Source organism: Streptomyces sp. NPDC101178, from assembly GCF_044767965.1.
GTDB lineage: Bacteria > Actinomycetota > Actinomycetes > Streptomycetales > Streptomycetaceae > Streptomyces.
This window is the reverse complement of record NZ_JBIWOZ010000002.1, coordinates 318121-548806: the sequence shown is the minus strand read 5'-3', so window position 1 is coordinate 548806 and position 230686 is coordinate 318121. Positions and strand designations below refer to the sequence as shown.

The window sequence follows — 230686 nt, the reverse complement described above, 5'->3', positions numbered from 1 at the left end:
ATGTGGGCGGCGCCGAAGGACTTGTGGACGCCCTCGGCCTTCACCATGGGGGTGGTCATGCGGAGACACCTCCGGAGGGCCGGTTGCTGAAGGAGGCGAGGTTCACCTTGACGCGCTGCCACGGGGTGAGCGGCAGCGAGCGCAGCGAGCCGCGGGCGAAGCGGCGCTCCAGGTAGTACTGGCCGACGCTGAACACGCTGGTCATCACGATGTACCAGATGGACGCGACGAACAGCATCTCCATGACCGCGTACGACGTGGAGCCGATCTGCGAGGTGGAGCGGAGCAGCTCGTTGTAGGTGACCGCGTAGACCAGCGAGGAGGTCTTCAGCATGTTGATGAACTCGTTGCCGGTCGGCGGGATGATCACCCGCAGCGCCTGCGGCAGGACCACGCGGCGCATGGTCTTCGCCTGGGTCATACCGAGCGCGTGCGAGGCCTCGGTCTGGCCCTCGTCGACCGACTGGATGCCGGCGCGGCAGATCTCCGCCATGTAGGCGGCCTCGTTCAGCGCGAGACCCAGCAGGGCGCACATGAACGGGGTCATGACGTCCGTCATCTCGTCCTTGTAGATGAACGGGATGTTCAGGACCGGGAAGATCAGCGCCAGGTTGAACCAGAGCAGCAGCTGTACGTAGACCGGGGTGCCCCGGAAGAACCAGATGTACAGCCAGGCCACCCAGCTGGTGACCGGGTTCTTCGACAGCCGCATCACGGCCAGGATCACACCGAGGATCACGCCGAGCACCATGGCGAGGACGCTGATCAGCAGGGTGCGGCCCGCTCCGCTGACGACGTTCTTGTCGAACAGCTTGTCGCCGACGGCCTGCCACTGGATGTTGCCCTGCGAGAAGGCGTATCCGAGGGCGACGAGGAGGCCGATGACCACGACGCCGCTGATCCAGCGGCCGACGTGGCGGACCGGGATGGCCTTGATGTTCTCCGGGGCCGTGTTGGCGGCCTTGGAGACGGACACCGGGCCGGCCGGTGGGCCGGGGGGTGTCTTGTCGAACTTGTCAGTCATGGTGACTGCCCTTCGGTGAAGCGTCCGGTCACTTGCCGCCGTTGATGGCGGCCTTGTCGATCGCTCCCGTGCCGGCGCCCCACTTGTCGAGCACCTTCTGGTACGAACCGTCGGCGATGATCGCGTCGACGGCCTCCTTCAGGGCGTCCCGCAGCCCCGTGTTGTCCTTCTTGACGGCGATGCCGAACGGACCGGCGTCGATCTGCTCGCCGACGACCTCGAAGGCGTTGCCGCCGTCGGCCTTGCGGGCCAGGTCGACCGCGACCGGGTAGTCGTTGACACCGGCGACGGCGCCGCCGGACTTCACGCGGGTCTGCGCCTCGGTGTCGTTCTCGAACGACTCGATCTTGATGGCCTTCTGGCCGCCGTCCGTACAGGCCTTGGACTGCTTCTTGAGGGCCTCTTCGTACGTGGTGCCGCGCTGGACGGCGGCGGCCTTCCCGCAGAGGTCCTCGATGGACTTGATGTTCTGCGGGTTGCCCTTCTTCGTGTACACGGCGGTGCCGGCCAGGAAGTAGTCGACGAAGTCGACACCCGGGCCCAGCTTCTTGCCGGAGTCGTCCAGGCCCTCCTGGCGCTGCTTGTTGTCCGTGATGGACGACATGGCGATGTCGTGACGGCCGGAGTTGAGGGCGGTGATCAGCCCGTCGAAGGAGCCGGAGGTGAACTCGAACTTCACGCCCAGCTGCTTGCCGAGGGCCGCGGCGATGTCGGGGTCGACGCCCACGATCTTGCCGTTCTCGACGGACTCCATGGGGGCGTACTCGGCGTTCGTGCCGACCTTGATGACACCCGACTTCCGGTACTTCTCCGGCAGCTTGGAGAAGAGCGGGGCGCCGGCCTTGGTGGCCGTGCTGTCGCCGCTCCCCGAGGACGCGCCCTCGGTCTGGTCGCCGCAGGCGGTGAGCAGCAGCGATCCGGCGACCGCGATGGCGCCGACCGCCGCAATCCGGGACTTGGCGGTCTTGCGGCGCGTGATGCTTGCGGTCATGTCGGGATCCTCCGGCAGGTGAGGGTGAGGGTGCTTTCGGAGAGGCTTGGCACGCACCTTCGAGTGTCGTCACCTCGTTTGATGACGGCATCCTGCCATTTGGACAGGCCCATTCAGGGGCCCAGCCATGTCAAAATCGGATAACGGGCGACCCCCGAACTCGCGCGGCCGGTACCTCGGGGCCGGACCATCTGTCGCGAACCCTTCCCGCCGCCGGAGAATCTCCGGCGCGCCATGGGGAAGGGTGGCATTTATACCGGTTTGCCGACTTGTCCAGATATTCGACTATGAGTCACGTCACCGCATCGGAATGGACTCGTGCGTAACAGGGTTGGTCCGGTAAGAAAGACGTTTACACCCCTCATCCGGGGCTCAGGGCGCGTGTGCGGCGCGCCCGCGCGTACGTACCTCTCCCTGCCGGGGCGGGCCAACCGCCTGGTGCAGGGCGTGTACGCGGTGCCCGCCCACCCCTCCTCAACCAGGAGTGGCCACCCTCAAACGATGAAGACTTAAGGGGTCAACACCATGGCAGCGGAGATCGTCAATCCTCGCAGCGACAGCACCATCGACAGCGCCACCGACCGTGGCATCCAGCGCACGAGCGCAGCGGACACCGGGGCCGACGAGCCCTTCGATCCGGCCTTCGCCCTCCACCGCGGAGGGAAGATGGCCGTGCAGTCCACCGTCCCGATCCGGGACAAGGACGACCTTTCCCTGGCCTACACGCCCGGCGTGGCCAAAGTGTGCAGCGCCATCGCCGACAACCCCGAGCTCGTCCACGACTACACCTGGAAGTCCCAGGTCGTGGCCGTCGTGACGGACGGCACCGCCGTGCTCGGCCTCGGTGACATCGGGCCCGAGGCGTCCCTCCCCGTGATGGAGGGCAAGGCCATCCTCTTCAAGCAGTTCGGCGGCGTCGACGCGGTGCCGATCGCGCTCGCGACCACGAGTGTGGACGAGATCGTCGACACCGTCGTCCGGCTCGCCCCGTCCTTCGGCGGGGTCAACCTGGAGGACATCTCGGCGCCCCGGTGCTTCGAGATCGAGCGCAAGCTCCAGGAGCGGCTGGACATCCCGGTCTTCCACGACGACCAGCACGGCACGGCCGTCGTCACCCTCGCCGCCCTGCGCAACGCCGCCAAGCTCTCCGGGCGCACGCTCGGCGATCTGCGCGGCGTGATCTCGGGTGCGGGCGCGGCGGGTGTGGCCATCGCGAAGTTCCTGCTGGAGGCCGGTATCGGCGATGTCGCCGTCGCCGACCGCAAGGGCATCGTCAGCCGGGACCGGGACGACCTGACCGACGTCAAGCGCGAGTTGGCCGAGCTCACCAACCGGGCCGGGATCTCCGGATCCCTGGAGAAGGCGCTCGCGGGTGCGGACGTCTTCATCGGTGTCTCCGGCGGTACGGTTCCGGAGGCGGCGGTGGCGTCGATGGCGCCCGGTGCGTACGTCTTCGCCATGGCCAACCCGAATCCGGAGGTCCACCCGGAGATCGCGCACAAGTACGCGGCCGTGGTGGCGACCGGGCGGTCCGACTTCCCGAACCAGATCAACAACGTGCTGGCGTTCCCGGGGATCTTCGCGGGCGCGCTCCAGGTCCGGGCCTCCCGGATCACGGAGGGCATGAAGATCGCCGCGGCGAACGCGCTGGCCGACGTGGTCGGCGATGAGCTGGCGGCGGACTACGTGATCCCGTCCCCGTTCGACGAGCGGGTCGCGCCGGCGGTCACGGCCGCCGTGGCTGCGGCGGCGCGGGCGGAGGGTGTGGCCCGACGCTGAGGTCGCGGTGAGCGGAGTGGTGAGCGGGGCCCGTACTGGTTACGGGCCCCGCCCCTTTGCCCGGCCGGCGCTTGAGGAGCGGTCCATTCCAGCCCCTGCGGCGGGGGGGGGGGGGGGGCGCGGGGGGCGGGGGGGGGGGGGGGGGGGGCCCCCCCCCCCCCCCCCCCCGCCCCCTCAACGCCGCAGGGGCTTGAGCGGGCCGCAGGCACCTCGGCGGTGCGTACTTGGCGTGCGTCACACGCGGACGCGCTTACGTGGGCGGCCCGCCGCGCCTATCGTCAAGCCATGTTCGCCGCCTACGCAGCCCGCATCGATCCCGACCAGCCCCTCAACGGCCTTGAGCTGGGCGAACGCCCGGCGCCCGAAAGGCGTCCCGGGTGGAGCACCGTCACCGTCCGGGCCGCCTCCCTCAACCACCACGACCTCTGGTCGCTGCGGGGCGTCGGGCTCTCGCAGGACCGGCTTCCGATGATCCTCGGCTGTGACGCCGCCGGCATCGACGAGGACGGCAACGAGGTCGTCCTGCACTCCGTGATCGGCCAGTCCGGCCACGGTGTCGGGCCGAAGGAGCCGCGCTCCATCCTCACCGAGCGCTACCAGGGCACCTTCGCCGAGCAGGTCACCGTCCCCAGCTGGAACGTGCTGCCCAAGCCCGAGGAGCTCTCCTTCGAGGAGGCCGCCTGCCTGCCGACCGCCTGGCTCACCGCGTACCGCATGCTCTTCACCAACGCCGGTGTCCGGCCGGGTGATTCGGTGCTCGTCCAGGGCGCGGGCGGCGGGGTCGCCACCGCCGCGATCGTGCTCGGGAAGGCCGCCGGGCTCCGGGTCTTCGCCACCAGCCGCGACGAGACCCGGCGCAAGCGGGCGGTGGAGCTCGGCGCTCTGGAGGCGTACGAGCCCGGCGCGCGGCTGCCGCAGCGGGTGGACGCCGTCATCGAGACCGTCGGGGCCGCCACCTGGTCCCACTCCGTGAAGTCGCTGCGCCCCGGCGGCACCCTCGTGATCTCCGGGGCCACCAGCGGTGACCGGCCCTCGCACGCCGAGCTGACCCGGATCTTCTTCCTGGAGCTCAAGGTCGTCGGCTCCACGATGGGCTCCAAGGACGAGCTGGAGGACCTGCTGGCGTTCTGCGCGACCACCGGCGTCCGTCCGGTCATCGACGAGGTGCTGCCGCTGGACCGGGCCCGTGAGGGGTTCCAGCGGCTGGCCGACGGCGAGCAGTTCGGAAAGATCGTGCTCCGGCCGACCGAGTAGCCCCACGGAACTCCCGCTCTCCTCATACTTGAATATGTGTCAGCTTTGCTGATGGGATGCCGCCCATGCGTATGGGCAGAGCACTCATAGCCGTTGTCGTCGCGTCCGTCCTGGCGGCGGGGGCCCTCGCACCCGCCGCCTCGGAGCACCCCGCGTCCACCCGGTCCGCCGACCCGTCGACGTACGAACGTTCCATCCCGCCCCTGACCGACAGCCGGGGCCGCGCCCTCACCCTGCGCGGCTGGAACGTCGAGGACAAGGTGAACCGCGGCGAGGCCGCGCTCAGTGCCATCACCGAACGCCACTTCCGCGACCTGCGGGCGGGCGGCTTCAACTTCGCCCGGCTGCTGGTCTTCTGGGACGACCTGGAACCCCGGCGCGGGCAGTACAGCGAGCGCTACCTCCGAAAGATCGAGCGCGTCCTCGGCTGGGCCCACAAGCACCGCGTCCACGTCCTCATCGACGCCCACCAGGACGTCTTCGGGCCCGCCTTCAACCACCGCGGCATCCCGGAATGGGCCACCAGGACCGACGGCCTGCCGTTCACGCCCAACCCCGACGACTGGTTCTCCGAGTACTTCCAGCCCGCCGTCCAGCGGGCTTTCACCCACCTCTACGAGGACCCCGACCTGCGGCGCGCCCAGGCCGCCATGTGGCAGGTCCTCGCGGAACGGTTCCGCGGCCACCCGGCCGTCATCGGCTACGACCTGATCAACGAGCCGATGGGCGAGCTGCGCGAGGGCGAGGACCTGGCGACCGCCGCCCGCCGCATCGAGGCGCAGCACCTCACGCCGATGTACAACCGCCTCGCCCGCGCCATCCGGGCCAAGGACCCGGAAACCTGGCTCTTCGTCGAGCCGACCCCCATCGTCGGCGAAGGTGTGCCCACCGGCCTCGGCCGCATCCACGACAGCCGGACCGTCTACGCGCCGCACTTCTACAACACCGCCATGGAGGCGGGCGCGGACTACGACCCCGGGGCCGGCTGGATCGAGGCGTACGAGGCCGCCGTCACCGCCTATCCGGCCCGGTACGGGATGCCCGTGGTCGTGGGCGAGTGGGGGCCGCTCAACAACTCCCTCCCGAACATGGGCCGCTTCTACCGCGAGGCCGTCGCCTCCCTGAACCGCTACAGCTCCGGCTGGGCCGGATACGTCTGGTGCTACGGCGGCGGCTACTGCGCGGTCGACGAGCGGGGCCGGTTCCGTACGAACAAGGAGCAGACGGCGACCCCGTACGCCCCGGCCGTCGCGGGCACGGTCCGCTCCGACACGTACGACTCCGAAAGCCGCTCCTACCGCCTCGCCTACCGTGCGGCCACCCGCCCCGGCCTCACGGAGCTGTCCCTGCCGCCCTCCACCCGGGTCTGGCGCGTCTCCGTCACCGGGCGGGCCGCCCACGTCCTCGGCAAGGCGCCGGACGGAGGCCGCCTGGCCGTGGTGGCGTGGCCCGGGGTGGAGGTGGTGGTGACCGTGCGGGAGGCTGGCCCGTATGGACGAACTGACCGCCCCTGAGGGGTTTCTGCTGCGCCCCTGGCTCCCCGCCGACGCCTCCGCCGTACTCCGCGCCTTCGCCCCGGCCGACATGGACCGCCAGAGCGACCGGCCCGTCGCCGACCGGGCCGATGCGCTGGCCTGGATCGGGGACCGTACGCGGGAGAGGGGGGCCCGCACGGGCTACACCTGGGCCGTCGTGGGGGAGGAGGGCGATCCGCTCGGCTGCGTGGCGGTCGACGCCGTCAACCTGATCCATGAAACGGGCTGGATCTCCTACTGGACCACCGAGGCGGCGCGCGGCCGTGGCGTCGCGCCCGCCGGCGTGCGGGCGGTGGCGCGATGGGCGTTCGGCGAACTCGGCCTCCACCGGCTGGAGCTGGGCCACCGGACCGACAACACCGCCTCCTGCCGGGTCGCCGTACGGTCCGGGTTCGCGTCCGAGGGGATCGAGCGGGGCAGGCTGCGCTACGGCGATGCGCGGTACGACGTCGAGCGGCACGCCCGGCTCGCGGACGATGATGTCAACTTTGATTGACGACTCTCCGGCGTCAATGTAGGTTGACATCATGACCGAAGCAACGGATCTGGCAGCACGCGCCGGTGACCGCGACCCGCGCGTCGGGCTGCGGGCGGTGGCAGCGCTGCGGCGGCTGCTGGAGCAGCTGGAAGCCGTACAGGTACGCAGTGCCCGCGTCCAGGGATGGTCGTGGCAGGAGATCGCCGCCGAGCTGGGTGTCAGCCGGCAGGCCGTGCACAAGAAGTACGGGAGGCGCTGATGTTCGAACGGTTCACCCAAGGAGCACGCGTGACCGTCAAAGGAGCCGTGGCGCAGGCGGAGCGTGTCGGCGCCGGATCGGTCACCGAGGAACACCTGCTGCTCGCGTTGCTGGAACGGGAAGGCGGCCGGGCCTCCTTCGCCCTCGCCGCCCTCGGCCTGAGCGGCCGCCGCGCCTCCCTCGACACCGCCTTCGCCGAGGCCCGCCGCCGGGGCGGGCTGACGAAGGCCGACACCGAGGCCCTGGCAGGCATCGGGATCGACGTCGGCGCCATCGTGGACCGGGTGGAAGGGGCCCACGGCGAAGGCGCTCTCACCGCCGACCGGCGCGGCCGCCGGTGGTGGCCGTCGGGACACCGTCCGTTCACGCCGGGCGTGAAGGGCATCCTGGAGAAGTCGCTACGGGTCGCACTGGGGCGCGGCGACCGGTTCATCGGCGAGGAACACCTGCTCCTGGCCCTCACGGCGGCCCCGGGAACCGTCGCCGACGTCCTCGCCGAGCACGGCGCGACCTACGCGACCGTGCACCGAGCGCTGTACGGGCCCGAGGCCGACGGCCGGGGACACGCCGAAGCGGGGTGAGGTGAGGGCGCGGGCAGCGCGAGCGGGGGCGGGTTCCCCGTACGGCAAGGAGCCCGCCCCCGACCCGATCTCGACGTCAGTCCCTCGCGTCGCCCTCGGGCGTCAACAGCGCCTCGATCCGCGCCGCCGCCGCGCCCAGATGGCGGCGGGCCTCGGCCAGCTGGTCCTCCGTGACCCCGTGATCGCGGGCGGTGTCCCGCACGGTGTCGCGGAACCGGTCCAGCAGGCGGTCCAGATCGCGCGCCGGGTCGTCCGTGACCGGGACGTCCTCGCCCCAGCCGGAACCGTCAACGGTCTCCGGCGCTCCGGCCGCCTCGGCGGGCCCGGTGGTCCCGGTTCCGGCGGCCCACGGCTTGCCGAACGAGGACCAGCCGCCGGTGCGGGCGAAGCCGCCGAGCTGTCCGGTGATCTCGGCCAGCCCTTCCCGTACGCCGGCGGGCCAGTCGCCGCGGGCGAAGTGCTCCTGCACCTGACGGGCGGCGTTCTGCATCTGCTCGCGCGCCCGGTCCTGCGCCTCCTTGGCCTGGCGGCGGGCCTGCTGGGCCTCCTCGCGGGCGCGCCGCGACTCGTCCTTCGCCCGGCGCGCCTGCTCCTTCCACTCCTCCTTGGCCTGGCGCACCTCCTCCTTCGCCGCGCGCCACGCCTTGCTGTCCGCGAGGTCGCCCAGATTCCCGAGGTCTGCGAAGTCGCCCAGGTCCCCGAAGGGGGAGGACTGCTTGCCCTGGTCCGTACGGGACTCCGAGGCGGCCGCCCGCATGTCGCTGCGGAGCCGGCCCGCCGCGCCGCGCACGTCGTCGCGGATCTCGGCGGCCAGCTCGGCCAGCGAGTCGCGGATCTCCAGCTCCAGGTCGGCCAGTTCGCCGCTGCGGCCCGCCAGCTCGGCCCGTCCGGCGTCGGTGATCGAGTAGACCTTGCGGCCGCCCTCGGTGGCGTGGGTGACCAGGCCCTCGGCCTCCAGCTTGGCCAGCCGGGGGTAGACGGTGCCGGCGGAGGGGGCGTACAGGCCCTGGAAGCGCTCCTCCAGGAGGCGGATGACCTCGTAGCCGTGGCGCGGGGCCTCGTCCAGGAGCTTGAGCAGATACAGGCGCAGTCGGCCGTGCGCGAATACGGGGGGCATGTCAGAGAACCTTTCCGGTCGGCTCGGCACCGTGCGTGTCGTCCTCGGCCGGGGGCCTGCGGAGCAGGGCGATCGAACCGGAGACGGTCGTCGCCTTCAGGGTCCCCGTGCCGGCGCCGAGCGTGCCGGTGATCTTCTTCGCGCCCCACTGCCCGCCGACCCGCAGGTCCTCGAAGGCGTTGGAGACGGCTCCGCTCGCGGTGTTGGCCTCGACCCTGGCGTCCGCCGGATGCGGCAGCCGGATCGCGATCTCGCCGGAGACCGTGGTCAGCCGGATGTCGGTGGGCCGGTCCGAGCCCGTGCCCGAAGGCTCGACGTCCAGCACCATGTCACCGCTGATCGACTCGGCCCGGACCGAGGCGCCGGCCCCGTCCACCACCGTCAGGTCACCGGCCACCGAGTGGAAACGCAGGTCCCCGGTGACGCGCTGCGCCTCCAGGCTGCCCGAGACGGAGTCCCCGCGGACCGCGCCGGTCAGCCCGACGAGCGCGATGTCCCCGGTGATGCCGCGTACGTCGGTGCGGCCGCTGATCCCGGAGACGACGGCCCCGGCACCGACCACGCCGACCTCCACCGAGGCGGCGGCCGGCACGGTGAGCGAGACGACCGCGCGGCGGTGGCGCCCGTTGGGGTCGAGCCAGCGCAGCAGGTCCTGCCAGGGCAGATCCTCGTACGCCACGGTCAGCCGGCCGTCCTCGTGCGTCACCAGGAGCGGCGGCCCCTCGATGGCGGAGACCTCCAGCCGCGCGCCCGGCTCGTCGGTCCCGACCACGTTGACCGTGCCGCCGACGACCCGTACGTGGAGCGAGGTCACCGGGTCGTCGAAGGTGAGCTTCTGCGGCTCGGCGACGGTCCGCTTCGACACAGCCATGGACAGGACCTCCCGGAAAGGATGACGACGCAACATATCGCGTCTCGTAAGGAACACGATATATCGCGGATCGGGGAAGTCAAGTGTCGCCTTATAGGAGTGCGATGCGGTCAAAAGTCATCAGAGCCGGGCAAATTGTCCTAGCGTGTGCACATGAACGCGACATCCACGGGTGCGCTCCTGCTGTGCCGCGCCGACCCCGAGACCGTACGGCCGCTCGCCCACCTGCTGCGCGAGCAGATGCTGCTGACGCGCGCGGGCGAGGAGTGGAGCGTCCTCGTACCGGAGGGGAAGCCCTGGCGCGGAACCGGTGCTTCCGGTGGCGACCCCGAGCCGGTCGACCGGGTCATCGGCGGCTGGGCCGGAGCCTTGGCCGTCGGCTCCAGCTGGCCGGTGCTGGCCCTGTGGTGGGACGGCGACCGGGCGGGATACACGCTCGCCGCCGGATTCCGCCGTCCCGTCGGCTACATCTGGCTGGCCGACGGTACGCCGGTGGGCGAGGACGAGGCGATGCGTACGTTCGCGGCCCGGCTCGGCCTCGATCCCGTACTCGACCTCCAGGCGCTGGAGGAGCTGACCCGGCCCGACCCCGCATCGGACGCCGACGCCCGGCTGCGCGGCCTGCTCGCGGTCCTGAGCCGTACGGGACTCACTCTGCCGACCGGACTCGGCCCGGGCGGGAGCGCCGACCGGCTGCGCAGTGTGGCGGCGGTGCAGCGCGGGGTGGAGCGCGTCGAGTGGGCCGGGTGGCGTGATGCCGTACGGGTCGAACTCGACGCGGTGGAGAGCAGCAGCCTCGGCCCGTGGGTGCGCGGCCCGCGGGCCCGGGCCATCGCCGCCGCCCAGCTCGCGGCCGGGCTCCCGCTCCTGCTGTGGGGCGCGCGCCGGCGCAGCGGGGGATGGGCGGCCGCGGGGGCGGTCCTCCTGGCACAGGGCGCGCTGGGGCTCGCGTACCACCGGGCCAGGGCGGCCACCGAAAGCACTTAGACGGCCTATGCGTCGTCGTCCTCGTCGTCCAGCCGGGCCAGCCAGGTGGCGAGGCGCTCGACCGGCACCTCGAAGTCGGGGTTGAGGTCGACGAACGTACGCAGCTGCTCGGCGAGCCACTCGAAGGTGACCTCCTCCTCGCCGCGCCGCTTCTCCAGTTCCTCGATGCCACGGTCCGTGAAGTACATGGGAGAAGGATAACGAGGCGCCGAAGGCGGCGGAGACGCCGGAGACCCGGCCCCGCGACGAGCGCGGAACCGGGTCTCCGGTGGGTTGAGCCGTGCGGTCCTCAGGCCTCGAAGACCTCGTTGACCAGCTGCGTCTGCTCGGCCTGGTGGCGCTTGGCCGAGCCGACCGCCGGGGACGAGCCGTGCGGCCGGGAGATGCGGCGCAGGCGCTCGCCGTGCGGCACGTCCGCGCCGACGGCCAGGTCCAGGTGGTCGATCAGGTTGAGCGCGATGAACGGCCACGCACCCTGGTTGGCCGGCTCCTCCTGGGCCCAGAGGTACTTCTCGGCGTTCGGGTACTTGGCGATCTCGGCCTGGATCTCCGCACCCGGCAGCGGGTAGAGCCGCTCCAGGCGGATGATCGCGGTCTCCGCGTCCCCGCGCTTCTCCCGCTCGGCGTCCAGGTCGTAGTAGAGCTTGCCCGAGACGAACACGACCTTGCGGACGTCCTCCGCCTTGACGCTGTCGTCGCCGATCACCGGACGGAAGCCGCCGGTGGTGAACTCCTCGATCTTCGACGCCGCGGCCTTCAGACGCAGCATCGACTTCGGCGTGAAGACGATCAGCGGCTTGTGGTGCGGGTTGTGCACCTGCCAGCGCAGCAGGTGGAAGTAGTTCGACGGCAGGGTCGGCATCGCGACCGTCATGTTGTCCTGCGCGCACATCTGGAGGAAGCGCTCGGGACGGGCGGAGCTGTGGTCCGGGCCCTGGCCCTCGTAGCCGTGCGGCAGCAGCAGTGTGACGCCGGACGTCTGGCCCCACTTCTGCTCGGCCGAGGAGATGAACTCGTCCACGACGGTCTGCGCGCCGTTGACGAAGTCACCGAACTGCGCCTCCCAGATGACCAGGGACTCCGGGCGGGCCAGCGAGTAGCCGTACTCGAAGCCCATCGCCGCGTACTCGCTGAGCAGCGAGTCGTAGACGTTGTACCGGGCCTGCTCCTCGGTGAGGTACAGCAGCGGGGTGTAGTCCTCGCCGGTGACCTGGTCCACCAGGACCGCGTGGCGCTGGCCGAACGTGCCGCGGCGGCTGTCCTGGCCGGCGAGCCGGACCGGGGTGCCCTCCATCAGCAGCGAACCGATCGCCAGGGTCTCGCCCATGCCCCAGTCGATCGTGCCGTTCTCCACCGAGGCCGCGCGACGCTGCATCTGCGGCATCAGACGCGGGTGGACGGTGATCGACTCGGGGATGTTGACCTGGGACTCGGCGATCCGCTTCACGACCTCGGCGGAGACCGCGGTCTCCACGGCGACCGGGAAGGCGGCCTGCGGCTCCTGGATGTGCGGGGCGGCCGGCTGCGAGGTGGCCTCGCGGACCTCGGCGAACACCTTCTCCAGCTGACCCTGGAAGTCCTGGAGCGCCTGCTCCGCCTCTTCCAGCGTGATGTCGCCGCGACCGATGAGGGACTCGGTGTAGAGCTTGCGCACCGAGCGCTTCTTGTCGATCAGGGTGTACATCTGCGGGTTGGTGAACTCCGGGTTGTCACCCTCGTTGTGACCGCGGCGGCGGTAGCAGATGAGGTCGATCACGACGTCCTTGTTGAACGCCTGCCGGAACTCGAAGGCGAGCCGCGCGACGCGGACCACGGCCTCCGGGTCGTCCCCGTTGACGTGGATGATCGGCGCCTCGATCATGCGCGCCACGTCGGTGGCGTACATCGAGGAGCGCGAGGACTCCGGGGCGGCGGTGAAGCCGACCTGGTTGTTGATCACCACGTGCACGGTGCCGCCGGTGCGGTAGCCGCGCAGCTGCGACATGTTGAGCGTCTCGGCGACGACGCCCTGGCCCGCGAAGGCCGCGTCGCCGTGGAGCGCGACCGGCAGGACCGTGAAGTCCGTGCCGCCCTTGTTGATGATGTCCTGCTTGGCGCGGGCGATGCCCTCCAGGACCGGGTCGACCGCCTCCAGGTGCGAGGGGTTGGCGGCCAGCGAGACCTTGATCTGCTCGCCGTCCAGACCGGTGAAGGTGCCCTCGGCGCCCAGGTGGTACTTGACGTCGCCGGAGCCGTGCATCGAGCGCGGGTCCAGGTTGCCCTCGAACTCGCGGAAGATCTGCGCGTACGACTTGCCGACGATGTTCGCCAGCACGTTCAGCCGGCCGCGGTGGGCCATGCCGATGACGACCTCGTCGAGGCGGGCCTCGGCGGCGGAGTCGATGACCGCGTCGAGCAGCGGGATGACGGACTCGCCGCCCTCCAGCGAGAACCGCTTCTGACCGACGTACTTCGTCTGCAGGAACGTCTCGAACGCCTCGGCCGCGTTCAGCCGGCGCAGGATGCGCAGCTGCTCCTCGCGCTCGGGCTGCTGGGCGCGGGGCCGCTCCACCCGGTCCTGGAGCCACTTGCGCTGCTTCGGGTCCTGGATGTGCATGAACTCGATGCCGGTGGTGCGGCAGTACGACTCGCGCAGCACGCCGAGGATGTCGCGGAGCTTCATCATCGACTTGCCGGCGAACCCGCCGACCGCGAAGTCCCGCTCCAGGTCCCACAGGGTGAGGCCGTGCTCGGTGATGTCGAGGTCGGGGTGCTTGCGCTGGCGGTACTCCAGCGGGTCGGTGTCGGCCATGACGTGGCCGCGGACCCGGTAGGAGTGGATCAGCTCGAAGACCCGCGCGGCCTTCGTCACGTCGTTGTCGTGCGACGCGTCGATGTCCGTGAGCCAGCGGACCGGCTCGTACGGGATGCGCAGGGCCTTGAAGATCTCGTCGTAGAAGTCGTTCTGGCCGAGCAGCAGCTGGCTGAGGACCCGCAGGAACTCGCCGGAGGCGGCGCCCTGGATGACCCGGTGGTCGTAGGTCGACGTGAGGGTCATGACCTTCGAGATGCCGAGCTTGTTCAGGGTGTCCTGGGAGGTGCCCTGGAACTCCGCCGGGTAGTCCATCGCGCCGACGCCCATGATGAGGCCCTGTCCGGGCATCAGGCGGGGCACCGAGTGGACGGTGCCGATGCCGCCGGGGTTGGTCAGCGAGGCGGTGACGCCGGAGAAGTCGTCCATGCCGAGCTTGCCGATGCGGGCGCGCCGGACGATGTCCTCGTACGCCTGCCAGAACTCGAAGAAGTTGAGCGTCTCGGCCTTCTTGATGGCCGCGACGACCAGCTGGCGGTCGCCGTTCGGCTTCACCAGGTCGATGGCGAGGCCGAGGTTGATGTGCTCCGGCTTGACCAGGGTCGGCTTGCCGTCCTTCACCGCGAAGGAGTGGTTCATCGACGGCATGGCCTTGAGGGCCTGCACCATCGCGTACCCGATGAGGTGCGTGAAGGAGATCTTCCCGCCGCGGGCGCGCTTGAGGTGGTTGTTGATGACGATGCGGTTGTCGAAGAGCAGCTTCACCGGGACCGCGCGGACGGACGTGGCCGTCGGCAGCTCCAGCGAGGCGTTCATGTTCTTCGCGACAGCGGCCGAGGGGCCGCGCAGCGTCACGTACTCCGGGCCTGCCGGGGCCTCGGTGGAATCGTCCGCCTTCGCCTTCGGCTTGGCGGGAGCGGCGGCGGGCTTGGCGGCCGGCTTGGCCGCCGCGGGCTTCGCCGGGGCCGGAGCCGGGGCGGCCTTGGCCTCGGCGGGCTTGGCCTCCGCCTTCGCCTCCGCCTTCGCCTCGGTCTTCGCCTCGGCCGGCTCGGTGTCGGCCTGCGCCGGGGCTGCCGGAGCGGCGGCGGCGGGCTTCGCCGGGGTGGTGGCCGGGGCCTCGGTCGCCGCAGCCCCCGAGGCTGCGGCGTCGGGAGAGGGCTTGTCCGCCGTGCCGGAGGCGCCCGGCTTGTAGTCGGCGAAGAAGTCCCACCAGGCGCGATCGACCGAACTGGGATCCTGGAGGTACTGCTGGTAGATCTCGTCGACGAGCCATTCATTGGCGCCGAAAGCCGCGGCCGGGTTGGTGCCCGGGCTGGCTTGGTCGGTCGAGATGCTCGAGTTACTGGGGGACTGAGACGACACGGCGGCAACCGCCCTCTTCCGCTTCACAAGGTGATGGACAGCGGAAATCAAGGCTACGCCCCCCAAACCGTTCCTTGCAGACCGGGCCGGTGCTTCGTCGTGCACATCACATCGCAACGCGGGTTTCGGCGCAGGAAATGGCGGGAAACAAGCGAGGTTCCACTGCACTTCGGGTACGCAGGACCGTGGATACGGTCCCAAGACCGTATCCCGTGGAGATCCCGTACAGGATCCCCTTCCCTCAGGACGCGGATGAACGCGTCCTTCCGCTTCGAACCCTATGTCAACCGCATCGTCAACCGCGTCGCTCGGTCAGCCCCGGAAGCGTGACCTGGATGCGGCAGCCCCGAGCGGATTCGGCCACACCGATCCGGCCGCCGTGCAGATCCACCGCCCAGCGGGCGATCGCGAGGCCCAGTCCCGTACCGCCGTCGCTGCCCGGACCGTGCGGTGAGGGCGCCTGGCCCCGGTTGAACCGCTCGAAGACCCGGTGGCGCTCCGCCTCCGGGATGCCCGGGCCCTCGTCGACGACCTCCAGCTCCAGTGACTCCGGGTAGGCCCCGCGCCGGGCCAGGACCGTCACGCGGCCGTGCGGCGGACTGTGCTTGACCGCGTTGTCGATGAGGTTGGCCACCACCTGGTGCAGCCGCTCGGCGTCCGCGTGCGCGGTGAGCTCCGGCGGCGAGACGTCCAGATGGAGATGGACATCCGTACGGGAGTGGTTGCCCGACCCCGACGAGAGATGGCGCTGGGACGCGGCGAGATTGGCTTCTTTCAGTACGCCCGAAAGATACGGCCAGACCTCGAAACGGCGTGCCTTCAGCGCCACCACACCGTTGTCCAGCCGGGACAGGTCCAGCAGCGTCTCCACCAGCCGGCCGAGCCGCTCCGTCTGTTTCAGCGCCGTACGCATCGTCTCGGGATCGGCGGCCGAGACCCCGTCCACCACGTTCTCCAGCACCGCCCGCAGCGCCGCGATCGGCGTGCGCAGCTCGTGCGACACATTGGCGACCAGCTCTTTGCGGTGCCGGTCCTCCGCCTCCAGATCGTCCGCCATGCGGTTGATCGTCTGTGCCAGGTCGCCCAGCTCGTCCCGCCGCCCGGCGCCACTCACCCGGCGCGTGTAGTCGCCGTGCGAGATCGACCGGGCCACGGCCCGCATCTCGTCCAGCGGCGCAGTCAGGCCGTGCGCCACGAACTGCGTGATCAGCAGCGTCGCGATCACCGAGAAGACGGTGATGAACTGGAACTCGGTCCGGGTCCGCAGAGCCACGATCAGCAGTCCGGTGGTGATGAACACCGAGACCACGACCAGCGTGCCGAGCTTGGCCTTGATGGAGAAGGGCCGCATCCCCGACCCTGGCCGGGTCATGGGGCCGGGGTCTCCAGGGCGTAACCGACGCCGTGCACCGTACGGATCCGCTCGGCGCCGATCTTCCGGCGCAGCGCCTTGATGTGGCTGTCGACCGTACGGGTGCCCGAGGCGTCCGCCCAGTCCCAGACCTCGGCCAGCAGCTGCTCACGCGAGAGGACGGCGCGCGGGGTGTTGGCCAGGCAGACCAGCAGGTCGAACTCGGTCGGCGTGAGGTGGACGTCCTCGGCCCGCACCCGCACCCGGCGCTGCGCGTGGTCGATCTCCAGCTCGCCGAGGCGCAGTATGCCGCTGCGCGGCGTGACGGCGGCCAGCGCGGCGCGCTCCACCCGCCGCAGCAGGACGTGCACCCGGGCGGCCAGCTCCCGCATCGAGAACGGCTTGGTCATGTAGTCGTCGGCGCCGACCCCGAGCCCGACCAGCATGTCGGTCTCGTCGTCGCGCGCGGTGAGCATCAGCACCGGCACCGGGCGCGACGCCTGGACCCGGCGGCAGACCTCCAGACCGTCGAAGCCCGGAAGCATGATGTCGAGCACCATCAGATCGGGCTGCCAGGCCTCGGCCGCGTCCACGGCCGCGGGCCCGTCCAGCGCGGTCTGCACCAGAAAGCCCTCCGCCCGCAGCCGGGCGGCAATGGCGTCGACGATCGTGGCGTCGTCCTCGACCACCAGCACCCGGCGTTGAGCCCCTGGGGTGGCCGCGACGCCGTTGTGGGTGGTGTGTGTCTGTTCCATCGCCCCGCCCCTGCCCGTTCTCGCGCGGGGCGAACCCCTGCGAGGCACGGTCTTCGCTCGTGGATTTCGTGGGTGATCCGTATGTGCCGGTCAGCAGCGTAAAGGCAGCGGAGGGCTCCCGGCTACGCAGGGTGTTGTCCCGGAGGTGCGAGAGGGGGCCGGACGCAGCGGCGGATCGTCGGCCTTGTGAAGGTTGCCCCGTCTCCCACCGGACCCGTACATACCGGGAGGGGGCTTCGCGGGGTGTTCACAGACTTCGCGATGCGAGATGGACCACGTCCGGCACACCTCGGGCAACAGCCACTTCTTCGGTCCTAACCCCGCTGAACCCGGCATTCCGTAACGCCTCCTCGAAGGCCGGAGACGGCTGCGCGGACCAGACGGCGAGCACACCGCCCGGGTTCAGCCGGTCATGGCAGCGGGCCAGCCCGGCGGGGGAGTAGAGGCTGCCGTTGTCCTCGGTGACGGTCCAGTCGGGCCCGTTGTCGATGTCCAGGCAGAGCGCGTCGTAACGCTCCGTGGCGGTACGGAGGTGGGAGACGAGATCCGTGTGGAGGACCTCGGTCCGCGGATCGGCCAGCGCAGCCCCGGAGATCCGCCCCAGCGGCCCCCGCCGGTGCCAGTCGACGATCGCCTGCTCCCGCTCCACCACCACGATCCGCCCCCACCGCGCCTCCCCGGCGGCCCGCACCAGCGAGAACCCCACCCCGAGCCCGCCGATCAGCACGGACGGCCAGCTCCGCCCGGGGGGCAGCGAGCCGAGAGCGGCGTCGACCAGCAGCCGTTCGGAGCGCCCGTCGGAGGTGTCCATCAGGAAGCACCCGTTGGCGATGATCTCGAAGTGCTCCCCGCGCTTCCGCAGAACGACCTCGCCGAAGGGGCCTTCGCGGCGGTCGAGGGTGGTGGGGGCGGGAGGAGTCGCGGTGCGGGGGCGGATCTGGGTGTCGGGCTCCATGGGGCGGATTGTAGGAGGGCGGCAGCCGCGTTCTCAGCTCCTTCGATCTTCACGAGAACCTCACGTGAGGGATTCCGGCCGGCCGGCCCTCTCAGCGGCCCGGGTGGGGGCCGCGCAGCGCCAGGAGCGCCGCCCCGACCACGTACGCCGTCCCGGCCACCGCCCAGGCCGCCGCCTCGGGCCCCGGCTGCATCGGCCAGGCCCAGTACGCCGCCGCCCCGCCCGGTGTGCGGGGCGCGGCCAGATAGACCGCGCCCCCGTAGACCGTCATCGGCAGCCAGCTCGCCCGCGCGCCCAGGACCACGGCCGCCGCCGCCGTCACCCCGGTCGCGCCCACCACGTTGCGGACCATCGCCGGCGCGCCGAACTGCTCCGGATGGCCGGGGACGGCCAGGGCCAGGGCTGCGGCCGTGAGCGCGGTGAGGGCCAGCACGTACGCCAGCCGCCGGGGCCACCAGCGGCGAACGGCCGTCCGGTCCAGCTCCTCGGTGTGCGAGAGGAGCCCGGTGCCGATCACGGCGGCGGCGAGCAGCGGGGCCAGCGAGAGGACGGGGATGCGGGCCTTGTGGTCGAACTGCGGCCGGCTCCCCAGCCAGTTGGCGGCCCACGCGGAGAGCAGGGCGATGACCACCAGAGCGGCCAGGGTCGCCGGGAGGGCGCGGGAGCGCAGATAGAGGACGGGCAGCCCAAGTCGTACGCAGGTCGTCACAGCGCCGGCACCGCCTTCGGGTCGCAGCTGGTGCGGGTGGCCAGATAGCGGCCGAGCCAGGCCCGGCGCTGGGCGTCGCCCATGACCGTGAGCCGGTCGAGGCCGGGCATGTCCAGGCCGGGACCGGCCAGGGGGGCCAGCCACCACGCCACGGCGTCATCGGTCTCCCACATGCGCAGCGTGGTGCGGTCCTCGGCCATGATCACGGCCAGGGGGCAGTCGCGGTCGGCGAGGCGCAGGACCGTCTGGTGGGCGTAGTCGGCGGGATCGGAGAGCCTGTCGCGCACCACGGTCCAGCCTCGGGTGTGGTGGGGCAGTGCGGAGGCGCCGGACGGTGCCGGTCCGCCCTCGGGGACGTGGACGTACCGCCGCGGAGCCCCCGGAACCCCGTCCAGGCGGGAGAGCGGCCCGGCCAGCGCGTCGGACACCTGGGACAGCAGCGGGCCCTCCAGCCCGCTCACACAGACCTGCGGCACCGAATCCGTACAGATCAGCCGCTCCGTCACCGGGTCCGCCCGGAACAGGCCGTCACCGCCGCTCACGATCGCGGGCGCGACGAGGGCGGCTGCCGCCAGCGGGACGACCGCGAGGAAGCGGCGCCGGACGGCGTACGCGATGACCAGAGCGAGCACCGGAGCACCGGTCCAGAGGACCATCACCGGCACGAACCACGCCACCGGCACCCGGTCGGAGAGGTGGTACTGCTCGGCCGGGTTCAGGAAGCGGAGGCCGGATTCGGAGTACGAGGGGATGCCGAGGACGAGGTACGTGGCCGCCGCGAGCACCGGCGCGGCCAGCCGCCACCGCCACAGGCGTCCCAGCACGAACCCGGTGAACGCGGCACACACCAGGAACCAGGCGTCCACAGCGGTCATCCCCACCGACGGCCCGCCCGCCCCGGCATACGGCCAGGTCGCGGCCAGCGCCCCCACCACGGCCACCAGATGGCCGACGACCGCCCACACCGCGACCGGCAGCGCCGCCATCACCAGCTGGGCAGGACGGCCGCGCGGCACCGAGAGCCGGAGGGCGGTGGTGTTACGCCGGTGCTCACGGCCGCCCTGCCAGCACCCGGCGGCCGCGGCCAGCGGCCCGGCGAGCAGGGTGGCGGTCGAGTGCAGCAGCTCCTGTGTATCGCTCCAGCCGCCCTGCCACTGGGCGGCCTTGCCGATCATCGGCACGCCGATGGTCAGGGCGACGGCCGGGGCGGTCCAGGGGGCGATCCCGCGCCGCAGCTCGGCCCGGAACGCGGCACGCGCCGGAGGGCGGACGCGGGGTGGGGAGGTGGCCGGAGCGGTGGGCTCCGGGGGGCTCATCGTGTGCGTCACGCCCCCACCGCCGTACGGTGTGCGCGCAGGGCGGCGGTGTAGCCGCGCTCGATCGGGTTGCCGCCGAGCCCGTCCGCCGCGTCGCCCAGCCCGATCAGGTCGGCGGTCGTGCCCCGGTAGGCGACCCGGCCCGTCTCGATCAGAGTCACCTCGGTGCAGGCGGCGGCGACGTCCTCGACCAGATGCGTGGAGACGATCACCGTGGAGGTCCGGCCCAGCTCCCGCAGCAGGGCCCGGAACTCGACGCGCTGCTCCGGGTCGAGACCGGCGGTCGGCTCGTCCAGCAGCAGGAGCGCGGGTTCGTTGACGATCGCCTGGGCGATGCCGACCCGCCGCACCATGCCGCCGGAGAGGGTCTTCACCTTGGCGTCGATCCGCTCGCCGAGCCCGACCCGTTCCACGGCCTGCTCGACCGCCGCCCCGACCGCTGCTCCGTCCATCTCCTTGAGCCAGGCCACGTACCCGACGAACTCGCGGACCGTGAACCCCGGGTAGTAGCCGAACTCCTGCGGCAGATAGCCGAGGAGCCGCCGTACGGAGGCCCGTTCGCGGTGATCCCCGCCCCGGCCGACCTCCCGCCCGAGCAGCTCCACCCGCCCCGCGTCCGGGGCCGAGACGGTGGCCAGCACCCGGATGAGGGAGGTCTTGCCCGCCCCGTTGGGCCCGAGCAGCCCGTGCACACCCGGAAGGAAGTCCAGGTCCACGGCGTCCAGGGCGGTCGTTCTGCGGTGCCGGACGGTCAGGCCGGCGACCTTGGCGCTCACGGTGTCTCCAGATGGTCGAAGGAGCGGCGGCGGGCGGCGAGCAGCAGCGCGCACGCCACGGCCCCGGCGGCCCAGCCGCCTTGTACGGAGGATCCGGCGAAGTACGGGGAGGCCCCCGCCATCAGCGCCGCACCGGCCGGTCCGGTGGCGGCGGCGGGAGCGACGACGAAGGCCAGCCAGGCCCCACCGACGGCAGCCGCCCCCCGGCGGCTGCCGACGAAACTGCCCAGCGCGAGCGCCGCGAGTGTCAGCGCCAGCCCCGGCAGCAGCCAGGCGGCCGCCCCCGGTCCGCCCGCCGCGACCGGCAGCACCGCCCCGGCGAGGGTCAGCGCCGGGATGCTCACCGCGAGGACGGCGGCGGCCCGGGTCAGCGGCAGCCGCAGCCCGCCGGACGGGGTCGCGGTGGCGATCTCGTACAGCGGATCGGCGTGGCGCCCGTACGACAGGGCGACCCCGGCGAGCGGCAGCACCGGCGCCGTCACCAGCAGCAACGGCCGCACCGATGCTCCGAGCCCGGCCCCGTACGACAGGGCGACGGCCCCGAGGGCGACGACACCGAGCGCCGCCAGCCAGGCCCCCCGCAGTGCGGGCCCGGCGGCCCACACGACCCGGGCGGCCCGTGACAGGCGCGGGGGCACCCCCGTGGTCCCCGCGCCTGTGCCGATGGCTGTGTTTGTGCCTGTGCTGATGGCTGTGCCGATGCCTGTGCTGATGCCGGTGCCTGTGCCTGTACCTGTGCTGATGGTGGTGTCGGCGTACGCCCGGGAGCCGACGCCCTCCCGTGGTTCCCCGACAGCCCGCTCCAGTACCGCCGCCCGGATCCCGGCCAGCGCCGCCCCGGTCTCCGCCACCGCCCGGACCGCCGACGACACCACGGCCGCGCAGTCCCCGCACGTCTCGACATGCTTCTCCAGGGACCAGGCGTCGCTCTCGGCAGCCGTACCGGCGGCGTACCGCGCGGCCAGCTCCCCGCCCACGTGCCAGTCCGGCCCCGGACCGGAATCCTGCCGCCTCATGCCGTACCTCCCAGCGCTTCGCCGTCCGGCGCCAGCCGTTCCAGCGCGGCCCGCAGCTCGCGCCTGGCCCGCATCGCACGGGTCTTGACCGTGCCTTCGGGAATGCCGAGCAGCGCGGCCGCCTCCCTCGTCGACAGCCCGTCCACCACCGTGGCGCGCAGGACATCGCGCAGCTCCGGCGAGATCCCGGCGAGCGCGGTGCCGACGTCCCCGTACTCCAGGCCCGCCAGCACCCGGTCCTCGGCGGAGGGGGCGACGGTCTCCGGCACCGCGCTCGGTGCACGGTCGGCGCGGGCGCCCGCCCGCAGGGTGTCGACGAGCCGGCGCGAGGCGATCACCCACAGCCAGCCGCCGACCTGCGCGCCCCGGTGCGAGGCGGCGGAGCGCCACACGGTCACGAAGGTGTCCTGGAGCACTTCGCGTACGGTCTCCGCGTCCGCGCATCGCCGGGCGAGCCGGGCGTGCAGCCAGCCGGCATGCCGGTCGTAGAGCGCGCCGAGCGCCTCCGCGTCCCCGCCCGCGACGGCGCGCAGCAACGCCGCGTCGTGGCTCTCCGTACCGTCATCCCGGTCTCCCCCCGCAGGGCGCAACAGCCTCACACCCTCCCTATCGCCCGCCGGACCGTATCCGGTTCACCGGGCAGCGAGAGCGGTCTTGACGTCCTGGAGTCCCGGGGTCCCGACGTCCCGAAGTCTCGTGATCCCGAGGTCCCGGGGAATAGCCGCTCCGTGCCGGGCGCTCCCGTGGACACGGGGCTCATCAGGCCTCCGGACACAAGGCCACCAGGCCTCCAAGCCTTGATCGCTCACAGCGAACAGCACGCGGGGAACATTCGGCGGCTCACAAGCATTGAGTCCACATAGCTCAACTTGCCTGCCGAAGGGGAGATCATGACTACCGAGTCCAAGGCGTTCACACCGATCGACCTGCCCGTGCTGCCGCTCGACGACGAGGTCGTCCTGCCCGGCATGGTGGTGCCGCTGGACCTGTCCGACACCGAGGTGCGCGCCGCCGTCGAGGCCGCGCAGGCCGCCGCCCGCCCCGGTGGCGGGAAGCCCGAGGTGCTGCTGGTCCCGCGGATCGACGGGACGTACACGGGGACCGGTGTCCTCGGGACCGTCGAGCAGGTCGGACGCCTGAGCGACGGCGACCCGGGCGCGCTCATCCGGGCCCGCGACCGGGTCAGGATCGGAGCCGGGACCAGCGGCCCGGGGCGGGCGCTCTGGGTCGAGGGGACCGTGATCGATGTCGTCGTACCCGAGCCGCTGCCGGGTTCGGCCGCCGAGCTGGCCAAGGAGTACAAGGCGCTCGCCACCACCTGGCTGAAGAAGCGCGGTGCCTGGCAGGTCGTGGACCGGGTCCAGCAGATCGAGGACATCTCCGCGCTCGCCGACAACTCCGGATACTCGCCGTTCGTCACCACCGCGCAGAAGGTCCAGCTCCTGGAGACCGTGGACCCCGTCGCGCGGCTGAAGCTCGCCACCCAGTGGCTGAGCGAGCACCTCGCCGAGCAGGATGTGGCCGAGTCCATCGCCAAGGACGTCCAGGAGGGCGTGGACAAGCAGCAGCGCGAGTTCCTGCTGCGCCGCCAGCTGGACGCCGTACGCAAGGAGCTCTCCGAGCTCAACGGCGACCCGGAGGACGAGTCCGACGACTACCGGGCCCGCGTCGAGGCCGCCGATCTGCCCGAGCACGTCCGGACGGCCGCGCTCAAGGAGGTCGAGAAGCTGGAGCGGTCCAGTGACCAGTCTCCCGAGGGTTCGTGGATCCGCACCTGGCTGGACACCGTCCTCGAACTGCCGTGGAACGAGCGCACCGAGGACGCCTACGACATCCGTGGCGCCCGTGCCGTCCTGGACGCCGAGCACGCCGGTCTCGCCGATGTGAAGGAGCGGATCACCGAGTACCTCGCGGTGCGCAAGCGGCGTGCCGACCGGGGGCTCGGTGTGGTCGGCGGGCGCCGTGGCGGTGCCGTGCTCGCGCTCGTCGGTCCGCCCGGTGTCGGCAAGACCTCGCTCGGGGAGTCCGTCGCGCACGCCATGGGCCGTGAGTTCGTCCGGGTCGCGCTCGGCGGTGTCCGGGACGAGGCGGAGATCCGGGGCCACCGGCGTACGTACGTGGGTGCTCTTCCCGGACGCATCGTGCGGGCGATCAAGGAGGCCGGTTCGATGAACCCGGTCGTCCTGCTCGACGAGATCGACAAGGTCGGCTCCGACTTCCGGGGCGACCCGGCCGCCGCCCTCCTCGAAGTCCTCGACCCGGCCCAGAACCACACCTTCCGCGACCACTACCTGGAGGTCGAACTCGACCTCAGCGACGTCGTCTTCCTGGCCACCGCCAACGTCCTCGAATCCATCCCCGAGGCCCTTCTCGACCGCATGGAGCTGGTCCGGCTCGACGGCTACACCGAGGACGAGAAGGTCGTCATCGCCCGGGACCATCTGCTCCCGCGCCAGCTGGAGCGAGCGGGCCTGGAGACGGACGAGGTCGCCCTGGAGGAGTCGGCGCTGCGCAAGCTGGCCGGCGAGTACACCCGCGAAGCCGGCGTACGGAATCTGGAGCGGGCCGTCGCCCGGCTGCTCCGCAAGGTCGCGGCCCAGCACGAACTGGGCGACCGCGAGCTGCCGTTCACGGTGACCGACGCGGACCTGCGCGGTCTCATCGGGCGCCCGCACCACGTGCCCGAGTCCGCCCAGGACCCGGCCGAGCGCCGCACCGCGGTGCCGGGCGTGGCCACCGGGCTCGCGGTGACCGGCGCGGGCGGTGACGTCCTCTTCGTCGAGGCGTCGCTCGCGGACCCCGAGACCGGCGCGTCCGGACTGACCCTGACCGGTCAGCTCGGCGACGTCATGAAGGAGTCGGCGCAGATCGCGCTGAGCTTCCTGCGGTCGCACGGCGCGGAGCTGGAGCTGCCGGTCGCGGACCTCAAGGACCGCGGCGTGCACATCCACTTCCCGGCCGGAGCGGTCCCGAAGGACGGCCCGAGCGCGGGCATCACGCTCACGACCGCGCTGGCCTCGCTGCTCTCCGGACGCCTCGTCCGTACGGATGTGGCGATGACCGGTGAGGTCTCGCTGACCGGGCGCGTCCTGCCGATCGGCGGCCTGAAGCAGAAGCTGCTGGCGGCCCACCGGGCGGGCATCACCACCGTGGTGATCCCGCAGCGCAACGAGGCGGACCTGGACGACGTCCCGGCCGAGGTGCTGGAGAAGCTGGACGTCCGCCCGGTCACCGACGTCCGCCAGGTCCTGGAGATCGCCCTCGCCCCGGCCTCTGCCCCGGCGGAAAGGATCCCGGCCGCGGCCTGACCGCCACGCAGTGACGGGCGTGGCATCAGGTGCACGGCCGGTACGGACGGCCCGCTTCCCGAGTCGACGGGGGCGGGCCGTTCCGCATGCACCGCAGCACGGTGCTCAGGGGCGGTAGATCGTGCCCGGCTCCGGGACCGCCGGAGCCATCAGCTCGGGAACGGTCACGAAGGTGTAGCCGTCCTTCTGCAGCGCGTCGATGATCCCCGGCACGGCGGGCACGGTGCCCTTGTAGATGTCGTGGAGCAGGATGATCCCGTCCCTGGCCGCCTGGTCCAGGATCCGCTTCTCGATCAGCGCCGGGTCGTTCGTCGAGTAGTCCTTCGCGGTGGCGCTCCACAGCACCTGCGAGAGCCCCAGCTCCTTGCTGACCTCGGTGACCTTGTCGTCGGTGCGGCCCTGCGGCGGGCGCATCAGCCGGGGCTTCTTCCCCGTCACCTTCTCGATCGCCACCTGGGTCTTCTTCAGCTCGGCCCGTATCTCGTCCGGCTCCTGGTCGGTGAGGATCTTGTGCGTCCAGGTGTGGTTGGCCACCTCATGGCCCTCGTCCTGGATGCGCCGCACGGTCTCCGGGTGTTCGAGGACGTGGTGCTTGCCGAGCAGGAAGAAGGTCGCGTGGACCTTCTTCTCCTTCAGGATGTCCAGCAGCCGAGGCGTGTCCTTGCCCGGCCCGGCGTCGAACGTGAGCGCGATGCACTTCGCCTTACGGCAGTCCGCGCGGCCGAAAGAGCCCTTGGCGTCGGACGCCGCGTCCTGCCGCGCCGAGCCCGGAGCCGTCGTCTCCATCGAGCATCCGCTGAGCGCCAGTGTGAGCGTCGTCACGAGGACGGCGGCCAACCCGCCCCCGAGCAGGGTCATCTTCTTGGGCACGGGCACACCACTCCTCTGCGCGGAAACCTCCGCACAGGTGTGCGGTACGCCGAGGACTATACATAGCGGGTATACATTGAGTTCATAGTGGGGTGCGGGACAGCGCGAAACCCCGGTGACCTGCGGTGACGTCACCGGGGTGGGCTCGGGCAGGGGTCAGCCGTTGGCCAGTGCCTGTACGCGGTCGAGCGCGCCGTTGAAGCGGTTGTGGTCGCCGACGACCGGACCGGTCGAGGTGTACTGCCACATCGTGTGGACGGGCCAGCCGGCCGGCAGCTCGCCGACCGTCGTGTTGTACCGGGCCACCCAGAGCGGGTTGGTGGCGCCGAAGCTCGCGTTGTTGCCGGTGCAGTCCTTCCACCAACTGGTCGCGGTGTAGATCACCGCGTCCCGGCCGGTGCGGGCCCGGTAGGTGTTCGTGAAGTCCCGGATCCAGTTCACCATCCCGGCCTGGCTGAGGCCGTAGCACTGGGCACCGTACGGATTCCACTCGATGTCGAGCACGCCGGGCAGGGTCCGGCCGTCCCGGGACCAGCCGCCGCCGTTGTCCACGAAGTAGTTGGCCTGCGCGGCGCCGCTCGCGGTGTTCGGGGTGGCGAAGTGGTACGCGCCGCGGATCATGCCGACGTTGTAGGAGCCGTTGTACTGCTGCGGGAAGTAGGGGTTCTTGTAGTACGTCCCCTCGGTGGCCTTCACGTAGGCCCACTTCACCCCGCTGTTCCACAGGGTCTGCCAGGCCACGTCGGCCTGGTGGCTGCTGACGTCCACACCCTCGGTCTGGACGACCCGGGAGTCCCTCGGCGGTCCGCCCTGTCCGTCGTGCTCGATGACGCCCTGGCCCATCCTGGCGGTACCGCGGGCGGGTGGCGCGGTGGCGCTGTCGGCGTCGGCCGCGGTGGCGGCGCCCGGCAGGGTCAGGAGGAGGGCGAGCGCGGCCAGGAGGGCGCCGCCGGCGGTGAGGCGCGAGCGGCGGGAGGAGCCGGATCTGTGACGGTGCAGGGGCATGGGTGTGCCTCCGGGGTGGGATGACGGGTATCCACAGTCGTGGCGTGCTCATGTCATTCGTATGATCCGGCGACGACGCTACGCACGTAGACCCGGCGTACGGAAGAGGGCCTGCCCGCCGCCGTTGGTCTACGCCTGCGAAATACTGGCCGAGCTGCGGCGTTGACCGGCCGCGGCAGAAACTTTCATCGGCAGGAAACCGTACGAGGGGTGCTGACGTGCACGGGAGCGAGAGCGCGCGGGAGCCGGGCGCGACTGCCGGGACTGGTGTGGACCACGAATTCCTGGCGCTGGAGCGCGAGCTGGCGGTCTTCCTGCGCCGCGCGCGGGCCAGCTCCGGGGAGATGGCCCGCGAGGTCCACCCCGAACTGGAGCCCGCCGCCTACGGCTTGCTCGTCCGCCTGGAGTCGGCCGGCCGGCAGCGGGCCACCGAGCTGGCCGCCTACTTCGGCGTCGGCAAGGCCACCATGAGCCGTCAGCTGCGGGCCCTGGAGGACCTCGGGCTGGTCGCCCGCGAACCCGATCCGGCGGACGGCCGCGCCTGGCTCGTCCGGCTGACCGACGAGGGCCTCGCCCGCTTCCGCAGCGTCCGCGACGCCCGGCGCGGGCAGTACGTCCGCAAGCTGGCCGACTGGGACCGCGCCGAGGTGGCGGAGCTGGCCCGGCTGCTGCACCAGCTGAACACCCGCGCGGAGGAGTGACGTCCGGCCGCCCCCGGCCCCTACGGCTCCACGAACACCGCCGTCGCGTCGTCGTGCGTCTTCCTCCGCCGCAGCCGTACCCGCCCGGCGGCCGCGTCGGCGGCCTCCAGCTCCCGTACGCGATCGATCAGCCCCCGCGGGCCCGCCTTGCGCAGCAGCTCCGGCACGTCCGCCCAGTCGCCCTCGCGGAACACATCCGTCCACCGGCCCGCCCCGTCCGTCAGCCCGGCCAGCGACCGGACCTCATCGGCCGGGACGGTGCCGGTCACCGCCCGTGCGGCCACCGCCGGGTCGGCCGCGGCGGTGAAGAAGCCGCCCTCCTTGTTCCGCAGCAGGCCGTCGACCGTCGCCGCCGAGGCCAGCGAACCCGGCGGCAGGCGGTCCAGGCGGTCGTCCACGACCGCACGGACCGTGCCGTCCGGCGCCTCCAGCAGGAGCACGGCGTCGGAGAGCACCAGGTACTCGATCGCGTGTTCGCTCCAACGCGCCAGAGCCACGGTCGCCTGAGGCGTACGCGCGTGAGAAAGGTCACAGGTCGCCCGGTGGGCGTCGGCGGTGCGCCGGATGGAGGCCGACAGAATCTCGGCCAGGTCCATATCTCGCCGTGAACCCGACAGTTCCACCAGTGCGCCGCCCAGCCGGGCGGCGAACCACGGGACGGAGTGCACACAACCGTCGTCCCCCTCCGGCGGCGTGACCCCGTCCAGCACCACCAGCGCTCCCCCCTGGCCGGACGCCGGGAGGGCGGCCGACACCCAGTCCTCGTTGGGGCGTTCGGGATCGCCGGGGGCGGTGACGAGTTCGAGGCGCATGCGGCCAGTCTGCACGAGGCCTTCACCGAGCCCGCACGGGAGCGGTTTCCAGCCGTACCAGCAGGTCAACGCGGGCCCGGTGGGCGGAGGGCGGGGCTCCGGGGAGTGCGGGCGGGCATCTTGCCAAAGGCCGCGCCGAAGTTCCACCCCGCGCCCGATGCATGGTCAGAGGCGCACGTGGGGAAACTTGTTCGCCAACTCAAGAGTGATGTTCACTCGTTCGAGTGGCGGAGTGGTTGATGCGCGTCCCCCTCTCAAAAGCGCTGGAATGGTCAGAAGCCGTACCAGGAGCGGGGGGTCCTTCTATGTGACCGAGCGTCACCTCTGCTTCAAGGGTGGACGAGTCAAGATTGCGAGCACCGGTGCAGAAGAAGCGGCCGCGGAGCAAGGGCAGCACGCGCGACGGTTCCGGGGCGACGCCTCCGGCTCCCGTCGCCACCAAGCGGACCGTACGGGTACGGAGCCGGCTGGTCGCCGGTGTCGCCGTCGTCGGGGTCATCGTCATCGCGGCGGGCGCCCCCGCCGCGATGAGCGCCTCCACCGATCTGGCCGAGTCCCAGCGGCTGGTGACCCTCTCCGAGCTGAACCGGCAGGCCGTCACCCTGGCCCACTCCCTCGCCGACGAGCGGGACGCCGTCACCGCGTACATCGCCGGCGGCCGCGCCGATGACGGCGAGGCCGGTGCCGAGAGCCGCCTCACCCGCACCGCCCGGGTCGACCAGCAGATCGACGAGATCCACGGTCCGGCCCCGGCGGCCCTGCGGCGCGACCTCTCCACCGTGCCCTCGCTGCGCCGCGACGCCCTCACCGGCAAGGGCTCGGCGCTCGACGCCCACCAGGCGTACTCCGAGGTCATCGCCAAGCTGCACGGCATCTCCGCCGAGCTGGCCGACAAGACCCCGCCGCGCGCCGCCGACGCCACCCGCGCCCCGCTCGCCCTCGGCGGAGCCGTCGAGCAGGCCTCCGCCACCCGCGGACTCCTCCTCGCCGCTCTCGCGGTGCCGACGCCCGAGCCCGCCGACCCGCAGATCGACCCCTTCACCGGGCTGCCGGTCGAGGGCCAGGACGACGAGACCGAACGGGCCGACCGCGACCGGGACGAGCTGAGCGCCGCCGCCCAGCAGGCCCGGGTCCGCGAGCTGGCCTCGCTCGCCGAGTTCGACCAGGCGGCGAACTCCGTCGCCCGCGACAAGCTCTCCGCCACCGTCACCGGCCCGGAGGTCAACAGCGCGGAGAAGTACCTCACCCGCCTCACCGACCGCCCCGAGCTCTCCGAGGGCGAGCGCAAGACCAGCGCCAAGAAGCTGGAGGCCGCGCTCTCCGCCCGGGTCGACCGGATGCGCAGCGTCGAGTCCGCGCTCGGCACCACCCAGGTCCAGCGCCTGGAAGGGATCCGCGACGACGACGTCACCGCCCTCGAACTGAGCATCGCCCTGCTCGGTGGCTGCTTCCTGCTCGCTGTCGGCGTCTCCACCGCCGTCGCCCGCACCCTCACCCAGCCGCTCGCCGTCCTCCGCATCGGCGCCGCCCGCCTCGCGGACGAGCCGGCGAGTGCCGAACCGGTCCGCTACACCGGCCGCAACGACGAGTTCGCCCAGGTCGTACGGTCGATGAACACCCTGCACGCCAAGCTCACCGGCCTCCAGCAGGAGTTCACCGGCCGCTTCGAGAGCCTCGACGCCGAGCGCGCCGAACTGATCGCGGGCCGCGAGACCCTCACCCTCCAGCGTGCCGAACTCCAGGTCCAGGCCGCAGAACTCGCCGCCCAGCTGGAGCGGCTGAAGAACACGGTCCACCACACCTTCGTCAACCTCTCGCTCCGCAACCTCGGCCTCGTCGAGCGGCAGCTCGGCGTGATCGAGAGCCTGGAGGAGCGCGAGCAGGACCCCGAGCGCCTCGCCACCCTGTTCAAGCTCGACCACATGGCCACGGTCATGCGCCGGCACAGCGAGAACATGCTCGTCCTCGCGGGCGCCGAGCACGGCCACGGCCACGTGGGCCCGATCCCGCTGGTCGACGTGGCCCGCGCGGCCGTCAGCGAGATCGAGCGGTACGAGCGGGTCACCATCCAGTCCCTGCCGCCGCACGCCCAGATCGCCGGGTTCGCCGCCGACGACCTCAGCCACCTCCTGGCCGAACTCCTGGAGAACGCCACCTCCTTCTCCCCGCCGGACTCCCATGTCGAGCTCTCCGGCTGGCTGCTGGAGACCGGCGAGGTGATGCTCTCCGTGCAGGACGCGGGCATCGGCATGTCGACCGTCCGGATGGGCGAGCTCAATGCGAGGCTGGCCGACCCGGCCTCCTTCGAGGCGGGGGAGCAGAGTGCCGACGGGGCCGGACTCGGGCTCCAGGTCACCTCGTTGCTGGCCGCCCGGCACGGCGTACGGGTCCAGCTGCGCGAGCAGAAGGGGAGTGGAGTGACGGCCGTCGTCGTCCTGCCGCAGACCCTGCTGCCGAACTCGCTCCCCGCCTCCTCGCCGCCCGCCGTACAGCTGCCCGGCGAGGCTCCGGCGCTGAACCTGCCGGGCTCGGTGGCCGAGGCCAACTCCAACGCCCTGCCGAGCCGTACACCGATGCTGCCGGGGCCGGAGGCGGCGGCGCCGCCCGTATCGGGGACGGCCGCCGGAGAGGCTTCGGAGCCGGTGGCGGAGGAGGCGCCTGAGCGGGAGCCCGGGGTGGCGCAGGAGGCCTCCGCCGAGCCGTTGGTCGAGCCTGCCGCCGAAGCCGTGGCCGCGCCTGCCGTCGACCCGATGATCGCCGCCGCCGAGCGGGTGATCCGCGAGGCCGGTGAGGCCGGTGAGCAGGAGACCGTTCCGGCCGAGGACGCGCGAGCGGACAAGAACGCGGACACGGGCGCGGGCGCGGGCAAGAACGCAGACGCGGACACGGACACGGACATCGAGTCGGACTCCGCTGTGGAGTCGGACTCCGAGGTCACGATGCAGGTCCGCCTGCCGCTACCGCCCGACTCCCCGGCCACCCCGGAACCCCGGGTCGCTCCGGCGCCCCCGGCCGCCCCGGAGCCCGCCGCCCCCACCACCCCCGGGCCCTCCGACCCGTACGCCATCGGCCCCGACCGCCACGAGCGTCCGGCCGACAGCGGTCCGGGTGACCAGGGCACGGACGGGCCCGAGTTCCGTCCCGCGCCCCGTGGCGAGGCCGCCGCCGACACCGTGCCCGGACCCCGACAGCCGCAGCCCGCCCGGGTCACCGACAAGGGCCTGCCCAAGCGCACGCCCAACGTGGTCCGGCCCGAGGGGGCTCCCACCACCGGCCGCACCGGCAGCCTGGACCGGGACGACCTGCGCCGCAGGCTCGGCAGCTTCCACCAGGCGGCGAAGGAGGGCCGGCGCGATGTCGAGGCCGAGATCGCCCAGTCCACCGGCCACATCGCCCTCGCCGACCACGAGGGCGTGACCACCGCACGGACCGGGCACGAGACAGGGACGACCGAGCAGACCGGCGGCCGCACGGACCGCCGGAACGGAGAGACGGGGGACACAGTCGAGGAGGCACGCAGTTGACTGCGCCCAGCACGTTCGGGCTGAGTACGGAGGCCCGGAACCTTCACTGGTTGCTGAGCAATCTCGTGGAGGAGGTGCCAGGGGTCCACTCGGTCACCGTCGTCTCGTCCGACGGGCTGATGCTGCTCTCCTCCGACCCCGGTCGCCACGAGGTGACGCCTGCCGGACCGTCGGACGGGCCCAAGGGGTCCAGTGCCGACCTGGCCACCATCGTTTCCGGCATCGGCTCGCTGACCGTCGGAGCCGCGAAGCTGATGGACGGCGGCGGTGTCAAACAGACCATGATCGCCATGGACGAGGGCAGCGTCTTCGTCATGTCGATCAGCGACGGCTCACTCCTCGGCGTCCACGCCACCCCTGACTGCGACATGAGCGTCGTCGCGTACCACATGGCCCTCTTCGTCGGCCGGGCCGGACACGTCCTCACCCCCGAACTCCGCAGTGAGCTGCGCAAATCGATGGAGAGTACCCAGTGACGACCGCCGCAGCCGAGCCTTCTCCCCGCCTCCCGGTCCGGGGCGCCGACAAGCGCCCGGCCAGGGTCCGCCCGTACTCCCTCACCGGAGGCCGCACCCGGTTCGGGCACGTCCTGCTCGTCGAGACGTTCGTCGCCGCTCTCGAAGCACCCGAGGAGCGCCGCGAGCTCACCAACGGCAACCTGGCCTCGCGCGTCATGCCGGAGCTCCAGGCCATCGTCGAAATCTGCCGCCGGATGCGTACGGTCGCGGAGATCTCGGCCCTGTTGAAGATGCCGCTCGGAGTCGTCCGGGTACTGCTCAGCGACCTGGCCGACCAAGGAAAGATCCGCGTGTACGGAACCGGTCACGGCACCGGTCAGCCCGACCGCGCACTGCTCGAAAGGGTGCTCAATGGACTCCGCCGTCTCTGAGGCGCCGCTCTTCGCCCCGCGCCAGGCGGGGCCCCGGGACCAGCTGTCGGACCCCCACGGCGAGCCGTCCCGGCCGCAGGACCAGGCCGAGGAGTCGCTCCAGGCCTGGCAGCTCGACCACACCCGCGCCCCGACCGCGACCAAGATCGTGGTGGCGGGCGGCTTCGGCGTGGGCAAGACGACGTTCGTCGGCTCGGTCTCCGAGATCACTCCGCTGAAGACCGAAGCGCTGATGACGCAGGCCAGCGAGGAGACCGACGACCTCTCCGCGACGCCCGAGAAGACCACCACCACGGTGGCCATGGACTTCGGCCGGCTCACCCTGGACGACGACCTCGTGCTGTACGTCTTCGGCACGCCCGGCCAGCAGCGTTTCTGGTTCATGTGGGACGACCTGGTACGCGGCGCGATCGGCGCGGTCGTCCTGGCCGACACCCGGCGGCTTGAGGACTGCTTCCCGGCGCTCGACTACTTCGAGAGCTGCAGGCTGCCGTACATCGTGGCGGTCAACCACTTCGAGGGAACCCCCGGTTACGAGGCGGAGGACGTCAGGGAGGCCCTGACCGTACCGCCGCAGGTGCCGATAGTGATCATGGACGCGCGTAACAGGATCACGGTCGTCGAGTCGCTCCTGGCCCTGGTGGGCCATGCTCTCGACGTCACGCCTGCCTAGTCCTCCTCGAACCAGAGACAAACGGAGAGCCGCGATGCGGAAGATACTCATAGTCGGAGCCGGCCAGTCAGGTCTCCAGCTGGCCCTCGGACTGCAGTCCCGAGGTTACGAAGTCACGCTGATGTCCAACCGCACGGCCGACGAGATCCGCACCGGCCGGGTCATGTCGACGCAGTGCATGTTCCACACCGCGCTCCAGCACGAGCGGGACTACCAGCTGAACTTCTGGGAGTCCCAGGCCCCGAGGATCGAGGGGGTCGGTGTCTCCGTCGCCGCGCCGGACTCCTCGCGCGCCATCGACTGGGTCGGCAAGCTCGACGGGTACGCGCAGTCGGTCGACCAGCGCGTGAAGATGGCCGGCTGGATGGAGACCTTCGCCCAGCGTGGCGGGCAGCTCGTCATCCACGGGGCGGCCGTCTCCGACCTGGACTACTTCTCGCGTACGTACGACCTGGTGATGGTCTCGGCCGGCAAGGGCGAGCTGGTCTCCATGTTCGGCCGGGACGCGGCGCGTTCGCCGTTCGACGCCCCGCAGCGTGCGCTGGCCGTCGCCTACGTGCACGGCATGGGCCCGCGCCCGGAGCACCCGGAGTTCGACGCGGTCCGCTGCAACCTGGTGCCCGGCGTCGGCGAGCTGTTCGTGATGCCGACGCTCACCACCTCCGGCCGCGCCGACATCCTCTTCTGGGAGGGCGTCCCGGGCGGCCCGCTCGACGCCTTCCAGGGCATCAAGGACCCCTCCGAGCACCTGGCGAAGACGCTGGAGCTGATGGAGAGGTTCACGCCCTGGGAGTACGCCCGCGCCACCAAGGTCGAACTGACCGACGCCAACGGCACCCTCGCCGGCCGCTACGCCCCCACCGTCCGCAAGCCGATCGGCCGGCTCCCCGGCGGCGGCCTGGTCCTCGGCGTCGCGGACGTCGTCGTGGCCAACGACCCGATCACCGGCCAGGGCTCCAACTCGGCCTCCAAGTGCGCCGACTCCTACCTGGAATCGATCCTGGCCCACGGCGACAAGGAGTTCGACGGGGCCTGGATGCAGTCCACCTTCGACCGCTACTGGCACACCGCCCAGCACGTCGTGAAGTGGACCAACGCGATGCTCGGCGCCCCGCCGGAGCACGTCCTGAACCTGATCGGCGCCGCCGGCCAGCTCCAGCCCGTCGCGGACCGCTTCGCCAACGGCTTCAACGACCCGGCGGACTTCGACAACTTCTTCTTCGACCCGGAGAAGACGAACGCGTACCTGGCCTCGGTCTCCGGCGCCTGAGCGGCCTGTCGTCCTGGTGGCCGCCGCTCCGGCCACCAGGACTACTCGGGTGCCCGGTCCACGCCGTACCCCGTGTCCGAGCCGTCGCGGGCGCCCTCGGGGAGGTCCGGGCGGGTGTACGTGGACAGGGGGGTGCCTGCGGGATCGGGGCGGACGGCGCCCAGCAGCGGGTTGGACGCGACCGGGGAGACCTTGACCTTGGTGCCGCGGCGGGGGGCCTGGATCACCAGGCCGTCGCCGATGTACAGCGCCACGTGCGTGGCCTTCGGGAAGTAGATCACCAGGTCGCCGGGGCGCAGTGAGGAGATCGGGACCTTCGGGAGCTGCTTCCACTGCTCCTGCGAGGTGCGCGGGACCGGGCGGCCCGCCGTCGCCCAGGCCTGGGAGGTCAGGCCGGAGCAGTCGAAGGAGCCGGGGCCCTCGGCGCCCCACACGTACGGCTTGCCGATCTGCTCGATCGCGTACGAGACGGCGTCACCGCCCTGCCGGGTCGGCGGCCGGGCCGTGCTGAGCGCGCCGGAGGCGACCAGTTCGCTCTGGGCCGCCGTCACGCCCCGCTCTTCGAGTCCGGCCAGCTGGGTCAGCTGCTCGGCGGAGAGCGTGGCCAGCAGCGCCTCCACCTCCTTCAGCTTGTCGCGCACGGCGTCGCGCTGCTTCTTCTGCCGTGCGACCAGCTTCTTCTGCTCGTCGACCGCCTTGCGCGCGGCGGCGGCCAAGGCGTCGGCGCGGCGGGCGTTCGCGGTCAGGCGTTCGACCGTGGCGGCGCGGCCCGCCGCCACCCGTTCGACGACATGGCTCTGATCCAGGGCGCGCAGCGGGTCCCGGGCCAGCAGCAGCTGGAGGTAGGCGGAGAACTCGGTGCGCCCCTGGTACTGCTGCCGGGCCAGCCGTCCGGCGTCCCCCCGGCTGAGCTCCAGCGCGGCTTGCGCCTTCGCCAGCTCACCGCTCACCTTCTTCGCCTGCGCCGTCCGCTGCTTCAGCTTCTCGGCGGTGGCGTTGTAGGTCTCGCTCGCCTCCTCGGCCACCTGGTAGCGGGTCCGGAGGTCGCGGAGGAGGGTCGTGACGCTCTTCGCTCCACCGGCTTCGGGAGCTGCTTCGGGGGCGGCCAGCGCTGTCTCCGCGTCCACCTCTGCCGCGTCGTCCCCTTCGGGGCGTACGGGCTCCTCGGACGGCACAGGCAGAGGGGTCGGCTCGGCCGGTGCGGCGGTGGCGGGGGCGACCGCCAGGGCCGTGGCGAGTGCGGTCGCGCAGACCGCGCGCAGGAGCCTGCCTGACATGACATCACCTCCGTTACGGAGACGGGAACCGGAAGAATCGGACTCGTCCATCAGTGAGTGGGCTCATCCGATTAATCCGGTCACCTGGTGTCAGGTCATGCAAGCACCGCACCGCGTGCCGTCCGGGGATGCCCCGGACGGCGGAGGCCGTACGGTCGCCTTCGGCTCAGCTCACCGGGAAGGCGTAGAAGGCCCTGTCCCGCTGGACGATGACGTACCCGCCGACGGCGAGCGTCCGGTACGGGGCGCTCACCGTGGCCCCCTTCGGTTCGGCGACCCCGATGTCCTGGAACTTCCACAGCCGCTCCCCGTCGGCCGCCGAGAACGCCGTGACCTGGGTGGCGTCGGAGGCGAGCAGGGTCTTTCCGCTGCTGCTCAGAGTGAGGGCGGGGGCGCTCCCGACGCCCGGCACCTCCGTCGAGCGCCGCCAGGCCAGGCGCCCGCTCTCCCGCTCCACCGCGCCGATCTGCCGGCTGCGCTCGGTGGTGTGGAGGAACGGGCCCGCCACGAGCGGGGTGCCGAAGGCCGAGCCCTCCGTGCCGTCGACCCGCCACAGCGGCTTGCCGGTGTCCGCCTCGAACGACTGGAGATCGGCGCCGACCCCCGCGTACAGGATCCCGTCCTCGTCACCCGTGACGGCCGCCTCCGGGCCGGACGCGCCGTACTGCCTGGCCCACCGCAGCTTGCCGGTCTGCTGATCGAAGGAGCGGACGGAGCCCTTCCCCTTGGCCGCCTTGACCTCGGCCGCCGTCAGGGTGACCGCGTCCTGCCGGACGAGGAGATCGGCCGAGCGTTCCGCGACCACCCGGTACAGGGGCGTGCCGGGGGCGCGGCCCGCCGGTACCTGCGTACGCCAGACCTCGGCGCGCCGGACGATGTCGTACGCGAAGAAGTACGCCTGGACGACCTTCCTGTCCGCCGCCCTCTTCTTGCCCTTTTTCGGCTTGGGGGCCTTCACGGTGACCGTGCGCGAGCCGGTGAACCAGACCACCGGACCGGAGTGGCCCGCCAGCCGTCCCACCTGAAGGTCCGGCAGGTCGGTGAAGCCGTCCGCGTACCGCACGCGGTGCACGACCGTGCCGTCCTTCGGCGCGAGCCAGAGGAACTCCGTCGGGCTCGCCACGAAGCACAGGTCGCCCGCGACCAGCGCCGCCTGGCCCTTGGCCGCGTCCGCGCGCTGCCAGACCCGCTTGCCGGTGCTCACGTCGACGGCGCTCGCCTGGCTCTCGCTGGTCACCACCAGCAGCCGGTCCCGCCAGAGCGCGGTGGTCAGCGGGGCGGACTCGGAGGCCGGGTGGGAGTAGCTCCAGCGCGGCTCGGGGGGCTGGCCGGGGAGCGTGGGGCGCGGCTTCGGCGGTGCGGGCTTGGCGTCCGTGGCGGCCGCGGTCTCCCCGCCGCCGATCGCGGCGACCGCGCCGCCGCCCACGACGAGCCCGCCGACCGCCGCCGCCGCGATGGTGATCAGGGTCCGGCGGCTGGTGGCGGAGCCTTCCGGAGGGGTCGGCGTGGGCGGGAGGGGCAGGGCGACCATGGGGCTGGTGCCGTTGTTGCCTTGGGCCGTGGTCGCGGAGGGCGGGAGCGCCGCTGCCGGGTAGGGGGCGGGGCTGCCGTACGTGTGGTGGGGGACCGGTGCCGGGAGGGCTGCGGGGGCGTTGCCCGGGGCCGGGGGCAGGCCTTGAGGGAGGGCGAGCTGAGTCGTCGCGCGGTCGGACCGGGGCGGCTTGGGGCCGGTGTTGAGGAAGCGGGTGGTGCCCCGGTCCTCGCCGATGTCCCCGGTGCCGGCACCGGCGTTGTTGCTGGTGGTGGCTGCGGTGGTCGTGGTGGCGCTCGGGGCGGTGGGGGTCTGCGGGGCAGGTGGCTCGGCCGGCGCGTCCGTCGGCCGTGCGTCCCCGGGCTTCCCGGTGGGCACCGCGTCCTCCGGCTCCCCCGCAGGCCGCGCGTTCTCCTCCGGCGCCCCCAACCCCCGTACCCCCGCCTCCTGGTCCGCGACCGCCGCCGCGAGCCGCTCGGGCAGCCAGCCGCCCCGGGCCAGGCCCGCCGCGCCCTCCAGGGCCAGTTCGGCGGCGACCGTGCCGGCGGTGGGCCGCTCGGCCGGGTCCTTGGCCAGGCAGGCCGCGATCAGGGCGCGCAACTCGTCCGGCACGGCGTCCAGTTCGGGGTCGGCCTCGGCGATCCGGCGGGCGGCCTCCTCGGGCGGGCCCTCCGTGAACGGGGTCGTCCCCGTGGCCGCGTACGCCAGCAGCAGCCCCAGCACGAACAGGTCGGACGGCGCGCCGACCTCCTTGCCCTCGACCTGCTCCGGCGTGAGGTAGCCCAGCCGCACCGAGAGCTGCCCGCCCGGCCGCGCCTCCGCCGTCGCCGCCGCGCCCAGCGGGCCGAACGCGGTGAGCCGGGGCCCGTCCTCGGCCAGCAGCACCGTGCCCGGGGCCAGCCCCTGGAGCACCGAGCCGCCCGCGTGCACCCGGGAGAGGATCTCGGCGGTGCCCGCGCCCAGTATCCGCAGGGCGCGCTCCGGCAGCGGGCCCGCGATGCCGACCGCCTCGGCCAGCGGCACAGCGGGGACGTACGCGGTCGCGGTCCAGAGCAGCTCGTCCTCGCCGGACTCCAGGGAGCCCGTCTCCGGGGAGCCGCTCCCCAGCGGCGGCGACACCCAGCCGCCCGCGAGGCGTTCGGCGGTGCGGGCCTCGGCCTGGAAGCGGCGCCGGAACGCGGGGACGGCGGCGAGCGCGGGGCGCGCGGCGGTGATCACGGCGAGTTCGCCGGTGCCGGTGTCCCGGCCCACGTACCGCACGGCGCTCGCGGCTTCCTGGAAGCGGGCCAGCACGGTGAAGCGACCGAAACGGCGTGGATCTTCCCTACGCAGCGCCTCCATGGCGCACCCCCCTTGTGACCGTCCTCCGGCGCCCGAGTGACCCGTCCCTCGGCACCTGACCGTCGATCTTAGGGCCTGCGCCTGGGGAAGCGGGCGTTCAGGGCTTGGACCAGGGCCACTTGACGTTGGGGCGCTTACGGCCGCCGGGAGCGTACTCGTACACCCAGCCGCGCTGGAGGCCGAGCCGCTTGGTGTAGCCGGCCGGGACGCGTTCGTACGCGTACACGGTGGGCGGGGAGCCGTCGGGGGAGGGCACGGGGACCTCGTACCACTTCGGCGGGTGGCCGGTCGGGCCCACCAGGACGGGCAGCACCCGGCCGTCCAGGGGGCCGCCGCGGAAAGGGGTGTTCTCGCTCTTCACCCGGTCAGTCTGCCGCAGTGGCCTGCGGCAGCAGGTGTGCCGCCTCGGCGACGACCGGGATGACCAGCTCGGCCAGCCGTCCGGCCGGGCCGTCCGGGGTCTCCAGCGTCAGCAGGTCGCGTACCACCGCCGCGGCCTCCTCGTCGGTGGCCGCCGTCGCGGCGAGCAGCGCGATGAGGTGGTCGACCAGCCAGCCGCGCAGCTCGGCCGCCGGGGGCCGCTTGCCCTCGTCCAGCCAGATCAGCGACGCCGCCTCGACGGCCGCGATCCAGCTGCGGACCATCATCCGCAGCCTCGGCCCTGCGCTCTGCGTGGCCGCGCCCCGCTCCCCGGCGGAGCCGATCCGGCCGAGGTGGCTGAGGATCTCCTCCGCCGCCGCGCGCCGGACGCCGTCCACGATGCTCGTCGTCCGGGAGGTCTCCACCACGCTGCCACCGCGCAGCAGTGCGCTGAAGCCGGTGTCGTGCTCGTCGACGAAGCGGAGGTAGCGGTCCAGGACCCGGGCCACCCGCTCGGTGGGCGGGCCCACCGGCGGCTCGGTGAAGCAGAGCTTCAGCTCGTCGGCGGCCGAGCCGAGCGCGGCCTCGTACAACTGCTGCCGGCCGCCCGGGAAGTAGCGGTAGACCAGCGGCCGGGAGACGCCGGCCGCCACCGCCACCTCGTCCAGCGAGACCTCGTCCGGGGCCCGGTGGGCGAAGAGGCCGAGCGCCGCGGCCAGGAGCTGGGCGCGGCGCTCCTCGACACTGAGCCTGCGGTACGCGCGGGGCGGCGGCGGGGCTGCGGCGGTGGACGTCATGGTCCCGAGCCTAAAGCCTCCGGTGCGCACGGCCTCAGGCCAGCAGCCCTGAACTGCGCCACAGCCTGCGGCTGACGCCGTTCAGCAGCCCGATGTCGTCGAAGAAGTCCGTCAGCCGCTTCGACCCGGTCTGCATCACCTCCCTGCGGTGGCCGCTCGCCTTCACCTGGGCGACGGCCTCCCGCCGGTCCAGGCCGACGTTCTCGTACACCTGCGGGTTGACGAAGCAGACGGAGAAGACCCGGGCCGCCTCGCCGCAGCTGACCTTGGTCAGTTCCCGCTCCCAGCGCGGGGCGGTCACCATCTGGCGGCGCAGCTCCTCACGTGCGTACCGGACGTGCCGGGCCTCCTCGATGACGTGGATCCGGGTCACGCCGCGCACCAGGGTCTGCACCCGGTCGTCCGGGAAGGTCAGCCGCTGCATCCAGTCGAGGATCTCCTCGCCGAGCAGGGTCGCGGCGAACGAACCGGGCGTGGTGGAGACGGTCTTCAGGACCCGGGCCAGGTTGTGGTAGACGCGCGGCACCTCGTACGTCGGGGCGCCGCCCCAGTCGATCATGCGGCCGAACATCATCGAGTGGCGGCACTCGTCGGCTATCTCGGTGAGGGCGTAGCGGACGTGGTTGCTGGTGACGGGCTTGTCGTAGACGTGCCGGACCAGCAGCTGCATCAGGATGATCTCGAACCAGATGCCGAGCGAGGCGAGGGCCGCGCCCTCGTGCCGGGAGAGGTCCAGGCGCTGCTCCTCGGACATCCGGTGCCACATCGGGGTGTCGTAGAGCGAGAGCAGCTCCGGCGGCCAGAACCACTTGCCCTCCTCCACCGCCGTGTCCCAGTCGAGTTCGGTGTCGGGGTCGAAGGAGTGCTTGGCCGAGGATTCGAGCAGCCGCGCGGCGATCTGCTCACGGTCGCGGAGCGGGCCGAGGGCGTCACGGAGCACGGTCACGTCGCGGTCGGCGGGCGTCACGGTCGTCATGGCGGGAGCACCTCACAGGCACAGGGGTGGCCGGACACGGGAGTTACCGGCGGTCACCTCTTATGAGACTGCTCGTCAGCAAGGCCGTCAATCCCTTGCGCACGACTCCGTGCGACTTGTTGACCCGCCGTCTACCAACGTGTGAACCTGCGAGGGGAGGCGACGGGCGGGAAGCTCTCAACCGCCTTCGTCACTACGGAACTTGTCGGGCCGATCGAGTCAGCCGAGGCGAAGGAGCCGTCCGTGTCCACCCATGACCTCTACATCACCCCGCCGTCCGCACCGCTCTGGCAGGTACCTGCCACCGGAGCCGCCCGGTTCAGCTGGGACTACGACGACGGCCGCGAACGCCTGCTCGCCCTCTACCAGAAGGGCAAGGACAAGCAGTGGGACGGCAACAAGCGCATCGACTGGTCGCTGGAGGTCGACCCCACCGACCCGCTCGGCACCCCCGACGAGGCGCTCACGCTCTACGGCACCCCGCACTGGGCGAAGATGACGGAGAGGGACCGGGGCGAGCTGCGCAAGCACTACACCTCCTGGCAGTTCAGCCAGTTCCTCCACGGCGAGCAGGGCGCGATGGTCTGCGCGGCCAGGATCGTGGAGTCCGTCCCCGACCTGGACGCCAAGTTCTACTCCGCCACCCAGACCATGGACGAGGCCCGGCACGCGGAGATCTACGGCCGCTTCCTGCACGAGAAGATCGGCATGCTCTACCCGGTCAACGACAACCTCCAGGGCCTGCTGGGCGACACCCTGCGCGACTCCCGCTGGGACATGCCGTACCTCGGGATGCAGGTGCTGATAGAAGGGCTCGCGCTCGCCGCCTTCGGAATGATCCGCGACACCACCACCAAGCCGCTGCCCAAGCAGATCCTCGCCTACGTCATGCAGGACGAGGCCCGTCACGTCGCCTTCGGGCGGATGGCGCTGCGCGACTACTACAAGCAGCTGAGCGACGCCGAACTGCGCGAGCGCGAGGAGTTCGTCATCGAGGGCTGCTACCTGATGCGCGACCGGCTCAGCGGTGTCGAGGTCCTGGAGAACTTCGGCATCGGCAAGCAGGAGGCGAAGGATCTCTCGGAGCACTCGGAGTTCCTCCAGCTCTTCCGCAAGCTGCTGTTCAGCCGGATCGTGCCGTGCGTCAAGGACATCGGCCTGTGGGGCCCGCGGCTCCAGAAGGCGTACGTCGACATGGGCGTCCTGGAACTCGGCGACTCCAACCTGGACCTGCTCATGTCCCAGGACGAGGAGATAGCCGAGGAACTGGACCGCGAACGCTTCGCCGCCGAGGAGGAGGCCCGGGTGGCGGAGGTCGCCGAGGCGATCGTGGAGGGGCGGGAAGAGGCGGCCTGAGGCGTCCGGCTGCCCGGTGGTGTGAGCGGGGGCGGTACCAAAACCGGCCGTATCGAAATTCCGTTCGCAAACGTGTCGTACCGTGAGCGCATGACCACCCCGCCTCAGCCGCCGCAGGGCCCGTACGGCCCGCCGCCCCCGCACCCCCAGCAGAACCCGTACGGTCCGCCGGCCGCCGCCCCCGGAGTGCCGCAGCAGCCTTACGGCTACCCGCAGCAGCCGCCGGCCGCGCCTCAGCAGGGTGGCGGCTGGGGGCAGCAGCAGCCCGGTGCGGCCGGCTGGGGCGGTCCGGGTGCGGGCGGGTGGCCGCCGCAGGGGCCGGGTGCGCAGCCGCCGCGGAAGAAGCGGACCGGGCTGATCGTCGGCATCGTGGTGGGCGCGGTCGTGCTGGCGGGCGGCATCGCCTTCGGCGTCTCCCAGCTGTTCGGGAAGACCGTCGATGCGGCGTTCCCGGACGCCGAGTACAAGCTCGTCCTGGAACAGAAGCTGCTGGACGGTGAGTTCACCCTGGCCCAGGACCTGTCCTCGACCGAGGGCAAGAAGATCGAGAAGATGTACGACCCCACCGTCCGGGACGCGAAGGCGGTGGTCGGCCAGTACAGCTCGGCCACGGGCGGGGCGCTGGTGATCTCCGGGATGTACGGGAGGTTCGCCGACCCGGACGTGATGACCGGCAAGATGATGGACGGCGGGGCCGAAGGGGAGGGCGCGAGCGTCGTCGTCCCGCCGAAGAAGTTCACCCCCGCCGGGTACGACATCACGCTGGAGTGCCAGGTGCTCCAGTCGGTCAAGGGCGGCATCAAGGCCAACGTTCCGATGTGCGCCTGGGGTGACGACAACACCGGGGTGTCGGTGGGGATCATCCGCGCCGAGACGGCCCTGAAGGACGCCTCGGCGATCGACCTGGAGGCGGCGGCGGCCGAGACCGCCAGGATCCGCGAGGAGATCCGCCGGCCGATCGGCTGACCGGCCGCCCACGGCGGGGGTGCGCGGTTCAGCGCGCTTCCGCCGGTGCCGGGAAGCGGGTGCGCAAGGTGAACGCCCGTTCCGTCGGGCCGTGTTCGCGGAGGTGCAGCAGGCGCTCCTCGGCGTCCGCGACCGTCGGGCGTTCACCCGCCGGCACCCACCACAGCGCGGTCATCGCCTCACTCACCTGCTCGAACCACTCGCGGCGCCGGCGCAGCAACTCCCGGTGCAGGCCCGCGTACATGAAGCCCGTCAGCGCCTCCGCGTCCTGCCACACCGACAGGTTCACGATCAGCCACTCGTCCCCGAACACCGGTACGTCGGTGGCGTTCCCGGAGTCCGAGCGCAGCCGCCACACGAACCCCTCGGCTTCGTCGGCGACCGCGTTCACCGGGTCCAGGCCGTCGACGAAGTCCTTCAACTGCGGTGATTCCAGCGGGAATCTGAGCCGGGCGATGTTCACCTGGGCCAACTCGTGTTTTGCGCCGCCTGTTTGCGTCTCGGTGAAGGTCATGGCCGCACCGTAGGCAGAGCGTTCTCCAGCGCGCGGGCCATTCCGAGCAGCGAGACGTCCGCCCCGCGCGCCGCCACCAGCTGGAGCCCCACCGGGCAGCCGTCGGCCGTGAATCCGGCGGGCAGGCTCGCCGCCGGATGGCCGCTGAGGTTGAACGCCCAGGTCAGCGCGGTCGAGTAGCGGTCGCCCGGCCCCTCGTGCCCGTGCGGCCGGTTCGGCGTGGCCGGGCTCAGCAGCAGGGGCGCGGCCGCGAAGAGCGCGTCGAGCCGTTCGTCGTTCGCCCGCCGGACCGCCACCGCCCCGGCGTCGTCCGGTGACCCGGCTCGTACCGCCTGCCAGGCCGGGCCCGGATCGAGCAGCTCGCACCCGGCCTCCACCAGGCGCACGGCCCCGGCCGCGACCAGCCGGTCCACCGCCGCCCGCACCACGGCCGCCACCTCCGGATCCACCTCCGCGAACCCCAGGTCCTCGCTGTACACGGCGGGCAGGGGCAGGGAAGGCGCGGTGAACTCCTCGTACCCGGGCAGCACATGGCGTACGTACCGCTCCGCATCCGCCGCCGACCTGGCCAGCACGCCCGCCGCCGCCAGGCCCGAGGTGTCCGGCGACGGGAGCAGCCCGTTCGTCGTCTTCAGCCCGAACACCCCGCACCAGGCGGCCGGGATGCGCACCGACCCGGCTCCGTCGCTGCCCGTCGCGAGCTCCACCATTCCCGCCGCCACCGCGACCGCCGAGCCCGCCGACGAACCGCCGGGCGTTCGGTCGGCCCGCCACGGGTTGACCGTGCGGCCGTGCGCGCCCTGCCCCCAGGTCTGCCAGTAGGTGCCGGGGCCGGGCACCGAGGTCGCGCCGACCGGGACGCCGCCGGCCGCGATCAGCCGTCGGGCCGCGTACGAGCGGATACCGGTCGGGCCCTTCACGGCGAACGGCAGCCCGCGCAGGGGGAGTTGCCTGGCCTGCGGCTCGCGGGCCGACGCCTCCTCCGGCCAGACCTCGATGAACGCGTTGAGCGCCGGGTCCAGCCGGGCGATCCGCTCCAGGGCCCGCGCCACGGCGGACGGCGTCGACGTCATGTCCGTAAGCCTCCCCGTAAGACAAGTCTCGCCGTATGACAGGTCGCCCCGTACGGCAGGTCTCCCCGTAAGGCGCGGCTCACTCCTCCAGCGCCGCCTCCATCACCGCCCGCGCGATCGGGGCCGCGCTGCCGCCGCCGCTGATGTCGGCCCGGTCCGCCGCCGCGTCCTCCACCACCACGGCCACCGCGACGGCCGGGCGGCCGGAGTCGGGAGCCTGCGCCCAGGAGATGAACCAGGCATACGGGAGGCCCGAGTTGTCGACGCCGTGCTGCGCCGTGCCGGTCTTGCCGCCGACCCTCACGCCGTCGATCGCCGCGTTGGACCCGGTGCCGTTCTCCACCACGTCGACCATCATCCGCTGGAGCTGCACCGCCGTGGACGGGCTCATCGCCCGCTCGTAGGAGCGCGGACCCTGCTGCTGGACCGTGTCCCCGTCGGCGGCGGTCACCCGGTCGACGAGGTACGGATACCGCAGGTCGCCGCCGTTCGCCACCGCCGCCGCCACCATCGCCATCTGGAGCGGCGTCGCGGTCGTGTTGAACTGGCCGATCGAGGAGAGCGCCAGCTGGTCCTGGCTCATGTCGGTGTCGAAGTTGCTCCGCGCCACCCCGGACGGGATGCGCAGCTCGTTCTCGTTGAAGCCGAAGTGCTCCGCCGTCTCCGCCATCCCCTCCAGCCCGACCTCCACGCCCAGATGGGCCATCACCGTGTTGCAGGAGACCCGGATCGCATCGGCCAGCGACGCCTTCTCGCAGCCGCGCGCCTCGTTGGGGAGGACCGTCCGCGTGTTGGGCAGGACGTACGGCGACGGGGTGTCCGTCGGCGCGTCCACGTCCTTCACCACCCGGGCGTCCAGCGCCGCCGCCGCCGTCACGATCTTGAAGGTGGAGCCCGGCGGATAGGTCTGCCGGATGGCCCGGTTGAGCATCGGCAGGCTCTCGGCCGCGTTCAGCCGGGTCCACGCCTCGGTGACGCCAGAGCCGGTGCCGGACAGCCGCTCGGGGTCGTACGACGGGGTCGAGACCAGCGCCAGGATCCTGCCGGTCGACGGCTCCAGGGCGGCGACCGCGCCCCGCCTGCCGCTCAGCCCGGCGTACGCGGCACGCTGCATCGACTCCTTGACCGTCGTGACGACGTTGCCGCCGGGCTGCCGGCCCCGGGTGAACTCGTTCCAGAACGGGAGAGGCGCCAGCAGCGAGTCCGTACCCGACAGGACGCCGTCCTCGGTGTTCTCCAGGAGTGTGGTGCCGTACGTCTGCGAGGCGTATCCGGTCACCGGCGCGTACAGCGGGCCGTGCAGATAGGTGCGCTCGAAGCTGAGCTGCTCGCCGGTCTCCTTGTTGCCGGTCACGGCCCGGTCGCCGACCAGGATGTTGCCGCGCGGCTGGTCGTAACGGGCGATGGTGGTACGGCGGTTGGCCGGGTTTGCGTCCAGCTCGCCGGCCTCGAAGAGCTGGACGCGGGCCGCGTTGGCGAGCAGCGCCACGAGCAGGAGGAGGCAGAGGGCGGCAGCCCGCCGGATGTAGCGGATCACCGGTCCTCCTCGGCGGACGGGGCGATGACCCCGGTCTCCACCTGCTCAGGGTGCGGTCTGCGCGCGACATCGCTCAGCCGGATCAGCAGCGCCACGATGATCCAGTTGGTGACGACGGACGAGCCGCCCTGCGCCAGGAACGGCATCGCCATCCCGGTCAGCGGGATCAGCCCCATCACCCCGCCCGCGATCACGAACACCTGGAGCGCCAGGATCGAGGAGAGGCCGATGGCCAGCAGCCGTCCGAACGGGTCGCGCAGCGCGAGCCCGGCCCGGTAGCCGCGCGCCACGAGGAGCGCGTACAGCAGGAAGACGGCGGTCAGACCGCTCAGCCCCAGCTCCTCGCCGGCCGTCGCCAGGATGAAGTCGGACTTGGCGGCGAAGCCGATGAGGATGGAGTGGCCGGCCCCGAGCCCGGTCCCGAGCATGCCCCCGGCGGCGAAGGCGAAGAGCGACTGGGCGAGCTGGCCGGGGCCCCGGCCGGCGTCGATCGACGCGAACGGGTCCAGCCAGTCCTGCACCCGGCTGTGCACATGCGGTTCGAACGAGCCGACGACGAACGCGCCGACGGCCGCCAGCAGCAGCCCGACCGCGATCCAGCCGGTCCGGCCGGTCGCCACGTACAGCATGATCACGAAGAGCCCGAAGAAGAGCAGCGAGGTGCCGAGGTCCCGCTCCAGCACCAGCACGCCGACGCTGAGCAGCCAGATCGCCACGATCGGGCCGAGCACCCGGCCGGTGGGCAGCTGCAGCCTCCAGAACGTGCGGCCGGTGTAGGCGAGCGCGTTGCGGTTGGCGGCGAGGTAGGCGGCGAAGAAGACCGCGAGCAGGATCTTGGCGAACTCGCCCGGCTGGAAAGAGAGTCCGCCGATCCGGATCCAGATCTTCGCCCCGTTCACCGCCGGGAAGAAGATCGGCACGATCATCAGGACGAGCGCGGTGGCGACCGAGAGATAGGCGTACCGCGCGAGCACCCGGTGGTCGCGGAGCAGCACCACGACGACGGCGAAGAGCGCGACCCCGAGCGTGGACCAGATCAGCTGCGTGGGTGCGGCCTGGTCGCGCGGGGTCTCCAGGTCCAGCCGGTAGATCAGCACCAGGCCGAGCCCGTTGAGCAGGACGGCGATCGGCAGCAGCAGCGGATCGGCGTACGGGGCCCGGAAGCGGACCGCCACATGGGCCAGCAGCGCCAGCGTGCCGAGCCCGGCGCCGTAACCGGCGACATCGGGCGGCACCGCCCCGTCGTGGGCGAGGCCCACGGCCGCGTAACCGTAGACGGAGATCAGGACGGCCCCGATGAGGAGCGAGAGCTCGACCCCGCGCCGTCTGGGCAGGCGGAGCTCGGGCGGGGGAGCGTCCGCCGTCGTTGCGGTCATGGACCGCAACGTAGCAAGAGGCGTGCCGTATTTCCCTTATGTCATAGATGTCATAGCGATGTCATGGGGGTCATGGCGCGTCCGCCTGGAAGCGGGTGGCTTCCAGGCGGACGGGGTGTGCCGTGCGGTGGGGTCAGCAGAAGCGCGGTGCCGCGCCGATGTTCTCGATGTAGCGGGCCGAACCCCACGCCCACGTGCCGTCGGTCAGCAGGTACCAGCGGTTGTTCCCGTCGACGTTGTCGCCCGTCGTCTTGCAGAAGATGTTGACGACGGTGCCGTACTTCACCGAGCCCACGACCTTGCTGCTCCGGGTCGGCTTGTCGCGCAGCAGGAGGTACGGCTTGGCGACGACCCGGCCCTTGTAGGTCTTCTTGGGGGCCTGGGGCTTGGCCTGGTTCTGCGTCTGCGCCTCCTGGCGGGCCTCCTTCTGCTGCGCCTCGTGCTCGCGCTGGAGGGCCGAGGCGGAGAGCTCGTCGGACGCCGGGGCCGAGGTGTGGGCCTCGCCGCGGTGGTCGACGGGGTGGGGGTCCGCCGCCAGAGCGGGAGCGGCGGCCGTGACCGCCGCGAGGGCGCCGGTGGCGACGCAGAGACCGATCCGGCGGAACCGCGAGGGGCGGGACAGGGGGGACATGCTGCCTCCATGAGGAAGGAGAGAGGGCCGTGGGGGACGCGAGCCGGGCTCGCCTCCGCCACGCTAAGTTGGACACGGAGCGTCCGCAACGCGCACTGTGCGTGATGTCAGGCCGGGCCGGGCGTCCCCGCGCCCCGGTCGCCCGTGTTCCCGGCGGAATCGCCGTCCCCGAGGCGTACGTACTGCGGCAGCGTCAGCCGGGCCAGCGCCCCGCCGTCCGGGGGATTCAGGAACTCCAGCCGCGCCCCGATCACCGCGGCCTGGCCCAGGGCGATGGTCAGCCCGAGTCCGTGGCCCTTGCCTGCGCCGTCCGTGCGGAACCGCTGCGGACCGCCCTCCAGGAGGTAGGCCGGAAAGCCCGCGCCGTGGTCGCGTACGGAGACCACCGCACCCGCCACCTCCAGTACCACCGGACCGGCGCCGTGCCGGTGCGCGTTGGCCACCAGGTTGCCGAGCACCCGCTCCAGCCGCCGCCGGTCCGTCTCCACCGGCGCCGGGTCCGTGACCCGCACCTCGGTCTCCGTGCCGGAGGCCCGCACCACCCGCTCCACCACCGGGCCGAGGTCGTGCACGGCCAGGTCCACCTGCTCGGTGCGGGCGTCCAGGCGCGAGATCTCCAGCAGGTCCTCGGTCAGCGACCGCATCGCCCGCACCCGGTCCCGCACCAGCTCCGCCGGACGGCCCGGCGGCAGCAGCTCTGCGGCGGCCGAGAGGCCGGTGAGCGGGGTCCGCAGCTCGTGCGCCACATCGGCGGTGAACCGCTGCTCCGTCTGGAGCTTGCGCTGCAGGCTGGAGGCCATGGTGTCCAGGGCGCCCGACACAATCGCCACCTCGTCCTGGCCGCGCACCGGACGTCGCGTACGGGGGTCGCCGACCCGGGCGTCGAGGTCGCCCGCGCTGATCCGGCGGGCCACCCGGGCCGTCTGGTGCAGCCTGCGGGTGACCCGGCCGACGGCGAAGAGGCCGACGGCCAGGGTGGCGGCGATGGCCAGCAGCGAGGAGCCGATGATCGCCCGGTCCAGGCCGCCGATGGTGTTGGCGCTGTGGCTGTAGTCCGTCCAGGTGGCCAGCGCCCGCCCGTCCGCCGGGCCCGCCGCCCACATCGCCGGACCGGTGCGCCCGTCCGGATCGTCCGGCCGGTGCGGGCCGTCCGCGACGATCGTGCCGCGCTCGCCGTTCGCGGCCAGGTCGCGCAGCGCGGCGGGCAGGCCCGGCGGGTCGATGCCCGACCCCCTCGGCAGCGGCTCCCCGGCCTCGTACGCGTCGGTGACGACCTCCAGCCGGGCGAGCGCCTTCTCGCGGGCGTGGGAGACCGTCTGCCGGGTCACCGCGGTGTGCACGAGGACGCCGAGGAGGGCGGCGAGCGTGCAGCACATGGCGGTGAGGAAGACCGCGGACTTCCAGGTGAGGGTCGCGGTCCAGGCGGGGGAGCGGAAGCGGCGCCGTCTCATCGGGCGGCCGACGCGGAGTCCGAGGGGTCGCGGTCCGTGTCCCCGCGCCGCTCCGGCACCCGCAGGATCTCGTCCCGGGTGGCCAGCATCGCCTGCTGCCGCTCGTCCCAGGACCACGCGGTGCGGTACTCGTACCCGGAGATCACCGAAGGCGCCCGCAGGACCAGGTCCCTGCCCGCCAGCTCCACGCTGATCACCGCGTCAGAGGTGGACATGATCCGGGTCAGCGCGCTCCGGCCGGCGCCGTCGGCCCGGTACGCGCGCACGGCCAGCTGGCGTTCGGGCATCCGGATGCCGAGCACCAGTTCGTCCCTGCCGTCACCGGTCAGGTCGAAGTAGTACGGCGCCAGCACCGGGCAGGCGTCCGGCGCCGTACGGCAGGCCCGGATCTGCCGGACCGTCGCGTCGGGCAGCTCGTCCAGGCCGCTGTCCCGGTTCGTCCTTGCCTTCAGCCCGGCCTGCGCGACCGCGACCGGGTCCAGCCGGTGCACATCGCCGCCCGGCACGGTGATCCCGGGGATCCTGGCCGTCTCGCCCTCCCCGTAGTCGTACGGAGCCGCCGAAGCGGGCGGCAGGCCAGGCCAGAGGCGGGCGGGCTCGACGGCCGACGGAGCCTCGCCGGCGCTCTCCAGGCCGCCGGCCGAACCGCAGCCGCTGAGCAGGGCGAGCCCGGCCACGGCGGCTGTGACGGTACGGACGGCGAGCGGGCGCACGGCCGGCCCTCCTCAAGGACGAAGGACGAAGGATGACAAGGGCCTACACCCTAGGACGTCTCCGTACGCAATGCCCACTTCGTACCCGTACGACAGGCTTCAGCGCTGGAACGGGCTCTGCCCCGGCTGCTGGAAGCCCGGCTGCTGCGGGCCCTGTCCCCGGCCGCCGTCCGGACCGGCGCCGTGCTGGGCGAGCAGCTGGTCGGCCTGCTCCTCGGATATCTGCTGCTCACCGCCGCAGAACGTGCACTGCGTCGCGTACTTCGTCGAGAACGGGAAGAGCGGGATGAAGAACAGCGTGAACTTCGTGACCCGCTTCCGCAGCGTGTGCGCCGCCGGATTGCCGCACCAGCCGCACACCATCGTCAGGATGGCCAGCTGGTGGAGATAGCCCTTGGTGCCGAAAATGATCATGCCGTGCTCCCTCTGCCCGTCTTCCCCGTGCCCCGGAGTGCCTCCCGGCACAGCGCCAGGAGCTTTTCGTCCTCGTAGGTGTCATGGCTGCCGTACCCGCTGTCCAGCGCGTTGTGACGGCGTACGCAGGCGAGCTCGGCGCGCAGCACCTGTGCCGCCGTCGACGCCGGGTCGACCGGACCCATCCGTGCCAGGCATTCTGCCACCCGGACGCGGACATGGCGGTTCCTCTCCCAGGCGGCCAGGAGCACCTCCGTACTCTCCTCCGGCCGTCCGGTCACCTCCCAGAGCGCGATCGCCGCGTCCACCCGCAGCCACAGGTCCTCGTGGGCCAGCAGCCCGCGCAGCCGGGGCGCGACCGCCGCCGCCCGCGGCCCGAGCGCACCCAGCGCCGCCGCCGCTCCGCGCCGGTCGTGCACCTGGTCCGAGCCGAGCGCCTCGACCAGCACCGGCAGCACCGCGTCCCGGTCCCCGGCGACCGCCCAGAGCGCCTCGGCCGCCTCCGTCGCCGTCCCCGGCCGCCGCAGCATCGCCCGCAGCTCCGGCACGGCCTCCCGCGCGGCGGGCCCGAACGAGCCGAGCGCCCGCAGCGCCGCCGTACGCAGCCACTCGCCCCGGTACTCCGGCGCGCCGCGCAGCACCCGCAGCACCTCCGGCGTGGCCTCGCCCGCCCGCAGCCCGGTCAGCCCGGCCAGCAGCGGGCTCGCCCGGTCGTACGCCCCCTCGTCCAGCGCCACCCCGGCCAGCCTGCGCCGCAGCGCACCGGCCAGCGGGCGGGCGGCCGGCCCGAGATGGGTGACCGCGAACCCCACGTCGTGCGGCACCTCCGGCAGCTCCAGGGCCGCCGCCAGAGCGGGCACGGCACGGGCGTCACCGAGCCGGGCCAGCGCCTTCACCGTGGAGCCGAGCCCCGGCGGACCGCTGGCCCACTCCTTCACCCAGCCGCCGGGATCGGCCGCCAGCCGGGCCGCCAGCGCGTCGGCGCTCGGCGCGGCCAGCGAGAACAGTTCCTCCAGCACGTGCGAGGCGGCCTCCGCCAGCCGGGGATCGGGGTCGGCCAGCTGGTCGCCGACGAGCGTCACCAGCTCCTCGTACGAGCCGCGCCAGGCCCGTATCAGCCCGCCGCTCATCCGCACGGCGTCGATGCGCTGCCAGCGGTCCGGGCTGCGGAGCTGGTCGACGAGGAGGGCCGTCCGGTCACCGACCCGGTCGTCGAGGCCGACGTGCAGGGTGCGCAGCAGATCAGCGGTCCAAGGGGCGCCGCATCCGGCGTTGTCCTGGGCGGAGAGCGCGCGCAACTGGCCCACCAGGGTCGGCGCTGCGGCCTGTTCGGCCAGGGCCACGTCCGTACAGCCGACGGGTTCGGCCTCCGGCTCCGCCTCGGCGTCGGCGTCCGGCTCGCCGTCCTGGTCGAACTCCGGTGTGCCGTCCGGGGCCGTACGCAGCTCGCGCAGCAGCCCCGACACGACGGGCACCACATCGCGGGGCAGCGTGTCGGGGCAGCAGCGCGCCAGCTGGGCCAGGGCGGCGAGCCGCAGCCCCGGCGCACGCTCCCGGTCCACCAGCAGGCTCAGCCACTCCGTCACCCGGCCCGCCAGCGGACGGTGGCGCAGGGCTATCCGACCGGCCGCCTCCACGAGGGCCAGCCGCACCTCCTCGTCGGGCTCCGCCGGCAGCCGCTCCCGCAGCAGCGCGAGGACCCGGACCGGATGCCGGTGCAGGGTGGCGAGCGCCAGCGGGGCCGCGAGCCGTACGCCGGGGTCCTCGTCGGCGACCAGCTCGAAGAAGACCCCGGCCCCGGCGGTCACCGCGGCCGCCGCCATCGCGTAGTTCGCGGCGCCCTCGATCTCGTCCTCGTCGATCTCGTCGTCGTCCTCGTCCAGATCGAAGCCGCCGATGCTGGTGAGCAGCTCGACCACGCTGCCCCGGTCCTGCACCTCCGGGTCCACGGCGAGCTCGAAGAGGAACGGGATGCACGCGAGCGTGCAGGCGTACACGTCTCCCTGGTGGTGCACCGCTCCGTACATGCCGTCGAGCGCGCTCTCCCGCTCCGCCGGATCGGCGGAGGCAAGCCCCCTCAGGAGCACCGGCACGTCGTCCGCGGGCCCGTAGGCATGCTCCATCGACGCCCAGTCGACCTCATCGATCCCCGAGAACACGCCATCCCCTCCCCACGTCACGGCAGCGTCCGGAAGCTCCACCCGTCTCCGGCACACCTGTTCCCCACGCCCCTGCTGCGCATCCCGAAGAAAGCGCCTGCGCAGAGTGTGCACCACGGCTCCGACAATCCACCCGCCACTTGTGGCCTTTCCTCAGGCCGTGACCAGGTCATGACCCTGCCATGACGGGATGACCGAAAGGGAACCGGTGGACCGGCTGCGCGTCACGGCAGATCCGCCGGAAGCGCTCGCGCCTCCTCCGGGTCGAGGAGCGGGCCGAGCAGGTCCCCGTACCGCTCCAGCCGCGCGGCCATGTCCTCCGCCCGGAACACCAGCTCCTCCGGCGACCGGCACCCTTCGATCTCCTCCCAGGTGACCGGCGCGGAGACGGCGGGCTCGGCCCTGGCGCGCAGGGTGTACGGCGTGGCGGTGGTCTTCGACGCGGAGTTCTGGCTGAAGTCGACGAAGACCTTGCCGGGGCGCAGGGCGCGCTTCATCCGGTGCAGGGCCAGCGCCGGGAGCGCGCTCTCGGCCTCCATCGCGAGCCGCTTGGCGTACGAGGACACCACGGCCGAGGAGACCGGCTCCAGCGGGACCAGCAGATGCAGGCCCTTGGAGCCGGACGTCTTCCCGTACGAGGAGAGTCCGTCGGCGGCGAGCCGCTCCCGCAGCCAGAGAGCCACCGCGCAGCACTCCACGACGGTCGCGGGGGAGCCGGGATCCAGGTCGAGGACCATCCGGTCGGCGGTCTCCGGCGCCTGCGCCCGCCACTGCGGAGTGTGGAACTCCACCACCAGGTTGGCCGCCCACATCAGCGCCGGTAGGTCCTGGACCATCACCTGGCGGGCGCCCGGGTCATCGCTGTGCGGGACGGGTGTGGTCTCCACCCAGTCGGGCGTACCGGGCGGCGGATTCTTGGTGACGAAGAGCTGCCCGCCGGGCCCGTCCGGATAGCGCAGGAAGGAGACCGGCCGGTCGCGCAGATGCGGCAGGATCGCGGCCGCCGCCGTGGCCGCGTAGTAGTGCAGCACCTCGCCCTTGGTGGTCCCGGTAGCCGGATACAGCACTTTGTCGAGATTGCTGAGCGAGAGGCGCCGCCCCTCCACCTCCGTGATCGGCGTCATACGATAAGAGTCACACGAAATATCCGAAACCTACGCAAACGTCCTGAGCGGCCATAAGGGGTGAACGGTGAGGTCCATATGGAACGGCGCGATCTCCTTCGGGCTGGTCAGCATCCCGATCAAGCTCGTCAACGCCACCGAGAGCCACTCGATCCACTTCCGGCAGATCCACCTCGCCGACGGTGGCCGGATCCGCTACCGCAAGGTCTGTGAGCTGGACGAGGAGGAGGTGTCCGGCGGCGAGATCGGCAAGGCGTACGAGGACGCCGACGGCACGATGATCCCGATCACCGACGAGGATCTCGCCCAGCTCCCGCTGCCCACGGCCAAGACCATCGAGATCGTCGCCTTCGTGCCCGCCGACGAGATCGACCCGCTCCAGATGGACGCGGCGTACTACCTCTCCGCCAACGGGGTCCCGGCCGCCAAGCCGTACACCTTGCTGCGCGAGGCGCTGAAGCGCAGCAACAAGGTCGCCGTCGCCAAGTACGCGCTCCGCGGCCGCGAACGGCTCGGCATGCTCCGGGTCGTGGACGACGTGATCGCGATGCACGGCCTCCTCTGGCCCGACGAGATCCGCGCGCCCGAAGGCGTCGCCCCGGAGGGCGACGTCACGGTCCGCGACGCCGAACTCGACCTGGCCGACGCGCTGATGGACACCCTCGGCGAGGTCGACATGGACAGCCTCCACGACGACTACCGGGAGGCGGTGGAGGAACTGATCGCGGCGAAGGCGTCGGGCGAGGCGGTGCGGCCGACGGAGTCGAAGGAGAGCGGCGGGAAGGTCATCGACCTGATCGCGGCGCTGGAGAGCAGTGTCCGCGCGGCGAAGAAGTCCCGGGGGGAGGACGGCGAGGAGGGGGACATGGCGGACGTCCACCCCATCAAGAAGACGGCGCAGCAGAAGTCCACGCCCAAGTCCACGGGCACGAAGAAGTCGACGGCCTCCACGGCCTCCACGGCCAAGAAGGCGACACAGAAGAAGACGGCGTCCAAGTCGACCTCCTCCGCCTCCTCGTCCAAGGGCTCGTCCTCGGCCAAGCCGGCGAAGTCGGCTAAGCCGGCGAAGAAGCAGGCGTCGTCGGGTGGCCGGGGCACCACCAAGAAGAAGACGGCCTCACCCCGCAGACGAGCCTCCGCCTGACCGCCGCGCGGACCGACGCCCGTACCGGCCCGGGCACGGACTCCCGGCCCCGGCTCCCCCCTGTCGTACGTCCCCCGTACGCTACGGCGCATGAGCGCAGAGACCCCCTCGGGACGGGTGATCGACGGCCGCTTCACCCTGGTGGAGCGGCTCGGCAGCGGTGGCATGGGCATGGTGTGGCGGGCCCACGACGAGGCGCTCCACCGTGACGTGGCCCTGAAAGAGGTACGGCCTCCGGACCCGGCGCTCGCGGAGTACGACCCGGAGGGCGCCCGCACCCTGCGCGCCCGGGTCCTGCGCGAGGCCCGCGCCCTGGCCCGCCTGGACCATCCGAACGTGGTCACCGTCCACCACATCGTCGACCCCGGCGAGGACGGCTACCCCTGGATCGTGATGGAGCTGGTGGCCGGCTCCTCCCTCCAGGACCGGCTGGCCGAAGGGCCGATGGACCCGGCCGAGGCCGCCGAACTGGGCCGCGGCATCCTCTCCGCCCTCAACGCCGCCCACGCCTCCGGCATCCAGCACCGCGACGTCAAGCCCGCCAACGTCCTGCTGCGCACCGACGGCCGCCCGGTCCTCACGGACTTCGGCATCGCCGCGATCCGCGAGTCGACGAGCCTCACGATGACCGGCGCCCTGATCGGCTCGCCCGACTACATAGCCCCCGAGCGCATCCGGGGCACCGAGGGCGACCCGTCCTCCGACCTCTGGTCGCTCGGCATGATGCTGTACGTCGCGGTCGAGGGCCACCACCCGCTGCGCAAGGCCACCACGCTCGCCACCCTGGCCGCCGTGCTCGACGAGGAGGTACCGCCGCCGGTACGGGCCGGATCGCTCACCCCCGTACTGAAGGCGCTCCTGACCCGCGACATCCCGGCCCGCCCGGACGCCGGAACCCTCGACCGGATGCTGGCGGAGGCGGCGCGGCCTCAGCCGGCCCCGGACCCCAGGAGCGCGTACGGATCGCCGCCGCCGCAGCCACCGACCGGTTTCGGCCACCCGACGCCCTTCCCCACCCCGGTGGACGCACCACACCACCCGTACGCGAACAACCCGTACGCCGGCCCGTCGACGCCTCCGACACCGCCCCCGTCAACGCCCCCGGTCACGGTCCCGACGGTCTCGGGCGGCGAAGAGGAGCACAGACACCGCCTCCAGCGCCGGACCCGGATCATCACCACGGCCGCGACCGTCGTCTCGGCGGCGGTGCTGGCAGGCGTCTTCTGGATGATCGACCCGTCGTTCTTCCGAGGAGGAGGAGGAGGCGGAGGCGACGACGGCGCGAAGGGGAACAACCGCCCGGACACCACGGCGAGCGCCCCGGCGAACGACCGCGGCGCCGCGCCGCCCACCGCGGCCGGCCAACCGGTCGTGGACGACGAAGGGACCGGCGCGGACGACAACGGTGACGACGGCGCGGAGGCGCCCACCGACCTCCTCACCCCGCAAGGCGCGCGCCAGGCCATCGCGGCCCTCAAGCCGCTGATGGGCGGCACGAAGGTCACCGACTTCACGCTCTACGGCGAGCACGCCTCGGCCCAGGCCCCGCTGAAGTCCAACTCCCTTCTCTACGACCGGTTCAGCTACCGGGACGGACAGGCGAAGAACGACGACATGGGCGGCACGCTCATGTCCGGGGACAAGGCGGTCGACCTGGACTCGGTCGACTGGGACACCCTGCCGGCCCTGCTGCGGACCGCCAGGACGAGCCTCAACATCCCGGATCCGGAGAGCAGTTACGTGATCCTGGACCCGTCCTCGCCCTTCCACGGCGACCGCCCGGTGCTGCGCGTCTACGTCTCCGACAACTACGGCGGCGCTTTCCTCACCGCCGGCCTGGACGGCCGGGTCATCGAGAAGAACCCGCGCGAGAAGGGCTGAGCGGCGGAGCCGACACCGGCTTGACGTAGTCGGGCAGCAGGGGCAGATCGAGCCCCGGAGGACCGCGCTCGATGACATAGGTGCAACTGGTGTACGTGTACCCCGGCTGGACCTTCGATCCGGCCGCGTAACTGTCCACCCGGGACGAGGCGCCCGTACCGTGCTTGTAGAGGAAGTGGTATTCGCCCGCGGGTAGTTGGAGCCGGGCCTTCGGGTAGCTCCTGCCACCTGCCTTGCAGGCGAGCGCGGGACCGGCCGACGCGCTGTAGCGCTCGCAGTCGCCGCAGGGCTTGAGCGAGACGGTGCCGGTGACCGGCCCGGTGTAGAGCACCTCGACGGCGTTGGGCGCGTCGTTGCTGATGACGAGCTCCATCCGGGGCCCGCCGGGCGGGCCCGACGGCGGCAGCCGCTTGCCGGCCGCCGCCCGGGCGTCGGCTATCTCCGCGGCGATGGCGATCTTCCGCGCCTGCGCGGCCCGCCCGTCACTCCTGTAGGAACGCGCGAAGTCAACCATCGTGGTCCGGGCCTCGCCGAACCTCTTCTCCTTGAACCGGTCCACCCCGCAGGCGTACACCCCGTCCTGGATCCCCTTTCCGGCCTTGGCGCTCAGCCCGGGAACGCTCTCGGCGGGCAGAGCGGCGACCGTGGACCTCAGCCCCCGCAACGCCTCGGTGGCCGCGCACGGATCGCCGCCCTTCACCTCCGTGACGCGTCCGTCGATCCGCCCGCCGATGGCCGGGGCCACCTGCCGCGCGGACGCGGACCCGGGGAACGTACGCAACAGCTCACCGAACTCCGCCGAGCCTCCGGCGGCCACCCCGCCCAGCCGCGAGACACCGCACCCGTACAGCGATTCGGCGAGCGGCGTGTCGGGCCAACCGGCGAGTTCGCCCAGCAACTCCCCGCCCACCGACCCCGGCAGGGTGCGCAGATAGGCCAGCGGCTCGACGGCATCGCAGTGCCGCTTCCCGGTGTACGGGGAGGAGACGGCGTCGTAGAAGGCCTTCAGCCGGTCCGGCACGAGCTTCGCCGCCCGGGAGCCGGGATGGTCCCGGTCGAGCGCGCGATAGACACCGAGCGCCGCCTCGTACTCACCCTTCACCGTCCCGAACGGCTGCGTGGCCGCGGCCGCGACCTTTCGGTCCCCGCGCTCCAGCCGGTCGAGCAGCATCTCCTCCCGCGCCTCGTCCCGAGCGCCCCCGTACGCCACGGCCCCACCGACCGGAACGGCCAGCAGCACCACACCCAGCGCCACCGCGACGACCGGCCGCCAGGACCCACCGAGCGCCGAACGCAGCGCGATCCGCGCCCCGTCGGCGGCGGCCATGACGAGCAGGAACAGATAGACGACGAGCACCCGCGCGGGCACCCCGTCCGGATCGGCGGGCAGCGCCACGAAGAGCAGCACCCCGGTGGCGACCCAGCACCCGACGGCCCGCCCCCACCGCCCCAACAACGCGTAACCGAGCCCGAGCCCGGCCAGATTGAGCAGCCCGGCCGCGACGGCCCGAAGCCCGGCCCCGGGAGGCGGCGGCCCGACGGCGGGCGGAGCGGACGGAGGCGGCGGAGCCCCGAAGGAGGGCGGCCCGGAGACAGGCGGCCCGAACCCGGACGGCCCGGAAGGCGGCGGCACGGCGCCGCCGAACCCGCCCCCGGCCGCACCCTGCCCCGTACTCCCGTACCGGTCATCCGACTCCATCACGGTCCCCCCACCGCCGAGCCTCACAAGTCGTCGGAACTCTGCCCGGGGCCAACTCGGTTCACGCGCGCGCATCGGCATTTTGCGCGTGTTGTCGTATCGATCAATGATCTATAGGGCCAAATAGGCCTGGAGTGACAGGTGTTGACCGAGCGGGCCGGATCGCCGAGTCCGTCCTCCGAGGCCCGGCGCCGGTGCGGCTCCAGCGTGCGGAGCTCGCACGTCCGGGCGAGGCTTGCCGGTGCCTCTGGATAGCCTGATCGTCGTGACGACGAACAGCGGCGAAGAACACGTGCTCGGTGCGTTGAAGAATCTGCAGACCCACATCAAGGACCGGCGGCCGTCGCGCCACAAGCCCATCACCCTCCTCTGGGCCATCGGCCGCCTGGCCGCCGAGCGGGACAGCGCGCGGGACCAACTGGTCGGGTGGCAGACGTTCCGTGAGGAGGTCGGGCCGCTGCTGCGGGACTTCGGACTCCCCGACTCGCGGGTCACGCCCCAGTACCCCTTCTGGCACCTGCGCAGCAGCGGCCTCTGGGACGTGGAGGGAATCGATACGCAGAAGAGCTCGCCGACCCCGTCCCAGCTGACAGCAGCCGGGGCGAGGGCCGGCTTCGGCAAGGAGGCGGCGAAGGTGCTCCGCCGCTCGCTGGCACGCGCCGAAGCCATCGGCCTGATCTGTTCCCGGCACCTCCCCGACGTCGATCGGGCGGCCTTGCTGGAGCGCGTCGGTCTCGCGGGATACGCCAGCGCGAGCGGTGAGCTCCCCGGCCGCGAAGGAAACGTGCCTCGCCGCAGGCACACCTCGTTCCGGCCCGACCGGGACGCGCGGCTCGTCCGGCACATAAAGGAGATGTACGACGACGCGTGCCAGGTGTGCGGAGCCCGCGTCGAGACGATGGACAGCCACTACAGCGAGGCGGCTCACATCCGCGGGCTCGGCGGACCCCACCTCGGCCCCGACCGGCTGTCCAACCTGCTGTGCCTGTGCCCCAACCATCACGTCGAGTTCGACAGGTTCGCCATCTACATCGAGGAGGACTGGACGGTGCGGAGGAATTCGACGGGGGCCGTGGAGTACGAGCTCAAGCTCCATGCCGACCATGTCATCGAGCCGGACCACATCCGCTATCACCGGGCGTTGTGCGGGCACCGCTGACGGCCGAAGCCGACTCCGGACACGCGAAGACCCCGCTGCCGGCGTGAACGCTGGTGGCGGGGTCTTGTCGGCACTTCCTGCGAAGTGCCCCCGGCAGGATTCGAACCTGCGCACCCGGCTCCGGAGGCCGATGCTCTATCCCCTGAGCTACGGGGGCGTATCGCGGTGTTGCTCTGCGACGGGTGAAACACTACCAGCTCCCGACGGGTCTCCGTGAACAGGTATTCCGTCGCGTCAGCCCGTCCCCCGTCCGGGGCGGAAGTGGGCAAACGCCGGACGCGGTCGCCGGGGCCGACCTACTCTCGAAGGGTGTCAGGGGCGTACGGCCGCGTGCTTGTTGTCGACGACAACAAGGTCATCCGGCAGCTGATCAGGGTCAATCTCGAGCTGGAGGGCTTCGAGGTCGTGACCGCGGCCGATGGTGTCGAGTGCCTGGACCTGGTCCACCGGGTTCGTCCCGATGTGATCACCCTCGATGTCGTGATGCCGCGCCTCGGCGGCCTGGAGACCGCGTCCGGCCTGCGCTCCGACCCCCGTACCCGCCATCTGCCCATCGCCGTCATCAGCGGCTGCACGCCGTACGAGGTGGACGCGGGCGACTCGGCCGGGGTCGACGCGTTCCTGGCGAAGCCGTTCGAGCCGAGCGAGCTGGTGCGGATGGTGCACCGGCTGGCCACGGGGGAGGAGCGGCCTCCGGTCGACGGGCGGAGCGGTGCCGGACGGGCGGGTTCCACCACCGGCTGAGCCACGGAATCCGTCACCCGCCGACCGGCCTCGGCGCACGCGGACGAGCACCGGCTGCCACGGGATCCGTCACCCGCCGACCCGCGGTGGCCTCCACCAGCCGACCGCATGGCGAAACCGGGTCGCGGAGTGCCCCTCCTCCTCCCCTACGCTTGTCCCGTGACCCCCGCCGATCTCTCCCGGACCGTGCTGCACGCCGTGCGCCGCGCGGTCGACGAGAATGCGCTGCGTGCCTCCGTGCCCGCGCGCGTACGGGTGGAGAGGGCCCGGCCCGGCGGCAGCGGCGACTACGCCTGTGCGGTCGCGCTCCAGCTCGCCGGGGACGCCGGACTGCCGGCCCTGGAGGTCGCGCGGATCCTGCGCGAACGGGTCGCCGCCGAACCCGGCATCGGGCGGGTCGAGATCACCGGGCCCGGGTTCCTGAGCTTCACCCTGGACGCCCCGGCCGCCGGCGACCGGGCCGTGCTCGACGCCGTACGGGAGCAGGGGAGCGCCTACGGACACGGGGACGCGCTGAGGGGGGAGGAGGTCCGGCTCCGCCACGCGCCCGAGGTGCGCGCGGCCGTCACCGCCGATGCCGTACGCCGGCTCCTCGCCGCGCAAGGCGCCCGGGTCGAGGTCAGCAGCGAAGAGGGCGGCGACCTGGAGCGGAGTCGCCTCGGCCGCACCGCCGAGCCGCGCGAGACGCCACCGGACCCCTTCGCCACGACGATCCGCCCCGTGCCCGCCCATGCCACCGCCGCCGAGCTGCTGGAGCGGCTCGGCGCGGACGCCACCCGCTGGGGGCTGCTGCGGCCCGCCCCGCGCGACCGCGCCCCGCTGGGGAACGAGCTGCTCGTCCAAGGTGAGGCCAACCCGCTCTTCCGGGTCCGGTACGCCTACGCCAGGTCTCGCGCGCTCACCCGTGGCGCCGCCGCCCTCGGGTTCACCTCCGCACCCGATGCCGCGCCCGCCGCCCACGGAACCGCCGAGTCCGCTCCGCACCCGAGCCCCGTCCCGTACGAAGCCCCCACCTCGTGCGTCGAGCCCATCCCGTACGCCGAACCCACCCCGTACGACGGCTCCGCCCGCCCCCTCCTCGACCTCCTCGCCGACCACCCCGGCGTCCTCCTCACCGCAGCCCGTCACCGCGCGCCCGACCGGGTCGCCCGGCAGCTGGAAGCCGTCGCGCACGCGTTCTTCGACTTCCACGGCAGCGGCTCCCCGCTGCCCTCCGGCGACGAGAAACCCTCGGCCGCCCACCGCTCCCGGCTGGCCCTCGCCGAGGCCGCCGGGACGGTGCTGGCCGGCGGCCTGTCCCTGCTCGGTATCAGCGCGCCCGAACACCTCTGACGAGATCAGAAGAGACCCGAGAGAGCATCACGATGAGCCGCTCCGCACACCCCGCCGGTCCCCGTCACGCCGACGTCCTGACCGAGGGGCACTACTCCGCCCCCGCCGCCGACCTCAACGTCCTGGACGAGAAGGTCTGGTCCCGTACCGTCTCCCGCGACGCGGACGGCGCCCTCACCGTCGGCGGGATCGCCGTCGCCCGGCTCGCCGAGGAGTTCGGGACCCCCGCCTACTTCCTCGACGAGAGCGACTTCCGCGCCCGCTGCCGCGCCTGGGCCGACGCCTTCGGGCCGGACGCCGACGTCTTCTACGCCGGGAAGGCCTTCCTCTCCCGTGCCGTCGTGCGCTGGCTCAAGGAGGAGGGGCTCAATCTCGACGTGTGCTCCGGTGGCGAGCTGACCACCGCGCTCGACGCCGGCATGCCCGCAGAGCGCATCGCCTTCCACGGCAACAACAAGACCGTCGCCGAGATCGAGCGGGCCGTCCAGGCCGGCGTCGGGCGCATCGTGCTGGACTCCTTCCAGGAGATCGTCCGCGTCGCCCACACCGCCCAGCGCCACGGTGTCCGCCAGCGCGTCCAGATCCGGGTCACCGTCGGCGTCGAGGCGCACACCCACGAGTTCATCGCCACCGCGCACGAGGACCAGAAGTTCGGCATCGCGCTCGCCGACGGCCAGGCCGCCGAGGCCGTGCGCCGGGCCCTCTCGCTCGACGGACTCGAACTCATCGGCGTCCACTCGCACATCGGCTCGCAGATCTTCGACATGGCCGGCTTCGAGGTCTCCGCCCGGCGCGTCGTGCAGCTGCTCGCCGAGGTGCGCGACGAGCACGGTGTCGAGCTGCCCGAGATCGACCTCGGCGGCGGCCTCGGCATCGCGTACACCTCGGAGGACGACCCCCGCGAGCCGCACGAGATCGCCAAGGCGCTCAGCGACATCGTCACCCGCGAGTGCGAGGCCGCGAAGCTGCGTACGCCCCGCATCTCCGTCGAGCCCGGCCGCGCCATCGTCGGCCCCACCGCGTTCACGCTGTACGAGGTCGGCACGATCAAGCCCCTCGAAGGGCTGCGCACCTACGTCAGCGTCGACGGCGGAATGTCGGACAATATTCGTACCGCGCTGTACGACGCCGAGTACAGCGTGGCGCTCGTCTCGCGCACCTCGGACGCCGAGCCGATGCTCGTCCGGGTCGTCGGCAAGCACTGCGAGAGCGGGGACATCGTGGTCAAGGACGCGTTCCTCCCGGCCGACCTGGCGCCCGGGGACCTGATCGCGGTCCCCGCCACCGGCGCGTACTGCCGCTCGATGGCGAGCAACTACAACCACGCCCTGCGCCCCCCGGTCGTCGCCGTCCGGGACGGCGAGGCACGCGTCATCGTCCGGCGCGAGACGGAGGAAGATCTCCTGCGCCTCGATGTCGGCTGATGAAATAGTCATCTCAGGATCCGGACGGGGGTCAGAAACGCCCGTCCGGTGAGTGAGACTGGTCCACACGTGAGCTTGATGAGAAAGAGGTCGGATGATGCGTACGCGTCCGCTGAAGGTGGCGCTGCTGGGCTGTGGAGTGGTCGGCTCAGAGGTGGCGCGCATCATGACGACGCACGCCGACGACCTCACGGCGCGCATCGGCGCACCCGTGGAGCTCGTCGGCGTCGCCGTCCGCCGCCCCGCGAAGGTGCGTGAGGGCATCGATCCCGCACTGGTCACCACCGACGCCACCGCGCTCGTGCAGCGCGGCGACATCGACGTCGTGATCGAGGTCATCGGCGGCATCGAGCCGGCCCGCACGCTCATCACCACCGCCTTCGAGCACGGCGCGAGCGTCGTCTCCGCCAACAAGGCGCTGCTCGCGGAGGACGGCGCGGCCCTGCACGCCGCCGCCGAGAAGTACGGCCGCGATCTCTACTACGAGGCCGCCGTCGCCGGGGCCATCCCGCTGGTCCGCCCGCTGCGCGAGTCGCTCGCCGGTGACAAGGTCAACCGGGTGCTGGGCATCGTCAACGGCACGACCAACTTCATCCTCGACAAGATGGACACCAGCGGCGCCGGCTACTCCGAGGCGCTCGACGAGGCCACCGCCCTCGGGTACGCCGAGGCCGACCCGACCGCCGACGTCGAGGGCTTCGACGCCGCCGCCAAGGCCGCGATCCTCGCCGGGATCGCCTTTCACACCCGCGTGAAGATCGGTGACGTGCACCGCGAGGGCATCACCGAGGTCACCGCCGCCGACATCGCCTCCGCCCGCCGCATGGGCTGCACGGTCAAGCTCCTCGCCATCTGCGAGCGCGCCGCCGACGGGCAGTCCGTCACCGCCCGCGTCCACCCCGCGATGATCCCGCTCAGCCACCCGCTGGCCTCGGTCCGCGAGGCGTACAACGCGGTGTTCATCGAGGCCGAAGCCGCCGGGCAGCTGATGTTCTACGGGCCCGGCGCCGGCGGCTCCCCGACCGCCTCGGCGGTCCTCGGCGACCTGGTCGCGGTCTGCCGCAACAAACTGGGCGAGGCCACCGGACCCGGTGAGTCCGCCTACACGCGCCTGCCGGTCAGCCCCATGGGCGAGGTCGTCACGCGCTACCACATCAGTCTCGACGTGGCCGACAAGCCGGGTGTACTCGCTCAGGTGGCAACGGTCTTCGCCGAGCAGGGCGTATCCATCGATACCGTCCGCCAGCAGGGAAAGGACGGCGAGGCGTCCCTCGTCGTCGTCACCCACCGCGCGCCCGACGCCGCCCTCTCCGGGACCGTCGAAGCGCTGCGCAAGCTCGACACCGTGCGCGGTGTCGCCAGCATCATGCGTGTTGAAGGGGAGTAAAGGACCCATGACCAGCAAGGGCACCCACCAGTGGCGCGGCATCATCGAGGAGTACCGGGACCGGCTTCCGGTCACGGCCACGACGCCGGTCGTCACGCTTCGTGAGGGCGGTACGCCGCTCGTTCCGGCGCAGGTCCTCTCCGAGCGCACGGGCTGCGAGGTGCACCTCAAGGTCGAGGGCGCCAACCCCACCGGTTCGTTCAAGGACCGCGGCATGACCATGGCCATCACCCGGGCCAAGGAGGAAGGTGCGAAGGCCGTCATCTGCGCCTCCACCGGCAACACCTCGGCCTCCGCGGCCGCGTACGCGGTGCGCGCCGGGATGGTCTGCGCCGTCCTCGTACCGCAGGGCAAGATCGCGCTCGGCAAGATGGGCCAGGCGCTCGTGCACGGCGCCAAGATCCTCCAGGTCGACGGCAACTTCGACGACTGCCTCACGCTGGCCCGCTCGCTCTCGGACAACTACCCGGTGGCGCTGGTCAATTCGGTCAACCCGGTCCGTATCGAGGGTCAGAAGACCGCCGCGTTCGAGATCGTCGACGCGCTCGGCGACGCCCCCGACATCCACGTCCTGCCGGTCGGCAACGCGGGCAACATCACCGCGTACTGGAAGGGGTACGGCGAGTACGCCGGCGACGGCGTCTCCACCCACACCCCGCGCATGTGGGGCTTCCAGGCCTCCGGTTCCGCGCCCATCGTGCGCGGCGAGGTCGTCAAGGACCCGTCCACCATCGCCACCGCCATCCGCATCGGCAACCCGGCCTCCTGGGACTTCGCACTGGCCGCCCGGGACGAGTCGGGCGGTTTCATCGACGAGGTGACGGACCGCCAGATCCTTTCCGCCTACCGGCTGTTGGCCTCCCAGGAAGGTGTCTTCGTGGAGCCCGCGTCGGCCGCGTCGGTCGCCGGTCTGCTCAAGGCCGCCGAGGAGGGCAAGGTCGATCCCGGCCAGCGCATCGTCTGCACGGTCACCGGCAACGGCCTCAAGGACCCCGACTGGGCCGTCGCGGGCGCCCCGCAGCCGGTCACCGTCCCGGTCGACGCGGCCACCGCCGCACAGAAGCTCGGCCTCGTCTGACCTTCACGGTCACTGCGGCCCCGAACCGGGGCCAAGACGAGACAACCCAGCTCAACCGCCCTCTTTTCGGGGCGGAGAGCGCATAGGAGGCGGGCGACACGCATCGTGCGCCTCCTGTGCGCCCTATGTCGCGACAGAACCTTCCTTCGATAAGCTGTACCCATCCGCCCGACATCCGCCCGACGGCTCTGTCGCGGCGCGATCGCCGTCGTGTACGGCGCGTACGGGCCGGGCCACCGGCCCCACCCCCGCAGCCCCACACCGCAGACCCGCCCCCACCGCCGCAGATCCACCGCACCGCAATCCCCGCCGCCTTACAAGGAGTCGTCCAGCCGATGGCCGGTCCCGCGTTCCGAGCCGCCGCCGTCAGGGTGCGCGTCCCCGCAACCAGCGCCAATCTGGGTCCGGGTTTCGACGCCCTCGGTCTCTCGCTGGGGCTGTACGACGACGTCGTCGTCCGGGTCGCCGACTCCGGACTCCACATCGACATCGCGGGTGAGGGCGGCGAGACGCTGCCCCGGGACGAGAGCCACCTGCTCGTACGCGCCATGCGCACCGCCTTCGACCTGCTCGGCGGCCAGCCCCGCGGCCTGGAGATCGTCTGCGCCAACCGCATCCCGCACGGCCGCGGCCTCGGCTCCTCCTCCGCCGCCATCTGCGCCGGAATCGTCGCCGCCCGCGCCGTGACGACCGGCGGTGACGCCCGGCTCGACGACGAGGCCCTGCTGGAGCTGGCCACCGAGATCGAGGGCCACCCCGACAACGTCGCGGCCTGTCTGCTCGGCGGCTTCACGCTCGCGTGGATGGACGGCGGAGCGGCCCGGGCGATCCGGATGGACCCGGCGGAGTTCGTCGTTCCGGTGGTCTTCGTGCCCGGCCGGCCCGTGCTCACCGAGACGGCGCGCGGCCTGCTCCCGCGCTCCGTCCCGCACGTCGACGCGGCCCTCAACGCGGGCCGCGCGGCTCTGCTCGTCGAGGCGCTGACCAGGCGTCCCGAGTTCCTGCTCGCCGCCACCGAGGACCGGATCCATCAGGAGTACCGGGGCCCCGCGATGCCCGAGAGCGTCGAGCTGGTGCACCGGCTGCGCGCCGACGGCGTGCCCGCGGTCATCTCCGGCGCGGGCCCCACGGTGCTCGCGCTGGCGGAGGAGGGATCCGCCGACAAGGTCGCCCGACTGGCGGGCGAGGGCTGGGCCGCGAACCGGCTGGCGCTCGACTCCGCGGGCGCCACCGTGCTGCCACTGGCCGCGTAACCGCATGTGATTACCGGTGGCTGAGAGGGGGAATGTTTGTTGGAGCCGGTAGTGTTAACCTCAAGTCTGCAACCGACGTCTTTGAGGCGCGTTGCTTCGTGTCCCCCTCCGGGACCACCATTCTTCCGGGAGCCTCCCCAACTGCCTGAGCAGCCTGCCTGAGCAGTTTCGAGCACGCTCCGGAACCGGCACGACACCCCTCGCTCGTCCAGGAGTGGGCCGAGCAGGGGGATCTCGCGCCGGACCCCGCACGTTCATCTCTCCGCCGTACCCGGCGGACCACCGCCCCGGCAAGGTCCGCGATCCAGCAAGATCGACAGACCGCAGTCGGACAGCACAACCGGTCGCCGAGCCAGAAGGCCGACGTCCGCTCCAGGGAAGGACCCTTCGTGAGCGACACCACCGATCTGATGGGCGTGACTGCCGACAAGAACGTCGACAGCGCCGCGCCCGCCGAAGGTGCTGCCTCTGGCACCACCGCACGGCGCCGCCGCTCCGGCACCGGCCTCGACGGCATGGTCCTGGCCGAGCTGCAGCAGGTCGCGTCCGGCCTCGGCATCAGGGGTACCGCGCGGATGCGCAAGAGCCAGCTGATCGAGGTCATCAAGGAGACGCAGGCCGGCGGTGGATCCGCCGCCCCCAAGGCCTCCTCCAAGGCTGGTAGCGGGGGCGAAGCCCCCGCCGCCGAGGCGGAGAGCAAGCCCAAGCGGCGTGCCACCTCCAAGGCGCGCACCGGGGACGAGGCCGCCGCCGCCGAGAAGGCGGCCCAGCAGCAGATCGACATCCCCGGCCAGCCGGCCAGCGACGAGCAGCCCGCGGGCGAGCGCCGTCGCCGCCGCGCCACCGCGCAGGCGGGCAGTCCCGACACCAAGACCGAGGCGAAGACCGAGGTCAAGGCGGAGCCGCAGGCCGAGCAGAAGACCGAGGAGCGCGCCGAGCCCAAGGGCGACGCCAAGGCCGAGGCCGCCGCCGACACCGCCGAGGGCCGCCGTGGCGACCGCCAGGGCCGTGGTGACCGCGAGCGCGGTGACCGGGGTGAGCGCCGTGAGCGCCAGCGCGACCGCCGGGGCAAGGGTGACGACCAGGGCCAGCAGGGCGGCGGCGGGCAGCGTCCGCAGCGCCAGGGCCAGGGGCAGAGCCAGGGTCAGGGCGGCCAGCAGAACCGGGACAACGGTCCGCAGGACGACTTCGACGACGAGGCGGGCGGCCGCCGTGGCCGCCGTGGCCGCTACCGCGACCGCCGTGGCCGCCGTGGCCGCGACGACTTCGCCGGCGATGTGCAGGTGGCCGACGACGATGTCCTGATCCCGGTCGCGGGCATCCTGGACATCCTCGACAACTACGCGTTCATCCGGACCTCCGGCTACCTGCCGGGCCCGAACGACGTGTACGTCTCGCTCGCCCAGGTCCGTAAGAACGGCCTGCGCAAGGGTGACCACGTCACCGGTGCGGTGCGGCAGCCCAAGGACGGCGAGCGGCGCGAGAAGTTCAACGCGCTGGTCCGCCTCGACTCGGTCAACGGCATGGCGCCGGAGTCCGGCCGGGGCCGCCCCGAGTTCCAGAAGCTCACCCCGCTCTACCCACAGGACCGGCTCCGTCTGGAGACCGACTCCAACATCCTGACGACGCGGATCATCGACCTGGTGGCCCCGATCGGCAAGGGTCAGCGTGGCCTCATCGTGGCCCCGCCGAAGACCGGTAAGACCATGATCCTGCAGGCCATCGCCAACGCGATCACGGTCAACAGCCCCGAGTGCCACCTGATGGTCGTCCTGGTCGACGAGCGTCCGGAAGAGGTCACCGACATGCAGCGGTCGGTGAAGGGCGAGGTCATCTCCTCGACCTTCGACCGTCCCGCCGAGGACCACACCACCGTCGCCGAGCTGGCCATCGAGCGTGCCAAGCGCCTCGTGGAGCTGGGTCACGACGTGGTCGTCCTGCTCGACTCGATCACCCGGCTGGGCCGCGCGTACAACCTCGCGGCGCCCGCCTCCGGCCGCATCCTCTCCGGTGGTGTCGACTCGACCGCGCTCTACCCGCCGAAGCGCTTCTTCGGTGCCGCGCGGAACATCGAGGACGGCGGCTCGCTGACCATCCTGGCCACCGCGCTCGTCGAGACCGGCTCGCGCATGGACGAGGTGATCTTCGAGGAGTTCAAGGGCACCGGCAACATGGAGCTCAAGCTCGACCGGAAGCTCTCGGACAAGCGCATCTTCCCGGCGGTGGACGTGGACGCGTCCTCCACCCGTAAGGAAGAGATCCTGCTCGGCACCGACGAGCTGGCGGTCGTCTGGAAGCTGCGCAGGGTGCTGCACGCGCTCGACCAGCAGCAGGCGATCGAGCTCCTCCTGGACCGGATGAAGAAGACCCAGTCCAACGCGGAGTTCCTGCTCCAGATCCAGAAGACGACGCCGGGCAGCGGAAACGGCAACGACTGACGCAGCCAAGGCAGTTGACGCCAAGGGTCTTTCGTTCGGGTCAGGTCCGCGAGCCCGGCACGATCCAGACGCGAGGCCCCAGGGCCCCCGGCACCACGGTGCCGGGGGCCCTCCGCGTTCCCGGCCTCCGCCCCGAGACCTTGGCCACACACCGGGCAGTCGCACGGCGCCTCCGCCGGTACGTGTCAGGGCCACGAAACCGCAGGTGAACGCCGCAGGGCGAGCCGCCGGCCGGGCTCCACGCGCCCTTCGTCGCTCACGCGGGACGCACAGGGCCCTGTGCAACCCTTCTTGCTGCTTCGCCGTCTGATCAAGAGATGACAAACCCTCCCGGAACCGTCACGGCCCGGGGGCGAGGAGCAGGTGGAGCGCCGTAACGAGGGAGACGCGTGAGCGAGCAGAAGAAGACCCCGGGGCGGATACGCGGCACCGGCACCCGCCGGAAGAAGCCCTCCCGCAGGCACCGGACGAAGGCCGTCGCGGCCTGGACGGTGGCGGGCGTGGTGGTCGTCGGCGGCGCCGGGCTCGGATACGCGTACGTCACCCTCGACGGCAATCTCTCCAGCATCGACATCGACGCCAAGCTGGGCGACGACCGGCCCGACGACGTGGACGACGGCTCGCAGGACATCCTGGTGCTGGGCTCGGACTCGCGCTCCGGCGACAACGGCAAGTACGGCGCCGACGAGGGCGCCGCCCGCTCGGACACGGCGATGGTCCTGCACGTCGACAAGGGCCACAAGACGGCGAGTGTCGTCTCGATACCGCGCGACACCCTGATCGAACGCCCCTCCTGCGCGAGCGACACCACGGACGAGACGGTCCCCGCCGCCCACCGAGCCATGTTCAACACCGCGTACGAGGTCGGCGGACCGGCCTGCGCGGTGAAGACCGTCGAATCCATGTCGGGTATCCGCATGGACCACTACGTCGAGGTCGACTTCACCGGCTTCGAGAAGCTCATCGACGAGCTCGGCGGCGTCGAGATCACCACCAGGACCGCCATCAACGACTCCAAGAGCCACCTCGACCTGGAGCCCGGCACCCACACGCTGGACGGCGAGGAGTCCCTCGGCCTCGTCCGCACCCGCAAGAGCGTCGGCGACGGCAGCGACCTCGGCCGGATCCAGCTCCAGCAGGCGTTCATCAAGGCGCTGATGGAGCAGGCGAAGAGCGTCGGCGTGTTCTCCAGCCCGCAGAAGCTGTTCGGCCTCGCCGACGCCGCCACCAAGGCGCTCACCACCGACTCCGGCCTCGGCTCGGTCAAGAAGCTCACCGGCTTCGCGAACGGCCTCAAGGAGCTCGGCGCGGAGAACGTGCACATGGTGACCCTGCCGGTGGAGTACGACCCGGCCGACCCGAACCGGGTCCTCCCGCAGGAGGAGGCCGGCAAGCAGGTGTGGGCGGCGCTGCAGCAGGACCGCCCGATCCCGGCCTCCGCCACCGAGAAGTCCGCCGGGGACCAGGGCGACGCCGGACAGGTGGTGCGCTGAGGCCGGACGGACGGCGCGCTGAGGCCTGCGGGGAATACCTGCGGCCCGCCCCCGGTTTTGGGAGATACGGCCGGTCCTGGCAGACTGGTACGTCGGCCCCGGTTCACGGCCGCGCAATCCGCGCGGACGACCCGGCGCCCTCCCGAAACTAGGAGACACCTTGAAGCGCGACATCCACCCCGAGTACGTCGAGACGCAGGTCAGCTGCACCTGCGGTGCGTCGTTCACCACCCGGAGCACCATCGACAACGGCACCATCCGTGCCGACGTCTGCTCCGAGTGCCACCCGTTCTACACGGGCAAGCAGAAGATCCTCGACACCGGCGGCCGCGTGGCCCGCTTCGAGGCCCGCTTCGGCAAGGCTGCCGGCTCCGCCAGCAAGTAGCGAGCCACTGCGCCGGTTCCTGGCGCCCTCTTCCCGGGGGCGTCGGAACCGGCGTTTTTTCCGGTCGGGTGTCCGGGGGAGCGCTCCGCAACACAGGGTGAGCCCCTCCGTACACCCCACCGGGCAGTCACGCCCTCCAGCAGGCCCGCAGATTTCAGACCAACCAGGAGCCCCCGAATGTTCGAGGCGGTCGAGGAACTGATCGGCGAACACGCCGGTCTTGAGAAGAAGCTCGCCGACCCGGCGGTCCACGCCGACCAGGCCAACGCGCGCAAGCTGAACAAGCGGTACGCGGAGCTGACCCCGATCGTCTCCACGTACCGGGCCTGGAAGCAGACCGGCGAGGACATCGAGACCGCCCGCGAGTTCGCCGCGGACGACCCCGACTTCGCGGCCGAGGTCAAGGAGCTGGAGAAGCAGCGCGAAGAGCTCACCGAGAAGCTCCGCCTCCTCCTCGTCCCGCGCGACCCCAGCGACGACAAGGACGTGCTCCTGGAGATCAAGGCGGGCGCGGGCGGCGACGAGTCGGCCCTGTTCGCCGGCGACCTGCTGCGCATGTACCTGCGGTACGCCGAGCGCATCGGCTGGAAGACCGAGATCATCGACTCCACCGAGTCCGAGCTCGGCGGCTACAAGGACGTCCAGGTCGCCGTGAAGACCAAGGGCGGCAACGGCGCCACCGAGCCCGGTCAGGGCGTCTGGGCCCGGATGAAGTACGAGGGCGGCGTGCACCGCGTGCAGCGCGTGCCCTCCACCGAGTCCCAGGGCCGCATCCACACCTCCGCCGCGGGCGTGCTCGTCACCCCGGAGGCCGAGGAGGTCGACGTCGAGATCCACGCCAACGACCTGCGTATCGACGTCTACCGCTCCTCCGGCCCCGGCGGCCAGTCCGTCAACACGACCGACTCCGCCGTCCGCATCACGCACCTGCCGACCGGTGTCGTCGCCTCCTGCCAGAACGAGAAGAGCCAGCTCCAGAACAAGGAGCAGGCCATGCGCATCCTGCGCTCCCGGCTGCTCGCCGCCGCCCAGGAGGCCGCCGAGCAGGAGGCCTCCGACGTGCGCCGCAGCCAGGTCCGTACGGTCGACCGCTCCGAGAAGATCCGGACGTACAACTTCCCGGAAAACCGCATCTCGGACCACCGCGTCGGCTTCAAGGCGTACAACTTGGACCAGGTGCTCGACGGAGAGCTGGACGCCGTCATCCAGGCGTGCGTCGACGCCGACTCCGCCGCCAAGCTCGCCAACGCCTGAGCACCCCGCCCGCCCCGCACACCCGTGAACCGTACGGAGAACCGCGATGAACCTGCTGCTCGCCGAGGTGGCCCAGGCCACCCAGCGGCTGGCCGACGCCGGTGTCCCCTCACCGCGATTCGACGCCGAGGAACTCGCGGCCTTCGTCCACGGTGTGAAGCGGGGCGAGCTGCACGCAGTGCCCGACACCGACTTCGACGCCCGGTACTGGGAGACGATCGCCCGCCGTGAGGCCCGCGAACCGCTCCAGCACATCACCGGCCGCGCCTTCTTCCGCTATCTGGAGCTCCAGGTCGGACCTGGTGTCTTCGTACCCCGTCCGGAGACCGAGTCGGTCGTCGGCTGGGCCATAGACGCCGTCCGCGCGATGGACGTGGTCGAGCCCGTCGTCGTCGACCTGTGCACCGGCTCGGGCGCGATCGCGCTCGCCATGGCGCAGGAGGTCCCGCGCTCACGGGTGCACGCCGTGGAGCTCTCCGAGGACGCCCTCAGGTGGACCCGGAAGAACGCCGAGGGGTCCAGGGTCACCGTCCACAAGGGAGACGCTCTGAGCGCCCTTCCCGAGCTCGACGGCCAGGTCGACCTGGTGATCTCCAACCCGCCGTACATCCCGCTCACCGAATGGGAGTACGTCGCCCCCGAGGCCCGCGACCACGACCCGGAGATGGCCCTCTTCTCCGGCGAGGACGGCCTCGACACCATCCGCGGCATCGAGCGCACCGCCCACCGGCTGCTCCGCCCCGGCGGCCTCGTCGTCATCGAGCACGCCGACACCCAGGGCGGCCAGGTGCCGTGGATCTTCACCGAGGAGCGGGGCTGGGCCGACGCGGCCGACCACCCCGACCTCAACAAGCGGCCGCGCTTCGCCACCGCCCGCAAGGCCATGCCGTGACCGGCCCCCAGCAGCACATCCCGTACCCGTACACGCTTGAGGAGGCCGGCTGATGGCACGGCGATACGACTGCAACGACGCCACCGACCGGACCACGGGGCTCCGCGAGGCCGCCTCCGCGATCCGCCGCGGCGAACTGGTCGTGCTGCCCACCGACACGGTGTACGGGATCGGTGCGGACGCCTTCAGCGCCGAGGGCGTCGCCGACCTGCTGGACGCCAAGGGGCGCGGCCGCAACATGCCCACCCCCGTCCTCATCGGCTCCCCGAACACCCTGCACGGCCTGGTCACCGACTTCTCCGAGCAGGCCTGGGAGCTGGTCGACGCCTTCTGGCCGGGCGCGCTGACCCTGGTCGCCAAGCACCAGCCCTCGCTCCAGTGGGACCTCGGCGACACCCGGGGCACGGTCGCCATCCGGATGCCGCTGCACCCGGTCGCCATCGAGCTGCTGACCGAGGTCGGCCCGATGGCCGTCTCCAGCGCCAACCTCACCGGACACCCCTCGCCGGAGGACTGCGACGCGGCCCAGGGCATGCTCGGCGACTCCGTCTCCGTCTACCTGGACGGCGGTCCGACGCCCGGCATCGTGCCGTCCTCCATCGTCGACGTCACCGGCACGACCCCGGTCCTCCTGCGGGCCGGCGCGCTCTCCGTCGAGGAGCTGCGCAAGGTGGTCCCCGACCTCGAGGTGGCCAATTGACCGCCCCCGAGGGGCGTGGCATAGCGGGGCGGACCGACACCTTCCGCATCCTCCACGTCAGCACCGGCAACGTCTGCCGCTCGCCGATCACCGAGCGGCTGACCCGCCATGCCCTGGTGGGCCGCCTCGGCGACCCGCTCAGCGGCGGCCTGATCGTGGAGAGCGCGGGCACCTGGGGCCATGAGGGTGCCCCCATGGAGGCCAATGCCGAGGTGGTCCTCGCGGACTTCGGCGCGGACGCCACCGGCTTCGTCGGCCGAGAGCTGCTCGACGAGCATGTGATCCGCGCCGACCTGGTCCTCACCGCCACCCGCGACCACCGCGCCCAGGTCATCTCCATGGGCCACTCCGCGGGCCTGCGGACCTTCACGCTCAAGGAGTTCACCCGGCTGGTCCGGGCGATAGACCCGGCCACCCTGCCCGACCCGCTCGACGAGGGCGTCGTCGAGCGCGCCCGCGCCCTGGTCCGCGCCGCCGCAGCACTGCGCGGCTGGCTGCTGGCCCCGACCGCAGAGGCGGACGAGGTCTACGACCCGTACGGCGCCCCCATCACCTTCTTCCGCTCCATCGGCGACGAGATCAACCAGGCCCTCGACCCGGTGGTCACGGCGCTCACGGGCGTACGCGCCCCGCTCTGACGGACGTACGCGCGCCGGCCGCCCTACGCACTCCTCCTCATGCGCCGGTGCGCCGACCGGCGTACGGGACCTCGCGACAGCGGGCACACCGCCCCGCCCCGGCCTACATTGGAGCTGACACCGGCCCCTCGCCGGCACACCCTCCTCCAGGCCCGGAGCCGTCCCATGCCGGTCACCTCTCCCGCCGCCCCCGCACCCGTCCCGGGGCCGACCGCGCCCGACGACCTGCCCCAGGACTTCGGCGCGCTGCTCCGCCAGGACCCGGAGGTCGCCGGGGTCCTGCTCGCCGAGCGGGACCGGCAGGCCGGCGGCCTCCAGCTGATCGCCGCCGAGAACTTCACCTCGCCCGCCGTCCTGGCCGCCCTCGGCTCGCCGCTCGCCAACAAGTACGCCGAGGGATACCCGGGCGCCCGCCACCACGGCGGCTGCGAGCACGCGGACGCCGCCGAACGCATCGCCGTACGCCGGGCCACCGCGCTCTTCGGCGCAGAACACGCCAACGTCCAGCCGCACTCCGGCTCCTCCGCCGTCCTCGCCGCCTACGCCGCCCTGCTGCGCCCGGGCGACACGGTGCTCGCGATGGGACTCCCGTACGGCGGACACCTCACCCACGGGGCGCCCGGCAACTTCTCCGGCCGTTGGTTCGACTTCGTCGGCTACGGCGTGGACCCTTCGAGCGGCCTCATCGACTACACACGGCTCCGCGCCCTGGCCCGAGCCCGCCGGCCCAAGGCGATCGTCTGCGGCTCGATCTCCTATCCGCGCCACCCGGACTACGAGCTGTTCCGGGAGATCGCCGACGAGGTCGGCGCGTACCTGATCGTCGACGCCGCCCACCCGATGGGGCTGATCGCCGGGGGAGCGGCGCCGAGCCCGGTGCCGTACGCCGACGTCGTCTGCGCCACCACGCACAAGGTGCTGCGCGGACCGCGCGGCGGCATGATCCTGTGCGGCGCGGAGCTGGCCGAGCGGATCGACCGGGCGGTGTTCCCGTTCACGCAGGGCGGTGCGCAGATGCACACGGTGGCGGCGAAGGCGGTCGCGTTCGGGGAGGCGGAGACACCGGCGTACACGCTGTACGCCCACCAGGTGGTCGCGCACGCCCGGGTGCTGGCCGCAGGTCTCGAGGCCGAGGGCTTCGAGGTCACCACCGGTGGCACGGACACCCACATCATCGTCGTGGACCCGGCCCCGCTCGGCGTCGACGGCCGCACCGCCCGCGAGCGGCTGTCGGCGGCCGGCATGGTCCTGGACACCTGCGCGCTGCCGTACGGGGAGGCGCGGGGCATCCGGCTGGGGACCGCGGCCGTCACGACGCAGGGGATGGACGAGGGGGACATGGCGAGGATCGCGGCGCTGTTCGGAGCGGCGGTGCGGGAGCCGGGCGATGTGGGCCCGGTCGCGGCGGAGGTCCGGGAGCTGGCGGAGCGGAATGCTCCCTATCCGGGGTAGGCGAGGCGCATGGAACCATCACCCGTACCGTTGAGTCCTTGTATCAGAGACTAGGGTGTGGGGCTGAGATGGCCGGCGAAACCTGTGGGGCAGCCCGTGCGTGATTACCTGCTGACGCTCTGTGTCACGGCAGCGGTGACCTATCTGCTGACCGGACCGGTGCGGAAGTTCGCCATCGCGATCGGGGCGATGCCCGCGATCCGTGCGCGCGACGTCCACCGGGAGCCGACACCCCGGCTCGGTGGCATCGCCATGTTCGGCGGGCTGTGTGCGGGGCTGATCGTCGCCGACCACCTCCACAACCTCAAGAGCGTCTTCGAACTCTCCAACGAACCAAGGGCGTTGCTCTCCGGCGCCGCCCTGATCTGGCTGATCGGCGTCCTCGACGACAAGTTCGAGTTGGACGCCCTGATCAAGCTGGGCGCCCAGATGATCGCCGCCGCCGTCATGGTCATCCAGGGGCTCACGATCCTGTGGCTGCCGATCCCCGGTGTCGGCACGGTCGCTCTCACCCAGTGGCAGGGCACGCTCCTCACCGTCGCGCTGGTCGTCATCACGATCAACGCGGTCAACTTCGTCGACGGCCTGGACGGGCTCGCGGCGGGCATGGTGTGCATCGCCTCGGCGGCGTTCTTCCTGTACGCCTACCGGCTCTGGATCGGGTACGGGATCGAGGCGGCGGCCCCCGCGACGCTCTTCGCGGCGATCCTGATGGGCATGTGCCTGGGCTTCCTGCCGCACAACATGCACCCGGCGCGGATCTTCATGGGCGACTCGGGATCGATGCTGATCGGCCTGGTGCTCGCGGCGGGCGCGATCTCGATCACGGGCCAGGTCGACCCGGACAGCATGCGGATCTTCTTCGAGGGCAGTGAGCGCGGGGCGACCCACGCGATGTTCCCGGTCTTCATCCCGCTGCTGCTGCCGCTGACGATCATCGCGATCCCGGCCGCCGACCTGATCCTCGCCATCGTCCGCCGCACCTGGAACGGCCAGTCGCCGTTCGCCGCCGACCGCGGCCATCTGCACCACCGCCTGCTGGAGATCGGCCACTCGCACAGCCGGGCGGTGCTGATCATGTACTTCTGGTCGGCCCTGATCGCCTTCGGCACCGTCGGCTACTCGGTCCACTCGGCGTCGTCGTGGATCGTGTTCGCCATCATGGCGGCGAGCGCGGCCGGCCTGGTCCTGCTCCTGATGCCGCGCTTCACCCCCCGTACCCCGCAGTGGGCCAACCGCTTGGTCCCGCCGCGCTACCGCCGCCCCGCCCCGGAGCCGGCTTCCTCCTCCGCGTACGACGAGAAGTCCGCCCCCGCGACCTCCGGGCCCCAACAGGCCCTGGAAGGCGCTCAGATGGGCGAGGAGGGCTCCGAACGGGCCCCGGTGGCGGTCGGGGTGTCCGGCGTCAACGGAGCGACCGCGATCGGCGCTCGTTCGCGTTTCCCTGAACGCCGGTCCATCGACTCTTCGCGCTGACGATTCGGATTCCGCGGCGCCTTACCAGACATTGCGCCGTCTTGTCGTGCACACACGCGCGGATTAACTCTCATGTGTGACAGTTGGCACACTTTCCAGGTAAAGACCTCATCAAATAGTTTGTGATACCGTTCACGAGACCCGGCGACGGAGCCGAAGGACCCTAGTGAGACGGTCCTCGGACCGGGAAATCCGCCTCGCGGACCGGGCCTACGCTCGTCCATGACGACGCCCCATTCCTCCCCAAGACCAGTGGAGCTGCCGCCATGCAGTCCGACATGCGCGAAGTACTGCGCATCGCCACCCCCACCGCCGCGGTGGGAGCCATCGCCACGCTCGTCGGCGGGCTCGTCGCCGGTGGCGAGGGAGCGATCGGCGCTGCGGTCGGCTGCGTGGTCGTGATCGTCTTCATGGCATTCGGAATGATCGCGCTCCAGTGGGCCGCCAAGACCATGCCTCACCTCCTTCAGGGCATGGGGCTGATGATTTACTCGGCCCAGCTCGTGCTCCTGCTCGTCTTCATCCTGAGCATCAGGAACACCACTCTGTTCGACCTCAAGGTCTTCGCGCTCTCCCTGGTCGTGTCAGTGATCACGTGGATCACCGTGCAGACCGTGCGGCATGCCAAGTCGAAGACCCTGTACGTCGATCCCGAGGCGGAGAGCCGGAACCGTTCGAGTGGGGCTGGGGGAGAGCGTGACGAGTAGGGCCGGGATAAAGCCATGTTCGACGTGCTGCTATCGTCCGGTCTCGGTTGCGGTAGTGCGAGCGCGGGCAACAGGGCGGTCGCTTGATTCATCGCGAGGCTTCGGGCCCGGCCGCCGCCTCCTCCTCACCGTAAGAACCAGTCCGGTGCCGACCTGCGGCCACCCGCCGCTCCGACACAACGAGGTAGCCGCATCCATGCGCCATGCAGAAGGAGCTCTTGGTGACTGACGCCCAGACGCTCGCCTTCGAGACGAACTGCCACCTGTTCAAGGACTGCGGGTTCCAAGCCCCCAGCGTGTGGTCGTTCCTCTTCGAGCCGCTCTTCACCATTGGGCCTGTCGAGTTCAACAAGCCCATGCTGCTCGCGATCATCGGCACCTTCCTGATCCTGGCCTTCTTCTGGGCCGGCTTCTCGAAGCCGAAGGTCGTCCCCGGCAAGCTGCAGATGGTCGCTGAGGCGCTGTACGACTTCGTCCACCGCGGGATCTCCAAGGAGATCATCGGCAAGAAGGGCGAGCCTTTCGTCCCGCTGCTGGTCTCGCTGTTCTTCTTCGTCTGGATCCTGAACCTCTGGGCCATCATCCCGATCGCCCAGTTCCCGGTCAGCTCCGTCATCGCCTATCCCATCGGCCTTGCGCTGGTGGTCTGGGTGACATACATGACGGTGACGTTCCGGTCGAACGGATTCGTCGGAGGCATCCGCAACCTCTGCGTCCCGAGCGGGCTGCCGAAGCCGATCTACATCATGCTGACGCCGCTGGAGTTCATCTCCAACGTCATCGTGCGGCCCTTCACGCTGGCGGTACGACTCTTCGCGAACATGTTCGCGGGCCACATCCTGATCCTGATCTTCACGATCGCCACCTGGTACATGCTCGGCACCGTCCTGGGCACGGTCTACGCCTCCGCGTCGTTCGTCATGACGCTGGTCCTCACCGTGTTCGAGATGTTCATCCAGGCCCTTCAGGCCTACGTGTTCACCGTGCTGACCGCCACGTACCTCTCCCAGGCGCTCGAAGAAGCCCACTGAGGACCCGATAGCCCCCCGGCTTCACCCCTCAGCTCCCCAGACGCCCGGTGCGAAGACCATTTCCACCGGTCCCACCAAGAGAAGGAACCACAGACATGTCTGCTGCTTTCGAGACCCTCGCGGCCGTAGAGGGCAACGTCGGCACCATCGGTTACGGCCTCGCCGCGATCGGCCCCGGTATCGGCATCGGCATCATCTTCGGTAACGGTGTGCAGGCCATTGCCCGCCAGCCCGAGGCTGCCGGCCTCATCCGCCAGAACATGCTGCTCGGCTTCGCCGTCGTCGAGGCCCTGGCCCTGATCGGCTTCGTCGTTCCGTTCATCCTCTGACGTACGGCACTAGCTCGATTTCGACGGAAAGGTCCACCATGATGTACCTGGCAGCCGAGGAAGCGCAGAGCCCTCTGCTCCCGGTGTGGCCCGAGATCGTCATCGGCTTGATCTGCTTCGGCATCGTCTTCTTCGTCTTCTCGAAGAAGCTCCTCCCGGTGATCAACAAGACCCTGGAAGAGCGTCGCGAGGCGATCGAGGGTGGCATCGAGAAGGCCGAAGCGGCTCAGACCGAGGCGCAGAGCGTTCTTGAGCAGTACAAGGCTCAGCTCGCCGAGGCCCGCCACGAGGCCGCTCGTCTGCGCCAGGAGGCGCAGGAGCAGGGTGCCGTCATCATCCAGGAGATGAAGGCGGAAGGTCAGCGGCAGCGCGAAGAGATCATCGCCGCCGGCCACGCCCAGATCGAGGCCGACCGCAAGGCCGCTGCTTCCGCGCTGCGTCAGGACGTGGGCAAGCTCGCCACCGACCTGGCCGGCAAGCTCGTCGGCGAGTCCCTCCAGGACCACGCCCGGCAGAGCGGCACCGTCGACCGTTTCCTCGACGAGCTCGAGGCGAAGGCCGAGGCTGCCCGATGAACGGTGCGAGCCGCGAGGCACTGGCCGCCGCACGCGAGCGGCTCGACGCGCTGACCGACAACACGTCGGTCGACGCGGCGGCCCTCGCCGACGACCTGGCCTCGGTCACCGCGCTGCTCGACCGCGAAGTTTCCCTGCGCCGGGTCCTCACGGACCCGGCCCAGAGCGGCGAGAGCAAGGCCGAGCTGGCCGCGCGCCTGCTCAGCGGTCAGGTCAGCGGCGAAGCCGTCGACCTGGTCTCCGGGCTGGTCCGCTCCCGCTGGTCGCAGTCGCGTGACCTGGTGGACTCGGTCGAGGAGCTGGCGAACACCGCGGACCTCACCGCCGCCCAGCGCGGCGGCGTCCTCGACGACGTCGAGGACGAGCTGTTCCGGTTCGGCCGGATCGTCGGCTCCGACACGGAGCTGCGTTCCGCACTCACCAGCCGTACGGCCACCGCCTCCGCCAAGGGCGAGCTGCTCCGCAGCCTGCTCGGCGGCAAGGCACAGCCGGTCACCGAGCGGATCATCGTCCGCCTGGTGACGCAGCCGCGGGGACGTAGCCTGGAGGCAGGGATCGAATCCCTGTCCAAGCTCGCCGCGGAGCGCCGCGACCGCGCGGTCGCCGTCGTCACCTCGGCGGTGCCGCTCAGCGACCGGCAGAAGCAGCGCCTCGGCGCCGCTCTGGCCAAGCTGTACGGCCGCGAGATGCACCTGAACCTGGACGTGGACCCCGCGGTCCTCGGCGGGATCTCGGTGCGCGTCGGTGACGAGATCATCAACGGCACCGTCGCGGACCGCCTCGACGAGGCGACCCGGCGCATGGCCGGCTGACACAGCTCAGCGCAGAAGGACAAGCAAGACCAGCGGCCCGGTTGGGCCGTGCAGAAATTGCAGAAGATTCCTGGGGGTCGGCCCCCAGACCCCCTTAAGAAACTTCGGGCCCAACAAGGAGAGCAGGGAACCCAGATGGCGGAGCTCACGATCCGGCCGGAGGAGATCCGGGACGCACTGGAGAACTTTGTCCAGTCGTACCAGCCGGACGCGGCCTCGCGCGAGGAGGTCGGTACGGTCAGCGTTGCCGGCGACGGCATCGCGAAGGTGGAGGGCCTGCCCTCCGCCATGGCGAACGAGCTGCTGAAGTTCGAGGACGGCACCCTCGGTCTCGCCCTCAACCTCGAGGAGCGCGAGATCGGTGCGATCGTCCTCGGCGAGTTCAGCGGAATCGAGGAGGGCCAGCCGGTGCAGCGCACCGGTGAGGTGCTCTCCGTCGGCGTCGGCGAGGGTTACCTCGGCCGCGTCGTCGACCCGCTCGGCAACCCGATCGACGGCCTCGGCGAGATCGAGACCGACAGCCGCCGCGCCCTCGAGCTGCAGGCCCCTGGCGTCATGGTCCGCAAGTCGGTGCACGAGCCGATGCAGACCGGCTACAAGGCCGTCGACGCCATGGTGCCGATCGGCCGCGGCCAGCGTCAGCTGATCATCGGCGACCGTCAGACGGGTAAGACCGCTCTGGCCGTCGACACGATCATCAACCAGCGCGACAACTGGCGCTCGGGCGACGTGAACAAGCAGGTGCGCTGCATCTACGTCGCCATCGGTCAGAAGGGCTCCACCATCGCCTCCGTGCGTGGTGCGCTCGAAGAGGCCGGCGCGCTGGAGTACACGACCATCGTCGCCGCCCCGGCGTCCGACCCGGCCGGCTTCAAGTACCTGGCGCCGTACACCGGTTCGGCCATCGGCCAGCACTGGATGTACCAGGGCAAGCACGTCCTGATCATCTTCGACGACCTCTCGAAGCAGGCCGACGCCTACCGCGCCGTGTCCCTGCTGCTGCGCCGCCCGCCCGGCCGTGAGGCCTACCCGGGTGACGTCTTCTACCTGCACTCGCGTCTGCTGGAGCGCTGCGCCAAGCTCTCCGACGAGATGGGTGCCGGTTCGATGACGGGCCTCCCGATCGTCGAGACCAAGGCGAACGACGTGTCGGCGTTCATCCCGACCAACGTCATCTCCATCACCGACGGCCAGTGCTTCCTGGAGTCCGACCTGTTCAACGCGGGTCAGCGTCCGGCGCTCAACGTCGGTATCTCGGTCTCCCGAGTCGGTGGCTCCGCCCAGCACAAGGCCATGAAGCAGGTCTCCGGCCGGCTTCGCGTGGACCTCGCCCAGTACCGCGAGCTGGAGGCGTTCGCCGCCTTCGGTTCCGACCTGGACGCGGCCTCGAAGGCCTCGCTGGAGCGCGGTAAGCGCATGGTCGAGCTGCTGAAGCAGCCGCAGTACGCCCCGTTCCCGATGGAGGAGCAGGTCGTCTCCGTCTGGGCCGGCACCACCGGCAAGATGGACGACGTCCCGGTCGAGGACATCCGCCGCTTCGAGGCCGAGCTGCTGGAGTACCTGCGCCGCGAGCGCAAGGACCTCCTCACCAGCATCGCCGAGGGCGGCAAGATGTCCGACGACACGCTGCAGTCGGTCGCCGACGCGATCGCCGCCTTCAAGCAGCAGTTCGAGACCTCGGACGGCAAGCTCCTGGGCGAGGGCTGATCGATGGGCGCTCAGCTTCGCGTTTACAAGCGCCGCATCCAAGCCGTCACCGCGACCAAGAAGATCACCAAGGCGATGGAGATGATCGCCGCCTCGCGCATCGTCAAGGCGCAGCGCAAGGTGGCGGCGTCGATGCCGTACGCGACCGAGCTCACCCGTGCGGTGACCGCGGTGGCGACCGGCTCCAACGCCAAGCACCCGCTCACCACCGAAGCCGAAGCGCCGACCCGCGCCGCGGTCCTGCTCGTCACGAGCGACCGCGGTCTGGCCGGCGGCTACTCCTCCAACGCCATCAAGGCGGCGGAGCGGCTGCGGGAGCGCCTTGCCGGCGAGGGCAAGGAGGTCGACACGTACATCGTCGGCCGCAAGGGTGTCGCGTACTACGGCTTCCGCGAGCGCAAGGTCGAGGAATCCTGGACCGGCTTCACCGACAACCCGGCGTACTCCGATGCCAAGCGCATCGCCGCCCCGTTGATCGAGGCCATCCAGCAGGAGACGGCCGAGGGCGGCGTCGACGAGCTGCACATCGTCTTCACGGAATTCGTGTCGATGATGACGCAGAACGCGGTCGACGACCGGATGCTGCCGCTTTCGCTCGACGAGGTGGCGCAGGAGAGCACCCGCAAGGGCGAGATCCTTCCGCTGTTCGAGTTCGAGCCGTCGGCCGAGGACGTCCTGGACGCCCTTCTGCCGCGCTACGTCGAGAGCCGTATCTACAACGCCCTGCTGCAGGCGGCCGCTTCCGAGCACGCCGCCCGCCGCCGCGCGATGAAGTCGGCCACCGACAACGCCGGGGACCTCATCAAGAGCCTTTCCCGGCTTGCCAACGCGGCCCGCCAGGCCGAAATCACCCAGGAAATCAGCGAGATCGTCGGCGGTGCCAGTGCTCTGGCCGACGCGACCGCGGGGAGTGACAAGTAATGACGACCACAGTTGAGACGGCCGCTGCCACGGGCCGCGTCGCCCGGGTCATCGGCCCGGTCGTCGACGTGGAGTTCCCCGTCGACGCGATGCCGGACATCTACAACGCCCTTCACGTCGAGGTGGACGACCCGGCCGAGGCCGGCGCCCGCAAGACGCTGACCCTCGAGGTCGCCCAGCACCTGGGCGACGGCGTGGTCCGCGCGATCTCGATGCAGCCCACCGACGGCCTGGTCCGCCAGGCCCCGGTGACCGACACGGGCACGGGCATCACCGTCCCCGTCGGTGACATCACCAAGGGCAAGGTGTTCAACACCCTCGGTCAGATCCTGAACGAGCCGGAGGCCGAGGCGCAGATCACCGAGCGCTGGCCGATCCACCGCAAGGCCCCGGCCTTCGACCAGCTCGAGTCCAAGACCGAGATGTTCGAGACCGGCCTGAAGGTCGTCGACCTTCTCACCCCGTACGTCAAGGGTGGAAAGATCGGTCTGTTCGGTGGTGCGGGCGTCGGCAAGACGGTCCTCATCCAGGAAATGATCATGCGTGTGGCGAAGCTGCACGACGGTGTGTCGGTGTTCGCCGGTGTCGGTGAGCGCACCCGTGAGGGCAACGACCTCATCGACGAGATGACCGAGTCGGGCGTTCTGGAGAAGACCGCGCTCGTCTTCGGCCAGATGGACGAGCCGCCGGGGACGCGTCTGCGCGTGGCCCTGTCCGCCCTGACCATGGCGGAGTACTTCCGCGATGTGCAGAAGCAGGACGTGCTGCTCTTCATCGACAACATCTTCCGCTTCACGCAGGCCGGTTCCGAGGTCTCCACACTGCTCGGCCGCATGCCGTCCGCGGTGGGTTACCAGCCGACCCTGGCCGACGAGATGGGTGTGCTCCAGGAGCGCATCACCTCGACGCGTGGTCACTCGATCACCTCGATGCAGGCGATCTACGTCCCCGCGGACGACCTGACCGACCCGGCCCCGGCCACCACGTTCGCCCACCTCGACGCGACGACGGTTCTCTCCCGTCCGATCTCGGAGAAGGGCATCTACCCGGCCGTGGACCCGCTGGACTCCACGTCCCGCATCCTGGACCCGCGCTACATCTCGCAGGACCACTACGCCGCGGCCAGCCGCGTCAAGGGGATCCTGCAGAAGTACAAGGACCTCCAGGACATCATCGCGATCCTCGGTATCGACGAGCTGGGCGAGGAGGACAAGCTCGTCGTCCACCGTGCCCGTCGCGTCGAGCGCTTCCTGTCGCAGAACACCCACGCCGCCAAGCAGTTCACCGGCCTGGACGGTTCGGACGTCCCGCTCGACGAGTCGATCGCCGCGTTCAACGCGATCTGCGACGGGGACTACGACCACTTCCCCGAGCAGGCGTTCTTCATGTGCGGTGGCCTGGACGACCTCAAGGCGAAGGCCAAGGAGCTCGGCGTCTCCTGAGCCGTCGGCTCACCGAGGGGGGTGGGGCCGGTCCCGCCCCCCTCACCACGCCCCGTAGAATTGAACCGACACCCGGCCGGGCGGCCGGGTGGTGACCCGAGGAGTCTCCTTGGCTGCTGAGCTGCATGTGGAGCTGGTCGCCGCGGACCGCAGTGTCTGGTCCGGCGAGGCCACCCTGGTCGTCGCGCGTACCACGTCCGGCGACATCGGCATCATGCCCGGTCACCAGCCGCTTCTCGGTGTGCTGGAATCGGGCCCGGTGACGATCCGCACGAGCGAGGGCGGTACCGTCATCGCCGCTGTGCACGGTGGTTTCATCTCGTTCGCGGACAACAAGCTGTCGCTGCTGGCCGAGATCGTCGAGCTGGCGGACGAGATCGATGTCCAGCGCGCCGAGCGTGCGCTGGAGCGTGCGAAGTCGGACGCGGACGCCGCCGCCGAGCGGCGCGCCGAGATCCGTCTCCGCGCGGTGGCGGTGCACTAGCGCCCCAGGACAGATGTTTTTACTCAGCCGCGGCCCGAGCTGGAGAAATCCAGCCGTGTCGCGGCTGAGGCGATGCAGGTGCAGTTCAGTTCGAATCGGTTCGTTATCCGTTACGCGTTACCCGTTACTCGACGATGCGAGGAGGTCGGTGGAGATGGTCCTCGCGTTGTGGGTGGGCGTATCCGTCATCGTGCTGGTCCTGGTGGGACTGTTCGTCTTCGGTCTGCGCCGGCGGCTGATCCAGCGATCCGGAGGCACCTTCGACTGCTCCCTCCGCTGGGACGTCTCCGAGGAGCCCGACCCCTCCGGCAAAGGCTGGATCTACGGTGTCGCCCGCTACAGCGGCGACCGCGTCGACTGGTTCCGTGTCTTCTCCTACGCTCCTCGCCCCCGCCGGGGCCTGGAGCGTTCTGCGATCGAGGTGATCGCCCGCCGGCTGCCGGAGGGCGAGGAGGAGCTGGCGCTCCTCTCCGACTCCGTCGTGCTCGGCTGTCTCCACCGGGGGACCCGCCTGGAGCTGGCGATGAGCGAGGACGCCCTCACCGGCTTCCTCGCCTGGCTGGAGGCGGCACCGCCCGGCCAGCGGGTCAATGTCGCTTAGGGAGCAGCCCCGCTGGAAGGGGGTCCCCCCGGACGAAGTCTGGGGGAGGGTCAACGTGGCCTAGGGGATGTCTGGCCGGTCATGCCGGGCTCGTGGCGTCCGGCCTGATCCGAACGGAAGGGCCTGGGCGCCACGTACGTACACAGCGAAAAGCCGGGGAGACGGGGGGCGGACCCGTCTCCCCGGCGCTTTTCGGGGGGTGGCTCTGGTGCGGTTACGGCGTGGTGGCTACTTGAGACCGTTGCTCATGGCGCTCACCAGTTCACCGTTGGTGGTGTCACCGGAGAACTCCCAGGAGAACGCGCCTCCCAGGCCCTGGCTCTTCGCCCAGGCCATCTTGGAGCCGACGGTGGCCGGGGTGTCGTAGCTCCACCAGTTGGTGCCGCAGTGCGCGTAGGCCGTGCCGGCGATGGTGCCGGTGGCCGGGCAGGTGCTCTTGAGGACCTTGTAGTCCTCGATGCCCGCCTCGTACGTGCCCGGGGCCGCGCCGGTCGCCGTGCCGCCCGGGGCGGCCTGGGTGACGCCGGTCCAGCCGCGGCCGTAGAAGCCGATGCCGAGGAGCAGCTTCTTGGCCGGAACGCCCTTAGCCTTCAGCTTGGCGATCGCGTCGGCGGAGGTGAAGCCCTGCTGGGGGATGCCGGTGTACGAGGTCAGCGGCGAGTGCGGGGCCGTCGGGCCCTTGTTCGCCCAGGCGCCGAAGAAGTCGTACGTCATCACGTTGTACCAGTCGAAGGACTGCGCGGCGCCCGCGTAGTCGGCGGCGTCGATCTTGCCGCCGCTGGAGCCGTCCGCGGTGATGGCGGCGGTGACCAGGTTGTTCGGGCCGAACTTGGCGCGCATGGCGTCGGCCATGGTCTTGATCGCGGCCGGGCCGCTGGTGTCACAGGTCAGACCGCAGGCGTTGGGGTACTCCCAGTCCAGGTCGATGCCGTCGAAGACATCGGCCCAGCGGGGGTCCTCGACCAGGTCGTAGCAGGACTGGGCGAAGGCGGCGGGGTTCTGGACGGCCTGGCCGAAGCCGCCGGACCAGGTCCAGCCGCCGAACGACCAGAGGACCTTGATGTGCGGGTACTGGGCCTTCAGCTTGCGGAGCTGGTTGAAGTTGCCGCGCAGCGGCTGGTCCCAGGTGTCGGCCTTGCCGTCGACGGACTGGTCGGCGGTGTACGCCTTGTCGTAGTCGGCGTAGGAGTCGCCGATGGTGCACTTGCCGCCCTGCACGTTGCCGAAGGCGTAGTTGATGTGCGTGATCTTCGCGGCCGTGCCGGACGTCACCAGGTTCTTGACGTGGTAGTTGCGCCCGTAGACGCCCCAGTTGGTGAAGTAGCCCAGGTTGATCTTGTCACCGGGCGGGGGCTCCTCGCCGCCGCCACCGCCGGTGGTGCGCACCGAGACGGAGGCGGAGATCGGACCGAGCTGGTCGATGGTGTCGCGGGCCTGGACGGCGTACGTGTAGTCGGTGCCGGCGGTCAGCCCGGTGTTGGTGTACGTGGTGCCGGTGACCGTGGCGATCTTGGCGCCGTTGCGCAGGACGTCGTAGTTCTTGACGCCCTTGTCGTCGGTGGCCGCGCTCCAGCTGAGCTTCACCGAGGTGTTGGTGACGTCGCTGGTGGTGGGCGTGCCGGGAGGGGAGGGCGGGTTGTCGCCGGGGACGGTGGAGCCGTCACAGGAGGCGCCGTTCAGCTTGCAGCCGGAGGGGGCGCCGGGGCCGGAGCCGTTGAAGCCGAAGCTGAGGCTGGCGCCGGGGGCGATGCTCCCGTTCCAGCCGAGGTTCTTGGCGGTCCAGCGGTTGCCGGAGTTGGTGACGGTGGCGTCCCAGGCGGAGTTGACCCGGGTCCCGGTGGGGTAGTCCCACTCGATGGTCCAGGAGGAGAGCGCCGTGGTGCCGGTGTTCTTCACCGTCCACTGGCCCTCGAAGCCGCTGCCCCAGTCCGACTTCTTGGTGTACGTGGCGGTGGCCGAGGTGGCCGCTGCGGCCGGAGTGGCGAGACCCACCATCGCGGCGAACGGCACGGCCAGCGCGGTGAGACCCGCGATGACCTTGGACCTTCCGCTCCGCAGGGGAATCCATCTGAACCGGGAACGGCGTGGGGGAGTATCAGTGCTCAACGGTGCTCCTCGGGTGAGGTCCAGCAAACGGGGATGATTCGTGGACTGCAAACCCTGCGCCGCCCTGAGTACGGGTGCTCTCGTACTCACCGCAGTGTGTGATGGGTGACATTAGGAAGGTCTGGACCAATCGTCAAGAGGTCTGGACCAAAGATCGAAGGCCGGAACCGGCCCGAAATCGGACCGGAATCCGGTCTTTCGAGACCCCGGCCCGCGCCCCGGTCCGTGCCTGGAACCCGGCAGGCGAGGGCCCCGGCCCGCGTCTCGGCCCCCGCCGCCGTCAGACCCCCAACTCCTGCGCCAGGACGGCCGCCTGGACCCGGCTCCGCAACCCCAGCTTGGCCAGCAACCGGCTGACGTGCGTCTTCACCGTCGCCTCCGCCATCGCCAGCCGCAGCGCGATCTCCGCGTTCGACAGCCCCTCACCGAGACACCCGAGCACCTCCCGCTCGCGCCGCGTCAGCGCCTCCAGCACCGCCGGATCGGCCGAACTCCCGGGCCGTACGGGCGTGGTGCCGGCGAACTCCGCGATCAGCCGCCGCGTCACGGCAGGCGCGATCAGACCCTCGCCCCGCGCCACCGTCCGTACCGCCTCCAGCAGATCGCGGGCGTCGGTGTTCTTCAGCAGAAAGCCCGACGCTCCCGCCCGCAGCGCCCCGAAGACGTACTCGTCCAGGTCGAACGTGGTCAGCACCAGAACGTCCGCCAGCTCCTCCGCCACCACCTGCCGGGTCGCCGACACGCCGTCCAGCCGCGGCATCTGCACATCCATCAGGACGAGATCCGGCCGGAGTTCCCGCGCGAGGCGCACCGCCTCCTCACCGTCGCCCGCCTCGCCGACGACCTCGATGTCCGGCGCGCTGGAGAGGATCAGCACCAGCCCCGCCCGCACCGCCGCCTGGTCCTCCGCGACCAGCACCCGGACCGTCATTCCCGCATCTCCCTCTCCCGTACCGGCAGTTCGGCTCGCACCCGCCACAACTCCGCGCCCACGCCACCCGCTTCGAACGTCCCGCCCAGCAGCGCCACCCGCTCCGCCATCCCCACCAGGCCGGCCCCCGAACCCGGCGCCGTCGGCCCCGGACGGCTGCCGAACACGCTGGTCACCTCGACCGTCAGCACCTCGTCGGCCAGGCCGAGCCGCACGGTGACCGGGCCCGGCGCCGCGTGTTTGAGCGCGTTGGTGAGGGACTCCTGCACGATCCGGTACGCGGCCAGCTCGACCGGCGTCGGCAGCGCACCGGAGTCCGCCGCCCGGGCGTCCTGAAGCGTGCAGACGAGCCCGGCCGACGCCCCGTTGACGTTCGCCTGCTCGATGAGCGCGTCCAGCGACGCCAGCGTCGGCGCCGCCGCCGGAGCACCCTCCTCGCCGCCCTGGCGCAACAGCCCGATCAGCCGCCGCATCTCCGCCAGCCCCTCCACGCTGTTCTCCCGGATCACCTTCAGCGCGTTCCGTGAGGTGTCCGGGTCGTCGATGGAGAGGGCCGCCGTGGAGTGGATCGCCACGGCCGACAGGCGGCCCGCCACCAGGTCGTGCAGCTCGCGCGCCATCCGGGCCCGCTCGGCGACCACCGCCTGGACCCGGTCCATCTCGGCCAGTCGCGCGGTCTGGACGGCGGCCAGCCGGGCGGTCTCGGCGGCGATGCGATGGCTGCGCACGCTGACCCCGGTGATCGCGGGGATGAAGGAGACCAGCCCGACGACCACACCGATCAGCAGCGCCTCCGGCCTGCGGAACCAGGCCAGGAACCCGATCGTGGACGCCACGGTGACCAGGAGCGTGGCCACCGGGATCCGGCGGGCGGCGGCCGGAGTCCCGTACAGCACGGCCGCGTACATGATGTCCGTGAACATCAGGATGGTGGCCAGGCTGCCCCGGGTGAACTGGTCCGCGACCAGCGCGAGCGTGGCGACGGCCAGCGCGGTGCGCGGCGCGCTGCGCCGCAGCAGCTCCACCGAGGCCATCGCGGTCAGCGGTACGAGGGTGATCCAGGGCGCGGAGAAGGGGCGGCCGCCCTGGGTGTGCAGGCCGAGCCCCCACAGCAGCAGTCCGCCGAGCAGCCCGGAGACGGCGAGGGCGACGTCGTCGCGGTGGGGGCGGAAGGCTGGGAACACGCCTCCATCCAACACGCACCGACGCCGCCGGGCCTCCCTTCACGGGCCGATGCGCCACTACATCGAAGGATGCAGTCCCGTTTCCTCACCGCCGACGACGCCTGCGGCCCCGGCGGGCGGGAGGCTGGAGGAAACGGGAGGAGAGGTGCTGTGATCGCCCTGCTGGTCGTGGCCTGCGAGGTCGCGTTCTGGGTTCTGCTGGCCGCCGGACTCGCGCTGCGGTACGTCGCGCGGAAGCCGAGGCTCGGCGCCGCCGTACTGCTCTGCGAACCGCTGCTGGAGGTCGTGCTGCTGGTGGTGACCGTCCTCGACCTCAGGAACGGCGCAGAGCCGGACTGGAAGCACGGACTGGCCGCCGTCTACATCGGCTTCACCGTGGGCCTCGGCCACCACACCATCAAGAAGGTGGACGCCTGGGTCGCACACCGCTGGTTCGGCGGCCCGCCGCCGGTGAAGCCGCCGAAGTACGGCAAGGCCCGCGCCCTCCACGAGTGGCGCACCGCCGCCCGCTGGATCCTCGCCGCGGCGGTCGCGCTCGGCCTGCTCCAGGCAGCGGTCTGGTACGTCGGCCCCGACGGCGCCGTCAGCTCGCTCCAGAGCTGGCAGCAGAAGATGCTCCTGGTGATCGGCATCAACGTGATCATCGCCGGCGGCTACACGCTCTTCCCGAAGCAGGCCCCGAAGAACCCGGACGCGCTGGAACGCGAGCCGGCCGACCGGCTTTAGAGGGCGTCAGCGCTCGCCGCCAGGCACCCACAACACGTCCCCGACCTCCTTGTTCGCGCTCCGTGCCAGGATGAACAGGAGGTCGGAGAGGCGGTTGAGGTAGGTGGCGGTCAGCGCGTTCATCGAGTCGCCGTGCACCTCCAGCGCCGCCCAGGTCGACCGCTCCGCGCGCCGGACCACCGTGCACGCCTGGTGGAGCAGCGCGGCCCCCGGCGTACCGCCGGGAAGGATGAAGCTGCGGAGCTTCTCCAGCTCCTCCAGGAAGCGGTCGCAGTCCGCCTCCAGCTTGTCCACGTAACTCTGCTCCACCCGCAGCGGCGGGTACTTCGGGTCCTCCACCACCGGCGTCGACAGGTCGGCGCCCACGTCGAAGAGGTCGTTCTGGACCCGTACGAGGACCTTCACCACGTCCTCGCCCAGCTGCCCGAGCGCCACGGCGGTCCCGATCACCGCGTTGGCCTCGTTGGCGTCCGCGTACGCCGCGATCCGCAGATCGGTCTTGGCGGTGCGGCTCATGTCGCCGAGGGCCGTGGTGCCCTGGTCGCCGGTCCGGGTGTAGATGCGCGTCAGATTGACCATGAGCCCAGCGTAGTGAGGCTCAGGCCCCAACTGGGCGTGGCGTGGCGCCGAATGACGCGTCCCGGTGTGATGTCCGTCATTCGAGACGTGACGCGCATCTCTTCACGGCCCCACGGCCCCCGACGGGTACTAATCTCCGCCGGAGAGCAGTGTGGACCGCCGTGAACAGACGCCGCAGAGGCGGACAGAGAACAAGGGGTGCGAACGTGGCCAGGAAGCTCGCCGTCATCGGTGCCGGACTCATGGGATCCGGGATCGCGCAGGTCTCCGCCCAGGCGGGCTGGGACGTCGTGCTGCGGGACGTCACCGACGCGGCGCTGACCCGCGGCCTGGACGGCATCAAGGCCTCGTACGACAAGTTCGTCGCCAAGGGGAAGCTGGAGGCGGCCGACGCCGAGGCCGCACTCGCCCGCATCACCACGACCACCGACCTCGACGCCGTCGCGGACGTGGACGTCGTGGTGGAGGCGGTCTTCGAGAAGCTGGAGGTCAAGCACGAGATCTTCCGCGCCCTGGACAAGGTCGTCGGCGAGGACACCGTGCTGGCCTCGAACACCTCCGCCATCCCGATCACCAAGATCGCGGCTGTGACGGAGCGTCCGGAGCGCGTGGTCGGCGTGCACTTCTTCTCGCCGGTCCCGATGATGCAGCTCTGCGAACTCGTCCGCGGCTACAAGACCAGCGACGAAACCCTCGCCACCGCCCGGGAGTTCGCCGAGTCGGTCGGCAAGACCTGCATCGTCGTCAACCGCGATGTGGCGGGCTTCGTCACCACCCGGCTCATCTCGGCGCTCGTCGTCGAGGCCGCGAAGCTGTACGAGTCGGGCGTCGCCACGGCCGAGGACATCGACACCGCCTGCAAGCTCGGCTTCGGCCACGCCATGGGCCCGCTCGCCACCGCCGACCTGACCGGCGTCGACATCCTGCTCCACGCCACGGGCAACATCTACACCGAGTCGCAGGACGAGAAGTTCGCGGCCCCCGAGCTGATGCGCCGGATGGTCGACGCAGGTGACATCGGGCGCAAGAGCGGGCAGGGCTTCTACACGTACTGACGCCGACCGCGTCCCCGCCCCTCCGGCCTGCCGTCGTCGGGGCGGGGAGTGTACCCGGCCGCATCCGGTCTCCGGCGAACCGGCGTCACTCCACCGAGTGAATTCGGTATCGGTTCGCTTACAGACGGCAACTTCCCCGCGGCTGCCGCAGTCAGTTGTGGAAGAGAAGAACAGACAGACGGACCTCGCTACGGAGCAACAGCAGAGGAGCGCATATGCATATCAGGGGCGACCACGCCGAGCTGGTCGTCGGGGGCCGCCTCGACGTCCGAAGCGCGGCGGACGCCCGTACGGTCCTGCACTCGGCCGTCGACGACGGAGCCGGCGATCTGGTGCTGGACCTGACCGAGCTGAATTCCTGGGACGCCACCGGACTCGGCGTCATCATGGGGGCCCACCGCAGAGCCGGCCGGGCCGGACGCCGTCTCGTGCTGCGCGGTGTACCGCCGCAGATGCAGCGCCTCCTGGTGGCGACCCGGCTGCACCGCATCCTGGCGATCGAGGGCGGGATCGCCGCCGAATCGCTGCCGCGCGTCTGAGTACGTACGCACCTCCGGGGCGCAAGACGCGCAATCCTCACCGGAATGTGACGTCCCGGACGGCATGGCACCCCGCCGGTGCGTGGATACTGTGCGAAGGTCTAGGGTTCGGCCGTCTGCCCCATGACACCCACCCGAGGCGGACACCGGGCCGGAAGCGACAGCGGGGCGTGCGAGGCCGGAGGGACTGACCGAGCGCGACGCGTCTGGGGGACTTGTTGATGGACCCGACACACCAGGGGCCGGGAGAGTACGGGCAGACCCCCGGCACCTCCGACGGCACCGACGGCTCCGACCCGTCCGACGTGCGGCGCCGGCCGTCCCGGGAGTCCAACGCCGCCGACTTCGGCCAGCCGACGCCGCAGCAGGTCCGCGTCGTCCAGGTCACGGTCGGGGACCTCCTGCTCACGGTCAACCCCGTCGACGGCAGCGAGGTCGAGGCATGCCCGCCCGGGTACGAGCCCGACGCGCCCGTCCGCCGCACCCCCGCCGAACGCGCCGCCCACGAGCGCGCCGGCGCCCCGCCCGTCCCGGCGGGCCCGCCCGCCCCGCAGCTGCCGCTGCTGGAGCGTCAGGAGGAGCGCGAGCGGCTGGTGGCGCTGCTGGCCCGCGGCCGCAACGTCCGCCTCACCGGGCAGGCCGGCTCCGGCCGCACCGCGCTGCTCGACGCCGTCGCCGCCGACTGCACGGACCTGGCCCCCGACGGCGTCGTCCGCCTCAGCGGCCACCGGCGCACCGCCGCCGACCTGCTGTACGGCCTCTTCGACGCGACCCACCTCGCTCCGCTCCACCGCCCCGGCCCCGAGGAACTGCTCGCCCTCGTCCGCTCCATCGGGGCCGTCGTGATCGTCGACGACCTGGAGATCGGCGGCGCCGCCCTCGACGGACTCCTGGAAGCCACCCCCGAGTGCGCCTTCCTCTTCGGCACCACGCCCGACCTCACCCCGCCCGGCGTCGACGCCCACCTGGAGGAGGTCCTCCTCGCAGGCCTCGGCCGCGCCGCCTCGCTGGAGCTGCTGGCGAAGGTCGTCGAGCGCCCCCTCACCGAGGACGAGCGGAACTGGGCGGGCGACCTCTGGTTCGAGTCCGAGGGGCTGCCGCTCCGCTTCGTCCAGGCCGGATCGCTGCTGCGCCAGCGCGACCGGCTCAACACGGACCCCGCGGCCTTCGACGAGTACGACTATTTCGAGCCACGCCCGGACGACGCTCCTCCGGTTCCCGAAGCGCCCACCGCCGAGAGCCTGGACGTGCCGCTGCCGAGCCTCGGCGAAGGGGCCGCGCCCGCCGTCCTGCTCGCCTCCCGGCTCAGCGAGGCGGCCCGCGAGACCCTGCGCTTCACCGTCGCGCTCGGCGGCGAGGTGCCCCACCAGGCCCATCTGCCGGCCCTCGTGGGCGACACCCACGCGGACGCCGCCCTCGGTGAACTCGCGGGCTGCGGACTGCTCTCCCCGGCCGGCCCGCGCTACCGGCTCGCCGCCGGTGTCCTCGCCCAGCTGGAGGCCGGCGGGTACGCGGAGGAGGCCGCCGCCCACGCCCGTACCGCCGCCCAGCACTACGCCTGGTGGGTCTCCCATCCTTCGGTCACCCCGCAGCGGGCCGTCGCCGAGTCCGACGCGATCGTCGCCGCGATGGGCCGCCTCGTCCCCGACGGCGAGGCGGGCCAGGCCAGCGCGGCCGTCCTGCTGGCCCGCAGCGCCGCTCCCGCGCTCGCGGCGGGCATGAGCTGGGGCGCCTGGGAGAAGGCGCTCAGGGCTGGCCAGGAGGCCGCCAGGATCGCCGGTGAGGTCGCCGAAGAGGCCTACTTCCACCATGAGTTGGGCGTCCTCGCGCTCTGCTCCGGCAACCTCGACCGGGCCCGTACGGAGCTGGAGACCTCCATCTCCATGCGCGGCGCGCTCGCCGACAAGTCCGGCGCGGTGGCCGGCCGCCGCGCCCTCGCCCTGGTCGCGGACCGCTCCGGCGGCTTCGCACCTCCGGCCCGGCCCCAGGCGGCCGCCGAGGTGCCCGCCGTACGCCATGACCTCCTCGCCGGTACGCCGCCGTTCGGCCTCCCGGCCGCGCCGCTCTTCACCCGGCAGACGGCCGAGGAGGAGCCGACCGTGGTGGCCCCGTTCCCGGCCGCCGCACCGAAGGCGGGCGGCGGGCGCGCGGTCCTCGGCGGCGCCCGGCGCAACCTGGCCGCGGCGGGCGCGGGCGCGCTGCTCATCGCCGTGCTCGGCACCGTCGTCACCCTCGGCCTCACCGCGGGCGACACCGAGGAGCCGGGCGGCAGCCGCAACGTCACCACCGAGCAGTCGTCCCCCGAGTCCACCGAGGACGACGAGACCCCCGCCGACGAGCCGGCCGACGTCCCCGCACCGGACGACGGGGCGCCCGGCAGCGAGGTCTCCGCCACTCCGGGTGCCTCCGGCTCCGCCGCGCCCACCACCTCCGGCTCGCCGTCCCCGGCCCCCTCGTCGCCGGACGGGAGTTCACCGGGTACGGGGGAGCCGTCGAGTGGGCCGAGCAGCAGCGCCCCGGGTGAGCCCACCCCGACCCGGAGCTCGCCTCGGCCCTCGCAGTCCACGAGCACCGGCCCGACCGTGACGCCGTCCGAGTCGGAGCCGGACCCGGATCCGACCCCCTCCGAGACGTCCCCCACGGAGACCCCGGACCCGGGCCCGCCCCCGCCGGACACCTCCGCCTCCGCCAGCGGCCCCGCCGAGTCGGCGACCGCCACGGCGACCGCCACCGCCACCACCGAAGCCCCGGCGGAGAGCGAGGACCCCACCGAGGCCGCGGCCTGACACACGGAAGCCGGGTGCCCCGCGACGGGACACCCGGCCGTGGACGGACGGTGGGTCAGAACAGGCGCAGTTTGTCGTCCTCGATGCCGCGCATCGCGTCGTAGTCGAGGACCAGGCAGCCGATGCCCCGGTCGGTCGCCAGCACCCGCGCCTGCGGCTTGATCTCCTGGGCCGCGAAGACGCCCTTGACCGGTGCGAGATGCGGGTCGCGGTTGAGCAGCTCCAGATAGCGGGTCAGCTGCTCCACGCCGTCGATGTCGCCGCGCCGCTTCAGCTCCACGGCGACCGTCCCGCCGTTCGCGTCGCGGCAGAGGATGTCCACCGGGCCGATGGCGGTGGGGTACTCACGGCGGATCAGGGTGTGGCCCTCGCCGAGGATCTCGATGCGGTCGGCGAGCAGCTCCTGGAGGTGCGCCTCGACACCGTCCTTGATCAGCCCCGGGTCGACGCCCAGCTCGTACGAGGAGTCGTGGAGGATTTCCTCCATCGTGATGATCAGTTTTTCGCCCGCCTTGTTCACCACGGTCCAGACGCCCGCCTCCTCGCCGGCGCCCTCCTTCAAGGTGCACGGCGGCGACATCCAGTTGAGCGGTTTGTACGCCCGGTCGTCGGCGTGGATCGAGACGCTGCCGTCCGCCTTCACCAGGATCAGACGGGGGGCGGAGGGCAGGTGGGCTGTGAGCCGGCCCGCGTAGTCGACGGAGCAACGGGCGATGACGAGACGCATGGTCGGCAACGCTACTCGACGACGGGGGCCCGGCGCGATTTCCCCATCCGTGCACCCCTGTCACTCGCTCCCCAGTGCGGAGGCGCGCAGGGGGCTTGCCCCTCTTTGCGCCTCTTGCTCGGTGGCCGGTTGTGTTCCCAATCTCCTGGTGCGGCCTGCACCGCGCGCTTAACGTGGATGCAGGAGGTCGCCGCCCGTGCACGCTGCGTCGTCGCCCTTCTTCCCTGCCCGTAAGGCCCCGGTCACCGTCCGGGGTCGCGAGAGGAGAACCCATGTCGCTCGACGTCTCACCGGCGCTGTTGGAACAGGCCGAGCGAGGCGAGGTCGACGAAGCCGACTTCGTCGACTGCGTCCGGACCTCCCTGCCTTTCGCGTGGGAGATGATCAGCTCGCTGGTGGCTCAGCTGAAGGTGGACGGCGGTCAGTTCGCCGACAACCAGACGCCGCCGCCGGACGAGCAGGCACGTGGCCAGCTGCTGCGTGCGCTCGCCAGTGATGCGATACGCGGCGCGCTCCAGCGGCACTTCGGAGTGCGTATCGCCTTCCAGAACTGCCACCGCGTCGCGGTGTTCCCGCTGGACGCCTCGGTCGACGACCGGCTGGCCAAGTTCACCTCGGTGAGGGGCCAGTTGCTCAACCAGTCGCCCGAACTACGGGACTGCTGAACGCTTCTGCTGCCGCTTCGGGCCGCGGGAGGTGCAACTGGCTCCGGGGCGGCAGCTCCCGTACCACCGCACCACGCACCACGTTCCACCGCACCACGCAGCACCGCGAGGTCGTTCCGCATGCACAGGCGTAGGCGCAGGTCAGGTGAGCAGCGGCAGCACGTCCGCGCCCAGCCGCCGTACGTTCTCCTCGGTCGCCGCCAGATCGCCCGACCCCTCCACCAGGAGCGCGAAGCGGGTGATGCCGGTCCGCTCGGCCGTGGCCGCGAGCCGGTCGGCGGCCAGCTCCGGCGGGCCCACCGGATGCAGCCCGCAGAGCAGCTCCGCGTACGCCACCGGGTCCCGCATCACGCGGTGCCGGTCGTCGACCGTGACATGCGCGTCCAGCCCCTGGCGCAGCCAGCCGGGCATCGTCTTCACCAGCGTCTCCGCCGCCTCGCCGGGCCCGTCCGCGATCTGGGCCACCCCGGCGGACACATGTGCGGCCCGCTCGACCACGTCCGGGGGATGCCCGGCCTCCCGCGCCGCCGTACGCCACAGGGCGACCATCTCCGCCTTCTCCTCGTCCCCGCAGTGCATACCGAGCAGCATCGGCAGTGCCCGGGCCGCCGCGAGCCGCACGGTCTTCGGCGAGGTGCACGCCACGATCACCTCGGGACCCTCCGCCGAGCCGTCGGCCAGCAGCTCGTCCGCGCGCGGCACCACCGCCACCTCGCGGAAGCCGAACCGCTCCCCGCGCCCGGCGACCCGTGGCTCCCGCAGCCAGTCGAGCAGCAGCTCCAGCGCTTCCGGGAAGCCGTTCTCGTACGCGTCGAGTCCGCCGCCGAAGACCTCCAGGTCCACCCACGGCCCGCCCCGGCCCACCCCGAGCGAGAACCGTCCGCCGCTGGTCAGATGGAGCAGCGCGGCCTGCTCGCCGAGCGCGACCGGGTGGTGGTTGGGCAGCACGCTGACGGCGGTGCCGACCCGGATCCGCCGGGTCCGGCCGAGCAGCAGCGCGGCCAGCGTGGTGGCGGACGGGCAGGCTCCGTACGGCACGAAGTGGTGCTCGGCCAGCCAGACCGAGTCGAGCCCGGACTCCTCCGCCGCCTCGGCGGACCGGACAGCCCGGTGCAGGGCCTCGCCCGGCCCCTGGCCCGGGAACTGAGCTGCCAGAACGAACGTTCCGATGCGCATCGCGTGTTGCCTCCTCGCGGCCGACGCGTGTCTCCCTCACTGGCACCAACGTCTGACACGTGCCAAAGGCACGGTCCGGCACGAAATTGTTGCGATTTTCCGCTAACTCACTCCCCTGCCCGACCGTGCCCGGCCGTGCCCGATCGCACCGGACCGCGCCGCCCCTCCCGACCCGGCACCCGCCCTCCTCGCCAGCCTCTAGGCTGGGACCACAACGTGCCCGTGCCGCCCCCGTGAGGTGTCCTGTGTCCCCGCGCCGTAACCGCCCCCGTGGCGGCGAGAGTCCCGACGACCATCCCGGTACGGCGCTGGGGCGGTACGGCGGGGGAGGGGCCACCGAGAGCTGGCAGGGCGAGGAGTGGTCGGTCCGCCCGGTGAGCGGCGCGAGCGCGCAGGGCAAGCGGTACCGCTGCCCCGGCTGCGACCAGGAGATCCCCTCCGGCGTCCCGCACCTCGTCGCCTGGCCCGAGTTCGGCGGCATCGACGACCGCAGGCACTGGCACAAGGCCTGCTGGAACGCGAAGGACCGCCGCACCACCCGGGTGCAGCGGTCCAGGAACGCGCCGCGTCACTGAGGCCCGTACGCGACCTCGCCTCGGACGCCGTTTCCGTACGCCGTCTCGGAACGCCCTCTCAGACGTCGCGCCGGTCCAGCGCCAGGTAGGCGCCGCCCATCGCCACGGCCGCGATGCCCAGCATCAGCAGCAGTGGCTCCCAGCCGGACGGGCCGGAGTCGGTGACCGCCGTGCCGTACAGCGCGCCGAGCTGGTTCGGGATCGAGTACTCGAAGAGGAAGCGCTGCAGGTCGCGCAGGCTGTCGGCGAACATGAACATCGCGAGGACCAGCGGCAGCAGCACCACGGCGATCATGACGGTGATCGCGCCCGCCGAGTGCCGGATGATCGCGCCGACGGCCAGCGACACCAGCCCGAGCGCCGCGATGTAGAGCCCGACGCCGACGGTGGCGCGCAGCCAGACCGAGCCGGAGTCGACACCCGCGCCGAGGATCGCCGTCTGCGCCACCGCGACGACCGTGGCGGTCACGGTGGTGATGGTGAAGGCGAGCAGGAAGAAGACGATCGCCTTCGCCGTGAGCACCCGGGCCCGGCTGGGACAGGCCGTCAGCGTGGTACGGATCATGCCGGTGCTGTACTCGGAGCCGATGGTCAGCACACCGAGGGTGATCACACAGATCGAGCCCAGCAGCACCCCGAAGAAGCCGAGCGCCACGACCGGCTCGCCGGCCAGGTCGGTGCCGGCGGCGGAGACCAGCAGCGCGGACATCAGCCCGATCGCCACCATCAGCACGATCATCACACCGAGCGTCCAGAGGGTGGAGCGGACGGAACGGATCTTCGTCCACTCCGAGGCGATCGCGTCGCCGAGCGTGGCCTGCCGGATCGGGATGGGCGACTCGTAGTACCCCAGCGGGCCGCCCGGCTGCCCGGGCTGCTGGTGGGCCTGCTCGGCGGCCGGCGTCGTCATCGGGGGTCCTCGCTGGTCTGGTCCCCGGCGGCGGCGGGGGAGGGTTCGGGTGCGGCGGCGGGGGCCGGGGTGGCGTACGGGTTCTGTCCGGGCGGCGGCGGGGCGTACCAGCTCTGCTGTAGCGCCTCCACGGGCGGCTGGGGCTGAGCGTCGCCGTAGGGGCCGTACGACGGACCGTAGGGCCCTTGCGCAGGCTCCAGGAGCCCCGCCTTGGCGTCGTCCGTCGAGCGGTAGTCCACGACGCCCTGCGTCATCCGCATGTACGCCTCCTCCAGCGAGGCCCGGTGCGGCGACAGTTCCCAGAGCCGTACGTCGGCGCCGTGGGCCAGGTCGCTGATCCTCGGCAGCGGGAGGCCGGTGACGCGCAGGGCGCCGTCCGGCTCGGACATCACGCTGCCGCCCGCCTCGATGATCGAGGACGTCAGCTTCTCGCGCTCCTCCGGGGCGTTGTCGGGAACCCGGACCCGGGCGAAGTCGGCGGAGTTCGCCGAGATGAAGTCGGTGACGCTCATGTCGGAGAGCAGCCGGCCACGCCCGATCACGATCAGATGGTCGGCGGTGAGAGCCATCTCGCTCATCAGGTGTGACGAGACGAAGACCGTGCGGCCCTCGGCCGCCAGCGTCTTCATCAGGTTGCGGACCCAGTGGATGCCCTCCGGGTCGAGACCGTTGACCGGCTCGTCGAAGAGCAGCACCTGCGGGTCGCCGAGCAGCGCCGCGGCGATGCCGAGGCGCTGCCCCATGCCGAGCGAGAAGCCGCTGGAGCGGCGCTTGGCGACGTCCTGGAGCCCGACGACGCCCAGCACCTCGTCCACCCGCCGGGCCGGGATCCCGGCCAGCTGGGCCAGCGACAGCAGATGTGTGCGGGCGGTCCGGCCGCCGTGCACCGCCTTGGCGTCCAGCAGCGCACCGACCTGGCGCGGCGCGTTCGGCAGGCTCCGGTACGGGTGCCCGCCGATCGTCACATGGCCCGCCGTCGGCCGGTCCAGGCCGAGGATCATCCGCATGGTCGTGGATTTGCCCGACCCGTTGGGACCGAGGAAGCCGGTGACGGCCCCCGGCCGCACCTGGAAGGAAAGGTCGTCCACGGCCGTCTTCGCGCCGTAGCGCTTGGTCAGGCCGACTGCCTCGATCATTCTCCAGCCCCATCGACTCACTCTGTCGTTCGGGGCTCGGGCCGCCAGGCCGCACACCCCCGTAAGAGTTAGGAGGATAACCAGGGCCTGACGGTTCCGGCCAAGTTCCGCACAGCCTGCGAGCGGTCCGTTACGGGGCTACGCGTCCCGGTTCTTCAGCACCAGGTAGCCGCCGAGCACGGCCGCAGCCACCCAGCCGACCATGATCGCCATACCGGCCCACGGCCCGTACGGCGAGGGATCGCTGCCCATCGCCTCCGGGACGACCTGCATGATCCTCGCCCCGGCCTGGTCGGGGAAGTAGCGGATGACGTCCTTGGCGTACGGCACCGCGGTCAGGATGTTGGAGATCAGCAGGAAGAACGGGATCAGGATGCCCATCGACAGCATGGGACTGCGCAGCATCGCCGTGACGCCCATGGAGAAGACGGCGATCAGCCCCATGTAGAGCCCGGCGCCGATGACCGCCCGCAGCACGTTCTCCTCACCGAGGTCGGTGCCCCGGTCGCCCAGCACGGCCTGGCTGAGGAGGAACGAGACGAAGCTGGTGAGCAGGCCGACGACGAGTGCCAGCACGCCGGCCACCGTGATCTTGCTGAAGAGGAGCGTGCCGCGCTGCGGCACGGCCGCCAGCGAGGTGCGGATCATGCCGGAGCTGTACTCCGTACCGACCACGAGCACGCCGAACACGATCATCGCGAGCTGGCCCAGGACCGTCCCGGAGAAGCTGATGAGCGTCGGGTCGAAGGTGAGCCGCTCCGCCTCGGAGAAGTCGTCGAACGTGGTGTTCACCAAGGCGCTCACGCCCGCGCCCATGGCGACCGTGACGACGAACGCGATGATGAGCGTCCAGGTGGTGGAGGAGACCGTACGGATCTTGGTCCACTCGGAGTTGAGGACCGCGGGTACCGAAGCCATCGTCGTCAGGCCCCCTTGTTCTCGGTGCCGTCGATGGATCCGGGAGCGGTGGCGCCGCCCGGCTTCTGCCAGCCCTCGCCCCAGCCCGCGCCCGCGTCCACGGCCGGCGGAGGTTGGGCCCCGCCCGGTCCGGAGTGCGCGTGGTACTCCACGGAACCGGCGGTCATCTGCATGAAGGCCTCCTCCAGCGAGGCCCGCTGCGCGCTCAGTTCGTGCAGCACCACCTGGTGACGGGCGGCCAGCTCACCGAGCTCCTCGGTGGTCGCGCCGTCGATCTCCAGCGTGCCGCCGTCCGCCTCCACGGCGGTGAACCCACCCTGGTGCAGCACGTCCCGCAGCCGCTCCTGCTGCGGCGAGCGCAGCCGTACGTAACTGCGGGAGTTCTCCTGGATGAAGTCCGCCATGGAGGTGTCGGCGAGCAGCTTGCCCTGGCCGATCACGATCAAATGGTCAGCCGTCAGCGCCATTTCGCTCATCAGGTGCGAGGAGACGAAGATGGTCCGGCCCTCGGCGGCGAGCGTCTTCATCAGGTTGCGGATCCAGTGGATGCCCTCGGGGTCGAGGCCGTTGACCGGCTCGTCGAACATCAGGATCCGCGGATCGCCCAGCAGTGCCGAGGCGATACCGAGGCGCTGGCCCATGCCGAGCGAGAAGCCCTTGGACTTCTTCTTCGCGACCGCGCTCAGGCCGACGGTGTCGAGCACCTCGGAGACCCGGCTGCTCGGGATGCGGTTGCTCTGCGCCAGGCAGAGCAGGTTGTTGTACGCGCTGCGGCCGCCGTTCATCGACTTGGCGTCGAGCAGCGCCCCGATGTACTTCAGCGGTTCCTGCAACGCGTGGTACGGCTTGCCGTCGATGCGCACCGTACCGCTGGTCGGGTTGTCCAGATCGAGCATCATCCGCATCGTGGTGGATTTGCCTGCCCCGTTGGGGCCCAGAAAGCCGGTCACCATGCCCGGTCTGATCTGGCATGTCAGCTGGTCGACGGCAACCTTGCTGCCGAATCGTTTGGTCAGTCCCTCGAGCTCGATCATGCGCCCACGCTAGAACGGCCGCGCGCCCGGCGCCACCACAAAGGCGGAACCGGGCGCGCGGAAGGAACCGCTCCGGGATTCAGCGGGTCTGCTGGGCCGGAACACCGCGCTGAGCGGGCTCGTCGTCCACCGGGGAGCCGGCGGCGGCCACCGCGGCACCGGTCAGCGTCGCCAGCATCTCGCGGACGTTGGTCAGCTGCGCGTTGATGGAGTCGCGGCGGTTGGTGAGCGCCGCCAGCTCGCGCTCGGACTCGCTGCGGATCCGGTCGGCCTTGGCGTTGGCGTCGGCCACGATGTCCTCGGCCTGGCGCTGCGCGGTCTCCACCGTCTGACGGGCCCGGCGCTCGGCGTCCGTACGGAGCTTCTCGGCCTCCAGGCGGAGCTGCTCGGCGCGGTGCTCGATCTCGGCGAGGCGCTTCTCGGCCTTGGCCTGACGGGATGCGAGGTCGCGCTCCGACTGCTCGCGCCGCTTGGCGAGGTTCGTCTCGAAGTCGGCGGCGGCCTGCGCGGCCTTGGCGCGGGTCTCCTCGAAGAGGGCGTCGGCCTCCTCGCGCTTCTGCTGGGCGTCCTTCTGGGCGTCGGAGCGGAGCGTGTTCGCCTCGCCCTGGGCCTTCTCGACGATGCGGACGCCCTCGTCCTCGGCCTTCGACTTGCGCTCGGCCGCGAAGGACTCGGCGTCGTTGCGCACCTGCTGGGCGGCCGACTCGGCCAGCTCGCGGTGCTGCTCGGCGGCCCGACGGGCCTCCTCACGCAGGTCCTTGGCCTCCTCCTCGGCGAGGCGGAGAATCTTCTCGACACGTGCACCGAGCCCGGCGTACGACGGCTCGGCGTCGTTCACCTGGGCCTGGGCGTTCTGCGTTTCGAGGTGCAGCTCCTCGATGCGCTTTTCCAGAGACGTGATGCGGGCCAGGGCACTATCACGGTCGGCGACGAGCTTGGTAATGCGGTCGTCCACCTGACCGCGGTCGTAACCACGTCGCACGAGCTCGAAGCCGAAGGGGGAGGAAGGGTCACTCATGGGGTTCCTGTCGAATGAGACCGGTGAGGTGATAGGGGAATCCTAGGGGCCATAGCGGCGTGTCAGCGTGCAGATGTCGGTTTGATCTGGAGAATGACACCCCTTTTGAGTGGCTGGCCCCCGGAGTGCTTGCCACTCGAAGGGTTGAATGTCCATGACGAAGCACGCGCCCCCGTGCACCTGCCACTCCCGGACATCCGGCTGTTTCTCCCCCGTACGTCTGCTGTCCCCCGTACGTCTTCCGTGCTTTCCCCCGTACGTTTCCCGTGTCCTCCGCCGCACGTTTCCCCGGCCCCCCGGTACGAACGTCACCGCTCCGAGGACTTGCCCCCCGAGCGTGTGCCCGCCGCGGCGGGGGCCTTGCCTCCGCCCGACGGACCGGGCACCGGTTTCGCGCCGCCGCCCGGGGTCTCGAAAGACTCCAACGCCTCCAGCACGTCCTGGACACGGGAGATCTCCGTATTGATGTCCTCGCGCCTGCGCACCAGGACGTCCAGCTCGCGTTTGCCCTCTGCGACCGTCTTCTCGGCCTCGGCCGCCGCGTCCGCCCGCAGCTTCTCCGCCTCGCGGACCAGCTCGGCCTTCTTCGTCTCGGCCTCCTTCAGCAGCGACTCGGCCCGCTTCACCGCGGCGATCCGGACCTTGCTCGCCTCCGAATTGGCCTCCGCGATCAGCTCCTTGGCCTTCGCCTCGGCCTCGTCGCGCTGCTCGGTCGCCGCCTTCATCAGGTTGTCGACGCGCTCGCCGGCGGTCTTCATCTGCTCGGACGTCTCGCGGCGGGCCCGCTCGTGGAGCTCCTCGATCTCGCTCTCCAGCCGGGCCCGCAACTCCTGCGCCCGCTCCCGGATCTGGGTCGCGTCGCGCCGGGCGCCGACCAGCAGCTCGTCGGCGTCCGTACGGGAGCGTTCCACCAGGGTGTTGCCCTCGACGGTCGCCTCGGAGGTGATGCGCTCGGCCTCCTTGCGGGCCGCTCCGACCATCGTGTCGGCCTGGGTCTCGGCCTCGGTGGCCGTACGCAGAGCCTCCTCGCGGGCCTTGTTGATGAGCTGGTCCGCCTGCTCCGCCGCGTCCGCCCGGCGCTTGGCCGCCGACTCGCGCGCCTCGTCCAGCAGCCGGTCCGCCTCGCCGCGGGCCTCCGAGCGCAGCGTCTCGGCCGCCGACTCCGCGTCCGAGTGGAGCCGTGTCGCCTCCTCGCGGGTGCGGGTGGCGTGCTCCTGCGCGGAGCCGAGGTGCTCGGCCGCCTCCGTACGGAGCCGCTCGGCCTCCTCGGTGGACTCGGCCAGCAGCCGGTCGGCCTGCTCGTTCGCGTCCTTGCGGCGCCGGTTGGCCTCGGTGGTGGCCTCCACGACGAGCTGCTCGGACGACTGGGCCGCCTCGTTGCGGAGGCGCTCGCTCTCGGTCGTCGACTCACCGATGAGCCGGTCCGCCTGGGCCGCCGCCTCCGAACGGATCCGGTTGGCGTCCTGCCGGGCCTCGGCCCGGGCCTTCGACGCGTCCTGCTCCGCCGACGCGAGGGCGTCGGACGCCTCCGTACGCACCCGCTGGCTGTACTCCGAGGTGTCCGCGCGCAGCCGCTCGGACTCGGTGATCGCCTCGGAGACCGTCCGCTCGGCCAGCGTCTTGGCGGCCTCGGCCTCCCCGTGGGCCTCCTGGCGGAGCCGGGCGGCCTCCTCGTTCGCCTCCTGGCGCAGCCGGCTCGCGTCCTCGGAGGCGCGGTCCCGCTCGGCGTGCGCGTCGGCGCGGACCCGGTCCGCCTCCTCCTGCGCCTCGTTGCGGGTGCGCTCCGCGGCATGCTCCGCCGTCGAGCGCAGCCCGGCGATCTCCTCCTCGGCCTGCTCCTGCAGTCCGGAGACGGAGTCCCGTACCTGCTGGGCGGTCTGCTCGGCCGCCGAGACCAGCTCGGTCGCGCGGGCGTCCGCCTCCGCGACCAGCCGCTGCGCCTCTGCCTGCGCCTCCTCCACCCGCTTGCGGGCGGAGGCCAGCAGCTCCTCGCTCTGCTCGCGGGCCCGCTCGCGCTCCTGGCCGGCCTCGCCACGGGCCGCACCGAGGATCTCCTCGGCCTCCCGGCGGCGGCGCGTGGCCTCCTCCTGGGCGGCCTCCAGCGCCTCGGCCGCCTCTGCGCCGACCCGCTCGGCGGCGGCAGCGGCCTCCGCGCGCACCCGGTCGGCGGTCTCCTGCGCCTCGGTCTTCAGCCGCTCGGCCTCGGCGGCGGCCTCGCTCCGCAGCCGTACGGCGATGTTCTCGCCCTCGGCACGGGACCGCGAGGCGTCCGCCGCGGCCTCGTCACGGAGCCGCTCGGCCTCCGCCTCGGCCTGCTCGGTCAGCGTACGGACGCGCTCGGCGGCCTCCGCGCGCTGCCGCTCGGCCTCCTCGGCCGTCTCGCGGCGGAGCCGCTCCGCTTCCGTACGTGCCTCACCGAGCGCCTCCTCGGCACCGGCGAGCCGGGCTTCGGCCTCGGTGTGCAGCCGGTTCAGCTCGTCGGCGGCCTCGGCCTGCCGGGCGGCGACCGCGCGCTCGGTCTCCTCGCGCAGCTCCGCCGCTCCCCGCTCGGCCTCCGCGGTGGTGGCCTCGGCCTGCTCCTCGGCCTCGGCCCGCAGCCTGTCGGCCTCGGCGCGGGTGCGCTCCAGCGTCTCCTCGGCCTGCTTGCGCAGGGCGGCCGCGCGCTCGGCGGCCTCGGCGCGGATGCGCTCGCTCTCGCCGTTCGCCTTGGTGCGCAGCTCGTCCGCGTCGGAGCGCGCCTCGGTCAGCAGCTCCTCCGCCTTGCGGGCGCCCTCCTCCAGCTGCTGGACCGCCTCGCGGCGGGCCTCGCCCCGGATCCGCTCGCCCTCGGCGACCGCCTCGGAGCGCAGCTGCTCGGCCTCGCCGCGCAGCCGGCGGGCCTCCTCCTGGAGCTCGACCGTCTTGGCCCGGTACTCCTTGGTGTCGTCCTTGGCCGCGCCCTTGAGCTCGTCGGCCTGCTCGGCGGCCTCGCCGCGCAGCCGGTCCGCCTCGGCCTCCGCCTCGCGGCGGATCCGCTCGGCCTCCTCGCTCGCGGCCTTCGTGGTCGACTGCGCGTCCTCGGAGGCCTTGGTGAGGACCTCCTCGGCGGAGCGGGCGGCCTTGGCGAGCTGGGCGGCGGCGTCCTCGGCGGCTGCCGTACGGGCCTTCTCGGCCGCCTCTGCGACCACGCGCTCCGCCTCGGCCCGGGCGTCGGCGAGGGCCTGCTCGGCCTCCTCCTTGAGCGTCTCCGCGCTCTTGGTGGCCTCGCCGACCAGCCGGGCGATCTCCGACTTGGCCGTGCGCGTGCGCTGCTCGTTCTGCGACTCGGAGGCGGCCAGCTTCTTGGCGGCCGCGTCCTTCGCCTCGGCGAGGACCTTCTCGGCCTCCAGCCGGGATTCCCGCAGCCGGGTCTCGGCCTCCTGCACCCGCTGCTCGGCGGCCCGGTTCAGCTCGGCCGTCTGCTGGCGGGTCTGCGAGGTCTCCGCCGTGGTGCTGGAGCGCAGCTGCTCCGCGTGGCTGGTGGCCTCCTGGGCCTGCGCGGAGGCGGCGCCGAGCATGCGCTCGGCGTCCTTGCGGGCGCGCAGCAGGATCGCCTCGGCCTCGGCCCGGGCGCTCTCGGCCTCCGAGCCGACGCGCTGCCGGGTCTCCTGCGCCAGCCGCTCGGTCTCGGCCCGGGCGGCGGCCAGCGCCTGCTCCGCCTCGGCGCGGGACTCGTCCAGCAGCCGGCGGGCCTGCGACTCGGTGCGGGCCCGCAGCTGCTCGGCCCAGGCGACGTTCTCGTTGACGTGCGACTCGACGGTCTGCCGGCGCTCGGCCAGCTCCTGGTCGAGCTGCTGCCTGCGCTGCACCGCCTCGTTGTGCAACTCCGCCTGGAGGCGCGCCTGGTGCTCGGCGTGCTCCTGGAGGATGCGCTGCGTCTGGGCCCGCGCCTCGCGCAGCTCGCGCTCGGCGTCGCTGCGCAGCTGCTCGGCCTGGATCTGCGCGTTCCGCAGCATCTGCTCGGCCTGGTAGCCCATGTCCGCGCTGTCGTAGGCGGGACGGGTCGCCAGACTGCGCCGCGCCTCGTGCAGCTTGGCGCGCAAGACCTCGACCTGGTAACCGAGGTCCTCGGCGTGCTGGACGGCCTTCTCCCGGTCGGTCCTCAGCCGGTCCATCTCGGCTTCGAACCGCGAGAGATGGTCGTCTTCAGCTCGGTGGCTCTCCTGGCTTTCGTAGCCCCGCACTGCGCGGTCCCATCCTTCCCCGACGCTCTCAACTCTGTTCGAGCGGGGAAACCCCAACCCTGGTCGCAACTCTGCACACGAGGACCGCTCGCGGAGAGCTGTCCTCGGGGAATGGTGACAGACAAACGACGAGGACGCGGTACGGCCCCGACCCGGCCCCGGCCCGGAACCGCCCACTCTACCGGGCCGGGTATGCGCCGGGTCAGTGCTCCGGGTTGCTCGTGACCAGTTCGGTGAGGACGCCGTGGCAGTCCTTGGGGTGCAGGAACGTGATCCGGGACCCCATCGAACCCGTCCTGGGCTCGTCGTACAGCACGCGGACGCCCTTCTCGCGGATGTCCGCGGCGTCGCCGTCCACGTCCGCCGTACCGAAGGCGATGTGGTGGACGCCCTCCCCGTTCTTTGCCAGCCACTTGCCCACGGCCGAGTCCTCCCGGGTCGGCTCCAGGAGCTGGAGGTACGAAGCCCCGCCGTCCGAGGTCTCGTTGATCTTGAGCATGGCCTCCCGGACGCCCTGCTCCTCGTTGATCTCGCTGTGGAACACCTCGAATCCGTACGTGGCACGGTAGAACTCCACCGTCCTGTCCAGGTCGAAACAGGCGATCCCGATGTGGTCGATACGCGTCAGCATGGATTCAGCATGGCTCCGCGCCACTGCTCCCGCCACGGTTACACAACGTGCGCGCCGTCACACCGGCTGCCGGATGACGGGCGCGTGAGTGCTCAGTACATTCAGGTAAACCCTCGTTCACATCCGATCCCAAGGGGCCGTGCCCATGCCAGCAACGACCGGTACCACCACCTCAGTGATCGTCGCGGGCGCCCGGACGCCCATGGGCCGTCTCCTCGGCTCCCTCAAGAGCTTCTCCGCGGCCGACCTCGGCGGCGTCGCGATCAAGGCGGCGCTGGAGCGGGCCGGGATCGGCGGCGACCAGGTGCAGTACGTGATCATGGGCCAGGTGCTCCAGGCCGGCGCGGGCCAGATCCCGGCCCGCCAGGCCGCCGTCAAGGCCGGCATCCCGCTGAACGTGCCCGCGCTCACCATCAACAAGGTGTGCCTCTCCGGGCTCGACGCCATCGCACTGGCCGACCAGCTCATCCGCGCCGGTGAGTTCGACGTCGTGGTCGCCGGCGGCCAGGAGTCCATGACCAACGCCCCGCACCTGCTCCCGAAGTCCCGCGAGGGCTACAAGTACGGCGCGATCGAGATGCTGGACTCGATGGCCTACGACGGTCTCACCGACGCGTACGAGAACATCCCCATGGGCGAGTCCACCGAGAAGCACAACAGCCGCCTCGGCCTCGACCGCGCCGCCCAGGACGAGATCGGCGCCCTCTCCCACCAGCGGGCCGCCGCCGCGCAGAAGAACGGCGTCTTCGAGGCCGAGATCACCCCGGTCGAGATCCCGCAGCGCAAGGGCGAGCCGGTGGTCTTCGCCAAGGACGAGGGCATCCGCCCCGAGACGACCGTCGAGTCGCTCGGCAAGCTGCGTCCGGCCTTCGCCAAGGACGGCACGATCACCGCGGGCACCTCCTCGCAGATCTCCGACGGCGCCGCCGCGGTCGTCGTCATGAGCAAGGCGAAGGCGCAGGAGCTGGGCCTGGAGTGGATCGCCGAGATCGGCGCCCACGGCAACGTCGCGGGGCCGGACAACTCCCTCCAGTCGCAGCCCTCCAACGCGATCCGGCACGCCCTGAAGAAGGACGGCCTGAGCGTGGAGGACCTCGACCTGATCGAGATCAACGAGGCGTTCGCCGCCGTCGCCGTCCAGTCCATGAAGGACCTCGGCGTCAGCTCGGACAAGGTCAACGTCAACGGCGGCGCCATCGCGCTCGGCCACCCGATCGGCATGTCCGGCGCCCGGGTCGTCCTGCACCTGGCCCTGGAGCTGAGGCGGCGCGGCGGCGGCACGGGCGCTGCGGCGCTCTGCGGTGGCGGCGGCCAGGGCGACGCGTTGATCATCCGCGTGCCGGGCAAGTAACACCGTACGCAGACAAGGCAAGGCGAGAACGGAGCGGTGAACGTGGACCTGGACGTCCCCACGCTGGTCGAGCAGGCGCGAGCAGGCAGGCCGCGTGCGGTGGCCCGGCTGATCTCGCTGGTGGAGGGGGCGTCGCCGCAGCTCCGCGAGGTGATGGCGGCCCTGGCCCCGCTGGCGGGCCATGCGTACGTCGTCGGGCTGACGGGCTCGCCGGGCGTCGGCAAGTCCACCTCCACCTCCGCGCTCGTCTCCGCCTACCGCCGGGCGGGCAAGCGGGTCGGCGTCCTCGCCGTCGACCCGTCCTCCCCGTTCTCCGGCGGCGCGCTGCTCGGCGACCGGGTCCGGATGTCGGACCACGCCTCCGACCCCGGTGTCTACATCCGCTCCATGGCCACCCGTGGCCACCTCGGCGGCCTCGCCTGGTCGGCCCCGCAGGCGATCCGGGTGCTGGACGCGGCGGGGTGCGACGTGGTTCTGGTCGAGACGGTCGGCGTCGGCCAGTCCGAGGTGGAGATCGCCTCCCAGGCCGACACCTCCGTCGTCCTGCTCGCGCCGGGCATGGGCGACGGCATCCAGGCGGCCAAGGCCGGGATCCTGGAGATCGGCGACGTCTACGTGGTCAACAAGGCCGACCGCGACGGCGCCGACGCCACGGCCCGCGAGCTGAACCACATGCTCGGCCTCGGCGAATCCCGCGCCCCCGGCGCCTGGCGCCCGCCGATCGTCAAGACGGTCGCGGCCCGGAACGAGGGCATCGACGAGGTGGTCGAGGCCCTGGAGAAGCACCGCGCCTGGATGGAGGAGCACGGCGTCCTGGCCGAACGCCGCACGGCCCGCGCCTCCCACGAGGTCGAGACGATCGCGGTCACGGCGCTGCGCGAGCGCATCGCGGACCTGCGCGGAGACCGCCGCCTGCACGCACTGGCGGAGCGGATCGTGGCGGGGGACCTGGACCCGTACGCGGCGGCGGACGAGCTGGTGGCGGGGCTGACCGAGGGAGCCTGAGCATGCGGTGACGCCGAACGGCCTCCGTATCGCAGGTGCGATACGGAGGCCGTTCGGCGTCACCGAGGTTCCGGGCGGTGGGCGGTCAGTCGTCGTCGCGGTCGTCCCGGTCGTCGTCACCGTCGTCGTCGCGGTCCACGGTGACCTTGGCGGTCTTGGCGTCGACCTTCAGCTCGTGCTGCTTGCCGTCCTTGCCGGTGATGTCGACGTCCCAGCGCAGGACCTTGCCCTTGCCGCCCTTGTGGTCGTCATCGTCATCGTCGTCCAGGCCGATCGAGGTGATGGTGCCCGGCGCGGTCTTGAGGGCCGCTGCCGCCGCCTCGTTCAGGGTGACGGCCGAGGAGCGGGGCGCGCGGTCGTCGCGGTCGTCGTCCTCGCGGCTCTTCAGGACCTTGCCGTTGTCGGCGTCCACCGTCACGTCGTGCCACTTGTCGTCGGAGCCCCGGACGTCCAGCTCCCACACCGTACGGCCGTCGTGGTCGTCGTCGTCCCGGTCCAGCTCGGCCTCGGTGACCGTGCCCGGGACGCTCTTCAGCGCGGCGGCGACGGCCTCGTCGAGGGAGATCCGGGCGCTCTTGGCGGCGGCCGGGGCCCGGCCGTCCGACCGGTCATCGGAAGCGTCGTCCGCACGCTCGTCCCGGTCGTCGGCGAGGCTCACGGTGCCGGCGGGCCTGGTGGACGCACGGTCGCGGTCCCCGTCGCTGTCCGCGAAGGCGACGGTGGCGGCGGCCGTGCCGCCGATGAGAACGGCGGCGGTGACGGCGGCGATGGTGACGTTGCGCTTCATGAGGGTCCTCCCCGAGAGCTGCTGCGCTGTGCTGGACTGGCTGACGGGTTCCACACTGCCGACCCGATGCTGAACGCAGCCTGAAGCCACCTGAAGGCGTCTTCAGGTGGAGTTTGCGAGGCTGTGCGCATGCGCCTTTTGATCGTGGAGGACGAGAAGCGTCTCGCGGTGTCCCTCGCCCGGGGACTCACCGCCGAGGGCTTCGCCGTGGACGTCGTGCACGACGGTCTGGAAGGGCTCCACCGGGCGAGCGGAGGCGGCTACGACCTCGTCATCCTCGACATCATGCTGCCCGGCATGAACGGCTACCGGGTCTGCGGTGCCCTGCGCGCCGCCGGGCACGAGGTGCCGATCCTCATGCTGACCGCCAAGGACGGCGAGTACGACGAGGCCGAGGGGCTCGACACGGGCGCCGACGACTACCTGACCAAGCCCTTCAGCTACGTCGTCCTCGTCGCCCGGGTGCGGGCGCTGCTCCGCCGCCGAGGCGCCGGAACCGCCGCGCCCGTCCTGACCGTCGGCACCCTCCGTATCGACACCGCCGCCCGCCGCGTCCACCGAGGCGAGGACGAACACGCTCTCACCGCCAAGGAGTTCGCGGTGCTGGAACAACTCGCCCTGCGCGCCGGACAGGTGGTCAGCAAGGCGGAGATCCTGGAGCACGTCTGGGACTTCGCCTACGACGGCGACCCGAACATCGTCGAGGTCTACATCTCCACTCTGCGCCGCAAGTTGGGCGCTGATTCCATTCGTACGGTGCGTGGCGCCGGCTACCGGCTGGAGGCGGGATGAGGTCCGTACGGGCCAGGGCCGCCATCGGCGCCACCCTGGTCGTCGCCGTCGCGCTGGTCGCGGCCGGGCTCGCCGTGCTCTCCGTGCTGCGGACCAACCTGATCGACCAGGCGGACCTCCAGGCGGAGGTGGCGGCCCGCGAGGTGGCCGGGCAGCTGGCCCTGGACACCCGGTTCGAGGATCTGGACCTGGACGACGAGGAGGACCACCCGGTCCAGGTGACCGACGAGGAGGGGCGGGTGGTGTTCGTCTCGAAGGGGCTCCAGGCCGTCTCCGGGACCCGTTCGCCGGGCGTAAGCCCCCTACCCTCGGCTCCGGCCGCCACCCCTTCGCCCGGTGACGACGATGACGATGACGACGACGGTGGCGACGGCACGCGGCCCGCACGCGGCGAGGTCTCCTCCGACGATCCGGACTTCTCCGACGGCACCGCCACCGTGGGCGGCAAGCAGGCCGACTACCGGTTCGCCGCCGTCGAGGCCACCACGCCCGCCGGACTGACCCTGACCGTCCACGCGGGCGCCCCGCTCGCCGCCGAGCAGGAGGCGGTGAACACCGTGCGCGGGGCCATGCTGACCGGGCTGCCGCTCCTGCTGGCCGTCGTCGCCGCGGTGACCTGGCTGGTGACCCGGCGCGCGCTCCGGCCGGTCGAGGGCATCCGCCGCGAGCTGGCCGCGATCACCGCCTCCGAGGACCTGGCCCGCCGCGTCCCGGAACCCGGCTCCCGCGACGAGATCGCCGCGCTGGCCCGGACCACCAACGAGACGCTCACCGTCCTGGAGGCGTCCGTGGAGCGGCAGCGGCGGTTCGTCGCGGACGCCTCGCACGAGCTGCGCTCCCCGATCGCCTCGCTCCGCACCCAGCTGGAGGTGGCCGACGCCCACCCGGAGCTGCTGGACCTGCCGGGCGCGGTCGCCGACACCGTACGTCTCCAGGTGCTGGCGGCCGACCTGCTGCTGCTGGCCCGGCTGGACGCGGGGGAGAAGCCCGGGGCGGCGCGGCTCGAGGCCGGGGCGCTGGTGCGCGAGGAGGTGTCGCAGCGGACCGGTGACCGGATCCCGGTGGTGGTGGAGGCGGCCGAGGACGCTTCGTACGAGGTGAACGGGTCGCGCGGGCAGCTGGCCCGGGTCGTCGGGAACCTGCTGGACAACGCCCAGCGGCACGCGGAGAACCTGGTCGCCGTCCGGGTGGCGGCCGACGGGTCCGGGGTGCGCGTGGAGGTCCGGGACGACGGGGCGGGCGTACCGGAGGAGGAGCGGGAGCGGATCTTCGAACGGTTCGTCCGGCTGGACGACGCCCGCAGCCGTGACGACGGCGGTGCGGGTCTCGGCCTCGCCATCGCCCGGGACGTGGCCGCGCGCCACGGCGGCACGCTCACGGTCCACCGGGCCGCGGAGGGCGGCGCGGCGTTCCGGCTCTGGCTGCCGGGCGCGGTGTGAACACGGCCTGACCGAGGCCGTACGACGCCGCCGCGGGTAGACCGAAGCCGTACGACGCCGCCGCGGCCTGGCCGGCCCGCGAAGGCGCGCCGGTCAGGCCGTACGGGTCACGGCTTCCCGCGCCGCCCCCGCAGGTGCTCCGCGATCGGCGTCAGCGCCGCGTGCAGCTCCGCCAGGGCCTCCGGCGAGAGCAGGTCCATGAAGTGGTTGCGCACCGACTCGACGTGGTGCGGGGCGACCGTGCGCATGGTCTCGGCGCCCTGGTCGGTGAGGACCGCGTACAGCCCTCGCCGGTCCGACTCGCAGTGGGTGCGGCGGACCAGGCCCGCCGTCTCCATGCGGGTGATCTGGTGCGAGAGCCGGCTCTTGGACTGCAGGGTCGCGGCGGCGAGGTCGCTCATCCGCATCCGCTGTTCCTCGGACTCGGAGAGGTTGACCAGGATCTCGTAGTCGTTCATGGTCAGGCCGAACGGCTGGAGGTCCTTCTCCAGCTGGTGCGTCAGCAGCCTGCTGACGTCCAGGTGGGTGCGCCAGGCGCACTGCTCCGTGTCGCTCAGCCAGCGGGTGGCCGTCTCGGTCTCCATATATCGATTCTACCTAAGATGTTGAAAGCCGGACGAAATTAAGAGGTGTGACGGCGGGCACCCCGGAGCCGCCGGAGTGGTGACCGGCCGGTTGGCAAGGACCGGCGGCTGGGAGCAGGCGTTCGACGTCACACTCCGCAGCCTACCGCTCACAAGCCGAAGCGACGCTGGAGGTCCCCCAGCTGGCCGGGGGCGCGCGGTGCGAAACCGCCCCCCGGAACGCCCGGCTGACCCGGCACCGCACCCGTCGCCTGCTCCGCCATCAGCGCCTCGCTGGACTGCAGCAGCACCGTGCCCGCCCCGACGAACTCGAACTGGTGCTCCTCGCCCGAGGTGCCGCCGATGCCCGTCAGTGACCGGATTCCGCCCATCACGCCCGTCATGTACCCGTGGTCGTAGTGGTGGCACGGGGACGGGCAGTCGGCCCAGCCCACCAGTGCCTGCGGGTCGACCCGCAGCGGCGGCTCCATGAAGACCACCGGCCCGTTCGACGCGGCCACGAACTTCCCCGTACCGATCAGCGTCACGAAGCCGGGCACGATCGACTGCTTCAGCGCGAGCGACGGGTCGAACGCCAGCAGGTTCCCGGACCGGATCGTCAGGTTGCCCTCGTCCAGGTCGAAGGAGTTGACGTCGAAGGCCCGGTCGGCCAGCAGCATCTTCCCGCTGCCCTCCGCCACCACCCAGTCGCTCGCGTGCAGCGGCGAGTGGAAGCTGGAGCGCACCAGCCGGTCGAACCGGCCGTGCCCGATGCCGTCGAAGTTGATCTGCCCGTAGTAGGCGATCATCTTCCCCTTCTGCAGGAACCACCGGCTCCCCTTGAGCTCCACGCAGAAGGTGTAGGAGTTGACGTTGTCGTCCGACGGCAGCGTCATCGGATCGAAGATCACAGGGGTGCTCACGACTTCTCCTCGACCGGCTTCTCCCCGATGGCCACGGGCGTGATCACAGCTTCTCCTCCGATGCCTGGACGTACACCGCGCCGCTCCCGCTCAGCTCCAGCTGGAACGCCTCGCCGGAACCGCGCCCCACCATGTCCCGCCAGCCGACGGCGCTGGAGAGCTTGTTGCGTACGTCGCCGTGATGGGCCACGTACGCCTGCGGGTCCACGTGGATGTCCCGGCCCGGCGCGATCGGCAGCTCGATCACTCCGCCGTGCGCCATCACCGCGACCGCGCCATGGCCCTGGAGCGTGGTGGTGAACAGGCCCTGGCCGGTCACCTGGCCGCGGACCATGCCCATCACGCCGCCCTGCGAGCCCATGAACATCGTGCCCTGCTGGAGCGAGCCGTCGAAGGCCAGGAGCCGGTCGGCCTCCACGTACAGGGTGTCGCCGGCCAGGTTGATCACCTGGATGTGGTGGCCGCCGTGGCCGAACATCACCGTGCCCGAGCCCTCCACCGTCATCAGCGGTGTCGCCTCGCCCGTCACCCGGCGGCCGATCATCGACGCGAAGCCGCCCTGGCCGCCCTGGATGTTCGGCGTGAACGACACCTCGCCCCGGTAGGCCAGCATCGCGCCGCGCTGGCTGAACAGTCTCTGGCCCGGGACCACCGTGGCCTCGATCATCTTGGAGTTGATCTCGCGGAACGGCATCAGACATCGCCTCCGACGGTGTTGCGCTCGCTCGGCTGTACGTAGACCAGGCCGTCGCCCTCGAAGCGCATCTGGAACGCCTCGCCGGAGCCCTCGCCCATCAGCGTCCGGAAGTTCACGCCGCTCTGGAGCTGCTGCTGGAGGCGGCCCTGGTGCGCGATGTAGGCGCCCGGGTCGACCATCAGCGGATACTGCGGGGACACCCGCAGTACCACCGCCTCGCCGTCCGACATGATCGCCGCCTGGCCGGTGCCCTCCACCGTGGTGGTGAACAGGCCGTTGCCGCTCGCCCCGCCGCGCAGGCCGGTGAACGTCGTCCCCGTGCGCAGGCCGGAGTCGGTGGCCAGCAGGTTGCTCGCCTCCACGTACAGCTTGTCGCCGTGCAGGGAGACCAGGCTGATCTCGCTCGCCCGGTCGGCGAGGTAACAGGTGCCCTGCCCGGACACCTCCATCACCGTCATCTGTTCGCCGGTCAGCCGGCGGGTCACCATCCCGCGGAGGCCCTCACCGCCGCCGGTCATCTTCTTGAACGTCATCCGGCCGTCGTACGCGACCATCGAGCCGTTCTTCGCCTTGACGGCATCGCCCGTCAGATCGACGGCGAGCGTCTTGCTGCCTTGGAGTCGGAACATCGCCACGCGGACGAAGGTAGCCCCCCGCCCCGCGCTCCGGCCAGGCCCTACGGAACCGTTACGCCCCTGATGCTCCCCTGATGCGTATCTGGACCGGTCCTGATGATGCGCGCCCTGACCGGCCCTGATATGCGGCGATACGCGCGCCCGAGAAAGGAACGGCCCCCGGCGGCCGGAGCGGACCGGCGCGATGCCACAATGGGGGCGGCTTGTGCTCGCGTTCACAAGCCCGTACGACACCGCCCACACACGACCCCTCCCACCGAAGGTGCCCCTGTGGACATCAAGACCGCCTCCGCCCTGCACCGGCTGCGCCTCATCTCGCTTCCCGAGGCGCTCTCCTTCCCCGCGCTCCTCATCTTCGGCTCGCTGCTCATGCGGGTCTCGGACATCGACTTCCTGATGCCGCCCCTCGGCATGATCCACGGCATCCTCTTCACGATCTACGTCGTGTTCCTGCTGGACGTCTGGATCAAGGCCAAGTGGCCGCTCAAGCGCGTCGCGCTCTTCTTCCTGCTCGCCGTCATCCCCTTCGGCGGCCTCTACGGCGACAAGCTGCTCAAGAAGTACGAGGCCGACGGCGTCATCGCCGCCCGCGCCCGCCGCGAGGGCACGGTCAGCGCATGATCGTCGCGTTCTCGGTCTCGCCGCTCGGTGTCGGTGAGGACGTCGGCGAGTACGTGGCCGACGCCGTGCGGGTCGTACGGGAGTCGGGTCTGCCCAACCGGACCGACGCCATGTTCACCTCCGTCGAGGGCTCGATGGCAAAGGCGTGAGTACATAGACCCTCTCGACACGCAAAAGCCCCGTCTCCCTAGGGGGTGGGAGACGGGGCTCGGGGGTTGGAGCGGCAGGGGCGGTATGTCGACCTCTCCCCTACCGCTCCCGCGGTCCGCGCTGTGACGAGCAACGGATCCGCGGTCTATGGGGTGGGTGGACGGCTCTCCTCGCCCTCACGGACGACGAAGGCGAAGCTGGTGACCGTCCGGGTGAACAGCCGGTGGTTGCTCCGACCGGCGTGAGCCAGGCACTGGTCGTCGACGACTGCGGACTCCGCCGACGGAACGGAGACCCACGCGCAGCGCTGACACGACGCTTCGTACCGCGGGGTCGAGTCAGGGTGCTGCTTGATGGTGTGCGGCACGTGCCGCACGAGGGCGCGCGTCACGACGACCGCCTCCGCCCCGCGTGCGGGTGCCGCCGGATCTCCACGGCGAGATCAGTTGCGTGTGACGGGTCGTAGGCGGGGCTGCCCACCTCCGTTGCCTGGCCCCACTGCTTGAGTAGCGCTGCACAGATGTCGCAGCCGGTGGCGCCGCGCGGGTGATCAGGTAACGGGCACGTCAAGGTCACCGGCCCTTGAAGTTGGTCACTCATCAGCAAACCTCCACCGTCGGACACGTACCCGCATCCTGACGTGCCGTCGCGTCTACACGCGGCGTCTGTCAGGGCGTCATTCCGGGGTCATAGGGGGCGTCATTTCGGTGTCGTAAAGACGTGCGAAGCCCTACCGTGGACGCCATGAGTACGCCGAACATCACCCTCCGAACGGTCCGCATCGGCCTGCGCATGTCGCAAGACGACATGGCGCGAGCCCTGCGGGAAGCCGGCCTGCGCGCAGGTGAGCCGAATGACGCGTCGAAGCGTCTAGTGCAGCGGTGGGAATCGGGGGACATCGCGAGCCCCCGCCCCGTCTACGCTCGCGCGCTGGAATCCGTCACAGGGCAGCCCATCGAGAACCTCGGCTTCTCGGTCACCGTCCCACTGGTCCGGGTAGCTGACGACGGGGCCGGCGGGCATGACCTTGCCTCGTCGGCCGACGGGATAAGGGCACCGCATGCGCCGCTGCCGCGGGTCAGCGCACAGCCCGCGCACGGCGCGTACTCGGGTGTCTGGCTGAGCCGCTACGAATACTTCTCCAGCGGCCGTGACGGGACGTACACGGGCCTGCACTTCGTTGTGATGCTTCAGCATGGGAACCGCCTGTCGGTGCGCAGCCTGCCCGGATCATCCGACTCGCCTCTGACGATGGACCTTGAGGTGGACGGAGCCGTGGTGACGGGCACCTGGACGGAGCAGACCGCTTCAGAGGGCTACTACTCCGGCGCCCGGTACCACGGCGCACTCCAGATGCTGGTTGAGCCGACGGGGCGCCGCATCGCTGGGAAGTGGGTCGGATTCGGCAAGGACTTCGACGTCAACACGGGCCCGTGGGAGTTGGTTTTCCAGGACGCATCGACGTCGAAGGCGACGTTGGACAGCTACAACCGTCGGCCCTAAAGCCAGCCGGCTGACCGCATCCGGGTGCGCCAGGTCCGCCCGTGGCTGGGGTTGCAGTAGCGCTTGACCTTTCCAGCGCCGGGCTTCTGTTCCACGTCCGAGCCGCACTGCGGGCAGGTGACGGGCTGGCTCTTAGCGGGGTCGGTGAAGCTCATGATGATCTGGCCTCTCAAGTAAGGGGCCTCTGGAGCGCCCATGTCGGGCCGCTCCAGAGGCAGTTGGGGTAACGCGTCGGCCGCCCCGCCATGTCGGCGGAGGCGGTCCGTGTGCTTCTGGTGCGTCAGATGATGCGACCGGTCGTCAGCGCCCGGCCCGTATCCGCGTCGTAGACGTCAATCCGTTCGTCGATGACTCCTGCGACCTCCCGGCCGTCCAGGTACGTCCGTGCTTCGACGCTGACGTTCACCGTGGGCGCCGATCCGTACGCGGGGATCGACTGCATCGACCGAGCCATCGCCATGGAGTCACGGTTGCTGTGCACCCGCGTCGGAGTCAGGAACTCCAGCAGCTCCGGCCCCTTTTCACCCACCCACGCCATCTCGCCGATCTGCGGGAAGCCGCCGGCGTGGTATCCGCCCGGCCTTCCGTACGCCGACGGGAGGGATCCGTACGTCGCCTTGGCGTATCGCATGGAGGCGAAGATGTTTGCCATCGGGTCGACGCTGACGCCGTGCTTGAACGGTCCCTGCTTGCGGAACATGCCGGCGAACGCTTCGAAGGTCGGCTTGATGACCTGGAGGAGACCAACGCTCGGGGTTCCGTTCTTCGCGTTGATGTCCCAGTTGTTGACGGCGTTGGGGTCGCCGCCCGACTCCTGGTTCATCCGGCGCAGCGTCAGGTCTGCGTAGCTCGCAGGGTTGCCGGTCGCTGCCAGGGCCGCCTTGACGACAGGCCTCCAGCGCTCGACGCCCTTGCCGCCCGCTCCCCCGCCTCCGGAGAGGTAGGTCATGGGGTCGACAGCCTTGCCGTTGACCCGCGCCTCCAGGTGGAGGTGGGGGCCGGAGGAGTTGCCGGTCGAACCGACGGTGCCGATCTTCTGGCCCCGCTTCACGGAGTCGCCCACCGTCGCCAAGATGCTGTTCAGGTGCGCGTACAGCGACGTCAGGCCGCCACCGTGGTTGAGCATGATGTGGTTGCCGTAAGGGCCACCCGACTTGGCCATGGCGACCTTGCCGTCAGCGACTGCCTTGACGGCTGTGCCGACTGCTGCCGGGAAGTCCAGACCGGTGTGCCGGCCAGACGACCACATGAGGCCCGGCTTACCGAACGGTGTTCCGTACGCGCCGCTGACCGGCTTCGCCCACGGGCCGCTCCCTCCGCCCCCGAAGCCGAAGACGCCTAGGGCGGTGTCCTTGAGGCCGGAGAGCATCTTCAGGGGGAGCTTGGCGACGGACTTTGCCCACGGGTTCGTCGTGATGGGTGCCAGCTTCTCCTTGACGAACTCTGTCGCCTTGCTGAAGAGCTTCGACGGGTCTGCGTAGTCGGCGAGTCCAGAGAGGAACTTGCCGGCGCCCGCGGACTTGTCCTTGAACCAGTCCACAATGCCTCCGTCCTTGAAGGCAGGCATCCCCGACGCAATGGCGCGCTGAACACCTCCAACACCACCACTTCGAGCGGCAGCGTTCCAAGCGTTGATCCGGTCGGCACCGATGGCACGGGTCCATTCTGGTCGCATCACGGCTTCCCCACCTCCGACCGCAATCACGCGATCGTCGCGACCTGGGGAGTAGCCGGACAGGATGCCGCCCGTGTGGAAGCCCTTCAGGTCGAAAGGCTTCAGGTCATCGGCTCCGGTAATCTTCGCAACGCGATTCCAGAGCTTGACGATTCCGCCGTTGTACACCTCGGAGATGATGATCCGAACCGGCTCCTTGACGATGCCGGAGACCTTCTTCCACGCCTTACCGATGAACGAGTTGGCGTCAGTGAAGGAATTGGCAACGGCCTTGACGCCTTCGCGCATCAGCTTGAACGCAGGCTTGAGCTTGTTGTGGTACATGTCTTGGGCGCCGTCGCCAATCCAGTTGAAGACGGGGCTGAGCACCTCTTTCCACAACCACTTACCAGCCTTACCGAGAGACTCGAAAGCCTCCTTGTTGCTCTTCATGAACGGCCGGATAGCCCGCTCGTAGAGCCACTTGACGCCGGATCCGATCCACCCGAAGACGGGACCGAGTGCCTTTTGCCACAACCAGATCCCGATCGTTCCAAGTTGCTTGAACGCCAGGTAAGCAGGCAGAAGGAAGGCAACGATCACTGCCGTGACCAGGATCTTCCCCCACTTGAAGAGGAAGCTGAAGACGGGACCAAGCGCGTTGTTCCAGAGCCAGACGGCAGCCTTTCCGATAGCCTGGAGGCCGGACCAGATGCCGGCAAAGGCAGGCTTGATAACGGAATTCCAGGCGAAGCCGATAGCCGCCTGGATTCCCGCCCAAGCTCCGTCGACGATCTTCCGGAAGGTCTCGGAATTCTTGTACGCCAGGACGAATCCGGCGACGAGGAGACCGACCACGAGCACGATGGCCCGGATGATCGGACCGATTCCTGTAGCGGCCAGGACAAAGCCGAATCCGCTTGTCGCGATCGTCGAAAGCAGGATCACCGATTGGTATACGGCCATCGCAGCCGCGAAAGCCGTCATGCCGATGGCGATTGCCTTTTGTGCGGCGTAGATACTCCAAAGCCCAATGACCAGCTCCGGATGGTTCTGCGCCAGCCACGAGACCGCTTCGAGTACCGGGCCGATGACTGCGAAAACGGTCGTCGACAACGGGGCAACGGCCTTGGAAACGTCGAACACTGCCTTGAGAACGTCACCGAGGAATTCCGCAACGCCAGGACTGGTGTCCTTGACGTACTGAAGGAAACGCTCGAAATCTGGACTGCCCTTGAGGCTCGTCCCCCATTTCGCGAACTGCTCCGTGATGCGGTCGGAGTGAGCGGCGATCCCGTCCATCTTGGGGAGGAACGCGTCGATGATTCCGACGATGCCTTCGATGACGTTGCCGAACGCGACGCCGAAGCCGACAACGGCCGGTTCCACGTTCTCCGCCAGGTCAGCCTTGAAGGACTGCCAGAAGGGCGTCTTCATCTGTGCCGACGCCTTGTCCATCAGCGTCTCAATGCCGCTGGCAGCACCTTCCGCGAGCGGAGACAGGCCGGGAAGGGAATTCTTCAGGCCCACGACGCCGCGCGTAAAGAGCGGCACCACTTCGGGGCTGAGTTCCTTGCTCCATGCCTTGAACGCCGTCACCAGCCCGCCGGGGCCGATGATGCTGCTGAAAAGCGCCCGGCCTTCTGGCGTCAGCCTCGCGAGCGCCTTGCGGTACTCGTCGGCCTTTGTGACGGCCTTCGTCGTGGTGTCGATGCCGGACAGGCGGGCCGATTCGAGCCCGCGCTCTGCGGAGGCGATGCTCTCCGCGGCCGACACCTGGGCCTCAGCGGCGGAACGTGTGGCGTCGCTGACCCGCTCCTGAGCGTCGGCAATGGCTCGGGCGCCAGCGACGGCAGCTTTGGTCTGGGCTTCCTGAGCGGCTCGGAGCGCCTCTGTGGCGTCGGTAACGCCTCGCTGCGTCGCCTGGAGCCGCTCCTGCGCCGACCGGACGACCTCCGAGCCTTCGACGCCCGCCTTGCGCTGCTTCTTCTCAGCCTCCAGGAGCGCCTTCAGGTCCGCCTTCTGACGCTCGGCATTCCTGACGGCCTGGTCGTACGAGAGCTGTGCTTGCTCGCGCTGTAGCTCCGTAGCCTTGGGATCCGCCATGGTGGCCGTGAGTTCGAGCTGCGCCTCCTTCACCCGGAGAGCTGCATCGCGCTGGGCAAGGCCGCTGTCCACTAGCCGGTCCTGTAGCTCCAGGAGCTGCTGTGCAGCCGTCTTGCGGGCTTCGACGAGGTCCAGCTCCGCTTGCCGCGCGGTGCGCTTGGCGTCGGTGAGGGTGGTCTCGGCACGGCGTACGCCGTCAGCAGCCGCCTTGCGCTGTTCGGCAGCACGGGCCGCAGCGTCGGCAACGGCTTGCTCCGCAGCTTCGATTTGTCGGCCGGCACGCTCCGCGGAAAGTCCTGCGTTGCGGTGTGCAGCGCTCAACGTAGCCTGAGCGCCTGCCAGTTGAAGGGCCCGGGAGGCTGCCCGTGTGGCGATCTGAGCGCTGTTGTCCGTGGCGTTGGCGGATTCCTTCTCCGCAGCCGTTTTGGCCGTCAGAGCCTCCGTCACGCCCTTCACGGCCGGGATAGCAGCCAGGCCTACGGCTGCGAATCCGGCGCCGGCAGCCGTGGCCATGGAGACGACCGCACCAAGACCAGCGGCGAGGACGGGGCCGAGCGGGATCGCCGTCAGAGCGGCAGCCTGAATACCCAGGTTGAGCAGTGCCGACGTCGCACGGCTCGTGTCGACGTCGACAGGTACGTTGATCTCCCGGCGCCCGATCGCGTCCATCTCGGCTCTCATGGCCGCGAGAGCGGCACGAGCGGCGGCAGTGTCCGCCTGAACCCTGATGTTCGGGTGCCGTGCCCCGAGCCGTTCCAGCTCCCGTTCGATGCGCTCGATTTCCGCGCGGGCAGCCGTAGCGCTCACATCGATCCCGACGCGACGGTTGCTGAGCTGTTCCAACTTGGCCCGCAGACGGGCTAGTTCAGCGTCGGCACCAGTGCTCGTCAGAGTGACGTCGAGTCTCGGCATGCTGCGGAACGCCGCCTGGAGGTGACGCCGCATGGAGCCGGCGAACGCTCCCGCGTTGGCGTCGCCCTGACGCCGCGACGCAACCTGCGCGGCCTGGCCGGCGTGGTTGATGGCCGACGGGATGTTGATCGTGAGGTTCTGAGACAGGGAGCGGCTCATCGCCTCGCCCAGCCGTCGGCCGGCGTCCTCGCCCACACGGTCGGCGACGGGGAGGACAAGCGCCTTCAGCTTGGCGTGGAACTGGGGGATGACAGGGACGACGTCGACCGCCGCACCGCCGACAATGTCAAGATCACTCACAGCAGCTCACCGCCGCTCGACAGCCGGAGGTCAAGGAGCCGGTCGACGTCGGTCGGATCGCTGCGGGAGTCGAGCATCCGCCCGACTTCCCGAAGTTCTCCGAGCATGGCCAGCGTCTCCGGCGTCTGCTCGCTCGCCTCCAGGCCTCTGCGTAGGAACTCAAAGTCGCGACAGGCTTCGCCGCACATGGCAGCTGGCAAGGCCATGTCGGCGATGAGGACTAGCTCCACGTGGAACCGGCAGCCGTCACGCTCGCAGATGTCGTCTCGGGGGTGGTTCATGGGCCCTCCAGGGCACGCCGAACACCCCCACGTCGACGAGGACGAGGGGGTGAGGCGTAAGTCAGTGGGGCGCTACGTCAGTTCGTCGACGAGCGCGGAAATGTCGGCCAGCGCCGACGGGGAGTTGCGGAATCGGTCTCCGGTGACGGTGAGGTACCGTCCGGTGCCGTACGCCTCCACGGCGTAGCCGCCGCTTCTCCGGATCCGCCGACCATGTCGGACGTCAGCGAACCCGAAGACGTGGAGGCCGTGGCCGGAGGGGGAGACTTCCGTGTACGTGGGCCCGGCCTTGCGCAGGATGTCCTCCGCCCATGGCGTCAGGGAGCCATCCGGCGAGATTGCGTGGTCAAGGTCTAGGCAGACGATGCCGTCGCCGTTGAGGACGAAGCCGAGCCCCGCGCCGGCCGACGACCTGGACGCCTCTCGGTAGCTACTCCACGTCCGCGGATCCGTGCTGGAGGCCGCCTTGCCGGCGACCGTCAGGGGGACCTTCGTCGCGGACCGACGAATCCACCTGTCGCGGGTCGTCAGCTCAACGGGGAGTGCGCGTTGCGACGCCCGGAAGCCCTTGGAGCGGCACTTCGACGAGCAAAAGCGCGCTCGGTGCGAGTGCCTGGCCCGGAGGGCGTCGCCGCAGGTGTCGCACGTTCGGATGGCCATTTGCCCAGTCTAGGTGGTTACCGAACGGTAGAAAAGGCTCTGAACTGGCCCTTTACCTGTTCTTTGCGCTTGGTTTTGAGGCCTTTTCGAGCCTCCAGGCCTCGTTTTGAGGCCTCGCGATCCTTCGCGTCGGACGGCCGAGAGGCGCTCAAAATCGCCGTGAGGCCTCTGGAGGGCCCAAAAGGGCTCCAGAGGCCCTCAAGGTCTATCCGGATGCCATTTGGAGCATGCCAGCACCCCTACGGCAAGGAGGGAAGGATCAGGGGATTACCCCCCTGCGTTCCCGCAGGTCAGAGGCTTGCAGCCTCACGCGACCGCTGACCGGCTCTCTCCCGCTACGCCACGGGCCACGCAGCCGAACGCCTGCACCAGCGTGAGCCCACGCTCGTCGGCCCAAGCCTGGCGCGCTCGTCGCCAGCGGTTCCATGCGACGACGTCGCGCTGCCCATGGGGGAGAGCGTGGTCGTCAGCGGTGACCCACTCGTCTACGTAGCACTGCATGAGGACTGCGGGTACGACGGACGAGGAGCCTCGTCCCTGCTCCGCCGCTGCCTGCTCCCTGCGTGCTAGCTGCGCTGCCTTGCGTGCGCTCACGCCGTGAGCCGGGCACGACGAGCGTCGATGTCCAGGCTGTGCGCCGTCGGCACAGTGTCCAGCTCGCCCATGCCTGCGCCCTCACGCTCGAACTCCCAACCCAGGGTCTTCAGCCCTGCCGGCGACAGTCCAAGGTGGTCTGCGTAGTAGCGCGCCTCTGCTGCCAGGCCTGACGTCACGCGCCCACTGAAGGCGTCGCACGTGATGCGCACGTACATCGCGACGATCGGGACGAACGAGTCGTTCCACTGCGTCGCCTGTCCCGACTCCCATAGCTCCGTCCACATGGACCGCTCGTGCTCCGTCCAGTCACGCCCTGACGGCATGTCGGGCACGGGCAGATCGCACCCCGCGAGAGGGAGCACGACAGGGCCTACCGCTCGTCGTCCTCCCTTCCCGCGGTACTCACGGCTTCCGGGCTTGGAGAGGTCTCTCCGTGGTCCAGGGGTGGCCATCGCGACCCCTCCTTCCGTTGTCGGTTCAGTCGTCCAGCGCAGGATGCGTGGGTGGCTTGCGGTGCACGCTGGCACGGGTCTTAGCGGCTGCTGTGCCGCCTTCGCTGCTGCTCTTTCGGGCGTGGTGCCAGGAGCAAGTTAGGGCGAGGTTTTCCAGCTCGTCCGACCCGCCCAAGTGGTGTGGGATCACGTGGTCGACGTCGGTACCGGGCTGCTCGCAGCGTCGGCCGTCGCTATACCTCGTGGTGCACTGGCCTCCGTCACGGCGGATCACCTGACGTCGGAGGCGGGCCCACCCGCGAGGCAGCGTGTCGCGCCTCGTCGAGCCGGCCCACGCCTTGCGTGGCTCGCTCACGTCCTAGCCCTGTCCGATGCTGCTGACGTGGTCCATCCGCACGGTGTGCACCTTCGTCGACACCGTGACCGTCATGGCGTTGGGGTAAGCCACGGCGCCATGTGCTTCCGCTGTGGTGGCGTAGGCGACGGTACCGGTGAGCGTCTGACCTCCGATCAGGTTGACGCTCACCGACTGGCCGTTCAGGGCCAGGGCGGCATTCTTGATGTGCTGCTCGAAGTTGCCGGTGTAGCTCATCGGGACTCCATCCGGTAGGCGGGCTCAGCGAAGGGGTTGCGGGTGCTCGTCGGCAGGGGCTTGGTAGTCGACGGCCTGTTGCCGTCCTCGTCCAGGCCGTGCTTCCGGCGGTAGGCCGCTGCACCGCCCGCGACGGTTCCTGCGGTGCCCTGGACGTCAGGGCCACGGTCACCGCCCGAACGGACTGCCGGGGGCGCGAGCGTCGACGGGGTGAACTCCGCGACGAGAGCGGCGGCGTCAGCGATGAGAGTTGCCTCGTCCGCCCCGATGAGCCGCGCGGACTGCGCGGGGGTGAGTCCAGCGGTCAGGCCGGCCTTGAGCTTGGCCAGCTCCAGGGCGTCGCCCTCCAGGGGCGTAGGGGTCTGCTGTTCGGTCATGGTGGGGCCTCTCAGTTGATGTTGAGCACGATGTCCGCCGGCGCGGGCTTGCGTCCGTGGACCGGGCGGGGCTTGGGGGTCGGCGCAGGCGGGTTGGGTACGACCTTCGGGGACAGGTCGATGACCGGGGGCGCGTCGGTGACGCTGTGCCGGGTCTCGTACGCGTCCTGAGCCGCGAGCACGTCCTCCACGCTCTCTGGTACGTACGCGGTGCCGATCTGCGCGAGCCAGACGAGGTGATCGAGCGTGTACCGCTGGTTCTGCATGGCGGTGAACTGCCCGCGGGGAGTGTCGTCGTTGACGCCCTGGACGTCGCCGAAGCCACTGTCCTTGGCCCGCTGGTACAGGCTGTCGGGTCCGGTGAGCTGACCGAGACGGAGCGTGTCCCACTGGCCGCTACGGATGTCGCGGAGCGTCGGCAGAAGGGCCCTGAGAGCCGTGTACGCCTCCGCAGCCTTCCCGCCCTCCGTCAACGCCTCGTCGGCAGTACGAACGCTCCCGAGCGCCCCTGTGTGCTTCCTGGCCTCCTTCAGGAGGGCCGCGAGCTGCGCGCCGAGAGCCGCGAGGATCTCCGGGGCGTTCGCCTCCCGCAGACCATCCAGCGTCTGTGTGTGGATGCTGCCTGCGTACAGCGAGCCGACCGCGGAACGGAGGGCGTGGGCGCCGACGGAAGCCGTGTACGCGTCGGTTGCTCGCTTCTCCACGTCCGCCGGCATGACGCCGGTACGGAGGTACTCCTCCAACGCCTCGTTCACAATCTTCTGTGCTGCGATCTCCGGTGCGTCGGCCGTGGGAACGGCGTGATGAAGTTCGCCGATGCGCTTCTTACGCTCGTGGTGCTCCACGAGTTCGGGAATGGCGGCGTAGGCCGCTTCCAGTGCAGGGTTGGGCATGCTGGCCTCTATCTCTAGAAATGACTCAGCCCCCGCCGATAGGCAGGGGCTTGGGGTCTGTGCGGGCCGCTCAGGCGGCGTTCCAGTGGTCTGTCTCCTCCCAGTGCGCGGCGCGCTCGACGCGCCTCTTGCGCTTGAACTGGAGGATGGTTGCGGAGTTCTCGGTGTAGTAGTCGCGGGCTTCAGCCGCACGGCACGAACGACAGCGACGACGCAGGCCTTGCGGCGCAAGGGCATCGCGCCCGTAGAACTCATCGGTGCGCGGCAGCGTCTGCCCGCAGCCGGTGCACGGCGGGGGCGACGGAACGTCGGTGAAGCGCATGGGGTCTCCTGTGGTCTGACGTCCTAACGTCCTGACGAATTTCGGGCAAATGAGAGAAGCGCCGCCCAAAGGCAGCGCATCGAAGTGAGGCTTTAGGCCCCGGCGGTGCCGTCGACGAGCGAGCGGAGGAGGGTCACGCTCGTATCGACGGCTCACGCCGGGGCCGCACGCTTCAACGTCAGGGAGGCCGCACCCGACGGAGCGTGGCTTACGCGGAGGGGTCCGGCCTACAGCCTGGAGCCGCCTCCGCTGTTCATGGAGTCGCCACTGTGTGTGACGACTGAGTGGGGGTCGCACGCGCGCATGCGCGGCCGTCCCTCTACCTAATTATTTGGGGCGTGTTGCACCCCCTCACCTGGGTAATGGGGCGGGACCTGGTCTTTTGTTAGACAGGCCCAGGAATCCTTTACCATCTCTTTATCAGATGTCTCACACTGTGAGATCCGAGCCGGTTCCTAGCCCTACTCTGCCCTCCCCGCGCCCCGTCGAGGTCGGGCAGTGCACGGCCCTCGTGCAACCCAAAGCCGCTGGAGGCCGCTGAAGGCTCTGGCGCGAGGTTGGAGCTGAATTCCCCCACGGTCGGCACGAGAGGCCGCGAGAGGGGCGTACGAGGCTTCTCTCGCCCTCTCCTCGTCGCTCCGCCTCCGCCGCCCTCGTCGGCCGTCGCCGGGAAGGGGCTCCGACGCCCGCCGGGACAGTTTGGCCAATCTGGTCAAACTAACTGCCATTTTCCTTTTCCCTTAACGCGCGTTAGTAGAAAGGGAAAATTGGAGTTAGTTTGTCCATTCTGGAGTTTGTGCAGGTCAGAGACTTGCGAGTTTGGCCAGCTTTGACCCGCGCGAGAGGAGGCCGGGTCGACGAGCGCAGGGCGGTAAGGGGCTATAGGTCCTGCACCCCTTACTGGATGCGGCGCGGAACGTCGACGAGGAGGGCGGCCCCGGACGCGAGGAAGGACCCGACCGGCGAACCAGTGGGCCCTTTCCGTCACGGAGGGTAGCGTCAGGCTGCGACACCGAAGAGGATCATCGCGTCAGGCTCGGTGACGTCCTCCGCGCCATTCCAGGGCGAAGGGTGGAGCGCCTTCGTGATCTTGGCGCAGCCGCCGCAGAACGGCACCCACACGCCGTCGATGTAGACGGGCTCGGTCGGCTCGTCGGCGAAGCACTGGGCGCAGCCCGACGTCTGCCCGAAGCAGTCCCGGCAGAAGACGACGCCCTCATCGTCCCGCACGGTCTGGATCGTCTGCACCTGGTCGCACCCCTCGCACGAGTCGTGCTCTCGGAGGCCCTGCGGGAAGATCACGGGCACGCCGTGCAGCTCCGCCAGTGCTTCCATGATCACCGCCGTACCCACCTTCGACGCGGGGTCGGCCAGCGACGGGCCTTCGACGACGAGTGCGGCGTAGCGGCTGACGTCGGTGTCGTCGGTGGCGACGGCGACGGAGACGCCGAACTGGTCACAGACATCGAAGGCAAGGCCGGTGAGGTCGGCGTGGTCCGCAGAGCCGGTGACGAGGAAGGTGTTCGCGTACATTGGGTGACTCCTTCAGGGGAATTCACAGGCCCGCTCTCCGCCAAGATGCGCGGGCCTGTGGCGTGCTCCCGGCCTGTTCCCGGGTGGTTGACCACCCCTGAAGAGTGGCACACGGTTGCGGGGTGGTCAACCACCCTGGCAAGGTGTCCCCATGGCCAACATGCATAAGCACCCTGTCCGCGGTCTGCGGGGCATCGACGACACCCTGTGGACTGCGTTCGACCACGCCACCAAGGCGGCCGGCAGCGACCGCTCAGCGACGCTCAAGGCGTACATGGAGTGGTACGTCAGGCGGGGCGGAGCTGTCCCTCCAGAGCGTCCTCCGGCGTAGTGAGTAAGCAGTAGGAAGCCCCCGCCGGTTGACCGGTGGGGGCTTCCTTGTGTGCTGAACCTGCTACACGGCTTGCTCTGCGGCGTCCTCTGTGGCATCGCTCTCGGGGTCATCGCGTACCCAATCGATGTCCAGCCGGTCGGCCCGAGACTTCGGATGGAGCGCTACCCGCAGCCCCATCGACCGGAGGAGTCTCGTCTTACCCGCCTCATCTGACGCCGCCCACGCGTCGCTCATGGTTCGTCCGGTGGGCGTTTCTACCTCCCGCACCTCCGGGTCATGCGCGGCCAGGAGAGCGGCATAGGCGGCTTCGAGCTTGGCTGACATCTCCTCGTACGTCGACAGCATTAGGGGCCCGGCCGTGGCCATCTGCGCGCCGATGCGCACCGCCTGCTCTTTCGCCTCCACCATCTCTGCGGAGAGGTCGTTACCGCCCTCAAGGTGTATGTCGACCTCCGCGAAGCGCCCGTAGACCTTGAGAAACTCCTCTTCGACCCGGCCGTTCAAGGTCTCCTGATAGATGGTGACGTGACCGGCCTTGCATCGGTAGAGGGGGACGCCCTTGTCGCTGGTCCCGCCGTTCAGCCGTCCTCCGCAGCGATAGCAAGAGGACATCTCGGCGCATCGGGGCGTCGCCTGACGTGGCGCACGGTCGGCCCCCGTCGCTAGGTCCAACATCCGCTGACGCACGGCGAGCAGTTCGGCGGCACTAACGATCGGCTCCGCGAACTGGACGGGTGTGACGCCGTCGTCGGCTAGGACAAGGGCGCCCTTGTGGTTGCGCTGACCTCGCAGCGTGGGGGCCTTCAACAGGCGTCGCCATTGCGGCTCGCTCAGACCAACGGTGCGCGCGGTACCGGCGACGGTGCCGTCCGCAATCAGCTCTCTGACGCCAGCCTGCACCTTCTGTGCCTGTTCCGGGTCTGCCTCCAGGTACGCGGCTCCGTCACGACGAACGATGCGGTAGCCGAAGGGGGCTCGGCCCGCTCCCCATCGTCCCTGAGCGCGACGGGTGGCGTGGCCGTCTACGATCCGGTCCTTGATGAGGTCCCGCTCCCACTCGGCCAGTGCTGCGAGCACGACAGCGACCATGCGTCCCGTCGGGGTGCTCGTATTGATCGAATTGTCCGTGGTCGCGACGCGTACGGCGTGAGCCTCACCCCAAGCCGTCAGGCGAAGGAACTCGCTGACGCTACGCGCGTACCTGTCCAATCTCCAACCGATCATCATCCGCCTGACGACTCCCGCGCGGTCCAGCCGTCGGGACTGTTCCACGTCACGCATGAGGCGCCGCATGTCTTTACGCAGTTCCAGGGGGCGGGCGCCCGACACTCCTGCGTCGATGTACTCGCGCACCTCGACTTGGTCCTTCGTCACCCCGAGTTCTGCCAGCCAGCGCTGGAACTCGGATCCGTCCATCCATGCCAGATAGGCGGACCGCTGGGTGTCGATGCTTGCCGACCCGTCGTTGTCCCGGCTCAGGCGCAGGTAGGCGTAAAGGATGACCCTGATCTGTGCTGTCAATGTCATGTGCTCGAAGCTACCCGTGATCGGGGGAGTGGGACGAGGTCATGGACGTGGTCAAGCGCGCCGTGGCCGCCGTCGAGGCCCGCGCCGGGCGCGTCTCCCTGGTGCTGAAGGCCGACATCCGGCCCGGTGTCACCGACGGCCTGACCGCGAAGGTCGAGACGGTGGAGCGCCACCTCGCCCGCTGACGGACCGTCCGGCGTCCACCGCCCCGCGTTCACCCGATGAGCCCCCCGCCGCCACACGGCCGGGGGCTTTTCCGGTCCCGGACCAAAAAACCCCTCACTCGGACCTGCCAAGTCGACACGCCGTTACCTGTCCCCTTCTGTGGGGATATCAACCCGTTCGACAGTGGGAGGCACGGTGCGGTCGGAGGGCTACGACTACGACACCTACAGCCGGCTCGCGGGTCCGCTCACCGAGCCGGACCCCGAGGGATACCGAGTCCGGTACCGATCCCTGCTCTCGAGCGAGAAACACCGAATAAGGGCCGTCCTGCTGATGACGCTCGCCCCGGTGCTCACCGCGACCCTGATGCTCTACCTGGTCTGGCCCACGCACTGGACCGAGCGGGAGAACGGGGAGCGGTGGCTCGTCGTCGCCGACACCGCGATGCTGGTCTCGATCGGCCTGATCGGGCTCTTCATGCTGGTCAACGTGGTCTCCATCGCGCACGCGACGATGGTCGCCCGCGACCCCGTACCCGTGACGCCCGAGCCGGGAACCCGGGTCGCCTTCCTCACCACGTACGTCCCCGGCAAGGAACCGCTCTCCATGGTCCGCGCCACCTTGAAGGGCGCGGTGCGCCTCACGCACGACGGGCCGCTGGACATCTGGCTCCTCGACGAGGGCGACGACCCGGCCGCGCGGATGCTCTGCGCGGAGCTGGGCGTGCACCACTTCACCCGGCGCGGGGTGCCCGAGTGGAACCGCAAGAAGGGCGTCCACAAGGCGAAGACCAAGCACGGCAACTACAACGCCTGGATCGCCCTGCACGGCGACGCCTACGACTTCTTCGCCTCCGTCGACACCGACCACGTGCCGATGCCCAACTTCCTGGAGCGGATGCTCGGCTACTTCCGGGACCCGGACGTCGCCTTCGTCGTCGGACCGCAGGTGTACGGGAACTACGACTCGGCCGTCACCAAGGCCGCCGAGTCGCAGCAGTTCCTCTTCCACGCGCTGATCCAGCGCGCGGGCAACCGCTACGGCGCCCCGATGTTCGTCGGCACCAACAACGTCGTCCGCGTCGCCGCCGTACGCCAGGTCGGCGGGCTCTACGACTCGATCACCGAGGACATGGCGACCGGCTTCGAGATCCACCGCCGCCGCAACCCGCTCACCGGCCGCTTCTGGCGCTCGGTCTACACCCCCGACGTGCTGGCCGTCGGCGAGGGGCCCGCCTCCTGGACCGACTTCTTCACCCAGCAGCTGCGCTGGTCGCGGGGCACGTACGAGACGCTGTTCAAGCAGTACGCCAAGATGCTCTTCCGGGTCCCGCCGGGCCGGCTCCTCAGCTACACGCTGATGCTCGTCTACTACCCGATGACGGCCGTCAACTGGCTGCTCGGCGTGGGCAGCTGCGTGCTCTTCCTCTGGTTCGGCGCCTCCGGCACCCAGGTCGCCGCCTCGATCTGGCTGATGCTCTACAGCGACGCGGCGGCCCTCCAGATCGGGCTCTACCTCTGGAACCGGCGGCACAACGTCTCGCCGCACGAGCCCGAGGGCTCCGGCGGCCTCGCCGGGATGGCCATGTCCGCGCTCTCCGCGCCGATCTACCTCAGGTCGCTCGGCTCGGCGGTGCTGCGCACGGAGGGCCGGTTCGTCGTCACGCCCAAGGGCGGCCAGGTCTCCCCGGACCGGCTGCTCACCTTCCGTGTCCACCTCTTCTGGGCCGCGGTCCTGTTCTCCTCGCTCGTCGCCTCGGTCCACCTGGACCACACGCACGTCGCGATGCGGACGTGGGCGACGCTCGGGCTCGCGATCGCCCTGTCGCCGGTCGCGGTGTGGGCCTGGACCGAGTGGCGCGACCGGCGTACGCGGGCGGGCAACGCTGCTCCAGCGCCCGCGCCTGCCCCCGCACCCACCCCCGTACAGCAGGCACTGCCCGAGCCGACGTACCGGACCACGACGACCACCACCAGCAGTGCGAGTGCCGGTACCACCGCCACCACCACCGCAGGAGGGAACTGACCCATGGCCTACCGGCCTTCGAAGAAGATGCGGAAGACGCTCCTGGGCGGCGGCGCCGTGGTCGTGCTCGCGGGGCTCAACGCGCCGGCGGCGCTCTCCTTCGCGGAGGACCAGTACCACGCGTACAAGATCGCCCAGCCGAAGTACCAGGCGGAGTACGGCTCCTGGAAGCGCGTCGACATCCCGGAGGACTACCGCACCAACGCCATCCACGCGGCGCTCCTGCACACCGGGAAGGTGCTGATCGTCGCGGGCTCCGGCAACGACGAGAAGAACTTCGACGCGGGCACCTTCGACACCGTGCTGTGGGACCCGGCCGAGAACGTCTTCCAGAAGATCCCGACCCCCGAGGACTTCTTCTGCGGCGGCCACGCCCAGCTCCCGGACGGACGGCTGCTGATCGCCGGCGGCACCGCCCGCTACGAGGTGCTGGACGACAAGGTGAAGCGGGCCGGCGGCGGGATGCGGGTCAAGAACGAGAACCCGGACAAGGCGCTGAAGCTGAAGAAGGGCACGGTCTTCCGCTCGCCGTCCGGTGTCGAGTACGTCGCCAGGTTCGACGTCACCGTGCCGAAGGCGAAGCGCGAGTTCGAGGTCACGTACTTCGAGAGCGGCCAGATGAAGCCGTGGAAGACCAAGGTGACGGCGGCCGAGCAGCGGGTCTTCGTGGAGGCGGTGAACGACGGCGTCGAGGCCGTGGCTCCGGAAGCCGCCCAGTACGAGATCGTCGGGCTGAAGGGCAAGGAGGCCGACAACTCGTACGGGATCGCCGAGAAGATCACCATGGACAAGCAGGACTTCCAGGGGATCAGGGCGGCGTACGAGTTCGACCCGACGGCGGAGAAGTACATCAAGGTCGACCCGATGAAGGAGGCCCGCTGGTATCCGACGCTCGTCGGCCTGGAGGACGGCCGGGTGCTGTCCGTCTCCGGTCTCGACGACGTCGGCGCGATCCTGCCGGGCGACAACGAGATCTACGACCCGAAGACCAAGAAGTGGGCCAAGGGCCCCTTCCACTACTTCCCGACCTACCCGGCGCTCTTCCTCACCAAGGGCGGCAAGCTCTTCTACCCGGGCGCCAACGCCGGTTACGGCCCGGCGGACAAGGGCCGCGACCCCGGGATCTGGGACATCGGGAAGAACACCTTCACCAAGGTGCCCGGCCTGACCGACACCGACGAGCTGGAGACGGCGGCCTCGCTGCTGCTGCCGCCCGTCCAGGACCAGAAGGTGATGGTGCTCGGCGGCGGCGGGGTCGGCGAGTCCAAGAAGTCCACGGCCCGCACGGCCGTCATCGATCTCAAGGAGGCCAGTCCGGCCTTCAAGCCGGGCCCCGACCTGCCGCAGGGCACGCGCTACCTGAACAGCGTGATCATGCCGGACGACACCGTCTTCACCAGCGGCGGCTCGAAGGACTACCGGGGCCGGGGCGACAGCAACATCCTCAAGGCGCAGTCGTACGACCCGAAGACCAACACCTTCAAGGAGGCGGCCGAGCCCACGGTCGGCCGCAACTACCACTCCGAGGCGCTGCTGCTGCCCGACGGCCGGGTCGCCACCTTCGGCTCCGACTCGCTCTACGGCGACAAGGACAACACCAAGCTCGGCAAGTTCGAGCAGCGCATGGAGGTCTACACCCCGCCCGCCCTGCACCGCGCCAAGGACGACCGCCCGGTGATCGGCGACGGCCCGGAGGCGGTCGAGCGCGGGAAGACGGTGACCTTCAAGACCGCCGACGCGGACCGGATCGCGACGGCCCGCCTGATGCGGCCGAGCGCGGTCACCCACACCACGGACGTGGAGCAGCGCTCCATCGAACTGGGCCTGCAGAAGGGGAAGGGCGAGGTCAGCGTGAGCGTGCCGGACGACCCCACTCTGGTGCCGCCCGGCTGGTACATGCTCTTCGTCACGGACACCGACGGGGTCCCGTCGGAGGCGAAGTGGGTCAAGGCGTCCTGACCGACGGGGGGTGTGGTCCGCGCTACGGCGGCCGGCCGACGGCGTTGTCACAACCCCCTGTCACCATGGTCGGCATGAGTGAGACAACGGAGCCCGAAGCACACGTGGTTGGCGCCGACCCGGCCACCCCGCACGACTGGCGCGTGCTTCTGGAGGAGTACGGACAGTGGTACCTGAGGGAGCATGACGGCGCGGACGACCTGCTGGACGAGGACCAGGCCGAGGCGCTGGACCGGGGCGAGCGGGTCGACCTCTGGCTGGGTGCGGAACCGGCCCGGGAGGAGGCCCTGGCGGCGGCCGAGGAGCGGATCGGGCTGCGGCTGCCGCCGAGCCTGAGGAGCTTTCTCCTGACGACCGACGGATGGGAGTACCTGGACGCCTGGGTGGACGGTGTCCATCCGTGCGACCGTATCGGGTGGATGCGGGACGGCGACGACGGACAGAGCGTGATCGAGGTGTACGCCTCGATAGCCGGCAACGAGGACGAGGTGAGCCTGTTCCGCCGGTCCGTCGAGGTCGCCAAGGGGGAGGACTACTGGCTGCTCGATCCGACCGACGTCGGACCGGACGGTGAGTGGGCCGCCTACACGTTCACGCCGAAGTACGGCGACACGACGAAGTTCTCCGACTTCGCGGCGCTCTTCCGCTCCACGTGTGACGACATGGACGAGGACGGGGACGAGGACTGAACCGGGGCGGTGGCGCGCGGCGGCGGACCCGGACGCAGGACGCCCTAGGCGGCCGGGGCGACCCGCTGCCCGGTCCTTCTGCCGGGGGTCAGGGGCTGGCGGGGTCGACCCCGTAACGCAGCGGCTCGTTCTCCACGTGCGGGTCGCGCCGGTAGACGAAGAGCGCGTCCGCCCGTGCGCCGCCGGCCGGTCCGTCCAGCTCGCAGGGGTAGGTGATCTGTACGACGGAGGGCCGGCCGGCGACCCGTATCCGGGTGCCGTCCGCGGGGCCGCCGACGAGGACGGCACTCTCGTGCTCGGGTTCGGTGGCCGCGGATGTCCCTTGCGCCCGCCGCTGGTCCTGGGGTGTGGTGGTGTGTGCCCTGGCTTCGTATCCCATGGCAACACTTTAAAGGTTGCGCAATCTTTGAACTATGGGTGTTCCGGACGTCAGGACTTCGCGCGATGGGCCAGTCCCAGCGCGTACTCCGGCCACCAGGTGCCCGCCTCCGGTCCGCCTCGGCAGGTGCCGTCCGATTCGCCGGGGCGCTTGATCCACAGGTAGGCGTCGAGGCGGTCGGCGCGGGTGTCGGTGGTGGGCGGGGTGCCGAGCGCGCGGCCCGGTGGGTTGCACCAGGCCTCGGCGCGGTCCCCGGTGAGCGGGCCGCCGCCGTTGCGGCTGGTGTCGATCACGTAGTGCGCGCCGCCGACGGCGTCGGAGAGGAGCTCTCCGTACTCCTTCACGCTCGCGTTGGACTGGAAGTTGGACACGTTCAGCGAGAAGCCGTCGGCCCGGTCGATCCCGGCCCGGCGCAGCGTTCCGGCGATCTTGTCCGGTTCCACGATCCAGTCCGGGTTGCCCGCGTCCAGGTAGACCTTGGTCCGGGCGTTGGCCTTGAGCGTGTCCACGGACTCGGAGAGCAGCTGGTAGCGCTCGGCGTGGTGCTCGGGCGGGGTGCAGCCGTCCGCGATGTGCGGGAGGGCGTCGGGCTCCAGGATCACGGTGGCCGGGGCGTCCCCGATGGCCTCGGTGAACTCACCGAGCCAGGACCGGTAGGCGTCCGCGTCCTTGGCGCCGCCCGCGGAGTAGAGCCCGCAGTCGCGGTGCGGGATGTTGTACGCGACGAGCAGGACCGTCTTCTTCGTCTCGGCCGCCGCCCTCGTGGCAGCCACGATCTCCGGCCCCGGCCCGTCCCAGGCGGGCCAGAGCGCCACCGGCCGGTCGGCGATCCGCCGCAGCGCCTTCGCGTCGTCCTCCCGGCCCGCCCGGTCCCAGGCGCGCACCTGACGGGCGGCGTCGCTGTCCGGGTCGACCCAGTACGGCGAGGCCGCGCTCGGCGCCGGTTCGCCGCGTACGGGGTCGGCGCCGGCGGCCGTCGGGCCCGCGCCGCCCGGTGCGGAGCAGCCCGCCGTGAGGGCGGCCGCGAGAGCGGCGGCGGCAAGGGCGCAGGGAACGCGTACGTCTCTGGAAACGGTTCTGCGGCCGGACATCCAGCCCCCTCGGACGGCGGTGGCTCACGGATACGGGACGGAGTGGTGCCCGGACGGCGCAGCGGAAGGCTGAGCACGGGCAGACGTCGGCAATCGTGACATACCGGTCACCGGGAGTGGCGCCGCGACACCGTCCGTCACCGGACCCCGCCGAGGCTGCGGCCCGCATGACCCCTGAGGGCCTGCGCCGAGGCTGCGGCCCGCGTGACCCTGAGGGCCTGCGCCGAGGCGGCGGCCCGCGTGGCCCTGAGGGCCTCCGCTCAGGCGCCGGCCGCCAGCGTGATCCCCAGCGGCGTCCGCTCGTACAGCACCTGGTGGCCGTACCGCCGTGACGTCAGCAGCCCCGCCTCCCGCAGCACCGACAGATGCGCCGACACGGAGGACGGCGCGAGGCCGAGCCGGTGGGCCAAGGCGCTCGTCCCGGCCGGTTCGTCCAGCGCGCACAGCACGTCCGCCCGGACCCGGCCCAGCAGCCGGGCCAGGGCCTGCGGTGTCCGCTCGCCCGCCGCGCTCCACAGCCCGCCGATCCCGCGCGCCGGGTAGATCAGCCCCGGCTGCCACGGCTCCAGGTGGCCGCCCACCACCTCGGGCCAGACGAAGACGCTCGGCATCAGCACCAGGCCCTGGCCGCCCAGCACCTGTTCGTGGTCGCCGCGCGTGCCCTTCACGGTGAGCGTCGAACCGTTCCAGCTCAGCTGCGTGCTCACCTCGCCCAGCAGCCCCGCGAGCCCGCTGTCCGCGAGCTTGCGCGAGTGGTACGCGATGTCCGCCTCCAGCAGCGCCCGCAGCCGCGGCCAGTACGGCTCGATCAGCGCCTGCCAGGCCCGCTCCAGCAGGTCGGCGATCTCCCGCACGGCCCGCGCCGGATCGGCCAGCAGCCGGCGGCCCGTCACCGACTCCCGGGCACCGGGCCGCTCCAGGAGCGCCAGCTCCATGTCCGCCCGCGCCACCTCCGGATCGACCGCCCGCACACCCGCGATCTCCTCCGCGAACGTGGCGAGCGGCCCGATCGGCGGCGGGCAGATGAAGTCCGGGTTGTGGCCGCCGTCCGGCATCAGCAGCCACAGCGGTTCGAGGTCGAGAGCCGCCGCCGCGTCCCGGATCCGCCGGAGCCACGGCAGGTGGTAGCCGTGGCGGTGGTGCCGGGCCAGCGTCCGCACCGCCTCCTGGGTCTCCACCAGCGGCGAGAGCGCGAACCGGCAGCGCAGCAGGTCGCTCCCGTCGAAGTGCAGCTGGAACGGCATGCCACTCCTCACCCGGGCATCGAAGATTCGTCCCCAGCCGAAAGTCTAGGGCGAGGCGCCTGCCTGGCTCCAGGCTGCGGCTCATGTCCCAGGCCTCCTCCTCCACCCCGCCCACCGGCTACCGTGCCGTCTTCCGCGTCCGCGAGTTCCGGGCCGTCTTCGCCGCGCACCTGCTCTCGCTCCTCGGTGTCGTCGTCAGCGAACTCGCGCTCACCGTGCTCGTCTACGACCTCACCGGCTCCCCGCTGCTCAGCGCGCTGACGTTCGCGCTGGGGCTGCTCCCGTACGTCATCGGCGGAACGCTCCTCGCGGGCGTCGCCGACCGCCATCCGGCCCGCCGCGTCCTGGTCGTCTGCGACCTGCTCTGCGCGGTCTGCGTCGCCGTGATGCTGGTGCCCGCCACCCCGGTCGCCGGCCTCCTGGCGCTGCGCTGCCTGGTCGCCGCGATCGCGCCGGTCTTCACCGGGACGCGGATGGCCGCGCTCACCGACATCCTGGGCGACGGCGACCTCTACGTCCTCGGCCGCTCCCTCCTGCGGATCGTCTCGCAGAGCGCGATGCTCGTCGGCTTCGGCGCGGGCGGTGCGCTGCTCACCGTGGTCTCCCCGCGCGGCGCGATCGCCGTCACCGTGGTCACCTTCCTCTGCTCGGCCGCCCTTCTCCGCCTCGGCACCCGCGACCGCCCGGCCCGCACCGGGGGCGCCTCCGCCACGCTGCTGAGGGAGTCGCTCTCCGGGGCCCGGCTGATCCTGGGCGACCGCCGTGTCCGGGCGCTGCTGTTCCTGTTCTGGCTGCCCCCGATGTTCGTCGTCGCTCCGGAGGCGCTCGCCGCTCCGTACGTGGCAGAGACCGGCGCCGGTCCGGCCGCGCTCGGCCTGCTGCTCTGCGCGATGGCCGTCGGACACGTGGGCGCCGAACTCTTCGTCGGGTCCGCGCTCCGGCCCCGTACGCGATCGAGGATCGTGCTGCCGGTCGCGGCCGTGGGCCTGCTGCCGCTGGTGGTGTACGCGGTCCGGCCGGGGCTGCCGCTGGCGCTGGCCGCCCTCGCGCTGGCCGGGATGGGGGCGGCGTACGTCATCGGGCTCGACCAGTGGTTCGTGGACGCCGTACCGCCGGAGCTGCGCGGGCGGGCCATGACGCTGCTGACCGCCGGGCTGATGACGATCCAGGGTGCGGGCATGGCGCTGGCGGGGCTCGCGGCCGAGTTCTTCCCGGTGCACCACGTGGTCGCCGGATCCGGAATCATCGGTACCGCCGTCGCGCTCCTCGTCGTCGCCGAGGTCCGCCGAACGGACCCCGGACAGGTGTCCGATACCGAAAGGCGAGACGGGGCTGACCGGCATGTGACCAGTCGGTAAGGTCGGTGCCGTGCCGAAGCCGCTCAGCCTTCCTTTCGATCCCATCGCCCGTGCCGAGGAACTCTGGCATCAGCGCTGGGGGCCCGTGCCCTCCATGGGGGCGATCACCTCGATCATGCGGGCGCAGCAGATCCTGCTCGCCGAGGTGGACGCGGTGGTCAAGCCGTACGGTCTGACCTTCGCCCGGTACGAGGCCTTGGTGCTGCTCACCTTCTCCAAGGCGGGCGAGCTGCCGATGTCCAAGATCGGCGAGCGGCTGATGGTGCACCCCACCTCGGTCACCAACACCGTGGACCGGCTGGTGAAGTCCGGCCTGGTCAGCAAGCGCCCGAACCCCAACGACGGCCGTGGCACGCTCGCCTCCATCACCGACAAGGGGCGCGAGGTCGTCGAGTCGGCCACCGAGGACCTGGTCGCGATGGACTTCGGGCTCGGGGTGTACGACGCGGAGGAGTGCGGGGAGATCTTCGCGATGCTCCGGCCGCTGCGGGTGGCGGCGCAGGACTTCGACGAGGGGTGAGCGAGGCTGCCCCTTCGGCGGAGGGCCCGCGCGAAGATCGCTCCGGCCGTCCCGTTACGCTCGTGTCCATGAAACAGAACGTGCTCACCCGCTACCGGGTGATGGCTTACGTCACCGCCATCTGGCTGCTCGTCTTCACGGTGGCGATCATCGCGAAGTACGTCTTCGACACCGGCGACACCATGGTGATCTCCCAGATCCACGGCGTGCTGTTCATCGTCTACGTCGTCTTCGCCTTCGACCTGGGCTCCAAGGCGAAGTGGCCGTTCGGCAAGCTCCTGTGGGTGCTGGCCGCGGGCTGCATCCCGTTCGCCTCCTTCTTCGTCGAGCCGAAGGTGAGCCGCGAGGCCCAGGAGCTGATCGACGCGACCGCTCCGGCGCCCGCGAAAGCCTGACCGGCACGGCACCCCCACCGCCCCGCGCGAAGCGCCGGGCGGTTTGCCATCGACATTTACTAGGACGTCCTAGTAAATTCGAAGCATGGACGCTGACGCGATCGAGGAAGGCCGCCTCCGCTGGCAGGCCCGTTACGACAAGGCCCGCAAGCGGGACGCGGACTTCACCACGCTCTCCGGTGACCCGGTGGAGCCGGTCTACGGGCCGCGCCCCGGCGACACGTACGAGGGGTTCGAGCGGATCGGCTGGCCGGGGGAGTACCCGTTCACCCGGGGCCTGCACCCGACCGGCTACCGGGGCCGCACCTGGACCATCCGCCAGTTCGCCGGCTTCGGCAACGCCGAGCAGACCAACGAGCGCTACAAGATGATCCTCGCGGCGGGCGGCGGCGGTCTCAGCGTCGCCTTCGACATGCCGACCCTGATGGGCCGCGACTCCGACGAATCGCGCTCGCTCGGCGAGGTCGGCCACTGCGGGGTCGCCATCGACTCCGCCGCCGACATGGAGATCCTGTTCAAGGACATCCCGCTCGGTGACGTCACCACGTCCATGACGATCAGCGGCCCGGCCGTCCCGGTCTTCTGCATGTACCTGGTCGCCGCCGAGCGCCAGGGTGTCGACCCGGGCGTGCTCAACGGCACGCTCCAGACCGACATCTTCAAGGAGTACATCGCGCAGAAGGAGTGGCTCTTCCAGCCCGAGCCCCACCTGCGCCTCATCGGCGACCTGATGGAGCACTGCGCCGCCTCCATCCCCGCCTACAAGCCGCTCTCCGTCTCCGGCTACCACATCCGCGAGGCCGGAGCGACGGCCGCGCAGGAGCTGGCGTACACGCTGGCCGACGGCTTCGGCTACGTCGAACTCGGCCTCTCCCGCGGCCTGGACATCGACACCTTCGCCCCCGGCCTCTCCTTCTTCTTCGACGCGCACCTGGACTTCTTCGAGGAGATCGCCAAGTTCCGCGCCGCCCGCCGCATCTGGGCCCGCTGGATGAAGGAGACGTACGGCGCCAAGACCGACAAGGCGCAGTGGCTCCGCTTCCACACCCAGACCGCCGGGGTCTCGCTCACCGCGCAGCAGCCGTACAACAACGTCGTACGGACGGCCGTCGAAGCCCTCTCCGCCGTCCTCGGCGGCACCAACTCACTGCACACCAACGCCCTGGACGAGACCCTCGCGCTCCCCTCCGAGCAGGCCGCCGAGATCGCCCTGCGCACCCAGCAGGTGCTGATGGAGGAGACCGGCGTCGCCAACGTGGCCGACCCGCTGGGCGGCTCCTGGTACGTGGAGCAGCTCACCGACCGGATCGAGGCCGAGGCCGAGAAGATCTTCGACCAGATCAAGGAGCGCGGCACCCGCGCCCACCCGGACGGGCAGCACCCGATCGGCCCGATCACCTCCGGCATCCTGCGCGGCATCGAGGACGGCTGGTTCACCGGCGAGATCGCCGAGTCCGCCTTCCAGTACCAGCGGGCCCTGGAGAAGGGCGACAAGCGGGTCGTCGGCGTCAACGTCCACCACGGCTCGGTCACCGGCGACCTGGAGATCCTCCGGGTCAGCCACGAGGTGGAGCGCGACCAGGTCAGCCAGCTCACCGCCCGCAAGGCGGCCCGCGACGACGCGAAGGTCAGCGCCGCACTGGAGGCGATGCTGGCCGCCGCCCGCGACGGCTCGAACATGATCGCGCCGATGCTGGACGCCGTACGGGCCGAGGCCACGCTCGGCGAGATCTGCGAGTCGCTGCGCGGGGAGTGGGGCACGTACACGGAGCCGCCGGGCTTCTGAGGCCGCTGGGGCGCCGGGGCGTCGGGATCCCGGACCGGGACTCGGCGGCTCGGGAGGCCGCGAGGTCAGGGAGCTCGGGAGCGCCGGAGCCCCCTCGCGAGGTGGTGAGGCCCCGGGCCGGGTACGTACCCGGCCCGGGGCCCTCCCTCAGCCGGGCAGCCCCCGGCAGTACAGGGCGTCCGGCGTGCCCGCGCGCCCGATCGCCGTGGAGAAGGCGATACCCGCCGCGTACTCGTCGGCCCGGCACTGCGCCTTGTGGAAGCCCGTGGCGTAATCCCCGCCCTCGCCGGACGACGGCCGACTGTCACCCCGGTCGTTCCACAGCGTGCGGCCGGGTCCCGCGAGCGCGATCCGGGCCGACGAGCACAGAACGGCCGACACCCGGTCGCCGCGCACGCTGTAGCCGGTCATGAACCGGCCTTCCGCGCACTGGTACTTGGTGAAGCCGCGCGCCCAGTCGGTGGTGACGCCCGCCTCCGATGTCACCCTGACCGGCGCCCCGGGAGCGCCGAGATCCGCGACCCCGGCATCGGTGCACAGCCCGCCCTGGCCGCGCTGGCTGATCCCGATCAGGCGCTGGTCGTCCGGGCAGGTCAGCTTTCTGGCGCCGCTGTCCCAGTCCGCCGCCGCCCGCAGCGAGCGGTTGGCATCCGCGTGGGTGGCCTTGAGCATCGACCAGGTCCGCACCGGTGCGACCGGGCCCTGGCGGCCGGCGGCCGAGGTCAGCGCACGCCACGCGGTGGAGCGCCAGTCGTCGGCGTCCAGGACGCCGCGCCGGGCACCGGCCGCGTCGTAGCGGATCAGGCCCCACTGGTTGCCCCGGTCGTTCTCGTGGAAGCCGACGACGGGCCAGTAGGCGAAGTCGAGGTCGTTCTCGACGAGGAAGTCCACGGTGTCGGTGAACCACGCGCGGTCCCTGGCGTCGGCGTCCTTCGCCACACCGAACTCGCTGATCCACACCGGCGCGGTGAAGTGCCGGTCGGGGGTGTTCGCCACGTAGGCGGAGCTGCGCCGCATCTCGGCGAACAGCTCCGTCCGGCCCAGGTCGCGGTAGCGCGGGTCGCTGGTCTCGCCGATCCCGGTCGCCCCGCTGTGCCGGGGGCCGGTGTAGCCGTAGTAGTGGGCGGCGTAGACCAGCTTGTGGGAGCGCACCAGGGTGTGCGAGAGCGTGGTGACCGGTTTGAGGTGGGGGCGGTCGCGCCAGAAGCCGTCCACCGGGATTCCGGCCCAGTTGATGCCCTCGATCATGATGAGCAGGTCCGGGTTGGCGTCCCTGAGGATGCGGTCACCCGCCTGCTGGGCGGCGGCGGCCCAGTCGTGCGCGTCGCCGAGTCCCCAGTTGGGGTCGTCCCACACGTCGCGGCGCACCTCGTTGCGCAGATCGGCGCCGACCACCCGGGGGTTGGAGCGGTAGCGTGCCGCCAGCAGCAGCCAGTCGTCCACCCATTTCTGTGTGCTCTGGCCGCTGTTCCACCGCTCGCTGCCGTCCACTCCGCAGCACCAACGGCTTTTCGTGCTGTGGTTGTTGAGGATCACCGCGAACCCCGCGTCCGTCAGCGCGCGAACCGCCCGGTCGAAGACCTCCAGCGGACGCAGCCCGTTCAACTCGGGGTTGGCCGTCAGGCCGGAGACCGGCCGGGTGTCGCCGATCATCTCGTTGGAGAAGGGCAGGCGCACGCTGTTCAGCCCGAGCCGCCGGAAGTCGGCGACGATCTCGTCCATCGGCATCCGGTCGAGGCCGAGCGGCGCCCGGTGTCCCACCTCGCCCGCGTGGTTGTTCACCGGGTCGTCCTCCGGTCCCGAGCCGTTCCAGGTGCCGCTGGAGCCGTGCCAGTTACCGGACTTGAGCTTGAAGCGGCGGCCCTCCGCGTCGACGACGTAGCGGCCCCGGGTGCTGAGCGGGGGAGTCCAGGCGGGCAGCGGCGCGGGGTCGGCGGCCGGGGTGGCGGAGCGGGCGGCCGCCCTGTCCTCCCGGACGGTCCCCTCGGGGCGTGCGGTGGCTTGGGTGGGGGCCAGCAGGGCCCCGGTCAACAGGACGACGAGCAGGGCCGGTAGGCGCGTACGCACGGGCGACTCCTCTGGTCGGATGGGGGTCGCCCCGACCCTAGAGCCCAAGTGGTCCGGGTTGAAGAGCCCTTGGCCCTACGCAGCGGGTCCGTCGGTCCGTGCGCCGCGCGGTTCCGGTGGGTCGGCCGGCCTGAACGCCGCACGGCCCCGGCGGGTCAGGCGGTCTGCGCGCCGGACAGTCCCAGCAGCAACAGCGTGGTGAACCCGCTCGCCCACTCGGCGTCCACCGGCTCCGCGCTCACCAGCGTGCGGTGCACCACGGCTCCGGCGATCACGTCGAAGATCAGGTCCGCGTTGCGGGCGGCGGTCGAGGCGTCGTCCTCGTACCGCAGCTCGCCGCGGGCCTGCGCGCGTTCCCGGCCGACGAGCACCAGTCGCTTCTGCCGATCCACGATGGCCGAGCGGATGCGGTGGCGCAGCGAGTCGTCCCGGGTGGACTCCGCGACCACCGCCATCAGCGCCGTCCGGGTCTCCGGCCGCTCCAGCAGGGCGGCGAACTGGAGCACCACGCCCTGCACATCGGCGGCCAGGCTGCCCCGGTCGGGGAGTTCCAGCTCGTCGAAGAGGACGGCCACCGCGTCCACCACCAGCTCGTTCTTGCCCGCCCAGCGCCGGTAGAGGGTCGTCTTGGCGACTCCGGCCCGGGTCGCCACAGCGCCCATGGTCAGCTTCGACCAGCCGAGATCGACCAGGGACGCGCGGGTCGCCTCCAGGATCGCGGCATCGGCGGCAGGAGAGCGGGGACGTCCTGTTCGGACGTTCTGGGGGTCGGTGCGGCTCATGATGCGGCGACCATACCGGCCGGTAGGGAGGTCCGTTCCGCCCCGGGTTCCGTGAGACAGATCACCGGGAGGGCCTGTTCCGGCGGGCCGATCGGCAGTTACGCTACGGGTCGTAGCGTAAGGAAGGCGGCAGACCCGCCCTCCCGTACGCCACGGAACGAACGAGCGACAGCCACCAGGGCCTTCACCGAGGCCCCAGGCGCCGGGTGGGGACCCGGAGCCGCACGGACCGGCCGGATGGGGATCCGGCAGGTCCACCGGGTCTCATCGGGGCCCGTCTCTGTTCCACCGGGGTCTTTCCGGAGCCCCGTCGGGGTTCTTCAGGGCCCCGGGAACCGCCTTCGTCCGCCCGCCCGGCACACCGGCCGGCGCCGCGGACCGGCCCGGTTCCCGTATCGCTTTCCGGAACGGCGTGCTCAGGGGGGAGGATGTACGTATGCAGCCTAGGAACATGTCCATGAGCGGCGTCGTCGACCTCGCCGCTGTCAAGGCGGCCGGTGAGGCCAAGGTCAAGGCGGAGCAGGCCCGTGCGCAGGCCGCCCGTAGCGGAGGCGCCGGTGCCGTGGCGCCCGCCGCCCTGGTGATCGACGTCGATGAAGCAGGCTTCGAGCGCGATGTCCTGCAGCGCTCCGCCGAAGTACCCGTCGTCATCGACTTCTGGGCCGAGTGGTGCGAGCCGTGCAAGCAGCTCGGCCCGCTGCTGGAGCGCCTGGCCGTCGAGTACAACGGCCGCTTCCTGCTGGCCAAGGTCGATGTCGACGCCAACCAGATGCTGATGCAGCAGTTCGGCATCCAGGGCATCCCGGCGGTCTTCGCCGTCGTCGCCGGGCAGGCCCTCCCGCTCTTCCAGGGCGCGGCCCCCGAGGCCCAGATCCGCGAGACGCTGGACCAGCTGATCCAGGTCGGCGAGGAGCGGTTCGGGCTCACCGGGATCGCCGTCGACCCGGACGCCTCGCCGGACGCCGTCCCGGCCGAGGTGCCGGCCGGCCCGTACGACCACCTGCTGGAGGCCGCCGCCTCCGCTCTCGACGCCAACGACTTCGGCGGCGCCGTACAGGCGTACAAGAACGTGCTCGCCGACGATCCGGCCAACCCGGAGGCCAAGCTCGGCCTGGCCCAGGCGGAGCTGCTCGCGCGCGTCCAGACGATGGACCCGAACGCGGTCCGCAAAGAGGCGGCGGACAACCCGGGCGATGTGGCCGCGCAGGTCGCCGCCGCCGACCTGGACCTGGTCGGCGGCCATGTCGAGGACGCCTTCGGCCGGCTCGTCGAGGCGGTCCGCCGCACCACCGGCGACGACCGGAACACCGCCCGGCTCCGGCTGCTGGAGCTCTTCGAGGTGATCGGTCCGGACGACCCCAGGGTCACCGCCGCCCGCACCGCGCTGGCGCGCGTGCTGTTCTGACCGCGAGCTGATCTTCTCCGCTCGCGAGCCGATTGTTCCGATGTGACAAGACGGCCGTGATGCCCTCCGGGTATCGCGGCCGTTTTGCCGTCCGAACGCTAAGAGTCACCGCCCCTTTACCAAAACTTGACAATGGAACCAAGTGTTACTGGCAGTAAGTCGCCGAGGTCGCTCTGTCCTGTTTCCGTCAAGTTTCCCGCCATTCTCATGTCCCTTTCGTGCCACCCTGTGTGGCCGCATGATGTCGCCCCGTCGCGCCACGGTTATCGGGCCGTTACTGGCAAGTAACGACCCCCCTTGTGTCACGGCGCCGAATGGACCACGATCGGCCACGCTCGGTCCCATACCTTCGGCCCGGTCTCCAGCCGGTGCCGAGGGGCCTGTTGGGTCCCCACCGAGTGGGTCGGCGGCAGTGTCCGCCGGCTGTGGACAGGGGGGTTCCCGCCGACAGGCGGGGCCTGTCCGACCGGCTGTACACACCGTGCAGCCAGTGGTTGTCGCTCGGGGGTGAACGCCGGTGCAGCGGATGCGGTCCATGCCTCCGCCCGCGGGCGCTCTCCTTCCCGAGGACGTAGCACTTCTCCCATCCCAGGACGGGTTTCCCGCCCGCCCGGAGATGTACGTCCGAGAAGAAGGAGCAAGTTATGAGTTCCCAGGTTCGCGGTGGGACGAGATGGAAGCGTTTCGCCCTGGTGATGGTGCCCAGCGTCGTCGCCACGGCGGCAGTGGGCGTCGGTCTCGCGCAGGGCGCCCTGGCCGCGTCCTTCGCCGTGTCCGGCCAGAGCTTCAAGGTCCGCACCGACAAGCTGGTGGGCGAGGACTTCGTCCAGTACGGCAGCGTCGCCGTCGGTAAGGACCTCAAGGGCAACGAAGCCGCGCACCCGGTCGCGGTCTCGGGCTTCAGCAAGGCCACGATCACCAACATGTGCCAGTCGGTGGTCACGCCGGAGGTGCCCTTCGGCATCGGCAGCGTCAGCCTGCAGCTGAAGGCCGGTACGAACCCGGACAACCCGGTCGTGGCGACCAACCTCTACCTGGACGTCGCGCAGCTCGACGCCGATGCCTACTTCGAGAACATCGACATCGGTGTCGCGGCCGGTTCCGTCGGTGCGCCCGGCATCCAGCCCGGGACCGAGAAGGGCGTCAACCCCAACGGCTTCGCGCAGCGGGCCAAGAAGGCCACCCTGACCGACGTGGAGCAGACGGCGTGGGCGACCACCGCCGGCACCTTCAAGCTCAGCAACCTGAGCCTGAAGCTGCACAAGGGCGTCAAGGAGTGCTTCTAAGCGCTCGCCCGGGTGGCCGGGACGCCCCGCGCGGGCCTTCCGGCCGCCCACCCTTTCTCTTCTCACCGCAGTACCGGTTCCAGGGAGCTGTTTTCCATGAGCCCCGAGTCCACAGGGCAGAACGAGCACAACCTCACCGTCTACCGGCGGGGATTCCGTACCTGGCGGGGTAACCGGCCGTTCTGGGCGGGTCTGTTCACCATGCTGGGCGGTGTGCCCATCGCCTACTTCCCGTACGCCGATCTCCACCTCGGCAACATGACGCTGGCGATGTCCACCACCGCCGGTGCCGGGTCCCTGATCATCGGGGTCCTGCTGATCACGCTGGGCCTGACGATGTGGTTCCACTCCATCGTCCGGGTCTTCGCCGGGGTCGCGGCCATTCTGCTCGCGCTGATCTCCATACCCGTCGCCAACATCGGCGGCTTCGTGGTCGGGTTCCTGCTCGCGCTCATCGGCGGAGCCCTGTCCATCTCCTGGGCGCCGGGCGAGCCGCAGCCGGACGAGGCGGCCCCGCAGGGCGCCCCGATGCCGCTGGACAAGCAGCAGCCGGAGAGCGGGTACGCCCCAGAGGGCGCCCCGCACGGCGCGGCCGTCCCGCAGCAGCCGGCGGGTGACCACGACGCGGTGTCCGGCTACGACGGGGGGACCCACCGTGCGGGGTGACGAGCAACAGCAGCCGAACGCGTACGCGGACGAAGTCCTCCCGGTACGCAAAGGGCCCCGCCACGCGGCCCCCAAGAAGTCGCTGCTGACGAAGCTGCACATGCCGAGCGGCAAGAAGGCGCTCGCGCTCGCCGCGATGCCGACCGCCGTCTTCGTCGGCATGGGCCTCACGCCCAAGCTCGCCATGGCCGACGGCAACCCCGACATCCCCTTCGCCCCGGGCCCGTGCGTCACCCGGTCCGACGAGCCCGATCCGTCCGCTTCCGAGTCCCCGAAGGCCACCCCGACCCCGTCGGCGACGCCCACGGACGAGCCGGACCAGGACAAGGGCGAGGAGCCGGGCCAGGGCGACGGCGCGACCCCGAAGCCGACGGAGGGCGGTGCGGCCACCGAGGACCCGGCTGCCGACGAGAAGCCGGACCCGGCTGCCGACGAGAAGCCCGCCGACGAGCCGAGCCCCACCCCGACGCCCACCAAGTCGAAGAACCCGCTCGACCCGCTGGGCCTCGGCGACGCGCTCAAGGACCTCTTCGACCCGGACAAGGGCAAGGACGAGTCCGAGGAGAAGCCCGAGGCGACGGCGAGCCCGTCCCCGAGCCCCACGGCCGACACCCCGAAGCCGGCCGACAAGCCGAAGGCTCCGGAGAAGGAAGCGCCGAAGGACGCGGAGAAGGACCCCGCGAAGGAGAAGGCGGACAGGACGGCCGACGCGATCCGCGAGGCCGCCGAGAAGGCGGGCAAGGACGTCAAGGAGCTCGACGACGACGTCAAGGGACTCGACCCGAAGAAGGACGAGGACATCCCCGACGGCGCCAAACCGCGCTTCCCCTGCCCCGAACCCGACCCGGAGGCACTCGCCGCGGCGTCCCTGGAGCCCGGCATCCCGCTGCTCCCGGCCGACCCGTGGGTCCTGGAGTCCACGCTGCTCACGCTCAACGGCCTGGACTACAAAGGCATCGTCGAGGTGAAGAAGGCGGACGGCTCCATCAAGAAGGTGCTCAAGTTCACCGCGAGCTCCATCGACATCAAGGACCTCCACCAGCTGACCGTCGGCCCGGCGGGCACGACCGGTCATGTGAAGTCGCGTCCGGGCTCCACGTCGACCATCCGCAACGGCACGGTGACGATGTACACGGAGGAGCTGAAGGGCAACCTCTTCGGCCTCATCCCGATCACCTTCAACCCGCAGACCCCGCCGCCGCTGAACGTGCCCTTCGCCTTCTTCACCAAGGTGAAGGTCGTCCAGGCAGGCCAGTTCGGCGGCTCGCTCAGGGTCCCGGGCCTGCGGAACTACCTGGAAGGCGGCAAAGGCTAGCCGCCGCCACCTGATCCCGTCCGGGAGCCGCACAGAGCCGTGGGCTGTACCCCTCGTGTGGGGTACAGCCCACGGTCGTACGACGGGGGAGCGGCGAACTAGCCCTCCCCGCCACCCAGGTGGTGCACCCGCACCATGTTCGTGGTGCCCGGGATGCCGGGAGGCGAGCCGGCCGTGATGACCATCGTGTCGCCCTTGGTGTAGCGGTTCAGCTTCAGCAGCTCCGCGTCGACCAGGTCGACCATCGCGTCGGTGTTGTCCGCGTGCGGGACGACGTGCGACTCGACGCCCCAGCTCAGGGCGAGCTGGTTGCGGGTGGCCTCGTCCGTGGTGAAGGCCAGGATCGGCTGGGCCACGCGGTAGCGGGAGAGGCGGCGGGCGGTGTCGCCGGACTGGGTGAAGGCGACCAGCGCCTTGCCGTCCAGGAAGTCCGCGATCTCGCAGGCCGCGCGGGCCACCGAGCCGCCCTGCGTACGGGGCTTCTTGCCGGGGACCAGCGGCTGGAGGCCCTTGGAGAGCAGCTCCTCCTCGGCGGCGCAGACGATCTTCGACATCGTCTTGACCGTCTCGATCGGGTACGCGCCCACCGACGACTCGGCGGACAGCATGACCGCGTCCGCGCCGTCCAGGATCGCGTTGGCGACGTCGGACGCCTCGGCGCGGGTCGGGCGGGAGTTGGTGATCATCGACTCCATCATCTGGGTCGCCACGATCACCGGCTTGGCGTTGCGGCGGCACAGCTCGATGAGGCGCTTCTGCACCATCGGGACCTTCTCCAGCGGGTACTCCACCGCCAGGTCGCCACGGGCCACCATCACACCGTCGAACGCCATGACGACGCCCTCCATGTGCTCGACCGCCTGCGGCTTCTCCACCTTGGCGATGACGGGGACCCGGCGGCCCTCCTCGTCCATCACCTTGTGGACGTCCTTGACGTCGTCGGCGTCCCGCACGAAGGAGAGGGCGACCAGGTCGCAGCCCATCCGCAGCGCGAAGCGCAGGTCCTCGACGTCCTTCTCGGACAGGGCCGGGACGTTCACCGCCGCGCCGGGCAGGTTGATGCCCTTGTGGTCGGAGATGACACCGCCCTCGATGACGATGGTCTTGACCTGCGGGCCGACGACCTCGACGACCTTCAGCTCGACGTTGCCGTCGTTGATCAGGATCGGGTCGCCCTTGGCGACGTCGCCGGGCAGACCCTTGTAGGTCGTGCCGCAGATCGACTTGTCGCCCGGGACGTCCTCGGAGGTGATGGTGAACTCGTCCCCGCGGACCAGCTCGACCGGGCCCTCGGCGAACTTCGCCAGGCGGATCTTCGGGCCCTGGAGGTCGGCGAGCACGCCCACCGCGCGGCCGGTCTCGGCGGCCGCCTTGCGGACACGGTCGTAACGGCCCTGGTGTTCCTCGTGGGAGCCGTGACTGAAGTTGAAACGGGCCACGCTCATGCCGGCCTCGATCAGAGCGACGAGCTGCTCATGGGAGTCGACGGCGGGACCGAGGGTGCAGACGATTTTGGAACGGCGCATGAGGCGGATCCTATCGGTTTGTTTCGATGCGGAATATTCCGTCTGGTGGAAGATACAAAAGGGCGCGGAGGCGCTCAGTTGTCGACCTCTCCAAGGCCCCCGGATCAGGACGAACCGGGCCCCTCGACGAGCGCGAACGTCTGGTCGGCGATCTCCAGCTCCTCGTCCGTCGGCACCACGGCGACCGCGACCCGTGCGTACTCCGGCGAGATCAGCCGCGGCTCCCCGGACCGTACGGCGTTGAGCCCGGCGTCCACCGCGAGGCCGAACTCCTCCAGACCCGCGATGGCAGCCTCCCGCACCGGGGCCGAGTTCTCCCCGACCCCCGCCGTGAACGCCACCGCGTCCACCCGGCCGAGCACCGCCGCGTAGGCGCCGATGTACTTCTTCAGCCGGTGGATGTAGATGTCGAAGGCGAGCGCGGCCCGCTCGTCGCCCTCCTCGACCCGGCGCCGGATCTCCCGCATGTCGTTGTCGCCGCAGAGTCCGACCAGCCCGCTCCTCTTGTTGAGCAGGACGTCGACCTCGTCCGTCGACATGCCCGCCACCCGCTTGAGGTGGAAGACGACCGCCGGATCGATGTCCCCGGAGCGCGTACCCATCACGAGCCCTTCCAAGGGGGTCAGCCCCATGGAGGTCTCCACGCACCGCCCGCCCGCGACCGCCGAGGCGGAGGCGCCGTTGCCCAGGTGCAGCACGATGACGTTGACGTCCTCGGGGGCCCTGCCCAGCAGCTCGGACGTCTTCCGCGAGACGTACGCGTGCGAGGTGCCGTGGAAGCCGTAGCGGCGGATCCGGTGCGCGTCGGCGGTCTCCACGTCGATCGCGTACCGCGCGGCCGCCTCCGGCATCGTCGTATGGAACGCCGTGTCGAAGACCGCCACCTGCGGCAGGTCCGGCCGCAGCGCCTGTGCCGTACGGATGCCGGTGATGTTGGCCGGGTTGTGCAGCGGGGCGACCGGGACGAGGCGCTCGATCTCCGTCAGCACCTCGTCGGTGACCACCGTCGGCGCGGTGAACCGCAGCCCGCCGTGCACCACCCGGTGCCCGATCGCGGCGAGTTCGGGGGAGTCGAGGCCGAGGCCGTCGGCCGTCAGCTCCTCGGCCGCCGCCTTGAGCGCCGCGTCGTGGTCGGCGATCGGGCCCGTACGCTCCCGGGGCTCGGCCCCGCCGCCGGCCAGCGGGGTGTGCACCAGGCGGGAGGTCTCCTCGCCGATCCGCTCGACCAGACCGGAGGCGAGCCGTGAGCGGTCGCGCATGTCGAGCAGCTGGTACTTCACCGAGGACGAGCCGGAGTTGAGGACGAGGACGCGATGCGGTTCCACAGGGGCTGCCGTGCTTTCGTGATCGGGGGCGGGGTTCGTCATGCGGGGCGCTCCTCGCCCTGCGCCTGGATCGCCGTGATGGCCACCGTGTTGACGATGTCCTGGACGAGCGCGCCCCGGGACAGGTCGTTGACGGGCTTGCGCAGACCCTGGAGCACCGGGCCGACCGCCACCGCGCCCGCCGAGCGCTGCACGGCCTTGTAGGTGTTGTTGCCGGTGTTCAGGTCCGGGAAGATCAGGACCGTGGCCTGGCCCGCCACCTCCGAATCCGGGAGCTTGGTCGCCGCGACGGACGGCTCGACGGCCGCGTCGTACTGGATCGGCCCCTCCACCCGCAGCTCGGGCCGCTCGGCCCGCACCCGCTCGGTCGCCTCGCGCACCTTGTCGACGTCGGCGCCGGAGCCGGAGGTGCCGGTGGAGTACGAGAGCATCGCGATCCGCGGCTCGACGCCGAAGCGGGCCGCGGTCACCGCCGACTGGACCGCGATGTCCGCGAGCTGCTCGGCGTTCGGGTCCGGGTTGACCGCGCAGTCGCCGTAGACGAGCACCTTGTCGGCCAGGCACATGAAGAAGACGGACGAGACGATCGAGGCGTCCGGCTTCGTCTTGATGATCTCGAAGGCCGGACGGATGGTGGCGGCCGTGGAGTGCACCGAGCCGGAGACCATCCCGTCGGCCAGGCCCTCCTGCACCATCAGCGTGCCGAAGTAGTTGACGTCGGACACCACGTCGTACGCGAGTTCCACCGTCACCCCGCGGTGCGCGCGCAGTTCGGCGTACCGCTCGGCGAAGGCCTGGCGCAGTTCGGAGGTGTGCGGGTCGATGATCTGGGTCTCGGCGAGGTCGATGCCGAGGTCGGCGGCCTTCTTGCGGATCGTGTCCACGTTGCCGAGGAGGGTCAGGTCGCAGACGTCCCGGCGCAGCAGCACGTCCGCCGCGCGCAGCACGCGCTCCTCGGTGCCCTCGGGCAGGACCACGCGCTTGCGGTCGGAGCGGGCCTGCTCCAGCAGCTCGTGCTCGAACATCATCGGCGTGACCCGGCCGCTGCGGGCCACCGAGATCCGCTCCAGGAGCGCGCCGGTGTCGACGTGCCGCTCGAAGAGGCCGAGCGCGGTCTCCGCCTTACGTGGCGTCGCCGCGTTCAACTTCCCTTCCAGCGTGAAGAGTTCGGCCGCCGTGGGGAACGAGCCACCGGCCACCGAGACGACCGGGGTCCCGGGAGCGAGGCGTGCGGCCAGCGTGAGTATCTCCTCGCCCGGTCGCTCGTTCAGGGTCAGCAGGATGCCGGCGATGGGCGGCGTTCCGGCGCTGTGCGCGGCCAGCGACCCCACCACCAGGTCCGCGCGGTCCCCGGGCGTCACCACCATGCACCCCGGCGTCAGCGCGTTCAGCAGGTTCGGCAGCATCGCCCCGCCGAAGACGAAGTCCAGCGCGTCGCGCGCGAGCCCCGAGTCGTCGCCGAGCAGCACCGTGCCGTCCAGCGCGGCGGTGATCTGGGCGACCGTCGGGGCGGAGAGCGCCGGGTCGTCCGGCAGCACCGAGACGGGCACCGGCAGCCGGGCCGCCAGCCGCTCCGCTATCACCGACCGGTCCTCCGGCGCGACCCGGTTCACCACCATCGCCAGCACATCGCAGCCGAGGCCGGCGTAGGCGCGGTACGCGTTACGGGTCTCGGCGCGCACGGACTCCGCCGTCTGGCCCTTGCCGCCGACGACCGCGATCACCGAGGCGCCGAACTCGTTGGCGAGGCGCGCGTTCAGCGCCAGCTCGTCCGGGAGCTGGGTGGCGGCGAAGTCGCTGCCGAGGACGAGCACCACCTCGTACTCCCGGGCCACCTGGTGGAAGCGGTCCACCAGCAGCGAGACCAGCTCGTCGGTCCCCTTCTCCGCCTGCACGGCGGAGGCCTCGTGGTAGTCCAGGCCGTAGACGGAGGAGGGGCTCTGCGAGAGCCGGTAGCGGGCCCGCAGCAGCTCGTAGAGACGGTCGGGCCCGTCGTGGACAAGCGGGCGGAAGACCCCGACCCGGTCGACCTGGCGCGTCAGTAGCTCCATGACTCCGAGCTCGACGACCTGCCGGCCGTCCCCCCGTTCGATCCCGGTCACGTACACACTGCGCGCCACGCGTGCTCTCCCGTCGTTGTGCGGTGCCGCGACCCGCGGTCCGTCCGGGGCGTGGGGGATCCTCCCCGCGCTGTCCCCGGCGCTCCGAGGGGTGCGGCCATTGGCCTGCATTGCCTCTTGACGATACCTGCGCGGGCCGCTATGCCGCCCGCCGGAGGATTTCGGCCCCCGAGCGCCTCCCCACCACTCCCGGATCGCTGCCCCGGCCCGGCCGAAAGCGCGGGGTCCGTGCCGGGCGTGGGACAATCGAGCTGGTTCAGGGCAGGGGGGCCGCCTCGGTCGGCCTCCTGGAACAGCGCGACTAACGAGCAGGAGACACACCTCGATGCGCATCGGCATTCTCACCGCGGGCGGCGACTGCCCCGGCCTGAACGCAGTGATCCGGTCGGTCGTCCACCGGGCCGTCGTGGGCCACGGCGACGAGGTCATCGGCTTCGAGGACGGCTTCAAAGGGCTGCTCGACGGCCACTTCCGCCCTCTCGACCTCAACGCGGTCAGCGGCATCCTCGCCCGCGGCGGCACGATCCTCGGCTCGGCGCGCCTGGAGCGCGACCGGTTGCGCGAGGCCGCGGAGAACTGCGAGGAGCTGGCCCGGCGTTACGGCATCGACGCACTGATCCCGATCGGCGGCGAGGGCACGCTGACGGCGGCCCGGATGCTCTCCGACGCGGGCATGCCGGTGGTCGGCGTCCCGAAGACCATCGACAACGACATCTCCGCCACCGACCGGACCTTCGGCTTCGACACCGCCGTCGGCGTCGCGACCGAGGCCATAGACCGTCTCAAGACGACCGCCGAGTCCCACCAGCGGGTGATGGTCGTCGAGGTCATGGGCCGCCACGCGGGCTGGATCGCGCTGGAGTCCGGGATGGCGGGCGGCGCCCACGGCATCTGCCTGCCCGAGCGCCCCTTCGCGGTCGACGACCTGGTCAAGATGGTCGAGGAGCGGTTCGCGCGCGGCAAGAAGTTCGCCGTCATCTGCGTCGCCGAGGGCGCGCACCCGGCCGAGGGCTCGATGCCGTACGCCAAGGGCGCGATCGACCAGTTCGGCCACGAGCGCTTCCAGGGCATCGGCAACCGCCTCGCCGTCGAGCTGGAGACCCGGCTCGGCAAGGAGGCCCGACCGGTCATCCTCGGCCACGTCCAGCGCGGCGGCACGCCCACCGCGTACGACCGGGTCCTCGCCACCCGCTTCGGCTGGCACGCCGTGGAGGCCGTCCACCGCGGCGACTTCGGCCGGATGACCGCCCTGCGCGGCACCGAGATCGCCATGGTCCCGCTCGCGGACGCGGTCACGCAGCTCAAGACCGTCCCGCTGGACCGCATGTACGAGGCGGAGTCGGTGTTCTAGAGCCGTACGGCGAGTCCCGTACGGGTCCTACACCCCCGCCGTCCGCCAGAACTGGTCCACCACCCGGGCCAGGAACGCCCGTCCCGCGTCGCCCGTCGACCCGGACCGTTCCTGGCCCGTGCTGCTCCAGCTCAGCGTGGAGACCATCAGGGCCTGGTAGTCGGCGTGCAGCTGCTCCAGCACGTCCTGGATCTTCGCCCGGTCCAGCGGGACCACCTTCGCCACCGGGCGGACGTACGCCTGCCAGCGCGTGGTGACCGCACTCGTCAGCAGTTCGGCCAGCTCCTCGTCGCGGCCGGTCGCCGTGAGGAACTGGGCCGGTGACAGGCCGAGCGCCCGGCACAGCGCGGCGGACTGCCGCTCGTTGCCCTTCCAGCGCCCCGTCTCCTCCATCCGCAGGTACGAGGCCCCGGTCATCCCGAGCTGCCGCGCCAGGTCGTCCACCGCGAGCTCCCGGCTCATCCGGTGCTCGCGCAGGGTGGCGGCGGCGGCCAGCAGCTCGCCCGGCGCGCACCACAGGACACCGGCCAGGGCGGTCAGTTCACGTTCGCCGGGGGTCGCCAGACCGCGTTCCCAGGCGATGACGGTCTCGGCGGGTATCCGCAGCCCGTACTGGGCGGCGAGGCCGTAGGCGACATGTCCGGGAGCCATCCCCAGTGCCTCGCGGAGGCGGCGCGCGGCGGGGGCGTTGAAGGGCGGGGTGGGGTGCACGGCCCCACCGTAGAAGTCCATTTCCGTCCTGGCTACGGTCTGTTCTGTACAGAACACGCTTCGTAGGAACCTCCTAGTGCGAACCGGGCGGGCGGTACGCAATCAAGGGCCCCACCAGCGCTTTCCTTACCGCCGGTATTCCACCCCCACTGCTTCTGCGCGCCCTTGCGGCAAGCGCTTGCGGTATGTTTTCGGCGGTGGGCCTCAGCGACCGCCGGCCAGCCAGCGGTAGTGGAGCTCAGGTCGGCCGACCTGCCCATAATGTGGACGCCGCGCCGCGCTCCCGACGGTCACCAGGTGCTCCAGATAGCGGCGCGCGGTGATCCGCGAGATCCCGAGCCGCTCGCCGGCGGCCGCCGCTGTCACGCCTTCCGCCGACTCCCGCAGAACCCGGGTCACCGCCTCCAGGGTCGGCCCGCTGAGCCCCTTCGGCAGGGCGGCCGGCTCGGTGACCCGCAGCGCGCCCAGCGCCCGGTCCACCTCCTCCTGCCCGCTCGCCTCACCCGCGGCGCCCCGGAACTCGGCGTACCGCGTCAGCCGGTCCCGCAGCGTCGGGTAGGTGAACGGTTTCAGGACGTACTGGACGACCCCGAGCGACACCCCCTCCCGCACCACCGCGAGGTCCCGCGCCGAGGTCACCGCGATCACGTCCGCCCCGTGCCCGGCGGCCCGCAGCGAGCGCAGCAGTCCGAGTCCGTGGCCGTCGGGGAGATACAGATCCAGCAGGAGCAGGTCGACCGGGGTGCGCTCCAGCACCCGTACGGCCTCCGCGCGGGTGTGGGCCACGGCGGCCACGGTGAAGCCCGCCACCCGCTCCACGTACATCTGGTGCGCGTCGGCGGCCACCGGATCGTCCTCCACCACCAGCACCCGGATCACGCGGTCACCTCCGTTGCGGTACGGTCCCCGAGCGGCAGCCGTACGGTGAACCGTGCCCCGCCCTCCGGCGCCCGGTCCAGCTCCACCGACCCGCCGTTGCGGTGCGCCGCCTGCCGCACCAGCGCGAGGCCGAGCCCGCGCCCGGCCCCGTGCGTCGACCAGCCGCGCCGGAACACCTCGTCCGCCTCCTCCGGCCCGATGCCCGCCCCGCTGTCGGAGACCCGCAGCAGCAGCTCCCGGCCGTCGGCGAGTGCGGTCACGGTGACCCGGGCCCGCCCGGCCCCACCCGGCGAAGCCGTACGAGGCGCCGGCACGGCCGCCACCGCGTCGCCGTCCGATGCCGCCTCCACCGCGTTGTCGATCAGGTTGCCGAGGATCGTCACCAGGTCCCGCTGGGGCAGCGAGTCGGGCAGCGCGCCGTCGTCGATCAGGCTGTCCTCGGCCAGCTCCAGCTCCACCCCGCGCTCGTTCGCCTGGGCCGCCTTGCCGAGCAGCAGCGCGGCCAGCACCGGCTCCTCGACCGCGCCCACCACCCGGTCGGTCAGCACCTGCGCCAGCTCCAGCTCCGCCGTCGCGAACTCCACCGCCTCCTCCACCCGGCCCAGCTCGATCAGCGACACCACCGTGTGCAGCCGGTTCGCCGCCTCGTGGGCCTGCGAGCGCAACGCCTGCGTGAAACCGCGCTCGGAGTCCAGCTCACCGGTGAGCGCCTGGAGCTCGGTGTGGTCCCGCAGGGTCACCACCGTGCCCCGGTGCTCCCCGCCCACCACCGGACGGGTGTTGACGACCACCACGCGCTCCGCCGTCAGGTGCAGCTCGTCCACCCGCGCCTCCGACGCCAGCAGCGCCCCGGTCAGCGGCGCGGGCAGCGCCAGCTCGTCCACGGTCCGGCCGAGCGCCTCCCTCTCCGGGTCGAGCCCCAGCAGTTCGCGCCCGGCGTCGTTGACCAGCGCGATCCGCCGCTGCCCGTCCAGCATCAGCAGCCCCTCGCGCACCGCGTGCAGGGTGGCCTGGTGGTAGTCGTGCAGCCGGCTCAGCTCGGCCGCGTTCATGCCGTGGGTGTGCCGCCGCAGCCGGGCGTTGATCACGTACGTACCGATCCCGCCGAGCGCCAGCGCCCCGCCCGCCGCCAGCGCGAGGGCGCCGAGCTGCTCGCGTACCTGCGAGGAGACCCGGTCCACGGTGATGCCCGCGCTGACGAGCCCGACGATCCGCTCTCCGTCGCGGACCGGGGTGACCACGCGTATCGACGGGCCGAGCGTGCCGGTGTACGTCTCGGTGAAGGTCTCCCCGGCGAGCGCCTCCTCGGTGTGGCCGAGAAACGTCTCGCCGATCTGCGACGCGTCCGGGTGCGTCCACCGCTTCCGCTCGGTGTCCATGATCGTGACGAAGGCGATCTGGGTGTCCCGGCGCACCTGCTCCGCGTACGGCTGGAGCACGGCGGACGGGTCCGGGGTGCGAATGGCCTCCCGTACGGAGGGGGAATCGGCCACCGCCAGCGCCGCCGCCCGCACCTGCCGGGCCGCGGTCTGCTCGGCCTGCGCGGAACCGGAGACATAGGCGAAGACCGCGCATCCGGCCACCACCGCGGCGATCAGCACGACCTGCATGGCGAAGAGCTGGCCGGCCAGGCTGCGGGGACGGGTACGGGGGAGGCGCATGCCCCACAGTCTGCCTCGCCGGAACACCTGGCCCCCAGTGGCTCGAAAGCGCCCGTGAACGATATGAACGCAAGGGTGACCGGGGTCACAGGGCGGTGGATAGTCACCGGAGCCCCCAGGGACGGGGGTGCACACCCCCTGACCGAGCCGAGGAGCCCCACGATGGCCGTGGCAGCCAAAAAACGGGACCGTACCCATTACCTGTACATCGCCGTGATCGCCGCCGTGGCGCTCGGCATCCTGGTGGGCTTCGCGGCCCCCGGGGTGGCCGTCGAGCTCAAGCCCATCGGCGCCGGCTTCGTGAACCTGATCAAGATGATGATCTCGCCGATCATCTTCTGCACGATCGTGCTGGGCGTCGGCTCGGTCCGCAAGGCGGCCAAGGTCGGCGCGGTCGGCGGCCTGGCACTCGGCTACTTCCTGGTGATGTCGACCGTCGCGCTCGCCATCGGCCTGCTGGTCGGCAACTTCCTGGAGCCCGGCTCCACCCTCCACATCACCGAGGCGGCCCGCGCCGCCGGGGAGAAGCAGGCGTCCGGCGCCAGCGAGTCCACGGTCGACTTCCTGCTCGGCATCATCCCGACCACCATCGTCTCCGCCTTCACGGCGGGCGAGGTGCTCCAGACGCTGCTGGTCGCACTGCTCGCGGGCTTCGCGCTCCAGGCGATGGGCTCGGCGGGCGAGCCGATCATCCGCGGCATCACGCACATCCAGCGGCTCGTCTTCCGCATCCTCGCCATGATCATGTGGGCGGCGCCGGTCGGCGCGTTCGGCGCGATCGCGGCGGTGGTCGGCGAGACCGGTCTCGACGCGCTGAAGTCCCTGGCCATCATCATGATCGGCTTCTACGTCACCTGCGGTCTCTTCGTCTTCGTGGTGCTCGGCGCGATCCTGCGCCTGGTCGCCGGGGTCAACCTGCTCGCGCTGCTGAAGTACCTGGGCCGCGAGTTCCTGCTGATCCTCTCCACCTCCTCCTCCGAGTCCGCGCTGCCGCGGCTGATCGCGAAGATGGAGCACCTGGGGGTCAGCAAGCCGGTCGTCGGCATCACCGTGCCGACCGGCTACTCCTTCAACCTCGACGGCACCGCGATCTACCTCACGATGTCCTCGCTCTTCATCGCCAACGCGATGGGCGACCCGCTGAGCGCGAGCGAGCAGATCTCGCTCCTCATCTTCATGGTCATCGCCTCGAAGGGCGCGGCCGGCGTGACCGGCGCGGGCCTCGCGACCCTGGCGGGCGGGCTCCAGTCGCACCGCCCGGAACTCGTCGACGGCGTCGGCCTGATCGTCGGCATCGACCGCTTCATGAGCGAGGCCCGCGCGCTGACCAACTTCGCGGGCAACGCGGTCGCCACGGTCCTGGTCGGCCACTGGACCAAGGAGATCGACAAGGAGCGGGTGGGCCAGGTCCTCGCCGGACAGATCCCGTTCGACGAGCGGACGTTGGTCGACGACGGCCATGGCGCCCCGGCCGACTCCACCGAGGTCCCCGAGCCGCGCGAGAAGGCGGCCGAGCCCGCCAAGGTCTGACGGGCGCATCCAAGCCACGGCGACATCCCCCCACACCAAGGACACCTGTATCCCCCGGTACGGGTGTCCTTGCCCGGCCCCCGCGCGAGCGGCGGCCACAGGCGAGGGCCCCGTTCCGCATCACCCCCGACGCGGAACGGGGCCCTCGTGCGCGGCCCGGAGGGCTCAGGCCCTCACGCGGGCCGGAACCACACCGTCGCCAGCGGCGGCAGCGTCAGCGAGATGCTGGACGGGCGGCCGTGTGCGGGGACCGCCTCCGCCTTCAGCGGCTCCTCGTTGCGTACGTCGCTGCCGCCGTACCGGTCCGCGTCCGTGTTGAGGACCTCCACCCAGCCCTCCGTCCCGGTCTCCGGCACCCCGAGGCGGTAGTCGTTGCGGACCACCGGGGAGAAGTGCGAGACCGCGAGGAGCGGCGAGCCGTCCGCGTCGTAGCGGAGGAACGCGAAGACGTTGTCCTCGGCCGCGCCGCCGTCCACCCAGCTGAACCCCTCCGGGGCCGTGTCACGCTGCCAGAGCGCGGGCACCGCGCCGTACACCGCGTTCAGGTCGCCCACCAGGTTCCGCACCCCGCGGTGGTCGCCGGAGGCCTCGTACGCCGGGTCCAGCAGCCACCAGTCCGGGCCGTGGACCTCCGACCACTCGGCGCCTTGGGCGAACTCCTGGCCCATGAAGAGGAGTTGCTTGCCCGGGTGGGCCCACATGAAGCCCAGGTAGGCACGGTGGGTGGCGCGCTGCTGCCACCAGTCGCCGGGCATCTTCGCCACCAGCGCCCGCTTGCCGTGCACCACCTCGTCGTGCGAGATCGGTAGCACGTAGTTCTCGCTGTACGCGTACACCATCGAGAACGTCATCTCGTTGTGGTGGTACTTGCGGTGCACCGGCTCCTTCGCCACGTACAGCAGCGAGTCGTGCATCCAGCCCATGTTCCACTTCAGCCCGAAGCCCAGGCCGCCGCTGTCGGTGGGCCGGGTGACGCCGTCCCAGGCGGTGGACTCCTCGGCGATGGTGACGACCCCGGGGTTGCGGCGGTAGACGGTCGCGTTCATCTCCTGGAGGAAGGCGACCGCGTCCCAGTTCTCGCGCCCGCCCTGCTCGTTGGGCGACCACTGGCCGTCCTCGCGGGAGTAGTCGAGGTAGAGCATCGAGGCGACGGCGTCGACCCGCAGCCCGTCGATGTGGAACTCCTCGCACCAGTACGTGGCGTTGGCGACCAGGAAGTTACGCACCTCGGTGCGGCCGTAGTCGAACTCCAGCGTCCCCCAGTCCGGGTGCGCCGCGCGCTGCGGGTCTTCGTGCTCGTACAGCGGGCGCCCGTCGAACTCGGCCAACGCCCAGTCGTCGCGCGGGAAGTGGGCCGGGACCCAGTCCATGATGACGCCGATGCCCGCCCGGTGCAGGGCGTCCACCAGGAACCGGAAGTCGTCCGGGGTGCCCATCCGGGAGGTCGGGGCGTAGAAGCCGGTGACCTGGTAGCCCCAGGAACCGCCGAAGGGGTGCTCGGAGACCGGCATCAGCTCGACGTGCGTGAAGCCGAGGTCCTTGACGTACGAGGGGAGCTGCTCAGCCAGTTGACGATAAGTCAGGCCCGGCCGCCAGGAGGCGAGATGGACCTCGTAGACGGAGAAGGGGGCCTCGTGGACCGGGCGGTCGCCCCGGTGCGCCATCCAGTCCGCGTCCCGCCACTCGTGGTGCGCGGCGGTGACGATGGAGGCGGTCGCGGGCGGCACCTCGGTGCGGCGGGCCATCGGGTCGGCCCGGACCGTGTGCGAACCGTCCGGGCGGCAGATGTCGTACTTGTAGAGCGCGCCCTCGCCGACCCCGGGCAGGAACAGCTCCCACACCCCGGTCGAGCCCAGCGAACGCATCGGCGTGCCGGTGCCGTCCCAGTAGGTGAAGTCACCGCTCACCCGCACCCCGCGCGCGTTCGGCGCCCACACGGTGAACCGGGTCCCGGCCACGCCCTGGTGGACCATCGGCTCCGCGCCGAGCGCCCGCCACAGCTCCTCGTGGCGGCCCTCCGCGATCAGATGCAGGTCCAGGTCGCCGAGCGAGGGCCAGAAGCGGTACGGGTCCTCCACCTCGATGCTGTTGTCGTCGTACGCGACCTGGAACCGGTAGACCGGGACCTCCTTCACCGGCAGCACCCCGGAGAAGAACCCGTCCCCGTCGTCGTGCAGTTCGGCCCGCACGTCCTCCGCCAGCACCGTCACCGAGCGGGCGAACGGGCGCAGCGCCCGGACCAGCACACCGCCCGGGATCGGACGGGCGCCGAGCACGGAGTGCGGGTCGTGGTGGTCACCCGCCAGCAGCCGGCCGCGGTCGGCGAGGTCCAGGGCCGGTGCGGGACGGGCGCTCGCGTCGCCGGCCTGCCGGGGCAGCGGCGGGACGGCCGCCGCACGCTTGGGGCGGGCGCGCTTGGCGGGCGCGGGCTCGGTCGTCGTCGCGGCGGCCTCGACTGCTTCCGCCGTCTCCGCGGGTACGGGCGCGGGCGCGGTCTCCACGCTCACGGCTTCGGGTACGGCTTCGGCGGTCTTGCGGGATCCCTTGCGGGACGGCTTGCGGGCGGTCACGGGGACTGCCTCCTCTGGGAGTTCGGAGGGCGGAGGGGAGATACGGGGAGTGGGGGCTCAGGCCGCGGCGGACTGGGCCAGGCGCTGGATGGCGGCCATCGGGACCGGCAGCCAGTCGGGGCGGTGCCGGGCCTCGTACACCACCTCGTACACCGCCTTGTCGGTCTCGTGGGCGCGCAGCAGCTCCGGCTCGCCGCGCGGATCGCTGCCCGAGGCGAGCGCGTACCCCTCGCAGTAGGCGGCCCGGCAGCGCGCCGCCCACTCGGGGTTCCACGGGCGGTGCGAGCGGGCCGCGTAGTCGAAGGAGCGCAGCATGCCCGCCACATCGCGGACCGGCGGTGACGGGCGGCGGCGCTCGTCCAGCGGGCGGGCCGGTTCGCCCTCGAAGTCGATCAGCGACCAGAAGCCGTCCGGGGAGCGGAGCGCCTGGCCGAGATGGAGATCGCCGTGCACCCGCTGCTGTGCCCAGCCGCCGCCCCGGTGCCCGAGCGCCGTGACGGCGTCGAACGCGGTGCGCAGGGCCGGGACGTACGGAGTCAGAGCGGGCACTGCCTGGGCGGCGGCCTCCAGGCGCTGGGTCATCTGCGCGATCAGCTGCCGGGTCTGCGTCCCGTGCAGTGGCGGGGTGGGCAGGGCCGCGGCGAGCGCGGTGTGCACCTCGGCGGTGGCCCGGCCGAGCGCCCGCGCCTCCGGGACGAAGTCGCGGCCCGCCGTGAGCCCGGTCAGGGCGAGCTGCCAGCCGTCCCGGGCGCCGTGCAGGAACGGCTGGAGGACACCGAGGGTGAGCGGTTCGGGGCCGGGGGCCTCGAACCAGGCGATCGGGGCCGGGACGCGTTCGCACCCTTCGCGGGCCAGGGCGAGCGGCAGCTCCAGATCCGGGTTGGTGCCCGGGAAGACCCGGCGGAAGATCTTGAGGATGTACGCATCGCCGTAGACCAGCGAGGAGTTGGACTGTTCGGCGTCCAGCACCCGGGGCGGCAGCCCGGCCGGGATCGCGGCGGTCCGCTCGAAGCGGAGCGAGCCCAGCGTGCCGGGACGGCGGAACCGTTCCAGCAGGAGGTCCGCCAGCCGTGGATCGTGCAGCGCGTCGTAGACGGTCCGCCCGGCCAGCGGTCCGCGCTCCACCCGGCCGATCAGCGCTCCGGCGAGCGTGGTCGGCAGCGTACTCCGTACGCCGATCAGGATCTGGTAGCAGTCGTCCGCCGGGTGGTCCGACGGCGACGGCTGCTGGGCCCGGACCAGCAGATGGAGCAGGCCGGGTCCGGCGCTGCCGTCCAGTGGCAGCATCTCGGTGGCCGCGACCAGGGCGAAGCCGGTGACCGGCCGGCCCTTTCCGGCGAACCACCGCTGCCGGGGCAGCCATTCATGGAGCAGGGGGGCGAGGGACGGCAGCAGGGCGCCGTCCACCGTACTGCTGTGGGTCGCGCTGTTCCTCGTGCTCTTCGCCAGGGCGACGTGAGTGGATGCACGCTCCGACATGGCATCGCGTCCTTTCCCCGGGCACACAGGATGCGAAGAGTGTCCCGGATTGCGGCAATGGCTGTCCGGCTGTGCGGGACGTGTCGGGAGAGGAAGGTGCTTACGGACTCGAACGGCCGAACCGTGAGGAGCTGCCGGGAAGCCCGGTACGGGACGGGTGCCCCGTGCGGGACGGCGGAAACCGTCCCGCACGGGGCGGCCGCCGGATCAGGCCGGCGGCGCGTCCTTGCGCAGCCGGAACCAGTAGAAGCCGTGACCGGCCAGGGTCAGCAGGTAGGGCCACTGGCCGATGGCCGGGAAGCGTACCCCGCCGATCAATTCCACCGGATGACGTCCGGCGAACGATCGGAGGTCCAGTTCCGTCGGCTGCGCGAACCGCGAGAAGTTGTGCACGCACAGAACGAGGTCGTCCTTGTACTCGCGGGTGAACGCCAGCACCGCCGGGTTGGAGGACGGCAGCTCGGTGTACTCGCCGAGCCCGAAGGCCGGGTTCTGCTTGCGGATCTCGATCATCCGCCGCGTCCAGTGCAGCAGCGAGGACGGCGAGGCCATCGACGCTTCCACGTTGGTGACCTGGTAGCCGTAGACCGGGTCCATGATCGTGGGGAGGTAGAGCCGCCCCGGATCGCTGGAGGAGAACCCGGCGTTGCGGTCGGGCGTCCACTGCATCGGGGTGCGTACGGCGTCCCGGTCGCCCAGCCAGATGTTGTCGCCCATCCCGATCTCGTCCCCGTAGTAGAGGATCGGGGAGCCCGGCAGCGACAGCAGCAGAGCGGTGAACAGCTCGATCTGGTTGCGGTCGTTGTCCAGCAGCGGGGCCAGGCGGCGGCGGATGCCGATGTTGGCGCGCATCCGCGGGTCCTTGGCGTACTCCGCGTACATGTAGTCGCGCTCTTCGTCCGTGACCATTTCGAGGGTCAGCTCGTCGTGGTTGCGCAGGAAGATGCCCCACTGGCAGTTCTTCGGGATCTCCGGGGTCTTCGCCAGGATTTCGGAGACCGGGTAGCGGCTCTCCCGGCGCACCGCCATGAAGATGCGCGGCATGACCGGGAAGTGGAACGCCATGTGGCACTCGTCGCCGCCCGCCTCGTAGTCGCCGAAGTAGTCGACGACGTCCTCCGGCCACTGGTTGGCCTCGGCGAGGAGCACGGTGTCCGGGTAGTTGGCGTCGATCTCCTTGCGGACCCGCTTGAGGAAGTGGTGGGTCTCGGGGAGGTTCTCGCAGTTGGTGCCCTCGCGCTGGTAGAGGTAGGGCACCGCGTCGACCCGGAAGCCGTCGATGCCCAGGTCCAGCCAGAACCGCAGGGCGGCCATGATCTCTTCCTGCACGGCCGGGTTCTCGTAGTTGAGGTCCGGCTGGTGCGAGAAGAAGCGGTGCCAGTAGTACTGCTTGCGGACCGGGTCGAAGGTCCAGTTGGACGTCTCGGTGTCGACGAAGATGATCCGGGCGTCCTGGAACTGCTTGTCGTCGTCGGCCCAGACGTAGTAGTCGCCGTACGGCCCGTCCGGGTCGGTGCGGGACTGCTGGAACCACTCGTGCTGGTCGCTCGTGTGGTTCATGACGAAGTCGATGATGACGCGCATGCCGCGCTGGTGCGAGGCGTCCACGAACTCGACGAAGTCGGCGAGGTCGCCGAACTCCGGCAGGACCGCGGTGTAGTCGGAGACGTCGTAACCGCCGTCGCGCAGCGGCGACTTGAAGAACGGCGGCAGCCAGAGGCAGTCGACACCGAGCCACTGGAGGTAGTCCAGCTTGGCGGTGATGCCCTTGAGGTCGCCGATTCCGTCGCCGTTGGAGTCCTGGAAGGACCGGACGAGCACCTCGTAGAAGACGGCGCGCTTGAACCAGTCGGGATCGCGGTCCTTGGCGGGAGTGTCCTCGAACGTGTCGTGGACAGGCTCATTGACGATCATGGTGTGGGTGACCCTCCGGTCGGCGGGGACGGTCGCAGGACGGCGATGTGCGCGGGCGTGGTGCCCGGCTCCAGGCGCACATAGAAGGCCCTGCCCCAGTGATAGGTGTCGCCGGTGAGCTCGTCGCGCACCGGTACGCGCTCGTGGCCCTGGAGGCCGAGCCGCTCCATGTCCAACGAGACCGTGGCCTCCTGGGTGTGGTGCGGGTCGAGGTTCACGACCACCAGAACGGTGTTCGAACCCGAACGCTTGCTGTAGACGATCAGCGACTCGTTGTCGGCGTGGTGGAAGTGGACCTCGCGCAGCTGCTGGAGTGCGGGGTTACGTCGTCGGATCCGGTTCAGCGAGGTGATCAGGGGCGTCAGTGTGCGGCCCTCGCGCTCCGCCGACTCCCAGTCCCTCGGCCGCAGTTCGTACTTCTCCGAGTGCAGGTACTCCTCGCTCCCCGGCTTGGCCGGGGTGTTCTCGCACAGCTCGAACCCCGCGTAGACGCCCCAGGACGGGGCGAGGGTGGCGGCGAGCACGGCCCGTGCCTCGAAGGCCGGGCGGCCGCCGTGCTGCAGGTAGCCCGGCAGGATGTCCGGGGTGTTCACGAAGAAGTTGGGCCGCATGTACGAGGCGGCCTCGCCGGACAGCTCCGTGACGTACTCGGTCAGCTCCTGCTTGGTGTTCCGCCAGGTGAAGTACGTGTACGACTGCTGGAACCCGACCGCGCCCAGGGTGTGCATCATCGCCGGGCGGGTGAACGCCTCCGCCAGGAAGACGACGTCGGGGTCGGTGCCGTTGATCTCGGCGATCACCTTCTCCCAGAAGACCACCGGCTTGGTGTGCGGGTTGTCGACGCGGAAGATACGCACCCCGTGGTCCATCCAGAAGCGCAGGATGCGTACCGTCTCCGCCACCAGACCGCGCATGTCCTTGTCGAAGGCGATGGGATAGATGTCCTGGTACTTCTTCGGCGGGTTCTCGGCGTACGCGATCGAGCCGTCGGGGCGGTGGTGGAACCAGTCCGGGTGGTCCTTGACCCACGGGTGGTCCGGGGAGCACTGGAGCGCGAAGTCCAGCGCGATCTCCATCCGGAGGTTGCGGGCCACCTCCACGAAGTGGTCGAAGTCCTCCAGAGTGCCCAGCTCCGGGTGGATCGCGTCGTGCCCGCCGTCCGGCGAACCGATCGCCCACGGCACGCCCGGATCGTGCTCACCGGGCGTCAGGGTGTTGTTCGGGCCCTTGCGGTGGGTGGTCCCGATCGGGTGGATCGGAGGCAGGTACACGACATCGAACCCCATGGCGGCGACCGCCGGCAGCCGCTCGGCCGCCGTCCGGAACGTGCCGCTGACCAGCCGCGTCTCCGCGTCCGGCGAGGTGTCGGCCGGGTCCACCGGCACCCGCCTCGCACCCTCCGAGCGCGGGAACAGCTCGTACCAGGAGCCGTACAGCGCACGTTCGCGCTCCACACGCACCGCCAGCGGCTTGGAGCGGGTGACCAGTTCGCGCAGGGGGTGGCGGCCGAGGACCGCCTCGGCGGCCGGGGTCAGGGAGGCGGCCAGCCGGGCGGCGGGGGAGTGCGCCGTGTCGCGCAGCGCGTCCACCGCGGCCAGCACCGCCTCGCGGCCGTTCTTCTTCGGTACGCCCGCGGCGGCCCGCTCCAGCAGCGCCGCGCCCTCCGCCAGCACCAGATCGGTGTCGATACCGGCCGGGATCTTGATCGCCGCGTGGTGGCGCCAGGTGGCGACCGGGTCGCTCCACGCCTCCACCGTGTACGTCCAGCGGCCCTCGGAGTCCGGCGTGATCTCGGCCCCCCACCGGTCGGTGCCCGGGGCCAGCTCGCGCATCGGGGTCCACGGTCCCACCCGTCCGCTCGGATCGCGCAGGACGACGTTGGCCGCCACAGCGTCATGGCCTTCGCGGAAGACGGTGGCGGTGACCTGGAAAGTCTCACCGACGACCGACTTCGCCGGCCGTCTGCCGCAGTCGACGAGGGGACGGACGTCCAGGACGGGAATACGACCGATCATGGAATCACCTGGGGGCTGGAGGAGCTCGGTGTGCGGGGGTGACGGCATGGACGCGGAGGACCGACCGCGCGTACCGCGATGATGGGGATCTGTCCTTTGTAGCTGCTCAGCTGTCGGCTGACGGGCTGTGGGCATGGCCGCTCCTGTCCGCGTTCACCCGAATGGCACTCGAACGGGTGGGTCACGGGGGTTTCGCGCATGTTTCGGATGCACTGGGGAGGGTGTGCGGGCCGGGTCGTGCTGCGTACAGGGAAGTGCCGGGAAGGAACCGGGAAGCACCGGGAAAGCCTTCCCCAGGTTCACTCCCGGGAAATCCGGCGCTGTGTTAACTACTCGGTCGTAACCGCTCGGTCGGGTCCGGGGCAGGGCCCGGTGGCGCCCGGCGTACGCCCCACGGCGTACGGGAGACCGAAGCGCCCTCACAGGTTCCGGATACCCGCTCTGCGGCGCCACACGGCAGCCTTCCCTGTGTCAGGAAGGTCCACAAGGCTGCGTACGGGAAGGAAATCGGCCAAACCCGCAGGTGAAGGGTGGGGTGGGGAAGGGTGTGCGGTGCCGGTGGGGTTCGTGTGGGAGGCGTGCGCGGGCCGTCCTCGGCTCCGGTGAGCCGTCCACGCGCCGTGGCAGGCCGCCACGGACGGCCGCTACCGTCAGGGGTGACGGAAAGGACGCACACCGTGGTGCGTCCCCTCGGATGCGCAAGTCCCCTGTAAAGGTGGAGTACGTGAAGGCCATTCGTCGATTCACCGTGCGTCCTGTCCTCCCCGAACCCCTCCGACCCCTCCACGACCTCGCGCGCAACCTGCGCTGGTCGTGGCACACCGAGACCCGCGAGCTGTTCCGGTCCGCCGACCCCGAGGGGTGGCGGCCCGCGGACGCCGACCCCGTACGGCTGCTCGGCTCCCTGACCGCGGGGCGCCTGGCCGAACTGGGCCGGGACGAGGAGTACCTGGGCCGCCTGGCCGAGGCCTCCGCCGATCTGCGGGAGTATCTGGACGGCCCCCGCTGGTACCAGGAACAGCAGGCCTCCGGAGCCGAACTCCCGTCCGCCATCGCCTACTTCTCACCCGAGTTCGGCGTCACTGCCGCACTGCCGCAGTACAGCGGCGGCCTCGGCATCCTGGCCGGGGACCACCTCAAGGCCGCCAGCGACCTGGGCGTCCCGCTCATCGGCGTCGGCCTGCTCTACCGGCACGGCTACTTCCGCCAGAGCCTCTCCCGTGAGGGCTGGCAGCAGGAGCACTATCCGGTCCTGGATCCCAACGAGCTCCCGCTCGACCTGGTCCGCGAGGCCGACGGCACTCCCGCCCGGGTGGTGCTGGCCCTGCCCGGCGGACGCTCGCTGCACGCCTGTATCTGGCTGGCCCGGGTCGGCCGCGTCCCGCTCCTCCTGCTCGACTCCGACGTCGAGGAGAACGCGCCGGGCGAACGCGACGTCACCGACCGGCTGTACGGCGGCGGCAGCGACCACCGCCTCCTCCAGGAGATGCTCCTCGGCATCGGCGGGGTGCGCGCCGTGCGCACCTGGTGCCGGCTCACCCGGACCCCGGAGCCGGAGGTGTTCCACACCAACGAGGGCCACGCCGGCTTCCTCGGCCTGGAGCGCATCCGCGAACTGGCCTCCGACGGGCTCGACTTCGAGGCAGCCCTCGAAGTGGTCCGCGCCGGAACCGTGTTCACCACCCACACCCCGGTGCCCGCCGGGATAGACCGCTTCGACCGGCAGCTGATCGCCCGCCACTTCGGCGACGACGGCGAGCTGAGCGGCGTACCCGTGGAGAAGATCCTGCCGCTCGGCCGGGAGACCTACCCCGGCGGCGAGCCCGAGCTGTTCAACATGGCGGTGATGGGGCTCCGGCTCGCGCAGCGCGCCAACGGCGTCTCCACCCTCCACGGGGCCGTCAGCCGGGAGATGTTCTCCGGGCTCTGGCCGGGCTTCGACCCGGCGGACGTGCCGATCACCTCGGTCACCAACGGCGTCCACGCACCGACCTGGGTCGCTCCGGAGGTCTTCAGCCTCGGTGCCGGACAGGTCGGCACCGGCCGCGCCCACCAGGTGCTGGCCGGCGGACCGGTGGACGGCGAGGCCTCCTCGCCGCAGGCGGGCACCCCGCGCCGCTGGGACGCGGTGGGCGGGATCGGCGACCAGGAGATCTGGGAGCTGCGCCGTGAGCTGCGCGGCCAGCTGGTGACCGAGGTCCGGCGCCGCCTCTACGCCTCCTGGCGCAGGCGCGGCGCGGGCACCGCCGAGCTGGGCTGGATCGACGGCGTCCTCGACCCGGACGTCCTCACCATCGGCTTCGCCCGCCGCGTCCCGTCGTACAAGCGCCTCACGCTGATGCTCCGCGACCGCGACCGGCTGCGGGAGCTCCTCCTGCACCCGACGCACCCGATCCAGATCGTCGTCGCCGGCAAGGCCCACCCGGCCGACGACGGTGGCAAGCGGCTGGTCCAGGAGCTGGTGCGGTTCGCGGACGACCCGCGGGTGCGCCACCGCATCGTCTTCCTGCCGGACTACGGCATGGGCATGGCGCAGAAGCTCTACCCGGGCTGCGACGTCTGGCTCAACAACCCGCTGCGCCCGCTGGAGGCGTGCGGCACGAGCGGGATGAAGGCGGCGCTCAACGGCTGCCTCAACCTGTCGGTGCGCGACGGCTGGTGGGACGAGTGGTTCGATCCGGACTTCGGCTGGGAGATCCCCACCGCCGACGGCTCGGCGGTCGACGAGGACCGCCGCGACGAGCTGGAGTCCAACGCGCTGTACGCGCTGATCGAGGACCGGGTCGCGCCGCGCTTCTACGACCGGGGCGCCACGGACCTGCCGGACCGGTGGATCGAGATGGTCCGCTCGACCCTGGTCACCCTGGGGCCGAAGGTGCTGGCGGGGCGGATGGTGCGGGAGTACGTGGAGCGGCTCTACGCGCCCGCCGCGCAGTCCCGGCGGGCGCTCGGCCCGGCGGTGGCGCGGGATCTGGCGGAGTGGAAGGCGAAGGTCCGGGCGGCCTGGCCCGAAGTCTCCGTCGACCATGTGGAGTCGGTCAGCGGCACCGTGGCGGGCGGCTCGGCGGAGCTGGGGGCGACCCTGTCGCTGCGGGTGCGGATCGCGCTCGGCGGCCTGGACCCGGACGACGTCGAGGTGCAGGTGGTGGCGGGCCGGGTCGACTCTGCCGACGCCATCGCGGACGCCCAGGTCTTCCCGCTGAAGCCGGCGGGCGGCCATGACCTGGAGGACCGCTGGCTCTACGAGGGCCCGCTCGCCCTGGACCGGACGGGACCGTACGGCTACACCGTGCGCGTCCTGCCCTCGCACGAACTGCTGGCCTCCGGAGCAGAGTTGGGACTGCTCGCGGTACCGAACGAGGCTACGGGTGAGGGCGCGGGCGTGCTGATGCGCTGAGCGCGCGCCGTACGGCGACGTGGCGAACGGCCCGGCAGGGGAGCAGAACCCCTGCCGGGCCGTTCGGTCATGTGGTGGAGCGGTGGTGCCCAGGGTGTGGCGTGGTGGATCAGAAGGTGAGCTTGAAGCTGTTGATCCGGCCGGTGTCCGAGCGGTACACGTCCTGGACCCTCAGCTTCCACTCCCCGTTGGCCACCTTGGACGAGGCGTTGACCGTGTAGGTCGCCACCACGTTGTCCGCGGAGTCGCTGGAGGAGGAGTTCTTCAGGCGGAAGGTGCCGCCGTCCGGGGCCACCAGGTCGATGACCAGGTCACCGCGGTAGGTGTGGCTGATGTTGACGTCGACCTTGAGGGCGCTCGGCGCGTTGCCCGCGATGCCGGTGACGTTGACCGCGCTGGTGACGGCCGCGCCCGCGTCCGGGATGTTCACGGCGGTGTTGTTCTCGAAGACCTTGCCACCCGGGTCGCCGCCGCCGGGGCGGGTGCCCACGTTGATGGCGGCCCAGGCGTTGGCCACGGCGGTGTACTCGGGGCTGGTGGCGCCGTACAGCTCACTGGCGACCGCGAGCGTGCCGGTGCGGGCGGCGGCGTAGTTGGTCGTCGAGGTGAACTTGGTGGTGAGCGCCTTGAACCAGATCAGCGACGCCTTGTCCCGGCCGATGCCGGTGACCGGCAGCCCGTCGGAGGTCGGGGAGTCGTAGCTGACGCCGTTGATGGTCTTGGCGCCGCTGCCCTCGGAGAGCAGGTAGTACCAGTGGTTGGCCGGGCCCGAGGAGTAGTGCACGTCGATGCTGCCGATGCCGGAGTACCAGGCGTCCTTGGAGCTGCCGTCCTTGCTCGGCTTGTCCATGTAGCGCAGCGGGGTGCCGTTGCCACGGATGTCGATCTTCTCGCCGACCAGGTAGTCGCCCTGGTCCTGGGAGTTGTTCGCGTTGAACTCGACGGCGGCCGCGAAGATGTCGGACGTCGCCTCGTTGAGGCCGCCGGACTCACCGCTGTACACCAGCTTGGCGGTGACCGAGGTCAGGCCGTGGGTCATCTCGTGGGCGGCCACGTCGATGGAGGTCAGCGGCTTGACGTTGCCGGCCCCGTCGCCGTACGTCATGCAGAAGCAGCTGTCCTGCCAGAAGGCGTTGACGTAGTTGTTGCCGTAGTGGACCCGGGAGTACGCGCCGACGCCGTCACCGCGCAAGCCGTTGCGGCCGTGCACGTTCTTGAAGTAGTCCCAGGTGAGCGCGGCGCCGTAGTGGGCGTCGGCGCCGGCCGTCTCCAGGTTCTGCGGGGTGCCGTTGCCCCACACGTCCGTAGAGTTGGTGAAGAGCGTGCCGGTGCCGGAGGTGCCCCGGTTGAGGTTGTACGTCTTGTGGTTGCCGCGCGCGGTGTCGGTCAGGGTGTACGAGGGCGCCGTGCCCAGCGTCACCTGGCCGCTGTACTGGGTGTTGCCGGTCCCGTTGTGGACGGCCTGCCACTCGTACAGCTTCTCGCCGGTCGCCGCGTCGGTGACGACGTGCAGCTCGTTCGGGGTGCCGTCGTGCTGGAGTCCGCCGACGACCGTCTCGTAGGCGAGCTTCGGGGAGCCGCTGCCCAGCCAGACGACCTTGCGCGGCGCCTTCTCCGCCTTCGTCGCCTTCGAGCCCTCGGTCTTCGCCGCGCCGAGCGCCTGCTTCTCGGCGGCGGCCGGGGCCACGTCGGCGGTGAGGCCGACAGACTTCAGCTGCGCGGTGGTCGCCTTCGACGCCTTGACGACGCTCAGGGTCTTACCGGCCGTCGTCTCCTGGACCACGAGGTCGCCGCCGAGGACGGGGAGCCCGTCGAGGGTGCGCTCGTAGCGGGTGTGCGTGGTGCCGTCCCGGTCCTGGACGACATCGCGGACGACGAGCTTCTCCATGGCGCCGAGACCGAGGGCCTTGGCGGTGGCCGCCTTGGTGGCGTCGGCCTCGCTGAGGAGCGCGGCGCGCTGGGCCGGGGAGAGCTTGGCGGGGAGCGAACCCGGGTCGGCCTTCGTGCCGGCGGTGATCCCGCCGGCCGGAGCGGCCGAGGCCGGGGTGGCGGTGGCGGCGCCGGACTGCAGTCCGACGGCGATCATGGCTGCTGCGGCTATCAGAGCGCCGGTCGCGGTGGCGCGACGGCTGGGCGTGGATCTCACGCGGACTCCTTCTGCGAGGGGGGTTACCCGGCGGCGCTGGATGGGCCGTCCGGGACAGTGCAGGCGGTGCGCAGAACGGGGTGAAGAGTGTCAGCAGACCCGTAGGCCTGTCAGGAGCGCGTCAACAACTTGGCCGGAATTCGTTCGTTGCCGGAGAGGTCGTGTTCGTTAAGCGGACGTTTCGCCGATCATTACCGCAGTGTTGCCGGAGTATGGGAAGGCCTGTGTTCACAGGGTGGGCACAGGTTCGGTGCGCGACGGGCACATGCGGGCGGCGCGCCCGGAAGCGGTTACAGCCCACCTGGTGAGACGGGGGCGGGTTCTGGCCAGATCCCGCCAGCGGAACGGGGTGGTCCGGCGCGACGGTCCTGGCGGGGTGCTCCGGAGGGGGGCTCCGGCGGGGTTCTTTGGTGGGGGCGCGTGCGCCGGGTCGGTGTGCTCAGGCCGGGGGCGCGTCCGTCGGATAGACCGCGTCGAGGAGTCCTCGCACGAACCGGTCCAGGTCGTCCAGTCCCGCCGCCGCCAGCGTGTCCGGCCCGCCGCCCAGCAGGTGCGGGATCGCCGCGTGCAGCGCGAGCGTGACGGTGGCCGCCCGCTGCGGGGTGACGGGTAGTCCGGCGGAGCGCTGGGCCGCCTCGAAACCCGCGAAGTCGTCGCTCGCCATCGGGTCGAGGAGCGCGGAGAGCCAGGGGCGCCGGGCCGCCTCCGCCTGGAGCTCCAGGTAGGCGAGCAGGCGTGGGCGGCCCGGTCCCGCGACGTTCTCCAGAAGGGTGCGGAACAGGGCGGTCAGCGCCTCGCGGTCGGCGGGGCCCGGCCCGGCGGCGAGCCGGGCGGTGAGCGCGAGGTACTGCTCCACGCAGCGCTCGGCCACCGCCCGCAGCACCGCGTCCCGGGTCGGGAAGTAGTTCTTGGTGGTCCCGTCCGGCACCTCGGCCGCCCGGTCCACGGCCCGGTGGGTGAGGCCGCGCCCGCCCTCCTCGGCCAGGACGGCGACGGCCGCGTCGCGCAGCCGGTCACGCCGCTCCGGATTCATGGCGCGCTCCCTCGGTCCCGTACCGCTGCGGTGTTCTCGACACTTGCGGATGCTACCCCAGGCGTGGTACCACGGGTGTGGTGGTTGATGCGCACCGGCCGGACGAGCTTCGGGAGTACGGCATGACACGGCGTACGGGAACAGGGGCAGGGGGCGCCCGGACGGTGACCGTCGTCGGGGCGGGCGTTGGTGGCCTGGCCGCCGCGATCGGGCTGCGGCGGGCGGGCTGGTCGGTGACCGTGCTGGAGCGCCGCACCGAACTGGAGCGGTACGGCGCCGCGTTCGGCATCCACCCCACCGCGCAGGCGGCGCTCGACCGGCTCGGCGTCGGGGAGGCTCTGCGCCGCCACGCGGTCCCCTACCGCGACGCGCACATCCGCACCCCCGACGGCCGCACGCTCGCCCGCCTGCCGCTGGAGCGCATCGAGAAGAAGGCGGGCCGCCCCGAACTCCTCATCTCCCGGCCCTACTTGGTCGACGCGCTGCTCGCGGGCCTGGATGCCTTCGGGGACGTACCGGTGAGACTCGGGGAGGCCGTCACCGAAGTGGGCGCCCTGGCCGCCGGGTCGGACCTGGTGATCGGCGCCGACGGTATCCGCAGTGCCGTACGTACCGCCCGCTTCGGCGACCGCAGCGGCCCGCGCCCGGTCTCCACGGTCGCCTGGATCGGCATCGCCGGCTTCGAGAGCCCCGTCCACGGCGAGACCTGGGGCAGCGGCCGCTTCTTCGGGCTGACCCCGGTGGAGCCGGGCCGCACCAACTGGTACGCCACCGTCCCCGAGGCCACCACCGCCGACGAGTTGCGCGCCTCCTTCGCCGGCTGGCACGACCCGATCCCGCGCATCCTGGACGCCACCGACCCGGAGACCTGGATCCGGTACGAGATGCGCCATCTGTACCCGGCGCTGCCGTCGTTCGTCTCGGCCGACGCCTCGGCGGGCCGCGTTGCGCTGGTCGGCGACGCGGCGCACGCCATGACGCCCAACCTGGGGCAGGGTGCCTGCACCGCGATCCTGGACGCGGACGCCCTGGCCCGCGCGGTCACCGCCGCGCCCCCGGGCCCCGCCGGGCTCGCCGCCGCTCTGCGCGCCTACGACCGCGAACGCCGCCGCAGCGCCCAGCGCACCGCCTTCGCCTCCCGGACCCTGCACCGCTTCATGTCCACGGAGCGGACCCGGCTGCGGAATGGGGCGGTGCGGCTGCTGCCGGGGTGAGGGAGCGGCCGATAGGCGTGCAATGTGGTTTTTCTGTGTGCGAACTGTGTGCCGCCTCACACGATTCGGCCGTCTGCCGGGTACAACCCTTCACCATCCGAGGCGGTCACACCCATTGGCCTCACCCGTGTCTCCTGTTCGCTTTCGATATGCGATACCGGACGGCCTTCCCCGCCTTCGGGCCGTCGCAGCGGCCCCGGACTCCCCAGAGGACCTCGCCCCATGAAGATCCGCCGCGCTCTGGCCGTCGCCGCAGCGACCGCTGTTCTCGCCCCGGTCACCCTGCTCTCCTCCCCGGCCGCCTTCGCGACCTCGAGCCCCACCCCGGAGGCGACCGAGAGTGCCACCGCGCCGGAGGAGTCCGAGACGCCGGCCGCCGAGGAGGAGACGGAGACCGCTCCCACGCCCGAGGGGGAGCAGTCCGCCTCCGAGGAGGGCGAGGAGAGCGAGGAGAAGCCTCCGGCCGAGGAGGAGCAGGAGAAGCCCGCGGGCGAGGAGGAGAACCAGGAGGAGAAGACCGAGTCCCCCTCCGCCACCCCGCCGACCCCTGCGCCGTCCGTCACCGCGCCCAGCGACATCTGCAACGACACGGATGAGGCGAAGACCGACAAGAACCTGCTCACCTCGCTCTCCGGGCTCCCCTCCAAGATCGTCGCCGGCAGCGGCTTCCACGGCTTCGAGCTGAACGTGGAGAACAAGGGCGACAAGGCCTACCAGCGGGTCGACCTCGGCCTCTTCGCCGGGCTGATCGACATCGACAGCGGGCAGGAGGCCAACGGCCACCTCACGGTCCAGTTCAAGGACCCCGAGACCGGTGTCTGGACGGACATCTCCCTCGACCAGGACGACGAGGTCGCCGGCTACATCGGCTACACGGACATCCGCGCCAAGGAGTCCTTCTCGATCGACCTGCGCCTCAGCGTCGACAAGAAGGCGCCCAAGGGCATCGGCTACGCCATCGTCATCGGCCTCTACGCCGACGAAGAGGGCAACTGCGTCTCCTCCGACGGCCAGGCGTTCTACGAGTTCGACGTCCTCGCCGCCGGTGCCGACGCGGGCGAGCCCAACGAGGCCGAGCCCCAGACGGGCGGCAAGAAGCCGGTCCCGGTCAAGCCCGTCGGCAACACCGAGATCAAGCCCGAGGGCACCCTCGCCCAGACCGGCTCGGACTCCAACCTGCCGGTCATAGCGACCATCGGCGGCGTGGCGATCCTCGCCGGCGCCGGCGTCGTCTTCGCCCTGGGCCGCCGCCGCACGGCCGGCGCCACCGCCTGACGTACGTACGGGATGTGAACGCGCCCCCTGCCCCGGTCCGGGCAGGGGGCGCGCCTGTGCGGTGGTGACCCCTCGGGCGTAACAGGCTGTCGGCCGGACACCCCCTAGACCAGGCTGTCCTTCCACGTCCGGTGCAGCCCCGCGAACCGTCCTGTCCCGCCGATCAGTTCGGCCGGCGTGCCGTCCTCCACGATCCGGCCGCCTTCCATCACCAGCACCCGGTCCGCGATCTCCACGGTGGAGAGGCGGTGGGCGATGACCACCGCCGTGCGGCCGTGCAGGACCGTGTCCATGGCGCGCTGCACCGCCCGCTCGCCGGGGATGTCCAGGGAGCTGGTCGCCTCGTCCAGGATCAGCACCGCCGGGTCCGCCAGCAGGGCGCGGGCGAAGGCCACCAACTGGCGCTGGCCCGCCGAGATCCGGCCGCCGCGCTTGCGTACGTCCGTGTCGTACCCCTCGGGCAGCGCGGCGATGAAGTCGTGCGCGCCGATCGCCTTCGCCGCCCGCTCGATCTCGTCCGGCGTGGCGTCCGGGCGGCCGATCGCGATGTTCTCCGCCACCGTCCCGGAGAACAGGAACGCCTCCTGCGTCACCATCACCACGCCCTTGCGCAGCTCGGCCGTGGACAGGTCCCGCAGGTCCACGCCGTCCAGCAGGACCCGGCCGTCGGTCGGGTCGTAGAACCGGGCCAGCAGCTTGGCCAGCGTCGACTTGCCCGCGCCCGTGGAGCCGACGACCGCCACCGTACGGCCCGCCGGGATGCGCAGGTCGAAGGCGGGCAGCACCTCGCCGCCCGTACGGTAGGCGAACCGCACGCCGTCGAAGACGACCTCGCGGCCCGGCAGCTCGCCGGAGCGGGCGGGCAGCTCCTTCGGGTCCGCCGGCACCGGGACCGTCGGGGCCTGGGCCAGCAGGCCCGCGATCTTCTCCAGCGAGGCCGCCGCCGACTGGTAGGAGTTGAGGAACATCCCGAGCCGGTCGATCGGGTCGTACAGCCGGCGCAGGTACAGCACCGCCGCCGCCAGCACGCCGAGCGCCAGCGTCCCGTCCGCCACTCGGTAGGCGCCCCAGAGGACCATCCCGGCGACCGCCGTGTTCGCCACCAGCCGCGAGCCGACCACATAGCGGGCCATCTCCAGCAGCGCGTCGCCGTTGCGCCGCTCGTGGACGTGGTTGAGCGCGGCGAACGCGGCGTCGTTGGACCGCTCCCGGCGGAACGCCTGGACCGGCCGGATGCCGTTCATGGTCTCCGCGAACTTGACGATCACCGACGCGATCGCCGTGGACCTGGCCCCGTACACGATGCCCGCGCGCCGCCGGTAGAGCCGTACCAGCAGATACAGCGGTACGAAGGAGAGCACGGCGATTCCGCCGATGCCGAGGTCCAGCCAGAGCAGCACCAGCCCGATCGACACGAAGGAGAGGACGACCGTGATCAGCTCCTGGAGCCCCTCGCTCAGCAGCTCCTGGATCGATTCGACGTCCGTGGTGGACCGCGAGATCAGCCGCCCCGAGGTGTAGCGCTCGTGGAAGTCCACGCTCAGCGCCTGGGCGTGGCGGAAGATCCGGCCGCGCAGGTCGAGCAGCGCGTTCTGGTTGATGCGGGCCGAGCCGCGGATGAACGCGTACTGGAGCACGCCCGCGCCGGCCGAACAGAGCAGGTAGCCGACCGCCACCGCGATCAACGGCCCGTAGTCGTGGTCCCGGAACGCCGGGACCCCGCTGTCGATCGCGTACGCCACCAGCAGCGGCCCGGCCTGCACCGCCGCCTGCTGGAGCACCAGCAGCAGCGCGGCGACCGCCACCCGGCCGCGCATCGGCCGCAGCAGCGAGAACAGGAGCGCCCGGGTCGCGCCGCGCGGTGCGGGCAGGTCGTCCTGGTCGAAGGGGTCGCCGGCCACCTCCGGTGCGGGTGCCTGTGCCTTCTGTCCGGGCTCCGGTGTGCCGTCGTCACCTGAGGCGGTGCGCGCGGCGTCGTCGGTGGTCGTGGTCATCGGGTGCCCTCCTCGACGGGTACCTGCTGGTCGGGGGCGGGGGTCTTGGTGGTCAGCGGGCCGGGGCCGCCACCCGGCTCCGCCCCCGACATCAGCCACGCGTACTCCGCGTTCGACCGCAGCAGCTCCTGATGCGTGCCCACCGCCGTGATCCGGCCACCGGACAGCAGCGCCACCCGGTCCGCGAGCATCACCGTCGAGGGCCGGTGCGCCACCACCACCGCCGTGGTCTCCGCCAGCACCTGGCGCAGCGCCGCCTCCACCAGCGTCTCCGTGTGCACGTCGAGCGCCGAGAGCGGGTCGTCCAGCACCAGGAAGCGCGGCTCGCCCACCACCGCCCGGGCCAGGGCGAGGCGTTGGCGCTGGCCGCCGGAGAGGCTCAGGCCCTGCTCGCCGACCTCCGTGTCCAGGCCGCCGGGCAGCGCGTGGACGAAGTCGGCCTGCGCCACCGCGAGCGCCCGCCGGACCTGCTCCTCGTCCGCGTCCTCTGCGCCCATCCGCACGTTCTCGCCGACCGTCGCGGAGAACAGCGTCGGCTCCTCGAACGCCACCGACACCAGCTCCCGCAGCCGCGCCCGCTCCATGGTGGCGATGTCCTCACCGTCCAGCGTGATCCGCCCGCCGGTCACCTCGTGCAGCCGGGGGACCAGTGCGGTGAGCGTCGTCTTGCCGGAGCCCGTACCGCCCACCAGGGCCATCGTCTCGCCGGGCCGCACCCGCAGGTCGAGCCGGGCCAGGACCGGCGGCGAGCCCGGCTCCGCGTCCGGGTAGCGGAACTCCACGCCTTCGAACACCAGCCCGGCGGGCGCGTCCGGCGCACCCGTACGGGCGGCCGCCGCGTCTGTCTCCTCCGCCGCGTCCATCACCTCGAAGTACCGGTCGGTCGCGGTCGCCGCCTCCTGGCTCATCGCCAGCAGGAACCCGATCGACTCCACCGGCCACCGCAGCGCCAGCGCCGTCGACAGGAACGCCACCAGCGTGCCCGCCGACAGCGAACCGTCCGCCACCTGGACCGTGCCGAGCACCAGCGCCGCCCCGATCGCCAGCTCCGGGATGGTGGTGATGAGCGCCCAGATCCCGGCGAGCAGCCGCGCCTTGCCCAGCTCCGTGGAGCGCAGCCGCTGCGACAACGCCTTGAAGGCCTTCGCCTGGCTGCGGTGGCGGCCGAAGCCCTTGACGATCCGGATGCCGAGGACACTCTCCTCGACGACCGTGGTCAGATCGCCGACCTGGTCCTGCGCCTTCCGTGCCACCAGCGAGTACTTCGTCTCGAACACCGAGCACAGGATGATCAGCGGCACCGCCGGCGCCAGCAGCACCAGCCCGAGCGACCAGTCCTGCGCGAAGAGGATGACGAAACCGACCAGGATCGTCGCCGCGTTGACGACCAGGAAGGTCAGCGGGAACGCCAGGAACATCCGCAGCAGCATCAGGTCCGTCGTCCCGCGCGACAGCAGCTGGCCCGAGGGCCACCGGTCGTGGAAGGCCACCGGCAGCCGCTGGAGGTGGCGGTAGAGGTCGGCCCGCATCGACGCCTCGACCCCGGCCAGCGGACGCGCCACCAGCCACCGCCGGAACCCGAACAGCACGGCCTCCGCGATGCCGAGCAGCAGCAGATACAGCGCGCCCAGCCAGACCCCGCCCGGGTCCCGGTCGGCGACCGGGCCGTCCACCATCCACTTCAGGATCAGCGGGATCACCAGCGACAGGCAGGACGCCACGATCGCCACGAAGGCGGCGGCGAGGAGGCGGACCCGTACCGGGCGGACATAAGGCCACAGACGCAGGAGGGAGCGCACGGCGGACCGGTCCGTGTGCTCTGCAGGCTTTTCGGGCATCAGAACCGACTGTACGTTTCACCACTGACATCGGTCCTCCCCATTTCGGCCGGGGCCCGCCTGGTCCCGGGGTCGTAGGCCCGGGTCAACCGATCGGTTGATGCGACGCCGAGCGTGCTGACGGATACCGCCCGCCCTCGCCCGCCGGAACCCTGGGGGCATGGCAATCATCGAAGTCAACGGGGTGCGCAAGACCTACGCGGGCCGCCACGTGGTCGACGGCGTCTCCTTCTCCGTCGAGGAGGGGGAGATCTTCGGCATCCTCGGCCCCAACGGGGCGGGCAAGACCACCACCGTCGAATGCGTGGAGGGCCTCCGCATCCCCGACGCGGGCACGATCAAGGTCGCCGGACTCGACCCCGTCGCCGACCACGACCGGGTGACGCACCTGCTCGGCGCCCAGCTCCAGGAGAGCGAGCTGCAGGCCAAACTGACCGTACGGGAGGCGCTGGAGCTCTACAGCTCCTTCTACCCGGCCCCGGCCGACTGGCGGCCCCTGGTCGAACGGCTCTCCCTGACGGACCGCCTCACCACCCGCTTCGCCAAGCTCTCCGGCGGCCAGAAGCAGCGGCTGTTCATCGCGCTCGCCCTGATCGGCGACCCGAAGGTCGTCGTGCTCGACGAGCTGACCACCGGACTCGACCCCCGGGCCCGCCGCGACACCTGGAAGCTCATCGAGGAGATCCGGGACAGCGGGGTGACCGTCCTGCTGGTCACCCACTTCATGGAGGAGGCCCAGCGCCTCTGCGACCGGATCGCCGTCATCGACCGGGGCAGGGTCGTCGCCCTGGACACCCCGGCCGGGCTGATCCGGGGGACCAGCGGATCCACCGTCCTCTCCTTCGTCCCCTCCCGCCCGCCGACCGGCCCCGAGATGGACCGGCTCGGCGCACTGCCGGGCGTCACCTCGGCGACCCCGCCCGACGCCGCCGGGGCCCTCGTCCTGCAGGCCACCGACGACACCGTCACCCCGCTCATCGCCCTGCTCGCCGAACTCGGCGTCACGGCCCAGCGGTTGCGGATCACCGAGACCAGCCTCGACGAAGCCTTCCTCGACCTCACCGGACAGGACGCCTGACATGAGCCCCGACACCACCACCGCGCGGGCCGCGGCCCCCGAGGCCCGCACCGCCCCGGACGCCGGCCGCCGCCGAGGACCCACGGCCGCCGTCCTCGCCGCCGAGACCCGGCTCTTCCTGCGCGAACCCAGCAGCCTCTTCTGGATCGTCGCCTTCCCCACCGTCCTCCTGGTGATCCTCGGCTTCGTCCCGTCCTTCAAGGTGCCCGAGGAAGGGCTCGGCGACCGGCGCGTCATCGACCTCTACGTCCCCGTCTCGATCCTGCTCGCCATGATCATGTCGGGGCTCCAGGCGATGCCCCCGGTCCTGGCCGCCTACCGCGAGCGCGGCATCCTGCGCCGGATGTCCGCCACCCCGGTGCGCCCCTCGGCCCTCCTCACCGCGCAGATCGCGCTGCACGGCGCGGCCGCACTCGTCTCGGCGGTCCTGGTCGTCGTGGTGGGCCGGATCGCCTACGGTGTGCCGCTGCCCGGCAATCCGCTCGGCTACCTCCTGGCGCTGCTGCTCGTCCTCGCCGCGGCCCTGGCCATCGGCGCCACGATCACCGGCCTGTTCCGCACGGCGAAGGCGGCCACCGCCGTGGGCTCGATCTCCTACATCGTCATGATGTTCACCGCCGGGGTCTGGGTCCCCGTCCAGGCCATGCCGGGCACCCTGCGCCGGGTCGTGGAGTTCAGCCCCTTCGGCTCCGCCGCCCAGGCACTCGGCGAGGCGGCCGCCGGCCAGTGGCCGAGCTGGTCGCACCTGGGCATCGTCGCGCTGTGGACCCTGGCGGCGGGCTACACCGCCGGCCGCGTCTTCCGATGGCAGTGACGACGGGGGACCGGACCGCGGGGCCGCACATGGCGGGGGCATGCCGGGCGGGGGAGACTGCGCGCATGAGCCAGTCGTCGCCTCCCGCCTACCCGACCGGCCCCACCGGCCCCCGTACGATCGAGCACCGCTGGGAGCAGTTCTACCGGTACGGGCCCTACGGAGCCCTGACCCTGGCCTCCGTCCTCGGGGTGGTCGTCGCCGGTGAGCTGATGACGGCCCCGGAGATGTACGCGGCCGGGGCCCTGGTCGCCGCCGCGTACGGGCTCCAGGCGTGGTGGGGCCGCAAGCGCGCACACACCCCGCCCGGCGCCCCGTCCGGGGCGGTCTACTACACCGTGCGGTTCGTCCTCGCCTTCGCGCTCTCCTGGCTGAACCCGTTCTTCGCGATCTACGCGTGCCTCGGCTACTTCGACGTCGAGCCGCTGCTGCCCAAGCGGGCCGTCCGGGCCGGACTGCTGGCCACCGCGGTGATCCTCGCCGGTTCGCAGAGCGGCGGACTGCCGCCCGAATCGCTGACGGGCTGGGCCGCCTTCGCCGCGCTCTACCTTCTCAACGCCTGCCTGACCCTCTTCTTCTGGCACGTGGGGATGCGGGAGGAGGAGCGGGCCCGGATCCAGGTGGAGACCATCGCCGAGCTGGAGCGCACCAACATCCGGCTGGAGCAGGCGATGACGGAGAACGCGGCCCTCCACGCCCAGCTCCTGGTCCAGGCCCGGGAAGCAGGGGTGGACGACGAGCGGCGCCGACTGGCGGCCGAGATCCACGACACCCTCGCCCAGGGCCTGACCGGCATCATCGCCCAGCTCCAGGTCGTCACCTCCACCCGCGACAGCGACCCGGACACCGCCCGCGTCCACCTGGAGAAGGCCGCCGCCCTGGCCCGCCACAGCCTGGGCGAGGCCCGCCGATCCGTCCACAACCTGGCCCCCGCCGCCCTGGAGCACGACGAACTGACCGGTGCCCTGGAGAAGACGGTCGCCACCTGGGCCGAACAGCACCGCGTACGGGCCGACTTCACCGTCACCGGCACCGCCGAACCCGTCCACGACGAGGTCGCCGCCACCCTCCTGCGCATCGCGGGCGAGGCTCTGGCCAACGCGGGCCGCCACGCCGGGGCCTCCCGGGTCGGCGTCACGCTCTCCTTCATGGACGACGAACTGACCCTGGACGTACGGGACGACGGCCGCGGCTTCGACCCGGACGCCGCCGCACCGGCGAGCCGCACCGGCGGCTTCGGCCTCGGCGGCATGCGGGCCCGCGCGGAACGCATCGCGGGCACGGTGGAGGTGGAGTCGGAACCGGGCGGGGGCACGGCGGTCTCGGCCCGGGTCCCCCTGGTCAGGCAGCCACGACCGGCCGTACGGTGACCTCGCCATGACCGATATCCCCGAACGCACCCCTGAACGCACCATCACCGTCGTCCTCGTCGACGACCATCCCGTCGTCCGCGACGGACTGCGCGGCATGTTCACCGCCGAACCCGGCTTCGACGTCCTCGGCGAGGCGGCGGACGGCGTCGACGCCCTCACCGTCGTCGAACACCACGACCCGGACGTGGTCCTGATGGACCTGCGGATGCCCGGCGGCGGGGGAGTGGCGGCCATCGCCGAGCTGACCCGGCGCGGCGCCCGTGCGAAGGTCCTGGTGCTGACCACGTACGACACCGACTCCGACACGCTCCCCGCGATCGAGGCGGGCGCCACCGGCTACCTCCTCAAGGACGCCCCGCGCGAGGAGCTGTTCGCCGCCGTCCGGGCCGCCGCCGACGGCCGCAGCGTCCTGTCACCCGCCGTCGCCTCCCGGCTGATGACCCGGGTCCGTACGCCCACCGCCCCGGCTGACACGGACCTCTCCGCCCGTGAGCGCGAGGTGCTGGTGCTGGTGGCGAAGGGCACCACGAACCGGGAGATCGCCGCCGAACTCTTCATCAGCGAGGCGACCGTGAAGACCCACCTCACCCACATCTTCGCCAAGCTCGGCACCAAGGACCGCGCCGCGGCCGTCGCCGTCGGCTACGACCGGGGCATCCTCGGCTGACTTCCGGGGCCCTTACGCGGCCACCCGCAGCAGCAGCACCGAGCGGCGCGGGACGCTCAGCTCCGTACCGCCGTCCAGGACCGTGCCGGGCGGTTCGGCCTGGTCCTCGCGGGAGGTGTCCAGGACCAGTTCGTAGCGCGCCGCCCAGGGCGCTCCCGGCAGCTCGAAGGCGACCGGTTCCCCGCCCGCGTGCAGGATCGCCAGGAAGCTGTCGTCGGTGACCGGCTCACCGCGTGCGTCCCGCCCCGGGATGTCGCGGCCCGAGAGGTAGAGGCCGAGGGTGGCGGCGGGCGCGTACCAGTCGCCCTCCGTCATCTCCTGCCCGTCCCGGGTGAACCACGCCAGGTCCCGCAGCCCGTCCGGCGCCTGCGCGCGGCCGGAGAAGAAGGCGCGGCGGCGCAGCACCGGATGGGTCTGGCGCAGTCTCAGCACCCGGGCCGTCAGCTCGGTCAGCTCCCGCCACTCGGGCTGCTCCAGCAGCGACCAGTCCAGCCAGCCGATCTCGTTGTCCTGGCAGTAGGCGTTGTTGTTGCCGCCCTGCGTACGGCCCATCTCGTCCCCCGCCACCAGCATCGGCACCCCGGTGGAGAGCAGCAGTGTGGTGAGCAGGTTGCGGAGCTGGCGGCGGCGCAGCGCGTTGATCTCCGGGTCGTCGCTCTCGCCCTCGGCCCCGCAGTTCCACGCCCGGTTGTCGCTGGTCCCGTCCCGGTTGCCCTCGCCGTTGGCCTCGTTGTGCTTGTGCTCGTAGCTCACCAGGTCGCGCAGGGTGAAGCCGTCGTGCGCGGTGACGAAGTTGACCGAGGCGTACGGCCGGCGGCCGCCCCAGGCGTAGAGGTCGCTGGAGCCGGTCAGCCGGTAGCCCAGATCCCGCACGTCGGGGAGCGCGCCGCGCCAGAAGTCCCGTACGGCGTCCCGGTAGCGGTCGTTCCACTCGGTCCAGAGCGGCGGGAAGGCGCCGACCTGGTAGCCGCCGTTGCCGACGTCCCACGGCTCCGCGATCAGCTTGACCCGGCGCAGCACCGGGTCCTGGGCGATGACCGCGAGGAACGGGGAGAGCATGTCGACGTCGTGCATCGAGCGGGCCAGCGCCGCCGCCAGGTCGAAGCGGAAGCCGTCGACGCCCATCTCGGTGACCCAGTAGCGCAGCGAGTCGGTGATGAGCCGGAGCACCTGGGGCTGGACGACGTGGAGGGTGTTGCCGCAGCCGGTGTAGTCGGCGTAGCGGCGCGCATCGTGCTGGAGGCGGTAGTAGCCGCGGTTGTCGATGCCGCGCAGGGAGAGCATCGGGCCGAGCTCGCCGGCCTCGGCGGTGTGGTTGTAGACGACGTCGAGGATGACCTCGATCCCGGCGCTGTGCAGCGCGTGCACCATCCGCTTGAACTCGCCGACCTGCTGGCCGGCGGTGCCGGAGGCGGAGTAGCCGGCGTGCGGGGCGAAGTAGCCGATGGAGTTGTAGCCCCAGTAGTTGTGCAGCCCGCGCCGCAGCAGATGGTCCTCGTGGGCGAACTGGTGGACCGGGAGCAGTTCGACGGCGGTCACCCCGAGCCGGGTCAGATGGTCGATCGCGGCCGGATGCGCGAGACCGGCGTAGGTGCCGCGCAGCTCGGGCGGGATGTCCGGGTGGAGCTTGGTGAAGCCGCGTACGTGGAGTTCGTAGATGACCGAGTCGGCCCACGGGGTCTTCGGGCGCCGGTCCTCCACCCAGTCGTCGTCATCGTGGACGACGACACCCTTGGGCACGTACGGAGCCGAGTCCCGGTCGTCGCGCACGGTGTCGGCCACATGCTGATCGGGCCAGTCCCTCATATGGCCGTACACCTCGGGCGGCAGGGTGAAGTCGCCGTCGACCGCACGGGCGTACGGGTCGAGCAGCAGCTTCGCCGCGTTCCAGCGGGCGCCGGTCCACGGGTCCCAGCGGCCGTGCACCCGGTAGCCGTACCGCTGACCTGGCCGGACGCCCGGCAGGAAGCCGTGCCAGATCTCGTGCGTCAGCTCGGTGAGCGCGCAGCGGGTCTCGGCGCCGTCCTCCTCGAAGAGGCACACCTCGACCGCCTCGGCCCCGCCCGCCCAGAGCGCGAAGTTGGTGCCCGCCACCCCGTCCGGCCCGACCCGGAAGCGGGCCCCGAGCGGCATCGGCGCGCCGGGCCAGACGACCGGGGCGCGGGGCTCGGCGCGTAGCGCCCCGGTGATCTCCTCGACCTCCGTACGTACGGTGACGGGCGTGGCCCGTCCGGGTGGTCCGCCGGGCTCCACCGCCGTCCCGGCCGGTTCCTTCACTGCCTCCTGCTCGGCTGCGCTCGACACCGTGTCGCCTCCCGCGGCTCATGAGGACGGGCACCGGAAAGGGGGCGCGCGACGTCCCGGCCGCGGCCCTCTCCTGGTAGTCCTTCCCTCTGTTCTGCCCACCGCGGGCCCCGCACTCACGTTTCCCCCGACCGGCCCTGGTCGTTGGGGGAGCGTGAACCACGTAGCGAAGAGCGCACGGGCGGGCTCGGCCGCCGTGCTGACATGGGCGGGACTGCTCACCGTGCTGGTCCTGCTGACCGGATGCACCGATACGAGGGAGGCCCTGCTCAACGGCAAACCCGGCTCCTCCAAGGACGTGATCAGCATCTTCCCGGAGGACGGGGCCAAGGACGTCGACGCGGACACCCCCCTCCGGGTCACGATCCCCGACGGCCGGCTGGAGAGCGTCAAGGTGATGCGGATCGAGGACGCCCAGCAGCAGACCGTGGCCGGACGCATCGCCGCCGACGGCCTCTCCTGGAACCCGGAGCCCGGCGCGGCCCGGCTCGCCCTGGCCGCGAAGTACAGCGTCGACGCGGTGGCGGTGGACGCCTCAGGACAGCGCTCGGCGCGCCACGCCACGTTCACCACGCTCGTCCCCGAACACCGCTTCATCGGCTACTTCAAACCGGAGAACCGGTCGACCGTCGGGACCGGCATGATCGTCTCCTTCTCCTTCAACCGGGCCATCACCGACCGTGCGGCCGTGCAGAAGGCCATCCGGGTGACCGCACAACCGGCGGTGGAGGTCGTCGGCCACTGGTTCGGCAAGGACCGGCTCGACTTCCGGCCCCGTACGTACTGGAAGCCCGGCACCGAGGTCACCGTGGACATCGGGCTGCGGGACGTGGAAGGGGCGCCGGAGGTCTACGGCAGCCAGGACAAGACGGTCACCTTCACCGTCGGCCGCTCCCAGGTCTCGCTGGTCGACGCGGAGGCCAAGACCATGGAGGTGCGCCGGGACGGGGAGCTGGTCAGCACGGTCCCGATCACGGCGGGGGCCCCGAAGACGACCACGTACAACGGGAAGATGGTCGTCTCCGAGATGCACGAGGTGACCCGGATGAACGGCGCCACCGTCGGCTTCACGGACGAGAAGGGCAAGGGCGAGTACGACATCAAGGACGTGCCGCACGCCATCCGGCTCACCACCTCCGGCACCTTCCTGCACGGCAACTACTGGGCCGGCGAGGAGGTCTTCGGCGAGGAGAACGTCAGCCACGGCTGCATCGGGCTCCGCGACGCGAAGGGCGGCGGCGCGACGACGCCGGGCGGCTGGTTCTTCGACCGGACGCTGATCGGGGACGTGGTGGAGGTCGTCAACTCCAAGGACAGGAAGGTCGCGCCGGACAACGGGCTCAGCGGCTGGAACATGGGCTGGAAGAAGTGGACGGCGGGCTCCGCCGTCCGCTGACCCCCGGGGGCGGGGCCTCCGGGAGCCCGGCGCCCCTGCCCTCCCCGCACCCCGCCCCACCTGCACGGCTCTCCCTGCCACTTGGGACGGAACGGTGACATTCCGGAGGGGACCCACCGCACTCACGGTGTGGTTGTCTTGCGGTGGAGCGCGTACGTGCAGCGCGCGGGGGATGCGGGCCATGGCGTGGGAGCCGGGCCTGGCGAGGGGAGACATCACAGTGGACGTGCAGCCGATATCGGGGGCATCGGCCGGGGCGGGCAGGAAGCGGCGCGGCGGATCGGGGCCACTGGCCCTGGCCCTGGGCGCCGTGCTGTTGCTGGTGACGGCGTGCGGCGGGGACGCGGAAGCGGGAAGCAAGGGCGGCGGCAAGGCCGGCGCGAAGGCGGAGGACACCACGGCCTCGCAGGCGGTGGTGACGATCGCGCCGGAGGACGGCGCGAAGTCGGTGGCGACCAGCGGTGCGCTGAAGATCACCGCCGCGCGGGGCAAGCTGACCACGGTCAAGGTCGCGGACCCCAAGGGCAACGAGGTCGCGGGCGAGATCGCGGCCGACGGCGCGAGCTGGGTGCCGGAGCGGCACCTCGCCGCCGCCACCAAGTACGCGGTCCACGCGGTCGCCGAGGACGCGAAGGGCCGCGAGTCGGCGAAGGACACCACCTTCACCACGCTGGTCCCGGAGAACACCTTCATCGGGCACTACACGCCGGAGGACGGCTCCACCGTCGGGGTCGGCATGCCGGTCTCGATCAACTTCACCCGCGGCATCACCGAGCCGGCCGCCGTGGAGAAGGCCATCAAGGTCACCGCCGAGCCGGCCGTCGAGATCGAGGGCCACTGGTTCGGCAACGACCGTCTCGACTTCCGCCCGGAGAAGTACTGGAAGCCCGGTACGAAGGTGACGGTGGAGCTCCACCTGGACGGCGTGGAGGGACGGCCCGGGGTCTACGGCAAGCAGGCCAAGACGGTGTCGTTCACCATCGGCCGCAGCCAGGTCTCCACCGTCGACGCGAGCACCAAGCGGATGAAGGTCGTCCGTGACGGCAAGCTGATCAAGGACATCCCGATCTCCGCGGGCGCCCCGGCGACGACCACGTACAACGGCCAGATGGTCGTCAGCGAGAAGCTCAAGGTGACCCGGATGAACGGCGACACCGTCGGCTTCGGCGGTGAGTACGACATCAAGGACGTGCCGCACGCCCTGCGGCTCTCCACCTCGGGGACCTTCCTGCACGGCAACTACTGGGGCGCGCCCTCCATCTTCGGCACCACCAACACCAGCCACGGCTGTGTCGGTCTGCGCGATGTGCGCGGCGGCTACGACAACCAGACCCCGGCGGCCTGGTTCTACGACCGGTCGATGATCGGTGACGTGGTCATCGTGAAGAACTCCAAGGACAAGCAGATCCAGCCGGACAACGGCCTCAACGGCTGGAACATGGACTGGGAGGAGTGGAAGAAGTAGGCCCCAGCCACCGCTTTCTTCCGTCGCTTCTCCGGTCGTTTCTTCTGTCGCTTCTTCCGTACGATCCCGGCGGGCCCGGTGCTGTGACCCACGGCACCGGGTCCGTCCGCGTTAGCAGTGGTTAACCTGCCTGCATGACTGTGACCCTCGAAGTAAGCGACAACGTCGGGACGATCCGCCTGGACCGGCCGCCGATGAATGCCCTGGACGTGGCCGTCCAGGACCGGCTGCGGGAGCTCGCCGAGGAGGCCACCCGGCGCGAGGACGTGCGCGCGGTGATCCTCTACGGCGGCGAGAAGGTGTTCGCGGCCGGTGCGGACATCAAGGAGATGCAGGCGATGGACCACACGGCGATGGTCGTGCGCTCCAAGGCGCTCCAGGACTCCTTCACCGCCGTCGCCCGCATCCCCAAGCCCGTCGTCGCCGCCGTCACCGGCTACGCGCTCGGCGGCGGCTGCGAACTGGCCCTCTGCGCCGACTTCCGCATCGCGGCGGACAACGCCAAGCTCGGCCAGCCGGAGATCCTGCTCGGGCTGATCCCGGGCGCCGGCGGCACCCAGCGCATGGCCCGGCTGATCGGCCCGTCCCGGGCCAAGGACCTCATCTTCACCGGCCGCATGGTCAAGGCCGAGGAGGCATTGACGCTGGGCCTGGTGGACCGGGTGGTCCCGGCGGCCGAGGTATACGAGCAGGCGCACGCCTGGGCCGCGCAGCTGGCGAAGGGGCCGGCGCTGGCGCTGCGCGCGGCCAAGGAGTCGGTGGACGCCGGTCTGGAGACGGACATCGACACCGGGCTGACGGTGGAGCGGAACTGGTTCGCGGGCCTGTTCGCCACGGAGGACCGTGAGCGCGGGATGCGGAGCTTCGTGGAGGAGGGTCCGGGGAAGGCGAAGTTTCTCTGAGCCCTGAGCCGTGTGCCCTGAGCCCAGTGCCCAGTGCCTTTTGAGGGCCTTGCGTTTTTTGAGTCCTCCGGGTTTCTCCGAGCGCTTCTTCCGGATGCGCTCCTGACGCGAGTTCATCCCTCCGAGCGGATTATCCGGGCCTTAAGGCAACCTTAAGGCCCGGGGCCGTGCTCCTCCGGGCAGCCTCGCCCGGCCGGCACATCGCCGCAGCTCACCAGGGTTCTGGAAGGTCTCGTTCTGCCGGAGGCATATGTCAACTGCCCTGTGTGGAATGGGTTGTTCCGGGAGGTGGATTCCCTCGGAACGGCCCCGGGCGGCGATATGTGCGTCCATGATGGTGGGCATGGCGGGCCTGGAGGGTGTGGATCAGCCGCGACCGCGCAGCAGCGCGACCGCGGCACGCTGGACATCGGGTATGGATGACGAACAGGCTTTCAAGGCGCTGGAGTTGTTCGGGAATCCGACCGAGGCGGAGGTGCGGCTGCCGTCGCGGCCCGAGTCCGCGGCGACCGCCCGGCGGCTCACCTCCTGCGTGGTGCTCCGGCAGTGGGCCCTCTCGCCGCAGACCGCCGAGTACGCGGTGCTCCTCGTCTCCGAGCTTGTCGGCAACGCGGTGCGCCACACCGGCGCCCGCGTCTTCGGGTTACGGATGGTGCGCCGCCGGGGCTGGATCCGGATCGAGGTGCGTGATCCCTCGCGCGGGCTGCCGTGTCTGATGCCGGTGCGCGAGATGGACGTCAGCGGGCGCGGGCTCTTCCTCGTCGACAAGCTCTCCGACCGGTGGGGCGTGGACCTGCTGCCGCGCGGCAAGACCACCTGGTTCGAGATGCGGATCTCCGACCGCTGACACGTGAGGCCGCGGGTTGCGCCGAGGCCGCCCGGCATGCACAGAAGCCCCCGGTCGGCCGTGGTGCGGCGCTGCGGGGGCTTCTGTGGGGGGCCGTGAAAGGCGGGGTGTGTTCACGGCCGCTGACGGCGACCTCGCCCGGGTCAATGGGGGTCGTGGCTCCGACTATGGCAGACGGGCGACCTCGGTGCCAAAGAGGCATTTCGCGTGATACTCGGGCTAATCGGTCATTCCTTGGCTGGATCGCAGGTGGGATCAGTCACTCGCCTGGCTTTCCGTGCATCTTTATGGCACGTCGTGAATGATTCATAGATCATTTCGGTAATCGGTCAATCGGGGTAATTCGCCCGCCGCGCCTCTACTCTGTCCCGGGACTCAGTGGAAGGCGAGGTGGTCGGGATGGACGGGCACAGGGCGCCGATGCGCCGCCGCGAGGTGCTGGGCGGCGGGGCCGGACTCCTCGCGGCCGCCGCCTTCGCGGCGGGCTGCGCGCGCAGCCCCGAGGGTGCGGCGGGCGCGCCCGCGCCCTCACCCGCGTACGCCTCCCGTCCCCTCTCCACCACCGCCCGAGCCCCGCGCCGCTTCCCCGGCCGGCCCGTCAGGATCACCCACGGCCCCCGCGACCGGCCCCGCGTCGCGCTCACCTTCGAGGGCCGGGGCGATCCGGAGCTGGCCCGCGCCGCGCTCGCCCGGATCGAACGCGCCGGCGCCCGGGTCACGGTCCTCGCCGTCGGCAGCTGGCTCGACGCGCACCCGTCCATGGCCCGCCGGATCCTCGACGGCGGCCACGAGATCGGCAACCACACCCAGAACCACCGCGACCTCGCCGCCCTGGGCGAGCGCGACGCGTACGAGGAGATCACCGCCTGCGCCCGGCGGCTGCGCCGGCTCACCGGCTCCATCGGCACCTGGTTCCGGCCCTCGCCCGGCCCCGACGCCACCCCGCTCGTCCAGCACCTCGCCCGGCGGGCCGGATACCCGCACCTCCTCTCGTACGACGTCGAGTCCCTGGATCACGCCGCGACCGGCGTACCGGCCGTCCTGCGCAAGGTGACGGGCGAGCTCCGGCCCGGTTCCGTGGTGGGGCTGAGCCTCGCCCGGCCGGTCACCGTGGCCGCGCTGCCGCTGCTCCTCACCGAGATGGACCGGCGCGGCCTGCGCGCGGTGACGGCCACGGAGCTGCTGAGCTGACGTCAGGGGCCGCGCGCCCGGGCCGCCAGAGCCGTCACCCGGACGGACCGATAATCTGACCCCGACATTCGGCACCACGAAGGGGCGGGAACAGTGGCGGACATCGAGTCGGCGCGGACGGTATTCGAGAAGTTCGACGCGAACGGCGACGGTCTCATCACCGCGAACGAGTACAAGAGCGCGATGGCGCAGCTGGGCGACCCGTTCGTCACCGAGACGGTGGCGCAGGCGATCATCAACGCCCACGACGGCAACGGTGACGGCCTGCTCACCTTCGACGAGTTCTGGGCCGCGCAGAACAAGGCCTGAGCCCGCGACGGACCCCCGGCCGCGCTGGTCCGGCCGGGGGATCTGTGCGGCTTGCCGGGTGTTTGTCCTCCGGAGAGGATCGAGCCGTGATGTTCTCCGGCCCTCCCACCGATCCGGCTGCGCTGCCGCCGAGGACGGGCTCAGGTCCGCCGACGGGCGCTGATCCGGCGTCCACGGCTCCGGGTGCACCGTCGGCCGGTGCGCCCGCCGACGCGCCGACCATCGCGCTGTCCATCGCCGTACCGCCGGCCGCGCCCACGCTCGCGGCGACGGCCGAAGCAGCCCCCGCCTCCGGCCTCGGGCCCGGTCGGCCGCCTTCCCGGTTCCTGCCCCTGGCCGGCGCCGGGCTCGTCGCGCTCCTCATGGCCGTGTACGGGCCCGGGTTCGCCGCGCGCGGCACAGGAGAGCTGCGGATACCCGGTGCGGGGCTCACCACCCTGCTCCGTACCGTCCTGTTCGCCGCGCTCGCCGTGCACCTCGGCGAGCTGCTCGCCCCGCAGCTCATCCGGCCCGTCCGCGGCCGGCCCCGTACCGCCGTGCGCGGCTGGTCCGGGTACGCCGCGCTCGCCGGGGCCGGAGCCGCCGCCGGGCAGATCGTGCAGCTCGCCGCCGTCAGCGGGCTCGGGATCACCGAGACCTACGCGACCCGGGACGGCGGGCTGCTCCTCCTCATCGCCAACGGCCTGGTCCTCGCCGCTCTCTGCGCCGCGAGCAAGCGCCCGGCCCTCGCGCTCGCCCCGCTCGCCGTCGTCATCGGCGCGGAGGCCATCCGCGCCCACCCGGAGGCGTACAGCCCGGAGATCGGCGCCGCCCTCACCGTCGTCCACCTGACCGCCGCCTCGCTGTGGACCGGGGGCCTGCTGTACGTCCTGCGGACCATGTGGCTCTGGCGCGGGTCGCCCGTCGCCGCCCGCGCGCTGCTCGGCCGGTACGCGCGCCTGGCGATCTGGCTGTACATGGCCCTCGCCGCCACCGGGACCGCCTCGACCCTGCGCCGGCTGCCGCCGGACGTGGTGTTCACCTCCGCCTACGGGCGCACCCTGCTGGTCAAGCTGGCGCTGATGGCGGTCGTCAGCGCGCTCGCGGTGGCGGCCCGGCGGCGGATGCTCCGGGACACCGACCCGTCCGTCGCCCACCGCCTCGCCCGCCGCGAGCAGGTCGTGCTGGGCGCGGTCGTGGTCGTCTCGGCGATCCTCACGGTCGTTCCCGACCCGCACTGGATCTCGCTGCGGCCCTAGGGGGCGTCTGGCACGCACTCCTCCGCCTTGCGATGCACCGCACCGGACGCCGCGGCCCATCCGGCCCCGATCCGCCGGACACCCCCTAGCCCTGCTCCCAGCTCCGCAACTCGTCGTCGCGCGGGGCCAGGACGAGGGCCGGGGCGCCGGGCCCGAAGCCTTGCACGGGCCGGGACGCGTCCCAGGACGGCCAGCCCGGGTCACCCGTCGTGGCGAACTCCACCCACGCCCGGTGCATCGCGTCCGCCAGTTCCTGCGGCGCGTCCGGGCCGGTCAGGGCCATCGTGTCGGGGTGGGCCAGCGTGTCGAAGACGAACCCCAGCTCCAGCGCGTGACAGGCACCGAGCCGCTGTACGGGGGAGGGCCAGCCGAACTCGTAGACGTACGTGGAACCTTCGGCACCCATCCGTGCGTCGGCCAGGCGGTTGAGCGGGACCCGGAGCAGCAGGTCCGTGGCGAGGGCGCCGAGGAGTTCGCCGGGGCCGGCGTCGGGGCGGTTGGCCCGGTAGGTGCGGGCGGTGGCGTTCGGGACCCTGAACTTCAGCAGCGCCAGGCGGAGCTTGAGGCGGCCGATCCGTTCGGTCAGGCCGCTGGGGACGAACCAGAGGCGGTACTCCTCGGTGTTCGTCCCCAGCAGCAGGTCGACCCCGGCGGCCGCCGAGCCCGGACGCGGCGCCTCGGCCGGGTCCCGGTCCAGCAGCTCGCCGTCCACCACGAGCTGGAACGAGTTGCGGCCGGTCAGCGGGTTGCCGCCGCTCGTCACCTCGGTCTGCGCGGTCAGCAGCGCCTCCGGGTCCACGGCGGCGAAGGCGGCGGCGGTGGCGGGCACGCCGAGTCGCTTGGCGATCAGCTCGGTCGTCCCGCGCGCGGCCTCGGGCGTCAGGGCGGCGGGCGCCCCGCTCTGGAGCACCGCCCGCCGGAACAGACCCGCCGCCCGGTCCGTGGCGAGCAGCGCGCCGATGCTCACCGCCCCCGCCGACTCCCCGGCCACCGTCACACGGTCCGGATCACCGCCGAACCCCGCGATGTTGTCCCGCACCCACTCCAGGGCGGCCAGCTGGTCCAGCAGCCCCCGGTTGGCGGGCGCGTCCGGGAAGAGGCCGAAGCCCTCGACGCCCAGGCGGTAGTTGACGGAGACCAGCACCACCCCGTCCCGGGCGAACGCGGACCCGTCGTACACCGGCACCGCCGAGGAGCCGTGCAGCAGCGAACCGCCGTGGATCCAGACGAGCACGGGAAGCCCCTCGGCCCGCCCGGCCGCCTCCGTGGACGGTGTCCACACATTCAGGTTGAGCCACTCCTCGCCCGCAACCGCCGGGTCCGGCAGCAGCCGGTCCAGCGGCGGGGCGTAGGGGCGCTTGGGTGCCGTCGGCCCGAAGGCGAGGGCGTCGCGCACCCCCTCCCACGGCTCCGGCGGCTCCGGCGCGCGGAATCTCCGCGCGCCCACCGGCGCAGCCGCGTACGGAATGCCGCGGAAGACCGCGACCCCCTGCTCCACCGCACCGCGTACGGTGCCCTGCACGGTCCTGGCCGTGGCCTCCACGCTGTCGGACATGGTGCGCGCCAACCCTTCTCGCGGTGCGGTGGCTCAGCGGGTCACCTCAGGTAGACCAGCCCGTCCGTGGTGAGCGCCGGGCGGCCCTTCGTGCCGACCACCACGATCTTGACCGTGTGCTGGGCACTGGTGGGCCAGGACCGGGTCCAGATCGCGTCCCGGTACTTGGTGGTGGCGGACTTGAGGTCCACCGTGGCGACCTTCTTGCCGTCGACATAGACGTATGCCTGCCCCGAAGTGGCGGCCCGCGACACCACCCAGGCGGCTGACCGGCCGGTGAACGTCCAGGTCAGGCTCGCGTTCTTGGCGCTGCTGGTCAGGGACTTGCCGCCGAGGTAGCTGGAGGAGGACTTCACCGTCCAGGTCCCGGTCTTCTTGGCGGCGGTCTCCTGGAGGATCACCGGCGTGCCGGAGACCGAGGCCGCGGCCGTGTTGCCCGCCTGGTCGTACGCCGTCATCTTCCAGGCCGTCGCCGCGCCGGACTTCGCGGTGTGCGAGGCGCTGCCCGTGGTCGGGCCGTACGTCCTGGCGACGGGCGCGGTGAGCCGGACATCCTTGAGGGCGGTGGTGTCGGTGGCCTTCCAGGCGAGCGTGACCGGGACGGCGGCGGTGTTCACCGTGCCGGTGCGCAGGGTGAGCGCCGGCTTGGTGGTGAAGACGGGGGCCGTGCGATCGACGACGATCGTGGCGGCGGCCGAGGTGGTGACCTTGCCCGACTGGTGGGTGGCCCGCACCTGCACGGAGTGCTTGCCGGGCGCGAGGGTGGCCGCGGCCTTCGTGACGTTGCCCGTGGCGGTGGCCACCGGCTGGCCGGCGACGAGGAGTTCGTACCCCTTGACGAAGGCGGCGGGCGTGGTCGTCTTCCAGCCGACGGTGACGGCCGCCTTGGCGTAGTACGTGGAGCCGGAGGCGTTCGCTCCGGTGACCGAGGCGATGGCGAGGCCGGCGACCTTGTCGGTGACCAGGGCTCCGGCCGTCGAGCGGATCGCGGGGAGCTGGTTGTAGAGGCTGAGGCCGGGGCACTCGGTGTTGAACCCGTCCCGGTGGCCGGAGATCTGCTGGAAGGAGTACGAGGAGCCGACGGTGAACTTCTTCCCGGCGTGGTTGTTGCCCGTGGCACCGGCGATGAGCTCGACCGTGCCCGTCGGATTGCCCTGGTACTGGCCGAGCTTCCAGGCGGCCACCCGGGCGACCGCGTCGGTCGCGGCGCTGCCGGCCGCCGTACTCGTGTGCAGGCCCATCACGGCGATCCCGGTGGTGTCCCGGTTGAAGCCGTAGGTGTGCGCGCCCATGACAGCCCGGTCCACACCGCCCTTGCGGCCCTCGAAGATCGTGCCGCACTTGTCGACCACGAAGTTGTAGCCGAGGTCCTTCCAGCCGTTCGACTTCACGTGGTACGTGTGCAGCGCGCGCACCATCGCCGGGGAGTCGGCGCAGGAGTAGGAGTTGGTCTGCGTGGTGTGGTGGACGAACACCGCCTTGACCTTCTCCAGATAGTCCGGCGGCTCGTTGTTCAGCGACTCGTCGGCCTTCCAGGCGGCCCGCGAGACGATCGTCGGCTGCGGGGCCGTGGACGGCGGGGCGGGCGGCAGCGTCGGGGTCGTGGTGACGGTGGGCGTCGGCTTCGGCGTGACACTCGGCGGGGGCGACGCGGTGGTGCGGGTCGGGCTCGGCGTCACGCTCGGGGTCGGGGTGGGGCTCGGGGCCGGCGGCGTCGGCGACGCGGTGGTCGGGGTCGGGGCCGGCGGCGTCGGGGAGGGCTCCTCCGTCGGCACCTCGGTGGAGGGCTCGCCGGACGGCGTCGGCTCCTCGGAGGGGGTCTCCTCGGCGGCGAACGCGGCGGGCTCGGCGGCGAAGGCGGCCGGTTCGGCGGCGAGCGGGGTGGTGCTGCCTCCCGGGTCGACCGTGTCCAGGCGCAGCCCTTCGGGGAGCCCGGCCCGGACGCCGTCGGCGGCGCTGATCCGGACCTCGACGCCGTCGGACGGGCCGACCCAGCGCGGTTCGGTGGTGCCCCGGACGCCGGCCCGGCCGGCCTCGGTGCGCCCGTCGATCTCGGTGTCCAGCGGCAGCCAGCCGGTCCACTCGCCGGTGGCGGCGGAGCGCGTACGGGCCTCGACCTGGCCGGCCACCTTGGCGGCGGGGTCGGTCCACGTCACGCCGAGCAGGCTGAACCGCTCGGTGGAGCGGCGGGGGAGCGAGGCGGTGGCACCGTCCTCTGAGGTCTTGAGCGGGGTCTGGTGGACGTCCACCTCCGCGGGAGCGGACTTGGCGTCCGCCGCACCGTCGGGCGTGGAGCTGCCGGTGACGCCCTGGAACACCAGGACGCCCGTCACCGCCGTGGTGGCGAGGGCAGCCGTGGTCCAAATTCTTCGCTGTGATCTCACGTGTGATTTCCCCGGGGAAGCTGGTGGAAGACATGGCATTCCGACCGGTCAGCCGCTGACCGGGGGCACGACGAAGTGGTCGGCCCGGCCGGTGGGGCGGCCCGGGACATGCTTGCGCGGCACAGTCTTCCATGCGATCGCTTCTGATCGGGCTTGTTCTCTGTTGATCCGTCGCGATGTGATCCGATCGAGCCTTTTCCGGGGCAGGGCAAGCGGAGACCAGGGCTTGGAAGGCACGCCCTTCCAAGCCCTGGTCTCCCGCGGACGGTGCTCTCAGAAGGTGCTCTCAGGCGGCGAAATACTGGGACATCGAGTTCCGTGCGTCCAGCTCCACCAGGTCCGGGCGGGTGTAGCGCTCGGCGCGCGCGTGATAGTCGAAGTCGCCCCGTACGAGACTCCGGTAGTCCTGTACGCACCGTTCGAGGGCGGCCCGGGTCGTGGAACCGATCCTCGCCGCGTCGATTTCCTCGATCAGTTCTTTTTCGGCCCGCACCACGCGCTCCGCGATACGTGCCAATTGAATTCCGGCCTCGTCGATGGCTTCCTGGAGCGTGGATCGGCGGTCGCGCTGGATGAGCCGTACCGCATTGTGCTCGTAGCCGAGCGCGGCCTCTTTCTCGAACGAGCAGATGTCGTTGCAGAGCCCGGAATGATCGGTCACCGCGTTCCGCAGGGCGATGTACGCGGGCAGGCTCCGGGCGGAATCCGGCAGATCGATTCCGGCGGTGATCTCATGGAGATCCAGGAACGGCTGCATGGCCACCGAGTCCCGGCGGTGCTTGACGAAGTCCGCCCGGCTCGGCACCTGCCCCGCCGCCCGCTCGACGGCCTCCGCGTAGTACGTCCAGAGCCAGGCCGCCGTGTCCCGCCGGAACTGCCGGTTCCACTGCGGCGAACGGTCGCGGCAGGTCCGCTCGCGCAGTCCGGCGAGCGCCCGCTCCATCGGCCCGCGCGGCTCCGCCCCGTCGAACACGTCCACCAGCCGGGTGATCGCCGCCTCACACATCAACGGGTCGCGCCCGGCCGGCCCGTCGTCGAACTCGTCGTCCACCAGGAAGGCCCAGAACAGCCATTGGCAGAACAGGTCCAGATGATGCTGCGACGCTTTCGGGAAGATGAGGGAAATCCAGAGTTCGGGCCGGGTGCGGATCATCTTCCTGCGGGCCGGAACGGAGAGAATCAGCCCCTCCGCCTCTGCCCATTCCCAGGCGGCCTCCCTGGTTTTCTCCAGACCCGGATTGCACCCTGCGCTGGCGAACGGCATGTGAAACGCCGGTAACGTTATCTGGCTCATTGCTGCCCCTCGTCGAATGAGTACGGACGGGCGATGCGCACCGCGCATTCCCGGTGACCGTGCATGGGTGCGCTCCCGCCGGAGGCCGACCGCCGGGTGTCCATATGTCCTGGCCAAGGGGTGACCGTACGAAGTGAGCCGGTCATCGCTGTCCTCTCTCCTCCGCCGGGGTGGGGCACCGGAGCTGGGCCGACGAGTCGACGAGGCCGACCGCGTCACCATGCGTGATGCTCAGTCAACCCCCTGTGGAGGGGTGGTGGGAAGCCGTATGTGACCGAAATTGCTTCATCGGTCAGAACTGCTGCGCAGCTATGAGCAGTTGAGGGATCTCTGGGACTGAATGCCACCGGCGGGGCCTGGCGTGCCGCGCCGGTGGCTCCGCCGGTCAGGTGCGTTGGAAGAACTCGATCTCGCCGAGCGCGATCGGACGGCCCCCGCTCCGGCCCGCCGCGTCGCGGAGGACCAGCCGGACGGAGACGACATCGCTGATGCCGGTCCGTACCGTCTGCTCACCGGGTTTGTCGTTGAGCGTCAGCTGCTTCTCGTGGACCGTGCCGTCCGCCGTCTCGACGATCAGATCCGCCCGGACCGGCCGCGGCTCCCGCCGGAACTCCTCCGGCTCCGTCGACGCCCCGGTGTGCAGGACCACCCCGACCAGCCGGAACGGCGTGTCGAAGGTGCACGTCAGCGACGCGCCCAGGGCGGGTGCGCCCCAGTACTTGTTGGTCAGGCCGTCGGTGGCCGCGCCCGCCGGGTGGCCGGCGGCCTCGGCGCTCGCGGTCACGCCGGACGGGCTGATCTCCGCCGTGCCGCCGAGCTTGTCCCGTACGTCCTCGAAGAGCACGCGTCCGGCCGGCAGGAACAGGAAGCCCACGAAGAGCAGTCCGACGACCGCCAGGATCAGCAGGACGCGGCGCAGCGCCCGGCCCGACCGGACCCGTACACGGCGGTGGAACGGCCACACCGTGCGCCACCACGGCAGCGGCGCGGTCTCCTCCTTGGGGCGGAGCGCGGCCGCGCAGCGCCGGCAGAACCTCCGGCCGGGCAGGTTCGGCGTACCGCAGGCCGGACACGGCGGCCCGTCCGGCACCTCGTCCGCCTCCACCGGCCGGACCACGGGCCGCCGGGCTACGGGCTTGGCGGGTTGGACGGCGCCCACGGGGGGTTCGGGCTCGGCCTCCTCGGGTGCGGGGCGCGTGGGTGGTGCGGGCGGAGGTGGTGCGGGAGGCGCCGGGTGTACGGGGGCGGGGCGCGCCGGTTCGGTGGGGGGAGCGGGTTCACGCGCAGGCGTTGGCGCAGGTTCCGGACGCGGCTCAGGCTCCGGCCGAGGTGCCGGTGCCGATGCCGGAATCGGTGGTGCCGGTGTCGGCGGCTGTGTTGGAGGCGGAGGCGGTGGCGGTGGTGTCGGCGTCGGTTGAGGCCGTGGTTCCGGTTCCGGCCGTGGCTCCGGTACGGCCTGCGGCTCCGGGGCCGGCGGCGTGCGCCGGGGCTCCGTCGACCACCCCAGATACGACCCGCAGTTGCCGCAGAAGTCGTCGTCCTCGCGGTTGGCCGTACCGCATGCCGGGCACGAGCGCATCGCGTCAGTCTCCTGTCTCTACGGGTGTCACGTCAGGTGCTGTTTCCGGCGGGCCCGGCAGGATCTCCACCCGGCAGGTGAGGTGGACCGGGCATGAGGCCGTCACCACGTCCAGGAGCCGGTTCTCGTCCACCGTGGCTCCGGGGGCCACCGGCCAGACACGGACCAGCAGTTCGCCGGTCGGGGGCGGAGGGAGCTCCGTACCCGGGCGGTCCGACCACGCCACGCCCCCGCCGTCCCGCACCTCCGCGTGGACCCCGAAGCAGAGGCGGAGGTGGTCGACCAGGCCGCGCCGGGTGGAGCGCCACCGGTGCAGCTCCACCGCGCGGGCCACCACGGCCCGTTGCAGCTCCGGCGGCCAGTCGGGGTCGATGCCCGCGCCCACCCAGGTCGCCAGCCACGGCAGGAAGTCGGCGGGGGCGAGAACCGGGTCGAAGTAGGCCGGGAGGTTGTCCAGGGTGGACAGGACCGGCGCCAGGACCGTGTCCAGGCCCGCCGTGAAGCGCTGGGCCAGGTCGTCGTCGGCGTACAGGGCGGGCAGCAGCTCGCCGATCGGGTAGCGGCTCGGCAGCCCGGGTACGGCGGCCCGGCTCATACGCCCTCACCCGGCCCGTTCGCCGTGACGATCACCTGGTGCTGGTGCGAGAAGACCAGCGCGCCCGGCGCCACGTCGATCCGGTCCACCGCACCGCCGCGCCGCCCGCTGATCGGGTCCGCCGGGAACAGCCGGACCTCCTCCACCAGACCGGCGCCCCGCACCCCTTGGAGCACGGCGAACACCTCCCCGTACTGCACCGGCCGCCCGAACGGCCACCCCGTACCGTCCGCACCGCCCCGCAGCGGGTCGATCAGCCGGAAAAGGGCCTCCAGCGCCTCCGCGCGCACCCGGTCCACATCCCCCGGGGCCGCGACCAGCCGGGCCACCACCGTGACGCCCTGGTAGGCGGGCGGCTCCACGACCAGCCGGGTGCCGACCAGGCGGCGCTCGTCCAGCCGTTCCGCGACCGCCGCCAGCACCTGGTCCGACGGGATCAGCTGCTCGAACCGCAGCTGGCCGCCCTCGTCCGGCACCGCGTCCGGCACCACCAGCACTTTGACCGCACCAGCCTCACCCGCCACCGCCGGCAGACACCGCACCCGGCGCAGCGACGGCGCCGCCTCGCGGGCGATGACCTCGTGGTCCCGCGCGGTGACGGCCCGCTCCTGCACGCGCAGGATGTTGGGCGCGCGCACCTTGGCGTTCTCGACGGTCTCGCCGTCGACGCCTCCGGTCGCCGCCTCCCGGTTGCCGACGCCCGCGACGTACGGGACCGAGCTGCGCAGCACCGAGATCGCACCGCGGGCCACGTTCCCGGCCGACCCGCCGCCCGTGCGGTAACGCGGTACGCGGAGCTGGGCGCCCTTCGCCGGGACCGCGCCGTACGCGCGCATCGTGCCGTCCTCGGCCCGTACCTCCGGCGGGAACGCGAACTCACCGGAGACCGCGTCGATCCGCACGTGCCGGTCACCGGGCGCGGAGGCGCCGAAGTGCTCCACCGGCGTCCACACCTGCCAGCCCTCCGCGGTCGACACCTGGACCACCGGCGGGTCGCCGTCCATCAGCAGCGGCACCCGGCTCACCGAGAACCGCTGCCCGGCCACGCCCTCCGAGGTCCCGAGCGGTACGTCGTACACCGTCTCCGCGTGCTCCACCGCCGCCGTCCCGCCGACCGTGAACACCTCGGCCTCGCGGATCGTCGGCGACTCGGAGTAGAACGGCTGGCCCGGCTCGGCCGGTGTCACCCGGCAGCGCAGCCACCCGGCGCGGGTACCGGCGACCACGGACGCGGTGTGCCCGGCCGGGACGAACACGATGACCTCGCCGGGCCGGTTGAGCCCGCCGGTGGTGTCGTCACCGGTCGCGCACTCCACCCACCGCGCCCCGTCCCACGCCTCCCACACCAGCGGCGGCTGCCGCGGGTCGACGCCGACGCCCTCCACCCGGCTGTCCAGGCGTACGGCGACGATGCAGCGCGGTACGGCGGCGGGCAGCCCGAACAGCATCGCGTCGCCCGGCTCCGGGCGCGGCGAGAAGCACGGGATGTCCTTGCCTGCGCCGAGCGGCCCGGTCCGGTCGGTCTGGTCGCCGGTCTTCGGCGCGGTGACCAGCCGGACCAGCTCGCTCGGCACGATCGGCAGCTCCTCGGAGGTGGTGAACACCACCGGCTCCTCCGTCTCGCCGCGCGCGGTCGCCACCTCCGTGCCGGCGACCAGGTGCACGGTCTCCGGCTGCGGCGCGGAGAGCCAGAAGTCCACCTCGGCGCGGGCCACCGTCGGCGGGAACAGGGTCACGCCGAGCAGGTCCAGGAAGGCCGCGTAGTTCTTGTCGGGCACCCGGTTCAGCCGGTACAGCAGCTGGTCGACCATGTACGCGAACGTCTCGATCAGCGTCACCCCGGGGTCCGACACGTTGTGGTCGGTCCACTCCGGCGAGCGCTGCTGGACGTACCGCTTGGCCTCGTCGACGAGCTGCTGGAAGCGGCGGTCGTCCAGGTTGGGGGAGGGGAGGACCATCAGCGCACACCCGCTTCGGACGAGCCCTCTTCCGAGGGGATCGTGTAGAAGGGGAAGACCAGGTTGCGCAGGTCGTTGGTGGCCCGCACGGTGTAGCGGACGTCGATGTAGAGCGTGCCCTCCTCGATCGCGTCGAACGCGATCACCACGTCCGTCACCTCGATCCGCGGCTCCCACCGCTCCAGCGACGTCCGGACCTCCTGGGCGATCCGCCCGGCGGTCGCGCCGTCGCCGGGCGCGAAGACGTAGTCGTGGATGCCGCAGCCGAACTCCGGCCGCATCGGCCGCTCACCCGGTGCCGTACCGAGGATCAGCCCGATGGCCTCCTCGATCTCCTTGTCCCGCTCGACCAGGGCGATCCCGCCGGTCGGGCCGGTGCGCAGCGGGAAGCCCCAGCCGCGTCCGATGAAGCCGCTGCCGGATCCCCTGAGGGTGCCGGTGTAGCCGTCGCCGTTCACATCGGGCCTCCGATCAGGACGTTCGGCGCGCCGGTGAGCACGACCGCGCCGCAGGTGGTCTTGTCGCCCATCCGGGCGGCGGGCAGCCCACCGATGAGCACCGGGCCGGAGACGGCCGCCGCCGGATTCGGCAGGAGCACGTTGCCCGGTCCGAGCGCCGCGTGCGGCGGGACCACGCACACGTGCAGGCTCCCGGTGACGGCGGCGGGCCGGCCGCCGATCAGCACGGTGGCGACGGTCACCGCGCCCGGGGGCGGGGTGCCGATGACGCCGCCGTGGGCGGTGCTGTCGCCCGAGCGGGCTGCGGGGGGCATGGCCGGGGTTCTCCTCGCTGTGGAAAGTGGAAGGTCGTCGGTGCGTGTGGTGTCAGTTGATGCGGATGAGCCTGGCCTTCAGGACCGCCAGCAGTCCGCCGTCCACGGTGACCCCCGTCTTGCCGTTGATGGTCACCGAGCGCCCCTTGACCTCCACGTCGCCCGTGCCGGCGTCGAGCGTGATGCCGGATGAGGAGAGCGTCACGGCGCTCTGCGGGCGCTTTGATCCGGGCGCGAACACGGTCAGCGCGATCTCGTTCTTCCGCTCGTCCAGGGTCACTTCGAGCCGCTTGTTGCCGCTGGCCAGCCGGACGCCGGACGGACCGCGCGGCGTGTCCAGCAGCTCCAGCCGGTTGCCCGAACGGGACACCAGGGAACGGCGGTTGACCTTCCCGCTGGTCTTGTCGACGAGCGGTACGTCGTGCTCGGAAGGGCGGTCGATGCCGTTGTACAGGCCGCCGAGCACGTACGGACTGTCCAGCAGCCCCTGCTCGAAGCCGACGAGCACCTCGTCGTTGACCTCGGGGCTGAACACCCCGCCGCCGCCGTTGCCGCCCCACTGCACCGTACGGACCCAGTCGGTGACGTACGTGTCGTCGAGCCACGGGAACTTCAGCCGCACCCAGCCCCGTTGGCCCTTGCCTTCGCGGATGTCGGTGACCACGCCGATCGCCAGCCCCGGCATGCGCGGACCGCGCGAAGGGGCCCCGCCGCCGGTCAGCCCGGCCAGGGAGCGGTCGGGCGAGGCGCTGACGATCACGGTGGTGCGGTAGCCGCCGTCCGGTTCCAGGACGTGGTGGGCGGCGGTGGCGGTGTAGCGGCCGGAGAAGGTCGGACCGACGTTGCCGAGCGCCACGGGCGCGCCCGCGCGCAGTTGCGGATTGCCGAAGGCGACCGCCTCGATCTCCCCGAAGCCCGAGCTGACTTGGGCCGCCACCGCACCGGCCACGGCCGTGGTCTCCGCCTGGGTGCGGTACGGGGTGTCGGCGACGGTCACGCGGGCCTTCGCGCCGAACGCGCCGGCCGCCACCGACGGGCTCATCCCCGGCGTCACGGTCTTGCTGCGCACGGACTGCTCCCGCGCCACGAGCCGTGTCTTGGTGTCGACGTTCCAGCCGCGCACCTCCACGTCCCCGGCCCCGTCCGCGCCGGTCACCACCGCCCGCAGCGCGAGCAGGTTGTCCCCGTACTCCAGCACCATCGGGTTCTTCGCGGCCCGGGTGTCGGGCGAGGGCGCGGAGGAGGCGGGCTTCGGCTTGGTGAACTGGAGCACGCCCTGGTCGTCCACCCGCACCTGCGCCCCGCTCTCGGCCGCCAGGTGCTGGAGGAACTCCCAGTCGGAGACGTTGGGCTGGGTCAGCTGCTTGTACGTGATCGGCGCCGCCTCGACCTTGCCGCACGCCAGCCCGGCGCCCGCCGCGACCTTGCGGACGATGTCCGCCGTCTTCATGTTCCGGTACGCCACCACCTTCCGGCCGCGCTGGAGCCGGTGCGCCTTGGAGAGCGCGCGGATCACGGTGAACGTGCCGGTGGTGTCGTGGTCCAGCTCGATCGCCGTGACCTCACCGGTGAAGAGCCGCTCACGGACCCGGTCCTGCACGGTGACGACGGAGATCTTCAGCGGAGTGCCGAGCGTGATCCCGCTCTCGCTGAGCAGATCGTGGTCCGGGTCCCGGTACATCAGCACGGCCGTGTCCGGCAGCCCGACGTTCTCGTCGACCACACAGCTCACCAGCTGCGCCGCCCAGCCCAGCGGCAGTTCGGCGGGGATCTCCACGATCGGATCGGCGGCGAACGAACGCCCCGGTGCGGAGGCGGTCATCGGGCGCCCTCCGCGAGGTGGTCTTCCAGTCCCGGCACGAGGAGTTCACTGCCCGGGGTCAACTGCATCGGGTTGTCGATGTTGTTGGCGTCCGCGATCGTCCGCCAGGCGGTGGCGTCGCCGTACTCGCGCCAGGCCAGCAGCGGCAGGCTGTCCCCGGCCACGACGCGGTGCGTCCGCCGCGCCTCCTTCGAACCCGAGGTGGGGTTCTGGCCGGCGGGGTCGACGCTCGCCTCCTCGATGGAGAGGGAGCAGGTGGCGCGCAGCGGCTTCCCGTCCACGTCGAAGAGCGTGTACGAGACGGAGAGGTTGGAGAGCACGCCGTCGAACGAGGTCGTCCGCGACGTACCCCAGTCGAACCGCACCCACGGGCTCGCGGGCGTCTTGCGCGCGAGGCTGGTCGGCGTGGGCACACAGGCGATCATCAACTGCTCCACCGCCTTCTCCACGGAGTTGTCGTGGGTGGCGGTCGCGTCGAGGAACACCTCCAGCGAGAGCGAGCGCGGCCCGCTCCCGACGAACTCGGGCAGCGCGGACTGCCCGGCCATCCGGGACGGAGTGCGCCGCCACTCGGTGCTCTTGCTGAGCGACAGCTTGTTCGGGTTGAACTGGAGGGTGAGCTGGGCGAGTTTGCCACCCGGCTTGGCGCCGACGGTCGACGGCGGCTCCATGATGGTCAGTTGGGCGCGCGCACGGCTCGCACGGAGAGCGGGTGACATGGCGTTCCTCCTTCCGGGGTTTCCTGGTGTTCCTGCTGTTCCTGGTGAGTGCGGTGATCGGGCATCAGGAGGGTTCCAGGCCCTCGTGCGCGATCTCCAGCGTCTCCGTCGCCGCCTCGGAGTTGGCGGGATCGAAGGACGGACCCTGCCAGCGCACCGGGACGATGCCCTGCACCTGCCAGCTGATGATCCGGCTGAGGTCCGGCCGCAGCGCGACGATCTCGCCGTCCTTGGGCTCGACGCGCTGGATCGTCTCGTTGAGCCAGCGCGCGATCTTCATCGTGTCGGCGGTGACCGGGCGGGTCAGCGTGATGTTGGTCCAGGTGATGCGTCCGGGCAGGTGCCAGGTGAAGCCGTTGTTGCCGCCCTCGGCGTACGTCTCCATCTCGACCTCCGCGCCCAGGCCCGAACAGGTGTGGAAGGCCCCGAGGTCGCTGCCGCCGATCACGAGCTTGAAGAACACGCTCGTGGCGAAGATGTTGTCCGTCATGCCGATTCTCTTCTTCTGACTGCTGGGGTGGTGAGGGGCGGGCTGTGCTGTCAGCGGCGGCCGTCGTGGAGCCGTCCCGCGCGCTCCCGGCCGCGGCGCATGTCGGCGCGGATGAGCCGGCTCACGGGGTCGAGGAGGCGGCGGGCCAGCTCCTCGATCTCGGCTCCGGAGATCCGGGCGGCCGTGTTCGCCTCGTTCGCCGGGGCCGCCGTGTTGCCGGTCGGCGAATCGCCGGTGGGGGCGAAGCCGGACGGGCCGTCTTCTGCCGCGCGCTGGACGGGCCTCGGTGCGCCTGGCCGTGTGCCGTGCCGCGGGCCCTTGTGCGTGCCGTTGTACGTGCTCTTGTTCGTGCTCTTCGGCGGGACCGCCTTGACCGGGACGCCGGTGATGCCGGCTTGGGCGGCGGCGCGTTGGAGCGCCTGTGCCGGTGAGGCGGGTTGCCCGGTGGTGCCGGATGTCGCTGTGTGGGAGCGCGGCGGGACCCGTACGGAGAGAGCCGGCGGACCCGCCAGGGGGGCGTGGCCGCCGCCGGGCGCCGGGCCTGCGGGCGGGGGGCCCGCGGGATCCGGGACGACCGGCAGGGGCATCCGCTGGACGGGCACGACGGTGGCTCCGGGTGCGGCGGCCACGGGGGGATGGGGGCGGACGACCGGGACCCGGGCCGGAGTTGGGGCCGTGGGGGGTGCGGAGGGGCTGGTCGGCGCTGAAGTCGTTGAGGGAGTGGCCTGCGGGGGAGAGGGCGCCGGTCGGACGGTCGGTTGCCCGCTGCCGTGGTGAGTGGAGGCGTGGGTGGGGCGGGGTGACGGCGGGGTCGTTGCCGGAGCGTGAACCGCACGGCGTTGTACGAGCCGTTGGAGCGCGCCGCCGATCGTGGAACCCTTCCTGGCCGGGGCGGTGGAGGCCTTCGCTGTGGTGGCCTTCGCGGTGGGGGCGGAGACGGCTTGCGGGTCGGCGGTCTCGCCGGTGGTGCCTTCGCCGCTGGTGCGCCGGGGGGCGGGGGCTGTGTGGACGGCACGCTGGACGGTGGCGCCGGGGATCGGGCCGCCGTCGACCGCTGGTGTCGATGCTGCCGCCGATGTCCTCGTCGGAGCCGGGCCGGGGGTACGGGTCCGGTGCGGCGCAGCCGGTGCGGTGACGGGTTCTGCAGGGCGGGCGCGGGGTGTGTCGCGCCGGGGCGTCGCACCCGCTGACGTCCGGCGCTCCCCGGACGGCGTGCCGCCGGTCCGTGTGTTGCCGGGCTGCCCGTCGCCGGTCCGCGCGTTCGCCGTTCGTGTGTGGCTGGTCCCCGGCGCACCGGGGGCCGTCGCTCCGGGTGTCGACCGCTGTACGTCGCGGCTCCAGGTGGCTGCCACGACCGGGCGGGCCGTGGCGCCGGCCGCTGTCACCGTCACAGGCGCCGAGAACCCTTCGGCCGCACCGGTGTTCACCTTCAGGTCCCGGCCCGAGAGCAGGGTGCGCGAACGCTGGACGGTGGGCGTCGCTGCGGCCCGTCCGGCCTCCCGCTTCGGGCCGATGTTCCGGATGCGGGCCGGGGCCGGGGGAGCGGTGTTGCCGGGTGCGGGCGTGCCCGTGTCCGTACCGGCGCTGGTACGGGGGCGGTCGCCGACCACCGCGCGTTGTACGGAGGAGGGCTGGGCGGGTGCCGGGGCCGAGCGGACCGGCATCTCCGACGGGGTGCTCGTGGTACTCGGGGCGGTCGGTGGTGTGGTGGTCTGCGGGGACGGTGTGCCCGTCGGAACCGGTCCCGTACGCCGGCGGTCACCGAGGAGCGGCGCGTCGCGCTGGACCCGGGCGGTCGACGGGAGCGAGGTGAGAGGCGTGCCGATGCCGCCGCGCGTACGGGCGCGGGGGCCGGCGGGTGCGTCGGCGGGCCGCGTCGGCCCCGGGGAACCGTCGCGTGGCGCCTTACCCGGCGAAGGCGCCACGGCCGGTGAGGCCGCCTCCGTTGCCTCCGGGGTCTGCCGCTGGAGTACCGGCATGGCCGCTGCCTCCTGCCCTCCCGGGGCAGAGGGCACGGGTCGTCCTTGCCCTGCCGGGCCGGAGGCGATGGCCCCGGAGGGCAGTTCCCGCAGGGGCTTGCCCAGAGCCGGGCGGACGGCTTCGGGAGCGGGAGCGGGAGCCGGTGTGCGGTCGTGGCTCTCCTGCTGCGCGGGGGCGGTGGCTGGCTCGGCCTGCTGGCGGGTGGCCGTGCTCCGCTGAACGACGGGGTCGGGAGCGGTGGCCGGTGCGGCGGGTGTGGCAGCGGCGGCCGGCGGGAGTCCGGTGATCTGCCGCAGCCGCATGGCCGGACGGCGGGCGACGGTCAGCGGAGGTGCGGTACGCCGAGGACGTACGGCGGCAGGCCGCGCACGCTCAACAGCCGAAGCCGAAGCCGAAGCCGAAGCGGCGGCAGCCTGTGGGGCGGCGGCAGCCTGTGGGGCGGCGGCAGCCTGTGGGGTCGCTGGAGCCGAAGAGGTCGGCGCCGCACCGGCCTTCGCGGCCCGCTGCACCGTCGGCATGGCAGCCGAGCCCGGCGCCGGCCCCGAGCCCTGACCGGCGACAGGACTCACGGCCGCGCCCGCACCAGGACCCGAGCCAGGCGTGACGGACCCCGCCCCCATCTCCCGTACCGACTTCCGCGTACCGCCCGACCGCTGGACCGACGTACTCCGCCCCGCCGCCACAGCGCCGCCCGCGCGCCCCGCTACCGCGGCCGTCCCGGTCTCCGCCTCCGCCTCCGCGCTCTCCGGCCGGGCCGCCCGCAGCAGCAGCGGGCCGCCGGGCGAGGCGGAACGTGCGGAGCCCGGCCGGGTCACGCCGTGGATGAGGCCCACCGGGGCGGACGGGAGGACGGCGTGGCCGAGTTCGCCGCCGAGCGTCGGGTTCTGCCAGGAGGCGAGCTGGGACCGGAACCGCAGCCCGTCGCTCACTCCGATCGAGGCCCGGGCAACGGTCACCGCGGGCGGAGCGACCTGACGCCAGCCACCGTCCCAGCCGACGTCGGAGGCACCCGAGGCACCGGAGCCGGAGGACTCGGGAGCCGGCCCCGTGGAGCCCGCCTCCTCGGCGCCAGGCCCCGGCCCCGGCCCCGGCACCGCCCGGTCCGTCCGGCGCAGCCAGTTCCCGAACCCCACACGATCACCCGCCTTCGTTGACGCGGGTGTTGATCCGCGCTATCTCCCGCACCCACTGCTGACGTTCCGCGTGGGTGAGGTCGAGAATGTCCTCACGCTGCCAATGGAAGTGGTAGGCGACGTACGCGATCTCCTCCCGCAGCCGGGGAAGCGCGTACGTCACGATTCCCCCAGGCGCCCACCCGAGAGGTCCACCTCGAACGAGCCGTGGCAGAGCGGGCAGGTCACCGCGGCGTGGGTGTGGCCCTCGCTGTTGATCCGGCGGTAGAAGTCCTGGAGGAACGCCACGTCCGTGGCGTACATCCGCTCCACGATCCCGACGTGTACGTCGGTGACCGTGCCGAGCTGGGTGATGACCTGGCTCAGCAGCACCACCGACAGGTACGCCGGGTTCTCCTTCACCCGCAGGTCGATCTGCGGGCGCAGCTCGTCGCGGGCCGTCGCGAGGCGCATGGTGCCGTGGCGGTGCACCTGGCCCTCGTCGTCGACGTATCCGCGCGGCAGCTCGAAGGCGAACTCCGTCTGCAGGGAGTCACGTTCACGCTGCGGGGCACGGGCCGACGGTGCCTCCTCGCGTGCGGCGGGCGCCGCGGCGAGGTTGTCCAGGACCTCTTCGAGGCCGCTGCCCGGCGAAACGGTCCGGCGCCTCATTCGACCACGATCTCCTCGAAGGTGATGGTCACCGACTCGGTCGCCGCGCTGGACTCGCCGGCCTTGAGCGACGGGCCCTCCCACTTGGAGGCCCAGCCCTGCATCAGCTGGATGCGGCGGACGGTCTCACCGGTCGAGTCCTTGATCTCGATCGTGAGGTTCTGGCGCGCGGTGTCGACGGCCCCGTTGTTGAGCGTCTCCTTGATCCAGGTGGTGAACTCGCTGCTCTGGTCGAGCCCCCGGGTGATCGTCACCTCGCCCGCCTGGCGCGCGCCCGGCTGCTTGCGGATGATCTGCTTGCCCTCGGCGGTCACCTGACGGACCTCGACGACTTCTTCCTCGACGGTCAGGCCGCTGATCTCCTGGATGGACTCCACGAGATAGCCGCCGAGCTGCACGCCGAAGACGTGGGTGGAAAGAGCGTCGCCCTCTGCCATGACTGTGTGTCACCTGTTCCGATTGAATGAGCGAAGTGGGGAGACGAGGACCGCGGAGGTCACTCGTCGATGAGGCTGGTGCTGTCCGAGAACTGCGCGAGGCGGAAGACCACGAACTCCGCCGGCTTCACCGGGGCGACGCCGATCTCGCAGACGACCTGGCCGAGGTCGATCGACTCCTGCGGGTTGTTGCTCCGGTCGCACCGGACGTAGAACGCCTCCTCGGCCGTGCGGCCGAACAGCGCGCCGCGTCGCCACTCCTCGGTGAGGAAGGCGGTGACGTTGCGCCGGATGCTGGACCAGAGGCGGTCGTCGTTCGGCTCGAAGACCACCCACTGGGTGCCGATCAGGATCGACTCCTCCAGGTAGTTGAAGAGCCGGCGCACGTTCAGGTAGCGCCAGGCCGGGTCGGAGGAGAGGGTACGGGCGCCCCAGATGCGGATGCCGCGGCCCGGGAAGGCGCGTACGCAGTTGACGCCGATCGGGTTCAGCAGGTCCTGCTCGCCCTTGCTGAGCCGGATCTCCAGGTCCACCGCACCGCGTATGACCTCGTTGGCGGGCGCCTTGTGGACTCCGCGCTCACCGTCGCTGCGCGCCCAGACGCCGGCCACGTGACCGCTCGGCGGGACCAGGGAGTTGCGGCTGGCCGCCGGGTCGAAGACCTTCACCCACGGGTAGTACAGGGTGGCGTAGCGGGAGTCGTAACCGGCTTCGTCATTACGCCAGTTACGTACCTGCTGGGCGTTCATGCCGGGCGGGGTGTCCAGGACGGCGACCCGGTCGCCCATCTGCTCGCAGTGCGAGATGACCGCCAGCTGCACGGTCTTGACGCCCTCGGCGTCGATCTCGCCGCGCTGGTAGGCGCTCATCAGGTCCGGGACGGCGACCATGGTGATCTCGTCGATCGACTCCAGGCCGCCGAAACCGGTGCGGGCGGCGGCGTCGCCGACGTACTCGGACGCGTCGAGCCGCGCCACGCCGGAGCCGGTGGCGGGAGCGGGCGTGGCCGGTGCGAGGGCGACGGTCTGCTTCTCGGGGCGGCTCTGGGCGGTGCCGGGCTGCTCGGTGACCTGGATGAGCTGGGAGTCGCGGGCCTGGGTGACCAGGTAGCCCTTGACGTTCTTGCGGGTGGAGACGTCGTACGTCTCCACCACCTTGCCGGCCTGGCGGACCAGCAGCTTGAAGCGGTCCTCCGGAGGGTTCTCGCCCTCGGGGTCGGCGATCTCGACCGAGAGGCCGTCGCCCGTGCCGGACTTGGCGGCGACCAGGAAGCCGCCGAGGGCGACGGGCGCCGGGGCCTGGCTCACCGCGCCGGGACCGCTCGACGCGGAGGCGCCCTGCGCGGGGCCGCCGATGCGCACGATGTAGGCCGCGCCGCCGCCGTTGGCGAAGAAGCCGTAGACGGCGTGCGTGAGGTAGGTGTCGGCGGTGAAGGTGCCGAACGTCTGGACGTACTGGTCCCAGTTGGTCACCAGCGTCGGCTGATGGAAGGGGCCCGTCTCGGCGAAGCCGACGAAGGCTGCGACCGCGGTGCCGACTCCCTCGATGGGCCGTGCTCCGGACTGCACCTCCTCCACGTATACACCGGGGGTGAGGTACGTCGGCATGCTCGCTCCTTCGGGATGGTCACTCGTTCACCGGTCAGTCTTGCCGGGCGGCGGTGGCCGGGGCCAGGTCTCAAAGTCCTGGGCGAGGGGCAATGACGCTGCCTTCCCGGGCACCTTGGCGGCGGTGAATGCTGCCCCGGCGGACCGGCCGCGTCACGTGCGCATTTCGCGGAGGGCCGGACGTATTCCGCGGCTCCTGGATGAGGCTCCTGGGTGAAGCGGAGGAGAACAAGGGGTCACAGAGGTGCTTCCACTCCGGCCGCTGTTCCGGCCGTCGTTCCGGATGTCTTCCGCGATTCACCGGAAGGTCTGATTCCGGTTCCTGGAGGAGGTGTGTTCGGTATCTCTTTTCCTGGATGAACGCCGCAGGGCGAAAACCCGTACGGGGCTGCCCGGGAATCGTGGCGGACTGACGGGATTCGGCCAGAATGCGCCCAGAAGGTGTGCTCTTCCGGCCGATTCGCGCCAACGGAAACGGGCACCCGACCGCTCCGATCGGGCACCCGAGCTCTCCTCCCGGACCGTCAGGAACGGCTCTGATCAGCTCCGTTCGTGCTCCGGCCCGCCGGAACCGGATATTCTTCCCTGGTCGTCGGTGCCGGGGGTGACCGAATTGGTGTAGACCTTTGGCGCATTCGGGACGATGAATCCGCCATCGCCCGGCACGCCGGGTTTCCTCCGGGGGCTGGTTTCTGCTGTTGTCGTCATCGAAAGGTGTCGTCGTCGCCGAACAGGTGCCGTCGTCTAAAGGGGAACACGGCGCCCGGCGCCGCCGTTTCCGCTGTAGTCCTACCGTGCGAGGTCGCTGAGTACGCCGCTGACGTTAATCACCTGATGGCAGCCCGAAGCCTGTGTTCCGGTCGCCGGAGTGCCGGGCTTGGCGCAGGTGACGGCAGCGGTGACCGTGGCGTTCTCCGGAACCTGAATGGGGGTGACCCAGTGATAGTCCTGGTTGCGGAAGGTTTCCAGCGCGATGGTGGTGATCTTCCGCTCTCCGAAGGAGATCGTCAGCACCCCCTCGTCGCCCTGGAAGTTCGCCACCACGATGTCCGTGATGCCGAACACCTTGCCCGCCGGAACCCGGTACGTCCCCGTCTCCTCGCCCCCGGCTTGGGACTCCACGTCGATCGTCGCGGAGCTCTGCTCGGTGCCCCCGGCGCCCGTGCCGCCCGGCCCGGAGCCTGTGCCCGGTCCCGTACCGGAGCCACCGGTACCTCCGGGCGTGCCCGGCGCGTTGGGCCCGGTGCCCTGTCCCTGGCCTCCCGTCGGGTCGTCCGGGCCGCCCGGCGTGGGCGCGCCCTGCTGCTGTTCGCCACGGGCGGCCTCCTCCTGCGCTGCCTCGGTCGCCGCCTGCTTCGCGGTGCTCTTCACCGCCGGCCGGACCAGCGCGAACCAGGCCAGCAGCAGTGCCAGCAGCGCGGCCAGCACGATGAGCAGCCACTTGGGCAGCACGGGCAGCTGGAGGAACTCACCGGGTACCGGCTCCGGACGTACGGCCTCCACGCCGCCGGTCTCCGGACGTACGGTCTCCTGCCGGACGGTCTCCCCGCTCCCGGCGGCCACCGCGACCGGCGCCTCCACCGGCGCGAGGACCTCCGCCGCCTCCACCTCGAACGGCCAGGTGACCGGCTCGCCGAACCAGATCACCTTGGCCGCACGGACCTTCAGCCGGATCTCGGCCGACTCGCCGGGCTCCAGCCGCTTCTGACCCGGCGTGAAGCCCAGCCGCAGCTCCTCACCGGCCTGCTTGCCGGTGAACGCCACGTCGACCGGGGTGTTCCCCTGGTTCTGCACGGCGGTACGGAAGCGGGCGCCCAGCCAGCCCCGGCGGCGGCGCGGCTCCAGCTCGGTGCGCAGCTGGTGGAACGGCTCGACGGTGACCGTGCCCTCCGGCACCACCACCGACTCCGGGTGCTCGGCGGGCAGGACGCGGACGGCCAGCGGGGTCTCGCCCGCCTTGACCTCGTGGGAGCGGGGAGGCGCGAAGGTGAGGGTCACCGTCTCGGAGGTGCCCGGATAGAGCGAGACGCGGGCCGGCTCGACGGTGCTCCACGCGGCGCAGTCGCCGACGACTTCGAGGGTGTAGGCCTCGACGATGTCACCGTCGTTGCGCACGGTCAGGGTCGTCGTCGCGGTACCGCCGGGCGACACCGTCACCGTGGGCATTTCGAGTTCGGCAGATGTGGTCACCCTGCGACCGTAGGCCGCCCCGGCGGCTGCGCAGCAGGGTCGCGAGGGCAACGAGCGGGCAGGGCCGGTGCCCCGGACGCACACCGCACCGGTGGCTCCACGCCCCCGCCCCGGGCCCGCGCCCCCTGCCGAAGACCGGTGCGGTGGGGAGCGGTGACAGGCATATCGGGCGGAAGTACCTGAGGAAGACGGCGCGGAACGATGACGATGACGACGGCAGACGCGATGACGATGACCACGGCAGACACGATGACGACGGCGGACGGCACGAGCGGGCCCCCGGCGGACGCGGCGACCACGGCAGGCGCGAGGAGCGGGACGGCGGAGCGCGCGCAGTACCGCGGGCCCGGCGCGGACCGGCGGACCGCCCGGTCCGCCCGCACCGTCCCCGGTGCCGGGAGCGGCGGCCGGGTCACCGTGGCGGTGTACGCGGAGGACCTGATCCTCCAGACCGGCATGGTCCACCAGCTGCGGATGCGACCGGAGATAGAGCTGATACCGGAGGCCGAGGCGGACCGGGCCCAGGTCTCCCTGGTGGTGGTGGACACGGTGGACGAGCCCACCGTCCAGCTCCTGCACCGCCTTCAGCGCAACACATCCACCCGCACCGGACTGGTCGTCGGCCTCTTCGAGTCGGGCGCGCTCCAGACCATGATCGAGTGCGGGGTGGCCGCCGTGCTGCGACGCGGCGAGGCCGACCAGGACCGGCTGATCCACCTGGTCAAGGCGATGGCCAACGGCGAGGGTGTGCTCCCGGGCGATCTGCTCGGCAAGCTCCTGGACCATGTCAGCAGCCTCCAGCGGACGGTCCTGGACCCGCGCGGACTCACCCTCTCCACGCTCACGGCCCGGGAGGCGGAGATGATCCGGCTGGTGTCGGAGGGCTTCGACACGTCGGAGATCGCGCAGAAGACCTCGTACTCCGAACGCACCGTCAAGAACGTGCTGCACGAGGTGGCGACCCGGCTCGAACTGCGCAACCGCGCCCATGCGGTGGGGTACGCGATGCGGCACGGCCTGATCTGACCGCGCGCCCGGCCCCGGGGCGGGGAGGGACATCCGCGCGCCGGGTCTCCCGGCGGGGCTGAGTCTCGCGGCGGAGCCGGGCCTCCCCGGCGGGAAGGGGCAGCCGCAAAGGGCAGCCGCTCCTTCCCCCGGTCCGGGTACTTGAGGCCTGTCCTCCTGCCCCGCGCGGGCGCGATGCTCGACGGTGGAGCGTCATCAACAGACTGTGAGGTGGGCCGTGACCGGCACTGCTGGCCCGGCGAAGCATGCCCGGTGGAGCCGACTGGCGGGCGCGGTGGTGCTGTTGGCGCCGCTGCTGGTGGTCGGATCGGCCGCCGCCCCGCAGGGTTCGGGCGAGGCGGTGGCCGCCGAGGCCGACGCCGACCCGGCGCAGGCCGGGCGGATCGCCTTCGCCGGCACGGAACACCGCAGCCTGGGCCGGGCCAACGGCGAGAAGACCACCGACCCGCTCTTCGGCCCCACCGGCCCCACCCACTACGACCAGGACCCGTCCGCGCGCGGCGGCGTCCTCGTCTTCACCAGCCTCCGCGACAGCGTGCGGCCGCAGGTGTACGTGCGCGATGCCGACGGGAGCGTACGCCGGCTCACCACCGACCGGGACGCGGGCAACCCCGAACTCTCGCCGGACCTCCGTACGGTCGTCTTCGACTCCGCGGAGCCGGGCCCCGGCGGCACCGTGCAGCGCGACCTCTGGGCGGTCGGCGTCGACGGCTCGAACCTGCGGCGGCTCACCGACACCCCGGACAACGAGGAGTCCCCGACCTTCTCGCCGGACGGCAGCCGGATCGCGTACGCCTGCGACGGCGACGCCACCCGCGGATGGCAGATCTACGAGCGGGCCTTCGCCGGCGGTGACCAGCGCCGGATCAGCGACGGCCCGCCCGGCGACGCCAAGGACCCGTCCTGGAATCCAGTGGACGACGACACGCACCGCAGCCGGATCGCGTACACCCACATCACCGACCCCGACCCGGAGACGGGCTACCGGCTGCGGGTCACCGAGGGCCTCGGTACCGACCGGCCGCTGCTGGCGGGCGGACACGCGGAGTGGGGCAGCCACTCGGTCTCCTGGCTGCCGAACGGCGACGAGGTCCTCTTCCTCAGCCCGTTCCACGTCTGCGGCTGCGACGACTTCGACCACGTCTACCGGGGCCCGGTCTTCTCCGAGCAGACGCCGGAGCAGCTGCTCTCAGAGGACCGCGACGTCGCGTCCCCGACCTGGACCGGCAGCGACAGCGGTACGGGAGAGATCATCGTCTCCCGGATCACCGCCGCCAGGGCCAACACCGTCACGCTCCAGGACGTACGCCAGGACGGCTCGGACCCGCGCGACCTCGGCTTCACCATCCTGAACGAGGACCCGGCGGCCCGCACCAACACCGACCCGGCGGCCGACCCGCTCTTCAACCCGGCGGCCGGATTCGACCCGTGGACCGAGCGGCAGAACTACACGCCCGACGGCCGCCGCATCGTCGTGACCCGCTTCGAGGGGCCGGCCGAGGCACGCATCCAGCGCATCTGGATGGTCGACGCCGACGGCACCAACGGCGCCGCCCTGCCGCTCGCCGGACGTGGCGACCGCGACTGGGACACCGACCCGACCTTCTCGCCCGACGGTACGAAACTGGCGTTCACGCGCACCTCGCCCGGCGGCACCGGTGAGGCGGCCGGACCTTCCCGCATCCTCATAGCCGACGTGGCCACCGGGGCGGTCCTCGACGAGATCCGCCCGCCCGAGGGCCAGCAGCAGGGCGGCGACGCCCAGCCCACCTGGTCCTCCGACGGCGTCAACCTCGCCTTCACCCGTACGCAGGTGATCAACGGCAACGGCGGCAACAAGCACATCTGGACCGTGCCGGTGAACCGGCTCGACCAGCAGCGGGACCTCAGCGCCACCATCTGCCCCGGCGCCTGCGACGTCATCGACGACAGCCCGGCGTTCTCTCCGGACGGTACGGCGGTGGCCTTCAACCGCAAGGACGGCGGCGGCCGGATCAACGAACGCAACGGCGTCATCGTCAAGCCGCTGAGCGGCGGCGGCTGCCGGGTCGTGCTGCCCTCCTCCGAGCGGAACAACCCGCTCGGCTGCGAACTGCCGGTCCCCGACACCACCGGGACCGGCCCGTTCCAGCCGCGCGATGTGGCCTGGTCGCCGGACGGCAGCCGGCTCGTGCTCTCCTCCCGCCGGGAACAGCCGGTCAACTCGATGGAGCAGCTCTCCGTCCTGGACCTCGCCTCGGGTGAGCTGACGCCGCTGGACAACGACCACGCCGGACGCCAGAAGGAGCCCAGCTACCAGCAGTCGGTCGACCTCGCCGTGACCGCCCCGCCGACGGGGCCGACCGTGGAGGTCGGCTCCTTCGTCGAGGTGAAGGTCACGGTGGTCAACCACGGCCCGTCGCCGTCGCCGGGCACCGTCTTCACGGCCGATCCTCCGCCCGGCGTACGGCTGGAGGAGCTGACCACCGACGCCGGTACCTGCGGCGCCGCGTCGCCGCAGTGCGGCCTCGGTGTCGTGCCGCCCGGCGCGAGCGTCGAGATCACGGCCAAGCTGACCGGCGTCACGCGCGGCGACCAGCCGATCGGCTGGTCCGTCACCGGCACCGTGCTCGACCCCAACCCGACGGACAACGCCACCGGCACCCTCGTCCCCGTCCAGGACGCGCCCCCGCCGACCCCGACCCCCACCCCTCCGACTCCGACGCCTCCCACGCCGACCCCTCCCACCCCCACACCTCCGACCCCCACCCCGGCGCCCCCGACCACCGCGCCCGCACCGCCTCCGCCGCCCGCACCGCGACCGCCCGCACCACGCCCCCCGGCCCCGCTGCCGCCCGCGCCCCTGGCCGGTCCCGGCGTCGTCGTCCGCGCCCAGCCCAGCCCCGGCTACGTCGGCGGCAAGGTCGTCGTCACCTACACCGTGCGCAACGGCCGCAACGCCACCGCCACCGGCCTGCGGCTCCAGCTCGGCCTGCCGGGGAACATTCCGTCCGGCCCGCTCCCGGCAGGCTGCGCGGGAGGGCGGTGCGCGCTGCCCGACCTGGCGCCCGGCGCCTCCACCGTCGTACGCGTCGTCCTCTCACCGGACCGCGCCCTGCGCACGAGGATCACGGCGACGCTCACCACCACCGGCACGGACGCGGACCGGAACGACAACGTCTCCCGCATCCCGCTCCGCATCCTCCAGCCCCGGATCATCGCGGTCCCGGCCGTCGGCAAGCCCGGCTTCGTCACCTCGGTGCGCGGCAAGGACTTCCCGCCCGGCGCGCCCGTGAAGCTCGACTGGGACCCGGGGATCACGGCAGCCGCCGCGCCGACCCTGCCGAACCCGGACGGCACGTTCATCGCCCAGCTGCTCATCCTGGCGAAGGACCAGACCGGACCGCGCGTCATCACGGCCAGGGGCCCCGGCTTCTCCCCGGTCACCACGGACTTCCTGGTGGTGCTCGGCACCATCACGCCGCCGGACGAGGTGATCCGCCGATGATCCACGAAGTCGACGAGGGGCTGCGGCTGTTGCTGGTGGACGCCGGGCTCCAGGAGAGCGGCGTCGACCTGGTCTTCGACGCGCCGACGAAGGACTGGTCGGTCCGGCGCAACGCGCCCACCATCAGCGTCTTCCTGCACGGCATCCGCGAGGACGCGGGCAGGCGGCGGACCGGGACGGCCGAGGAGCACGACGAGCACGGCATGGTCACCGGCCGGCGGACCCCGCCGCGCTGGTTCGAGCTGACCTATCTGGTCACCGCCTGGACCAACCGGCCGCAGGACGAACACCGCCTGCTCTCCGAGGTGTTGCGCTGCCTGATGCGCCACGACACTCTGCCCGCGGCGATGCTGACCGGCAGCCTCGCCGAACTCGGCCTCACCGTGGAGCTGGAGGCGGCGGGCCCGCGCACCGACGGGCCGTCCGCCTCCGACGTGTGGTCCGCGCTCGGCGGCGAGCTGAAGGCCGCCATCGACCTCCGTGCCCTCGCCCCGCTCGCCGGTGAACGGGCCCCGACCGGACCGCCGGTCACCGAGGGCCTGGTCATGAAGGCCGCACCGGCCGTGGACGGCACGGCGGCCGACGAGCCGGGCCGCCGTCTGCGGTACGAGAACGCGGGCGCGGACCTGGTGGCGGAGGGCTTCGCCGCCGAACGGGAGAGGCAACTGCCGCCCGGGCGGCGCAGGCGGGGGAGTGCGGCGCGATGACGGCGAGTGTGACGGAGAGCGCGCCGCCGACGGTGGACGTCGAGGTGCTGTGGGAGCGGCTGGCCCGCGTCGAGCAGCGGGTCCGGCACGCGGTGGCGGCCCGCCGCGCCACCGACCCGGAGCCGGACGATCCGTACCGGGGCCAGTACCTCACGCCGGACGCGGTGGACCGGATCCTGGAGTCGCGGGACGCGTTCGCGGCCGTACCGGACGGAACGTACGTCACGGAGGCGGCCCCGCCTGGCTCCCGGCTCGGCCAACTGGCCCGCGAATTCGGTCTGGTGGAGCTGGACATCGAGCTGCTGCTGGTCGCCATGGCACCCGATGTCGACGCCCGGTTCGAGCGTCTCTACGGCTACCTCAACGACGACCTGACCCGCCGCCGCCCCGCCATCGGCCTGGCGCTGGAGCTCTGCGGCCTGGCCGCGGCGGGCTCCGGCCGCTTCCGCTTCCAGCCCTCCGCCCCGCTCGTCGCAGGCGGCCTGCTGGAGGTGACGGACCCCGAACGACCGCTGCTCTCCCGCACGTTGCTCGTGCCCGACCGCATCACCGCCCACCTCCTCGGCGACGACGAGCCCGACGGGCGGCTGCGCGGCCTGGCCCACGTGCCCCTGCCGGCCGCCGGGCCCGAGGGCCGTCCCGAGGCCCGCCGCATCGCCGCCGCGCTCGCCACCGGCAGCGGCCTGGTGCACCTGCTCGACCGCGGCGGCGACGCCTCCGGCCTGGCCGTCGAGGCGCTCACCGCCGCGCGCCGCCGCCCGCTCGTGGTCGACATCGCGGCCCTCGCCGCGGCCGGTGACCGGACGGCCGAGCTGGTACGGACCCTGGCCGCCGAGGCCCGCCTCACCCACGGCGGCATCGTCCTCGGCCCGCTGGAGGCACTCGCACCCGAACGCCCGGAAGGCGCACGCCTGTTGGCCTCGCTCTGTACGGCGGTGAGCGGCACGCCCCTGATCGCGTACGGAAAGAAGAACTGGGACCCGCTCTGGACCCGGGACAGCCCGGTCCCGGTCGCCGTCCCGCCGCCGGGCCCGGCGGGCGCGGCACGCCAGTGGCGGCGGGCGCTCGCCGAGGCGGCCAGGTCCGTCGGGCTGCCGGACGCGCGGGCGAGCGCCGACGACCACCTCATCGAGGCCACCGCCTCCTACCGGCTCGACTCCGACCAGCTGCGCAAGGCCGCCACCGTCGCCTCCCGGCTGGCGCTCCTGGAGCGGCGCCCGGTCCACCCGGACGACCTGCGCGCGGCGGTCCGCGCGCAGAACGGCGCCGGGCTGGAGCGGCTCGCCCGCCGCATCGAACCCGCCGTCGGCTGGGACGACCTGGTCCTGCCTCCGGCCACCCGCACCCAGCTCACCGAACTCGCCCTCCGTGCCCGCCACCGCGAGCAGGTGCTCGGCCAGTGGGGGATGCGGCCGGGCGGGGGCCGGGGGCGCGGGGTCATCGCGCTGTTCGCGGGCGAGTCCGGCACCGGCAAGACCATGTCGGCCGAGGTGATCGCGCGTGAACTGGGCATGGAGCTCTACGTGGTGGACCTCTCCACCGTGGTGGACAAGTACATCGGCGAGACCGAGAAGAACCTGGAACGGATCTTCGTCGAGGCCTCCGACGTCAACGGCATCCTGCTCTTCGACGAGGCCGACGCGATCTTCGGCAAGCGGTCGCAGGTCAAGGACGCCCATGACAAGCACGCCAACGTGGAGTCGGCGTACCTGCTCCAGCGCATGGAGTCCTTCGACGGGATCGCCGTGCTCACGACCAACCTCCGGGCCAACCTGGACGAGGCGTTCACCCGCCGCCTGGACGTGATCGCGGAGTTCCCGATCCCGGACGCCGAACAGCGCCTCGCCCTCTGGGACCGCTGCCTGGGCACCGCGATCCCGCGCGATCCGGCGCTCGACCTGGAGTTCTGCGCGAACCGCTTCGAGCTGGCCGGCGGCTCGATCCGGGCCTGCGCGGTGACCGCCGCCTACCTTGCCGCCGAGTCGCGGGCGCCGCTGACCATGGACCAGCTCGTCACGGCGGTGCTCCAGGAGTACCGCAAGCTCGGGCGGCTGGTGCTGGAGAGCGAGTTCGGGCCGTGGCTGGCGAAGGAGCGGCACGGGCGGTAGGGGGTACGCCGCTCGGAGGCGGCGCGTGGTCCTCCACCACCCGGACCGGTGGCGAAGTGTGGGCGGACGCCATCGTCGTACGCCGTCCTCCGTTCCTAGTCTCGTCGCAGTCGATGCGGCGAGAGGGCTGACGGATGAGTGTGGACAAGGTGGTCGCCGACCCGGCGGCCGCGGTCGCGGACGTGGCGGCCGGAGCATCACTGGCGGTCGGCGGATTCGGCCTCTGCGGTATCCCCGGAGTGCTGATCCACGCCCTGCTGGAGCGGGGCGCGGGCGGGCTGCGGGTGGTGTCCAACAACTGCGGGGTGGACGACTGGGGCCTCGGCCTGCTGCTGCGGGCCGGGCTGATCGCCCGGATGACCAGCTCGTACGTCGGGGAGAACAAGGAGTTCGCCCGGCAGTACCTCCACGGTGAGCTGGAGGTGGAGCTGGTCCCGCAGGGCACGTTGGCGGAACGGCTGCGGGCCGGCGGCTCCGGCATCCCGGCCTTCTACACCCCGGCCGGTGCGGGCACCTGGATCGCGGAGGGCGGACTGCCCTGGCGGTACGGAGCCGACGGCTCGGTCGCCGTCGCCTCACCGCCCAAGGAGACGCGGGTCTTCGACGGCCGGGACCACCTCCTGGAGCACGGCATCACCACCGACTTCGCGCTGGTCAGGGCCGCTGTCGGCGACCGGCACGGCAACCTCCGCTTCCACTCCTCCGCCCGCAGCTTCAACCCGCCGGCCGCGATGGCCGGACGTATCACGATCGCGGAGGTGGAGGAGCTGGTGGAGCCCGGCGAACTCGGCCCCGACGACATCCATCTGCCCGGAATCTTCGTCCAGCGGGTCGTCCCCGTGGAGCCCGGTGACCCGCGCGCCGAGAAGCGCGTCGAGCGCCGCACCGTACGCGTGGAGGCGTGAGATGGCACTGACCCGTGAACAGCTGGCGGCCCGCGCCGCACGGGAGCTGACCGACGGCAGTTACGTCAACCTCGGCATCGGCCTGCCGACGCTGATCCCGAACCACCTGCCCGAGGACGTGGAGGTGGTGATCCAGTCGGAGAACGGCCTGCTCGGCGTCGGCCCGTACCCGCAGGAGTCCGGGGTGGAGCCCGACCTGATCAACGCGGGCAAGGAGACCGTGACGTTGCGGCCCGGCGCCTCCTGCGTCGACTCCGCGCTCTCCTTCGCGATGATCCGGGGCGGCCACGTCGATGTCGCGGTCCTGGGCGCCATGCAGGTCTCCGCCACCGGCGACCTGGCGAACTGGATGATCCCGGGCAAGGTGGTCAAGGGGATGGGCGGGGCCATGGACCTCGTCCACGGCGCCCGGCACGTGATCGTGGTGACGGAACACACCGCGCGCGACGGTTCGCCGAAGCTGCTGGCGGAGTGCACGCTGCCGCTGACCGGCCGGGCCGTGGTGCACCAAGTCATCACGGATCTCGCGGTGTTGGACATCACCGCCGAGGGGTTCGTGCTGCGGGAGGTGGCGGACGGCGTGACGGTGGACGAGGTCCGGGCGGCCACGGGCGCGGAGGTGACGGTAGGCCCGGACGTACGCGTGCGGCAGCGGGACGTACGCCTGTAGCAGCGGGACGCGTGCTCCCGCAACGGGTGGCGGCGCCGCGTTCCGGGCCGGGTTGTGGCGCCCACCGCCATTACCCGGCCCACCGCGCGCTTCCTACGGTGACGGACCTCGGAGGCTCTGCGGGAGCGGGCCACCGGGGCCACGGGATCACGGGCGATCCCGTGCCACCGCCCCACGGGAGGTCACGTTGCCGTACGTCACGCCATCGCATCCGGCACCACCACGCAGGCCGCGAGGCCGCCGGAGCCGCTTCTTCGCCGCGCTCGCCGCCGCGGTCACGCTCGCCACCGGAGCCGCGCTGCTCAGCCCTGCCGCCGAAGCCCGCGCCGCCGTCGCGCCGGCCGCCGCGCTCGAACGGGTCACCGACTTCGGCGCCAACCCCGGCGCCCTCACCATGTACGTCCACCGCCCCGCCGGCCTCCCCGCCAAGGCGCCCGTCGTCGTCGCGCTGCACGGCTGCACCCAGAGCGCGCAGCTCTACGCCGACAACTCCGGGCTGAACACCTTCGCCGACCGGCACGGCTTCCTGGTCGTCTACGCCGAGACCACCACCGCCAACAACGCCAACAAGTGCTTCAACTGGTTCCAGCCGGGCGACACCCGGCGGGGCCAGGGCGAGGCCGCCTCGATCCGGCAGATGGTCGCCCACGCCACCACCGCGTACGGCACCGACCCGGCCCGCGCGCAGGTCACCGGCCTCTCGGCGGGCGGGGCGATGACGGCGGTGATGCTCGCCGCCTACCCGGAGGTGTTCGCCGCGGGCGCGGTCGTCGCCGGAATCCCCTACGGCTGCGGGGTCGACGTCGTCTCCGCGTTCAGCTGCATGAGCCCCGGCGCCGACCGCACCCCGGCCGCCTGGTCACAGGCCGTACGTGACGCGCACCCCGGATACGCCGGACCGTGGCCGAGGGTCGCGATCTGGCACGGCGACAACGACGCGACCGTCGCACCGAGGAACGCCGACGAGCTGCGCGACCAGTGGACGGCGGTCCACGGCCTCGGCCAGACCCCGTCCCGCACCTCCACGCTCGGTCCGAACAACACGCGCAGGAGCGAGTACGTCACGGCAGGCGGCCGGACCGCCGTCGAGGTGAACAAGGTGCCCGGCATCGGCCACGGCACCCCGGTCGCGCCGGGCACCGGCCCGCAGCAGTGCGGCGCCACCGGCACCCAGCACTTCATCGCGTCGATCTGCTCCAGCTACTGGATCACCACGTTCTTCGGCCTGGACGGCACGACGACCGAGCCGCCCACCGAGCCGCCGGTGGACCCGCCCACCGAGCCCGCCGCCTGCTGGACCGCGAGCAACTACGAGCACGTCCGCGCGGGCCGCGCCACCACCACCGGCGGTTACGCCTACGCGAAGGGCTCCGGCCAGAACCTCGGCCTCTACAACACCTTCGTGACCCGCACGCTCAAGGAGTCCCCGCCGGGCCACTACACCATCGCCACCAACTCCTGCCCCTGATCCGCCACCCCGACGGAGGCCCCGAACATGCCAGTCGACCCACCATCCAAGCGCCGCCGATGGCTCCGTCCCGCCGCGCTCGCCGCAGCCGCCCTGACCGCCTGGACCGCCGCCCCGGCCACCGCGGCGCCCCTGCCGCCGGACACCGCCCGACCTGCCCTCTGCTCCCGTACCGACACGCTCAAGGTCCCGGGCGCAGAACATCAACAGCTGTCCTGTCTCACCGAGTTGACCACCGCCGGCACCGTCGCCTCCGGCCACACCGACCCCGCCGACTGGGCGGGCCTCACCCCGGCAGGGCTGGCCACCCCCACCGGCGTCCCCGGCATCCAGATCGACGGATACTTCCCGGACTCCTCCACCACCAACACCAACCACGGCTGGAACCACGACTCCCAGTTCGTCATCCGCCTCCCCGACCGCTGGAACGGCGGCCTGGTCGTCTCCGGCGCGCCCGGCGTGCGCGAGCAGTACGCCAACGACCGGGCCTTCGGTGACTGGGCGGTGGCAGGCGGTTACGCGTTCGCCGCCACCGACAAGGGCGCGACCTCCGCCGCCTTCCACCGCGACGGCGAGGCCCCCGGCGACGCGCTGGCCGAAGGCAACCACCGCGTCACCCAGCTCACCCGCGCGGCCCGCCAGGTCGTCGCCCGCCGCTACCACCGCCCGCCCACCCGCACCCTGGCGATGGGCATGTCCAACGGCGGCTACCTGGTGCGCTGGCAGCTGGAGAACCACCCCGAGCTGTACGACGGCGGGGTGGACTGGGAAGGCACGCTCTGGCGCACCGAGGGACCGAACCTGCTCACCTTCCTGCCGCCGGCGCTCCGGCACTATCCGGCGTACGCGGCCGGAGGCGCGGGCGCCGGGCGGGCGCACCGGGCGATGACGGACGCGGGCTTCCCGGCCGGTTCGGAGTTCCTCTGGCCCTTCCACCACCAGTACTACTGGGACCTCACCCAGCGCATCTACCGCGAGGAGCTGGACCCGGAGTACGACGGGGCGACGGAGGCCGGGACACCGTTCTGCGCGCCCGGGACCCCGGCCTGCGACGCCGACTACGTCTACGCCGACCGGCCCAGGGAGGTCCGGAAGGCCGTCGCGAAGATCGCGCTGACCGGCCGGATCGGCAAACCGCTGATCACCTTCCACGGCACCTACGACGTGCTTCTGCCGATCTCCCGCAGCTCGGACGTCTACGCGCAGTTGGTGAAGCGCGAGGGCCGCGGCCACCTCCACCGGTACTACCGCGTCGAAGCGGGTACGCACGTGGACTCGCTCGCCGACGCCTTCCCGGGCCAGGTGCGGCCCCTGGTGCCGTGCCACCGGTCGGCGGCGACCGCGCTGGAACGCTGGCTGGACCACGGCGTACGGCCGCCGTCCAGCCGCACGCTGAAGCTTCCCGCCGAGGCGGACCCGGCGAAGCTGCTCACGTACTGCCCGCTGAACGGCTAGACAGTGGTGGGGGGCGCCCCCCCCGCCGCCCCCCCCGGCGGGGCGCGCCACCGGTGCTCCGGCCGCCTCCACCGTGTTCGGCCCCATCTCCCGTACCGCCGGG

Annotated in this window: 194 protein-coding genes, 1 tRNA gene and 3 pseudogenes (1 of these 198 cut by a window edge); 94 read left to right on the top strand and 104 right to left on the bottom strand. The window is 71.5% G+C overall.

Annotated elements, in window-relative coordinates; translation table 11 throughout:
- The 3 genes in view from ACIRR8_RS06540 to ACIRR8_RS06530 are tightly spaced (at most 28 nt apart) and all read right to left on the bottom strand, a layout consistent with a single transcriptional unit that may run on beyond the window.
- Positions 1-59 carry the start of an amino acid ABC transporter ATP-binding protein gene (locus ACIRR8_RS06540; RefSeq protein ID WP_404059755.1) on the bottom strand. The gene continues 706 nt to the left of window position 1, outside the view, so the window shows 59 of its 765 coding nt (coding positions 1-59); it begins with the start codon at positions 57-59; its stop codon lies off the left edge, out of view.
- Positions 56-1024 (bottom strand): amino acid ABC transporter permease, encoded by a 969-nt coding sequence (locus tag ACIRR8_RS06535; protein ID WP_404059753.1) that lies wholly within the window; start codon positions 1022-1024, stop codon positions 56-58. The genes ACIRR8_RS06540 and ACIRR8_RS06535 overlap by 4 nt, the downstream gene beginning before the upstream one ends.
- A 28-nt stretch (positions 1025-1052) precedes the next feature.
- On the bottom strand, positions 1053-2015 hold the full coding sequence (locus ACIRR8_RS06530) for an ABC transporter substrate-binding protein (RefSeq protein ID WP_404059750.1): 963 nt from the start codon (positions 2013-2015) through the stop codon (positions 1053-1055).
- Positions 2016-2540: 525 nt separating this feature from the next.
- Here ACIRR8_RS06530 and ACIRR8_RS06525 point away from each other — a divergent pair.
- From ACIRR8_RS06525 to ACIRR8_RS06500, 6 genes are all read left to right on the top strand, one after another.
- The gene (locus tag ACIRR8_RS06525; RefSeq protein ID WP_404059747.1) at positions 2541-3794 is read left to right on the top strand and encodes an NADP-dependent malic enzyme; all 1254 of its coding nucleotides are present in this window, start codon (positions 2541-2543) and stop codon (positions 3792-3794) included.
- A 285-nt stretch (positions 3795-4079) separates the two neighbouring features.
- Entirely contained in the window at positions 4080-5048 is a 969-nt protein-coding gene (locus ACIRR8_RS06520; RefSeq protein ID WP_404059745.1) for a zinc-binding dehydrogenase, read from the top strand.
- A gap of 65 nt (positions 5049-5113) precedes the next feature.
- Entirely contained in the window at positions 5114-6562 is a 1449-nt protein-coding gene (locus ACIRR8_RS06515; protein ID WP_404059742.1) for a cellulase family glycosylhydrolase, read from the top strand.
- A complete protein-coding gene (locus ACIRR8_RS06510; protein ID WP_404059739.1) occupies positions 6540-7079 on the top strand; it encodes a GNAT family N-acetyltransferase in 540 nt (179 codons plus the stop codon). Before ACIRR8_RS06515 ends, ACIRR8_RS06510 begins: the two co-directional genes overlap by 23 nt.
- 31 nt (positions 7080-7110) lie before the next feature.
- On the top strand, positions 7111-7320 hold the full coding sequence (locus ACIRR8_RS06505; protein ID WP_006127526.1) for a sigma factor-like helix-turn-helix DNA-binding protein: 210 nt from the start codon (positions 7111-7113) through the stop codon (positions 7318-7320).
- Positions 7320-7901: a Clp protease N-terminal domain-containing protein gene (locus ACIRR8_RS06500; RefSeq protein WP_404059736.1), complete on the top strand. Its 582-nt coding sequence runs from the start codon at positions 7320-7322 to the stop codon at positions 7899-7901. Before ACIRR8_RS06505 ends, ACIRR8_RS06500 begins: the two co-directional genes overlap by 1 nt.
- Before the next feature lie 76 nt (positions 7902-7977).
- Here the strand turns inward: ACIRR8_RS06500 and ACIRR8_RS06495 are convergent, their stop codons facing one another.
- Together ACIRR8_RS06495 and ACIRR8_RS06490 are read right to left on the bottom strand one after the other, a co-directional pair.
- On the bottom strand, positions 7978-9018 hold the full coding sequence (locus ACIRR8_RS06495) for a helix-turn-helix transcriptional regulator (RefSeq protein ID WP_404059733.1): 1041 nt from the start codon (positions 9016-9018) through the stop codon (positions 7978-7980).
- Position 9019: 1 nt separating this feature from the next.
- Positions 9020-9889 (bottom strand): DUF4097 family beta strand repeat-containing protein, encoded by an 870-nt coding sequence (locus ACIRR8_RS06490; protein ID WP_404059730.1) that lies wholly within the window; start codon positions 9887-9889, stop codon positions 9020-9022.
- 153 nt (positions 9890-10042) lie between these two features.
- On the opposite strand from ACIRR8_RS06490, the gene ACIRR8_RS06485 reads away from it, so the two are divergent.
- The gene (locus ACIRR8_RS06485) at positions 10043-10876 is read left to right on the top strand and encodes a hypothetical protein (protein ID WP_404059727.1); all 834 of its coding nucleotides are present in this window, start codon (positions 10043-10045) and stop codon (positions 10874-10876) included.
- A 5-nt stretch (positions 10877-10881) separates the two neighbouring features.
- Here the strand turns inward: ACIRR8_RS06485 and ACIRR8_RS06480 are convergent, their stop codons facing one another.
- From ACIRR8_RS06480 to ACIRR8_RS06435, 10 genes are all read right to left on the bottom strand, one after another.
- A complete protein-coding gene (locus tag ACIRR8_RS06480) occupies positions 10882-11064 on the bottom strand; it encodes a DUF6104 family protein (RefSeq protein WP_067035457.1) in 183 nt (60 codons plus the stop codon).
- 101 nt (positions 11065-11165) lie between these two features.
- Entirely contained in the window at positions 11166-15029 is a 3864-nt protein-coding gene (locus tag ACIRR8_RS06475) for a multifunctional oxoglutarate decarboxylase/oxoglutarate dehydrogenase thiamine pyrophosphate-binding subunit/dihydrolipoyllysine-residue succinyltransferase subunit (protein WP_404059724.1), read from the bottom strand.
- A gap of 295 nt (positions 15030-15324) precedes the next feature.
- A complete protein-coding gene (locus ACIRR8_RS06470) occupies positions 15325-16401 on the bottom strand; it encodes an ATP-binding protein (RefSeq protein ID WP_404059721.1) in 1077 nt (358 codons plus the stop codon).
- Positions 16398-17135: a response regulator transcription factor gene (locus ACIRR8_RS06465; RefSeq protein WP_109163638.1), complete on the bottom strand. Its 738-nt coding sequence runs from the start codon at positions 17133-17135 to the stop codon at positions 16398-16400. The genes ACIRR8_RS06470 and ACIRR8_RS06465 overlap by 4 nt, the downstream gene beginning before the upstream one ends.
- A 247-nt stretch (positions 17136-17382) precedes the next feature.
- Positions 17383-18090, bottom strand: a complete 708-nt coding sequence (locus ACIRR8_RS06460) for a spermidine synthase (RefSeq protein WP_404059718.1) — start codon at positions 18088-18090, stop codon at positions 17383-17385.
- 91 nt (positions 18091-18181) lie between these two features.
- Positions 18182-18799, bottom strand: coding sequence for a hypothetical protein (locus ACIRR8_RS06455; RefSeq protein WP_404059715.1), 618 nt, complete (start codon positions 18797-18799; stop codon positions 18182-18184).
- The gene (locus ACIRR8_RS06450) at positions 18796-20127 is read right to left on the bottom strand and encodes a hypothetical protein (protein WP_404059712.1); all 1332 of its coding nucleotides are present in this window, start codon (positions 20125-20127) and stop codon (positions 18796-18798) included. The genes ACIRR8_RS06455 and ACIRR8_RS06450 overlap by 4 nt, the downstream gene beginning before the upstream one ends.
- A complete protein-coding gene (locus tag ACIRR8_RS06445) occupies positions 20124-20891 on the bottom strand; it encodes an ABC transporter ATP-binding protein (RefSeq protein WP_404059710.1) in 768 nt (255 codons plus the stop codon). The genes ACIRR8_RS06450 and ACIRR8_RS06445 overlap by 4 nt, the downstream gene beginning before the upstream one ends.
- Positions 20888-21907: a zf-HC2 domain-containing protein gene (locus ACIRR8_RS06440; protein ID WP_404059707.1), complete on the bottom strand. Its 1020-nt coding sequence runs from the start codon at positions 21905-21907 to the stop codon at positions 20888-20890. Before ACIRR8_RS06440 ends, ACIRR8_RS06445 begins: the two co-directional genes overlap by 4 nt.
- Positions 21904-22506 (bottom strand): RNA polymerase sigma factor, encoded by a 603-nt coding sequence (locus tag ACIRR8_RS06435; RefSeq protein WP_404059704.1) that lies wholly within the window; start codon positions 22504-22506, stop codon positions 21904-21906. Before ACIRR8_RS06435 ends, ACIRR8_RS06440 begins: the two co-directional genes overlap by 4 nt.
- 291 nt (positions 22507-22797) lie before the next feature.
- Here ACIRR8_RS06435 and lon point away from each other — a divergent pair, with 291 nt between their 5' ends.
- Positions 22798-25215, top strand: a complete 2418-nt coding sequence (gene lon, locus ACIRR8_RS06430) for an endopeptidase La (protein WP_404059702.1) — start codon at positions 22798-22800, stop codon at positions 25213-25215.
- Between the two features lie 105 nt (positions 25216-25320).
- On the opposite strand, the gene ACIRR8_RS06425 is transcribed toward lon, so the two are convergent.
- Entirely contained in the window at positions 25321-26073 is a 753-nt protein-coding gene (locus ACIRR8_RS06425) for a polysaccharide deacetylase family protein (RefSeq protein WP_404060702.1), read from the bottom strand.
- 168 nt (positions 26074-26241) lie between these two features.
- Positions 26242-27090 (bottom strand): lysozyme, encoded by an 849-nt coding sequence (locus ACIRR8_RS06420; RefSeq protein ID WP_404059700.1) that lies wholly within the window; start codon positions 27088-27090, stop codon positions 26242-26244.
- A 218-nt stretch (positions 27091-27308) separates the two neighbouring features.
- On the opposite strand from ACIRR8_RS06420, the gene ACIRR8_RS06415 reads away from it, so the two are divergent.
- Positions 27309-27791, top strand: coding sequence for a MarR family winged helix-turn-helix transcriptional regulator (locus tag ACIRR8_RS06415; RefSeq protein WP_026241087.1), 483 nt, complete (start codon positions 27309-27311; stop codon positions 27789-27791).
- Between the two features lie 20 nt (positions 27792-27811).
- Here the strand turns inward: ACIRR8_RS06415 and ACIRR8_RS06410 are convergent, their stop codons facing one another.
- Positions 27812-28603 (bottom strand): hypothetical protein, encoded by a 792-nt coding sequence (locus ACIRR8_RS06410; RefSeq protein ID WP_404059697.1) that lies wholly within the window; start codon positions 28601-28603, stop codon positions 27812-27814.
- Between the two features lie 362 nt (positions 28604-28965).
- Between ACIRR8_RS06410 and ACIRR8_RS06405 the strand changes: the two genes are divergently transcribed.
- From ACIRR8_RS06405 to ACIRR8_RS06385, 5 genes are read left to right on the top strand one after another with little or no spacing between them, the layout of a single operon-like run.
- Positions 28966-32127, top strand: coding sequence for a nitrate- and nitrite sensing domain-containing protein (locus ACIRR8_RS06405; protein WP_404060699.1), 3162 nt, complete (start codon positions 28966-28968; stop codon positions 32125-32127).
- Positions 32124-32603, top strand: coding sequence for a roadblock/LC7 domain-containing protein (locus ACIRR8_RS06400; RefSeq protein WP_404059695.1), 480 nt, complete (start codon positions 32124-32126; stop codon positions 32601-32603). The genes ACIRR8_RS06405 and ACIRR8_RS06400 overlap by 4 nt, the downstream gene beginning before the upstream one ends.
- Positions 32600-33016 carry a DUF742 domain-containing protein gene (locus ACIRR8_RS06395; protein WP_015611323.1) on the top strand — a complete coding sequence of 139 codons (417 nt, stop codon included), beginning with the start codon at positions 32600-32602 and terminating at the stop codon, positions 33014-33016. The genes ACIRR8_RS06400 and ACIRR8_RS06395 overlap by 4 nt, the downstream gene beginning before the upstream one ends.
- Positions 32997-33689, top strand: a complete 693-nt coding sequence (locus tag ACIRR8_RS06390; RefSeq protein ID WP_404059692.1) for a GTP-binding protein — start codon at positions 32997-32999, stop codon at positions 33687-33689. The genes ACIRR8_RS06395 and ACIRR8_RS06390 overlap by 20 nt, the downstream gene beginning before the upstream one ends.
- A 34-nt stretch (positions 33690-33723) precedes the next feature.
- On the top strand, positions 33724-34959 hold the full coding sequence (locus ACIRR8_RS06385) for a styrene monooxygenase/indole monooxygenase family protein (RefSeq protein ID WP_404059690.1): 1236 nt from the start codon (positions 33724-33726) through the stop codon (positions 34957-34959).
- A gap of 41 nt (positions 34960-35000) precedes the next feature.
- On the opposite strand, the gene ACIRR8_RS06380 is transcribed toward ACIRR8_RS06385, so the two are convergent.
- The 5 genes from ACIRR8_RS06380 to ACIRR8_RS06360 form a co-directional block, all read right to left on the bottom strand.
- Entirely contained in the window at positions 35001-36236 is a 1236-nt protein-coding gene (locus ACIRR8_RS06380) for an NlpC/P60 family protein (RefSeq protein WP_404059687.1), read from the bottom strand.
- Between the two features lie 166 nt (positions 36237-36402).
- Positions 36403-39108 carry a PQQ-binding-like beta-propeller repeat protein gene (locus ACIRR8_RS06375; RefSeq protein ID WP_404059685.1) on the bottom strand — a complete coding sequence of 902 codons (2706 nt, stop codon included), beginning with the start codon at positions 39106-39108 and terminating at the stop codon, positions 36403-36405.
- 97 nt (positions 39109-39205) lie between these two features.
- On the bottom strand, positions 39206-39469 hold the full coding sequence (locus tag ACIRR8_RS06370) for a hypothetical protein (RefSeq protein ID WP_404059683.1): 264 nt from the start codon (positions 39467-39469) through the stop codon (positions 39206-39208).
- 4 nt (positions 39470-39473) lie between these two features.
- The gene (locus tag ACIRR8_RS06365) at positions 39474-40265 is read right to left on the bottom strand and encodes a TetR/AcrR family transcriptional regulator (RefSeq protein WP_404059680.1); all 792 of its coding nucleotides are present in this window, start codon (positions 40263-40265) and stop codon (positions 39474-39476) included.
- A 34-nt stretch (positions 40266-40299) separates the two neighbouring features.
- The gene (locus ACIRR8_RS06360; RefSeq protein WP_404059677.1) at positions 40300-41241 is read right to left on the bottom strand and encodes a diiron oxygenase; all 942 of its coding nucleotides are present in this window, start codon (positions 41239-41241) and stop codon (positions 40300-40302) included.
- A 243-nt stretch (positions 41242-41484) separates the two neighbouring features.
- Between ACIRR8_RS06360 and ACIRR8_RS06355 the strand changes: the two genes are divergently transcribed.
- Both ACIRR8_RS06355 and ACIRR8_RS06350 read left to right on the top strand, forming a co-directional pair.
- Positions 41485-42597, top strand: a complete 1113-nt coding sequence (locus ACIRR8_RS06355) for a ferritin-like domain-containing protein (RefSeq protein WP_404059675.1) — start codon at positions 41485-41487, stop codon at positions 42595-42597.
- A 90-nt stretch (positions 42598-42687) separates the two neighbouring features.
- Positions 42688-43563, top strand: a complete 876-nt coding sequence (locus ACIRR8_RS06350; RefSeq protein ID WP_404059672.1) for a hypothetical protein — start codon at positions 42688-42690, stop codon at positions 43561-43563.
- A gap of 28 nt (positions 43564-43591) precedes the next feature.
- Here the strand turns inward: ACIRR8_RS06350 and ACIRR8_RS06345 are convergent, their stop codons facing one another.
- The 10 genes from ACIRR8_RS06345 to ligD form a co-directional block, all read right to left on the bottom strand.
- Complete coding sequence (locus ACIRR8_RS06345; RefSeq protein WP_404059669.1) at positions 43592-44077, bottom strand: DUF3291 domain-containing protein; 486 nt, start codon at positions 44075-44077, stop codon at positions 43592-43594.
- Entirely contained in the window at positions 44074-45150 is a 1077-nt protein-coding gene (locus ACIRR8_RS06340) for an amidase family protein (RefSeq protein WP_404059666.1), read from the bottom strand. The genes ACIRR8_RS06345 and ACIRR8_RS06340 overlap by 4 nt, the downstream gene beginning before the upstream one ends.
- Positions 45151-45229: 79 nt before the next feature.
- The gene (locus ACIRR8_RS06335) at positions 45230-46687 is read right to left on the bottom strand and encodes a penicillin-binding transpeptidase domain-containing protein (protein ID WP_404059663.1); all 1458 of its coding nucleotides are present in this window, start codon (positions 46685-46687) and stop codon (positions 45230-45232) included.
- Positions 46684-48063, bottom strand: coding sequence for an FtsW/RodA/SpoVE family cell cycle protein (locus ACIRR8_RS06330; protein WP_404059660.1), 1380 nt, complete (start codon positions 48061-48063; stop codon positions 46684-46686). The genes ACIRR8_RS06335 and ACIRR8_RS06330 overlap by 4 nt, the downstream gene beginning before the upstream one ends.
- A gap of 133 nt (positions 48064-48196) precedes the next feature.
- Positions 48197-48694 (bottom strand): SH3 domain-containing protein, encoded by a 498-nt coding sequence (locus ACIRR8_RS06325; RefSeq protein ID WP_404059657.1) that lies wholly within the window; start codon positions 48692-48694, stop codon positions 48197-48199.
- A 107-nt stretch (positions 48695-48801) separates the two neighbouring features.
- Positions 48802-50145 (bottom strand): ATP-binding protein, encoded by a 1344-nt coding sequence (locus ACIRR8_RS06320; protein WP_404059654.1) that lies wholly within the window; start codon positions 50143-50145, stop codon positions 48802-48804.
- On the bottom strand, positions 50142-50858 hold the full coding sequence (locus tag ACIRR8_RS06315) for a hypothetical protein (protein WP_404059651.1): 717 nt from the start codon (positions 50856-50858) through the stop codon (positions 50142-50144). The genes ACIRR8_RS06320 and ACIRR8_RS06315 overlap by 4 nt, the downstream gene beginning before the upstream one ends.
- Before the next feature lie 99 nt (positions 50859-50957).
- Entirely contained in the window at positions 50958-51272 is a 315-nt protein-coding gene (locus ACIRR8_RS06310) for a zinc-ribbon domain-containing protein (protein ID WP_404059648.1), read from the bottom strand.
- Positions 51269-53431, bottom strand: a complete 2163-nt coding sequence (locus ACIRR8_RS06305) for a HEAT repeat domain-containing protein (RefSeq protein ID WP_404059646.1) — start codon at positions 53429-53431, stop codon at positions 51269-51271. The genes ACIRR8_RS06310 and ACIRR8_RS06305 overlap by 4 nt, the downstream gene beginning before the upstream one ends.
- Before the next feature lie 224 nt (positions 53432-53655).
- The gene (ligD, locus tag ACIRR8_RS06300) at positions 53656-54555 is read right to left on the bottom strand and encodes a non-homologous end-joining DNA ligase (protein WP_404059644.1); all 900 of its coding nucleotides are present in this window, start codon (positions 54553-54555) and stop codon (positions 53656-53658) included.
- A gap of 67 nt (positions 54556-54622) precedes the next feature.
- Here ligD and ACIRR8_RS06295 point away from each other — a divergent pair, with 67 nt between their 5' ends.
- Together ACIRR8_RS06295 and ACIRR8_RS06290 are read left to right on the top strand one after the other, a co-directional pair.
- Positions 54623-55699 (top strand): Ku protein, encoded by a 1077-nt coding sequence (locus tag ACIRR8_RS06295; protein WP_404059642.1) that lies wholly within the window; start codon positions 54623-54625, stop codon positions 55697-55699.
- A 90-nt stretch (positions 55700-55789) separates the two neighbouring features.
- Complete coding sequence (locus tag ACIRR8_RS06290; protein WP_404059639.1) at positions 55790-57580, top strand: serine/threonine-protein kinase; 1791 nt, start codon at positions 55790-55792, stop codon at positions 57578-57580.
- Here ACIRR8_RS06290 and ACIRR8_RS06285 read toward each other — a convergent pair.
- Positions 57549-59279, bottom strand: coding sequence for a hypothetical protein (locus ACIRR8_RS06285; RefSeq protein WP_404059636.1), 1731 nt, complete (start codon positions 59277-59279; stop codon positions 57549-57551). The two genes, ACIRR8_RS06290 and ACIRR8_RS06285, sit on opposite strands and share 32 nt — an antisense overlap.
- 265 nt (positions 59280-59544) lie before the next feature.
- Here ACIRR8_RS06285 and ACIRR8_RS06280 point away from each other — a divergent pair, with 265 nt between their 5' ends.
- Positions 59545-60438 carry an HNH endonuclease gene (locus ACIRR8_RS06280; RefSeq protein WP_404059633.1) on the top strand — a complete coding sequence of 298 codons (894 nt, stop codon included), beginning with the start codon at positions 59545-59547 and terminating at the stop codon, positions 60436-60438.
- Between the two features lie 85 nt (positions 60439-60523).
- On the opposite strand, the gene ACIRR8_RS06275 is transcribed toward ACIRR8_RS06280, so the two are convergent.
- Positions 60524-60595: transfer RNA gene (locus tag ACIRR8_RS06275), tRNA-Arg, on the bottom strand.
- A gap of 173 nt (positions 60596-60768) precedes the next feature.
- Between ACIRR8_RS06275 and ACIRR8_RS06270 the strand changes: the two genes are divergently transcribed.
- The 25 genes from ACIRR8_RS06270 (at position 60769) to ACIRR8_RS06150 (ending at position 86993) form a co-directional block, all read left to right on the top strand.
- Positions 60769-61182 (top strand): response regulator, encoded by a 414-nt coding sequence (locus ACIRR8_RS06270; RefSeq protein ID WP_404059630.1) that lies wholly within the window; start codon positions 60769-60771, stop codon positions 61180-61182.
- A 159-nt stretch (positions 61183-61341) separates the two neighbouring features.
- Positions 61342-62514 carry an ArgS-related anticodon-binding protein NrtL gene (gene nrtL / locus ACIRR8_RS06265; protein ID WP_404059627.1) on the top strand — a complete coding sequence of 391 codons (1173 nt, stop codon included), beginning with the start codon at positions 61342-61344 and terminating at the stop codon, positions 62512-62514.
- 32 nt (positions 62515-62546) lie between these two features.
- Positions 62547-63938: a diaminopimelate decarboxylase gene (gene lysA / locus ACIRR8_RS06260; RefSeq protein ID WP_404059625.1), complete on the top strand. Its 1392-nt coding sequence runs from the start codon at positions 62547-62549 to the stop codon at positions 63936-63938.
- A gap of 97 nt (positions 63939-64035) precedes the next feature.
- Positions 64036-65325 carry a homoserine dehydrogenase gene (locus ACIRR8_RS06255; RefSeq protein WP_404060696.1) on the top strand — a complete coding sequence of 430 codons (1290 nt, stop codon included), beginning with the start codon at positions 64036-64038 and terminating at the stop codon, positions 65323-65325.
- 7 nt (positions 65326-65332) lie between these two features.
- Positions 65333-66403 (top strand): threonine synthase, encoded by a 1071-nt coding sequence (gene thrC, locus ACIRR8_RS06250; RefSeq protein WP_404059623.1) that lies wholly within the window; start codon positions 65333-65335, stop codon positions 66401-66403.
- A gap of 335 nt (positions 66404-66738) precedes the next feature.
- Positions 66739-67656 (top strand): homoserine kinase, encoded by a 918-nt coding sequence (thrB, locus tag ACIRR8_RS06245; protein WP_404059620.1) that lies wholly within the window; start codon positions 66739-66741, stop codon positions 67654-67656.
- 389 nt (positions 67657-68045) lie between these two features.
- Positions 68046-70094 carry a transcription termination factor Rho gene (gene rho / locus ACIRR8_RS06240; RefSeq protein WP_404059618.1) on the top strand — a complete coding sequence of 683 codons (2049 nt, stop codon included), beginning with the start codon at positions 68046-68048 and terminating at the stop codon, positions 70092-70094.
- Between the two features lie 389 nt (positions 70095-70483).
- On the top strand, positions 70484-71587 hold the full coding sequence (locus tag ACIRR8_RS06235) for an LCP family protein (protein ID WP_404059615.1): 1104 nt from the start codon (positions 70484-70486) through the stop codon (positions 71585-71587).
- 160 nt (positions 71588-71747) lie between these two features.
- The gene (gene rpmE / locus ACIRR8_RS06230; protein WP_003966263.1) at positions 71748-71972 is read left to right on the top strand and encodes a 50S ribosomal protein L31; all 225 of its coding nucleotides are present in this window, start codon (positions 71748-71750) and stop codon (positions 71970-71972) included.
- Between the two features lie 177 nt (positions 71973-72149).
- Positions 72150-73226: a peptide chain release factor 1 gene (prfA, locus tag ACIRR8_RS06225; RefSeq protein WP_404059612.1), complete on the top strand. Its 1077-nt coding sequence runs from the start codon at positions 72150-72152 to the stop codon at positions 73224-73226.
- A 46-nt stretch (positions 73227-73272) separates the two neighbouring features.
- The gene (gene prmC, locus ACIRR8_RS06220) at positions 73273-74118 is read left to right on the top strand and encodes a peptide chain release factor N(5)-glutamine methyltransferase (protein WP_404059609.1); all 846 of its coding nucleotides are present in this window, start codon (positions 73273-73275) and stop codon (positions 74116-74118) included.
- A 52-nt stretch (positions 74119-74170) separates the two neighbouring features.
- Positions 74171-74818: an L-threonylcarbamoyladenylate synthase gene (locus ACIRR8_RS06215; RefSeq protein ID WP_404059607.1), complete on the top strand. Its 648-nt coding sequence runs from the start codon at positions 74171-74173 to the stop codon at positions 74816-74818.
- Positions 74815-75456, top strand: a complete 642-nt coding sequence (locus tag ACIRR8_RS06210; protein WP_404059605.1) for a protein-tyrosine-phosphatase — start codon at positions 74815-74817, stop codon at positions 75454-75456. The genes ACIRR8_RS06215 and ACIRR8_RS06210 overlap by 4 nt, the downstream gene beginning before the upstream one ends.
- Positions 75457-75621: 165 nt before the next feature.
- Positions 75622-76908, top strand: a complete 1287-nt coding sequence (glyA, locus tag ACIRR8_RS06205) for a serine hydroxymethyltransferase (RefSeq protein ID WP_404059602.1) — start codon at positions 75622-75624, stop codon at positions 76906-76908.
- An 84-nt stretch (positions 76909-76992) separates the two neighbouring features.
- Positions 76993-78384 (top strand): MraY family glycosyltransferase, encoded by a 1392-nt coding sequence (locus ACIRR8_RS06200; RefSeq protein ID WP_404059600.1) that lies wholly within the window; start codon positions 76993-76995, stop codon positions 78382-78384.
- Positions 78385-78650: 266 nt separating this feature from the next.
- Positions 78651-79091 carry a hypothetical protein gene (locus tag ACIRR8_RS06195; protein ID WP_404059598.1) on the top strand — a complete coding sequence of 147 codons (441 nt, stop codon included), beginning with the start codon at positions 78651-78653 and terminating at the stop codon, positions 79089-79091.
- A gap of 203 nt (positions 79092-79294) precedes the next feature.
- The gene (atpB, locus tag ACIRR8_RS06190; protein ID WP_404059596.1) at positions 79295-80122 is read left to right on the top strand and encodes a F0F1 ATP synthase subunit A; all 828 of its coding nucleotides are present in this window, start codon (positions 79295-79297) and stop codon (positions 80120-80122) included.
- A gap of 95 nt (positions 80123-80217) precedes the next feature.
- Positions 80218-80451, top strand: coding sequence for an ATP synthase F0 subunit C (gene atpE, locus ACIRR8_RS06185; RefSeq protein ID WP_030626263.1), 234 nt, complete (start codon positions 80218-80220; stop codon positions 80449-80451).
- Between the two features lie 38 nt (positions 80452-80489).
- Entirely contained in the window at positions 80490-81026 is a 537-nt protein-coding gene (locus ACIRR8_RS06180; protein ID WP_404059593.1) for a F0F1 ATP synthase subunit B, read from the top strand.
- Positions 81023-81838 carry a F0F1 ATP synthase subunit delta gene (locus ACIRR8_RS06175; protein WP_404059591.1) on the top strand — a complete coding sequence of 272 codons (816 nt, stop codon included), beginning with the start codon at positions 81023-81025 and terminating at the stop codon, positions 81836-81838. The genes ACIRR8_RS06180 and ACIRR8_RS06175 overlap by 4 nt, the downstream gene beginning before the upstream one ends.
- 135 nt (positions 81839-81973) lie before the next feature.
- Complete coding sequence (gene atpA / locus ACIRR8_RS06170; RefSeq protein WP_404059588.1) at positions 81974-83545, top strand: F0F1 ATP synthase subunit alpha; 1572 nt, start codon at positions 81974-81976, stop codon at positions 83543-83545.
- Positions 83546-83548: 3 nt separating this feature from the next.
- On the top strand, positions 83549-84466 hold the full coding sequence (locus ACIRR8_RS06165; protein ID WP_404059585.1) for a F0F1 ATP synthase subunit gamma: 918 nt from the start codon (positions 83549-83551) through the stop codon (positions 84464-84466).
- Positions 84466-85908: a F0F1 ATP synthase subunit beta gene (gene atpD, locus ACIRR8_RS06160; RefSeq protein ID WP_388048964.1), complete on the top strand. Its 1443-nt coding sequence runs from the start codon at positions 84466-84468 to the stop codon at positions 85906-85908. Before ACIRR8_RS06165 ends, atpD begins: the two co-directional genes overlap by 1 nt.
- 109 nt (positions 85909-86017) lie before the next feature.
- Positions 86018-86392 carry a F0F1 ATP synthase subunit epsilon gene (locus ACIRR8_RS06155; RefSeq protein ID WP_015611381.1) on the top strand — a complete coding sequence of 125 codons (375 nt, stop codon included), beginning with the start codon at positions 86018-86020 and terminating at the stop codon, positions 86390-86392.
- A gap of 154 nt (positions 86393-86546) precedes the next feature.
- Positions 86547-86993 (top strand): DUF2550 domain-containing protein, encoded by a 447-nt coding sequence (locus tag ACIRR8_RS06150; RefSeq protein ID WP_404060693.1) that lies wholly within the window; start codon positions 86547-86549, stop codon positions 86991-86993.
- A gap of 228 nt (positions 86994-87221) precedes the next feature.
- Here the strand turns inward: ACIRR8_RS06150 and ACIRR8_RS06145 are convergent, their stop codons facing one another.
- The 3 genes from ACIRR8_RS06145 to ACIRR8_RS06135 form a co-directional block, all read right to left on the bottom strand.
- Positions 87222-89099 (bottom strand): glycosyl hydrolase family 18 protein, encoded by a 1878-nt coding sequence (locus tag ACIRR8_RS06145; protein WP_404059583.1) that lies wholly within the window; start codon positions 89097-89099, stop codon positions 87222-87224.
- Between the two features lie 280 nt (positions 89100-89379).
- Positions 89380-90030: a response regulator gene (locus ACIRR8_RS06140; RefSeq protein WP_404059580.1), complete on the bottom strand. Its 651-nt coding sequence runs from the start codon at positions 90028-90030 to the stop codon at positions 89380-89382.
- Entirely contained in the window at positions 90027-91214 is a 1188-nt protein-coding gene (locus tag ACIRR8_RS06135; protein WP_404059578.1) for a sensor histidine kinase, read from the bottom strand. Before ACIRR8_RS06135 ends, ACIRR8_RS06140 begins: the two co-directional genes overlap by 4 nt.
- Before the next feature lie 150 nt (positions 91215-91364).
- Here ACIRR8_RS06135 and ACIRR8_RS06130 point away from each other — a divergent pair, with 150 nt between their 5' ends.
- Complete coding sequence (locus ACIRR8_RS06130) at positions 91365-91940, top strand: hypothetical protein (protein WP_404059575.1); 576 nt, start codon at positions 91365-91367, stop codon at positions 91938-91940.
- Between the two features lie 6 nt (positions 91941-91946).
- On the opposite strand, the gene ACIRR8_RS06125 is transcribed toward ACIRR8_RS06130, so the two are convergent.
- Complete coding sequence (locus tag ACIRR8_RS06125) at positions 91947-92519, bottom strand: cob(I)yrinic acid a,c-diamide adenosyltransferase (protein ID WP_404059572.1); 573 nt, start codon at positions 92517-92519, stop codon at positions 91947-91949.
- Positions 92520-92725: 206 nt separating this feature from the next.
- Here ACIRR8_RS06125 and ACIRR8_RS06120 point away from each other — a divergent pair, with 206 nt between their 5' ends.
- The 3 genes from ACIRR8_RS06120 (at position 92726) to ACIRR8_RS06110 (ending at position 96899) form a co-directional block, all read left to right on the top strand.
- Complete coding sequence (locus ACIRR8_RS06120; protein ID WP_404059569.1) at positions 92726-93574, top strand: 3-hydroxyacyl-CoA dehydrogenase family protein; 849 nt, start codon at positions 92726-92728, stop codon at positions 93572-93574.
- A gap of 215 nt (positions 93575-93789) precedes the next feature.
- Positions 93790-94113, top strand: a complete 324-nt coding sequence (locus tag ACIRR8_RS06115; protein WP_404059566.1) for an STAS domain-containing protein — start codon at positions 93790-93792, stop codon at positions 94111-94113.
- Positions 94114-94334: 221 nt separating this feature from the next.
- A complete protein-coding gene (locus tag ACIRR8_RS06110) occupies positions 94335-96899 on the top strand; it encodes an ATP-binding protein (protein ID WP_404059563.1) in 2565 nt (854 codons plus the stop codon).
- Positions 96900-96954: 55 nt separating this feature from the next.
- Here the strand turns inward: ACIRR8_RS06110 and nucS are convergent, their stop codons facing one another.
- Positions 96955-97626 carry an endonuclease NucS gene (nucS, locus tag ACIRR8_RS06105; RefSeq protein WP_404059560.1) on the bottom strand — a complete coding sequence of 224 codons (672 nt, stop codon included), beginning with the start codon at positions 97624-97626 and terminating at the stop codon, positions 96955-96957.
- A gap of 272 nt (positions 97627-97898) precedes the next feature.
- Here nucS and ACIRR8_RS06100 point away from each other — a divergent pair, with 272 nt between their 5' ends.
- Positions 97899-98291 (top strand): SCO5389 family protein, encoded by a 393-nt coding sequence (locus tag ACIRR8_RS06100; protein WP_003966234.1) that lies wholly within the window; start codon positions 97899-97901, stop codon positions 98289-98291.
- 141 nt (positions 98292-98432) lie between these two features.
- Here the strand turns inward: ACIRR8_RS06100 and ACIRR8_RS06095 are convergent, their stop codons facing one another.
- Positions 98433-99467 carry an LLM class flavin-dependent oxidoreductase gene (locus ACIRR8_RS06095; protein WP_404059558.1) on the bottom strand — a complete coding sequence of 345 codons (1035 nt, stop codon included), beginning with the start codon at positions 99465-99467 and terminating at the stop codon, positions 98433-98435.
- 245 nt (positions 99468-99712) lie between these two features.
- Here ACIRR8_RS06095 and ACIRR8_RS06090 point away from each other — a divergent pair, with 245 nt between their 5' ends.
- Positions 99713-100042 (top strand): ATP/GTP-binding protein, encoded by a 330-nt coding sequence (locus ACIRR8_RS06090; protein WP_404059555.1) that lies wholly within the window; start codon positions 99713-99715, stop codon positions 100040-100042.
- 58 nt (positions 100043-100100) lie between these two features.
- Here the strand turns inward: ACIRR8_RS06090 and ACIRR8_RS06085 are convergent, their stop codons facing one another.
- The 7 genes from ACIRR8_RS06085 to mce form a co-directional block, all read right to left on the bottom strand.
- A complete protein-coding gene (locus ACIRR8_RS06085) occupies positions 100101-100952 on the bottom strand; it encodes an ABC transporter permease subunit (RefSeq protein WP_404059552.1) in 852 nt (283 codons plus the stop codon).
- Positions 100949-102088, bottom strand: coding sequence for an ABC transporter ATP-binding protein (locus ACIRR8_RS06080; protein WP_404059549.1), 1140 nt, complete (start codon positions 102086-102088; stop codon positions 100949-100951). Before ACIRR8_RS06080 ends, ACIRR8_RS06085 begins: the two co-directional genes overlap by 4 nt.
- Before the next feature lie 138 nt (positions 102089-102226).
- Positions 102227-103006 (bottom strand): ABC transporter permease subunit, encoded by a 780-nt coding sequence (locus tag ACIRR8_RS06075; RefSeq protein WP_404059547.1) that lies wholly within the window; start codon positions 103004-103006, stop codon positions 102227-102229.
- A gap of 5 nt (positions 103007-103011) precedes the next feature.
- Entirely contained in the window at positions 103012-104040 is a 1029-nt protein-coding gene (locus ACIRR8_RS06070) for an ATP-binding cassette domain-containing protein (RefSeq protein WP_404059544.1), read from the bottom strand.
- A gap of 79 nt (positions 104041-104119) precedes the next feature.
- Entirely contained in the window at positions 104120-105058 is a 939-nt protein-coding gene (locus tag ACIRR8_RS06065; protein WP_018509889.1) for a cellulose-binding protein, read from the bottom strand.
- 308 nt (positions 105059-105366) lie between these two features.
- Positions 105367-109260 (bottom strand): polarized growth protein Scy, encoded by a 3894-nt coding sequence (gene scy, locus ACIRR8_RS06060; RefSeq protein ID WP_404059541.1) that lies wholly within the window; start codon positions 109258-109260, stop codon positions 105367-105369.
- 202 nt (positions 109261-109462) lie between these two features.
- Positions 109463-109891 (bottom strand): methylmalonyl-CoA epimerase, encoded by a 429-nt coding sequence (gene mce / locus ACIRR8_RS06055; protein ID WP_254811662.1) that lies wholly within the window; start codon positions 109889-109891, stop codon positions 109463-109465.
- Positions 109892-110036: 145 nt separating this feature from the next.
- Between mce and ACIRR8_RS06050 the strand changes: the two genes are divergently transcribed.
- Both ACIRR8_RS06050 and meaB read left to right on the top strand, forming a co-directional pair.
- A complete protein-coding gene (locus ACIRR8_RS06050) occupies positions 110037-111242 on the top strand; it encodes an acetyl-CoA C-acetyltransferase (RefSeq protein ID WP_404059538.1) in 1206 nt (401 codons plus the stop codon).
- A 36-nt stretch (positions 111243-111278) separates the two neighbouring features.
- Positions 111279-112247, top strand: coding sequence for a methylmalonyl Co-A mutase-associated GTPase MeaB (gene meaB, locus ACIRR8_RS06045; protein WP_366425006.1), 969 nt, complete (start codon positions 111279-111281; stop codon positions 112245-112247).
- Positions 112248-112332: 85 nt separating this feature from the next.
- On the opposite strand, the gene ACIRR8_RS06040 is transcribed toward meaB, so the two are convergent.
- Positions 112333-113034, bottom strand: a complete 702-nt coding sequence (locus ACIRR8_RS06040) for a PepSY domain-containing protein (protein WP_404059534.1) — start codon at positions 113032-113034, stop codon at positions 112333-112335.
- Positions 113035-113163: 129 nt separating this feature from the next.
- Between ACIRR8_RS06040 and ACIRR8_RS06035 the strand changes: the two genes are divergently transcribed.
- Together ACIRR8_RS06035 and ACIRR8_RS06030 are read left to right on the top strand one after the other, a co-directional pair.
- Positions 113164-113826: a response regulator transcription factor gene (locus ACIRR8_RS06035; RefSeq protein WP_404059531.1), complete on the top strand. Its 663-nt coding sequence runs from the start codon at positions 113164-113166 to the stop codon at positions 113824-113826.
- Positions 113823-115265, top strand: a complete 1443-nt coding sequence (locus ACIRR8_RS06030) for a sensor histidine kinase (RefSeq protein WP_404059528.1) — start codon at positions 113823-113825, stop codon at positions 115263-115265. Before ACIRR8_RS06035 ends, ACIRR8_RS06030 begins: the two co-directional genes overlap by 4 nt.
- Before the next feature lie 107 nt (positions 115266-115372).
- On the opposite strand, the gene ACIRR8_RS06025 is transcribed toward ACIRR8_RS06030, so the two are convergent.
- From ACIRR8_RS06025 to ACIRR8_RS06010, 4 genes are all read right to left on the bottom strand, one after another.
- Entirely contained in the window at positions 115373-115849 is a 477-nt protein-coding gene (locus ACIRR8_RS06025) for a MarR family winged helix-turn-helix transcriptional regulator (RefSeq protein WP_404059525.1), read from the bottom strand.
- A gap of 149 nt (positions 115850-115998) precedes the next feature.
- Entirely contained in the window at positions 115999-116751 is a 753-nt protein-coding gene (locus tag ACIRR8_RS06020; RefSeq protein WP_326703464.1) for an AIM24 family protein, read from the bottom strand.
- A gap of 43 nt (positions 116752-116794) precedes the next feature.
- On the bottom strand, positions 116795-117445 hold the full coding sequence (locus tag ACIRR8_RS06015) for an AIM24 family protein (RefSeq protein ID WP_404059523.1): 651 nt from the start codon (positions 117443-117445) through the stop codon (positions 116795-116797).
- Complete coding sequence (locus tag ACIRR8_RS06010; RefSeq protein WP_404060691.1) at positions 117445-118077, bottom strand: AIM24 family protein; 633 nt, start codon at positions 118075-118077, stop codon at positions 117445-117447. Before ACIRR8_RS06010 ends, ACIRR8_RS06015 begins: the two co-directional genes overlap by 1 nt.
- Positions 118078-118353: 276 nt before the next feature.
- Here ACIRR8_RS06010 and ACIRR8_RS06005 point away from each other — a divergent pair, with 276 nt between their 5' ends.
- Entirely contained in the window at positions 118354-118704 is a 351-nt protein-coding gene (locus tag ACIRR8_RS06005; protein WP_018509878.1) for a DUF3817 domain-containing protein, read from the top strand.
- Positions 118701-118835, top strand: a pseudogene (locus ACIRR8_RS06000) (MTH1187 family thiamine-binding protein); the annotation flags it as partial. The gene ACIRR8_RS06005 and the pseudogene ACIRR8_RS06000, both read left to right, overlap by 4 nt.
- A 164-nt stretch (positions 118836-118999) precedes the next feature.
- Here ACIRR8_RS06000 and ACIRR8_RS05995 read toward each other — a convergent pair.
- The gene (locus ACIRR8_RS05995) at positions 119000-119245 is read right to left on the bottom strand and encodes a hypothetical protein (protein WP_404059521.1); all 246 of its coding nucleotides are present in this window, start codon (positions 119243-119245) and stop codon (positions 119000-119002) included.
- Positions 119246-119598: 353 nt separating this feature from the next.
- On the opposite strand from ACIRR8_RS05995, the gene ACIRR8_RS05990 reads away from it, so the two are divergent.
- Positions 119599-120357, top strand: coding sequence for a helix-turn-helix domain-containing protein (locus ACIRR8_RS05990; RefSeq protein WP_404059518.1), 759 nt, complete (start codon positions 119599-119601; stop codon positions 120355-120357).
- A gap of 280 nt (positions 120358-120637) precedes the next feature.
- On the opposite strand, the gene ACIRR8_RS05985 is transcribed toward ACIRR8_RS05990, so the two are convergent.
- The 10 genes from ACIRR8_RS05985 to ACIRR8_RS05940 all read right to left on the bottom strand — a co-directional run bounded on the left by ACIRR8_RS05985 (position 120638) and on the right by ACIRR8_RS05940 (position 131036).
- Entirely contained in the window at positions 120638-125329 is a 4692-nt protein-coding gene (locus ACIRR8_RS05985; RefSeq protein ID WP_404059516.1) for a peptidoglycan DD-metalloendopeptidase family protein, read from the bottom strand.
- Positions 125326-125610 (bottom strand): hypothetical protein, encoded by a 285-nt coding sequence (locus ACIRR8_RS05980; RefSeq protein ID WP_404059513.1) that lies wholly within the window; start codon positions 125608-125610, stop codon positions 125326-125328. Before ACIRR8_RS05980 ends, ACIRR8_RS05985 begins: the two co-directional genes overlap by 4 nt.
- A gap of 72 nt (positions 125611-125682) precedes the next feature.
- Entirely contained in the window at positions 125683-126270 is a 588-nt protein-coding gene (locus ACIRR8_RS05975) for a DNA primase (RefSeq protein WP_404059511.1), read from the bottom strand.
- Between the two features lie 590 nt (positions 126271-126860).
- Positions 126861-127199: a hypothetical protein gene (locus ACIRR8_RS05970; protein WP_404059508.1), complete on the bottom strand. Its 339-nt coding sequence runs from the start codon at positions 127197-127199 to the stop codon at positions 126861-126863.
- Between the two features lie 145 nt (positions 127200-127344).
- Complete coding sequence (locus ACIRR8_RS05965; RefSeq protein WP_404060688.1) at positions 127345-127593, bottom strand: HNH endonuclease; 249 nt, start codon at positions 127591-127593, stop codon at positions 127345-127347.
- 84 nt (positions 127594-127677) lie between these two features.
- Positions 127678-127911, bottom strand: coding sequence for a hypothetical protein (locus ACIRR8_RS05960; protein WP_404059505.1), 234 nt, complete (start codon positions 127909-127911; stop codon positions 127678-127680).
- The gene (locus ACIRR8_RS05955; RefSeq protein ID WP_404059503.1) at positions 127908-128288 is read right to left on the bottom strand and encodes a hypothetical protein; all 381 of its coding nucleotides are present in this window, start codon (positions 128286-128288) and stop codon (positions 127908-127910) included. The genes ACIRR8_RS05960 and ACIRR8_RS05955 overlap by 4 nt, the downstream gene beginning before the upstream one ends.
- Positions 128289-128299: 11 nt before the next feature.
- On the bottom strand, positions 128300-129181 hold the full coding sequence (locus ACIRR8_RS05950) for a hypothetical protein (RefSeq protein ID WP_404059500.1): 882 nt from the start codon (positions 129179-129181) through the stop codon (positions 128300-128302).
- 70 nt (positions 129182-129251) lie between these two features.
- Complete coding sequence (locus tag ACIRR8_RS05945) at positions 129252-129503, bottom strand: hypothetical protein (protein ID WP_404059498.1); 252 nt, start codon at positions 129501-129503, stop codon at positions 129252-129254.
- A gap of 999 nt (positions 129504-130502) precedes the next feature.
- Positions 130503-131036: a hypothetical protein gene (locus ACIRR8_RS05940; RefSeq protein ID WP_404059496.1), complete on the bottom strand. Its 534-nt coding sequence runs from the start codon at positions 131034-131036 to the stop codon at positions 130503-130505.
- Between the two features lie 151 nt (positions 131037-131187).
- On the opposite strand from ACIRR8_RS05940, the gene ACIRR8_RS05935 reads away from it, so the two are divergent.
- The gene (locus tag ACIRR8_RS05935) at positions 131188-131367 is read left to right on the top strand and encodes a hypothetical protein (protein ID WP_404059494.1); all 180 of its coding nucleotides are present in this window, start codon (positions 131188-131190) and stop codon (positions 131365-131367) included.
- Between the two features lie 63 nt (positions 131368-131430).
- Here ACIRR8_RS05935 and ACIRR8_RS05930 read toward each other — a convergent pair whose 3' ends face one another.
- The gene (locus ACIRR8_RS05930) at positions 131431-132897 is read right to left on the bottom strand and encodes a recombinase family protein (protein ID WP_404059491.1); all 1467 of its coding nucleotides are present in this window, start codon (positions 132895-132897) and stop codon (positions 131431-131433) included.
- A 23-nt stretch (positions 132898-132920) separates the two neighbouring features.
- Between ACIRR8_RS05930 and ACIRR8_RS05925 the strand changes: the two are divergent.
- From ACIRR8_RS05925 to ACIRR8_RS05910, 4 genes and pseudogenes are all read left to right on the top strand, one after another.
- Positions 132921-133082 (top strand): annotated as a pseudogene (locus ACIRR8_RS05925) (thiamine-binding protein); the annotation flags it as partial.
- A gap of 175 nt (positions 133083-133257) precedes the next feature.
- Positions 133258-135087 (top strand): glycosyltransferase family 2 protein, encoded by a 1830-nt coding sequence (locus ACIRR8_RS05920; protein ID WP_404059488.1) that lies wholly within the window; start codon positions 133258-133260, stop codon positions 135085-135087.
- 3 nt (positions 135088-135090) lie between these two features.
- Positions 135091-137046 carry a galactose oxidase-like domain-containing protein gene (locus ACIRR8_RS05915; RefSeq protein ID WP_404059486.1) on the top strand — a complete coding sequence of 652 codons (1956 nt, stop codon included), beginning with the start codon at positions 135091-135093 and terminating at the stop codon, positions 137044-137046.
- A gap of 65 nt (positions 137047-137111) precedes the next feature.
- Positions 137112-137735: an SMI1/KNR4 family protein gene (locus ACIRR8_RS05910; protein ID WP_404059483.1), complete on the top strand. Its 624-nt coding sequence runs from the start codon at positions 137112-137114 to the stop codon at positions 137733-137735.
- An 88-nt stretch (positions 137736-137823) separates the two neighbouring features.
- Here the strand turns inward: ACIRR8_RS05910 and ACIRR8_RS05905 are convergent, their stop codons facing one another.
- From ACIRR8_RS05905 to ACIRR8_RS05895, 3 genes are all read right to left on the bottom strand, one after another.
- Entirely contained in the window at positions 137824-138114 is a 291-nt protein-coding gene (locus ACIRR8_RS05905) for a hypothetical protein (RefSeq protein WP_404059480.1), read from the bottom strand.
- Between the two features lie 50 nt (positions 138115-138164).
- A complete protein-coding gene (locus tag ACIRR8_RS05900) occupies positions 138165-139205 on the bottom strand; it encodes a glycoside hydrolase family 6 protein (RefSeq protein WP_404059477.1) in 1041 nt (346 codons plus the stop codon).
- Positions 139206-139465: 260 nt separating this feature from the next.
- A complete protein-coding gene (locus ACIRR8_RS05895) occupies positions 139466-140449 on the bottom strand; it encodes a DUF5937 family protein (RefSeq protein ID WP_404059474.1) in 984 nt (327 codons plus the stop codon).
- 83 nt (positions 140450-140532) lie between these two features.
- On the opposite strand from ACIRR8_RS05895, the gene ACIRR8_RS05890 reads away from it, so the two are divergent.
- The 4 genes from ACIRR8_RS05890 to ACIRR8_RS05875 all read left to right on the top strand — a co-directional run bounded on the left by ACIRR8_RS05890 (position 140533) and on the right by ACIRR8_RS05875 (position 144508).
- Complete coding sequence (locus ACIRR8_RS05890; RefSeq protein ID WP_404059472.1) at positions 140533-141807, top strand: MFS transporter; 1275 nt, start codon at positions 140533-140535, stop codon at positions 141805-141807.
- 10 nt (positions 141808-141817) lie between these two features.
- On the top strand, positions 141818-142327 hold the full coding sequence (locus ACIRR8_RS05885) for a MarR family winged helix-turn-helix transcriptional regulator (protein WP_161268193.1): 510 nt from the start codon (positions 141818-141820) through the stop codon (positions 142325-142327).
- 68 nt (positions 142328-142395) lie between these two features.
- Positions 142396-142722: a DUF3817 domain-containing protein gene (locus ACIRR8_RS05880; RefSeq protein WP_404059469.1), complete on the top strand. Its 327-nt coding sequence runs from the start codon at positions 142396-142398 to the stop codon at positions 142720-142722.
- An 85-nt stretch (positions 142723-142807) separates the two neighbouring features.
- Positions 142808-144508 (top strand): methylmalonyl-CoA mutase, encoded by a 1701-nt coding sequence (locus ACIRR8_RS05875; RefSeq protein ID WP_404059466.1) that lies wholly within the window; start codon positions 142808-142810, stop codon positions 144506-144508.
- Positions 144509-144655: 147 nt separating this feature from the next.
- On the opposite strand, the gene ACIRR8_RS05870 is transcribed toward ACIRR8_RS05875, so the two are convergent.
- Together ACIRR8_RS05870 and ACIRR8_RS05865 are read right to left on the bottom strand one after the other, a co-directional pair.
- Positions 144656-146575, bottom strand: coding sequence for a glycoside hydrolase family 5 protein (locus tag ACIRR8_RS05870; RefSeq protein ID WP_404059465.1), 1920 nt, complete (start codon positions 146573-146575; stop codon positions 144656-144658).
- A gap of 155 nt (positions 146576-146730) precedes the next feature.
- Positions 146731-147357, bottom strand: coding sequence for a TetR/AcrR family transcriptional regulator (locus tag ACIRR8_RS05865; RefSeq protein WP_404059462.1), 627 nt, complete (start codon positions 147355-147357; stop codon positions 146731-146733).
- A gap of 436 nt (positions 147358-147793) precedes the next feature.
- On the opposite strand from ACIRR8_RS05865, the gene ACIRR8_RS05860 reads away from it, so the two are divergent.
- The 4 genes from ACIRR8_RS05860 to ACIRR8_RS05845 all read left to right on the top strand — a co-directional run bounded on the left by ACIRR8_RS05860 (position 147794) and on the right by ACIRR8_RS05845 (position 152029).
- Positions 147794-148762, top strand: a complete 969-nt coding sequence (locus tag ACIRR8_RS05860) for a tetratricopeptide repeat protein (protein ID WP_404059459.1) — start codon at positions 147794-147796, stop codon at positions 148760-148762.
- 644 nt (positions 148763-149406) lie between these two features.
- Positions 149407-150048, top strand: coding sequence for a DUF6230 family protein (locus tag ACIRR8_RS05855; protein WP_404059456.1), 642 nt, complete (start codon positions 149407-149409; stop codon positions 150046-150048).
- A gap of 96 nt (positions 150049-150144) precedes the next feature.
- A complete protein-coding gene (locus ACIRR8_RS05850; protein ID WP_404059453.1) occupies positions 150145-150714 on the top strand; it encodes a DUF6114 domain-containing protein in 570 nt (189 codons plus the stop codon).
- On the top strand, positions 150704-152029 hold the full coding sequence (locus ACIRR8_RS05845) for a hypothetical protein (protein ID WP_404059451.1): 1326 nt from the start codon (positions 150704-150706) through the stop codon (positions 152027-152029). The genes ACIRR8_RS05850 and ACIRR8_RS05845 overlap by 11 nt, the downstream gene beginning before the upstream one ends.
- Positions 152030-152127: 98 nt before the next feature.
- Here the strand turns inward: ACIRR8_RS05845 and pyk are convergent, their stop codons facing one another.
- The 3 genes from pyk to pta all read right to left on the bottom strand — a co-directional run bounded on the left by pyk (position 152128) and on the right by pta (position 157000).
- On the bottom strand, positions 152128-153555 hold the full coding sequence (pyk, locus tag ACIRR8_RS05840; protein ID WP_404059448.1) for a pyruvate kinase: 1428 nt from the start codon (positions 153553-153555) through the stop codon (positions 152128-152130).
- 104 nt (positions 153556-153659) lie between these two features.
- On the bottom strand, positions 153660-154880 hold the full coding sequence (locus tag ACIRR8_RS05835) for an acetate kinase (RefSeq protein WP_404060685.1): 1221 nt from the start codon (positions 154878-154880) through the stop codon (positions 153660-153662).
- Between the two features lie 38 nt (positions 154881-154918).
- Positions 154919-157000, bottom strand: coding sequence for a phosphate acetyltransferase (gene pta, locus ACIRR8_RS05830; protein ID WP_404059445.1), 2082 nt, complete (start codon positions 156998-157000; stop codon positions 154919-154921).
- A gap of 325 nt (positions 157001-157325) precedes the next feature.
- Here pta and ACIRR8_RS05825 point away from each other — a divergent pair, with 325 nt between their 5' ends.
- Positions 157326-158351: an ATP-dependent 6-phosphofructokinase gene (locus tag ACIRR8_RS05825; RefSeq protein WP_404059442.1), complete on the top strand. Its 1026-nt coding sequence runs from the start codon at positions 157326-157328 to the stop codon at positions 158349-158351.
- A 27-nt stretch (positions 158352-158378) separates the two neighbouring features.
- Here ACIRR8_RS05825 and ACIRR8_RS05820 read toward each other — a convergent pair whose 3' ends face one another.
- The 3 genes from ACIRR8_RS05820 to ACIRR8_RS05810 all read right to left on the bottom strand — a co-directional run bounded on the left by ACIRR8_RS05820 (position 158379) and on the right by ACIRR8_RS05810 (position 161602).
- Complete coding sequence (locus tag ACIRR8_RS05820) at positions 158379-159083, bottom strand: helix-turn-helix domain-containing protein (RefSeq protein ID WP_404059439.1); 705 nt, start codon at positions 159081-159083, stop codon at positions 158379-158381.
- A gap of 183 nt (positions 159084-159266) precedes the next feature.
- Entirely contained in the window at positions 159267-159941 is a 675-nt protein-coding gene (locus ACIRR8_RS05815; RefSeq protein ID WP_404059436.1) for a response regulator, read from the bottom strand.
- The gene (locus tag ACIRR8_RS05810) at positions 159938-161602 is read right to left on the bottom strand and encodes an ATP-binding protein (protein WP_404059434.1); all 1665 of its coding nucleotides are present in this window, start codon (positions 161600-161602) and stop codon (positions 159938-159940) included. Before ACIRR8_RS05810 ends, ACIRR8_RS05815 begins: the two co-directional genes overlap by 4 nt.
- Before the next feature lie 162 nt (positions 161603-161764).
- Here ACIRR8_RS05810 and ACIRR8_RS05805 point away from each other — a divergent pair, with 162 nt between their 5' ends.
- Positions 161765-163132 carry a cation:dicarboxylate symporter family transporter gene (locus ACIRR8_RS05805; protein ID WP_404059431.1) on the top strand — a complete coding sequence of 456 codons (1368 nt, stop codon included), beginning with the start codon at positions 161765-161767 and terminating at the stop codon, positions 163130-163132.
- A gap of 173 nt (positions 163133-163305) precedes the next feature.
- Here ACIRR8_RS05805 and glgB read toward each other — a convergent pair whose 3' ends face one another.
- From glgB to ACIRR8_RS05785, 4 genes are all read right to left on the bottom strand, one after another.
- Positions 163306-165702 carry a 1,4-alpha-glucan branching enzyme gene (gene glgB / locus ACIRR8_RS05800; RefSeq protein ID WP_404059428.1) on the bottom strand — a complete coding sequence of 799 codons (2397 nt, stop codon included), beginning with the start codon at positions 165700-165702 and terminating at the stop codon, positions 163306-163308.
- Between the two features lie 57 nt (positions 165703-165759).
- Positions 165760-167181: a phosphotransferase gene (locus ACIRR8_RS05795; RefSeq protein WP_404059425.1), complete on the bottom strand. Its 1422-nt coding sequence runs from the start codon at positions 167179-167181 to the stop codon at positions 165760-165762.
- 207 nt (positions 167182-167388) lie between these two features.
- Complete coding sequence (gene treS / locus ACIRR8_RS05790; protein WP_326703436.1) at positions 167389-169095, bottom strand: maltose alpha-D-glucosyltransferase; 1707 nt, start codon at positions 169093-169095, stop codon at positions 167389-167391.
- Positions 169092-171110, bottom strand: a complete 2019-nt coding sequence (locus ACIRR8_RS05785; RefSeq protein ID WP_404059421.1) for an alpha-1,4-glucan--maltose-1-phosphate maltosyltransferase — start codon at positions 171108-171110, stop codon at positions 169092-169094. The genes treS and ACIRR8_RS05785 overlap by 4 nt, the downstream gene beginning before the upstream one ends.
- 724 nt (positions 171111-171834) lie before the next feature.
- On the opposite strand from ACIRR8_RS05785, the gene glgP reads away from it, so the two are divergent.
- Positions 171835-174507: an alpha-glucan family phosphorylase gene (gene glgP, locus ACIRR8_RS05780; protein WP_404059418.1), complete on the top strand. Its 2673-nt coding sequence runs from the start codon at positions 171835-171837 to the stop codon at positions 174505-174507.
- A gap of 109 nt (positions 174508-174616) precedes the next feature.
- On the opposite strand, the gene ACIRR8_RS05775 is transcribed toward glgP, so the two are convergent.
- Positions 174617-176653 (bottom strand): M4 family metallopeptidase, encoded by a 2037-nt coding sequence (locus ACIRR8_RS05775; RefSeq protein ID WP_404059415.1) that lies wholly within the window; start codon positions 176651-176653, stop codon positions 174617-174619.
- A gap of 439 nt (positions 176654-177092) precedes the next feature.
- Complete coding sequence (locus tag ACIRR8_RS05770; protein ID WP_404059412.1) at positions 177093-177686, bottom strand: TetR/AcrR family transcriptional regulator; 594 nt, start codon at positions 177684-177686, stop codon at positions 177093-177095.
- A gap of 122 nt (positions 177687-177808) precedes the next feature.
- On the opposite strand from ACIRR8_RS05770, the gene ACIRR8_RS05765 reads away from it, so the two are divergent.
- A complete protein-coding gene (locus ACIRR8_RS05765; protein WP_404059409.1) occupies positions 177809-178900 on the top strand; it encodes an FAD-dependent oxidoreductase in 1092 nt (363 codons plus the stop codon).
- Positions 178901-179122: 222 nt separating this feature from the next.
- The gene (locus ACIRR8_RS05760; protein WP_404059406.1) at positions 179123-180175 is read left to right on the top strand and encodes an LPXTG cell wall anchor domain-containing protein; all 1053 of its coding nucleotides are present in this window, start codon (positions 179123-179125) and stop codon (positions 180173-180175) included.
- Positions 180176-180279: 104 nt separating this feature from the next.
- On the opposite strand, the gene ACIRR8_RS05755 is transcribed toward ACIRR8_RS05760, so the two are convergent.
- Complete coding sequence (locus ACIRR8_RS05755; protein ID WP_404059404.1) at positions 180280-182169, bottom strand: ABC transporter ATP-binding protein; 1890 nt, start codon at positions 182167-182169, stop codon at positions 180280-180282.
- Positions 182166-184007 carry an ABC transporter ATP-binding protein gene (locus tag ACIRR8_RS05750; RefSeq protein WP_404059401.1) on the bottom strand — a complete coding sequence of 614 codons (1842 nt, stop codon included), beginning with the start codon at positions 184005-184007 and terminating at the stop codon, positions 182166-182168. The genes ACIRR8_RS05755 and ACIRR8_RS05750 overlap by 4 nt, the downstream gene beginning before the upstream one ends.
- A 160-nt stretch (positions 184008-184167) precedes the next feature.
- On the opposite strand from ACIRR8_RS05750, the gene ACIRR8_RS05745 reads away from it, so the two are divergent.
- The 4 genes from ACIRR8_RS05745 (at position 184168) to ACIRR8_RS05730 (ending at position 187939) form a co-directional block, all read left to right on the top strand.
- A complete protein-coding gene (locus tag ACIRR8_RS05745; protein WP_404059398.1) occupies positions 184168-185085 on the top strand; it encodes an ABC transporter ATP-binding protein in 918 nt (305 codons plus the stop codon).
- Position 185086: 1 nt separating this feature from the next.
- Complete coding sequence (locus tag ACIRR8_RS05740; RefSeq protein ID WP_404059395.1) at positions 185087-185899, top strand: ABC transporter permease; 813 nt, start codon at positions 185087-185089, stop codon at positions 185897-185899.
- A 65-nt stretch (positions 185900-185964) separates the two neighbouring features.
- Positions 185965-187269, top strand: coding sequence for a sensor histidine kinase (locus ACIRR8_RS05735; protein ID WP_404059392.1), 1305 nt, complete (start codon positions 185965-185967; stop codon positions 187267-187269).
- A 7-nt stretch (positions 187270-187276) separates the two neighbouring features.
- Complete coding sequence (locus ACIRR8_RS05730; RefSeq protein ID WP_404059390.1) at positions 187277-187939, top strand: response regulator; 663 nt, start codon at positions 187277-187279, stop codon at positions 187937-187939.
- A gap of 12 nt (positions 187940-187951) precedes the next feature.
- Here ACIRR8_RS05730 and glgX read toward each other — a convergent pair whose 3' ends face one another.
- Positions 187952-190243: a glycogen debranching protein GlgX gene (gene glgX, locus ACIRR8_RS05725; protein ID WP_404059386.1), complete on the bottom strand. Its 2292-nt coding sequence runs from the start codon at positions 190241-190243 to the stop codon at positions 187952-187954.
- A 154-nt stretch (positions 190244-190397) separates the two neighbouring features.
- On the opposite strand from glgX, the gene ACIRR8_RS05720 reads away from it, so the two are divergent.
- The 7 genes from ACIRR8_RS05720 (at position 190398) to ACIRR8_RS05690 (ending at position 197591) form a co-directional block, all read left to right on the top strand.
- Positions 190398-191639 carry an Ig-like domain-containing protein gene (locus tag ACIRR8_RS05720; RefSeq protein WP_404059383.1) on the top strand — a complete coding sequence of 414 codons (1242 nt, stop codon included), beginning with the start codon at positions 190398-190400 and terminating at the stop codon, positions 191637-191639.
- A gap of 220 nt (positions 191640-191859) precedes the next feature.
- On the top strand, positions 191860-193104 hold the full coding sequence (locus tag ACIRR8_RS05715; protein ID WP_404059381.1) for an Ig-like domain-containing protein: 1245 nt from the start codon (positions 191860-191862) through the stop codon (positions 193102-193104).
- Between the two features lie 134 nt (positions 193105-193238).
- Positions 193239-194006 carry an enoyl-CoA hydratase/isomerase family protein gene (locus ACIRR8_RS05710; RefSeq protein WP_404059378.1) on the top strand — a complete coding sequence of 256 codons (768 nt, stop codon included), beginning with the start codon at positions 193239-193241 and terminating at the stop codon, positions 194004-194006.
- A 331-nt stretch (positions 194007-194337) separates the two neighbouring features.
- Positions 194338-194853, top strand: coding sequence for an ATP-binding protein (locus tag ACIRR8_RS05705; protein WP_404059375.1), 516 nt, complete (start codon positions 194338-194340; stop codon positions 194851-194853).
- Between the two features lie 399 nt (positions 194854-195252).
- The gene (locus tag ACIRR8_RS05700) at positions 195253-196044 is read left to right on the top strand and encodes a polysaccharide deacetylase family protein (protein WP_404059372.1); all 792 of its coding nucleotides are present in this window, start codon (positions 195253-195255) and stop codon (positions 196042-196044) included.
- A 93-nt stretch (positions 196045-196137) separates the two neighbouring features.
- Positions 196138-196353 (top strand): EF-hand domain-containing protein, encoded by a 216-nt coding sequence (locus ACIRR8_RS05695; protein WP_018509815.1) that lies wholly within the window; start codon positions 196138-196140, stop codon positions 196351-196353.
- Between the two features lie 89 nt (positions 196354-196442).
- Positions 196443-197591: a CopD family protein gene (locus tag ACIRR8_RS05690; RefSeq protein WP_404059369.1), complete on the top strand. Its 1149-nt coding sequence runs from the start codon at positions 196443-196445 to the stop codon at positions 197589-197591.
- Between the two features lie 85 nt (positions 197592-197676).
- Here ACIRR8_RS05690 and ACIRR8_RS05685 read toward each other — a convergent pair whose 3' ends face one another.
- The 19 genes and pseudogenes from ACIRR8_RS05685 to ACIRR8_RS05595 all read right to left on the bottom strand — a co-directional run bounded on the left by ACIRR8_RS05685 (position 197677) and on the right by ACIRR8_RS05595 (position 218733).
- Entirely contained in the window at positions 197677-199146 is a 1470-nt protein-coding gene (locus ACIRR8_RS05685; RefSeq protein ID WP_404059366.1) for a carboxylesterase/lipase family protein, read from the bottom strand.
- 41 nt (positions 199147-199187) lie between these two features.
- Positions 199188-201530 carry a peptidoglycan recognition protein gene (locus ACIRR8_RS05680; RefSeq protein ID WP_404059363.1) on the bottom strand — a complete coding sequence of 781 codons (2343 nt, stop codon included), beginning with the start codon at positions 201528-201530 and terminating at the stop codon, positions 199188-199190.
- A 286-nt stretch (positions 201531-201816) separates the two neighbouring features.
- Positions 201817-202794, bottom strand: a complete 978-nt coding sequence (locus ACIRR8_RS05675) for a terpene synthase family protein (RefSeq protein WP_404060682.1) — start codon at positions 202792-202794, stop codon at positions 201817-201819.
- A gap of 415 nt (positions 202795-203209) precedes the next feature.
- Positions 203210-203983 (bottom strand): NADase-type glycan-binding domain-containing protein, encoded by a 774-nt coding sequence (locus ACIRR8_RS05670; protein WP_404060679.1) that lies wholly within the window; start codon positions 203981-203983, stop codon positions 203210-203212.
- A 154-nt stretch (positions 203984-204137) separates the two neighbouring features.
- A complete protein-coding gene (locus ACIRR8_RS05665) occupies positions 204138-204326 on the bottom strand; it encodes a hypothetical protein (protein WP_404060770.1) in 189 nt (62 codons plus the stop codon).
- Positions 204327-204340: 14 nt separating this feature from the next.
- Positions 204341-204403: pseudogene (locus tag ACIRR8_RS05660) on the bottom strand (zinc ribbon domain-containing protein); the annotation flags it as partial.
- A gap of 4 nt (positions 204404-204407) precedes the next feature.
- Positions 204408-204998 carry a phage tail protein gene (locus ACIRR8_RS05655; protein WP_404059360.1) on the bottom strand — a complete coding sequence of 197 codons (591 nt, stop codon included), beginning with the start codon at positions 204996-204998 and terminating at the stop codon, positions 204408-204410.
- Positions 204995-206956: a putative baseplate assembly protein gene (locus tag ACIRR8_RS05650; protein WP_404059358.1), complete on the bottom strand. Its 1962-nt coding sequence runs from the start codon at positions 206954-206956 to the stop codon at positions 204995-204997. Before ACIRR8_RS05650 ends, ACIRR8_RS05655 begins: the two co-directional genes overlap by 4 nt.
- The gene (locus ACIRR8_RS05645; RefSeq protein ID WP_404059355.1) at positions 206956-207414 is read right to left on the bottom strand and encodes a GPW/gp25 family protein; all 459 of its coding nucleotides are present in this window, start codon (positions 207412-207414) and stop codon (positions 206956-206958) included. The genes ACIRR8_RS05650 and ACIRR8_RS05645 overlap by 1 nt, the downstream gene beginning before the upstream one ends.
- A complete protein-coding gene (locus ACIRR8_RS05640; protein WP_404059353.1) occupies positions 207411-207728 on the bottom strand; it encodes a PAAR domain-containing protein in 318 nt (105 codons plus the stop codon). The genes ACIRR8_RS05645 and ACIRR8_RS05640 overlap by 4 nt, the downstream gene beginning before the upstream one ends.
- Before the next feature lie 52 nt (positions 207729-207780).
- Positions 207781-209550, bottom strand: coding sequence for a VgrG-related protein (locus tag ACIRR8_RS05635; RefSeq protein ID WP_404059351.1), 1770 nt, complete (start codon positions 209548-209550; stop codon positions 207781-207783).
- A complete protein-coding gene (locus ACIRR8_RS05630; RefSeq protein ID WP_404059348.1) occupies positions 209547-210269 on the bottom strand; it encodes a LysM peptidoglycan-binding domain-containing protein in 723 nt (240 codons plus the stop codon). Before ACIRR8_RS05630 ends, ACIRR8_RS05635 begins: the two co-directional genes overlap by 4 nt.
- Positions 210270-210333: 64 nt before the next feature.
- Positions 210334-210759, bottom strand: a complete 426-nt coding sequence (locus ACIRR8_RS05625) for a phage tail protein (RefSeq protein ID WP_404059346.1) — start codon at positions 210757-210759, stop codon at positions 210334-210336.
- Positions 210760-210809: 50 nt separating this feature from the next.
- Positions 210810-213872 (bottom strand): hypothetical protein, encoded by a 3063-nt coding sequence (locus tag ACIRR8_RS05620; protein WP_404059343.1) that lies wholly within the window; start codon positions 213870-213872, stop codon positions 210810-210812.
- A 4-nt stretch (positions 213873-213876) separates the two neighbouring features.
- Complete coding sequence (locus ACIRR8_RS05615) at positions 213877-214035, bottom strand: DUF6760 family protein (protein ID WP_018492281.1); 159 nt, start codon at positions 214033-214035, stop codon at positions 213877-213879.
- The gene (locus ACIRR8_RS05610) at positions 214032-214523 is read right to left on the bottom strand and encodes a hypothetical protein (protein WP_404059340.1); all 492 of its coding nucleotides are present in this window, start codon (positions 214521-214523) and stop codon (positions 214032-214034) included. The genes ACIRR8_RS05615 and ACIRR8_RS05610 overlap by 4 nt, the downstream gene beginning before the upstream one ends.
- On the bottom strand, positions 214520-214960 hold the full coding sequence (locus tag ACIRR8_RS05605; protein ID WP_404059337.1) for a phage tail protein: 441 nt from the start codon (positions 214958-214960) through the stop codon (positions 214520-214522). The genes ACIRR8_RS05610 and ACIRR8_RS05605 overlap by 4 nt, the downstream gene beginning before the upstream one ends.
- Before the next feature lie 59 nt (positions 214961-215019).
- Positions 215020-216567, bottom strand: a complete 1548-nt coding sequence (locus ACIRR8_RS05600) for a phage tail sheath family protein (RefSeq protein ID WP_404059334.1) — start codon at positions 216565-216567, stop codon at positions 215020-215022.
- Positions 216568-217356: 789 nt separating this feature from the next.
- Positions 217357-218733 carry a hydrolytic protein gene (locus ACIRR8_RS05595; protein WP_404060677.1) on the bottom strand — a complete coding sequence of 459 codons (1377 nt, stop codon included), beginning with the start codon at positions 218731-218733 and terminating at the stop codon, positions 217357-217359.
- Positions 218734-219006: 273 nt separating this feature from the next.
- Here ACIRR8_RS05595 and ACIRR8_RS05590 point away from each other — a divergent pair, with 273 nt between their 5' ends.
- The 8 genes from ACIRR8_RS05590 (at position 219007) to ACIRR8_RS05555 (ending at position 230583) form a co-directional block, all read left to right on the top strand.
- Positions 219007-219783: a response regulator transcription factor gene (locus tag ACIRR8_RS05590; protein ID WP_404060675.1), complete on the top strand. Its 777-nt coding sequence runs from the start codon at positions 219007-219009 to the stop codon at positions 219781-219783.
- 217 nt (positions 219784-220000) lie between these two features.
- On the top strand, positions 220001-223270 hold the full coding sequence (locus ACIRR8_RS05585; RefSeq protein WP_404059332.1) for a hypothetical protein: 3270 nt from the start codon (positions 220001-220003) through the stop codon (positions 223268-223270).
- The gene (locus ACIRR8_RS05580) at positions 223267-223977 is read left to right on the top strand and encodes a DUF4255 domain-containing protein (RefSeq protein ID WP_404059329.1); all 711 of its coding nucleotides are present in this window, start codon (positions 223267-223269) and stop codon (positions 223975-223977) included. The genes ACIRR8_RS05585 and ACIRR8_RS05580 overlap by 4 nt, the downstream gene beginning before the upstream one ends.
- The gene (locus ACIRR8_RS05575; protein ID WP_404059326.1) at positions 223974-226085 is read left to right on the top strand and encodes an ATP-binding protein; all 2112 of its coding nucleotides are present in this window, start codon (positions 223974-223976) and stop codon (positions 226083-226085) included. The genes ACIRR8_RS05580 and ACIRR8_RS05575 overlap by 4 nt, the downstream gene beginning before the upstream one ends.
- A 134-nt stretch (positions 226086-226219) precedes the next feature.
- A complete protein-coding gene (locus ACIRR8_RS05570) occupies positions 226220-226990 on the top strand; it encodes a CoA transferase subunit A (RefSeq protein ID WP_404059323.1) in 771 nt (256 codons plus the stop codon).
- Between the two features lies 1 nt (position 226991).
- Entirely contained in the window at positions 226992-227660 is a 669-nt protein-coding gene (locus ACIRR8_RS05565; protein ID WP_404059320.1) for a CoA transferase subunit B, read from the top strand.
- A 187-nt stretch (positions 227661-227847) separates the two neighbouring features.
- Positions 227848-229128, top strand: coding sequence for an alpha/beta hydrolase family esterase (locus tag ACIRR8_RS05560; RefSeq protein WP_404059317.1), 1281 nt, complete (start codon positions 227848-227850; stop codon positions 229126-229128).
- Between the two features lie 27 nt (positions 229129-229155).
- Positions 229156-230583: a 3-hydroxybutyrate oligomer hydrolase family protein gene (locus tag ACIRR8_RS05555; protein WP_404059315.1), complete on the top strand. Its 1428-nt coding sequence runs from the start codon at positions 229156-229158 to the stop codon at positions 230581-230583.
- Positions 230584-230686: the final 103 nt, after the last annotated feature.

Coding starts and splice junctions, on each gene's coding strand:
- ACIRR8_RS05590 (WP_404060675.1), top strand. CDS start 219,007: ATGACGACGGCGGACGGCACGAGCGGGCCCCCGGCGGACGCGGCGACC.
- ACIRR8_RS05975 (WP_404059511.1), bottom strand. CDS start 126,270: ATGGCCATCCGAACGTGCGACACCTGCGGCGACGCCCTCCGGGCCAGG.
- ACIRR8_RS06390 (WP_404059692.1), top strand. CDS start 32,997: ATGGACTCCGCCGTCTCTGAGGCGCCGCTCTTCGCCCCGCGCCAGGCG.
- ACIRR8_RS05955 (WP_404059503.1), bottom strand. CDS start 128,288: ATGACCGAACAGCAGACCCCTACGCCCCTGGAGGGCGACGCCCTGGAG.
- ACIRR8_RS06180 (WP_404059593.1), top strand. CDS start 80,490: ATGATGTACCTGGCAGCCGAGGAAGCGCAGAGCCCTCTGCTCCCGGTG.
- ACIRR8_RS06460 (WP_404059718.1), bottom strand. CDS start 18,090: ATGGAGCCCGACACCCAGATCCGCCCCCGCACCGCGACTCCTCCCGCC.
- ACIRR8_RS06165 (WP_404059585.1), top strand. CDS start 83,549: ATGGGCGCTCAGCTTCGCGTTTACAAGCGCCGCATCCAAGCCGTCACC.
- ACIRR8_RS06095 (WP_404059558.1), bottom strand. CDS start 99,467: ATGCGCATCGGAACGTTCGTTCTGGCAGCTCAGTTCCCGGGCCAGGGG.
- ACIRR8_RS06470 (WP_404059721.1), bottom strand. CDS start 16,401: ATGACCCGGCCAGGGTCGGGGATGCGGCCCTTCTCCATCAAGGCCAAG.
- ACIRR8_RS05945 (WP_404059498.1), bottom strand. CDS start 129,503: ATGCGCTTCACCGACGTTCCGTCGCCCCCGCCGTGCACCGGCTGCGGG.
- ACIRR8_RS06510 (WP_404059739.1), top strand. CDS start 6,540: ATGGACGAACTGACCGCCCCTGAGGGGTTTCTGCTGCGCCCCTGGCTC.
- ACIRR8_RS05825 (WP_404059442.1), top strand. CDS start 157,326: ATGCGCATCGGCATTCTCACCGCGGGCGGCGACTGCCCCGGCCTGAAC.
- ACIRR8_RS06030 (WP_404059528.1), top strand. CDS start 113,823: ATGAGGTCCGTACGGGCCAGGGCCGCCATCGGCGCCACCCTGGTCGTC.
- ACIRR8_RS06075 (WP_404059547.1), bottom strand. CDS start 103,006: ATGGCTTCGGTACCCGCGGTCCTCAACTCCGAGTGGACCAAGATCCGT.
- ACIRR8_RS06010 (WP_404060691.1), bottom strand. CDS start 118,077: ATGTTCCGACTCCAAGGCAGCAAGACGCTCGCCGTCGATCTGACGGGC.
- ACIRR8_RS06150 (WP_404060693.1), top strand. CDS start 86,547: ATGGTCCTCGCGTTGTGGGTGGGCGTATCCGTCATCGTGCTGGTCCTG.
- ACIRR8_RS05740 (WP_404059395.1), top strand. CDS start 185,087: ATGAGCCCCGACACCACCACCGCGCGGGCCGCGGCCCCCGAGGCCCGC.
- ACIRR8_RS05875 (WP_404059466.1), top strand. CDS start 142,808: ATGGACGCTGACGCGATCGAGGAAGGCCGCCTCCGCTGGCAGGCCCGT.
- ACIRR8_RS05555 (WP_404059315.1), top strand. CDS start 229,156: ATGCCAGTCGACCCACCATCCAAGCGCCGCCGATGGCTCCGTCCCGCC.
- ACIRR8_RS05580 (WP_404059329.1), top strand. CDS start 223,267: ATGATCCACGAAGTCGACGAGGGGCTGCGGCTGTTGCTGGTGGACGCC.
- ACIRR8_RS05595 (WP_404060677.1), bottom strand. CDS start 218,733: ATGCCCACGGTGACGGTGTCGCCCGGCGGTACCGCGACGACGACCCTG.
- ACIRR8_RS06195 (WP_404059598.1), top strand. CDS start 78,651: ATGCAGTCCGACATGCGCGAAGTACTGCGCATCGCCACCCCCACCGCC.
- ACIRR8_RS05655 (WP_404059360.1), bottom strand. CDS start 204,998: ATGAGCCGGGCCGCCGTACCCGGGCTGCCGAGCCGCTACCCGATCGGC.
- ACIRR8_RS06410 (WP_404059697.1), bottom strand. CDS start 28,603: ATGCGCCTCGAACTCGTCACCGCCCCCGGCGATCCCGAACGCCCCAAC.
- ACIRR8_RS06420 (WP_404059700.1), bottom strand. CDS start 27,090: ATGCCCCTGCACCGTCACAGATCCGGCTCCTCCCGCCGCTCGCGCCTC.
- ACIRR8_RS05600 (WP_404059334.1), bottom strand. CDS start 216,567: ATGCCGACGTACCTCACCCCCGGTGTATACGTGGAGGAGGTGCAGTCC.
- ACIRR8_RS06375 (WP_404059685.1), bottom strand. CDS start 39,108: ATGGAGGCGCTGCGTAGGGAAGATCCACGCCGTTTCGGTCGCTTCACC.
- ACIRR8_RS06215 (WP_404059607.1), top strand. CDS start 74,171: ATGGCACGGCGATACGACTGCAACGACGCCACCGACCGGACCACGGGG.
- atpD (WP_388048964.1), top strand. CDS start 84,466: ATGACGACCACAGTTGAGACGGCCGCTGCCACGGGCCGCGTCGCCCGG.
- ACIRR8_RS05900 (WP_404059477.1), bottom strand. CDS start 139,205: ATGTCCGGCCGCAGAACCGTTTCCAGAGACGTACGCGTTCCCTGCGCC.
- thrC (WP_404059623.1), top strand. CDS start 65,333: ATGACCAGCAAGGGCACCCACCAGTGGCGCGGCATCATCGAGGAGTAC.
- ACIRR8_RS05675 (WP_404060682.1), bottom strand. CDS start 202,794: ATGCCGTTCGCCAGCGCAGGGTGCAATCCGGGTCTGGAGAAAACCAGG.
- ACIRR8_RS05990 (WP_404059518.1), top strand. CDS start 119,599: ATGAGTACGCCGAACATCACCCTCCGAACGGTCCGCATCGGCCTGCGC.
- ACIRR8_RS06340 (WP_404059666.1), bottom strand. CDS start 45,150: ATGACGTCGACGCCGTCCGCCGTGGCGCGGGCCCTGGAGCGGATCGCC.
- ACIRR8_RS05635 (WP_404059351.1), bottom strand. CDS start 209,550: ATGACCGCCTCCGCACCGGGGCGTTCGTTCGCCGCCGATCCGATCGTG.
- mce (WP_254811662.1), bottom strand. CDS start 109,891: ATGCTGACGCGTATCGACCACATCGGGATCGCCTGTTTCGACCTGGAC.
- ACIRR8_RS06535 (WP_404059753.1), bottom strand. CDS start 1,024: ATGACTGACAAGTTCGACAAGACACCCCCCGGCCCACCGGCCGGCCCG.
- ACIRR8_RS05810 (WP_404059434.1), bottom strand. CDS start 161,602: ATGCGCCTCCCCCGTACCCGTCCCCGCAGCCTGGCCGGCCAGCTCTTC.
- ACIRR8_RS06320 (WP_404059654.1), bottom strand. CDS start 50,145: ATGAGACGGCGCCGCTTCCGCTCCCCCGCCTGGACCGCGACCCTCACC.
- ACIRR8_RS05710 (WP_404059378.1), top strand. CDS start 193,239: ATGACTGTGACCCTCGAAGTAAGCGACAACGTCGGGACGATCCGCCTG.
- ACIRR8_RS06025 (WP_404059525.1), bottom strand. CDS start 115,849: ATGGAGACCGAGACGGCCACCCGCTGGCTGAGCGACACGGAGCAGTGC.
- ACIRR8_RS05730 (WP_404059390.1), top strand. CDS start 187,277: ATGACCGATATCCCCGAACGCACCCCTGAACGCACCATCACCGTCGTC.
- ACIRR8_RS06325 (WP_404059657.1), bottom strand. CDS start 48,694: ATGTCCCCCCTGTCCCGCCCCTCGCGGTTCCGCCGGATCGGTCTCTGC.
- ACIRR8_RS05980 (WP_404059513.1), bottom strand. CDS start 125,610: ATGAACCACCCCCGAGACGACATCTGCGAGCGTGACGGCTGCCGGTTC.
- ACIRR8_RS05750 (WP_404059401.1), bottom strand. CDS start 184,007: ATGCCCGAAAAGCCTGCAGAGCACACGGACCGGTCCGCCGTGCGCTCC.
- ACIRR8_RS05860 (WP_404059459.1), top strand. CDS start 147,794: ATGCAGCCTAGGAACATGTCCATGAGCGGCGTCGTCGACCTCGCCGCT.
- ACIRR8_RS06440 (WP_404059707.1), bottom strand. CDS start 21,907: ATGAGGCGGCAGGATTCCGGTCCGGGGCCGGACTGGCACGTGGGCGGG.
- ACIRR8_RS05910 (WP_404059483.1), top strand. CDS start 137,112: ATGGTCGGCATGAGTGAGACAACGGAGCCCGAAGCACACGTGGTTGGC.
- ACIRR8_RS06485 (WP_404059727.1), top strand. CDS start 10,043: ATGAACGCGACATCCACGGGTGCGCTCCTGCTGTGCCGCGCCGACCCC.
- ACIRR8_RS05765 (WP_404059409.1), top strand. CDS start 177,809: ATGACACGGCGTACGGGAACAGGGGCAGGGGGCGCCCGGACGGTGACC.
- ACIRR8_RS05565 (WP_404059320.1), top strand. CDS start 226,992: ATGGCACTGACCCGTGAACAGCTGGCGGCCCGCGCCGCACGGGAGCTG.
- ACIRR8_RS06065 (WP_018509889.1), bottom strand. CDS start 105,058: ATGAGTGACCCTTCCTCCCCCTTCGGCTTCGAGCTCGTGCGACGTGGT.
- lon (WP_404059702.1), top strand. CDS start 22,798: ATGACTACCGAGTCCAAGGCGTTCACACCGATCGACCTGCCCGTGCTG.
- ACIRR8_RS05745 (WP_404059398.1), top strand. CDS start 184,168: ATGGCAATCATCGAAGTCAACGGGGTGCGCAAGACCTACGCGGGCCGC.
- ACIRR8_RS05890 (WP_404059472.1), top strand. CDS start 140,533: ATGTCCCAGGCCTCCTCCTCCACCCCGCCCACCGGCTACCGTGCCGTC.
- ACIRR8_RS06310 (WP_404059648.1), bottom strand. CDS start 51,272: ATGATCATTTTCGGCACCAAGGGCTATCTCCACCAGCTGGCCATCCTG.
- ACIRR8_RS05960 (WP_404059505.1), bottom strand. CDS start 127,911: ATGAGCTACACCGGCAACTTCGAGCAGCACATCAAGAATGCCGCCCTG.
- ACIRR8_RS06175 (WP_404059591.1), top strand. CDS start 81,023: ATGAACGGTGCGAGCCGCGAGGCACTGGCCGCCGCACGCGAGCGGCTC.
- ACIRR8_RS06490 (WP_404059730.1), bottom strand. CDS start 9,889: ATGGCTGTGTCGAAGCGGACCGTCGCCGAGCCGCAGAAGCTCACCTTC.
- atpE (WP_030626263.1), top strand. CDS start 80,218: ATGTCTGCTGCTTTCGAGACCCTCGCGGCCGTAGAGGGCAACGTCGGC.
- ACIRR8_RS06350 (WP_404059672.1), top strand. CDS start 42,688: ATGACCACCCCGCCTCAGCCGCCGCAGGGCCCGTACGGCCCGCCGCCC.
- ACIRR8_RS05895 (WP_404059474.1), bottom strand. CDS start 140,449: ATGCCGTTCCAGCTGCACTTCGACGGGAGCGACCTGCTGCGCTGCCGG.
- ACIRR8_RS06530 (WP_404059750.1), bottom strand. CDS start 2,015: ATGACCGCAAGCATCACGCGCCGCAAGACCGCCAAGTCCCGGATTGCG.
- ACIRR8_RS05690 (WP_404059369.1), top strand. CDS start 196,443: ATGTTCTCCGGCCCTCCCACCGATCCGGCTGCGCTGCCGCCGAGGACG.
- ACIRR8_RS06070 (WP_404059544.1), bottom strand. CDS start 104,040: ATGATCGAGCTCGAGGGACTGACCAAACGATTCGGCAGCAAGGTTGCC.
- ACIRR8_RS06360 (WP_404059677.1), bottom strand. CDS start 41,241: ATGACGACCGTGACGCCCGCCGACCGCGACGTGACCGTGCTCCGTGAC.
- ACIRR8_RS06520 (WP_404059745.1), top strand. CDS start 4,080: ATGTTCGCCGCCTACGCAGCCCGCATCGATCCCGACCAGCCCCTCAAC.
- ACIRR8_RS06080 (WP_404059549.1), bottom strand. CDS start 102,088: ATGATCGAGGCAGTCGGCCTGACCAAGCGCTACGGCGCGAAGACGGCC.
- ACIRR8_RS05605 (WP_404059337.1), bottom strand. CDS start 214,960: ATGGCAGAGGGCGACGCTCTTTCCACCCACGTCTTCGGCGTGCAGCTC.
- ACIRR8_RS06525 (WP_404059747.1), top strand. CDS start 2,541: ATGGCAGCGGAGATCGTCAATCCTCGCAGCGACAGCACCATCGACAGC.
- ACIRR8_RS05630 (WP_404059348.1), bottom strand. CDS start 210,269: ATGTCACCCGCTCTCCGTGCGAGCCGTGCGCGCGCCCAACTGACCATC.
- ACIRR8_RS05575 (WP_404059326.1), top strand. CDS start 223,974: ATGACGGCGAGTGTGACGGAGAGCGCGCCGCCGACGGTGGACGTCGAG.
- ACIRR8_RS05905 (WP_404059480.1), bottom strand. CDS start 138,114: ATGGGATACGAAGCCAGGGCACACACCACCACACCCCAGGACCAGCGG.
- ACIRR8_RS05755 (WP_404059404.1), bottom strand. CDS start 182,169: ATGACCACGACCACCGACGACGCCGCGCGCACCGCCTCAGGTGACGAC.
- ACIRR8_RS05805 (WP_404059431.1), top strand. CDS start 161,765: ATGGCCGTGGCAGCCAAAAAACGGGACCGTACCCATTACCTGTACATC.
- ACIRR8_RS06500 (WP_404059736.1), top strand. CDS start 7,320: ATGTTCGAACGGTTCACCCAAGGAGCACGCGTGACCGTCAAAGGAGCC.
- treS (WP_326703436.1), bottom strand. CDS start 169,095: ATGATCGTCAATGAGCCTGTCCACGACACGTTCGAGGACACTCCCGCC.
- ACIRR8_RS06365 (WP_404059680.1), bottom strand. CDS start 40,265: ATGACGTCCACCGCCGCAGCCCCGCCGCCGCCCCGCGCGTACCGCAGG.
- prmC (WP_404059609.1), top strand. CDS start 73,273: ATGAACCTGCTGCTCGCCGAGGTGGCCCAGGCCACCCAGCGGCTGGCC.
- ACIRR8_RS05570 (WP_404059323.1), top strand. CDS start 226,220: ATGAGTGTGGACAAGGTGGTCGCCGACCCGGCGGCCGCGGTCGCGGAC.
- ACIRR8_RS06255 (WP_404060696.1), top strand. CDS start 64,036: ATGCGTACGCGTCCGCTGAAGGTGGCGCTGCTGGGCTGTGGAGTGGTC.
- ACIRR8_RS05865 (WP_404059462.1), bottom strand. CDS start 147,357: ATGAGCCGCACCGACCCCCAGAACGTCCGAACAGGACGTCCCCGCTCT.
- ACIRR8_RS06050 (WP_404059538.1), top strand. CDS start 110,037: ATGCCAGCAACGACCGGTACCACCACCTCAGTGATCGTCGCGGGCGCC.
- ACIRR8_RS06100 (WP_003966234.1), top strand. CDS start 97,899: ATGTCGCTCGACGTCTCACCGGCGCTGTTGGAACAGGCCGAGCGAGGC.
- ACIRR8_RS06115 (WP_404059566.1), top strand. CDS start 93,790: ATGCATATCAGGGGCGACCACGCCGAGCTGGTCGTCGGGGGCCGCCTC.
- ACIRR8_RS06140 (WP_404059580.1), bottom strand. CDS start 90,030: ATGACGGTCCGGGTGCTGGTCGCGGAGGACCAGGCGGCGGTGCGGGCG.
- ACIRR8_RS05650 (WP_404059358.1), bottom strand. CDS start 206,956: ATGGTCCTCCCCTCCCCCAACCTGGACGACCGCCGCTTCCAGCAGCTC.
- ACIRR8_RS05685 (WP_404059366.1), bottom strand. CDS start 199,146: ATGTCCGACAGCGTGGAGGCCACGGCCAGGACCGTGCAGGGCACCGTA.
- ACIRR8_RS05935 (WP_404059494.1), top strand. CDS start 131,188: ATGGCCAACATGCATAAGCACCCTGTCCGCGGTCTGCGGGGCATCGAC.
- ACIRR8_RS06345 (WP_404059669.1), bottom strand. CDS start 44,077: ATGACCTTCACCGAGACGCAAACAGGCGGCGCAAAACACGAGTTGGCC.
- ACIRR8_RS06495 (WP_404059733.1), bottom strand. CDS start 9,018: ATGCCCCCCGTATTCGCGCACGGCCGACTGCGCCTGTATCTGCTCAAG.
- ACIRR8_RS05930 (WP_404059491.1), bottom strand. CDS start 132,897: ATGACATTGACAGCACAGATCAGGGTCATCCTTTACGCCTACCTGCGC.
- ACIRR8_RS05850 (WP_404059453.1), top strand. CDS start 150,145: ATGAGCCCCGAGTCCACAGGGCAGAACGAGCACAACCTCACCGTCTAC.
- ACIRR8_RS06085 (WP_404059552.1), bottom strand. CDS start 100,952: ATGACGACGCCGGCCGCCGAGCAGGCCCACCAGCAGCCCGGGCAGCCG.
- atpA (WP_404059588.1), top strand. CDS start 81,974: ATGGCGGAGCTCACGATCCGGCCGGAGGAGATCCGGGACGCACTGGAG.
- atpB (WP_404059596.1), top strand. CDS start 79,295: ATGCAGAAGGAGCTCTTGGTGACTGACGCCCAGACGCTCGCCTTCGAG.
- ACIRR8_RS06380 (WP_404059687.1), bottom strand. CDS start 36,236: ATGTCAGGCAGGCTCCTGCGCGCGGTCTGCGCGACCGCACTCGCCACG.
- ACIRR8_RS06425 (WP_404060702.1), bottom strand. CDS start 26,073: ATGACCCTGCTCGGGGGCGGGTTGGCCGCCGTCCTCGTGACGACGCTC.
- ACIRR8_RS06125 (WP_404059572.1), bottom strand. CDS start 92,519: ATGGTCAATCTGACGCGCATCTACACCCGGACCGGCGACCAGGGCACC.
- ACIRR8_RS05625 (WP_404059346.1), bottom strand. CDS start 210,759: ATGACGGACAACATCTTCGCCACGAGCGTGTTCTTCAAGCTCGTGATC.
- ACIRR8_RS06110 (WP_404059563.1), top strand. CDS start 94,335: ATGGACCCGACACACCAGGGGCCGGGAGAGTACGGGCAGACCCCCGGC.
- thrB (WP_404059620.1), top strand. CDS start 66,739: ATGGCCGGTCCCGCGTTCCGAGCCGCCGCCGTCAGGGTGCGCGTCCCC.
- nucS (WP_404059560.1), bottom strand. CDS start 97,626: ATGCGTCTCGTCATCGCCCGTTGCTCCGTCGACTACGCGGGCCGGCTC.
- ACIRR8_RS05705 (WP_404059375.1), top strand. CDS start 194,338: ATGATGGTGGGCATGGCGGGCCTGGAGGGTGTGGATCAGCCGCGACCG.
- ACIRR8_RS05915 (WP_404059486.1), top strand. CDS start 135,091: ATGGCCTACCGGCCTTCGAAGAAGATGCGGAAGACGCTCCTGGGCGGC.
- ACIRR8_RS06285 (WP_404059636.1), bottom strand. CDS start 59,279: ATGGAGTCGGATGACCGGTACGGGAGTACGGGGCAGGGTGCGGCCGGG.
- ACIRR8_RS06385 (WP_404059690.1), top strand. CDS start 33,724: ATGCGGAAGATACTCATAGTCGGAGCCGGCCAGTCAGGTCTCCAGCTG.
- ACIRR8_RS05770 (WP_404059412.1), bottom strand. CDS start 177,686: ATGAATCCGGAGCGGCGTGACCGGCTGCGCGACGCGGCCGTCGCCGTC.
- ACIRR8_RS05940 (WP_404059496.1), bottom strand. CDS start 131,036: ATGTACGCGAACACCTTCCTCGTCACCGGCTCTGCGGACCACGCCGAC.
- ACIRR8_RS06015 (WP_404059523.1), bottom strand. CDS start 117,445: ATGCCGTTCCGCGAGATCAACTCCAAGATGATCGAGGCCACGGTGGTC.
- ACIRR8_RS06040 (WP_404059534.1), bottom strand. CDS start 113,034: ATGAAGCGCAACGTCACCATCGCCGCCGTCACCGCCGCCGTTCTCATC.
- glyA (WP_404059602.1), top strand. CDS start 75,622: ATGCCGGTCACCTCTCCCGCCGCCCCCGCACCCGTCCCGGGGCCGACC.
- ACIRR8_RS05760 (WP_404059406.1), top strand. CDS start 179,123: ATGAAGATCCGCCGCGCTCTGGCCGTCGCCGCAGCGACCGCTGTTCTC.
- ACIRR8_RS05640 (WP_404059353.1), bottom strand. CDS start 207,728: ATGCCCCCCGCAGCCCGCTCGGGCGACAGCACCGCCCACGGCGGCGTC.
- pyk (WP_404059448.1), bottom strand. CDS start 153,555: ATGCGCCGTTCCAAAATCGTCTGCACCCTCGGTCCCGCCGTCGACTCC.
- ACIRR8_RS05700 (WP_404059372.1), top strand. CDS start 195,253: ATGGACGGGCACAGGGCGCCGATGCGCCGCCGCGAGGTGCTGGGCGGC.
- ACIRR8_RS06465 (WP_109163638.1), bottom strand. CDS start 17,135: ATGGAACAGACACACACCACCCACAACGGCGTCGCGGCCACCCCAGGG.
- ligD (WP_404059644.1), bottom strand. CDS start 54,555: ATGACGCCGATCACGGAGGTGGAGGGGCGGCGCCTCTCGCTCAGCAAT.
- ACIRR8_RS06480 (WP_067035457.1), bottom strand. CDS start 11,064: ATGTACTTCACGGACCGTGGCATCGAGGAACTGGAGAAGCGGCGCGGC.
- ACIRR8_RS06505 (WP_006127526.1), top strand. CDS start 7,111: ATGACCGAAGCAACGGATCTGGCAGCACGCGCCGGTGACCGCGACCCG.
- ACIRR8_RS06330 (WP_404059660.1), bottom strand. CDS start 48,063: ATGACCGCAACGACGGCGGACGCTCCCCCGCCCGAGCTCCGCCTGCCC.
- ACIRR8_RS06035 (WP_404059531.1), top strand. CDS start 113,164: ATGCGCCTTTTGATCGTGGAGGACGAGAAGCGTCTCGCGGTGTCCCTC.
- ACIRR8_RS05795 (WP_404059425.1), bottom strand. CDS start 167,181: ATGTCGGAGCGTGCATCCACTCACGTCGCCCTGGCGAAGAGCACGAGG.
- ACIRR8_RS05610 (WP_404059340.1), bottom strand. CDS start 214,523: ATGAGGCGCCGGACCGTTTCGCCGGGCAGCGGCCTCGAAGAGGTCCTG.
- ACIRR8_RS05880 (WP_404059469.1), top strand. CDS start 142,396: ATGAAACAGAACGTGCTCACCCGCTACCGGGTGATGGCTTACGTCACC.
- ACIRR8_RS05785 (WP_404059421.1), bottom strand. CDS start 171,110: ATGATCGGTCGTATTCCCGTCCTGGACGTCCGTCCCCTCGTCGACTGC.
- ACIRR8_RS05820 (WP_404059439.1), bottom strand. CDS start 159,083: ATGGACTTCTACGGTGGGGCCGTGCACCCCACCCCGCCCTTCAACGCC.
- ACIRR8_RS05950 (WP_404059500.1), bottom strand. CDS start 129,181: ATGCCCAACCCTGCACTGGAAGCGGCCTACGCCGCCATTCCCGAACTC.
- lysA (WP_404059625.1), top strand. CDS start 62,547: ATGAGCCGCTCCGCACACCCCGCCGGTCCCCGTCACGCCGACGTCCTG.
- ACIRR8_RS06290 (WP_404059639.1), top strand. CDS start 55,790: ATGAGCGCAGAGACCCCCTCGGGACGGGTGATCGACGGCCGCTTCACC.
- ACIRR8_RS06515 (WP_404059742.1), top strand. CDS start 5,114: ATGCGTATGGGCAGAGCACTCATAGCCGTTGTCGTCGCGTCCGTCCTG.
- prfA (WP_404059612.1), top strand. CDS start 72,150: ATGTTCGAGGCGGTCGAGGAACTGATCGGCGAACACGCCGGTCTTGAG.
- ACIRR8_RS05735 (WP_404059392.1), top strand. CDS start 185,965: ATGAGCCAGTCGTCGCCTCCCGCCTACCCGACCGGCCCCACCGGCCCC.
- ACIRR8_RS05855 (WP_404059456.1), top strand. CDS start 149,407: ATGAGTTCCCAGGTTCGCGGTGGGACGAGATGGAAGCGTTTCGCCCTG.